Below are 225446 nucleotides of genomic sequence, written 5' to 3'. Positions count from 1 at the left end.
CGGCGCGAAGCCCGGGCTGCCGCAGCGCGACCACATGCCGTGGGCCACACCCATCAATTGCGCGTACGGCACCAGCACCACGGTACGCGCCGCATGCAGCCCGTGCTGCGCGACGGCGCCGGCAATGCGCGCGACGACGCCGTCGGCGGGGTCGCACCACAGGGCCTGGACGGGGTGGCCTTCGTTCATGTTCTATCGAGGGGTTGGAGGGCGTGGAGGCGCAACGCGCAAAGGGCTTTTGCTATCGGCGCCATAGCGTTCCCGCATGGCACCCCACCCCTTGGTTTCTGTCACAATGACCAGCACTTTAGCTGCACCGAAACTCTCTGCGCACAAGGACACATCACATGGCCAGCGACCTGATCAAACACATCTCCGATTCTTCCTTCGAAGCCGACGTGCTCAAGTCCAGCCAGCCCGTGCTGGTCGACTACTGGGCCGAATGGTGCGGCCCCTGCAAGATGATCGCACCCATCCTCGACGAAGTGTCGACCGCCTACGAAGGCAAGCTGCAGATCGCCAAGCTCAACGTCGACGAGAACCGCGACATCCCGGCCAAGTTCGGCATCCGCGGCATTCCCACGCTCATGCTGTTCAAGGACGGCCAGCTGGCCGCCACCAAGGTCGGCGCCATGAGCAAGGCGCAGCTCACGGCCTTCATCGACCAGCAGCTCGCCTGAAGCATTTCACCCGGCCAGCGCGCAATGCGTTGGCCGGACGGTTTTTTGCTGTCATAATCTCCCACAGATCACCGGCCCCTTCGAGGTAACCGGTTCGAGTTCCCCGGTTTGTGAGGCAGCTCTCGCCTCACATCAAACCTCCCCCCGTTTTTCCGATCGATTGCCCCGCAAGGGGTCATTCCATGCACTTAAACGAACTCAAGGCACTCCACGTGTCTGAAGTCCTCAAGCAGGCTGAAGCGCTTGAGATCGAAAACGTCGGCCGCATGCGCAAGCAGGAGCTGATGTTCGCGATCATCAAGAAGCGCGCCAAGGCCGGCGAACAGGTCTTTGCCGACGGCGTGCTCGAAATCCTGCCCGACGGCTTCGGCTTCCTGCGCAGCCCCGACACCAGCTTCACGGCCAGCACGGACGACATCTACATCTCGCCGAGCCAGGTGCGCCGCTTCAACCTGCACACCGGCGACATGATCGAAGGCGAAGTGCGCACGCCCAAGGACGGCGAGCGCTACTTCGCGCTGACCAAGCTCGACAAGGTCAACGACGGTCCGCCCGAGCAGAACAAGCACAAGGTGATGTTCGAGAACCTGACGCCGCTGTTCCCCAAGGAACAGATGAAGCTGGAGCGCGACGGCGTCAAGAGCGACGAGAACATCACGGGCCGGATCATCGACATCATCGCCCCCATCGGCAAGGGCCAGCGCGCCCTGCTGGTGGCGCCGCCCAAGAGCGGCAAGACGGTGATGATGCAGCACATTGCCCACGCCATCAGCGCCAACTACCCCGAAGTGCACATGATGGTGCTGCTGGTGGACGAGCGGCCTGAAGAAGTGACCGAAATGCAGCGCACCGTGAAGGGCGAGGTCATTGCCTCGACCTTCGACGAGCCCGCTGCGCGCCACGTGCACGTGGCCGAAATGGTGATCGAGCGCGCCAAGCGCCTGGTCGAACTCAAGAAGGACGTGGTGATCCTGCTCGACTCGATCACCCGCCTCGCCCGCGCCTACAACAACGTCGTGCCCTCGTCGGGCAAGGTGCTGACCGGCGGTGTCGACTCCAACGCGCTGCAGCGCCCCAAGCGTTTCCTGGGCGCCGCGCGCAACGTCGAAGAAGGCGGTTCGCTGACCATCATCGGCACCGCGCTGATCGACACCGGCAGCCGCATGGACGAAGTGATCTTCGAAGAGTTCAAGGGCACCGGCAACTCCGAAATCCACCTGGACCGCCGCCTGTACGAAAAGCGCGTGTTCCCGTCGATCCAGCTCAACCGCAGCGGCACCCGCCGCGAAGAGTTGCTGCTGGCACCCGAGATCCTGCAGAAGACCCGCATCCTGCGCCAGCTCATGTACAACATGGACGAGATCGAGTCGATGGAGCTCATGCTCAAGAACATGAAGGCGACCAAGACCAATGTCGAGTTCTTCGACATGATGCGTCGCGGCGGGTAACTATTGCTCGCCCCCAGGCTGCGCGCACTTCGTGTCGCTACGCCCTCCCCCTACCGGGGGCGGTGCTGACCGCGACCGGCAAAGCCGGATCGGTGGCACCCCACGAACGAATGCCCGCCTTTGGCGGGCATTTTTCATGTGCGCAACGCTTTGCCCTCAGCGGCACTGCGCGCACCGAGATCCAGCAGTTCCATCAGCGCGACGGCCTGCTCGGGCGGCACCGGGTTCGGGCCGTTGCCCAGGATCGCGTCGCGCACCGCGGCGTAGTACTCGAGGTAGTTGCCGGCCCGCGTGGGCCAGACCCGGCGCTGCGGCTCGCCGCCGTCGCTGGCGGGCACCACGAGTTCGCCGTCCTGCGGATCGGCGCCCCACCCCGCCATCGGCGGCCGCTGGCCGGCGCGCAGCGCGTCTTCCTGCGGATCGACGCCATGCTTGATGTAGCTGCCGCGCGTGCCGTGGACGATGTAGCGCGGCGCGGCATGGGCTGCAAGCGTCGTGGCGTGCAGCACCACACGCAGCGGGGCATGCGGGCCGCTTTCGTAGCGCAGCACGGCGTGGAAATAGTCCTCGACCTGCGCGCCGTCGCGCAGGGCCGCGGTGTCGAGCTGCAGCGTGTCGGGCGTTCCGAACAGCTGGACCGCCTGGTCGACCAGATGGGCGCCCAGGTCGACCCAGAGGCCCGCGCCCGGCACTTTCTGCTCGCGCCAGCGGTCGCGCACCTCGGGGCGAAAGCGGTCGAAATGCGACTCCAGGTACACCAGCCGGCCGAGCTCTCCGCTCGCCAGCAGGTCCTTGAGCGTGAGGTAGTCGGCGTCGAAACGCCGGTTCTGATAGACCGCCAGCACACGATTGTTGCGCCGAGCCAACAGTTCGAGCTCCCTGGCCTCGGCCACGTCGAGCGTGAACGGCTTGTCCACTACCACGTGCTTGCCCGCCTCCAGCGCCGCCTTGGCGACCGGGTGGTGCTGGGCGTTGGGGGTGGCCACCACCACCAGGTCGATGTCCGGCCGGCCCACGAGCGCGGCCGCATCGGGCACCACGGCCACGCCGGGCCAGTCGGCGTGGACCTTGTGCGGGCGGGAGCTCGCCACGGCCGCCAGCTCGAGCCCCGGCACGGCCGAAAGCACCGGCGCGTGGAAGGTCTGGCCGGCAAAGCCATAGCCGACGAGGCCGGCGCGCAACGTTCTGGAGGTCATCTGAGAGGCGCCTTTCGTTCAAAACGGCCAGTATGCGATAATCGCTGGCTCCGCGAAAAGTGCAGCCGGGCGTCTTGCCCTGCGATTTCCTCCCCCGGAACGGCTTGCCCCTCTTGGGCACGCTTGTGGCTCTCGCATCGACCCCAAAGGAAAGACCATGGCAAAAGAAGGCATCCACCCGAACTACCGCGAAATCCTGTTCGTCGACATGTCGAACGGCTTCAAGTTCGTGACCCGTTCGTGCGCGAACACCAAGGAAATGGGCAAGACCGACGACGGCCGCGAGCTGCCGCTGTTCAAGCTCGACACCACGAGCGAATCGCATCCGTTCTACACGGGCACGCAAAAGTCGGTCGACAACATGGGCGGTCGCGTCGAGAAGTTCCGCAACCGCTTCGGCAAGACCACCGGCGCTGCTTCCAAGTAAAGCACGCGCTTTCGCATCGAGGGCAGCCCGGTTTACCGCGCTGCCCTTTTTTTCTTTCCCAAGACCGACGTTCGTTCCCACCCTGTGAATCAGCCCACTCCCGCGATCGTTGCCCAGAGCGCCGTGCGCCGGCTGCCGCGCCTGGCACTGCTGCTGCTGTGCGCCGCCTACCTCCTGCCGGGCCTGGTGGGGCGCGGCCCCTGGAAGAGCGCCGACATCACCTCCTTCGGCTACATGGCCGAACTGGCGCGCAACACCGAAGGCATCGCCCGCTGGTTCGACCCCCTGCTCCTGGGCCTGCGGCCCGAGACGCCGGCGCTCATTCCGTACTGGATCGGTGCCTGGGCCATCAAGATCGCGCCGTCGTGGGTGCACCCCGACCTGGCGGTGCGCATCGCCTTTGCGCTGCTGCTCTGGGGCACCTTCACCGCCACGTGGTACGCCGTCTACTACCTCGCGCGCACCTCGCGGGCCCAGCCGGTGGCCTTCGCCTTCGGCGGCGAGGCGCGGCCCACCGACTACGCCCGCGCCATCGCCGATGGCGGACTGCTGGCGCTGATCGCCTGCCTGGGCCTCGCCCAGCTGGGCCATGAAACCACGCCAGCGCTGGCGCAGCTGTATTTCGCGTCGCATCTGTTCTATGGCGTGGCGGCACTGCCCTACCGCCGCATCGGCCCGGTCATCGCATTGCTGGTCGGGACCATCGGCATGACCTTGAGCGGCGGTCCCACGGTCGGCCTGGCGCTGGCGGTGGGCAGCGCGCTGTTCATCGCCTACGAGCGGCGCACCGCCGACCCCGCTTCCGACGAAAGCCCCGGCTATACCCGGGGCGCGCTCGCCACGATGATCGCGGCCGCGCTGGTGGCCGCGGCGCTGGCACTCGGGCTGGGCCTGCTGCAATGGAAGATCCAGCTGCCGGGCCATCATCCGAGCAGCACCTCGGTGCTGGGCGACGTGCGCAGCCAGGCCAAGCTGCTGGTGTGGTTCACCTGGCCGGTCTGGCCGCTCGCGATCTGGACGCTGTGGCGCTGGCGCCGCCAGCTCACCGCGCGCCATGTGGCGCTGCCGTTCTGGTTCGCGCTGGTGCCGCTGGCCGCCACCTGGACCACCGACTATTCCGACCGTTCGCTGCTGCTGGCGCTGCCCGCGCTCGCCACGCTGGCCGCCTTCGCGCTGCCGACCTTCCGGCGCAGCGCGGCGGCGCTGATCGACTGGTTCAACGTGCTGTTCTTCAGCGGACTGGCCGTGCTCGGATGGATCTACTGGATCGCAATGCAGACCGGCGTGCCGCCCAAGCCGGCGGCCAGCGTGGCGCGGCTGGTGCCGGGCTTCGTGCCGGAGTTCTCGGCCGTCCCGTTCGTGCTGGCGCTGGCCGCCACCATCACCTGGTGCTGGGTGGTGCGCTGGCGCACCGGTCGCCACCGCGCGGCGCTCTGGAAAACGCTGGTGCTGCCGGCCGGCGGCACCGCGCTGTGCTGGATGCTGCTGATGACGCTGTGGCTGCCTTCCATCGACTATGCGCGCAGCTACGCGCCACAGGTGCGGTTGGTGGCCGAGCGCGTCGGGCAGCCGAGCTGCATTGCCGAGCTCGCGCTGAGCCGCGCGCACATCGCGGCCCTGCGGCATCACGGCCAGTTCAACCTGCAGCCGCTGCTGCTCGGCACCGATTGCCCCTGGCTGCTGGTCAGCCCCGAAACCATCGAGCGGCTGCACACCATCATCCGCCTGGAGCACTGGCGTTTCAGCGGCACGCTGCGGCGGCCCAGCAGCGCGACCGACGACCTGCTGCTCTACCAGAAGATTGCGCCCTAGCAAGTGAGCGGCGAACGAGGCCTGATTGCGCGGCACGCCGGCACGGTGCTGGTGGGCCAGCTGGCCGTGATGGCGTTCGGCGTGACCGACACCATCGTGGCCGGCCGCTATTCCGAGAACGCGCTGGCCGCGCTGTCGGTGGGCGCGGCCGTCTTCATCAGCGTGTTCGTCTCGCTGATGGGCGTGCTGCAGGCGCTGCTGCCGGTCTGGGCGGAGCTGCACGGCGCGGACCGGAGAAGCGAAGTCGGCCGCTCGGTGCGGCAGTCGCTCTACCTGAGTGGCATCACCATTGCGATCGGCATGGCGGTGCTGCTGCTGCCGGGCGCGGTGCTGCGCTGGACCCAGGTGCCGCCCGCGATGCGCGGCGAAGTGGAAACCTACCTGGCGGTGCTCGCCTTCGCATTGCCGCCGGCCCTGCTGTTCCGCCTGTTCAGCACGCTGAATCAGAGCCTGGGCAAGCCGCAGGTCGTGACCTGGCTCCAGCTGGGCTCGCTGTGCGTGAAGCTGCCGCTGTCGATCTGGTTCGCCTTCGGCGGCGCGGGCCTGCCGGCCATGGGCCTGGTGGGCTGCGCCTGGGCCACGCTGTGCGTGAACTGGGCCATGCTGGCCTGCGCCGTGTGGCTGCTGCGCAGCAGCACCTTCTACCGCGATTACCGGCTCTGGGAACGCATCGAAGCGCCCGACTGGCGCCAGATCCGCCAGTTCGCGAGCCTGGGCATCCCCGGCGGCCTGGCCGTGCTGGTGGAAGTGACCTCGTTCACCCTGATGGCGCTGTTCATCGCGCGCCTGGGCACCGCCGCGGCCGCCGCGCACCAGATCGCCTCGAACCTGCTGGCGGTGGCCTACATGGTGCCGCTCTCGCTGGCCATTGCCACCAGCGCGCGCGTGAGCTTCTGGCTCGGCGCCGGAAAGGCCGCCAAGGCCCGCCGCGCCTGCCGCATGGGCTTCGAACTCACCGCCCTTTGCGCACTGTTCTTCGCGGGTGCCATGGTGGCGCTGCGCTTCAGGCTGGCCCACGTGTATTCCGACAATCCGGCCGTCATCGCGCTGGCTGCGGCGCTGCTGCTGGTGGTGGCGGCCTATCACTTTGCCGATGCGCTGCAGACGCTGTGCGTTTTCGTGCTGCGCAGCTACCGCGTCACGCTGGTGCCGCTGGTCGTCTATTGCACGCTGCTCTGGGGCTTTGGCCTCGGCGGCAGCTACCTGCTGGCCTATCGCGGCCTGGGGCCGTGGCCCGCCATGCAGTCGCCGCTGGCGTTCTGGCTCATGAGCGCGGGCGCGCTCACGGTCACCGCCTTGCTGTTCGGCGCGCTGCTGCGCTGGACGATGCGCCGCTCACTTCGCTAGCAGCCGCGCTTCCCGCACGCGGGTTGCCGGGAACACCAGCGCAAAACGCGAGCCCTTGCCCACCGTGCTCTGGATCCGCAATTCGGCGCCGTGCCGCTGCGCGATGTGCTTCACGATGGCCAGGCCCAGGCCGGTGCCGCCGGTTTCGCGGGAGCGGCTGCGGTCGATGCGATAGAAGCGCTCGGTCAAGCGCGGAATGTGCTCGGCGGCAATGCCGGGGCCGGTGTCACGCACCGCGTATTCGCCGCGCCCGTCGGGCAGCAGCCGCCAGCTCACGGCCACCTCGCCGCCGCCCGGCGTGTAGCGGATGGCGTTGCTCAGCAGGTTCGACATGGCGCTTTGCAGTTCGGTCGGTGCGCCCGAAATCTCGGATTCGGCCTCGATCGTGAAGGAAAGGCGGTGGCCCTGCGGCACGAGCCGGCCCGACAGCCCCCGCCCCTCGTCTTCGCACTGGGCGAGCAGCGCACGGATGCGGATCCACTGGTTGCCCGACGGCGCCGCACTGCCCTCGAGGCGCGAGAGCGTCAGCAGGTCGTTGACCAGGGTTTCCATGCGGTGCGACTGCTGGCTCATGAGCGAGAGGTAGCGCGCACGCTCGTCCGCATCGAGCGGCAGGTTCTGCAGCGTTTCCACGAAGCCCGCCAGCACGGTGAGCGGCGTCCGGATCTCGTGCGAAACATTGGCGACGAAGTCGCGCCGCATCGCTTCGGCCTGCTCGACCGCCGTGATGTCGCGCGTCAGCAGCATGCGGCGGTTGCCTGCATAGGGATGCACCTGCACCGACAGGCGCACCGGATGGCTGCGCTGGTGCGCCTGCCCCGGGCCGGAGGCATCGATGACCACGTCGCGGCTGTAGTTCCACGAGGCCAGGTAGGCCACGAAGGCGGGGTCGCGGACCAGGTTCGCAAGATGCTGCAGCAGATCCCGCTCGGCATCGATGCCGAACTGGCTGGCCGCCGTCTGGTTGCACCACTCGATGCGGCCCTGCTCGTCGAGCAGGATCACGCCGTTGGGAGAGGCCTGGATGGCGGCCAGGAATTCCTGCAGGCGGTCCTCGGCCTGGCGGGTCTGCTGCTCGCGGTCACGCAGCAGCTTGCGGATGCGCTCCGAGAGCTCGCCCCACACGCCGGCACCGCGGGTCGGCAGGCCCGCCGCGTTGTTGCGCAGCACCTGCAGCAGCCGCTCGGCCCGCCATGCATCGAGCGCGAGCCACAGCACGGCGCCCAGCCAGGCGCCCAGCCATCCGAACCTCCAGCCGAAAATGGCTGCAACGCCCACTCCTATTACGAGGGACGCTATTAGAAAAGTAGCAATACGGAAAGGCATGGCGGGCGATTATCCGCGCCCGCGGCCCGTGAAAGCAGCGTGGCTCAAACCGTGACTTGGGCCGTCAGGCGATAACCCGCACCGCGCACCGTCTCGACCATCGGCGAGGCGGCGCCCAGCGATTCGCGCAGGCGCTTGACGTGCACGTCGACCGTGCGTTCCTCGATGTAGACGTGGTCGCCCCAGACCTTGTCGAGCAATTGCGCCCGGCTGTGCACGCGCTCGGCGTGCTGCATCAAATAGGCCAGCAGCTTGAATTCGGTCGGCCCCACCTTGAGCGCATTGCCCTGCCAGGTGACGCGGTGCGTGGCGGTGTCGAGCGCGAGCTCGCCGATCTCCACGCGTTCGGTCACCACCTCGGGCGCGCGGCGGCGCAGCACGGCGCGGATGCGCGCGAGCATTTCCTGGGTCGAGAACGGCTTGGTGATGTAGTCGTCGGCGCCCGCGTCGAGGCCGGCCACCTTGTCGGGCTCGTCGCCGCGCGCGGTGAGCATCAGGATCGGGACGGCCTTGGTGCGCGGGTCCTTGCGCCACTGGCGCGCGAGCTGCAGGCCGCTCTGGCCGGGCAGCATCCAGTCGAGCAGGATCAGGTCCGGCAGGAAGGCGTCGATCTCGCGTTGCGCTGCCGCGCCATCTTCCGACCAGATCGGCTCGAAGCCGTTGTGGCGCAGGTTGACGGCGATCAGCTCGGCGATCGAGGACTCGTCTTCGACGATCAGGACTCGGGGTTTCTTCATGCTTTCTTTGGGAGACTTGCGCTCGCTGTTATTGCAGCGCCGATTCGATCTCTTGCATCGAAGTGTGCCGCACATCGGCGCCCTTGACGATGTAGATGATGAACTCGGCGATGTTCTTGGCGTGGTCGCCGATGCGTTCGATGGCCTTGGCCAGGAACAGCAGGTCGAGGCTCGCCGAGATCGTGCGCGGGTCTTCCATCATGTAGGTGACCAGCTTGCGCACGAAGCCGTCGAACTCCTTGTCGATCAGGTCGTCGTCCTTCAGGATCGACAGCGCCGCGGCCGTGTCCAGCCGCGCGAAGGCGTCGAGCGCGGTGCGCAGCAGGCCCGAGGCCAGGTCGGCCGCGATGCGCAGCTCGTTCGAGGGCAGCGCGCGGGCCGAGCCGCTCTCGATGATCGACTTGACCATGCGCGCGATCTTGTTGGCCTCGTCGCCCACGCGCTCCAGGTTGGCCGTGGTCTTGGAGATGGCAATCAGCAGGCGCAGGTCGCGCGCCGTGGGCTGGCGCCGCGCGATGATCGACGACAGCTCGCGGTCGATCTCGATCTCCATGGCGTTGACTCGCGTCTCGGTTTCCATCACGCGGTCGGCAGCATCGGGATCGAACTGCAGCAGTGCATACACCGCCTGGTGGATCTGCGCCTCGACCATGCCGCCGAGCTCCATCACGCGCGACGACACGCCGTTGAGTTCGCTGTCGAACTGGCTGGAGAGATGTTTTTCAGTCATGTGTGCCTCCTTGGCATCAGCCGAAACGGCCGGTAATGTAGTCCTCGGTCTCCTTGCGCTGCGGCTTGAAGAACATCTGTTCCGTCGCGCCGAATTCGATCAGGTCGCCCAGGTACATGTAGGCGGTGTAGTCGCTGCACCGTGCAGCCTGCTGCATGTTGTGCGTCACGATGACCACGGTGTACTCGTTTTTCAGCTCGGCGATCAACTCTTCGATCTTTGCGGTCGAAATCGGGTCGAGCGCGGAGCAGGGTTCGTCGAGCAGCAGCACTTCGGGCTTGATGGCAATGCCGCGTGCGATGCACAGGCGCTGCTGCTGGCCGCCCGAGAGGCCCGAGCCGCTTTGCTGCAGCTTGTCGCGCACTTCGGTCCACAGCGCCGCCTTCTTGAGCGCCCATTCCACGCGGTCGTCCATTTCGCTTGCGCTCAGATTCTCGAACAGCTTCACGCCGAAAGCGATGTTGTCGTAGATCGACATCGGGAACGGCGTGGGCTTCTGGAACACCATGCCGACCTTGGCGCGGATCAGCGCCACGTCCTGCTTGGAGGTGAGCAGGTTCTCGCCGTCCAGCGCGATGGTGCCCTCGGCACGCTGCTCGGGGTAGAGCTCGAACATGCGGTTGAAGGTGCGCAGCAGGGTCGACTTGCCGCAGCCCGACGGGCCGATGAAGGCCGTCACCTTGTTCTCCGGGATCTCGAGGTTGATGCCCTTGAGCGCATGGAACTTGCCATAGTAGAAGTTCAGGTCCTTGACCGAGATCTTCGAGCGCGACGGTTGTGCGGCGATGTTTGGCATGGTTGCTACTTCTTCTTGAATCAGAGTTTGTTGCGCGTGAGGACCCGCGCCAGGATGTTGAGGGCAAGCACGGCCACGGTGATCAGGAACACGCCGGCCCAGGCCAGCTGCTGCCAGTTCTCGTACGGGCTCATTGCGAACTTGAAGATCGTCACCGGCAGGCTGGCCATCGGCTGCGTGACATCGGAGGTCCAGAACTGGTTGCTCAGCGCCGTGAACAGCAGCGGCGCGGTTTCGCCCGCGATGCGTGCCACCGCCAGCAGGATGCCGGTCACCACACCTGCGCGCGCCGCTTTCAACGTGATGCTGATGATGACCTTCCACTTCGGCGTGCCGAGTGCATAGGCCGCTTCGCGCAACCCCGGCGGCACCAGCTGCAGCATGTTCTCGGTCGTGCGGATCACCACCGGAATCACGATCAGCGCGAGCGCCAGCGCACCGGCCAGGCCCGAAAAGCTCCTGAACTGGGAGACCACCACCGCATAGACGAACAACCCGATCACGATCGACGGTGCCGACAGCAGAATGTCGTTCACGAAACGCGTGATGCTCGAGAGCATTCCCTTCGGGTTGTACTCGGCCAGATAGATGCCGGCCATGATGCCGATGGGCGTGCCCACGAAGGTGGCCATCGCCACCATCACCAGCGAACCGAAGATCGCATTGGCGATGCCGCCCGATTCGTTCGGCGGCGGCGTCATTTCGGTGAACGTGGCAATCGCCAATCCGCCAACGCCCAGGCGCAGGGTTTCCCACAGAATCCAGACGAGCCAGAACACGCCGAACGCCATGGCGGCGAGCGACAGAGTCAGCGCGATGATGTTCACGCGCTTGCGGCTCGCAAACTTGGCCGCGCGGGTTTCATCGAGCGCCTTGGCGCTCAGCAAACGTTCGGCAGTGGTCATGATTTCGTGCCCTCGCTCTTCTTCATCTTCGCCAGCAGGACCTTCGACAGCGACAGCACCACGAAGGTGATGAAGAACAGCACGAGGCCGAGATACATGAGCGACGCCTGATGCAAGCCCTCGGCCGCTTCCGCGAACTCGTTGGCGAGAACCGAGGTAATGCTGTTGGCCGCCTCGAACATGGAAAGCGAGTTGAGCTGGTTGGTGTTGCCGATCACGAAGGTCACAGCCATCGTCTCGCCCAGCGCGCGGCCAAGGCCGAGCATGATGCCGCCGATCACGCCGGCCTTGGTGTAGGGCAATACCACCTTGGAGACGACCTCCCAGGTGGTGGCGCCCAGGCCGTAGGCCGACTCCTTCAGCAGCGGCGGCGTCACCTCGAACACGTCGCGCATCACCGAGGCGATGAACGGAATGATCATGATCGCGAGGATGATGCCGGCCGACAGGATGCCGATGCCCACCGGCGGGCCAGACACAAGCGCGCCCAGATAAGGCACGCCTTCAAACAGCTTTTGCAGCGGCTGCTGCACATAGGTCGACAGAATCGGGCCAAACACGAGCAGGCCCCACATGCCGTAGACGATGGAAGGCACGGCCGCGAGCAGTTCGATGGCGGTGCCGAGCGGGCGCTTCAGCCACGCAGGCGACATTTCAGTCAGGAACAGCGCGATCCCGAAGCTCACCGGCACCGCGATCACCAGCGCAATGATCGACGTGGCAATCGTGCCGTAGATCATGACGAGGCCGCCATACTCGTTCTGCACCGGGTCCCAGACGCTGCTGGTGAGAAAGCCGAGGCCGAACTTCGAGATGGCAGGCCAGGCGCCGGCCAGCAGCGACAGCAGGATCCCGACCAGAAGGCCCAGGGTCAACAACGCCGCCCCCATGGCAGCCCAGCCAAAGAGGCGATCGGTGCCCGCACCGGTGCGAGGACGCTTCGCCGGCGGCGGATTGATGGACGCACGAGCGCGCTCGACCGAGAGATCGAGCGCGGGATTGTTGGCGGGAAAAGTGGATGACACAGGTCGCTCCGTAGCCGTTGCAACGGGCGCGCTGCCCAGTGGTGTGCTGTTCATGCGCGCCCTGCCGCTTTACTTGAATGCGACGGGCTTGCCCGAAGCGTCCTTGATCTCGCCCCACGCCTTGGCGATGGTGCCCTTGACGGTGTCGGGCATCGGCACGTAGTCGAGATCGTCGGCGGTCTTGTCGCCGTTCTTGTAGGCCCAGTCGAAGAACTTGAGCGCGGCGGTTGCCTGGGCCGGCTTGTCCTGCGACTTGTGCATCATGATGAACGTCGCGCCCGAAATCGGCCATGCGTCCTTGCCGGCCTGGTTTGTAAGGATCTGATAGAAGCTCTTGCTCCAATCGGCATTTGCGGCGGCAGCCTTGAATGCAACGTCTTCGGGCGCAACGAAGTTGCCCGCTGCGTTCTGCATCTGCGCGTACACCATCTTGTTCTGCTTCACATAGGCGTACTCTACGTAGCCGATCGAATTGGGCAGGCGGTTCACGAAAGCTGCAACGCCTTCGTTGCCCTTGCCGCCGGCACCCGTGGGCCAGTTGACAGCAGTGCCCTCACCCGCCTTGGTCTTCCATTCGGGGCTGACCTTGCTCAGGTAGTTCGTGAAGATGAACGTGGTACCAGAGCCGTCGGCGCGGCGCACAGGCGAAATTGCGGCATCAGGCAGATTGAGCGAGCCATTCAGCGCCTTGATGGCCGGGTCGTTCCACTTGGTGATCTTGCCGAGGTAGATGTCGGCCAGCACGGTACCGTTGAGCTTGAGCTCGCCCGGCTTCACGCCCGCAACATTGATCACAGGCACAACGCCGCCGATCACGGTCGGGAATTGCATCAGGCCCTTGGTCTGGAGTTCTTCGTCCTTGAGCGGCATGTCGGAAGCACCGAAATCGACGGTCTTGGAGTCGATCTGCTTCAGGCCGGCGCCCGAACCGACCGACTGGTAATTGATCTTGACGCCGGTGGCCTTGTTGTAGTCACCCGCCCACTTGGCGTAAAGCGGCGCCGGAAAGGTCGCGCCAGCGCCGGTCACGTCTTGTGCAAAAGCGGGCACCTGGGCAAAGACCGCGGCCACGAGGCCGGCGGCTGCAAACTTGAAAGTCGTTTTCATGGAGGCTTCCTTTAGAAGTAAGAAGTAGTCCCTTTCGGGCTTGGAACGGACTCTAGAAAGCTTGTGTGACATCGGTGTGACACGCCGCTGTCGAGGGAAAATGCCGCTGTTTCTCCCATGGCTTGTGTGACGCTGTCACACAACCGTCATTCGCCGCGCCTAGCCTTGCGAGCCTCGCCACCGGCGATTCGGAAGGCCGCGCGCCCGCCACGGCGCTACGATCGAAGCCACCCGCCTTCTTCCACCACAACTACATGCAAAACGGCACCCGCCTCGCCGCCGTCGATCTCGGCTCGAACAGCTTCAGGCTTGAAATCGGACAGGTCGACCACGGCCAGATCCACCGCACCGAATACCTGAAGGAAACGGTGCGCCAGGGCAACGGCCTGGACAGCGCCCGCAATCTCACGGCCGAGGCCATGCAGCGGGGCTGGGATGCGCTTGCCCGTTTTGGCGAGCGGCTGGCCGGTTTCAAGCGCTCGCAGGTGCGCGCCGTCGCCACCCAGACACTGCGCGAGGCACGCAACCGCGAGGAATTCCTGCTGCGCGCGCGCACCATCCTGGGCTTCGGCATCGACGTGATCCCGGGCCGTGAGGAAGCCCGCCTCATCTACCAGGGCGTGTCGCACATGCTGCCGCACACCGACGCCTCCGACCGCGAGCGCCGCCTGGTGGTGGACATCGGCGGCCGCTCCACCGAAATGATCATCGGCCGCGCGCTCGACGCCGAGCTGATGGAGTCCTACCGCGTGGGCAGCGTCGCCTGGTCGATGAAGCATTTTGCGGAAGGCCTGTTCACCCAGAGCGCATTCCGCGCCGCCGAGGTGGCCGCCAAGGCGGTGCTCGACGACGCGCTGTCGAGCTACACCCGCGACCAGTGGGACGTGGCCTACGGCGCCTCCGGCACCATCGGCGCCGTGGGCGACGTGCTGGCCGCGGCGGGCGGCGAGCCGGGGCTGATCACCCGCGACGGCCTCGACTGGCTGGTCGACCGCCTCCTGAAGGCCGGCAGCACCGACAAGCTGCGCATCGACGGCATGCGCGAAGACCGCAAACCGGTCATCGGCGGCGGCGTGAGCGTGCTGCGCGCGGTGTTCGACCTGCTCGACATCGAGGAAATGCGAGTCGCCCAGGGTGCGCTGCGCCACGGCGTGCTCTATGAACTGCTGGAGCGCGACGAGAGCGTGGCCGACATGCGCACCGCCACCGTGGCGCGGCTGGCGAGCCGGTTCGCGGTCGATGCGGCGCAGGCCAGGCGGGTGGGCGAAACCGCGGCGGCGCTGTTCGTGCAGCTCACCCCGGCCGCGCGCGGGGGCAGCCCCGGCAGCCGTCCCGGGCGGGCGCTGCGCAAGCTCGGCTGGGCGGCGCAGCTGCACGAAATCGGCACGCTGGTCTCGCACAGCGACTATCACAAGCACGGCGCCTACATCCTCGACAACACCGACGCCCCCGGCTTTGCCGTCAACGAACTGCACGCGCTCGGCCAGCTGGTACTCGGCCAGCGCGGAAAGCTGCGCAAGCTCGACGCCGCGCTCGAGGACGAGACCTTCGTGATGCAGTTGCTGTCGCTGCGCCTGGCGGTGATCCTGTGCCATGCGCGCCGCGATCCCGATCCGCGGGCGCTGCATCTTGCGGCGCTGGGCGCCAGGGCCTTCACGATCGCCTGCGCGCCCGACTGGGCCGAGGCCTATCCGCAGTCCGCGCACCTGCTGCGCGAGGAAGTGCTGGCCTGGCAGAAGACCAGCAACTGGCGCGTGGAGCTCAGCGGGGCCTGAGCCGCCCCACTTCGCCCCCGTTTCGCGTTACTTCGCGTCGAGGCCGGCGGTGCGGGTGGTTTCCGCAGGAACCGCGCGCGGCTGGTCGCCCCCGAACATGCCGGCGTAGGCGGGCTGCACGACCCGATCCAGCCCCTGCTTCAACCCCTGGTGGGCCACCGCGGTGTCCTTGAGCAGGCCGTCGTAGCTGAAATAGGTGGGCTCGCTCACATCGGCGGTATGGGCCGTCTGGTGCACGACGGATTGCCGCTCGTCCCTGAGCAGCTGCTCCACCGAGATGAAGGGCTTGAAGCTCGAGGTCGCATCGGCTGCGCCGTACGCCGTGGTGATCCGCAGGATCAAGGTGCTGTAGCCGGGCGTGGGCTGGAGCTCCGGCACCTTCATCTCGCTGGCCGCTCCGGTGGCGCGCATGAAGGGCGTCAGCTTCACTTCGCGGCCGCTCTCGCGCAGGCGCGCCGCCAGCTGCTCCGCGAACTGCCTGTTGAGCGCCATGCTCGTGCCGCTGTTCCTCACCGCGGCCGTGAATTCCTTGCTGCGCTGGTCGGTCCGGGCAGCCATGGTCATCCGGCTGTTGGTGTCGATGGTGAGAGCCACCAGCGCGCCGATGGGCCCCAGAAGGAGTCCGGCAAAGCCCGTCAGGCCCGAACCGCCGCCGTCCGTGACGATCAGCTGGTCTTCCTCGTTGTAGATGAGTTCGACCTTCGCGGCCGACCGGGTGGCGTCCTGGCGCGCCTGCAGCGTGGGTTTGGATGCATCGGCCGCACACCCCGCCAGGAGGGCGGTGGCGACGAGCAGGAACGTCAGCTTCTGCAACGACATGCCCGCGTCCAGGCGCAGCAGGTCCATGAAGCTTCTTGGCAGCGGGTTGAGCAGTTTCATGCGTGTTCCCCAGTGATGTGGTCGATGTGGAGTCACTGTAGGAATCGCGCCGCCTGCGCACATGGGCGGTGCGCACTTTCTCCAGGGAGACAAGCGCCCCGCCACTGCTATCCGCGGCCATGACAAAGCGCCTGCCCGCAAGTGCGGGATGCGGCTACCCGAGCCGTTTCACCTGGCGTCGAGGCTGGCCGTGCGGGTGGCTTCCGAACTGCCCAGGCGCGGCGGCCCGTCTTCGCCGAACATGCCGGCATACGCAGGCTGGACGATCCGGGAAAGGCCTTGCCGCAGGCCGTCCTGGGCCCTGGCCGAGTCCTGCAGCAGGCCGTCGTATGCCAGGTAGGCCGGCTCCTCCAGGTCGGAGGTGTGGGTGGTCTGGTGGAGAACGCCCTGCTGCTCGTCCTGCAGCGACTGCTCGATCGCCACGAAAGGCTTGAAGCTCGATGTCATGTCGGGCGCTCCGTAGGTCGTGGTGACCCGCACGAGCAAGGTGCTGTAGCCCGGGGTGGGTTCGAATCCAGGCGCCTGCATCTGGGCGAGTTCGCCGTCCATGCGCGCGGCGGGTGTCAGCTTCACTTCGCGGCCGCCGGTCCGCAGGCGTGCCGCCAACTGCTCCGCAAACTGCCTGTTGAGCGGCATGGCGCCGCTGCTTTTCACGGCGGCCGTGAACTCCTTGCTGCGCCGCTCGATGCGGCTGGCCAGCGTCACCCGCGTGCCGACCTCGACACCAAGGGCCACCAGCGTGCCGACAGGCCCGAAAATCCCGGCCCAGCCCATGATCGCGGAGCCGCCGCCATCCATCACGGACAGCTGGTCCTGCGCGTTGTAGACGAGTTCGATCTTCGTGATCGACCGGGTGGCGTCGTGGCGAACCTGCTGCGCGGGTTCGGGTGTGCTCGTGGCGCAGCCGGCCAGCAGAGCTGCAGAGATCAGCAGCGAAACAAGCGTCTTCATGGGGGGGGGCGGCTGTAAGTTAAAGATGCAATTTGTGTCCAAATGCATCTCACGCAATCATTGTGCCTAGATGGCACTGCCGCGCCCCACCAAATTCGTCAATTAGTTTACATATTCGGGCAAATTTTCAGCCCGCCGATCCCTCCAGCTCAGAGGAGCTCGGGCGACTGCACCGTCACCACGACGGTCTGCACGTCGCCATCGCGCTCGCGCGTGCGGATCCACCAGAGCGAACCCTTGCGCACCGGGCAGCTGTCCTGCTTCAGGCCGAGAAGCAGCGAGATGGCCTGCCCCACCGAAGGCTGGTGCCCGATCATCAGCACCACCGACTTGCCGTTGGGCCAGCCGGCCGCGGCCAGCATGGCCTCGGCGGTGGTGTCGGGGGCGAGCTCAGCGCGCAGCTTGTATTTGCGGCCGAGTGCAAGCGCGGTCTGCTCGCAGCGCCGCGCGGGGCTGCAGATGATGCGCGTGCCATCCGGCAGCTGCCGGTCGAGCCAGCTTGCCATGCGCTTGGCCTGCTTCTCGCCGCGCGCGGTCAGGGAACGCTGCAGGTCGTCGCAGCCCTCGGTCCAGTCCTCGGCTTCGGCGTGGCGCCAGAAGATCAAGTCCATGGTTGTTGTCTTTCGGTCGTCAGTTGCTGGGTGCATCGGGGTGATGGCCTCGCGATGCATACCGGTTCATGAGTGCGGCCTGTGCGCCGTGCGCCTCGACGATACGTGACGCGCCCGCCTCGCCCGAGTGGGTGTCGTGGTCGACGCGCGTGTAGATGCCGTCGCCGCCCAGGTCCCAGGCGTCGCGGCCGTCGTGCAGGTAGGCGACCAGGCATTCGTCGATCAGGCGCTGTCGCAGGCCGGGGTCGGTCACCGGCCAGGCCAGCTCGATGCGCCGCATCATGTTGCGGTTCATCCAGTCGGCGCTCGACAGGTAGAGCGACTCGTCCTCGCCATTGCGGAAGTAGAAGACGCGCGAGTGCTCGAGAAAACGCCCGATCACCGAACGCACGCGGATGTTGTCGGTGAGCCCCGGCACCTGCGCGGGCAGCGTGCAGGCACCTCGCACGATGAGGTCGATCTTCACGCCGTTCTGGCCGGCGCGCATCAGCGCGGCCACCAGTGCGTCGTCGGTCAGCGCATTCATCTTGGCGACGATGCGGGTCGGCTCGCCGGTGGCAGCGGCCAGGCCCAGCGCGTCGATCTGCGCGACGAGGTTCTTGTGCAGGTCGAACGGCGCGAGCCACATGCGGTTGAGCTTGGGCAAGCGGCTCTGGCTTGCCAGGTGCACGAACACGGCTTCCATGTCGGCCGTGAGCAGCGGATCGGCCGTCAGGTGGCTGATGTCGGTGTAGAGCCTGGCGGTGCGCGGGTTGTAGTTGCCGGTGGAAAGATGGCCATAGCGGCGCATCTGCTTGCCCTCGCGGCGCGTCACCAGCAGCATCTTGGCGTGCGTCTTCAGGCCCACCACGCCATACACCACCTGCGCGCCGATCGACTCGAGCATTTCGGCCCAGTTGATGTTGGCCTCTTCGTCGAAGCGGGCCTTGAGCTCCACCACCACCGTCACTTCCTTGCCGCGGCGCACGGCTTCGCGCAGCAGGTCCATCAACTCCGAATCGGTGCCCGTGCGGTAGATGGTCTGCTTGATGGCCAGCACCTGCGGGTCTTGCACGGCCTCGCGCAGGAACGCGAGCACGCCGTCGAAACTCTCGAAGGGCTGGTGGATCAGCACGTCGCCGTGCTGCAGCCGCTCGAAGAACGACTGCGCCGGCGACAGCGTGACCGGGTAGGAGGCCGAGTACGGCGGAAACAGCAGCTGCGGCTCCTCCAGCAGATCGATCAGCTGGGTCAGCCGGGCCAGGTTGACGGGGCCGTGCACACGGTAGAGCGCCTGCGGCGGCAGGTTGAATTGCGCGAGCAGGAAGCTCGCGAGCGACTCGGCGCAGCTGGCCGACACCTCGAGCCGCACGGCCTGCCCGTAGTGCCGGTGCTGCAGCCCCTGGCGCAATGCGGTGCGCAGGTTCTTGACGTCTTCCTCGTCGACCGCCAGGTCGGAATGCCGCGTGACGCGGAACTGCGAGAAGTCGCCCACCTCGCGCCCCGGGAACATGCTCGAAAGATGGGCGCGCACCACGCTCGACAGCGCCACGAACAGCGTCTTGCCGTCCGACACCTTGGCCGGCATGCGGATCACGCGCGGCAGCACGCGCGGCACCTTCACGATCTGGATCGGGTTCTCGCGCCCGAAGGCGTCCTTGCCGCCGAGCCGCACGATGAAGTTGAGCGACTTGTTGGCCACCTGCGGAAACGGATGCGCCGGGTCCAGCCCGACCGGGATCAGCAGCGGGCGCACTTCGCGCTCGAAATATTCGCTGACCCATTTGCGCTGCGCCGGATTGCGTTCGCCGTGCGAAATGATGTGGATGCCGTGCTTTGCGAAGGTCGGCATCAGCTCGTCGTTGTACAGCGCGTACTGGCGCGCCACCATCGCATGGGCGGCCTCCGCCAGCCGCTCGAACGATTCGATCGTGTAGGCGCCCTTCTGGTCGCCGGCGCTGCTGGCAATCAGGTGCGGCGCGGCACGGACTTCGAAGAATTCGTCGAGGTTCGATGAAACGATGCAAAGGTAGCGAAGGCGCTCGACCAGCGGTACTTCGGGCCTGCGGGCCCAGTCGAGCACGCGCTCGTTGAAGGACAGGATGCTGTGGTCGCGGTCGAGCAGCGTGAGGGCCGTTGCCGCGACCGCGGGTGTGCGGTCAGCGGGAGCAGGTTGCATGGGCACTGATTCTGGAGCAAGCGGCACGGGAGCACATGTAGGCTGAAATATGACAGTGTCGCCCTCGTTTGTGACGTTTTCGTGACCGCCGTGTGACGCCTGCGGGCCGCCCTTTGGCAGCCCCGTGCCTGGCGAAGAGGCGGACGGCCCGGCACCGGGCCGGGCGGCCGCCGGCTTCATGCGCCGAGAAAGTGCTTGCGGTAGCGCGGCGGCAGGTCGTCGATGCGCATCAGCATCGGCAGGTCCGCCGTGTTGAAGTCCGGGTCCCACGCCGGGGCGCCCAGCACCTTGGCACCCAGGCGCAGGTAGCCCTTGATGAGCGCGGGCGGCTCGACGTCGAGCGCGCCGTCGAGCCGCTCCACCGGCAGCGGCAGGCGCGGCTGCACCTGGTACTGGATCGGCGCCATGTGGCTGGCCGACAGCTGCCGCCAGATGCTGGCCGCCGCATCGCCGTTGGTCACGCCGTTGTGCGACATCGGAATGCTCGCGCAGCCGATCATGGTGTCGAGCTTGTTGCGGTGCATGAAGCCCGCGAGGGCACCCCACAGCGCGAGAATCACCCCGCCCTGCCGGTGGTCGGGGTGCACGCAGCTGCGGCCCAGCTCGACCATGCGCTCGCGCAGGTCGCGCAGCCGGGTCAGGTCGAACTCGGTGTCGCTGTAGGTGCTGCCCACGCGCCGGGCCTGGGCCGGCGTGAGCACGCGGTAGGTGCCGATCACCTGCTGGGTCTGTTCCTCGCGCACCAGCAGGTGCTCGCAGAAGTCGTCGAACAGGTCGATGTCGTGGCCGGCCAGCGGCGTACTCACGCGGGCGCCCATTTCTCCGACGAACACCTGGTAGCGCAGGCGCTGCGCGGCGCGCACGTCGTCCAGGTGGCGGGCCCAGCTCACGGTGATGCCTTGCCTGGCATCGACGATGACCGGCGGCACCAGCACGGCAGCGGGCACCGATGCGGGCGTGGTTGCAGGGGCGGGCCACAGTGCGGCGCGCAGTCCGAGCTGCGACAGCGGGAACGTCGGGTTGGGCAGTTCTTTCATGGAGACCCTTTCTGCTGACAGAGTCTCTGCACCCGCGGTGAAACGGGTATGTCAGTGCCATTGCATTTGCATGACTGTGTTACCGCGTGTTTTCGGGCTGCCTGGATGTCTAATGCGATGGGTCCGCGACATGGAGTTTTCTCAATGGCTACAGCCGCAAGCAGCAATTTCGACAACCGCCTTCACCAGACCTTTCCCGTCCTGAGCGATACCGAAATCGCGCGCATCGCGCACTTCGGAACCGTGCAGCGCTTCGCCCGCGGGGAGCGGCTGTTCACCGCCGGCGAAACCAGCCCCGGCATGTTCGTCCTGCTCAAGGGCGTGGTGTCGGTCACGCAGCGCGACGGGCTCGGGCACGTGGTGCCGATCGTGCGCCAGGGCCCGGGCGAGTTCCTTGCCGAAGTCGGCCAGCTGAGCGGCCGCCCTGCCCTGGTCGACGGCCATGCCGAGGAAGAAGTGGAAGCGCTGATCGTGCCGCCCGCGCAACTGCGCGCGCTGCTGGTGGCCGAAGCCGACCTTGGCGAGCGCATCACCCGCGCGCTGATCCTGCGGCGCGTGGCGCTGATCGAATCCGGCGCCAGCGGGCCGGTGCTGATCGGCCGGCCGGAGTCGCCCGACATGGCGCGGCTGGAGAACTTCCTGCGCCGCAACGGGCATCCCTACCACCTGGTCGACGCGGCCGAAGACCCCGGCGCCGCAGCGCTGCTGGAACAGTACGGCACCTGCAAGCTGCTGGCTGTGTGCCCCGACGGCTCGGTGCTGGTCAACCCTGCCGAAGACGCGCTGGCCCGCTGCCTGGGCATGGTCGACACCGCGGAGCGCAACGAGCTGTTCGACGTGGCGGTGGTCGGTGCCGGCCCGGCCGGCCTTGCGACCGCGGTGTATGCGGCCTCCGAAGGGCTGCGCGTGATCGTGCTCGACTGCCGCGCCTTCGGCGGGCAGGCCGGCGCGAGTGCGCGCATCGAGAACTACCTGGGCTTTCCCACCGGCATCTCGGGGCAGGCGCTCGCGGGCCGGGCCTTCGTGCAGGCCCAGAAGTTCGGCGTCGAGATGCTGATCCCGGCCAAGGTGATGTCGCTGGACTGCTCGCGCGACAACCCCATGGGCGCCCTGCGCATCGCGCTGGCCGACGGCCGCGCCATCAACGCGCGCACGGTGGTCATTGCAAGCGGCGCACGCTACCGGCGGCCCGACGTGCCGAGGCTGTCCGAGTTCGAGGGCCGCGGCATCTGGTACTGGGCCTCGGCCATCGAGGCCAAGCTCTGCGCGCAGCAGGAAGTTGCGCTGGTCGGCGGCGGCAACTCGGCCGGACAGGCCGCGGTGTTCCTGTCGCGCCATGCGGCCAAGGTCAACGTGCTGGTGCGCGGCCCGTCGCTCGCGGCCAGCATGTCGCGCTACCTGATCGACCGCATCGAGGCCACGCCCAACATCGAACTGCATCCCCATACGCAACTGGTGAAGCTCAACGGCGATTCCGGCGAAGGCCTGACGGGGGCAACCTGGCGCTGCCAGACCACGGGCAAAGAACACGACTGCGACGCGCGCAACATCTTCCTCTTCGTGGGCGCCGAGCCCGAGACCAGCTGGCTCGACGGCTGCGGCGTCTCGGTCGACAAGCACGGCTTCGTGCTGACGGGCGATGCGGTCAGCAGCGGCTTTCCGGCACGCCCTTCCACCGCGCTCGAATCCAGCGTGCAGGGCGTCTTTGCCGTGGGCGACGTGCGCTCGGGTTCGGTCAAGCGCGTGGGCGGCGCCATCGGTGAAGGCGCGGCCGTGGTCGCGCTGATCCACCAGCACCTGTCGTCCAGCTCCGCCGTTGCGTGACCGTGCTGCGTCCGTAATTCCCGGTGCTGAGCGCGTGCGGATGGCCGCGGATATGCTGCCTGCCTCGCATTACGACCAACCCCAACACCGGAGAGCCCGCGACATGCCTGCATCGCCCATCGAGGTCTATTCCTGGCCCACGCCCAACGGCCACAAGATTCACATCATGCTGGAGGAGTGCGGCCTGCCGTACAACGCCCGTCCGATCAACATCGGCAAGGGCGACCAGTTTGCGCCCGAGTTCCTGCAGATCAGCCCCAACAACAAGATCCCCGCCATCACCGACCCCGACGGCCCGGACGGCAAGCCGATCTCGCTCTTCGAATCGGGCGCCATCCTCGTCTACCTGGCCGGCAAGACCGGCAAGCTGCTGCCCAAGACCGACCGCGAACGCTACGACGTCCTGCAGTGGCTCATGTTCCAGATGGGCGGCGTCGGCCCCATGCTCGGCCAGGCGCATCACTTCCGCATGTATGCCCCCGAAAAGATCGGCTACGCCATCGAGCGCTACAGCAACGAAGCCAAGCGCCTCTACGGCGTGATCGACAAGCAGCTGTCGAAGAACAGGTTCATTGCCGGCAAGACCTATTCGATTGCCGACATCGCGATCTTCCCGTGGCTGCGCAGTTGGGAAAACCAGGGCATCACCCTTACCGACTATCCGCACCTGAAGGCCTGGTTCGACGGCATTGCCGCGCGCCCCGCCGTGCAGCGCGGCGTGAAAGTGCTGGCCGATCTGCGCCAGCCGATCACCGGCGACAAGGAGCGCGAGATCCTTTTCGGCAAGACCCAATACGAGAAGCGCTGATCGCCTGGATATTCGGGCTAGAATAGAAGGCTTGTCGGGGTGTAGCGCAGCCTGGTAGCGCATCTGGTTTGGGACCAGAGGGTCGAAGGTTCGAATCCTTTCGCCCCGACCAAGAAAAAGTGAATGCCTGCAATGACTCACGTTGTTGCAGGCATCTTGTTTTTTGGGCCCGCGTCAAAAGCAATGCCGACGGTGAATTCCTCGCGTACAGTCGAATTCAACATCATCACCGACCGGGGTTGGCCTTGTCCTACTACGAACTGAAGATTGGCAACCAGACCGGCTTGGTCCAGGTCACGCAGGACCTCGTCTCCCACACCGCCACCCTGTACTGGATGCCCCGCCGCCTCCCCTTGCGCGCCACGGAAGAGATCAATTCCACGCCGCTGGCCCAGCACCAGACCTACGGGCCCTCGGAAGCGCAGACGCTCGATCTGCTGCGCGCATGGGCCGCAGAGAACTTCGAGCCGGTCGGCGATTTCGTCCAGATCTGAACGCCCTCCGGCGCTCTGGGCTCCAAGGTGGATGTGGGTAGAATCCGGGGCTCCGTTCGGCCCGGAATCTGCCCGTAGCTCAGTTGGATAGAGCACCTGCCTTCTAAGCAGGTTGTCGGGGGTTCGATCCCCTCCGGGCAGGCCATTTAGTGGCTCCACGTTCTCCCACGAAGAACCGCGAACAGCCACTTCCCCTCTTCGCGCACCCGACGCCATGCCGCGTAGGAAATCCACCGTCAGCAAGAGGCGCCAAAACGACATGGCACCGTCGCCTTGCAGGTTCACGCTCTGCTCATGGCAACCAAACAAGAGCAGCACAAGCAAGGCGACATCGGCCGCCGCCTGATGTGGATCCTGCTGGCCGTCATTGCGGTCATCGTCGTGGCGGTGCTTTTCTTCTACGGCATCGCCGATCCATCGAAAGGACCGGGCAACGTTCCTGCAAGCGGCGCCGTGGCGCCGGCCCAGGAGAACGCCAGCCCGGCCAAATCGCGCTAGGAAGAACGCCGTCTTCGAGGGCCGGCTCCCCGCTACCCGCATGCCAAGGCCTATGCCGAACGTGGAATCGATAGGCAGCATCGACCGGAGTATCTTCCGCACCGGAGCGGTGCGCGGGACATGCGCGCCCTTGTCACCCCCATCACCTTCAGGCCGGGAGACGTAACGTGGCGCATGCGCTTTTCAAGCAGATCCTCGTGACGCGGCTGCCAATGCGGTTCGACAGTCCGTCCGAGATAGACCGGCTCAAGGATCTGCGGGATGCCGGATACATCAAGGTGGTGTTCTCGCCGCCGCAAGGCGCGGTGCCGCCCTCTGCGACGGTGCACGAGGTCACGAACCTGGGACGCGCTGCCGCGCGCTACTTCGGATCGGGCGACGGGACGCACCCTGATCTGCCTTCGGTCGCCTTCGCACTTCCTCGCCGGCACGATCCGGCCGGTTGATCGCCTGGCTCGGTTCAGGCCGCGCTCGCCTGCGCCACCGCTTCCAGGAACTCGAATCCCATCGTCCGCGCGTGATAGTGCAATCCGCCATCCTGCACGATCAGGAAGCGTGCGCCCTTCATGCCTGCGTTGTGATGCGAATGCGGCGCGCCCGGCGGCGTGACAAGGGTCGCCCACGGCTCCCATGGGCAATGCACTCCGGCAACCATCGAATGGCATGCGTCGCCCTGCACCACCAGCGTGACGGCCGCGGAATTGTGGCGGTGCGATCGTTGATGCGTCTGCGGCTCCAGGGTGTTGAAGCTCAAGGTCAGCGTGGGCGTCAGGTTGCGCGCCGGCTCCTGCCGGTCGGAGGAAAAGATCAGCGCACGGCCCGATGTCGCGTCGCTCGTAGCCATGGAAAAGATCAGTTCGAACTGCCGTTCGATCTCGTCGGCGGAATAGTGCACTGCATCGATGAGCGCGCCCGACGCCGATGGCGGCAGCGACCCGTCGAAGGCCAGCTGCGGCTCGTTGCCCACGGTCCACAGCAGCGCGCCTGCGGGCCCTGCGCTCAGCCGATAGCCCTGCGCCGCGGGCAGCAGGAAGACGTCGCCCGCGCCGAATGCAAGCCCTTCGGCCATGCCGCCAAGCTCGCCGCTCCCTGAAATCACATACCAGACCGAGCCAGTGGCATGCACGTCGAACGGCAGCGCCTCGCCGGGCGCAACGCGCATGTAGCGCGCGAGCATGAGCGGCGTGGTGGCCGCAAATCCGCAGCCCAGCGCATCGGACTGGTCGCAGTCGAACACGCCGAACGCGTCTGCGCGCGGTGGCGCGAAGCGCCGTGCAGGCACTTCGGGCAGCTTCACGTTGAATGCATTGCCGGAGTTGAAGTAGCGCGCCCGGGCCTGCGCAGCGGTCGCGGGCATTACGGGCTGCTGCGCAGGCAGGTCCGCCATGTCGGTGATCTGCTCGCCCGTCTTCAAGCGCCCTCCCCGCCATCTGCATACGGCAGCAGCACGCGCAGCAGCACGTCGGCACCGGCCGCCACATGCGCCGGCTCGGCCCACTCGTGCTCCGCATGGCTCACGCCGCCGCGGCAGGGAATGAAGATCATCGCGCTCGGGCACAGCGCCGCCATATGGCGCGCATCGTGGCCCGCGGCAGAAAGAATGGGCATGTGCGGCTCCCCAAGCTGTTCCGCCGCGGCTGCAATGGCCGCCTGCAGCGCTGGATCGAAGGCATTCGATGGTGCATCGACCAGCCGGGTGGCCGTGGCCTTGCAGGGCGCGGCATGCATGCCGCACAGCGCGTCCAGCCGTTGGCCCAGAAGATCGAGTACGTCGTTGTCGGGGTGGCGCAGATCGATGCGCAGCGTGACGCGCTCGGGCACCACCGATGGCGCATTCGGCTCGACCTGGAGCCGGCCGATGGTGAACTTCACCGCATCGTCATGGCCGCCGATCTCGCTGTAGCACGCCGCCGCGATGCGCGCGAAGGCGGCGAGCGCGTCGCGCCGGCCGGCCATGGCGAGCGTGCCGGCATGGCCTCTTTCGCCATCGATCACGATGTCGAATGTCTTCTTGCCCTGGATGCCGGTGACGACGCCGATCACCCGCCCTTCCGCCTCGAGCACCGGGCCTTGTTCGATGTGCGCTTCCAGGTAGGCCTTCAATGGAAAACCGAGCGGCCTGCGCCGCAGCGACGGGAATGCGGCATGCAAGGCATCGAGTGCCTGGGCCACCGAGACGCCATCGGCATCGCGCGCCGCGCGCACGGCCTCGAGGGTGCGGACGCCAGCGAAAGCTTCGGAACCCATCATGCCGGGCGCGAAGCGCGAGCCTTCTTCGTTCATCCATGCCACGCAGACGATGTCCCTCGGCGGGCGCACGCCCTGCTCCGCGAGCACGGTCAGCACCTCGAGCGCTGCGAGCACGCCGTACACGCCGTCGAAGCGGCCGCCGCCGGGCTGGCTGTCGAGATGGCTGCCAGCCAGCACCGGCGGCACCTCCCGATCGAGGCCGGGCAGCGCGATGAAGAGATTGCCCGCCGGATCGGTCGCGGGTTCCAGTCCCGCAGCCCTGGCCCAGCCGATCATCAGGTGCCAGGACTCGATCTCTTCCGCGCTGAGCGCCTGCCGATCGACGCCGCCTCCGGCGGTGGCGCCGCAGCGCGCGAGCGCCATGAGCCGCTGCCAGAGGCGGTCGGCATCGACGCGGCACGCGGCCGGCGTCCGCTGCGACATTGCCTGCGCCATCAGTCGGTCTTCATGATCTGGCTGGGCAGCGCGCGCGGATCGCGCGGCTTCCACTGGCCGGCCTCGACCTGCGCGAAGAATTCCGCGAGCAAGGCATTGAACGCGGCCGGCTCTTCCAGGTTGAGCGTGTGGCCGGTCTTCGGCATCACGGCCAGGCCGCAGGCCGGAAGGGTCTTCTTGAGAAAGATGCCGGGCTGCAGGCAATGGTCGTCCTCGTCGCCGACCACCACCAGCGAAGGCGCGCCCATCACGCGCAGTTCGGCCTCCAGGTCGTAGATCGACGGGCGCCGTGCCTGCACGCCGCGCATGGTGTTGGCCGCGCCGACCGCGTCGTGCTGGCCGAGCCAGGCCGCGAATTCCTGCCAGCCGCGCGGGTCCTTGTTCTGGAACTGCACGCGGCTCGCGCCGAGCGAATAGGTGCGTGCGAAACGTTCTGCGCCCTGCAGTTCGAACTGCTTCGCCACCTCCAGCGAGACGCCGCGGAAATATTCTTCGTGTTCTTTCTCGGCGCCGTAGCCCGCGCCGGCAATCACCAGCGAAGCCGCGCGCCCGCTGTGGCGCAGGCCGAAGTGCAGCGTCGCGAAGCCGCCCATCGACAGGCCGACGATGTGCGCGCGCGGCAGTTGCAGCGCATCCATGACGGCGGCGATGTCGTCCGCGGCAATGGCCTGCGAGTAGCGCTCCATGTCCTTCGGCACGTCCGAGGGCGGATAGCCGCGCGCGCCGAAGGTCACGCACTGGTGGCGGCGCGCAAAGTAGCGCATCTGCGGCTCCCAGCTGCGATGGTCGCCGCCGAACTCGTGCACGAACACGATGGGCATGCCGCTGCCGGCGCTTTCGTAGTACAGGCGGACACCGTCCGCGGTGGTGGCGAAGCTCATGGCGTTCCTCAGAAAAGCGCCGCGGTGGCGGGCAGGCTGCGCGCACGCTCCACGGCTTGCGGCAGCACGTCGCACAGGGCCTGAGCCCATGCCTTGGGCACGGTGGTCGAGATCTTCACGAAGCGATGGCCGAAGCGCGGCGTGTGGTACGTGCCCTGCCGCACCATGATGTCGTGCTCGCCCAGCGCGCTGACCAGCGCCTCGGGCGTCACGCCTGCGCCGCTGCACTCGACCACGATGAAGTTGGCCTGTGACGGGAACACCGGCACCTCGAAGCCGGGCAGTTCTGCGAAGGCCTCGACGATCATTCGCTGGTTCTCGCGCTGCTGCGCAATGACCTCGGCCATCCACTCGTCCTTCACGGCAAGGCCTGCGATGGCCGCGCGCTGCGCGAGCACGCTGGCGCCCAGCGGCGCCTGCGAGTGCGGCAGGATGCGCGCGAGCAATCCGGGCGACGCAACGAGCGCGCCCAGCCGCAGCCCGGCCAGGCCCAGCCACTTCGAGAAGCTCACGATGGTCACCGTGCCTTCGGGATAGAAGCGCGAAGCCAGCGTGTGGCTGTCGGCGAAGTCGCGGTAGGTGCAGTCGTGGATCAGCACGGCGCCGACTTCCCGCGCACGCATTGCGAAGGCACGGATCTCGTCTTCGGTGTAGGTGGTGCCGAGCGGGTTGTTCGGGTCCACCAGGTAGATGACCGCGGTGTTCTCGTCGGTCGATGCGGCGAGCGCATCGGCCGAGAGCTTGAAGCCGTACTCGGGCCCGTAGATCGGGATCTCGGTCACCACCGAGCCGGCCTTGGCCGCAAACTGCAGCGGCCATTTCCAGCCGGGGTCGGTGGTGACGAAGCCCTTGCCTTCCTTGCAAAAGGCACGGCAGGCCAGCGCCAGCGCAGACACCGCGCCGTCGGTCACCACCGCCAATTGATCCGCCACGCCCAGGTCGGCCACGATGGCCGCGCGCAGCGCTTCCATGCCCAGCGGCGGCGCGTAGGCGTGAAAGCTCTCGTCGTCGATGGCGTCGTGCAGCGCCTTGCGGACGGCAGGATGCAGCGGAAAGTGGTTGGTGTTCTGGCCCAGCCACATCAGGTCCGGGTTGGTGAACAGGCGGTCGAAGTACCGGTTGCGGGTTTCGGCGTCGCTGGTCACGGAAGGCACGGCCGCCACGGGGTTCAGCGCCGCATTCATGCCGCGATCCTGCGGGCCTGCTCGGCCTCGATGACCTTCTTGCTGGTCTTGATGATCGAGCCGCGCGCCGCAATGCCGCCGTCGATGGTCACCACCGTGCCGGTGATGTAGCCCGCGCGCGGCGAGGCCAGGAACACCATCAGTTCCGCGACTTCCTCGGGCGTGGCCGGGCGGCCGCCGGGGTAGTTGTCGAACAGCTCTTCCCAGCGGCCTTCGTCTCCGTGGGTGTCGAGCGCGCGGCGCTTCATGAGCTTGACCATGCGGTCGGTCGCCACCGGGCCGGGGTTCACGCCCACCACGCGGATGCCGTCGTCCAGGCTCACGCCGCCGAGCGCGCGCGTGAAGGCCATGACGGCGGCATTGCCGGTGGAGCCGGCGATGTAGTTGGCGTCCCAGTTCTCGCCGGAGTTGCCGATGTCGTTGACGATGACGCCGCCGCCCGCGGCCTTCATGCGTGCGTAGTAGATCTGGCTCAATTCCATGTAGCCCAGCACCTTGAGCTGGAAGCCGCGCCGCACGGCCGCGAAGTCGAGCGACTCGATCGGGCCCGAGGGAATGTCGCCCGCATTGTTCACGAGGATGTCGACGTGGCCCGCCGCCTCGGCGAGCAGGTTCATGGCACCGGCCGCCGCCAGGTCCATCGGATGGACCTTCACGTTGATCGGATGGATCTTCTCGATCTCTTCCTTCGCGGCCGCGAGCGCGACGCCGTCGCGCGCCGCCAGGTGCAGGTGGCAGCCTTCGGTGGCGAATGCGTGCGCGGCTGCAAGGCCGATGCCCTTGGAGGCGCCGGTGATGAGAACGGTCTTGCCTTCGAGTTCGAGTTTCATGGATTCGGGTCCTGGGATGCGATCAGAGAAATAGGTTGGAGAGGTGGGTCAGCTTGCGCCGGTGTCCTGCTCGGACAGCGCCGCGATCAGGTCGACGATGTCGTCCTCGAGCAGGCTCACGTGATCGATGGCGGCGTTGAATGCAGCCTTCGGGTCGTTGCGGCGGATCGCGTCGAGGATGGCACCGTGCTCGCCGATGGTGGCCGTCATGCGGCCGGGCTGGAAGGTCACGTAGCGCCGGTAGACGCGCACGCGCTTTCGGAGTGCGCGCGTCTGCTCGGCCAGGTAGTGGGTGTTGGAAGCCTCGTACAGCGCGTCGTGGAAATCCTGGTTCACGTCGTAGAAGCGCGAGTGGTCGCCCGAAGCAAGAATGCTCGTGAGTTCGTCGTGCAGCGCGCTCATGCGCGCCTTCTGCGCCTCGGTGGCGCGGCGCGCCGCGAACTTGGCGCACAGGCCTTCCATCACGGCCATCATCTGGAACATCTCGATCAGCATCGGCAGCGAGATGCGCGCCACGCACACGCCGCCCTGGCGGCTGCGCAGGTCCACCAGGCCGGTGGCGGCCAGTGCCTTGAGCGCCTCGCGCACGGGCGTGCGCGACACCTTGAAGCGATCCGACAGCTCGGCCTCGTCGAGCCGCGTTCCGGGCTTGAGCACGCCGCTCACGATCAGGTCTTCGAGCGTGTCCTTGAGCTCGTCGGACAGCGTGGCGCCGCCCTTCACGCGCTGGCGGTCGCGGCCGCGCAGCGCCGCGGGCTCGGTGGTATCGGATTCGTCGGGTTCCATGCTGCTCATGTCTTCTTTCTTGTGGTTGTCGTCGCCGGCTTCTTCAAAAGGGACGGTCGCCCGCCACGGTGGTGCGGTGCATCACGCGGCGGTAGGCCGTGTCGTCGTAGGGCGTGGCACGGTGCATGGTGCAGCGGTTGTCCCAGATCAGCAGGTCGCCCGCGAGCCACTTGTGGCGATAGCTGAACTCGGGCGAGATGGCGTGGGCATTGAGCTCGGCCAGCAGCGCGGCGCTTTCCTCCGGCGGCAAGCCGTCGATCTGCTTGACCACGTCCTCGCCCACGTAGAGCGACAGGCGGCCCGTCTCGGGATGCGTGCGCACCAGCGGATGCACCACGTCGGGCGTGGCGGCAAGCTGCTCGGGCGTGAGCGGGTTGCGGTCTGCAAAGGCCTTGCCGTAGTAGTTGGCGTAGCTGTGCGTGGCAGTGAGGTGGCGGATGCGCGCCTTCATGCCGTCGTCGAGCGCGTCGTAGGCGGCGTGCATCGAGGCAAAGAAGGTGTCGCCCTCCACGGGCGGCACTTCGAGCGCGTAGAGCAGTGCGCCCATCGAGGGCTCGGCCTTGTACGAGAGGTCGGAATGCCAGTTCCAGCCCTCCTTGTGGTTGCCGATGGGCTTGCCGTTCTCCGACACGTTGGACAGCACGTACACCTCGGGATGCTCCTTCTTCAGGAACTGGGTCAGCACATGGCCCAGCAGCGGGCCGAAGCGGCGCGAGAACGCGACGTGCTGCGCCTCGTTGATGCGCTGGCCGCGGAACAGCAGCAGCGAGCGCTGGTTGAGCGCATCGCGCAGCACGGCAAAATCGCTGTCGCTCACCGGCTCGCGCAGGTCGATGCCCTTCACTTCGGTGCCGATGAATGAGGTGAGATTCTCGAGTTGCATGGGAAGTGTCTCGGGGATTGAAGAAAAGAAGGAACAGGCCTCAGAGCCTGTAGTCGGGCTGGGTGCGCTCCAGCATGCGCAGGAACGCAGGCCATTCGCGCGTGCCGGGCGGCAGGATGTCGCCGGCAAATTCGGTGAACTGGCGTGCGGCCAGCGCGCTCGTTTCGGGCCGCGGAAGCACCAGCGCTTCGCCCGGCGCGAGCCCGCCCTGGGCCAGCAGCTGCACCTTGGCCGCCTTCTCGAAGTAGTACATGAGGATGAAGGCCTCGGGGATCGTGCGGCCCACCGTCAGGATGCCGTGATTGCGCAGCACCAGCGTGTGGTGCGGGCCCAGGTCGCGCACCAGCCGCTCGCGCTCGCCGGTCTCCAGCGCCACGCCTTCGTAGTCGTGGAAGGCCGTGTGGCCCTGGTAACGCATCGCGAACTGGCTCAGCGGTGCCAGGCCGTTGGGCATGGCTGCGATCGCGGTTCCGGCGTCGGAGTGGGTGTGCAGCACGCACAGCGCGTCGGGCCGTCCCGAGTGGATGGCGCTGTGGATCACGAAGCCGGCCTGGTTGACCTCTGCATCGGTGTCGTCCACCTTGTTGCCGTCGAGATCGATCTTCACCAGCGACGAGGCGGTCACTTCCGAGAACAGCAGTCCGTAGGGATTGATGAGGAAGTGGTGCGCCGGCCCCGGCACCCGCGCCGAGATGTGGTTGTAGATGAGGTCGTCCATGCCGAAGTGCGCCACCAGCCGGTAGCACGCCGCGAGCTGCACGCGCAGTGCGGCTTCGGTCGTCGGATACGCCGCGGGGTTTGTCTTGGTCGTCATCACCGCCACCACACCAGTTTCTGATCGATCCAGACGAGCACGCCGTAGAAGACCATGCTCGCCACCGAAGCGACCAGCACCGCCGACCACACGCTCAGCAGGTCGACCTGCTGGGTCGATTCATAGATCATTCGCCCGAGCCCCGCATAGGCGCCGAGCATTTCGCCGACGATGGCCACGATCATGCTGCGCGGCACGCCGATGCGCAGCGCCGTGACCACCGACGGCATCGCCACCGGCAGGCGCAGCCGCCACACGATCCTGAGCGGCCCTGCGCCGAAGCTGCGCATCAGGTTCACGGCGGCCAGGTCGGCCTGCTTGAGTCCGTGCAGCGCGTTGACCAGCATCGTGAAGCCGACGGCCAGCGCCACCAGTGCGATCTTCGATGCGGCGCCAAGGCCGAACCAGATCAGGAACAGCGGCGCATAGGCCACCGTGGGCACCGCGTTCACGGCCACGGCCAGCGGCATCACGACGCGCTCGAGCGGCGGCGCGAGCAGCAGCACCACCGCCACCAGCAGGCCGAGCACGCTGCCCAGCGCATAGCCGCCAAGCGCCTCGCCGAGCGTGGCCAGCAACGCAGCCATGAGACGGCCGGTGTCGGTGAAGGCATGCTGCACGATCGCGCCCAGGCTCGGCAGCACGAAGGGCGGAATCCTGAAGAGCAGGATCGCGCCTTCCCACACCGCGAGCAGCACGATGACGCTCAGCACCACCGGCACCACGGGCGATGCGCTCAGCTTTCGCTTCGCCACCATACGAGCCTCCTTTCCACGAAGGTGAGCAGCCCGTAGAGCAGCGCACCCATCAGCCCGCAGGCAAACATCACGACCCACAGGCGCAGCACCAGGTCGGCGTTCATCGCCTCCATCAGCATCACGCCCAGGCCCACGGTCTCGCCGAACCATTCGCCCACCACCGAGCCGATCAGGCTCAGGCCGATGGCCACGCGCAGGCCCACCATGATCTGCGGCAGCGCCGAAGGCACGGCCAGCTTGAAGAACATGACGAGGCGGCCGGCGCCGAAACTCTTCATCAGCGCGATGCGCTGCGGGTCGCACGACTTGAGCCCGCGCAAGGTGTTCACCGTCACCGGGAAGAAAGTGAGGAAGAACGCGGTCATCACCTTCGCGAGCAGCGAGTTGCCGAACCAGATGACGATCAGCGCGCCGAAGGCCACCACCGGCACGGTCTGCGACACCACGAACAGCGGGAACACCGAGCGCTCCATCCAGCGCGAGTAGGTGAACACGGTGCCGCAGAGGCAGCCGAACACCGCGCCCATCGCAAAGCCCAGCACGGTTTCGAGCAGCGTGCGGCCGAAGCCGCGCATGAGTTGCGGCCAGACCGACCACGCATCCTGCGCAATCGCACTCAGCGCCGGCAGGTAGCGAGGCGACGGCGCGAAGGCATGCACCGCGATCTCCCACACGATGGCGAGCCCGACGAAGGCCAGCACGGGCGAGTGCAGCATGCGTTGCATCGGCGAGCTCACGAGGCGCGCTCCTCCTGGGCGAAGGTCTTGCGGCTTTCCTCCTCGATCTCCGCGAGCAGGCGCTGCTTGAGGCCGATGAACTCCGGCGACAGCACGATCGACGGATCGCGCGGGCGCGGCAGGTCGACCACCGTCTCGCTCTTCACCGTGCCGGGCCGCGCCGTCATCACCAGCACCCTGTCGCCGAGCACGATGGCTTCGTCGATGTCGTGCGTGATGAAGAGCACCGTGCGGCGGTGGCGCGCCCAGATCTCGAGCAGCCAGTGCTGCATGCGGCTGCGCGTGAGCGCGTCGAGCGCACCGAAGGGTTCGTCGAGCAGCAGCAGATCGCGCTCGAACAGGAAGGTGCGCATCAGCGCCACGCGCTGGCGCATGCCGCCCGAGAGCTGGTGCGGATAGTGGTCGGCAAAACCGGTGAGGCCGAACTCCGGCAGCATGGCGCGCGCACGCTCGCGCGCCTCTTTGCGCGGCACGCCCTCCACTTCGAGCGCGAGGATGGCGTTGTCCAGCACGGTGCGCCACGGAAACAGCAGGTCGCGCTGCGGCATGAACGACACCTTGCCCAGCAGCTGGCCGTCGCGCTGCGGCGTGCCGCCGAACAGCAGCGAGCCGTCGTCGTCGGGCGGCAGCAGCCCCGCAATCATGTTGAAGAGCGTCGACTTGCCGCAGCCCGAAGGGCCCACGAGCGTGACGAACTCGCTCTTCGCGATCCGCAGGTCGACGCCGGACACCGCCACCGTCTGCGCCTGGCCGTCGCCGAAGCGCTTCCACACGTTGACGAGCTCGAGCATCGGCGGTGCCGGCGCGCCGGCGGCGCCGGGCGGCATCACTTCGTGAGGCATGAACTTCATGACGCGCGGCGGCTCAGAACTTCTTGTCGGTGGCCGGCACCTGCGTCCAGAAGCTCGGGTCGTAGGCCTTCGACAGGTCGGCCGGTGCCTTCAGCGCCTTGTAGCCCACCAGCTGGGTCTGCATCTTCTCGACCGTCGGCAGGTCGATCGCGAGGATGCCGTCGGTCGTGCCCTTGCCGGCCTTCACCAGCTTCTCGAACTCGTCGAGCATCGCTTCCTGGTGCGCGCGGTTCAGGCTGGGCGATGCGGCCATGACGATGTCGATGGCTTCCTTCTTGTTCTGCAGCGCGTACTTCCAGCCCTTGATGGTCGCGTTCATGAAGGCCTGCACCTGCTGCGGCTTCTCGTTGCGGTATTTCTCGGACACGAGCACCGTGTCCTGCTGCACGACCACGCCATAGTCGTCGGGCTTGATGAGCGTGAGCTTGTCGCCCAGGCCCTGCGCCTTGAGCACGTTGAGTTCGTTGTAGTAGGTGGCGGCGGCAACGTCGAACTGCTTCTCGACGAAGGGCGCCATCGAGCCCGATTGCGGCACGATGGTCAGGTCGCCCTGCTTCATGCCGGCCGAAGCAAGCATCGAATAGAGCGTGTACTGCGTGCCGGTGAACCACGTGGCCACCTTCTTGCCCGCGAAGTCCTTCACCTGGGTGATGCCCGAATCCTTGTAGGCGACATAGGTGAAGGGTGTGGTCTGCACGGTCACGCCGATGCACACCAGCGGCAGGCCTTTCTCGCGCGCCAGCAACACCGTCTCCGTGCCGCCGGCGAGGCCGAAGGTGTCGTTGCCCGAGGCGACGAGGGTCTCGACGTTGAGGTTGGGCCCGCCCGGATTGATCGTCAGGTCGAGGCCGCCCTGGTCGTAGAAGCCCTTGGCCTTGGCCACGTAGAAGCCGGCGAACTGCGCCTGTGCCAGCCATTTGAGGCGCAGCGACACCTTCTCCGCAGCGGAGGCAGGCAGGCTCGCAAGAAGCGCCATCGACGCTGCGGCGAGAGTCAGGAAACGCAAGGACTTGAAAGACATGTGGAAGGCCTCATGGATACAAAAAACTCTTTAAGCAGTATCCATGCCATGCAATTTCAGGCGGTTTTATGGCCCTCGGAGCGGCGAATTGGCCCGGAACATGCACTTCCGCATGGCCCCTGCCCCAATTTGAATCCTCCATGAACCGAATCCATGCGCTCACCGATCTCTCCGCCCGCGAAGCCGCCGGGCAGATGGCGCGAGGCGAGCTCCGCACCGCGGACTATGTGGATGCGCTGTTGCGGCGCAGTGCCGCAGCCGCCTCCCTCGGTGGCCTGCTGCACCAGGACGCGGAGCGCCTTCGCAGCGAAGCCGCGGCCCTCGACACGGCGCCCCGGCCCGCTGCGGGCACGCGCCCTCTGCATGGCGTGCCGCTCGCGTTCAAGGACAACATCGACGTGGTCGGCTTTCCCACCACCGCCGGCAGCCCGTGGATGGCGGACCACCGTCCGCGCCGCGCGGCAGGCGTGACGCAGCGCCTGCTGGCCGCGGGTGCGCTGGTGTTCGGCAAGACGAACCTGCACGAGTGGTCGCAAGGCGTCACCGGCCACAACCACGCTTTCGGCCCGTCGCGCAACCCTTTCGATCCCTCCCGCATTTCAGGCGGCTCGAGCGGCGGCAACGCAACATTGCTCGGCATGCGCGCCGTTCCCGCAGCCATCGGCACGGACACGGGCGGCTCGGTCCGGGTGCCGGCCGCGCTGTGCGGCCTGGTCGGCTTCAGGCCCACCATCGGCCGCTGGCCCGGGGACGGACTGGTGCCCATCTCGCCCACCTTCGACACCGCAGGCGCCATGGCGCGCAACGTGGACGACTGCGTGCTGATCGACCATGCCGTCGCCGATGGCCCGCTGCAGCTGGCGCCGGCGCCGCTCGCCGGCGTGCGCCTGGGCGTGCCGCAGCACTACTTCTGGGACGAGATCGATCCGCCGGTGGCCGCGTTGGCGCAGGACGCGCTCGAGCGGCTGCGCGGTGCCGGCGCGGTGCTGGTGCCCTGCGAGCTGGGCGAAGCCGGCGCGCTGTTCCAGCAGGGCTCGATGTCGATCTCTCTCCATGAGATCCTGCCGGCACTGCAGGCCTACTTCGCGCGCCACGAGCGCCCCTTCGATGCCCGCGCACTCGCCGATGCCGTCGTGAGCCCCGACGTCCGGCCGCTGTTCGAGCGCCTGTTCGGACCGGGCGCGATCGGCACGCCGGCCTATCGCCACGCGCTCGGCGTGCTGCGCCCGCGCATGCAGGAAGCGTATAGCCGCTGCTTCGCGCAGAACGCCATCGCCGCGCTGGTGTTCCCGACCAGCCCCCTTTGCGCAGCGCGCATCGGCGAAGACGTGGAGGTCATGCTGTGCGGCCGGCCGGTATCGGCCTTCTCCGCCTACATCCGCAACACGGGTCCGGCCGGCATGGCGGGACTGCCCGCGCTGAGCCTGCCGATGGGCCTCGCGCCCGGCGGCCTGCCCGCGGGGATGGAACTGACAGGCCCGGCCGGATCGGACAGCGCGCTGCTCGCGCTGGCGCTCGCCATCGAAGCCGTTCTTCCATCCGCGCCGGTCGCGCCCGCCATCGCCTGAAGGCTTACATCGCTTCGCGCGAGCGGCTGTCGCGGCATGCCACAGCCCTCTGCAATCGTTGCACCATGCACACCATGGACACCCGACCGATCTTTCCTTCCTGGTGGCGCGCCGGCGCGCTCGCCTATACGGCCGCGGGCGTGGTGTGCGTGGTTTCGAGCGCGGCCTTTCCGGACAGCGAGATGGCCATGCTGGCGGCGATCGCCGGGGCCTTGCCATGGTCTCTGGCCCTGCTGACGCTCGACCTTGCGCCGGGCGTGGCGCAGACCGCTTTGCTCCTGCTGGCTTGCAGCTGGGCCGTCAACGCGGGGCTCCTCTGGTGGCTGGCGCTGCGGCGCCCGGCGCACCGGCTGCCGGCGCAGGACGACTGACGAAGCATCGCCGTAGGCCGTTCGGTGCGATCATTTCGCCATCCGTTCATCGCGCCGATGCGTGCGCCCCGCACTCCGAAAGTCTTCCCATGCTTCCTGATACGCAAGTCAACAAACCGCTGATCGGAATTGCCGGCGGCCGGCAGTCGCTCGATACGCCGGCGCTGCTGCTCGACCTTGGCGCCATGACGCGCAACATCGAGCGCATGGCCGCCTTTGCCAAGGCGCGCGGTGTCGGCCTGCGGCCGCACGTGAAGACGCACAAGTCGGTGGAAATCGCGCGCCGCCAGGTGGCCGCCGGTGCCATCGGCGTGAGCTGCGTCACGCTGGGCGAGGCCGAGGTCATGGTCAAGGCCGGCATTCCGGACGTGCTGATCACCTCGCCGGCCGTCACGCCGAGCAAGATCGCGCGCGTGGTCAAGCTGGCCAGGCTGGCCGGTCCCGGAGGAATGATGGTGGTGGTGGACGACCCGCGCAATGCCGCGGACCTGGCCGCCGCCACGCTCGGCCTGCCGCATCCGCTGGAGGTGCTGGTCGACTACGGCGCCGGCTACAACCGCACGGGCGCGGCCAGCGAGGCGCAGGTGCTCGAACTCGCGCGCCACATCGCGGCCGACCCGCGCCTGAAGCTGCGCGGATTGCAGGCCTACGCCGGCAACCTGCAGCACATCGTCGACCGCCAGCAGCGCAGCGCCGCCGCGGCCAGCCTGCGCGAGACCGTCGCGCGCATCGTCGCGGACGCCAGGCGCAGCGGTATTCACTTCGAGATCGTCACCGGCGCGGGCACCGGCACGCACGACCTCGATGCACAGCGCGACGCCTTCACCGAATTGCAGGCCGGCTCCTATGTGTTCATGGATGCGGAATATGCACAGGTGCTGCAGGGCAGCCCGGGGCAGCCTTCACCGTTCGAGGTGTCGCTGTTCGTGCAGACGGCGGTGGTGAGCACCAACGCGGCGGAGTGGGTCACCGTGGACGGCGGCACCAAGTGCTTTGCGACCGACTGCGGCGTGCCGCTGGTGGCGCGCGGCGCCGATCCGGCGAGCCGCTACGCCTTCTTCGGCGACGAGCACGGCAAGCTGTTTTGCGCCGGGCAGCGGCCCGCGCTCGGCGACCGGGTGGAGTTCATCACGCCGCATTGCGACCCGACCGTCAACCTGCACGACGCCTACCACGTGGTCGACGGCGACACGCTGGTCGCCATCTGGCCGGTGGACGCGCGCGGCAGGCACTGAAAAAACCCGCATCGGGCCTGCGGCCGGGTCACGCGTTCGTCAGGCACGCGGCAAGGCTGCAAGAAAGGTCGATACGACGATGGCGGCCGCACGGTCCAGTTGAAGGACATCGGCCACCTCGAAGGAGTGCGGCGCACTGCGTGCGCTCCCGCCGGCGGGCTCGCGGATTTCCACAAGCACTTCCGCCGCCAATTCGCGGTCGCTGCGTGGCTGGCCGTCGGGATGCATCACCCACTCGTCCACCTGGTCGAACGGAATGCTGCGGAACACCGCGACGACGGGCAAGTACCTGTAGCGATCCTCGCCCACCAGCACGGGCAAGCTGAGGTTGCAAAAAAAAGTGGTCGACATGCAGAGCGCCGTCGCAATCAAAAGGATTAATTGTTAGGGAATGTGACCAAGACATCCACCTTTCCCGGCCCTTTTTCCTTTGCGAGACGTGATCTACCTCACACAAAGTGAAGCTTTGTGGTGAAGATCGAACACCTACAAGGATACTTAATTCTTACATATCGCCAGCCGGGTGTGTCGATTTGCCTGTTTTCTGCACCAAAAAGGCAAAAAAAGAGGCCGGAAGCCGGCCTTTGGGCGTCCCTGCTTGGGGTGGCTCAAACGGGCGAGCTGAACCGCGGCGGCCGCCGTTCGATGTTGGCCTGCACGGCCTCCGTCTGGTTCGCGCTCCCGATCAAGGCCTGCTGCTCCACCGATTCGGCAATCAGCAGGTCGGCCGCGCTGTGCGACAGCGCCGCATTGAGCAGGCGCTTGCCCGCCCGGATGGCGTCGGGGCTCTTGCCCGCGATGCCGTGCGCCATCTGAAGCGCCTCTGTCAACGGATCGGCCGCCAGCCGCGTGGCAAAGCCGAGCTGCAGCGCTTCCTCGCCCGAGAAGATGCGGCCGGTGAAGGTGAGTTCGCGCACCACGTCGCTGCGGGCGAGCTCGCGCATCAGCACCATGCCGCCCATGTCGGGCACCAGGCCCCACTTGATTTCCATCACCGACAGCTTGGTGTCGGGCGCCACGATGCGGATGTCGGCCCCCAGCGCCACCTGGAGGCCACCGCCGAAAGCCACGCCATGCACGGCAGCAATGACGGGCACCGGCACCTCGCGCCAGGCCATCGCGACGTACTGGGCCGCGTTCGAGATGCCGTGCGTGCGCGCGGACAGGTCGGTGCCGCCCGCCGCCGCGCCCAGCACCGCGCTGGCGGCGCCCTGCCCCATGCGCTCGAAGGAGGCCATGTCCAGCCCCGCGCAAAACGCCTTGCCCTGGCCCGAGATGACCACCGCACGCACCGCGGCGTCGCTGCGCAGGGCTTCGCCCGCTTCGATCAGCGCGTCGAACATCGCGGGATCGAGCGCATTCATCTTGTCCGCGCGTGCAAGCTGCAGTTCCACCACGCCGTCGGGGTGGCGGGTCCATTCGATTCGCTCGGCCATGGCAGTGTCTCCTTCGGTTCTTGCGCCAGTATCGCCCGGCACGGGTGCTCGGCGATGATGGCGCCTGTCGCCTACCCAACACCCCTGGACCCATGCCCCTGGACCGCCGGATCTTTCTGCAATCGGGTGCCGCCGCCGTGGTGGCGCTGCTCCATTCCCGCGGGGCCAGCGCGCCCGCCGGCCCGGGCCGGCCCATGCTCGGCTTCACCGCGGTGCCGGCGTCGCTGCGCGATGCGGTGGTGGTGCCGCCGGAATACGAATGGCAGTTGCTCTATCCCTGGGGCACGCCCACCGGCATCGCCGGACATCCGATGCCGGCCTTCGCGCCCGACGGCAGCAACAACGCCGCCGACCAGGCGCTGCAGGCCGGCATGCATCACGACGGTATGCATTTCTTTCCGCTCGCGTCGCCGGACCGCGGGCTGCTCGTGATGAACCACGAATACACCGACGAGCAATTGCTCCATGCGGGCGGCGGCAAGGAATGGACCGCCGAGAAGGTGCGCAAGTCGCTGCATGCGATGGGCGCCTCTGTCATCGAGATCCGCCGCACGCGCGATGGCTGGCGCCAGGTGCGGCCCTCGCCCTACGCACGGCGCGTGCACGGACAGACGCCCATGCGCATCGCAGGCCCCGCCGCGGGCGCGGCGCCGATGCGCACCGCGGCCAATCCGGCCGGCGACGAAGTGCTCGGCACCTTTGCCAACTGCGCGATGGGCGTCACGCCCTGGGGCACCTACCTGACCTGCGAGGAAAACTTCCATGGCTACTTCGGCGGCCCGAAGGAATCGGCGAAGGACGCCACGCCCGCGCAGCGCCGCTACGGCACGGTGCCGGGCTCGCAATGGGTGGAGTACTGGCGCTTCGAGGAGCGCTTCGACATGAGCCGGCATCCGAACGAGCCCCACCGCTTCGGCTGGGTGGTGGAAATCGATCCCTTCGACCCCGCGGCCCAGCCGGTCAAGCGCACCGCGCTCGGGCGCAAGCGCCAGGAAAGCGCGACCTGTACGCTTGCCAGGGACGGGCGCGTCGTCGTCTACATGGGCGACGACGCGAGGTTCGAATACATCTACAAGTTCGTGAGCCACGGCAAGGTCTCGATGGCGGGCGACGGCTCCCGCGCCTGCGCCAACAGCCGCCTGCTCGACGAAGGCACGCTCTACGCCGCGCGCTTCGATGCCGACGGCCGCGGCCGCTGGCTCGAACTCGTGCATGGCCGCAACGGCCTCGACGCGGACAGCGGCTTCGCCGACCAGGCCGAGGTGCTGATCCACGCCAGGCTGGCCGCCGACGCGGTGGGCGCGACCAAGATGGACCGCCCCGAATGGATCGCGGTGCATCCGCAGACCGGCGAGGTGTACGTCACGCTCACCAACAACAGCCAGCGTGGCGAGCCGGGCAAGCCGGCGCCCGATGCGGCCAATCCGCGTGCCGGCAATCTCTTCGGCGGCATCCTGCGCTGGCGCGAGGACGGCGGAGATGCCGGTAGCGCGGGCTTCGGCTGGGACCACTTCGCGCTGGCCGGTGACCCCGCGCAGGCGGGCAGCGGCGCGCACTATCCATCGGACGATGCCGACCTCTTCGGCAGCCCCGACGGCCTGCACTTCGACGGCGGCGGCCTGCTCTGGATCCAGACCGACATGAGCGGCCAGCTCATCGGCAAGCCGCCCTATGCCGCGCTCGGCAACAACCAGATGCTGTGCGCCGATCCGGCCACGGGGCGCATCAAGCGCTTTCTCACGGCGCCCAGCGGCAGCGAGGTCACGGGCTGCGTGGTGACGCCGGACCGGCGCACGCTGTTCGTCAACATCCAGCACCCGGGCGAATCGCGCGACGACGGCAGCGCCACCCCCAACAGCGCATGGCCCGACGGCGCGGCACCCGGCAGCGCGCGGCCGCGCTCGGCCACGCTGGCGATCCGCCGGCGCGACGGCGCTATCGTCGGCACCTGAAGCCGAAGAAGCACAAAAAAGGAGACCTTGCATGAGCATCCGCATCGTTCGCCTGGGCACGCCGCGCACGGCCGGCGAAGGCCTGCGCATCGGCACCGTGCGCCGCCCGCCGCGCGGCGTTCCGAAGACCGAGTTCGCATCGCAGGACTGGTATGACGTGTGGTATCCGAACCTCGCGCCTTCCGCGGAGACCATGAAGCTGGGCCAGGAGGCGGAGACCCCCGCGCAGTGGAACGCCTTCATGCGCAAGTACAAGTCCGAGATGGCCGAGGCCGACGCGAGCCGCAGCATCGACCTGCTGGCCGCCCTGTCGCACACCGCCGCGTTTTCGGTCGGCTGCTACTGCGAGGACGAGTCGCGCTGCCACCGCTCGCTGCTGCGCGGCCTGCTGGCCGAACGCGGGGCGGACATCTCGAACTGATCCGTTCAGACCGGCGGCAGGGCCACGAAGGCCGGCAGCCTTTCCGCGGCGGCGGCAAAGGCTGCGAGTGACGGGAAGTCGGCCGGTGCGACGAATTCGGGAACCATCATCTGCGTGAAACCCCATGCGACGGCGCTGGTCAGACCGGCCTGCCCGATGGCGGTTTCGCCGGCCGGCGCCGGCAGCTTCGCAATCTCGGCCTCGAGCCCGGCATAGGCGGCGGCCAGCTGGCCCCGCACCCGGTCGACCCACGGCGCATGCTGCTTCTCGGGCGGGCGCAGCTTGCGCTCGTAGACGATCTGCACCGTCTTCTCGCAGGCCGCGAGCGCGAGCCCCAGCACCCGCAGCGCATGCAGCCGCTCTGCAGCGCCGGCCGGCATGAGGCTGCGGCCCGCGATGGTTTCCGCGTGGTCGATGATCAGCGTGGAATCCATCAGCAGCGTGCCGTCGTCGCACACCAGCGTCGGCGCCTTGACCACGGGATTGATCGCCCGGAACTGTTCGAAGGTGCTGAAGACCGAGATCGACCGGTGTTCGAACGCAAGCCCCAGCAGGCGCAGCGAAATGGCCGCGCGGCGCACATAGGGGGAATCGAGCATGCCGATGAGTTGCATCTTGTTTTTTCCTGAGGGATGGGGCGCAACGATAACGCCTGTCAGCGCTGCGCCTTGTCCTTCTGGTTCTGCGCTTCGATGCGTTCGCGCGCGGCTTGCCAGTCGTCGTCGCTCCACTGCCGCAGCTCGTAGAAGTTGCCGCCCGTGGCCAGCGCGTTGCCGCCGTCCATCATGATGCTCTGGCCGGTGAGCCAGTCGCACTGGCCCGGCGCCATGAGAAAGGCCGCAAGGTTCTGCAGCTCGCTCATGCGGCCGGTGCGCGCCATCGGGTTGGTCTTCTTGCTGCGCGCGCCGGGCTCCTCGCCGGGATTGAGGCGCTTGCTCATGCCTTCGGTCGGAATCTCGCCCGGCCCGACGGCATTGAGGCGAATGCCATGGCGCGCCCACTCCACCGCGAGCGACTTGGTCATGACCTCGATGCCCGCCTTGCTCATGGCCGACGGCACCACGTAGGGGCTGCCGTTGTCGACCCAGGTCACGATGATGCTCATCACGCTGCGCATGGCATCGCCCTGCTGCCACTTGCCGGCTTTCGCTTCCGCCACCCAGCGCTTGCCCACGGCCTGCGTGACGTAGAAGCTGCCGTGGAAGACGATGTTCGCAATGGCGTCGAAGGCGCGCGGCGAGAGGCTCTCGGTCGGCGCGACGAAGTTGCCGGCGGCATTGTTGACGAGCCCCGTGAGCCCGCCGCTCTGGAACAGGCTCTCGACCATTTCGTCGACGCTCTGCGCCACGCGGATGTCCACGCCGAAGGTGTCGATGCGGCGCCCCGGAAACTGCTGGCGCCACTCGGCCGCGGTTTCCTCGCAGACCGACTGGCGCCGGCCGCAGATGGCCACGTCGGCGCCCAGGCCCAGGAAGCGCTCGGCCATGGCCCGGCCCAGGCCGGTGCCGCCGCCGGTCACGAGAATGCGCTGGCCGTTCATGAGGGAAGGTTCGAACATGGTGGTCTCCTTGGTCGTTGCGGCAGCGGCAAGGCAGGGAGCGCCGCCATCGCACATGCTACGCGCGCTGCCGGTGCCGCGGCTTGCGAAAACCGGCTCCCGGCCCCGAGTGAGAATGGCAGCCGACCTGTTCCCTGGAATCCGCCCATGCCAACTTCCACAGCCTCCCCCTTTCAGCCGCTTGCGGGCGTGCGCGTGCTGAGCCTTGCGCTCAACCTCCCGGGCCCCGCGGCGCTGCTGCGCTGCCGGGCCATGGGCGCCACCTGCGTGAAGCTCGAGCCGCCCGCCGGCGACCCGATGGCGCACTACAACAAGACCGCGTACGCCGCGCTGCACGAAGGCATCGCCGTCCGCACCGCCGACCTCAAGAGCGAGGCCGGGCGGCAGCAGCTGCACGCCGAACTCGCGCAGACCGACGTGCTGCTGACCTCGTTCCGCCCTTCTGCGCTGGCCAAGCTCGGCCTCGACCGGGCCGCGCTGCAGGAGCGGCATCCGCGGCTGTCGCAAGTGGCGATCGTCGGTGCGCCCGGCGCACGCGCCGAGGAACCGGGCCACGACCTGACCTACCTCGCCGAAAGCGGCCTCGTCACCGGCACCGAGCTGCCGCCCACGCTCTTTGCGGACATGGGCGGCGCGCTGCTCGCGAGCGAAGCCGTGCTGCAGGCCACCCTGCATGCGCGGTCCTCGGCTGACGCGAACGGGCTGTACCTCGAGGTGGCGCTCAATGCCTCGGCCGACTGGCTGGCACTGCCGCGCACCTGGGGCCTCACCCAGCCCGCGGGCGCGGTCGGCGGCGCCCATGCGGGCTACCGCGTCTACCCCTGCGCCGACGGCCGCGTGGCGGTGGCGGCGCTGGAGCCGCATTTCGCGGCCCGGCTGTGCGAGGCCGCGGGCGTGTCGCCGCCCGACATGATGGCGCCGGCCACGCACACCGCGCTGGCCGCCTGGCTCGCAACGCGCACGCGCGCCGAGCTCGACGCCATGGGCCGCGAGCGCGACGTGCCGCTGCTCACGCTGGCCGGCTGACGGAGCGGGCCGCGTGCGTCCTCAGGACGCCGGCAGGCGCAGCTCGCCGAGCTTGCGGTCGAGCTTGATGAGCCAGATGCGCGTCGGCCGCTCCAGGTCGGAGCCGCGCGTGATGCGCGCGCCGGTCGCGCCCGCGGGGCAGCCGCTGAGCACGCCGCTGGCGTCGGCCGTGCAGTCCTCGACGCTGCCGGCCAGGGTCTTGCCGCCGGCATCGAGCAGCACCGTGCCCAGCCCGAAGTCGTTGTCGTTCACCAGTGCCAGCGTCTGGTCATCCACGATCGTCAGGCCCTCGGCCTTCTCGGCCAGCCAGCCCAGTGCGTTGAGGTCGAGCAGCTCGGTCTTGCGCATCGTCACCACGGTCGAGTAGTCGGCGCCATTCGACGGCGCCTGCGTGATGCTGCTGATCTCCAGGTCGTAGTCGAAGGGCTTGATGTCCGTGGCATTGGCCGGCAGTTCCACCAGCATCAGCTTGTTGAACACCTTGCCGTCGCTCTTGCGCGCGCCCTGCTCGATCACGATGAAGCGGCCGTTGCCCAGGCTCACCACGTCGCCGAGCTTGGCGTTGCCGGTGCGGTCCTTGTCGTACTGGCTGCCATCGATCGGGTAGGCGTAGAGCTTCGAGGTCTCGGTGGCCGGGTCGAAGGCCAGCCAGCGCGTGAACTTCGCGATGTGGCGCACGTCGGTGTTGCTGCCGCCCGGCGGCCTGGCCTTGATCGACTTGCCGCTGCCATCGCGCGGATCGATCGGGCTCTGCAGGAAGCCGTGCAGCACGCCGCTCGCGGCATCGACGGTGAGGCCTTCCATGCCGCGGTTGGGCCGGCGCCGCGCCAGCACCAGCGGCAGGTCGGCGGCGCCGCTGCCCGGTGCGTATTTCTTCTCGACCACGCCGGTCGCCATGTTGATGCGCGCGATGAAGGGGCCGTACTCGTCGCTGGTCCACAGCACGTTGCGCGCCTTGTCGAGCACCAGCGTTTCAGGGTCGAGCCCGTTGGCGTCGAAGTTGGCCTTGGCGGCATCGAACACGTAGCGGTCGGTCAGCGGCGTCTCGCCGGTCGAGCCCACGCCCGATTGCGGCGGCAGGCCGCTGAGCTTCTTGCCGGCATCGAGCCTGAGCGGCAGGCTCGATGCGAGCACGGCACCCGTCTTGCCGACGCGCACGATGCCGAAGCTCGGCGCGAACGACGGCGCCGGGAACACCTTGCTGATGCTGGTGGCGCCATTGCCGCCGGGCACGGGCGCGGTGGGGCCGTCGCCGTTCGGGCCGCGGTCGGTGATGGCATAGAACTCGAGCGTGCCGTCGTTCGTCTTGCCCTTGAACGCGAGCCCCGAGCCGTAGGCCGGCAGGAAGCCCTGGGGAAAATCGGCCTTGATGCTGGCGTTGTCGCCTTCATAGGGCACGTGGAAACTGGCGTCGGCCTGCAGCTGGTAGCGCGTCACGCCGATGCCGATGGCACCGAGCTGGTTGGTCTGCGTGGCGGCTTCGGTCACGGGGGTGGCCAGGCGCGAGGCCAGGGTGTCCTCGAAGTGCTCGCGCGCCAGCATGCGGCGGGCCGCGTCGACCGTGCGCGTGGCATACGGCGCAGGCAGCGCGGCGAGCACGGCATTGAGCGCGGTGTCGAAGGCCTCGGCCGAGGCGCTGAAATCGAGCGCGCCCGCAGTCAGGGCGGCCTTGAGCGCAGGCGCCAGCCGGATGCCGTTCGAGGGATCGCGGTCCTCGTCGAAGCTCTGCAGCGCGAGCAGGCGATTGACGACCGCATCGGCCTTCACGTCAGTGCCGCCGGCCAGGTTCAGCGGCGTGATCGCCGTGCCGCAGGCCGCGCTGCCGAGCGCGAGCGCGCCGGCGCTGAAGGCCACGGTCTCGCCGTCCTTGCAGGTGAATTCGCCATTGGCGTTGGTGCTGGCCGCGTTGGTGCCGCCCGCGGTGTAGTCGAGGCCCTCGACGGCTGCGTCGAGGAAGGTGCCGGTCTTCGATTGGGCGGCCGGGGGATTGGTGGTGCCGCCACCGCCCGCTACTGGAGGAAATGCCCACCCTCCTCCACCACCACCGCCGCTGCCGCCGCAGGCGGCCACCAGCGCACCGGCACCCGCGAGCGCCAGCCAGCCCATCCTCGATCCTCTTGTCTTCTTCGCCATCACTTGTCCTTGTTTTGCGCCTGCGCAACAGGCACAGGCCCCGGCGATTAGCGCCGCGGCGTGTGACAAGCCGGTGAAACAGGGAAGACGAGGTGTGCGTGCTCAGCGGCCGGCGCCGTCGCGCTGCCGGTCCTCGCGCTTGATCGCGAGGTAGGTGTCCAGCTCGATCTCGTGCAGCTGCCGCGGATACCGCTCGGCCGCGGCGAACCAGGAGCGCTCCCGCCGCTCGGCCGGCGCGCCGGCGTCCGAAGAGAGATAGGCGTCGAGCGTGAGGAAGTAGCGCATCGCATTGCGCTCCACCAGCCCGCGCGTGCCGCGGATGTAGTCGGGCTGCCCGTCGGCCTCCTTGCCCACCACGGTGAAGCCCACCTTGTTGCGGCCGAAGGTGGCCAGGTACGCCTGGGTGGCCATGCGGACCATCATGTTGTGGTCGTAGCTGTAGCCGAAATGCAGGAAGCTCCTCTGCCCGTCGAGCGCCACCGCTTCGAGCATGACGCGGTAGTTGCTGGTACCGAGCGGCCCGTTGGCCGCGTTCATCTCGACCGAAAGGTACTCCGGCGTCGCGCTGGCCACGCGATAGGCAAAGGGCAGCTGGAACGCCTGCTCCACCGGCTTGTCGTAGCGCCGCACCACGAACAGCGTCAGCATCTCGCCCCCTTGCGGCGCGCTGCCGGTGCGGCAGCGGCGGTTGTTGACGTGCAGCGTGAGCAGCTCGCACCAGCGGGACGGCTCCTTGAGCGCGGCGCTGATCTCCGGCAGCGAGTGGTCCACCACCGCGTAGATGTCACCCTGCAGCCCGTTCGGCGTCTCCATCGAATCGAGCTGGATCGGCCGCCCGAAACCGCTCTGCGCGAGCTTTGCACCCATGCGCTGGTGCGTGGCGCGCAGCGCCTGCGCCGCGGCCGAGGCCGGTGCGGGCGCGGAGTCGGGCGACGCCCCCAGGGCATGCGCGGAAGCCGCGAGCAGGACGGCGCCCGCCAGTGTGCGCACCCATGAAGCCGGCAAGTGGAACGGACTGCTCATGGACCACACCATACACAAGAGACGGCCGGCGCCCCGGCAAGGGAGAATCGCCGCCATGTGTCCTCCGATTTCCCGCACGCCATGAAGCGCCAAGGCCGGCTCGTCCGCTGGGAGGCCGAACGCGGTTTCGGCTTCATTCGCAGTCCCGAAATCCCGGCCGATGTGTTCGTGCACCTGCGCGACTTTGTCGACCGGCAACTGAAGCCGCAGGTCGGTATGGAACTGGGCTTCGACGAGATCCATGTGGGCGGCAAGGGACCGCGCGCAATGGCAGTCCATGCCGTGGGTGCCGCTCAGCCGCGGGCGCGGCGGCCTTCGACGTCGCCGCAGGCACGTCGCACCGCAGCCGACCCGGGCCGGCGCCGCGAGCCGGCGGCCTCCTCTTCTTCTTCCTCGTCGATGCTGCCCATCGCAGTGCTGCTCCTCGGCTATGCGGGGCTGCTCGCCTACGGCCTCTGGACCGTACGCCTGCCGCCCATTGCCCTGGGCGTGCTGCTGCTGGTCAGCCTGTTGACCTTCGCCGTCTACGGCTTCGACAAGAGCGCCGCGCAGGCCGGCCGCTGGCGCACGGCGGAAAGCACGCTGCACCTGCTGTCGCTGGCGGGGGGATGGCCGGGCGCGTGGTGCGCGCAGCGGCTCTTTCGCCACAAGTCGCGCAAGGCGAGCTTCATGGCGGTGTACTGGGCCACCGTGCTGCTGAATATTGCCGCCGTAGCGGCCTGGGTCGGCAAGCTGCTGCCCGCGAGTCTGCTCGCGGGCTGAAGAACTCAGCGCGGCTTGCGGATGCTGCCACGCACCGGGCCGGCCGAGGCCTTGCGCGGCGCCGGCGCCGAACCGTTGTCGCGCGGCGGCAGGCCGGTGTGCTGCGTGAGGATGCGGCCCTTCGAGGGCTTCACGGGCGCCAGCCTGACCGGCGCCGACGCCTTGGCCGGCACCGGCGCAGAGGTCGAGTTCTTGCGCCGTGCGCTGGTGTAGCCGCCATCGGTCAGCGGCTGCCACGTCGGGATCAGGTGGTGCTTGCCGTTGCCGATCAGGTCGGCGCGCCCCATGCTCTTCAAGGCCTCGCGCAGCAGCGGCCAGTTGTTGGCGTCGTGGTAGCGCAGGAAGGCCTTGTGCAGGCGGCGGCGCTTGTCGCCACGCACGATGTCCACCGTCTCGCTCTCGCGCGTGATCTTGCGCAGCGGGTTCTTGTTGGTGTGGTACATCGTGGTGGCCGTGGCCATCGGGCTCGGGTAGAAGGTTTGCACCTGGTCGGCGCGGAAGCCGTTCTTCTTGAGCCAGATCGCGAGGTTCATCATGTCCTCGTCGCTGGTGCCCGGATGCGCGGCAATGAAGTACGGAATCAGGTACTGCTTCTTGCCTGCCTCGGCCGAGAACTTCTCGAACATCTGCTTGAACTTGTCGTAGCTGCCGATGCCGGGCTTCATCATCTTGGTGAGCGGGCCCTGCTCGGTGTGCTCGGGCGCGATCTTCAGGTAGCCGCCGACGTGGTGCTGCACCAGTTCCTTCACGTACTCGGGCGACTGCACGGCCAGGTCGTAGCGCAGGCCTGAGCCGATCAATATCTTCTTGATGCCCTTGAGCGCACGCGCGCGGCGGTAGATCTTGATGAGCGGATCGTGGTTGGTGCCCAGGTTCGGGCAGATGCCCGGGTACACGCAGCTGGGCTTGCGGCAGGCCGACTCGATCTCGGGGCTCTTGCATCCCAGGCGGTACATGTTGGCCGTGGGCCCGCCGAGGTCGGAGATGGTGCCGGTGAAGCCGCTCACGCTGTCGCGGATGGCCTCGACCTCCTTGATGATCGATTCTTCGGAGCGACTCTGGATGATGCGGCCCTCGTGCTCGGTGATCGAGCAGAAGGTGCAGCCGCCGAAGCAGCCGCGCATGATGTTCACGCTGAAGCGGATCATTTCCCACGCGGGGATCTTGGTGGCGCCGTCGTGGCTGCCGTTCTCGTCGGCGTAGCGCGGATGCGGGCTGCGCGCATACGGCAGGTCGAACACGTGGTCCATCTCGGCCGTGGTGAGCGGAATGGGCGGCGGGTTGATCCACACGTCGCGCGCGGTGGCGCCCTCGCCGTGCGCCTGCACCAGCGCGCGGGCGTTGCCGGGGTTGGTCTCGAGGTGCAGCACGCGGTTGGCGTGCGCATAGAGCACCGGGTCGGCGCGCACCTGCTCGTACGACGGCAGGCGGATCACGCTGCGGTCGCGCGGCGGCACCTTGATCCTTGCGCGCGGCTGGAGCGCGGGGTTCGGCACGAAGGTCAGCGGCTTGATGGCCGGGTTCACCGGGTTCGCCGCCGCAGCACCTGCCTCGGCGGCCTGCGCCACGGCCTGGGCCTCGTCTTCCTTGGCGCAGGTGGCGCCATTGGCCTTGGCCTGCTCGGACACCATCAGGTAAGGATTGACGTGGGCTTCGACGCGGCCGGGTTCGTCCACGCTGGTGGAATTGATCTCGAACCAGTCCGCCGGTGTGTCGCGCCGCACGAAGGCGGTGCCGCGCACGTCGGTGATCTCGTGCACCGGTTCGCGGGCCGCCAGCCGGTGCGCGATCTCGACGATGGCGCGCTCGGCGTTGCCGTACAAGAGCAGGTCGCACTTCGAGTCGACCACGATCGAGCGGCGGACCTTGTCCTGCCAGTAGTCGTAGTGGGCGATGCGGCGCAGCGACCCTTCGATGCCGCCGAGGATGATCGGCACGTCGTTCCAGGCTTCCTTGCAGCGCTGCGAATACACGATGGCCGCGCGGTCCGGCCGGGCGCCGCCGACGTCGCCGGGCGTGTAGGCGTCGTCGCTGCGGATCTTCCGGTCCGCCGTGTAGCGGTTGATCATCGAATCCATGTTGCCGGCGGTCACGCCGAAGAACAGGTTCGGCTTGCCCAGCGCCTTGAAGGGCTCGGCACTCTGCCAGTCGGGCTGGGCAATGATGCCCACGCGGAAGCCCTGCGCCTCGAGCATGCGGCCGATCACGGCCATGCCGAAGCTCGGGTGGTCGACGTAGGCGTCGCCCGTCACCACGATGATGTCGCAGCTGTCCCAGCCGAGCGCGTCCATTTCCTTGCGCGTGGTCGGCAGGAATTTGGCCGTGCCGAAACGGGCCGCCCAGTACTTGCGGTAGCTGGTCAGCGGCTTGGCGGCACGCGCAAAAAAGGAGACGTCGACGGGGGCGTTCATCAGTGGGGAAGTTGGCAGCGGCGGCTTGGCGGGCACGGCGCGGCAGTGGGCAACCCGCGATTTTAGGGTTTTCCACCACTTCTGTCGCGCTGGCGGCTGTTGACGCGCCTGCGGCAAGGCCTTTAAATGGTTGCCTCAGTCAACCATCAACATGACAACAGCAACCATTCCAGCCAATTCGCCTCCACCCGATGCCGCCGCGGTCAAGGCGATCCGGCGCTTCAACCGCTTCTACACGAGCCGTATCGGCGTGCTCGACCCCTACCTTGGCAGCGACATGTCGCTCACCGATGTCAGGGTGCTTTACGAGCTGGCTCACCGGGAAACGCCCGTGGCCAGCGAGATCGGCCGTGACCTGCGGCTCGACGCCGGCTACATGAGCCGCATCCTGCGCCGCTTCGAGGCGGCCGGCTGGCTCACGCGCGCGCCCCATCCGCGCGACGCTCGGCAAAGCGTGCTGCACCTCACCGAAGCCGGCCACGCCGCATTTGCGCCACTACAACAGAAATCGCGCGACGAGGCGGCCGCCCTGCTTGCGCCGATGCCTGCGCACGAGCGCCAGCAGGTGATCGATGCCATGGCCCGCATCGAGCGCGTGCTGGATCCGGCTGCGGCCCCTGCGGCGCGCACGCGCACCATCGTGCTGCGCGATCCGCTGCCCGGCGACATGGGCTGGGTGGTGCAGCAGCACGGCGAGCTCTATGCGCGCGAGTACGGCTGGAACAGCGAGTTCGAGGCGCTGGTGGCCGACATCGTGGCCCAGTTCGTGCGCAAGTTCCAGCCCGCGTGGGAGAAGTGCTGGATCGCCGAGCTCGACGGCGAACGGGTGGGCGCGATCTTCGTGGTGCGCAAGTCGGCCACCACGGCCCAGCTGCGCCTGCTGCTGCTCTCGCCGTCGGCGCGCGGCCTGGGCCTGGGCGCGCGCCTGACCGACGAATGCATTGCCTTCGCGCGCGCCAAGGGCTATCGCAAGATGGTGCTCTGGACCAACAGCTGCCTGGCGGCCGCGCGCGCCATCTACGCCAAGCGGGGCTTCAGGCTCGACAAGGCCGAGCCTTATGAAGGCTTCGGCCAGCAGCTCGTGGGCGAGACCTGGTCGCTCAGGCTGCAGTAGACGAAGCGGTGCGCCGCCCCTTGATCCAGAGCTTCCTGAGCAGGGGCGCGAGCCACACCAGCAGCACCACGGCCGCCAGCGACGCGGCAATCGGCCGCGACACGAAGCCGGCCAGGTTGCCGTCCGACTTGATCATCGAGGTGATGAAGTTCTCCTCGAGCATGCCGCCGAGCACCACGCCGAGGATCGCTGGCGCAATGGGGAAGCCGTTCTCCTCGAGCAGGTAGGCCACGATGCCCGCCACGAGCATCACGCCCACGTCGAACAGCGAGTTGTTGATGGCGAACGCGCCGACGATGCAGAACAGCAGGATGAGCGGCATCAGCACGTTGCGCGGCACCCGCAGGATGCGCTTGGACACCTTGATGCACAGGATGCCCAGCGGAACCATGATGATGTTGGCAATGATGAACAGCATGAACACCGCATAGATGTTCTGCGGATCGGTGGTGAACAGCGTCGGCCCCGGATTGAGGTTCTTCATGTAGAGCACGCCGATCACGATGGCCGTGATCGAGTCACCCGGAATGCCGAACACCAGCGCCGGAATCCACGCGCCGGCGAGCGCGCTGTTGTTGGCCGAACCCGATTCGACAATGCCTTCGACATGGCCCGTGCCGAACTTCTCGGGCTCCTTGGAGAACTTCTTGCTCATGGCGTACGACATCCATGCCGCGATGTCGGCACCCGCGCCGGGCAGCGCACCCACTGCCGTGCCCAGCACACTGCCGCGCAGTATCTGCACCGGGTATTTCCTGGCCAGCGCCCACTGGCCCGAGAGCACGCGCCCCACCTTCTCGACCACGATCTCGCCCGGCGGCAGCGTGTCGACCGCGAAGCGGATCACCTCCGAGACGGCGAACATGCCGATCATCATCGGGATCATGCCGATGCCGCCGGTCATCTCAGCGTTGCCGAAGGTGAAGCGCGGAAAGCCCGCGGGATTGCCGAGCCCCACGCAGGCCACCAGCAGGCCGAGCAGCAGCGTGACCATGCCCTTCAGCGGCCGGTCGGAGGTGATGAACACCGCGCAGGTCAGGCCCAGCAGCACGAGCCAGAAGTACTCGAAGGAACTGAAGTTGAGCGCGAAGTCGGCCAGCGCGGGCGCCGCCACGATCAGCACCACCGTGCCGAAAAGGCCGCCCACGGCCGAGAACACCAGCCCCGCGCCCAATGCCGTCTCGGCCATGCCCTTGCGCGTCATCGCGAAGGCTTCGTCGGTATAGGCGGCGGACGCGGGTGTGCCCGGAATGCGCAGCAGGCAGCCCGGGATGTCGCCCGAGAAGATGGCCATGGCGGTGGCCGTCACCATGGCCGCGATGGCCGGAATCGGCTGCATGAAGAAGGTGACCGGCACCAGCAGCGCCACCGCCATGGTGGCGGACAGCCCCGGCACCGCGCCGACGAACAGGCCATAGAGCGAGGCCAGCACCATCACGAGGATGGTGTAAGGCTCGAAGACCATCGAGAAAGCCTGCAAGAGTGCTGCGGACATGAATGGATGTTTCCGGTTACCAGGCGATGGGCGTCAGGACGCCCCAGGGAAGCGGTACGCGCAGCAGCTTGTAGAACGCGGTATGGATCACCAGCGCGGCAATCAGCGCGATCAGCAGCGCGCGGCCCGGCGGCACGCGCATCGCGAGCATCAGCGCCAGCAGCGAGACCGCCGCGGCCGGCAGGAAGCCCAGCCGCTCGGAGGCGAACATGTAGAACAGCACCGCGCCGACCACCAGCGCAGCGGCCAGCACGTGGCGCGGCGAAGCGGCCCAGTCGCCGAGCCGCACCCAGGCCGCGGCGCGGCGCTCGCGCCAGCCCTTGGCCAGCAGCATCGCACCGCAGATGCACAGCCCGATGGCCAGCAGCCCCGGAAACAGCGCCGGCCCCACCTGCTGGCCCGGTATGCCGGGATAGCCCTGCACCACGGCAAGCACCACGATACCGAGCGCCAGCAGGATCGCGCCGAAGATCGCGTCGTTGAATTTCATCGCACCGCACCTCCGCCGGGCGCGGCCGCGCGCCGTGCGGCGCTCACTTGACGATACCCACGGCCTTCATCGTTGCGCCAAGCTCGGCATCGGACTTGGCCATGTAGGCGGCGAAGTCGTCAGGGCCCGCATAGATCACGCCAAAGCCGCGCGAGGCCATGAAGTCGGTGTACTCCTTGCTCGCCACCACTTTCTTGAGCGCGCCCGCGAGCTTGTCGCGTACGTCGGCGGGCAGTCCCTTGGGCGCGACGATGCCGCGCCAGGCCGCCATCGACCAGTCGCTGCCGACGGCCGCCTTGAGCGTGGGCACGTTGGGATACAGCGCCGAGGGCTTGTCGCTCATGATCGCAAGGCTCTTGACCTTGCCCGCATCGATCAGCGAACGCGCCTCGGGCAACGAGACCGGCGCGATGTCGACACCGCCCGCAACCACGTCCTGCAGGCCCGGCGCCGCGCCATTGCTCGGCACCCACGGCACGGCTGCGGGGTCGATCTTCTGGTCGCGCAAGAGGCCGGCGATGGCCAGGTGCCAGATGCCGCCCTGCCCCGTGCCCGAGGCCTTGAGCTTTCCGGGGCTGGCCTTGATGGCCGCCAGCAGTTCGGCCACGGTCTTGTAGGGCGCGTCGGCCCGCACCTGGATGCCGGCCGGGTCGAGATTGGCAAGGCCGATCGGCGTGTACGAGGCGCTGGTCAGCGGCGTCAGCCCCTGCCAGTGCATCATGCCGATCTCGACCGTGGCCATGCCGATGGTGTAGCCGTCAGGCGGTGCGGCGGCAATGGCCGCATGGCCCACCACGCCGTTGCCGCCGGTGCGGTTCACCACCGTCATCGGCTGGCCGAGCTCCTTTTCGAGCAGGCTCGCGATGATGCGCGCCGTGGCATCGGTGCCGCCGCCCGCACCCCAGGGAACGATCAGCGTGACGGGCCGGCTGGGATACGCCTGGGCAGCTGCGGGCGCTGCCGCGGCGAACATGGCAAGCCCCGCTGCGACACCTGCGGCATGGGCCACGAAGGAGCGGCGCGAAAAAAAGCCGGCTGAACGAACACGCATGGTTTTTGTCTCCTGGCGAAAGTCATTGGTATGACGATTGAACGGCAAACAGGTTTTTCTCACAGTTCGCTCGCCAGAGACATTAGGGTGAACCATCGTGCGCCGCGCGCGGCGCGGTGGTTTCGCTACTGCATGAACCAGCCGTGGCTCACCACCAGCGACTGGCCGGTCAGCGCGTTGGTCGGGAAGGCCGCGAACAGCAGCGCCACGCGCGCCACGTCGTCGGTGGTGGTGAACTCGCCATCGACCGTTTCCTTCAGCATCACGTTCTTGATGACCTGTTCCTCGGTGATGCCGAGCGTCTTCGCCTGCTCGGGAATCTGCTTCTCGACCAGCGGCGTGCGCACGAAGCCCGGGCAGATCACGTTGGCGCGCACGCCGTGCTTCGCGCCTTCCTTCGCTACCGTCTTGGACAGGCCGATGAGCCCGTGCTTGGCGGTGACGTAGGGCGCCTTCAGCAGCGAAGCTTCCTTGGAGTGCACCGATCCCATGTAGATCACGCTGCCGCCACGGCCCTGGGCGTACATGTGCTTGAGGCAGGCCTTGGTGGTGAGGAAGGCGCCGTCGAGGTGGATCGCAAGCATCTTCTTCCAGTCGGCAAAGCTGAATTCCTCGACCGGATGAACGATCTGCACGCCCGCGTTGCTGACCAGGATGTCGATGCCACCGAAGGCCTTGGCGGCCTCCTCGACCGAGGCATTGACCTGCTCTTCGCTGGTCACGTCCACCGCCACGCCCATGGCCTGCGCGCCCGTTGCCCGGAGTTCGGCCGCGGTGGCGTCGGCGGCCTGCTTGTTGAGGTCGGCAATGACGACCTTGGCACCCTCGCGCGCGAACAGGATGGCAATCTCCTTGCCGATGCCGCTGGCCGAACCGGTGATGTAGGCGACCTTGTCCTTGAGTTGCATGGTGAATGTCCTTGAGGTTGAAAAGAAAAAGAAAACGGGATGGCAGGAATCAGGCGAGTGCAGCCCGCCTTCAGCGCGACAACCCGGGACGCTTGACGCGCTCCACGCCGGGCTCGCCGAGGTCGAAGGTGGTCACGCCGTTCACGGTGGCGTCGCTGCGCAGCGTCTCGGGGTGCGCCAGCGTGCGCCGCATGTCGCGCGCGCCGGCCTCCCAATGCTCTTCGACGGCGGCACGCGAAAACTCGTAGTCCTTCGATTCGACCTCGTAGGGCTTGTCGCGGTAGATCAGGTGGAAGATGTCGATCGGATGGTGCGTGAACTCGGCCTGCACCGCCAGCACCGAAGGGTCGTTGCGCAGGTGCGCCGGCAGCTTGGAGATCAGGTCGGCGATGGCCTGCTGCAGGTTCAGGTTGGCGGCCAGCGCATCAGTGTTCATGCGGGTGCGGCTCGAATAGGTGATGTCCTTCTGCCGCTCCATCACGCCCGACAGCGTGCGCGGCATCTCGCCGCGTGCATTGAAAAGGTCGACCTGCAGCACCACCAGCGGCTCGGAGCGCGGATGGATGTCGAGCACGTATTGCAGCGGCGTGTTCGAGACGATGCCGCCGTCCCAGTAGTCGTCGCCGTCGATGCTGACGGGCGCAAAGCCCGGCGGCAGCGCGCCGCTGGCCATGATGTGCTCGGGGCCGATGCGCTGGCGCGTGTTGTCGAAGTACACCGAGTTGCCGGTGCGCACGTCGACCGCGCCCACGCTGAAGCGCGCTTCACAGGCGTTGATGCGGTCGAAGTCGATCAGGCGCTCGAGCGTGAGCCTGAGCGGCGTCGTGTCGTAGTAGCTCAGGAGCGGCGCCGCGGCGCCCATCAGCAGCGCGGGCGAATAACGCGGCTCGAAGAAGCCCGGAATGCCCACCAGCATCGCCATGCTGGCGCTCCACTGGTTCTGCGTGGCGCGGTCGCCCAGCCATGAGGGCAGGCGCTGCGCCGGTCCGGAAGACACCAGGTGCCAGAACTCGCGCAGCCGCTCGACCCGCTTGTCGGGCGCGTTGCCCGCGATCAGCGCCGCGTTGATGGCGCCGATCGAGACGCCGGCAATCCAATGCGGCTGCAGGTCGGTCTCGCTGAGCGCGGCATACACGCCGGCCTGGTAGGCGCCGAGGGCACCGCCGCCCTGCAGCACCAGCGCCTTGCGCGCGGCGCGCATGTCTTCGCGGCGGGCCTCGAAGGTGTTGTCGGGGGTTATCCTGCTTGCGGCACGTGGCTTCCTGGGCGTCTTCGTCGTCATATGGCGTCATTTGACACCAGCCCGGCTGCCGCAAGCTGACCACGGCGCCTTACATCTTGGGCAGCATCTGGCCCCGGATCTCGCCGGCCGGATTGGCCGCGGTGTGGATGTTGGCGTACCACTTGCCGGCGATCAGGTCGGCTGCCTGCGCCGGCGTGAGCGTGGCCTGGCCTTCGATCGGGCTGGCGGCATTGGCAAAGGGCAGCACCACGCCGGCATTGGCGCCCGCGGCCGCAGGGCCGTGGAAGTGCGCGGCCGTGGCCGGGCCGCTCAGGCCGCTGTAGACGATCTTGTACTTCAGGACGTTGGTGTCCCGGTTGAGCCAGGCTTCCGCCAGGCCGCTGCCGCGCGTCATGTTGGGCGGCACTTCGCTGGCGGCGTTCATCGCGCCGCTGAAGCTCGCGGTGTTCGACCTGGACATCATTCCGCAGCCGGCCAGCACGGCACTGGCCACGCCGGCGATGAGGGTTGCGCGCAAAAAGCTGCCATATCGGGTCATGAGCTTTATCTCCTGAGTTATGAAAACCGCTAAAGCATAGGCAGGCCTTGCCATTCGCCTTGTCGGCCACCACCGCGACTTTGGCGGCCGGGCGCAGGCTGAAAGAGAATGCGCCAATGAACCCTGCCGAGCTGCCCACCGCCCGCGACATCGTCGACTTCTGGCGCCATGCCGGACCCGAACGATGGTTTGCCAAGAACGAAGCCTTCGACGCCGAATTCGGCGGGCGCTTTCTCGCCGCCCACGAAGCCGCCGCGCGCGGCGATCTCGACCATTGGGCGCACGACGCCGAAGGCGCCCTGGCGTTGCTGGTGCTGCTCGACCAGTTTCCGCGCAACACCTGGCGCGGAAACGCCCGCATGGTGGCCACCGACGCCAAGGCACTGGCCATCGCCCGCCAGGCGGTCGAATCCGGTCTCGACCTGAAGGCCGGCGAAGACCTGCGGCGCTTCTTCTACCTGCCCTTCATGCACTCCGAGTCGCTGGACGACCAGCAGCGCTCGGTCGAACTCAACGCCGCGCTCGATGCCAACACCCAGCGCTTCGCGGTGCTGCACCGCGACATCATTGCGCGCTTCGGCCGCTTTCCGCACCGCAACGGGCTGCTCGGGCGCACCAGCAGCGCCGAGGAGCAGCACTTCCTCGACGAGGGCGGCTTCGCGGGATAGCCAGCTGGCTACCGCTGCGGCAGCGGGTCCGAGCGCGTCGGCGAAGGGTTCGCATCACCGCGGCGCCCCATGTCCTTGAGCGAGCCATAGGTCTTGGCATACACCCAGGTGAACTCGGCCCCGAGCAGGAAGATCTGCGCCGAGTAGTACACCCACACCAGCACCACCACCAGCGAACCCGCCGCGCCGTAGCCCGAGGCCACGCTGCTCTTGCCGATGTACAGGCCGATGAGGTGCTTGCCGATGGTGAACAGCAGCGCCGTGACCGCCGCGCCCACCCACACGTCGCGCCACTGCACCTTGGTGCGCGGCATGATCTTGTAGATCATCGCGAAGATCACCGTCACCATCGCAAAGCTGAAGACGAAGTTCACCGCCTGCGCCAGCGTGGCCCAGCCGCCGAACACCGGCGCCCACCACTTGCTCAGCGCCGCCAGCGCCGCACTGGCCACCAGCGACACCATCAGCAGGAAGCCGATGGCCATGATCATGCTGAACGACAGCAGCCGCACGCGCAGCAGGTTGAAGAGGCCCTTGCTCTTGGTGCGCGCCGGTGCCCGCCAGATGCGGTCGAGCGCATCCTGCAGTTCGCCGAAGACGGTGGTTGCGCCGATCACCAGCAGGCCGATGCCGACCGCCGTGGCCACGACGCCTTCGGCCGGCTTGTTGACCGCCTGCAGCATGCCCTGCACCGCGGCCGCGCCCTGCTCGCCCATGAGGCCGGAAAGCTGCGCGAAGATCTCGCCGCGCGCGGCCTCCTGGCCGAACACGAGGCCGGCCACCGAGATCACGATCAAGAGCAGCGGCGCAATCGAGAACACCGTGTAGTAAGCCAGTGCGGCCCCCATGCTCGGCGCGTAGTCGTTGGACCAGGAGGCGATGGCCTGCTTGCAGAGATCGAAGAGCGCGCGGATTTGCATGGCGGTGGAGTCTCCCTTTGGGTGATGCAGGGGCATGTCAGCCCGATGCCCGGCATGTTGCAGGCCTGGCTACGATAATCGCACCCACATGCATTCGTCTCCTTCAGGCGCGGCGGCGCCGTCCGCCCCTCTGCAACCGAAGTCGCCACGCGACCTTTTTGTTTCATTCACCTGGCTTGCGCTGCAGGGCTTCGGTGGCGTGCTGGCCATCGTCCAGCGCGAGATGGTAGAGAAAAAGCGCTGGCTCACGCCCGAGCAGTTCCTGGAAGACTGGGCCGTGGCCCAGGTGATGCCGGGGCCGAACGTGATCAACCTCGCGCTGATGATCGGCGACCGCTACTTCGGCCTGCGCGGCGCCATCGCCGCGGTGGCCGGCATGCTCGCGATACCGCTCGTGGTCATCCTCGTGCTGGCCGTGCTCTATGCCCACTACGCCGCCAACCCCCAGGTGGCCGCCGCGCTGCGCGGCATGGGCGCCGTGTCGGGCGGGCTGATCGCCGCCACCGGCATCAAGCTCATCCCCCAGTTGCGCAAGCACCCGCTGGGCTTTGCCACCTGCCTGGCCTTCGTCGCGCTGGTGTTCGGCGCCATCGCGCTGTTCAAGATGCCGCTCGGCTGGGTGCTGCTGGCCGTGGGCGGCGTGGCCTGTGCGTGGACCTGGCGCAGGATCGCCGCATGAGCCAGCTGACCATCGCCATGCAATGGCACGACTGGCTCGCGCTCTTCGGCCAGTACCTGCTGCTGTCGCTGCTGTCGATCAGCGGCGCCATCACCACCGTGCCCGACATGCACCGCTACCTCGTTGCGCAGCACGGCTGGCTCACCGAGGCGCAGTTCAGTTCCTCGGTGGCCATCGCCCAGGCCGCGCCGGGGCCGAACGTGCTCTTCGTCGCGCTGATGGGCTGGAACGTCGGGCTCAACGCGGGCGGCGGCATCGGCGCGGGGCCGGGTGCCTGGCTGCTGGGTCTGTTCGGGCTCATGGTCACCATGCTCGGCATCATGCTGCCGAGCACCACCCTCACCTACCTGGCCACGCGCTGGGGCCACCGCAACCGCGACCGCCGCGGCGTGCGCGCCTTCAAGCAGGGCATGGCGCCCGTGGTGGTGGGCCTGCTGATCGCCACCGGCTGGGTGCTGGCGGCGGGTAACCATGCCGGCGACGCGCCTGCATGGCATCTGTGGCTGCTGACCGCGGTGGCCGCGCTTATCGTCTGGCGCACGCGCATTCACCTGCTCTGGCTGCTGGGCGCGGGTGCGCTGCTCGGTGCCGTGGGCTTCGTCTGATCTGACCTTCGTTCTCTTTCAGGAAACAAACTCATGTCGCAACTCCGCTCGCTCGGCCGCTCCGGCCTCCTGGTTTCACCGCTTGCCTTCGGCGGCAACGTGTTCGGCTGGACGGCGAACGAGGCCACCTCGTTCCGCCTGCTCGATGCCTGGTTGGACGCGGGCTTCAACTTCATCGACACCGCCGACGTCTATTCGGCCTGGGTGCCGGGCCACACCGGCGGCGAATCCGAGACCATCATCGGCAAGTGGCTCAAGCAAAGCGGCAAGCGCAACCGCGTGGTGCTGGCCACCAAGGTCGGCAAGCCGATGGGCGAAGGCAAGTCGGGCCTCGCGCCGGCCTACATCCGCGAAGCGGTGGAAGCCTCGCTCAAGCGCCTGCAGACGGACTTCATCGACCTGTACCAGTCGCACGACGACGATGCCGCCACCCCGCTCGAGGATTCGCTGCAGGCCTTCGACGACCTGATCAAGGCCGGCAAGGTGCGCGCGATCGGCGCCTCCAACTACAGCGCCCCGCGGCTGGCCGAGGCGCTCGACGTGTCGGAGCGGCTGGGCATTGCACGCTACGAGAGCCTGCAGCCGCTGTACAACCTCTACGACCGCGCGGTGTTCGAAGACGAGCTGGAGCCGCTGTGCCTGAAGCGCGAAGTGGGCGTGATCAATTTCTATGCACTGGCGGCCGGCTTCCTGACCGGCAAGTACCGCACCGAGGCCGACGCCTCCAAGAGCGCGCGCGGCGCCAACACCACCAAGAAGTACCTGAACCCGCGGGGCCTGCGCATTCTCGAAGCGCTCGACAAGGTGGCCCAGCAATACAACGCCAAGCCGGGCCAGGTGGCCATTGCGTGGCAGATCGCCCGCCCTTCGGTCACGGCACCGATCGCCAGCGCAAGCTCGATCGCCCAGTTGGAAGAGTTGGTGATTGCGACCCAGCTGAAGCTCGATGCCGGCACCATCCAGATGCTGGACCGGGCCAGCGCCGAAGACCCGGCTTGAGTCCCATCGCCTAGCCGTCGACCGGATTCAGCGGCGTCGAGAGAATGCGCTGGTAGAAGGCCACGTCGAGCCAGCGGCCGAACTTGAAGCCGGCCTGCCGCACGGTGCCGGCATGCTCGAAACCCAGGCGCTCGTGCAGCCCGATGCTGCCGGCGTTCGCGGCATCGATGGCGCCGACCATGACGTGCACGTCGCGCGCCACGGCTTCGGCAATGATCGCCTCCATGAGCGTGCGGCCGAGGCCCGCACCGCGGTGGCCCGCCTCGACGTACACCGAATGCTCCACCGTGTACTTGTAGGCCGGAAAGGCGCGGAACGTGCCGTAGCTCGCAAAACCCAGCAGCTTGCCGCTCTCGTCTTCCGCGCCGATCACCGGAAAGCCGTTGGCGCGCTTGGTGGCGAACCAGGCCGCCATGCTCTCGGGCGTGCGCGGCTTGTAGTCGTACAGCGCGGTCGAATTGGCAATGGCCTCGTTGAGGATGGCAAGGATGGCGCCCGCGTGGGCTTCCTCGGTGCAGGGGACCAGGCGCATGTTCGTTCCTTTCAGGCTGTCCAATATAGGAGAATAATAATCTCATATGAGAAACAATTCATCTCCGCCGGCCGAGCCCTCCGGCATCGACTCGCTCATTGCCGGCCGGCTGCTCGCACTGCGCCAGGCCAAGGCGCTGAGCCTGGCCGAACTGGCCGAGCTTTCCGGCGTCAGCAAGGCCATGATCTCGAAGGTGGAGCGCGCGGAGAGCAGCCCGACGGCCGTGCTGCTCGGCCGGCTGGCCGCCGGCCTGGGCGTACCGCTCACGCAGCTGCTGACGGAGGAGAAGGCTTCGCCGCGCCGGCTGCGCACCCGGGCCGATCAGGAGGTCTGGCGCGATCCCGAGGCGGGCTACCTGCGGCGCCAGGTTGCCGAGCGCGGTGCGAGCGGGGGCGTGGAGATGGTCGAGATCGAATTGCCGCGCTCGGCGCAGGTCGCCTATCCGCGCTGGAGCGGCAAGCCCTACCGGCAGTGCCTGTGGATGCTCGAAGGCGCGCTGCGGGTGGACTACGGCGACGAGCGCTTCGAACTCGCGCCCGGCGACTGCCTGGATTTCGGCGTCGACCGCCCGCTGGTCTTCAAGGCGCTCGGGCGCGCGGGCTGCCGCTACCTGCTGGTCGCATCCCCGGCATAGCGGCGCAAAAGTAGTAGGCAAGTTCCCACAGCGACTGGAGACGACCGCCTGTGCCCGCCGGGGGACCGCCCGGGATACTGCAAGGCATCAAAGCTTCCGGGGGAACACGCATGTCCTTTGTGCTCTACATGATCGGTTTTCTGATCTTCCTCGCCGGCCTCGCCTGGGGCGCCTCGGTGGCCGGCGTGCCGACGCTCTACATCGGCATCGGTGCGCTGATCATCCTGGGCATCGGCATCTTCAGCGCGGTGGCCCGCACGCGCAGCAAAGATCCCTCCTGACCTGAACCGCGCCCCGGCCGCAGCGCTGCCTCAGGCGCTGCGCTGCCGCATGGCCTCGTAGAGGCACACGCCGCTGGCCACGGAAACGTTCAGGCTTTCGACCGCACCCGCCATGGGAATGCTCACGAGTTCGTCGCAGGTCTTGCGGGTGAGTTGGCGCATGCCCTCGCCTTCGGCACCGAGCACCAGCGCCAGGGGCCGCTTGAGGTCGCTCTGGTAGAGGGTGCCCGGCGCATCGTCGCTGGTTCCGACGCACCAGATGCTGCGTTCCTTGAGTTCGTTCAGCGTGCGCGCCAGGTTGGTCACCATGAAGTAGGGCACCGTCTCGGCCGCGCCGCTCGCCACCTTGGCCACGGTCGCGTTGATGCCGGCCGCATGGTCCTTGGGCGCGATCACCGCATGAGCCCCGGCACCGTCGGCCACGCGCAGGCAGGCGCCCAGATTGTGCGGATCGGTCACGCCGTCGAGCACCAGCAGGAGCGGCACGGTGCCGGCCTCCTCCAGGCCTTCGAGCAGCTCGTCGAGCGAACGCACCTGCGCAATGGGCTCGACCCGCGCGACCACGCCCTGGTGGCCATGGCTGCCGCTGAGCTTGGCCAGCCGCAGCCCGTCGGCCTCGACCAGCCGCACGCCGGCTTCCTGCGCGCGTGCGATGAACTGTTTCATGCGCGCATCGCGCCGGCTGGTGTCGAACATCACTTCGAGCACCGATTTCGGCGCGGTCTTGATGCGCACGCCCACGGCATGGAAGCCGAAGATCACTTTGGGGGAAGACATCCCCCGATTATCGAGGCCTGCGCACCCCGTCCTTCAGGCAATCGGCAATCCGCTGTGCGCGCGGGTGCGTTCGTCGTGCAGTTGCTGCACGGCGAGCGCATTCGGATGCACCCGTGCGCTGTTGCCGGCGCTTTCCAGGTACTGGCAGGCGGCATGGCCCTCGGCGGCCTTTTCGTAGCGCGCGACCCAGGCATCGCGCAGCGGCAGCTTCTCGGGCGACACGGGCCACACGCCCGGCCTCGGCCGCAGGTGCTCGCCGATGCCGATGCGCCAGGGCTTGGCGCTCAGGCGGGCGCGAAAGCAGTTCTGGTTGCGGCACATGCGTGCGTAGACCTTGTCGACGCCCAGCGCGTGGAAGCAGTCGGCCACCGCCATGTCGGCCGGGCTGAACACGTCGTGCATCGCCAGCACCCGGAAGCCGGCCGGCGTGCGGTAGAGGCGCAGGTGCCAGTCGGGGTGCTGGTGGACAAAGCGCCCGATGCGCTCGGCCGCGCGCTTTTCGGGCGCGGGGTTGTTACTGGCCTCGCCGCGCTTCTTGCGCAGGCCGATCTGGTAGGCGACCACAAAGACCACGATGGCCGCGATCAGCCCGCCCAGCCAGGTCCTGGCGGTCCAGCCGCCGACGATGCCCGCGATCAGCGCGGGCACCAGCGCAAAGCCGAACACGCTGCCGCGCAGGGGTTCGTCGAAGTCGATGTCGACGAACAGCACGTCGGGCGTGTTGAGGCAGCGCGCGCCATAGCTGTTGCGGGTGATGACGGTATCGCCCTGCCGCTCGACGATCTCTTCGCGGATGGGCACGCCCTCGGCCCCGTTGTAGGCCAGCTTGCGCTCGCGGCGGTTGAGCTGTTCGCCCGCGGCGATGCGCTCGAACGCCTCTCGCGTGCGCTGGTCGGCATGCGCCTGCGCGGCGATCGGGCTCTCGTCGGACCAGCCGTAGCGCCGCACCGTGATCTGCTTGCCGGCAACGTGTTCCTGGATGCGGCCTTCGGCCCAGAACCGGGGAACGATCATGCCTGCAGCGAAGCCACCAGCACAGGCGTCGACTCGTTGAGCGCCATGCGCCCGGCCTCGATGGTGATGCGGCGCTCGCACTGGGCCGCAATGCCGCGGTCGTGCGTGACCAGCACGAGCGTGGTGCCGAGCTCGCGGTTCAGGTCGAACATCAGCCGCATGACCTGCTCGCCGGTCGCGAAGTCGAGGCTGCCGGTGGGCTCGTCGGCCAGCAGCAGGGCCGGCTGCACCACGAAGGCCCTGGCCAGCGCCACGCGCTGCTGCTCGCCGCCCGAGAGCACCTTGGGATAGTGGCCGAGCCGCTGGCCGAGGCCGACGCGCCCGAGCATCTCGGTGGCGGCCTTGCGCGCGTCCTTGCGGTCGGCCAGTTCGAGCGGCAGCATCACGTTCTCGAGCGCGCTCAGGTTGCCCAGCAGCTGGAAGCTCTGGAACACGAAGCCCACGCGCTGGGCGCGCAACGCGGCGCGCTCGTCCTCGTCGATGGCGAAAATGTCGTCGCCCGCGAGCTTGACGGTGCCGCGCGTGGGCGTGTCGAGCCCGGCAATGATCGACAGCAAGGTGCTCTTGCCCGAACCCGAGGCCCCGACGATGGCGGCGGTCTCCCGCGCGCCCAGGGTGAAATCGATGTTCTGCAGAATGTCGAGCGTACCGGTCGAGTCGGTCACGGACTTGAACACATGCTCGACTGCGACAATGGCATCAGACGGGGGTTGGGACATGGAAAGGCTTTTCGTTTTGAAACGACGTGACTTTATCTTGAGCGCAGCCGCGCTCGGCAGTGCAGGGACATGGACGGCGGTCCATGCCCAGGCCGCGCAGGCCGCGGCGCCCCGCAAGCCCGTGATCCTGGTGCTTGGCGATTCGCTGAGCGCCGAATACGGCCTGAAACGCGGCGAAGGCTGGGTGCCCCTGCTCGAGAAGCGGCTCGCCGAGCAAAGAATCCCGGCCACGGTGGTCAATGCCAGCATCAGCGGCGACACCAGTTCGGGTGGACGCGCCCGCTTTGCCTCGCTGCTGGCGCAGCACAAGCCCAGCCACGTGGTGGTCGAACTGGGCGCCAACGATGCGCTGCGCGGCCTGCCGCTGCAGAACACCGAGGAAAACCTGCTGCAGATCACCAAGGCGGCGCAGGCGGCCGGCGCCAAGGTGCTGATCGTCGGCATCCAGGTGCCGCCCAACTACGGCGGCGACTACACGCGGCGCTTCGAGGCCGTGTTCGGCAAGGTGGCCAGCACCACCAAGGCGGCGCTGGTGCCCTTCCTGCTCAAGGGCGTGGCCGATGCGCCCGACGCGCTGGCGCTGTTCCAGGCCGATCGCATCCATCCCACCGCCGCCGCGCAGCCGCAACTGCTCGAGAACGTCTGGCCGGAGCTGCGCAAGCTGCTCGCGGCCAAGTAGGCCTGCCGAAACAAAAAAAGCCGCTCCAGGCCCGGAGGCCCGCAGCGGCTTTCTTGTCGAGAGCCTTGATCTGGGATCAGCCGTTCTTGGTCGGCAGATCGGGCACCGTCGGCGGATCGCGCTCGAGCGATGCCACGTCGGTTTCCGGGTCACCCGGGGCCAGGCCTTCGCTGCTCGGGGAGAGCTTGCGATTGGCCTTTTCGCGGAGCTTCTCTTCCTTTTTCTTCTTCTTGGCCAGCTCCTTCTGGCGCTTTTCGTAGCCGTAATTGGGTGTTGCCACTGTTCTCTCCTTGAACGAGGCAGTCAAAGCGACTGCGTGTCATCCAACTGTAAGCGATAACGGTGCACCCGCAGCCGGTGGAGCGGCCAGGCTCTGCGGCCGGAAAACTTCTCTTACATCCGCGCGAGCGCCTGCTGCAGGTCGGCCCGCAGGTCTTCCACGTCTTCCAGCCCGACCGAGAAGCGCACCAGCGTGCCCTTGTGGGGCCAGCGCGCCACGCTGGCATCGCGCATCAGGCCGATGTCGTAGGGCACCACCAGGCTCACCGGGCCGCCCCACGAATAGCCGAGCCGGAACAGGTTCAGGCTGTCGCAGAAGCGGTCGACCTGCTCGGTGCTGTAGCGCTCGTCGAACACGACCGAGAACAGGCCCGCGGCCAGGTCCGTGCCGCCGCACAGCGCGCGCCAGTTGGCATGGCCGGGCGATCCTTCGAGCGCCGGATGGAGCACCTGCGCGATCTCTTCGCGGCCGGCAAGCCAGCGCGCCAGCTCGCGCGCCGAACGGTCGTGCGCGGCATAGCGCAGCCCGATGCTCGGCAGCGACCGCAGCAGCGTTTCCACGTCGCCGACGCCGACGCCGAACCCGGTGCGCATGTGCGTGAGCTTGAGCGCGCGGTGCAGCCGCTCGTCGCGCGTGACCACGCTGCCCATCAGCACGTCGCCGCCGCCGCTCGGGTATTTGGTGAGCGCGTGCACCGAGATGTCCACGCCCTGCCCGCTGCCGTTGAAATCGAAAGGGGCGAATGCCAGGCCCGCGCCCCAGGTGTTGTCCAGCGCCGTCACCACGCCGCGCGCGCGGCATGCCTTGACGAGCGCCGGCAGGTCCGGAAACTCCATCGTCACCGAGCCCGCCGCCTCGAGCCACACCAGCCGCGTACGGTCCGAGAGCTTGGCGGCCAGGTCGGCGGGGTCCATGGCGTCGTACAGGCGGTGCGTGATGCCGAAGTTGGCCAGTTCGCCGGTCGCCAGTGCCTTGTTGGGGCCGTAGGCGTTATCGGGAATCAGCACCTCGTCGCCGCTCTTCAGGAAGGCGAAGGAAACCAGCGAAATGGCGGCCAGGCCGCTCGGCACCAGCAGGCACTCGGTGCCGCCTTCGAGTGTGGCCAGGCGTTCCTCGAGCGTGAAGGTGGTCGGCGTGCCGTGCAGGCCGTAGGTGTAGCCGGCCTTGGTCTTCCAGTCGCGCGCGCGCATCGCGGCCACATCGGCAAAGAACACGGTCGAGGCCTTGTAGATGCCGGGCTGCGGCGCGGCGAAGTTGGCGGGCGGCGTGTAGGGGTGGTGGATCAGGGTCGTGGAAGGCTTGCTCATGGCCCGATGCTAGCGCGGCAATCCGCCGCACAATGCGCCGATGGGCAACAGCCGGTTTTTCCTCGGGGCTGCAACATGCCGCAGCTGACCAGACTCCCCGCCCCCTGCCTGCGTTCCTACGTGCGGCTGATGTGGGCCTCGGCCCCTGCGGGCGCGGGCGCCGGGCAGCCGGGCGCGCGCGAGCATGTGCTGCCCACCGGGGGCATGCACCTGGTGTTCCGGCTCTCGGGGCCGCCGCTGAAGCTGTTCGGCGGCCCGGGCGACGTGCGCGGCCAGACCTGCGGCCATGCGATCGTCGGCGGTGCGCGTGCCGCCCCCTACATGCGCGACGTTTCGGTGGCCACGCGATCGGTCGGCGCGCAGCTTCAGCCCGGAGCCGCCCGCGCACTGCTCGGCGCTCCCGAAGACGCGCTGGCCAGCCAGCACACGCCGCTCGATGCGCTGTGGGGTGCGCTGCAGGCCAATGCCGCGCTCGAGCAGATCCATGCGGCGGGCAGCCTCGAAGCGCAGTTGGCGACCTTCGAAGCCTTGCTCGCCCAGCGCGCCATCGATTCACAAAGCGTCGGCCTGCGCGGCCTGCATCCGGCCATTGCCGCAGCGCTCGGTCCGCTCGCGCGCGAGAACCCGTCGATCGCCGCGCTGGTGGCACGCAGCGGCTACAGCCACCGCCGCTTCATCGCTCTTTTTCGCGGGGGCATCGGCCTCGGCCCGAAGGAATATGCGCGCGTGATGCGTTTCGACCGCGCGCTGGCGCTGGCCGGCGACCCGGCGCAAAGCTGGGCCGACATCGCGCTCACTGCGGGCTACAGCGACCAGGCGCACCTGAGCCGCGAGTTCTCGGCGCTGGCGGGCATGTCGCCAGAGGCCTGGCGGCAGTCCGGGGCCGTGTCGCCTCGGCATGTGCCGGCGGCCGCAGGTCAAATTCCTTCAAGACGCTAGCGGTGCGGCGCCGCAGAATCGGCGCCACGACATGGCTTTCCTCCTTCCGAAAGGCAACCCTCATGGCGATCCACGAACTGTTCCCCTATCTCTGCGTCGACGATGCCGGCGCCGCCATCGACTTCTATTGCAAGGTCTTCGAAGTCAAGGAGATCTTCCGGCTCACCGAGCCGAGCGGCCGCGTCGGCCATGCGGAGCTCGACTTCCACAACGGCGCGATCCTGATGATCTCGGACGAGTTCGCCGAATACAACATCCGCAGCGCCAGGACGCTGGGCGGCACCGCGGTGACGCTGCACCTGCACGTGGACGATGCCGACGCCGTGGTGGCGCGTGCCGTGGCGGCCGGCGCCACGCTCGACATGGCGCCGCAGGACCAGTTCTACGGCGAGCGATCGGGCGTGTTCCGCGATCCCTTCGGCCATCGCTGGAACGTGGGCCACAGCATCGAGAAGCTGACGCCGGAAGAAATGCAGCGGCGCTACAGCGCGATGTTCGATTCCGGCGGTGCATAGGCACGGCCGCCCGGAATATCAGGCCGCGGGCTTCGAGGCTTGCCCGCGCACCCGCGAATACCGATGTTCGCGCTTTCTCGCCGCGCCTACTTCCTTCGAGATGGACGAGACCACGGTGGCCCATTCCTCCGGACCGAGCAGCAGCAGCAGCAGCAGCGCGTCGGCCTCTGCGGCGGCGTACGTGTCGCCGGATTCGGTGCGCTCGAGGAGGATCTTTGCCTGTGCAAGGAGGCCGTTGCAGTGGCCGCTGCAAGCCACGCCCACGCAGATGCGCGCTGCGCCTACAGCGTGGTGGCCCGAATGCCGATGAGGCGCTGCAGCGAGTGCAGCAGCAAGGTCAGACCGACCACTTCTCCAGCAGCTTCTCGGCGCCGAGCGAGTCGTAGCCTTCGAAGGGCTGGTGGATCCACGGATTGGTCGGCAGGTACTCGACCGAGTAGTCGGGCGTGAAGGTCGACAGCGCCTTGGTCCAGATCACCGCGCTGCGCAGCTCGGTGATCGGCTTGTAGTTGTTGCGCAGCATGTCCATCACCGCATGCAGCGTGTGGCCCGAGTCGGCCAGGTCGTCCACCAGCAGCACCCTGCCGGCGATTTCGCCCTTGGGCGTGGTGATGAAGCGCGCGATGTCCAGGTGCCCCTGCACCGTGCCGGCATCGGCCCGGTACGAGCTGGTCGACATGATCGCCAGCGGCTTGTCGAAGATGCGCGAAAGCACGTCGCCGGGCCGCATGCCGCCGCGCGCAAGGCACAGGATGGTGTCGAACTGCCAGCCCGACTGGTGGATCTTGATCGCGAGCTTCTCGATCAGGTTGTTGTATTCGTCGTAGCTGACGTAGAGATGCTTGCCGTCTTCGGTCAACATGGTGGGGGTTCGTTCCTGTTCAGTCCGCGAGGTAGGGGTGGCGCATCATGATCGTGTGGTCGCGATCAGGGCTCGTGGAAACCATGTGGATCGGCACGCCCGTGATCTGCTCGATGCGCTGCAGGTAGAGCCGTGCGTTCACGGGCAGCTTGTCGTACTGCGTGACGCCGACGGTGCTCTCGCTCCAGCCTTCGAGGGTCTCGTAGATGGGCGTGCAGCGCTCGATTTCGTCGGCGCCCATGGGCAGGATGTCGGTGGTCTCGCCGTCGAGTTCGTAGCCGGTGCACAGTTCGAGCTTCTCGAGCCCGTCGAGCACGTCGAGCTTGGTGATGCACAGGCCCGACAGGCCGTTGACCTGCGCCGAGCGCTTGAGCAGCGCGGCATCGAACCAGCCGCAGCGGCGGCTGCGGCCCGTGGTGACGCCCTTTTCGGCGCCCACGGTGCTCATGTGGTAGCCCGGCGTGCCCGGCGTGGCCCAGTCGAGTTCCGTCGGGAACGGACCGCCGCCCACGCGCGTGCAGTAGGCCTTGGTGATGCCCAGGATGTAGTGCAGCATGCCCGGGCCCACGCCCGAACCCGCGGCGGCATTGCCGGCCACGCAGTTGCTCGAGGTGACGTAGGGGTAGGTGCCGTGGTCGACGTCGAGCAGCGTGCCCTGCGCGCCTTCGAACAGCAGGTTGGCGCCGGCCTTGTGCGCGTCGTTCAGCTCGCGCGACACGTCGGCCATCATCGGCTTGAGCAGCGCGGCATGGCGCATGGCCTCGTCGAACACCAGGTCGAAGTCGATGGCGGGCGCGCCGAGCACCTGCGTCAGCACATGGTTGTGCAGGTCGAGCAGCACGCGCAGCTTGGTCGCGAAACGTTCCGGGTGCTTCAGGTCCTGCACGCGCAGCGCGCGGCGCGCGATCTTGTCTTCGTAGGCCGGGCCGATGCCGCGGCCGGTGGTGCCGATCTTCTCGACGCCGCCCTTTTCGCGATACGTTTCCCGCGCGATGTCGAGCGCCGCGTGGAACGGCAGGATCAGCGGGCAGGCCTCGCTGATGCGCAGGCGCGAACGCACTTCGACGCCGGCCTTCTCGAGCCCTTCGATCTCCTCGAACAGCTTGGCAGCCGAAAGCACCACGCCGTTGCCGATGTAGCACTTGACGCCCGGCCGCATGATCCCGCTGGGAATCAGGTGCAGCGCGGTCTTCACGCCGTTGATGACCAGCGTGTGGCCCGCGTTGTGGCCGCCCTGGAAGCGGACCACGCCCTGGGCGCTTTCCGTCAGCCAGTCGACCAGCTTGCCCTTGCCTTCATCGCCCCATTGGGTGCCGACGACGACCACGTTTCTTCCGGTGGTTACGCTCATGCTCGTTCCATTACTTCAAAAAATCAGAGGGCTCGGACTTGCCACTGCCCTGCGTGCTCGACGAGCTCGCGGTCGCAATGGAATTCATCGATTTCGCTGCCGTGGCCCGGCAGTACGCAGACCACGATCTCGCCGGCCTTGCGCAGCCCGGCAATGGCATCTCGCAGGCCGGCTGCGTCGCTCCAGGGCGCACGGATGGCGGCGCGCAGCGGACGCGCCGGCAGCACGCCGACCAGTTCGCGCACGTCCAGGCTGAAGCCGACTGCCGGCCGGTTGCGGCCGAACACGGCGCCGACTTCGTCGTAGCGCCCGCCGCGCACCAGCGCATCGGCCGCGCCCGGCACGTAGATGCCGAAGCGCATGCCGCTGTAGTAAGCGTAGCCGCGCAGGTCGGCCAGGTCGAAACTGATCTGCCGCGCCGGATCAGCGCCGAGGCTTGCGGCCAGCTGCTTCAATCCGGCCAGCGCCGCGCTCACGGCCGGCGTGCCCTTGAGGGCCTTGGCGGCCTCGTCGAGCACCGCCGCATCGCCGTACAGCTGGACCAGCGCGCGCAGGCCGTCGCGCGACGCCGCCGGGAAGTTTCGCGTCAGCGCATGCAGCTCGCTCGCATCCTTGGCAACCAGCGCCGCGTGCACGCGCGCCAGCACGGCGGCATCGACCGGCACGCCGGCAAACAGCGCCCGCACGATGCGCGCGTCGGCCAGGTCGACGATCACGCCGTCCTTCAGGCCCGACGCATGCAGGCAATCGAGCGCCAGCAGCAGCACTTCGGTGTCGGCCTCGAGCCCCGCATGGCCATAGATTTCGGCCCCGAACTGCAGCGGCTCGCGCGTGGCGTGCGGCCGGTCGGGACGGGTGTGCAGCACCGGCCCGCAGTAGCAGAGGCGTGCCACGCCTTCGCGGTTCAGCAGGTGGGCGTCGATGCGTGCCACCTGGGGCGTGGTGTCGGCTCTCAGGCCCATGCTGCGGCCGGAGAGCTGGTCGACCAGCTTGAAGGTTTGGAGGTCGAGCGCCTCGCCGGTGCCGGACAGCAGCGACTCGAGGTGCTCGAGCAGCGGCGGCATCACCAGCTCGTAGCCATAGCCACGGGCGGTATCGAGCAGCTGGCGTCGAAGTTCTTCGATGTGGCGCGCCTCGGAAGGCAGCACATCGGCAATGTGATCCGGGAGGACCCAGGCGGACATGGGGATCGGGGGCGTGGTTAAACCGGGATTCTACCGGGCCGCGCTACCCCAGCAGCCAAAGAAGGGCCAAACCCAGCAAGATGCTGCAGAGTCCGAAGAAGCGCAGCTGGCCGTCGCGCAGCTGCATGAGCTGCCCGAAACCGCGCCGCCACCCGCCCGGCGAGACAAAAGGCAGGATGCCCTCGATCACCAGGACGAGCGCCAGCGCACTCCAGAAGATTTCGGCGCTCACGGGCGGCCCGGCGCCGGATCAGCGGCGTGGAGGAGCGTTGCCTGCCGGCGTGCCGGCGCTCTGCATGGCGCGGAAGAAGTCCGACGACGGGTCGAGCACCATCACGTCGCTCTTCTTGTTGAAGCTCTGCTTGTAGGCGTCCAGGCTGCGGTAGAACTGCGCGAACTGTGGATCGCGGCCGAAGGCCTCGCTGTAGGCGGCGGCGGCCTGCGCATCGCCCTCGCCCTTGATCTTCTGGGCGTCGCGGTAGGCGTTCGCCACAATCACTTCGCGCTGGCGGTCGGCGTCGGCGCGGATCTTTTCGCCTTCGGCATAGCCGGTCGAACGCAATTCGTTGGCCACGCGCTTGCGCTCCGCCTCCATCCGGCGGTAGACCGATTCGGTGATGGCTTCCACATAGTCCACACGCGTGATGCGCACGTCGATGACGTCCACGCCCCAGGGCTTGGAGCCCTTCACCACGGCCAGCACCTCGCGCTGCACGTCGGCCATCAGCGCCTCGCGGCGCACCGAGATCAGGTCGCGCACGGTGCGCTTGTTGATGTTTTCCTGGAAGGCGTTGCGCACCACGCGGTTGAGCTGCATGGCGCCCGCGTTTTCGTCGAGGCCGACGTTGCGGATGTAGGCCTGCGGATCGGTGATGCGCCAGCGCACGTACCAGTCGATCACCACGCGCTGCTTCTCGGCCGTGAGCATGGGCTCGGTGTCGAGGCTGGAGAGCGTGAGCAGCCGCTTGTCGATGTACGACACGTTCTGGAACGGCGGCGGCAGCTTGAAGTTCAGGCCCGGCTCGGTGATGACCTGCTTGATCTGGCCGAGGGCATACACCACGCCGAACTGGCGCTGGTCGACGACGAAGAGCGTCGAGCTCAGCAGCACCAGCAGCACGAGGATCGACGAAGCGATGAATCCGATTCTGTTCATGTTCTTACTGGCCTTTTCAACGCACGTCACGATCACGCGAGCGGCCATCGCGGGCGCGGCTCTCGCTCGATGGCGGCGCCACCGGAATCACCGACGACTGGGCTGGCGCGGTACCCGCCACGCTGGGGCTGGCCGCATCGACCGGCGTTGCGGCCGGGTTGTTGCCGCTCAGCTGCATGAGCTTGTCCAGCGGCAGGTACAGCAGGTTGGAGCCTTGCTTGGTATCGACCAGCACCTTGGTGGTGCTGGCATAGATCTGCTGCATGGCGTCGGTGTACATGCGGTCGCGTGTCACCTGCGGCGCCTTCTGGTATTCGGCCAGCACCGCGCCAAAGCGTCCGGCATCACCCTGGGCCTGCGCGACGATGCGCGCCTTGTAGGCCTCGGACTCTTCCTTGAGGCGCGACGAGGTACCGGTTGCACGCGGAATCACGTCGTTGGCATATGCCTGGGCCTCGTTCTTGGCGCGCTCGCGCTCCTGTCCGGCCTTGAGCACGTCGTCGAAGGCGGCCTGCACCTGCTCGGGCGGCCGCACGCCGCCTTGCTGCAGGTTGATGCCGACGACCTCGACACCGACCTTGTAGCGGTCGAGGATGGTCTGCATCAGCGTACGCACGCGCGGCGCGATCTGGTCGCGCTCCTCCGCAAGGGCCGCGTCCATCTTCATCTTGCCGACCACTTCGCGCACGGCGGTTTCCGCCACCTGCACCACGGTTTCGGTGGGCGACTTGCTTTCGTACAGGTAGGCGCGCGCATCGCTCAGGCGGTATTGCACGGCGAACTTGATCTCGACGATGTTCTCGTCTTCGGTCAGCATGGCCGATTCGCGCAGGCCGGTCGACCGCACGATGGCATCGCGGCCGACGTCGGTCGAGCGGATCTGCGTGACCACCACCACTTCGTGGCGCTGGATGGGATACGGCAGGCGCCAGTTGAAGCCCGCGCCCACGGTCGACTTGTAGCGCCCGAACTGGGTCACCACGGCCTGCTGGCCTTCGTTCACGATGAAGAAGCCGGTACCGAGCCAGATCAGAACGGCAACCGCCGCCACCAGTCCGAGCCCGAAGCCGGCATTCTTCATGTCCGGCCGATAGCCATTGCCGCCACCGCCATTGCCGCCGCCGGTGGGGCGATTGCCGCCGCCCTTGCCGCCGAAGAAGCCCCCCAGCTTGCGATTGAGGTCGCGCCAGAGTTCGTCGAGGTCGGGCGGCCCCTGGTTCGGGCCCTGGCCGCGGGGGCGGTTGCCGTTACCGTTATTGTTGTTGCCCGAAGGCGGTGGCGTCGGCGCGCCCGGCGGGTCTGCGTCGGGAGGCCGGTTGCCGGTCGGGCGGTCGCCGTTGGACGACGGCTCGTCGCCACGGCCCCATCGGCCATCGTTCAGGTTGAACATGCCCAGAAACCCTCTCCACGCTGGCTTTGCATTCATTCGCTTCGTTCTCTTGTCAGTGGCGGGATTGTGCCCAATCAATTGGCGGTGTCGTGCAATTCAGTGTCGGCCTCTGGGGTCATCGTATCGCCCAGGGAGCCCGACCGGCGGGCCAGCTCGGCGCGCAGCAGGGGCAGGCCCTCGCCGCTGCGGGCGCTGAGGAAGATGCGCGGGACCCGCACGCCGTCGATTTCCATGTCGTCCTGCAGATGCAGCGGGTGCTGCGCAGTTTCAAGGGCATCGAGCTTGTTGAACACCAGAAGCTGCGGAACGGCCTCCGCACCGATGTCGCGAAGGACGGACTGCACCTCGGCCATCTGCTCCGGGTAATGCGGATTGGAGGCGTCCACCACGTGCAGCAGCAAGTCGGCATCGACGGCCTCCTGCAGCGTGGCCTTGAAGGCATCCACCAGTCCGTGCGGCAGGTCGCGGATGAAGCCGACAGTGTCGGAAATCGAGACCTGCCTGCGGGCGTCGCCCAGGTAGAGGTTGCGCGTGGTGGTGTCGAGCGTGGCAAAGAGCTGGTCGGCCGCGTACGCGCGAGCCTTGACCAGTGCATTGAACAGCGACGACTTGCCGGCGTTGGTATAGCCCACGAGCGAGATGTTGAAGGTCTCGCGGCGCTCGCGCTGGCGGCGCTGCGTGCCGCGCTGCTTCTGCACCTTGGCCAGGCGCTCGCGCGTGCGCTTGATCGATTCGCTGATCATCCGGCGGTCGAGCTCGATCTGCTTCTCGCCGGGACCGCCGCGCACGCCCGCACCGCCCGTCTGGCGCTCCAGGTGGGACCAGCGGCGCACCAGGCGCGTGCTCAGGTACTGCAGGCGAGCCAGTTCGACCTGCAGCTTGCCCTCGTGGGAGCGGGCGCGCTGGGCGAAGATCTCGAGGATGAGGAAGGTGCGGTCATACACCGCCACGTCGAGCTGGCGCTCGAGGTTGCGCTGCTGCGCCGGGCTCAGCGATTGGTCGAAGATGACCTCGCTGGCCTGGTGCATGGCGGCCAGTTCCTTGATTTCGTCGGCCTTGCCGCTGCCGACGAAAAGTGCCGCGTCGGGCGCCTTGCGCTTGCAGACGAGGCGCGCGACAGGCGCGAGGCCCGCGGTCTGCGCGAGCAGGCCGAGTTCTTCGAGCTCGCTGTCGAAATGGGGCAGCCCGAAATCGACGCCGACGAGAACGGCGGCGCCTTCCTGGCGGGAGTTCAGTTCAGACAAGCGGGATCAATATGGAAAAAGCGCGGCGGGGCTACCGCCGCGCTCCGCGCGATCAGGCTGCGGCGTCGTCGTTCTCGGCAGCCGAGAAGTTGACGGCACGACCCGGCACGATGGTGGAGATGGCGTGCTTGTAGACCATTTGCGTCACCGTGTTGCGAAGCAACACGACATACTGGTCGAAAGACTCGATCTGGCCCTGCAGCTTGATACCGTTCACCAGGTAAATGGAGACCGGCACATGCTCGCGACGCAGGGTGTTCAGAAACGGGTCTTGTAGAAGTTGCCCTTTATTGCTCACGATATTCTCCGTGTTCAAGAGTAGTTGTTGGAGAGATGACCTTAACACAGGGTTTCTGCGCTGCAGCAATCGGGGCCAAAAGCCTTTGAAAAATAACGTCTCTCAAAAGGCGGAACTTCCGACCCGGCCATGGCTCATCGGCCGCCAAGCGCGCTCAATCGTCCTTGTCCGCAAAGGGATTTTGCGAGCTTTTGAACTGGATGCGCAAGGGCGTGCCCACCAGATCGAACTCCTTGCGGAAGCGCCCCTCGAGAAAGCGCTTGTAGGCCTCGGTGACGTGCTCCAGCGAATTGCCATGGATGATGATCACCGGCGGATTCATGCCGCCCTGGTGCGCATAGCGCAGCTTGGGCCGGAACATGCCCGCACGCTTGGGCGACTGGAACTGCACTGCCTCCAGCAGCAGCCGGGTCAGCACGGGCGTCGACATCTTCCGCGTGGCCGACTTGTGGGCCTGCGCAATGGCCTGCCACACCGGGCCCAGGCCCTGGCGCTTGATGGCCGAGATGAAATGCAGCGACGCGAACTTGAGGAACGGCAGCCGGGTCTCGATCTGGCGCTGGATCTGCTCGCGCTGGTAGCTGTCGACCGCGTCCCACTTGTTGATGGCAATCACCACCGCGCGGCCGCTTTCGAGGATGTAGCCGGCAATGTGCGCGTCCTGGTCGGTCACGCCCTGCGTGGCATCGAGCAGCAGCAGCACGACGTTGGCCGACTCGATGGCCTGCAGCGTCTTGACCACCGAGAACTTCTCGATCGCCTCGAACACCTTGCCCTTGCGTCGCAGGCCGGCCGTGTCGATCAGCTCGAAGCGCTGCCCGTTGCGCTCGAACGGCACCGAGATGGCGTCGCGCGTGGTGCCCGGCAGGTCGAACGCCACCAGGCGCTCTTCGCCAAGCCAGGTGTTGATCAGTGTGGACTTGCCGACGTTCGGCCGTCCGGCCACCGCCAGCTTGATGGGCTTGTTGACGTCGTCCTCGTCCGCTTCGTCGTCGGGATCGGGCAGGTTCAGCGGTGCGAGCGCCAGCTCGACCAGGTCGCGCATGCCCTGCCCGTGCGCCGCGGACACGCCATGCACGTCGCCGAAGCCGAGTTCGTAGAAATCGACCAGCTTGGTGCCGTCGTGCATGCCTTCGGCCTTGTTGGCCGCCAGCACGCAGGGCTTGCCGAGCCGGCGCAGTTCGTTGGCAATGTCGTGGTCCTGCGCCGAAAGGCCTTCGCGGGCATCGACCACGAAGATCACGACGTCGGCCTCGGCCACGGCCTGCCGCGTCTGCTTGGCCATTTCCTTGTAGATGCCGCTGCCCGCATCGGGCTCGAAGCCGCCGGTGTCGATCACGATGAACTCGTGCTTGCCCAGGCGGCCGTTGCCATAGTGGCGGTCGCGCGTGAGTCCGGCAAAGTCGGCGACGATGGCGTCGCGCGTCTGCGTCAGGCGGTTGAAGAGGGTCGACTTGCCGACGTTGGGCCGCCCGACCAGGGCCACGACCGGCTTCATGGCCGGCCTTTCAGGGGCGCGGTTTTCATGGTCGGGCCTTGCAAAGAGTTATTCAGGGCGATATCCAAACACACCGCCGTTGGCGGTCACCACGACCACCGTGTTGCCGGCCATCACCGGGGTGACGCCAATGGCGGAGCCATCGGGCGTGACGCGATTGAGCAGCGCACCGTCTTCGCGTGAAACGAAGTGCAGCGTTCCATTGCTCTCGCCGATCACCAGCGAACGGCCCACCGCCAGCGGCCCGGTCAGGACACGGTTCTTGAAGCGGGTCGATTGCCAGGCGCGCTCGCCGTCGGAACGGCGCCAGGCTGTGACACTGCCATCGGCCTCGGTGCCGTAGACGAAGCCCTCGTCGCCGCTGACGCCCTCGGCGCCCACGGCAGGCTTGCTCCAGAGCAGCTGGCCGCGCACCGTGTCGACGCAGCCGACGTTGGCGTAGTAGGCACGGGCGCACACGGTGTCGCCGACGCGGCTCACGCTGCCGGTCAGGTCGACCAGGCGCTCCACGTCGTTGGTGCCGCGCGGCGCCGCAATGGGCGCTTCCCAGCGCGAGGTGCCATTGGCCGGGTTGATGCCGACCAGCCGGCCACCGATGCCCGAGATCAGCGTATCGCCCACGGCGATCAGCACGCCCGACTTCTTGAGCACGAGGTTCTCGGCCGTGCGCTGCTGCAGCCAGAGGCGGCGGCCGCTCTGGCCATCCCAGGCGCTGATGCTGCGGTCGGCGGTCTGCACGAAGACGCGGCGGCCGGCCACCAGCGGCGCGGTGAAGGCCTGGGCCGAGAGCCGCTGCTTCCACAGGACCTTGCCGCCTTCGATGGCCACGAGCTGGTTGTCGGCGGTGACCACTGCGGCCAGCGAGCCGTCGCTGCCGACGCCTGCTGCGAGCTTGGCGCCCGCGTTCGCGCGCCAGGTTTCGCGGCCGGCACGGGCATCGATGGCCACCACGGTACCGTCGCTGCCGGCCACGGTGACGATGTCGCCGCTGACGTCGGTGGCCAGCGGGAAGCCCACGGCCGGGATGCGCACGCTCCAGGCTTGGCGCACGCCGAACAACGCGGGGTTGGCGGGCAGTTCGGCCGGCTTGGGCTTGCTGGTACCCGAACAGGCAGCCAGCATTGCGACCAGAACAATGGCCGAACCTGCACGCAGGACGGACGACTCAGGCATGAAACGCTTGAAATTCATAGTGCGATCAGGAATTTTTGGGGGCTGCCGGCGTGACCGTGATCACAGGTGCCAGACTCTTCGGATCGACGCCGGCGGCGTTGAGCTTGAATTCGACCAGGCGCCGGTAATCGGACGCCGGGCCAAGGCCGGTCCAGGCCTTGCGGTATTCGGCCTGCGCTTCGGCGCGCTTGCCCTGCGCCATGTAGATGTCGCCCTTTCGGTCGGCCACGAGCGGCTCGAACTCCTTGGGCACGTCGCCGGAGAGCTGCTTGAGCGCTTCGTCGTACGACTTGCTGTCGAGCAGTTCAGCCGCCAGCCGAAGCTTGGCAACGGCCTTGTAGCCCGGATCGACAGCGCTTTGCGCAACCCAGCCGAGCGCCGCCTGCGAGGCCTCGAGGTTGCCCTTCTCGTACAGCGCCTTGGCGGCCAGCAGGCCCGCCTGCTGTGCATAGGCGGTGCCGGCGAAGCGTTCCTTCATGTCGCCGAGCACGCGCTGGATGCGTTCCACGTCGCCGGACTGCGTGCTGCGCTCCACCTCGTCGTAGAGGGCAGCGGCCTGCGCCGCCTTGTTGCGCTGGAAATATTGCCAGCCGTTCCAGGCCACGAAGGCCCCCGCCGCAAGCAACACCACCCAGGTGATCAGGGTGCCGTAGGTGTTCCAGAAATGCTTGAGCTGGTCGAGCTGTTCCTGTTCGTCGAGATCGAGATGGGTTGCCATGCGTGTCAATAGGTTGAGGAGCCCCCGGGATCCGGCGTGCCGGATCCGCCCCCCGAGGGGGAGCGGGAAACTTGGGAACGGCCCGGCGTTTCCCTGGAAGCCGGCGATTGTAGGGTGGCGGCCCATGTGGCCACCTCGGCGAGAGGCCGCGCCACCTGTTCGCCAGCGCCTTCGCGCAGCGATTTGACGGTGACTTCGCCGCGCGAGAGCTCGTCTTCGCCAAAGACCAGCGCATAGCGCGCTCCGCTCGCGTCGGCTTTCTTGAACTGCGCCTTCATGCTGCCGCCGCCCGCATGCTGCAGCACGCTCACGCCGGCGGCGCGCAACCGCTCGAGCACGACCATGACCTGCGGCAGCGCGGTGGCCGAGGGCACGACGGCGTAGGCCGCGGGCGCTGCGGCGGGCACCGGCAGGCGGAGTTCCTGGATCAGCAGCAGCAGCCGCTCGATGCCCAGGCCGAAGCCGACGGCCGGCGCAGGCTTGCCGCCCATCTGGCCGATGAGGCCGTCATAGCGCCCTCCTCCGCAGACGGTGCCCTGCGAGCCGAGCTGGTCGGTGACCCATTCGAAGACGGTCAGGTTGTAGTAGTCCATCCCGCGCACCAGGCGCGGATTGACGCGGTAGTCCAGCCCTGCGGCGTCGAGCACAGCGCGCACCGCATCGAAGTGCGCGCGCGACTCCTCGCCGAGGAAGTCCATCAGCTGGGGCGCGGCCTCCACCACTGCCTGCATGGCGGGATTCTTGGTATCGAGGATACGCAGCGGATTGCTGTGCAGGCGCCGCTGCGCATCGGCATCGAGCACGTCGGCATGCGCCTCGAAATGGCGGATCAGCGCTTCGCGGTGCGCCTGGCGCTCGGCCGGCTGGCCCAGGCTGTTGATCTCCAGGCGCACATGCTCGCCTTCGACCAGCCCGAGCTCGCGCCACAGGGCCCGCACCATGAGGATCAGCTCGGCGTCCACGTCCGGGCCGGGAAAGCCCAGCGCCTCGACGTCGAGCTGGTGGAACTGGCGGTAGCGGCCCTTCTGGGGACGCTCGTGGCGGAACATCGGCCCCATCGTCCACAGGCGCAGCGGGCCGTTGTAGAGCGCGTTGTGCTCGACCATGGCGCGCACGATGCCGGCGGTGGCCTCGGGGCGAAGCGTGAGCTTGTCGCCGTTCATCGCGTCGGTGAAGGAGTACATCTCCTTCTCGACGATATCGGTCACCTCGCCCAGTCCGCGCACGAACAGCGCCGTGGGTTCGACCACCGGCGTCAGCATGTACTGGTAGCCGTAGCGGACCAGGAGCCCGCGCACCGTCTGCTCGAACCACGACCAGAGGGCCGAATCGGGCAGGCGGTCGATGCGCGGCACGCTCGCCGGCAATATGTCGTTCATGCCTTTGACGGCATTGATCTTGTCAGCCATGGGAGAAAGTGGTCAGGCGACGTCGGCAGCCTGATGCTGGCCGAAGCGCTTTTGAATGTAGTTTTCGACGAGCTGGTGAAACTCGTTGGCGATATTGTCGCCGCGCAGCGTGAGTGCCTTTTCGCCGTCGATGAAGACCGGGGCGGCGGGCGCCTCGCCGGTGCCGGGCAGGCTGATGCCGATGTCGGCATGCTTGCTCTCTCCGGGGCCGTTGACGATGCAGCCCATCACGGCCACCTTCAGGGTCTCGACGCCCGGGTACTTCTTGCGCCAGACCGGCATCTGCATGCGCAGGTAGTCGTCGATCTGCTTGGCCAGTTCCTGGAAGGTGGTGCTCGTGGTGCGGCCGCAGCCCGGGCAGGCGGTGACGCTCGGCACGAACACGCGCAGGCCCAGCGCCTGCAGGATCTCGTTGGCGATCAGCACTTCCTGCGTGCGCGACTCGCCCGGCTGCGGCGTGAGCGACACGCGGATGGTGTCGCCGATGCCCTCTTGCAGCAGGATGGAAAGCGCCGTGGCCGACGCCACCGTGCCCTTGGTGCCCATACCGGCTTCGGTGAGCCCCAGGTGCAGCGGATAGTCGCAGCGCTTCGCGAGTTCGCGGTAGACCGAGATCAGGTCCTGCACGCCGCTCACCTTGCACGACAGGATGACCTGGTTGCCGGCCATGCCCATCGATTCGGCCAGCTTGGCGGATTCGATGGCCGAGGTGATGAGCGCCTCGTACATCACCTGCTTCGCATCCCAGGGCTCGGCGCGCTGGCTGTTGATGTCCATCAGGCTGGCCAGCAGTTCCTGGTCGAGGCTGCCCCAGTTGACGCCGATGCGCACCGGCTTGTTCCAGCGCATGGCCGCATCGATCATCTGGCCGAACTGACGGTCGCGCTTGTCGCCCTTGCCCACGTTGCCGGGATTGATGCGGTACTTGCTCAGCGCTTCGGCGCAGGCCGGATAGTCGGTGAGCAGGCGGTGGCCGTTGTAGTGGAAGTCGCCGATCAGCGGCACGTCGATGCCCATGCGGTCGAGCTGCTCGCGGATGTACGGCACCTGGGCCGCGGCCTCCGGCGTGTTGACGGTGATGCGCACCATCTCCGAACCGGCAATCGCGAGTTCCTTCACCTGGATGGCCGTGCCGACGGCATCGACGGTGTCGGTGTTGGTCATGGACTGCACCCGCACGGGCGCATCGCCGCCCACCGTCACGGTGCGCGGTCCCCAGACCACCTGGGCCTGGCGCGAACGGCGCGCCTTGGGCGCCGCCGATTCGATGGGTTGGGGAGTGCAGTCGGTCACGATTTCACCTCGAAACGCGCCACGCCGCCGCCGCGCGTGACAGGCTTCAGATCGTAGGGCTTTCCGTGCACCTGCACATCGACCGCCGATGCACGCCCCACCACCACCGACAGCGGCAGCGTTCCCGACAAAGCCACCGTTTCGCCGGCCTGCAGGCTGCGGCGCAGCAGTTGCTTGCCGCCGGCTTCCGTGACCGTGATCCAGCATTCCTCGCGCGCGACGAAGACCAGCTGCTGGCTGCTGGCAGGTGCCGCAGCAACAGCCGCAGGCGCCGCAGCGGTCGCGCTGCCCGCCGGCAGGGCTGCCGCGGAGGGCGCGCCCGGCGCCGCGGGTGCAGCCGATGTTGGGGGAGCCACCGGCGACACCGGCGCGCTCTCGACCACGACGGACGATCCGCCAGGAGCCGGCGCAGCCACCGGCGCTTCGGCCACCGAACCGGTGTCGCCATCGCTGCGCGACGACGTCCAGCGCGACACCGAGGCCCCGACCTGGTCGAACACCGACTGGGGCAGCCAGAACAGCACGGCTGCGCCGACCAGCAGCAGCCCCACCACCGTCAGCAGCGCGCGCGACGGAAGCCCGCTGGAGCGCCCGCCATTCCAGCGCGGCGTTCCGGAAACGATATTGCTCTTGAGGGTGCGGTCGGCCAGTGCCAGCGCCGCGCGCTGGGCGCCCGGCAGCTTTGCGAGCACCGGCCCGGGATCGATGCGCAGCGCGCGGCAGACACTGCTGGCCAAGGCCCGCGCAAAGACCGGGTCGGGCAGCGAAGCGATGTCGTCCGCCTCGAGCGCAATGAGCTTCTGCGGCGGCACCTTGAGCGCCGCGGCCACCATTTCGATGTGCAGGCCGTGCGCCTCGCGCGCTTCGCGGAGCATGTCGCCGGCTGTCTTGTGCGTGATGTCGCCTTCCTCGATCGGCAGTGCCGCGGAAGTGCCGAACTCCGAAACCCGTTCAGTCATTGAAATTCCCGCGCTCGTACGCTATTGCCTCCCGGGACTGCGGAAAGCGCCGTTGCAGTTGCCCTCCCAACTGCGCCACTGCTTCGCGGTTGTTGAGCCGTCGTTCGATCTTGATGCCGAGCCAGAGCGTCTCGGCGCTGGCCGAAGGGCTGTTGTTGACGCGGCGGATGTAGAACTGCGCACGCGACCACTCTTCGCGCTGTGCCAGCAGCGAAGCCAGGTTGAATCCGACCACCGGATTCCCGGCGTCGATCTCATAGGCCTGCATGAGGCTGCGCTCCGCCTCGGCGCGTTGGCCCGCCCTGAGCTGGCAGACGCCCTGGGTCATGAGCGTCTTGGCACGGTCGGTATAGCTCGGCACTGCCAGAGCCTCGGTGAACTGCTGGGCCGCATCGCCATAGCGGTTCTGCTGGCACAGCAGCCAGCCGTAGTTGTGGCGGGTGTTGGGATCGCGCGGATTGATGGCAATGGCGCGGCGGAAGCTGTCTTCCGCCAGGCCCGCATTTTCGAGCCGCATGTAGACCAGGCCGCGCAGGCTGTAGGCGTCCGCATAGTTGGGATCGGCAACCAGTGCCTGCTTGATCTCGTCGAGCGCAACGGTGGTCTGGCCGTGCTCGAAGTAGCCGGCGGCGAGCTCCATGCGCAGGCGCGCGCGGCGCTGCCGGCTGCTTTCGTCGGATTCGGTCACCATCTCGGCACCCTGGCCCGAGCTGGTGTCGGCCAGGCTGGTGGTGGTGGTTCGGGTGTTGACGCAGCCCGCGAGCAGAAACGCCACTGCGACGCCGGCAAAGCCCGCAGCCATCAGTCGCTGCGCGCTCGCGGTCGTCATCGGAAAGGCCATCCTCATTAGGTCAATGCTCCTGGGGGGTGGTCTTGCGAACCGGATGCAGAACAACGGTGCGCTCGGAGACACGGCGCTGGGCCATGCGTTCGGCCGCGCGGGTACGATCCTTGACGTCGCCGGCCAGCTGTCCGCAGGCCGCATCGATGTCGTCGCCGCGCGTCTTGCGCACGGTGGTCACGAGGCCGGCCTCGCTCAGCACCTTGGCAAAAGCCAGCACCCGCGGCTGCGGCGAACGCAGCAGGCCCGAGGCCGGAAACGGATTGAACGGAATCAGGTTGAACTTGCACGACACGCCATGGGTGCGAACGAGCTCAACCAGCTGCCGCGCGTGCTCGGGCTGGTCGTTGACGCCATCGAGCATGCAGTACTCGAAGGTGATGAAGTCGCGCGGCGCATGCACCAGGTAACGCTTGCAGGCCTCGAGCAGCTCGGCGATCGGATACTTGCGGTTGAGCGGCACGAGGTCGTCGCGCAGCGCATCGTTCGGTGCATGCAGCGACACGGCCATGGCCACCGGGCAGTCGGCGCCCAGGCGGTCGATCATCGGCACCACGCCGGAGGTCGACACGGTCACGCGGCGGCGCGACAGGCCGTAGGCGTTGTCGTCGAGCATGGTGCGCAGCGCCGGCACCAGGGCGGTGTAGTTCTGCAGCGGCTCGCCCATGCCCATCATCACCACGTTGGAGATGACGCGCTCGTCGCGTTTCAGGTGCTTGCGCAGGAAGTGTTCGGCAAACCAGAGCTGGGCGACGATTTCGCCCGTGCTCAGGTTGCGGCTGAAGCCCTGGTGCCCCGTGGAGCAGAAGCGGCAACCCACCGCACAGCCGGCCTGGGACGACACGCACAGCGTGCCGCGGTCGTCTTCGGGAATGAATACGGCTTCGACGGCATTGCCGTCGCCGACGTCGAACAGCCACTTGATCGTGCCGTCCTTGGATTCGTGCTGCGTGATGACCGGCAGGGCCTCAACGCGAGCGGTGGTGGCGAGCTTTTCGCGCAGCGACTTGGCCAGATCGGTCATCTGGGCGAAGTCGCTGGCGCCACGCTGGTGGATCCAGCGGAACAGCTGCGTGGCGCGGAATCGCTTCTCGCCGAGCTTTTCGCAGAACGCAGCCAGCCCCTCGAGATCGAATTCGAGCAGGTTGGCCGTGGTCATGAAATCAGCTGGCGTGCGGCTTCAGCGCGCGTAGACGTTGAGGCCGGCGAAGAAGAACGCCACTTCGTTGGCTGCGGTTTCGGGAGCGTCCGAACCGTGCACGGCGTTGGCATCGATGCTGTCGGCGAAGTCGGCGCGGATGGTGCCCGGGGCCGCCTTCTTGGGGTCCGTGGCGCCCATCAGGTCGCGGTTCTTGGCAATGGCGTTCTCGCCTTCGAGCACTTGCACGAACACGGGGCCGGAGATCATGAAATCGACCAGGTCCTTGAAGAACGGACGTTCCTTGTGGACCGAGTAGAACTGCTCGGCTTCGTTGCGCGACAGATGCACGAGCTTGGCGGCAACGATCTTGAGGCCGGCAGCTTCGAAGCGGGAAACGATCTTGCCGATGACGTTCTTGGCGACGGCGTCGGGCTTGATGATGGAAAGGGTACGTTCGATAGCCATTGAAGTGCTTCCTGAGCTTTGATTTTGAAGTGATTTGTCACAACTGCAACGAATATGTTGCATCGTAAGTCGACAAAGCCTCTGATTTTAACCGGCGCAGCCCCCGGGATTGGTGAAAACCCCGCGAAAGGCTGCGCTGGAGAACTGGCTTTCAGCGCCCGCGGCGCCGGTTCCCGCCGGGGCCGCCCTGGCCGCCGAAGCCACCGCCGCCGCCCGGGCCGCCGCCGCGGCGCCCCGGACCCTGCCGCTGCTCCTTGCGCTGGCGCGAGAAGCTGTCGGCGCCGATGTAGCCGAGCGAGGTCTTCATCGGATCGGGCTGGTTCGCGCCGCTCGGCGGGCGCTCCTCGCCCTGGCGGTTGCCGCGGTTGTTGTTGCTGTTGCCGCGGCGTCCTTGCGGCGGCATGCCGGCGTTGCCACCGCCACCGCCGCGGTTGCCACGCCCACCGCGCTCGCCACGCGGCGGCCGGCCGTCGCCGAGCGGATTGGGAATCGGCGCCTCGCGGCCGTCATCGCGCATGTCGCGCGGCTGCTGCTGTCCGCCGCCGGCGTTGCGGTTGCCGCGCCGCTTCTTGTTGCGTCCGTTGCGCCCGCCGCCGGCGCCTTCCTGGCCCGGTCCGCGCTGCTGCTGCGGCGGACGCGGCGCGCCGCCGCCCGAGGCCTGGAACAGCGCGTTGATGTCGCGCTCGTCGAGCTCCATCCAGGCGCCGCGCTTCAAGCCGCGCGGCAGCACCATGGCGCCATAGCGGATGCGGATCAGCCGGCTGACCGCATGGCCCACCGATTCGAACAGGCGCCGCACTTCGCGGTTGCGGCCTTCGGAGATGGTGACGCGGTACCAGTGGTTGGAGCCTTCGCCGCCGCCCTCCTCGATGGTGCCGAACTGGGCCATGCCATCGTCGAGGCGAACGCCTTCGAGCAGCTTCTTCTTTTCCTCGGCATTGAGCGCGCCGAGCACGCGCACGGCGTACTCGCGCTCCAGGCCGAAGCGCGGATGCATCAGCTGGTTGGCCAGGTCGCCGGAGCTGCTGAACAGCAGCAGGCCTTCGGTGTTCAGGTCGAGCCGGCCGACCGATTGCCACTTGCCCTGCTGCAGGCGCGGCAGCTTGCGGAACACTGTCGGGCGGTTCTGCGGATCGTCGTGCGTCACGACCTCGCCCACCGGCTTGTGGTACGCGATGACGCGCGGCGGCGGCGGCGCAATGCGGTAGCGGATCGGCTTGCCGTTGATCTTGACCTGGTCACCGTACTGGATGCGCTGGCCGATGTGGGCCGGCTCGTTGTTCACCGAGATGCGGCCCTGGAGAATGAGCGCTTCCATTTCGAGCCGCGAGCCCAGGCCGGCCTGCGCCAGCACCTTGTGCAGCTTGGGCGAGTCGGCCTCCGGCAGCAGCACGCGCTTGAGCGGCGGGACTTCGGGGCTCTCTTCGTCGGCGTCGAACTGGCCCGAGATGACGTCCGCGAAACGGATCGGCTCGGGCGGCGGCGCGTTGCGCTGCTCGCGCTCGGCGGCGCGGCGTGCGCGGTCGAGATCGTCCTCTTCCTCGTCGGGCTCTTCTTCCTCTTCTTCATCGTCGTAGGAGGAAGCGCGGGCATCCTCTTCAGCGCGGTCTTCCACGCGACGCTCCTGGGGTTCGGCGCGTTCGACTGGCGCGGCCGGCGCGGCGGCAGTGGCGGGTTCGTCGGCGACCGGTGCGGCGGCAGGCGCCGCATCGGCCACCTGGGCCACGGGTTCGGAAGTTTCGGTTGCCGCAGCAGGCACTGCTGCGGGCTCGCCCTCCCCGGCCGCCGGTTCCACGGGCTTCTTGCGGCGTGGGGCGCGCGGCTTCTTCGGCGCCTCGCCTTCGGCCGCGGCTGCCGTGGGCAGGCCCGCTTCGGCGTCCGCAGACGGACCGGACACGGCCGCCTTCGCCTTCTTTTTCTTGGGTTCGGGCTGGGCCGGCACGATTGCCGCGTCGTCGATGTCGGAGGAGCTCATGAGGTTTTTCCGGGGGGAACAGCGTGGGGATCGGTCTCGTCGGGCGACGGGGCTTCGGTTTCGAGCTCGACGGATTGCTCGACTTCCATGGGGGCCGGAAAGTCCGCCGGCTCTTCGGGAGAGGCCGCGTCCTCGGCGAATTGCGCAGCGGCGGCTTCGAGGGCTTCAGGGGCCTCGTCGACCAGGGCGGGCGCGGCGTCTGCTTCGGAGTCCGGCATGCCCGAGGCATCGGCATCGGATTCGTTCGGCACATCCATCGGCAGGCCGGGCTGGTTGCCCGATGCCTGGTCGAGCGCGTCGACCAGTGCCGCCTGCTGGGCCGGCGTTTCGATCAGCGGCAGCTGGTCGAGCGATGCGAGGCCGAGGTCGTCGAGGAACTGCCGCGTGGTGGCGTACAGCGCCGGCCGGCCGACGGTTTCGCGGTGGCCGATCACCTCGACCCAGCCGCGGTCCTCGAGCTGCTTGAGGATGAGGGAGTTGATGGTGACGCCGCGGATGTCTTCCATGTCGCCGCGCGTGACCGGCTGGCGGTAGGCAATGATGGCCAGCGTTTCGAGGGCGGCGCGGGTGTAGCGCGGCGGCTTCTCGGGGTGCAGGCGGTCGAGGTGGTCGCGCATCTCGGGCCGGCTCTGGAAGCGCCAGCCGCTGCCGACACTCACCAGCTCCAGGCCGCGCTGCGCCCAGTCTTCCTGCAGTTCGAGCAACAGCACCTTGATCGTGTCCACGCCCAGTTCGTCGTCGAACAGCACGCGCATGTCGCGCACCGGCAGCGGCTGGCTCGAACAGATCAAGGCGGTTTCGAGAATGCGCTTGGCATCCGCCGTATTCATGGTTTGCGTTATCCGGGAAAAGGCGTCTCGGGGACGCTTGTTCAGAAGGATGGAAAGAAGGCGCTGCCGGCACGCGGCGAGTGCAACGCAAGGCCGGCATCGGGGTGGCCGGCGCGGCCCTCGGGCCGTCAGGCGCGATTGTAATCCAGCCCCAGCGTCTGGAGCGCCTGAACCAGATCGGCCGGCGGAAGCGAGCGCAGTTCCAGCGCGGCTTGTGTGACGGGATGCACGAATGCGAGCCTGAAGGCGTGCAGCGCCTGCCGCCCCAGCCCCGCGGCCGGCGCGCCGCCGTAGAGCGCATCGCCGATCAGCGGATGCCCGATGGATGCCATGTGCACGCGGATCTGGTGCGTGCGGCCCGTTTCGAGCGTGCAGCGCACGGCACAGGCCTGCGCGTTGCTGTCCAGGCGCTCGATGAGCGTGCGTGCCGTCTTGCCGGCATGGCGCTCGAGGTCGACCACGGCCATGCGCAAACGGTTGCGCGGATCGCGGCCGATGGGCGCGTCGACCTGCCGGGCTGCCGCGCCGGCCCAGGGCTTGTGCCCGAGCGCGAGGTACTGCCGCTTGACCTCGCGCGCGGCGATCAGCGCCACCATGGCATCCATCGCGGCCCGGGTGCGCGCCACGACCATGAGCCCGCTGGTGTCGCGGTCGAGCCGGTGGACGATGCCCGCGCGCGGCAGCAGCGCGGCCTTGGGGTCGAGCGCCAACAGGCCGTTCAGCAGCGTGCCGCTCCAATGGCCCGGCGCCGGATGCACCACCAGGCCGGCCGGCTTGTCGATGATGCGCAGGTGCTCGTCCTCGTGCACCGTGACGATGTCCATCGCCTCGGGCCGGAAGGCCTGGCTCTGCGGCGTCGGCCGCAGCTCAATGCGCCCGGTCTGCCCGGCGCGCACCGTGGCGGAAGCCTTCAGCAGGGTGCGCCCCTGCAGTTCCACGGCGCCGGCTTCGATCAGCTGTTGCAGATAGTTGCGAGAAAATTCCGGCACCAGGGCGGCCAGCGCGCGGTCCAGCCGCTGGCCATGCTCGGCCTGGCCCACCGTGAAGGGCCGCAGTTCGCTGGATTCGACCGGGTCGGCGCCCTCGTCCGCCTCGGCGGCGTCGGGGACCATGTCCAGGGGGTCGGTCGATATAATTGAGGGCAACTGTTTCACGAAAGCCGTATGTGATGTTTCGCGCCAAATTATCGGTCCCCTCCTGGATCGCGCTCAGCGCGGCAGCGCTGCTTGCAGCCGGCTGCTCCTCCACCTCCGTCGACAAGACCGCCAACTGGAGCCCCAACCGCATCTACGCCGAAGCCAAGGACGAAGCGGGCTCCGGCGCCTACGACAAGGCCGTGCCGCTGTACGAGAAGCTCGAGGGCCGCGCCGCCGGCACGCCGCTCGCGCAGCAGGCCCAGCTCGAGAAGGCCTACGCCCAGTACAAGTCCGGCGAAAAGGCCAATGCCATCGCCACGATCGACCGCTTCCTGAAGCTGCATCCGGCCAGCCCGGCGATCGACTACGCGCTCTACCTCAAGGGCGTGATCAACTTCAACGACGACCTCGGCATGTTCGCGTTCCTGACGCGCCAGGACCTGTCCGAGCGCGACCAGAAGGCCGCCAAGGAATCGTTCGAGTCGTTCAAGGAACTGGCAACGCGCTTCCCCGAGTCGCGCTACGCGCCCGACGCGCGGCAGCGCATGAACTACATCGTGAACTCGCTCGCACAGTACGAGGTGCACGTGGCGCGCTACTACTACTCGCGCGGCGCCTACCTTGCGGCGATCAACCGCGCGCAGCTTGCGCTGTCCGACTACCGCGAGGTGCCCGCGCTCGAAGAAGCGCTGTACATCATCGTCCGCTCCTACGATGCGCTCGGCATGAAAGACCTGCGCGACGACGCCCAGCGCGTGCTGACCACCAACTATCCGCAAAGCGAGTACCTGGCGCGCGGCTTCAAGGGCAAGGACGATCCGTGGTGGAAGGTCTGGTAATCCGCTGAAACGACAAAAAGCCCTTCGGGGCTTTTTCTTCGTCTGCGCCTTTCAGGCCGAGAGCGAATTCCTGAGCTCGCCGATCGCCGCCTCGAAGTCGGCTTCGCTTTCCAGCCTGCGCATCGGCGGCAGCGCGGCCAGGAGCCGCCGGCCATAGCCCATGGCAACCAGGCGGGTGTCGCAAATGGCGAGCACGCCGCAGTCCGTCTCGCGGCGAATCAGCCGCCCTGCCCCCTGCTTGAGCGCCACGGCCGCCTCGGGCAGCGAGTAGTCGCTGAACGAGCTGCGGCCCTGGGCTTCGAGGCGCTGCGAGCGCGCCTCGACCAGCGGATCGTTGGGCGGAGGGAACGGCAGCTTGTCGATCACCACCAGCTGCAATGCATCGCCGGGCGCATCGAAGCCCTCCCAGAACGATGCGGATGCCACCAGCACGCAGCCGGCGCGCCCGCCCTCCGCGCCTTCGCGGAAACGGTCCATGAGCACGCGCTTGGGCAGCTCGCCCTGCACCAGCACCTCGGGCCGCACATCGGCCTCGAGCCGTTCGAACTGCTGCTTCATCTCGTCGCCGATCGCACGCAAAGCGCGCAGCGTGGTCGTCAGCACCAGGGTCCGGCCGCCGAGTTCGGCTGCGCCCCGCGCGGCCAGCTGCGCCACGCGCGTGCTGTGAGCGGCGTCGTTGGGTTTGGGAAAGGCACGCGGCACATAGAGCCCGGCCTGCGCGGCATAGTCGAAGGGGCTCAGCACCCGCAGCACCTCTGCATCGCCCAGGCCGCACGGCTCGGTGAACCAGCGCAGCGTGGGTTCGTCGCCCAGCGTGGCGGAGGTGAAGACCCAGGCGCGTCCGCTGTCTTCAGGTGCCGCGCGGCTTGTTTCCTCCCCGTCGTCGTCCTCAGGGGCAGCGCCGCTGCCGATCTTGAGCACGCGCGTACGCATGGCCTCGGCAATGTCGAGCGGCGATTCGACCAGCCGCAGCTGCGTGCCCACGTCGACCCAGCGCACCGAATCGGTTTCGCAGGGCAGCGCGAAGCGTGCCGCGCGCTTGGCGAGCTGCTGCGCGCGTTCGTAGAGGCGCACGAAATCGGGCGATATCTCGCTGACGGTGTCGAGCCCTTCGGCGGCCATTTCAAAGGCCTGCTGCAGGGCTTCGAGCGCGTCCTGCCAGACCTGCGCGTCGATGCCTTCCGGCGACGGGCCCACCCAGCGCAGCTTGGTGCCGGGCCACTGCTTGCCGACCGCAAGGCGCAGCTCGCGCGCGGCACGTTCGACGGCCGCCACCAGCTGCTGCCAGTCGACCAGTCCGCGCGCATGCTGCAGGCCGGCACCGAGCAGGTCGCGCGCGAAGTCCAGGGCCTGCCCGCTGCCGAGCTGCGCGCCCAGGAACTGCACGCCGGTTTCGTTGAGCTGGTGGGCCTCGTCGAACACGACCACGCTCACGGTCGGCAGCAATTCCGCCATGCCGGTCTCGCGCACCGCGAGGTCGGCGAAGAACAGGTGATGGTTGATGACCACCACGTCGGCCGCCAGCGCCTCGCGCCGCGCCAGGTTGACGTGGCAGGGCTTGAACTGCGGGCACTGCGCGCCCAGGCAGTTCTCGCGCGTGGAGGTGATGAGCGGAATGAGCGGCGAGCGCTCGTCCAGACCGGGCAGCTCGGCCAGGTCGCCGGTCCGCGTGGCCTTGGACCACTGCTCGATCTTGGCAAGCGTTCGCAGGCTGCCGCGTTCGGGCAGCGATGCATCGTGGCGCGCGAGGTCGAGCCGGTGCAGGCACAGGTAGCTCGCGCGCCCCTTGAGCAGCGCCGTACGCACCGGCAGTTCGAGCGCCTCGACCAGGCGCGGCAGGTCGCGGCCGAACAATTGGTCCTGCAGGGTCTTGGTGGCGGTCGACAGCAGCACGCGCTCGCCGCTCAGCAATGCCGGCACGAGGTAGGAAAAGGTCTTGCCCACGCCGGTGCCGGCTTCGACCACCAGCACGCCGCCGTCCTCGATGGTGCGGGCGACGGCCAGCGCCATTTCGGTCTGCCCCGAGCGCTCGCGGAACTGCTCTGCAGCACGCGACAGGACGCCGCCCTGCGCGAAGGCGTCGCGCACCTTGTCCTCGAGTGTTTCGCTCACGCGGGTTCTTTCGGATCGAGCACGTTCTCGAGCCGTGCGATCTGGTCGCGCAGCGCAAGCCGGCGCTTCTTCAGGCGCCGCAGCAGCAGCTCATCCTGCGGCGAAGCTTCGGCCAGGCGGTCGATGGTGGCGTCGAGGTCGGCGTGTTCGATGCGCAGCTCGATCAATTGGCGGGAAAGGGAGTGAAGATTGGAGTCCAACGTTGGCGCTGAGAACGTATTCCGCCCGCAGCTCGTGTTCACTCGATAATACGTCCTGGTACGAATCCACGAGAAGACAGAAGGCGCGCCATTGGCGCATTTGCGCTCATGACACAAGGCTTTCGGCTTGCCGCCGCCACCGGTCTCCACAAGGGAGACCGCCCCTATCAGCAGGACCAGGTCCTGATGATGAGCCATCCGCGCGTGCCCGGCTGCATGCTGGGCATCATTGCCGACGGCATGGGCGGGCGCAGCGGCGGGCGCAAGGCCTCCGACCAGGTGCTGATGACGGCGCGCCAGCTGTTCACGCGCTACCACCCCGACCGCGACAGCTCCGCGGCCGTGCTGCGGCAGCTGCTGGAGGATGCGCACACAGTCATCAAGCTCACCGCCCTGTCGAGCGAGCAGGAACCGCACAGCACGCTCGCCGCCTTTCTGATGAACCCCAGGGGCGACTGCGCCTGGATCCATGCCGGCGACTCCCGCATCTACCACTTCCAGAACGGCGAGCTCGTCACGCGCACGCGCGACCATTCCTATGTCCAGGTGCTCATCGACCGCGGTGAAATCACCGAGGCCGAGGCCAATGTCCATCCCAAGGGCAACATCCTGCTCGGATGCCTGGGCATGACCACGACGCCGCCACCCATCGAGCCGCACTACATTCCCGCAATGCAGCCGGGCGACCTGCTGATGGCCTGCAGCGACGGGCTCTGGCACTACTTCAGCCCCGAGGAGCTGGCCAGCGTCCTGTACGCGGAGCCGCCGCGCGAAGCGGTGGAAATCCTGGTGGGAGAAGCGCGCCGCCGGGCGCGCGGCACGGGCGACAACATCTCGATCGTGGTGCTGAAGCTCGAAGCGCTTCCGCAAGACTGAGCGCCGCCACTGGCGCGCGCCCGGCGAGGTTGGCTCAGCGGCTGGGCGCCGAAGCCGGCGATGCCGGCGGCGTCGGCAAGGGCGCCCCGCGCGGCTTGGTGCGCTCGGCGTTCTGCCGCTCGCGGCTGGCCCGGTGCTCGGCCGCCTTTTGCTGCTTGCTTTCGAAGCGTTCGACCGCCGCGGGCGCCTCTGCGCGCCGCTGTGCGGCCTTGGCCTGCTCGTCGGCGTGGGCCTTCTGCTTGGCCTCGAGCTGGCGCCGGCGCTCGTCGGCCTCTGCGGCCGTGGCGGCGCGGCTCGCTGCATGGTCGGCCGCGCGCTGCTCCCGGTCCTGCTGGGCTTTTCGAGCCTCTTCCTGCTTCTCGGGCGTGTCCTGCGGGCGCCGCGTGGCGGCCTTCTGGTCGAGCTTCTCGAGTTCGGCCGCACCGCGCCGCTGGCGCTCGATGTCGTTGATGGCCGATTCCTGGCGCTTGATGTGATCGGTCTCGGCACGGCGGCGCTTGCGGCTGTCGCGCAGGCAGTCCTCGACCGCGAACTTCTGGTAGCAGGCGGCACGCTCCTTGTCGAAGCGCGCCTCGATGGCGGCGCGCTCGGCGGCCAGCCGGCTGCGTTCCGCTTCGAAGTCTGCACTGCCCGCGGCCGCATTGGACTGCGCCCAGAGCGGCAGGCTGCCCAGGGCCATCAGCATGGCGAGAACAATTTTTTTCATGTCAGTCGAGTGTCCACGATGCGGCGTTCCAGGGAGAGGAACTCGCTCGATTGCATTTCGGTGAGCCTGGAAACCGTTCGCGGGAATTCGTGCGCGAGCGGTCCCTCGGTGTACAACGCCTCCGGCGGTACCTCGGCCGACATGATGAGCTTGACGCGCCGGTCGTACAAGACGTCGACCAGCCAGGTGAAACGGCGTGCTTCGGAGGCCATGCGCACCGGCATGTGCGGCACGTCGGACAGCAGCACCGTGTGAAACTGGCTGGCGATCTCAAGATAGTCGTTCTGCGAGCGTGGTCCGCCGCACAGCGTCTTGAAGTCGAACCACACCACGCCGCCGGCCTTGCGCCTGGCGCGGATCTCGCGCTGCTCGATGTGCAGCACCGGGTTTTCGTCGGCCGTTTCGGCCAACCTGTCGAACGCCTTGCGCATCTCCTTTTCGGCCGAGGCATCGTTCGGCGTCAGGTACATGCGCAGTTGCTCGAGCGTGCGGCGCCGGTAGTCGGTGCCGTTGTCCACGCTCAGCACCTCGAGCTTCTCGTTGAGCAGCGCGATCGCGGGCAGGATGCGGTCGCGGTGCAGCCCGCCGGGGTAGAGATCGTCGGGCCTGAAATTGGAGGTGGTGACAAAGCCCACGCCGTTCTCGAACAGCGCCACCAGCAGGCGGTGAAGGATCATCGCGTCGGTGATGTCCGCCACGTGGAACTCGTCGAAGCAGATCAGCTTGTAGCGCTTGGAGATGCGCAGCCCGAGCTCGTCGAGCGGGTTGACCGTGCCCTGCAACTCGCGCAGTTCGCGGTGCACCTCGCGCATGAACTCGTGAAAGTGCAGCCGGGTCTTGCGGCGCAGCGGCACCGCGTTGAAGAACAGGTCCATCAGGAAGCTCTTGCCCCGCCCGACGCCACCGTACATGTAGACGCCGCGCGGCAGCTCGGGCCGGTTGATGAACTTCTTCAGCGCGTTGGAGCGCTGGGCCTTGTAGTCGCCCCACTCCCGCGCGCAGCGATCCAGCGCTTCCACGGCGCGCAGTTGCGCGGGATCGCTCTGGAACCCGCGCACAGCGAGTTCCGCCTCATAGGCCTGTTTGACGCTGGTCAATGGATCAGAAGTTCAGCGTGCGCTTGTCCACGGCAAGTGCCGCTTCCTTCGTGGCTTCCGACAGCGACGGGTGCGCATGGCAGATGCGCGCGATGTCTTCTGCGCTGGCCTTGAACTCCATCGCCACCACGGCTTCGGAGATCAGCTCGCTGGCCTGCGGGCCCACGATGTGCACGCCGAGGATCTCGTCGGTGGCCGCGTCGGCCAGGAACTTGACCATGCCGGTCGTGTCGCCCAGCGCGCGTGCGCGGCCGTTCGCGAGGAACGGGAAGGTGCCGGCTTTGTAGGCCCGGCCCGCGGCCTTGAGCTGCTGCTCGGTCTGGCCGACCCACGCGATCTCGGGGTTGGTGTAGATCACCCACGGCACGGTGTTGAAGTTGACGTGGCCGTGCTGGCCCGCAATGCGCTCCGCCACGGCAACGCCCTCTTCCTCGGCCTTGTGCGCGAGCATCGGGCCGCGCACCACGTCGCCGATCGCCCAGACGTTGGGCAGGCTGGTCTTGCAGTCGTCGTCCACGGCAATGGCGCCGCGCTCGTCGAGCTTCAGGCCCACGGCTTCGGCGTTCAGGCCGATGGTGTTGGGCACGCGGCCGATCGAGACGATCAGCTTGTCGACTTCCAGCGTCTGGGCTTCGCCCTTGGCGTTGGTCCAGGCCACGCTCACGCCCTTCTTGGACGACTTGATCTCGCCGACCTTGACGCCGAGTTCGATCTTGAGCTTCTGCTTGTCGAAGGCCTTCTTGGCTTCCTTGGCGATCTGCTCGTCGACCGCGCCGAGGAAGGTCGGCAGCGCTTCGAGCACCGTGACTTCGGCGCCGAGGCGGCGCCACACCGAGCCCATTTCAAGCCCGATGACGCCCGAGCCGATCAGGCCCAGCTTCTTCGGCACCGCGCCGATGCGCAGCGCGCCGTCGTTCGAGAGGATGTTCTCCTCGTCGAATGGCGCACCCGGCAGCGCGCGGGCGTTGGAGCCCGTGGCCACGATGATGTGCTTGCCGTCGATCGACTCTTCGGCGGCGCCCGCCACCTTGATCTCGTAGCCGGCTTCGCCCGCCTTCACGAACGAGCCGCGGCCGTGGAAGAAGGTGATCTTGTTCTTCTTGAACAGGTACAGGATGCCGTCGTTGTTCTGCTTCACGACCTGGTCCTTGCGGGCCAGCATCTTCTCGAGGTCCAGACCCAGGCCTTCGACCTTGATGCCGTGGTCGGCAAAGTGGTGGCCGGCCTGGTCGAAGTGCTCCGACGATTGCAGCAGCGCCTTCGATGGAATGCAGCCGACGTTGGTGCAGGTGCCGCCCGGTGCGGGGCCGCCCTTGCCGTTCTTCCACTCGTCGATGCAGGCCACGTTGAAGCCCAGCTGCGCTGCGCGGATCGCGGCGATGTAGCCGCCAGGGCCGCCGCCGATGACGATGACGTCGAATTGTTTGTTTGCCATCTGATTCTTCCTCCTCAGATGTCGAACAACAGGCGCGACGGGTCTTCGAGCGCTTCCTTCATGGCCACCAGGCCCAGCACGGCTTCGCGGCCGTCGATGATGCGGTGGTCGTAGCTCATGGCAAGGTAGTTCATCGGGCGGATGACGATCTGGCCGTTCTCGACCACGGCGCGGTCCTTGGTGGCGTGCACGCCGAGGATCGCCGACTGGGGCGGGTTGATGATCGGCGTCGAGAGCATCGAGCCGAAGGTGCCGCCGTTCGAGATGGAGAAGGTGCCGCCGGTCATTTCTTCGATGCCGAGCTTGCCGTCCTGTGCCTTCTTGCCGTATTCGGCGATCTTCTTCTCGATGTCGGCAAAGCTCATCTGGTCGGCGTTGCGCAGGATGGGCACCACCAGGCCGCGCGGCGAACCGACGGCAATGCCGATGTCGAAGTAGCCGTGGTACAGGATGTCGTTGCCGTCGACCGAGGCGTTGATCACCGGGTACTTCTTGAGCGCATGCACCGCGGCCTTCACGAAGAAGCTCATGAAGCCGAGCTTCACGCCGTGTTCCTTGGTGAAGCTGTCCTGGAAGCGCTTGCGCAGTTCCATGACGGGCGCCATGTTGACTTCATTGAAGGTCGTCAGGATGGCGTTGGTCGATTGCGACTGGATCAGGCGCTCGGCGATGCGGGCGCGCAGGCGGCTCATCGGCACGCGCTGCTCGGGGCGCTCGCCGAGGTCGGGCGCACCCGCAGGCGCGGCGACTTGCGGCAGCGCCGGCTTGGCAGCCGGTGCGGCCACCACGGCCGCGGGCTTGGCACCCGAGGCCACGGCGCCGAGCACGTCGCCCTTGGTGACGCGGCCGTCCTTGCCGCTGCCGGCCACGTCGCTGGTCTTCAGGTTGTTGTCGGCCAGCAGCTTGGCGGCGGCGGGCATGGCAACGTCGGACTTCGAACCCCCGGTGGCGGCAGCAGCCGCTGCGGGCGCAGCTGCCGGGGCCGGCGCAGCGGCGGGTGCTGCTGCAGGCGCTGCGGCGCTTGCCTTGCCTTCGGTGTCGATCTTCGCGATCAGCTGGTCGGCCACCACGGTGGCGCCATCGGGCTGCACGATTTCGGCCAGCACGCCGGCCGAGGGTGCGGGCACTTCGAGCACGACCTTGTCGGTCTCGATCTCGATCAGGATTTCATCGACGGCGACGGCTTCGCCGGCCTTCTTCTTCCAGGTGAGCATGGTGGCTTCGGCCACGGATTCGGAAAGCTGGGGGACTTTGACTTCTACGATAGACATTTGGAGTGAGCTCCGTTTTGTTCTTCAGGTGTTCGTGTGAAAAAGAGGCTTGAAATTACTTGGTCAGCACGAAGCCCTTGAGCTTGCCAAATGCGCCATCGACCAGCGCCTTCTGCTGTTCCTGGTGCAGGTGCGAGTAGCCGACTGCAGGCGATGCCGAAGCGGCACGGCCGGAGTAGCCGAGCTTCTGGCCTTCCTGCATGTTCTCGTGGATGTAGTGCTGCACGAAGAACCAGGCGCCCTGGTTCTGCGGCTCGTCCTGGCACCAGACCACGTCGGCGAGGTTCGGGTACTTCTTGATCTCGGCAGCGAACGCCTTGTGCGGGAACGGATAGAGCTGCTCGACGCGGATGATCGCCACGTCGTCGTTGCCCTGTTCTTCGCGCTTCTTGGCCAGGTCGTAGTAGACCTTGCCCGAGCAGGCGATCAGGCGCTTGACCTTCTCGGCCTTCAGGCCCTTGCTGTCCGGAATGACCGTCTGGAAGCCGCCCTTGGTGAACTCGGACAGCGGCGAGGTCGCGTCCTTGTTACGCAGCAGCGACTTCGGCGTCATGATGATCAGCGGCTTGCGCAGGTTGCGCACCATCTGGCGGCGCAGCACGTGGAAGATCTGGCTGGCCGTGGTGGGCTGCACCACCTGCATGTTGGTGTCGGCGCTCAGCTGCATGAAGCGCTCCAGGCGTGCCGAGCTGTGCTCGGGGCCCTGGCCTTCATAGCCGTGCGGCAGCATCATCGTGAGGCCGTTGACGCGGCCCCACTTCACTTCGCCCGAGGCGATGAACTGGTCGATCACCACTTGCGCGCCGTTCACGAAGTCGCCGAACTGGGCTTCCCAGATCACGAGCGTGTTCGGGTCGTTCGAGGCGTAGCCGTATTCGAACGCGAGCACCGCTTCTTCCGACAGGATCGAGTCGATGACGACGAACGGTGCCTGGTTCTCGGCTACGTTCTGCAGCGGCGTGTAGGTGCCTTCGTCGAACTTCTCGCGGTTCTGGTCGTGCAGCACGGCGTGGCGGTGCGTGAACGTGCCGCGGCCCGAGTCTTCGCCCGACAGGCGCACCGGATAGCCGCTGGCCACCAGCGAGGCAAAGGCCATGTGTTCGCCCATGCCCCAGTCGACGTTGACGTCGCCGCGGCCCATGGCGGCGCGGTCGTCCAGCACCTTCTTCACGAGCGGGTGCACCGTGAAGCCGGCCGGCACCGTGGTGATCTTCTCGGCCAGGCGCTTCCACTCGCTGGACGGAATGGCGGTGTCGCCGGCGTCGGTCCACTTCTTGTTGAGGTAGGGATTCCAGTCGACGGCGTACTTGCTCTTGAAGTTCGTGAGCACCGGGTCGACCGTGTTGCGGCCTTCGTCGAAGGCAGCGCGCTGGGCCTTGACCATGTCGTCGCCGAGCGTGGCGCCCAGGCCCTGCGTCGCCAGCTTGTCGGCGTACAGCTTGCGCGTGCCGGGGTGCTGGGCGATCTTCTTGTACATGAGCGGCTGCGTGAGCGAGGGGGTGTCCTGCTCGTTGTGGCCCAGCTTGCGGAAGCAGATGATGTCGACCACCACGTCCTTCTGGAACTCCATGCGGAATTCAAGGGCGAGCTGGGTGGCGAGCACCACGGCTTCGGGATCATCGCCGTTCACGTGCAGCACCGGCGCCTCGATCATCTTGACGATGTCCGAGCAGTACAGCGTCGAGCGGCTGTCGCGCGGGTCGCTGGTGGTGAAGCCGATCTGGTTGTTGATGACGATGTGCACCGTGCCGCCCGTGAAGTAGCCACGGGTTTCGGCCAGCGCCAGCGTTTCCATCACGACGCCCTGGCCCGCGAAGGCGGCGTCGCCGTGCACGAGCACGGGCAGCACCTGCTTGCCCTGCGGGTCGGCGCGGCGGTCCATGCGGGCGCGCACCGAGCCTTCGACCACGGGGTTCACGATCTCGAGGTGCGAGGGATTGAACGCCAGGCTCAGGTGCACCGGGCCGCCGGGCGTGGTCACGTCCGAGCTGAAGCCCTGGTGGTACTTGACGTCGCCGCTCGGCAGGTCTTCAGGAGCGGTGTGGTCGAACTCGGCGAACAGGTCGGCCGGCATCTTGCCGAGCGAGTTGACCAGCACGTTGAGGCGGCCGCGGTGGGCCATGCCGATCACGATTTCCTGCACGCCCTTGATGCCGGCCTGGTTGATCAGTTCGTCCATCGAGACGATGAAGCTTTCGCCGCCTTCGAGCGAGAAGCGCTTCTGGCCGACGTACTTGGTGTGCAGGAAGCGCTCGAGGCCTTCGGCCGCGGTCAGGCGGTTGAGCACGTGTTTCTTCTGCTCCGCATTGAGCTGCGGGTTGGTGCGGGCGCTTTCGAGCTTCTGCTGCCACCAGCGCTTGTGGTTCTGGTCGGTGGTGTACATGTACTCGGCGCCGATGGTGCCGCAGTACGTTTCGCGCAAGGCATTGAGCAGGTCGCGCAGCGACATGGTCTCCTTGCCGAAGAAGGTGTTGCTGGTGTTGAACACCGTCTCGAGGTCGGCATCGGCGAAGCCGTAGAACGAGGGCTCGAGTTCCGGAATGGCCGGGCGCTCGGCGCGCTTGAGGGGGTCCAGGTCGGCCCAGCGGGCGCCGACGTTGCGGTAGGCGGCAATCAGCTGCTGGACGGCGGTGCGCTTGCGGCCGAGCTCGGAATCCGCGCCGCTGGCCTGCACGACCTTGGTGGTGCCCTGCTTCGCGCGCTCGGCAAAAGCGTTGATCACCGGCTGGTGCGGGACGTCTCGCGTGTTGGAGCCATCGACCGCGGGCACGTTCTGCAGGGCGTCGAAATACGAACGCCAGTTGTCAGGCACGCTGCCGGGATTGGAGAGGTAGTTTTCGTACATCTCTTCGACATAGGGCGCATTGCCACCGAAGAGGTACGTGTTGCCCTGATACGCGGCATATGCCGTGGGCTTTGAGGAATCGCTCATGATCCGCTGACCTTCGCTTCCCTGAAGGAAGCACTAGCTGGTTAAGAAACCTTCCGCGACACGGCTGAACCGGTTGGCGGATGCGACTGTGGCTGGGGAAGGGCCTGAGTACCTTCGCATTGTGCCACGTCAGACATATGACGGCTCGGCGCGGCTTCGCAAGGCCGGTCTTGCTCACTCAGGCGGAAGAAACCAGCTGCCTGATCTGCTGCAGGGTGGCGGGGTCGTCGAGGGTGGTCAGGTCGCCCGGATCGCGCTGCTCGCACACGGCCTGGATGGCGCGCCGCAGCAGCTTGCCGCTGCGGGTCTTGGGCAGGCCCGAGACGAAGCGCACCCGGGCGGGCCGCGCCAGCGCGCCGAGCTGGTCGGCCACCACCTTCATGATCTCGCCCTCGAGCTTGCGCGCCGCGTCGGCGTCGGCCACGGCGATGCCGTCCTTCGGCACCACGAAAGCCATTGCCACCTGGCCCTTGAGCGCATCGGCCACGCCCACCACCGCGACCTCCGCCACGTTGGCGTGGCCCGAGATGCTCTCCTCGATCTCGCGGGTGCCCAGGCGGTGGCCGGCCACGTTGATCACGTCGTCGGTGCGCCCGAGGATGTAGAAATAGCCCTCCTCGTCGCGGATGCCCCAGTCGAAGGTCGAATAGACCATCTTGCCCGGCACGCTTTTCCAGTAGGTGCTGACGAAGCGCGCGTCGTCCTTCCACACGGTCTGCATGAAGCCGGGCGGGGTCGGGCCTTCGACCACGACCACGCCCTTTTCATTGGGGGCGGTCAATTCCTCGCCGGTCGATTCGTGCAGGATCTTGATGCGGTAGCCGTACATCGGAACGCCGGGGCTGCCGAACTTGCTGGGCTTGGCCTCGACACCGTTGGCAATGGTGATCATCGGCCAGCCAGATTCGGTCTGCCAGTAGTTGTCGATGATGGGCACGCCCAGGCCCTCGCTGATCCAGCGCGCGGTGGGCTCGTCGAGCGGCTCGCCCGCCAGGAACAGCGCGCGCAGGCTCGACAGGTCGTATTTCTTCAGCAGCGCCGGATCCTGCTTCTTGAGCACGCGCACCGCGGTGGGCGCGCTGAACATCACCGTCACCTTGTATTTCTCGACCAGGCGCCACCAGATGCCGCCGTCGGGCTGCCTGTCGATACCCTGCGTGGGCAGGCCCTCGTACATGAGGGTGGCCATGCCGGCGATCAGCGGGCCATAGACGATGTAGCTGTGGCCCACCACCCACCCGATGTCGCTGGTCGAGAAGTAGGTTTCGCCGGCGCGGCCGTCGAAGATGTGCTTCATGCTCGCGGCCAGCGCCACGGCATAGCCGCCGACGTCGCGCTGCACGCCCTTGGGCTTGCCGGTGGTGCCGCTGGTGTAGATGGTGTAGCTGATGTCGGTGGCGGCCAGCCAGGTGCAGGGCACCTCTGCGTCGAAGTGCTTGCGTCGAAGTTCGCCGGCCAGGTGGTCGCGGCCGGCCGCCAGGTCCATCGGGGCCAGGCCGCGGTCGGTCAGCAGCACCGCGGCCGGCTTGTATTTCGACAGCCGGATCGCCTCGTCGAGCAGCGGCTTGTACGCAATGACCTTGCCGCCGCGCGAGCCGGCGTCGGCGCTCACCACCACCTTGGGCTCGGCATCCTCGATGCGCGTGGCCAGCGAACCGCTCGCGAATCCGCCGAACACCACGCAGTGGATCGCGCCGATGCGCGCACAGGCCAGCATCGCGAAGGCGGCCTCGGGGATCATTGGCATGTAGATGAGCACGCGGTCGCCCTTCCCCACGCCCAGCTCCATCAGGCTGGCGGCCGTGCGCTGCACCTCGGCGTGCAGTTCCCTGAAGCTGTAGCTTTTCTCGACGCCGGTTTCGGTGGAAACGAAGATCAGCGCGGGCTGGTCGCCGCGCGCGGCCAGGTGCCGGTCGACCGCGTTGTGGCACAGGTTGGTGGTGCCGCCCACGAACCAGCGCGCGAACGGCGGCTGGCTGGCGTCGAGGATCTGCTCGGCGGGGGCCTGCCAGTCGATCAGCTTCGCCTGCTCGGCCCAGAAGGCCTCGGGCGCATCGACGGACTGGCGATAGAACTCTTCGTAGCGGCTCATCTGGATTTGTCTCCGTTTATTCGTTCGGCCCGGCGGCATCGCCAAAACTGAATTCATAATTATGGAGACCGATCTTGCAGCAAGCTGACGGCCGGAACAATCCGGCCGAGCCCTTGTGGTGCGCCCGCCGGTTGCGGCTATCGGATCAGGGTGAGCAGTTCGGAAAACGCGGGGTGCTCCGCCGTGCGCAGCCATTCGAAGCCGACCATCTCGGTCGTCACGAGTTCGGCCCCGGCACCGGCCAGCCGGTCGAAGGCGGCATCGCGGTTGCGCTCGGTGCGCGAGCTGCAGGCGTCGGTGACGACCCAGACTTCGAACTCGTCTTCCAGCAGGTCGAGCGCGGTCTGCAGCAGGCAAACATGGGCTTCGCAGCCGGCGATCACGATGGAATTGCGCTCTTCGGCGGCCGCAGCGGGCTTCTGAAGATGCTTGGGCAGGCTGCGGGCATTGCCCTGCGGCGCCTTCGCCGGCACGCGCAGCCATTCGCCGAGGCCCTCTTCCACACCGCTGAAATGCATCTTCGACAGGGTGCGCTGGCACAGCGCGCGGATGTCGGGCACGTTCTCACCGAGCTTGGAGGGGTTGTGTTCGGTGCCCCACACCGGCACCTGGAACAGCTGGGCCATCTTGCCGAGCCGCACCGCGTTCTGCGCGACCGCTTCGCCCTCGAAGATCGACGGCATCAGCCGCGCCTGGTAGTCGACCAGGACGAGTTGGGAGAGCGAGGCGTCGAGCAGCATGAACCGTTCTTTCATTCAGATGGATTTGATGGGGCCAGACCGTACCACCGAAAAGGCGTGTATCTCTCTAGACTCCGGGCGGATGCGGATCTTCTTTTCGGCCCGGCGCCATTTGCCGATTCTGGCCCTTGGCGCGGCGCTCGTGGTAACCGGCTGCGGCGGCCTGCGCACCGCCAAGGCGCCGCTGGACCGCACGCTCGAGAAGAGCAGCTGTACGCCGAATGCCGACACGCTGATCGTGCTGCTGCCCGGCGCGTACTCCCACCCGGACGAATTCGAGCGCGAAGGCTTCGTCAAGGCGCTGAACGACAACAGGCTTGCGGTAGACGTGATGCGGGTCGATGCGCACCTGGGCTACTACAACGGCAAGACCATCCTCGACCGCCTGCACCGGGACGTGATGGTGCCGGCCCGCGGCCAGGGCTACAAGGCCATCTGGATCGTCGGCATTTCGATTGGCGGCTTCGGCGGACTGCTCTACGCGCAGACGCATCCCGGTGAACTCGCGGGCATCGTGGCCATTGCGCCCTACCTCGGGGAACGCGCGCTCGGCGCCGACATCGCCAATGCCGGCGGCCTCGCCCGCTGGACCGGGCCGCTGGGCGATCCACCGGGCAGCGACCCGCGAACACCGAACGAGACCCAGCTGTGGCAGTGGCTGCGCGGCTACGTCGGCGCTACCGCCACCTTCGGCGCGCGGCCACCGCTCTACTTGGGCTATGGCATCGACGACCGCTTTGCGTTCAGCCATCGGCTCCTGGCGGCCGCACTGCCCGCAAGCCGCGTCTTCACGACCGAAGGCGGCCACGACTGGCCCGAGTGGACGCGGCTCTGGCGCCGCATGCTGCCGACATTGCCGCTGCCGGGCTGCCCCGGCTGAAGGCGCGGCCCGCCTCAGTTCGGCCGCAGGCGCAGCAGCTTGCCGTCGGATTCGTCGGTCAACACGTAGAGCAGGCCGTCCGGCCCCTGCTTCACATCACGGATGCGGGCCCGGTCCTCGGCGAGCAGCTTGTGCTCGGCCGCCACCTTGCCGTCCTTCAGCTCGATGCGGTCGAGATAGCCGAACTTGAGCGATCCGACGAACAGGTTGCCCTTCCATGCCGCACCGTAGCGGTCGCTGGTGAGGAAAGCCATGCCCGATGTCGCAATCGACGGCACCCAATAATGCAGCGGCTGCTCCATGCCGCTCCTTTCGGTGATGCCCTCGCCGATCTTTCCGCCGCCGTAGTTCTCGCCGTAGGTGATCACCGGCCAGCCGTAGTTGCGGCCGGCTTGCGCAATGTTGATTTCGTCGCCGCCCTGCGGCCCGTGCTCGGTCATCCAGAAGCGGCCATCGGGCGCGAGCGCTGCGCCCTGGCCGTTGCGGTGGCCATAGCTCCAGATCTCGGGCAGCGCGCCCGCCCGGCCGACAAAGGGATTGTCCCGGGGTGCCGAGCCGTCCTTGGCAATGCGCACCACCTTGCCAATGTGGTTGTCGAGCTTCTGCGCATCTTCCTTGCGGCTGAACCGGTCGCCCAACGTGAGAAACAACGTGCCGTCGCGCGCCTCGACGATGCGGCAGCCGAAATGGTTGCGGCTGGCCACCTTGGGCTGCTGGCTGAAGATGATTTTCAGGTTCTCCAGCCGCGTGCCGTCGGCCGATAGCTGCGTGCTGGCCAGTGCCGTGCTGTTGCCCGAACCGCCGCCGGCGGCGGGTTCGGAGAAGCAGAAATACAGCGTGCGGTTCTTGTCGAAGCCCGAATCGGCCAGTACGTCGAGCAAGCCGCCCTGGCCGCCGGCCGCGATGGGCGGCAGGCCGGCGATGGGCGCGCCGATCTTGCCGTCCGCAGCGATCAGCCGCAACCGGCCGGCCCGCTCCGTGACCACGAAACGGCCGCCCGGCAGAAAGGCCACGCCCCACGGGTTCTCGAGGCCGGTCGAAATGGTTTCCGGCCGTATCTGCGCCATGGCGGCGCCCCAGGCGGCCAGACCCGCCACGACGGCAGCCTTTCCTAGGAGGCGCGCAGCTTCCTGAATTCGCAGGTTCATGTCTTTTCCGGTTAGTTGGCGCGATCTTGACGCGAAATGGGGTGCGAATCCAGGCTGTTCGCCTCTTCAATGCGAGTACAAAAGTTCGCTTTCAACCAATCGCTTATGGTTCATAAAGATCGGCCGTTACATTTTTTCTTCGCTCGAATCAAAAAAAATCAAACAAATCAAAGACTTGAAGATACATTCGCCAATTCGGATGAGGTTGACATAACTGCGCGTCATCAATATCCTACGCGCCATGCGTTTTTTCGTCCTACCCGCGTCTCTCCTGTTTGCCGTCGCCGTCCAGGCCGCCCCCCAACAGGACCGAACCGACGACGAACTGGCCCGGTTGCTGGCCGACAAGGGCATCATCGGACAACTCAGGCAGGTCCGCCAAACCGTCGCTGAACGAACCTCCGACCTCGTGGTGACTGCCATCGGCTTCCTCGGCGTCCCCTATCGCCGCGGCGGCAATTCGGCCGAATCCGGCTTCGACTGCAGCGGCTTCGTTCGCGCGATGTACAACCAGACGCTCGGCCACGTGCTGCCGCGCCGCGCCGAAGAACAGGCGGCGGCCACCGAGAAGATCGACCGCAGCCAGCTCAAGCCCGGCGACCTCGTCTTCTTCAACACCATGCGCCGCGCCTTCAGCCATGTCGGCATCTATGTCGGCGAAGGCAAGTTCATCCACTCGCCGCGCACGGGCGCCCAGGTGCGCGTGGAAGACATGAACGGCAGCTACTGGAGCCGCCGCTTCGACGGCGCACGCCGCGTGCTCGGCGGCGCACAGAACGACGAGATCAAGGCTGCGGCAACTGCTGCAACCCACACCGGCAACTGAGCCTTCCCCGAATCCGGCGTCCTGGATCAGGACGAAAAAAAATCCCGCCGCGGCGGGATTTTTTGTGGCCGGTCGAACCTTGTTGGTCAGGCCGTCTTCTTTACTGGCGGCAGATCGGTACAGGTCCCGTGCGCCACCTCGGCCGCCATGCCGATGCTCTCGCCCAGCGTCGGATGCGGATGGATGGTCTTGCCGATGTCGATCTCGTCGGCGCCCATCTCGATGGCCAGCGCAATCTCCCCGATCATGTCGCCGGCATGCGTGCCGACGATGCCGCCACCCAGGATGCGGTGCGTCCCGGCGTCGAACAGCAGCTTGGTGAAGCCTTCGTCGCGGCCGTTGGCGATGGCGCGGCCCGAAGCGGTCCACGGGAAATGGCCCTTCTTGATCTTGATGCCTTCGGCCTTGGCCTGGTCTTCGGTGAGCCCCACCCACGCCACTTCGGGGTCGGTGTAGGCCACGCTCGGGATCACGCGGGCATTGAAGGCGGCGCTCGACAATTCCTTGTCGCCCTTCTGCTCGCCGGCGATCACCTCGGCCGCCACATGCGCCTCGTGCACCGCCTTGTGCGCCAGCATCGGCTGGCCGACGATGTCGCCAATGGCGAAGATGTGCGGCACGTTGGTGCGCATCTGGGTGTCGACCGGAATGAAGCCGCGGTCGCTCACTGCGACGCCGGCCTTCTCGGCGCCGATCTTCTTGCCGTTCGGGCTGCGGCCCACGGCCTGCAGCACCAGGTCATACACCTGCGGCTCCTTGGGGGCCTGCTCACCCTCGAAGGTCACCTTGATGCCCTCCTTCGTGGCCTCGGCGCCCACCGTCTTGGTCTTGAGCATGATGTTGTCGAAGCGCGGCGCATTCATCTTCTGCCAGACCTTCACCAGGTCGCGGTCGGCGCCCTGCATCAGGCCGTCGAGCATCTCGACCACATCCAGGCGCGCGCCCAGCGTCGAATACACCGTGCCCATCTCGAGGCCGATGATGCCGCCGCCCAGGACCAGCATGCGCTTGGGATCGGTGCCCATCTCGAGCGCACCGGTGGAATCGACCACGCGCGGGTCCTTCGGCATGAACGGCAGGCTCACGGACTGCGAGCCGGCCGCGATGATCGCGTTGCGGAACTTGACGGTCTGCTTCTTGCCGGTGGTGTCCCAGCTGGTGCCCGAGGTTTCTTCCACCTCGAGGTGGTACGGGTCGATGAAGTTGCCGACGCCGCGCAGCACCGTCACCTTGCGCATCTTGGCCATGGCCGTGAGGCCGCCGGTGAGCTTGCCCACCACCTTGTTCTTGTGGCCGAGCAGCTTGGCGCGGTCGACCGTGGGCGCGGCAAAACTCACGCCGAGGTCGGCGAAGTGCTTCACCTCGTCCATGACCGAGGCCACGTGCAGCAGCGCCTTCGACGGAATGCAGCCCACGTTGAGGCACACGCCGCCGAGCGTGGCATAGCGCTCGATCAGCACGACCTTCAGGCCCAGGTCGGCCGCGCGGAAAGCCGCCGAGTAGCCGCCGGGGCCGGCGCCGAGCACGATCACGTCGCACTCGACGTCGACCTTGCCGCCGTAGCTGGAGGCCGCAGGCGCCGCTGCCGGGGCTGCGGCCGGAGCAGCAGCCTTGGGCGCGGGAGCCGCTGCGGCGGGTGCAGGCGCGGCCGCTGCCGGCGCAGGCGCTGCGGCACTGTCCACCTCCAGCGTCAGCACCACGGAGCCTTCCTTGACCTTGTCGCCCACCTTGACGGCAAGCGACTTCACCACGCCGGCCGCCGACGACGGAATCTCCATCGAGGCCTTGTCCGATTCGACCGTGATCAGCGACTGCTCGGCCTTGACCGTGTCGCCGACGTTGACCAGCACCTCGATCACCGCGACTTCGTCGAAGTCGCCGATGTCGGGCACCTTGATTTGTTGTTCGCTCATTTGGACACTTTCAGTTTGAGTGTGAGAACGTCGACCGGTGGGGCCGAATTGCGATCGAATTCGCAGGCGGCGGCGATGCCCGCCTCCGCCACGTCGCGCGAGCTGCGCGACTTGATGTCATAGGCCGCGTGCATGGCGCCGAGCGCAAAGCTGCGTCCCGAGCCGATGCTCCAGAACTGCTTGAACTCGAACACCTCGCGGTAGCTGTAGATGCCGTAGATGCCGCTCTGGTTGGCCATCAGCATCGTGAACTGGCTCGACTCGTAGGGCTCGTGCTCGTCTTCCTTGGTCTGCATGAAGAACGCGTCCTTCAGCACCGGATGCAGCAGCGTGAAGGTGCGGAAGATCTCGTGCTTGCTGCCGAACAGCAGCGCCTCGCGCGGCTGCGCAGCCAGCGCATGCTGCAGCACCAGGAAGTGCGCAGCGGCGCCGGCCACGGCAAACAGGCTCTGTCCCGCCGCGTCCTCGACGGTGAAGATCTTCTGGTTGGCCTCGGCGCGGTGCGAAAGCCGCGTGTCGCCGAAGGTCACCAGCGAATCCGCCGCCATCGTGACCTGGCCGCCTTTGCGGACGGCCACTACCGTGGTCATAGCAGGATTCGGCGATAGTCCGCGAGCACCTGCCCAAGGTAGGCGTTGAAGCGCGCGGCCAGGGCACCATCGATCACGCGGTGGTCGTACGACAGCGACAGCGGCAGCGTCAGGCGCGGCACGAACTGCTTGCCATCCCACACCGGCTTCATCTGGCCCTTGGAGAGGCCGAGGATGGCCACTTCGGGGGCGTTGATGATGGGCGTGAAATGCGTGCCGCCGATGCCGCCGAGCGAACTGATCGACATGCAGCCGCCCTGCATGTCGGCCGAGCCGAGCTTGCCGTCGCGCGCCTTCTTGGCGAGCTCGCCCATTTCCTGGCTGATCTGCAGGATGCCCTTCTTGTCGGCATCCTTGAGCACCGGCACCACGAGCCCGTTGGGCGTGTCGGCCGCGAAGCCGATGTGGAAGTACTGCTTGTAGACCAGTTGGTCGCCATCGAGGCTGGCGTTGAAGTCGGGGAATTTCTTCAGCGCCGCAACCACCGCCTTGATCACGAAGGCCAGCATCGTGACCTTGATGCCCGACTTCTCGTTCTCCTTGTTGGTGGAGACGCGGAAGGCCTCGAGCTCGGTGATGTCGGCCTCGTCGTTGTTGGTGACGTGCGGAATCATCACCCAGTTGCGGTGCAGGTTGGCCCCGCTGAGCTTCTTGATGCGCGACAGGTCCTTGCGCTCGACCGCGCCGAACTTCGTGAAGTCGACCTTGGGCCACGGAATGAGGCCGAGCGCGGCGCCATCCGCGCCACCGCCAGCCCGTGCCTTGGCCGCCGAGGCCTTGGTGCTGGCCTGGCCGCTCATCACGGCCTTGGTGAAGCCCTGGACGTCTTCCTGCGTGATGCGGCCCTTGGGACCGGAGCCCTTGACCTCCTCGAGCGGCACGCCGAGTTCGCGTGCGAACTTGCGCACCGAAGGCGAGGCGTGCGGCAGGTTGCCGGTGGGCGCGACCGTCGGCTCGTGCGGCGCGGCTGCGGCAGCCGGGCTTGCAGCCGGTGCCGGCGATGCGGCGGCTGGCGCGGGTGCGCTGGCGGTTGCCGCAGCCGGTGCGGCTGCAGCAGCCTGCGCAGGCGCGGGTGCCGCGGCGCCTGCCGAGCCTTCCACTATCGCGATCAGGTCGCCGATGTTGACCGTGTCGCCCACCTTGACCTTGAGCTCCTTGAGCACGCCGGCCGCCGACGACGGGATTTCCATCGAGGCCTTGTCCGACTCCACCGTGATCAGCGACTGGTCGGCCGCGATGGTGTCGCCGGGCTTCACCAGCAGCTCGATGACCGCGACGTCCTTGAAGTCGCCGATGTCGGGCACCTTGACCTCGACCGGTCCCGAGGCCGCAGGCGCGGCAGCCGGTGCGGGCGCCGCGGCTGCGGGTGCCGGGGCGGCAGCCGCAGGGGCGGGAGCCGCTGCAGGCGCCGGTGCGGCGGCGGCACCTTCGGCCTCCAGCACGAGCACCACCGAGCCCTCCTTCACCTTGCTGCCGACCTCGACCTTCAGTTCCTTGACCACACCGGCAGTCGACGACGGGATCTCCATCGACGCCTTGTCCGATTCCACGGTGATGAGCGACTGCTCGGCCTTGACCGTGTCGCCCACCTTCACGAGCACCTCGATCACCGCGACTTCATCGAAATCGCCGATGTCCGGCACCTTGACTTCCACTGCTGCCATATTGTTCGTCTCCCGCCGTGAGGCGCCGTTCGTTCGTTGGTTGTTGGTTGATGTTCAGGCGTAGAGCGGGTTGACCTTGTCGACATTGATGCCGTACTTCTTGATCGCCTCGACCACCTTGGCCACCGGCACCGTGCCATCTTCGCTCAAAGCCTTGAGCGCGGCCACCACGATGTAGTGGCGGTTGATCTCGAAGTGCTCGCGCAGCTTGTTGCGGAAGTCGCTGCGGCCGAAGCCGTCGGTGCCCAGCACCTTGTAGTTGCGGCCCTTGGGGATGAAGGGGCGGATCTGCTCGGCGTAGGCCTTCATGTAGTCGGTCGATGCCACCACCGGCCCGGCCGTGGGCGCGAGCTGCTCGGCCACGAAGGGCACGCGCGGCGTCTGGTCCGGGTGCAGCAGGTTCCAGCGGTCGGCATCCTGGCCGTCGCGCGTCAGCTCGTTGAAGCTCGGGCAGCTCCACACCGAGGCCGAAACGCCCCAGTCCTTTTCGAGCAGTTCCTGCGCCGCGAAGCTTTCGCGCAGGATCGTGCCGCTGCCCAGCAGTTGCACGGTGGGCGACTTGGCCTTCAGCGCCGGGCCCTGCCTGGACAGGTACATGCCCTTGATGATCTGCTCCTCGGTGCCGGGCTGCAGGCCGGGCATCGGGTAGTTCTCGTTCAGCAGGGTGAGGTAGTAGTAGACGTTGTCCTGCTTCTCGACCATGCGCTTCAGGCCGTGGTGCAGGATCACGCCCACTTCGTGCGCGAAGGTCGGGTCGTAGCTCACGCAGTTCGGGATGGTGTTGGCCAGGATGTGGCTGTGGCCGTCTTCGTGCTGCAGGCCTTCGCCGTTGAGCGTGGTGCGCCCCGAGGTGCCGCCGAGCAGGAAGCCGCGCGCCTGCATGTCGCCGGCCGCCCAGGCCAGGTCGCCGATGCGCTGGAAGCCGAACATCGAGTAGTACACGTAGAACGGCACCATGATGCGGTTGTTCGTGCTGTACGACGTGGCCGCCGCGATCCAGCTCGACATGCCGCCGGCTTCGTTGATGCCTTCCTGCAGGATCTGGCCGGCCTTGTCTTCCTTGTAGTACATGACCTGGTCCTTGTCGACCGGGGTGTACTGCTGGCCAGCGGGGTTGTAGATGCCGATCTGGCGGAACAACCCTTCCATGCCGAAGGTGCGCGCCTCGTCCACCAGGATGGGCACCACGCGCGGACCCAGCGCCTTGTCGCGCAGCAGCTGCGTGAGGAAGCGCACGTAGGCTTGCGTGGTGGAGATCTCGCGGCCCTCGGCCGTGGGCTCCATCACCGACTTGAAGGTGTCCAGCGAAGGCACCGTGAAGCTCTCGTCGGCCTTGGTGCGGCGGTGCGGCAGGTAGCCGCCCAGCACCTTGCGGCGCTCGTGCAGGTACTTCATTTCCGGCGTGTCGTCGGCCGGCTTGTAGAACGGCAGGTCGGCGATCTTGCTGTCCGGGATCGGGATGTTGAAGCGGTCGCGGAAGGCCATGATGTCCTCGTCGCTGAGCTTCTTGGTCTGGTGGACGTTGTTCTTGCCCTCGCCGATCTTGCCCATGCCGAAGCCCTTGACCGTCTTGATCAGGAGCACCGTGGGCTGGCCCTTGTGCTTCACGGCCGCGTCGAAGGCCGCGTAGACCTTCTGCGAATCGTGGCCGCCGCGGCGCAGCTGCCAGATGTCGTCGTCGCTCATCTTGGACACCATCTCGAGCGTGCGCGGGTCACGGCCGAAGAAATGCTTGCGGACGTAGGCGCCGTCGTTGGCCTTGAACGACTGGTAGTCGCCGTCGTTGGTCTCCATCATGATCTTGCGCAGCGCACCTTCCTTGTCGCGTGCGATCAACGGGTCCCAGCCGCTGCCCCAGATCAGCTTGATGACATTCCAGCCCGAACCGCGGAACTCGCCTTCGAGCTCCTGGATGATCTTGCCGTTGCCGCGCACCGGGCCGTCCAGGCGCTGCAGGTTGCAGTTGATGACGAAGATCAGGTTGTCCAGGCCTTCGCGCGCGGCCAGGCCGATGGCACCCAGCGATTCGACCTCATCCATTTCGCCGTCGCCGCAGAACACCCAGACCTTGCGGTTCTCGGTGTTGGCAATGCCGCGGGCGTGCAGGTACTTGAGAAAGCGGGCCTGGTAGATGGCCATCAGCGGGCCGAGGCCCATCGAGACGGTCGGGAACTGCCAGAACTCGGGCATCAGCTTGGGATGCGGGTAGCTGGAGAGGCCCTTGCCGTCGACTTCCTGGCGGAAGTTGAGCAATTGCTCTTCGCTCAGGCGGCCTTCGAGGTAGGCGCGGGCATAGATGCCGGGCGAGACGTGGCCCTGGATGTAGAGGCAGTCGCCGCCGTGGTTTTCGCTCTCGGCGTGCCAGAAGTGGTTGAAACCGGCGCCGAACATGTTCGCCAGCGAGGCGAAGGAGCCGATGTGGCCGCCGAGGTCGCCGCCTTCGGCCGGATGGTGGCGGTTGGCCTTGACCACCATTGCCATGGCGTTCCAGCGCATGTAGGCGCGCAGGCGCTCCTCGATCTCGAGGTTGCCGGGGCAGCGCTCTTCCTGGTCGGGCTCGATGGTGTTGACGTAGGCCGTGTTGGCGGAGAACGGCTTGTCGATGCTGTGCTGCCGCGCATGTTCGAGCAGCTGCTCGAGAAGGAAGTGGGCCCGTTCAGGTCCCTCGCTTTGAATGACGGAGGACAGTGCATCCATCCATTCACGGGTTTCCTGGGCGTCCGCGTCATTCGCGGCCGAGCCGAACAGGTTCTCGGGATTTGCCGACATGCTTGTCTCTCCTTTAGGGCTGTGGCTGTAATTTAGTGCGCTCTTCGATCACCGCGCCGGAGTTTCTCATAGAAATACTTCTATTTCAAATAGTGCATGTGGATTTCTTAATGTGATATTTTGGAAACAATGTCGCCCGCGTCGGAATCAATGGCACTGCGGCCCTTCTCTGCTTGGCGCAGGGGCCATCACCTAAACTCGCAGGATGCCTTTTTCCTCTCCGCTGTCGGTTGCCCGCAGCGCCGTGAATGCGTCTCCGCTCTCGTGGTGGCGCCGCTGGTGGCGCCAGCAAACGCCAGTGCTGCAGGACGCGGTCGCCATGCTGGCGCCGATTGCGGCGGTGCTGCTGTTCCTGGCGGCCATCGTTTCGGCGTTCTGGTATCTGCGCACCGAAGAAGTCGAGCGCGAGCAGGAATCCGTGCGGCGCGACGTCGAATACGCGCAGCAGCGCATGCGCCTGCGCCTGCTCGAGCGCCAGGAACAGCTGATGCGCATCGCGCGCGACGCCTCCAACCGCGAGATCGACCCGATCGAATTCGCGAGCCGTGCCGAATCGCTGGTGAGCCAGTTCCCCGAGCTCCAGACCGTCACCTGGATCGACGACAGGCGCCGCTTCAAGGCCGGCTATTCGGCGCCGAGCGTGCATCCCGCGCAGCAGCACCTGATCGGCGACGTGCTGCGACCGGGCGACGTGGAAAGCAACTACGCGCTGGCCCGCGAACTGCGCCAGCCGGTTTTTTCCCAGCCGGTGGCGGGCGGTGATCCCGCGGCGATGCTGCAGCTGCACATTCCACTTTTCGACCAGGGCCTGTTCGCGGGCGTGGTGCTGGGCGAGTTTTCGGTCGACGGCCTGCTGCGCTACGGCATGCCCTCGGAAGTGCAGGCGCGCTATGCGGTCTCGCTGCTCGACGCCAAGGGCAGCGTGCTCGCAGGCAACACGGCCAACCTGAGGGAAGGCGGTACGCGGCTCCTTCCCTGGCCCGAAAGGACCAATGAGTACGAGGTGCCGGTGTCGCCCGTCGGCAATGCGCTGGTGCTGCGCGCCCAGGCCTACCGCACCTCGCAGGGGGTGGTCGGCAACGGCCTGTTCTGGCTGGTCTGCGCGCTCAGCGTGCTGACCAGCTGGATGCTGATCGGCACCTGGCGCCACACCCGGCGGCGCCAGCAGGCCCAGCAGCGGCTGGTCGCCGAGACCAACTTCCGCCGCGCCATGGAAAACTCCATGCTCACCGGCATGCGCGTGCTCGACCTGCAGGGCCGCATCACCTATGTGAACGCCGCCTTCTGCGCCATGACGGGCTGGAGCGAAGCCGAGCTGGTGGGCCAGTCGCCGCCCTTCCCCTATTGGCTGGAGTCGGACCGCGAAGTAATGAACGAGCGGCTCGAGGAAGAACTGCACGGCCGCGCCCTGCCCGGCGGCTTCCAGGTGCGCGTGAAGCGCAAGAACGGCAGCGTGTTCAACGCCCGGCTCTACGTGTCGCCGCTGATCGACGCGCGCGGCCACCAGACCGGCTGGATGACGTCGATGACCGACATCACCGAGCCCACGCGCATCCGCGAGCAGCTGTCGGCCTCGTACGAGCGCTTCACCACGGTGCTGGAGGCGCTCGACGCCGCCGTGTCGGTCGCGCCCATCGGCAGCGAGGAACTGCTGTTCGCGAACAAGCTGTACCGGCTGTGGTTCGGCTCCGACACCGTGGGCCACCTGGGGATGGTGGCGCAGGCCGGCGTGCCCACCTCCAATGCGCACGACGAGGGCCTGGACGACGTCGACCCCTACGCCGGCCTGCCGATCGACACCCTGACCGCCGCCCAGGCCGCCAACAACGAGATCTTCGTGCCGCACCTGGGCAAGTGGCTCGAAGTGCGCTCGCGCTATCTCACCTGGGTCGACGGCCGGCTGGCCCAGCTGGTGATCGCCACCGACATCACGCCGCGGCGCGACGCCGAAGAGCAGGCCGCCGCGCAGGCCGACCGCGCGCAGGCCGCGAGCCGCCTGATCACGATGGGCGAGATGGCCTCCAGCGTGGCGCATGAACTCAACCAGCCGCTGACGGCCATCACCAACTACTGCAACGGCATGATGTCGCGCATCAAGGGGCAGGCCATCGACACCGAGGCGCTGCTCGCGGCGCTGGAGAAAACCTCCAAGCAGGCGCAGCGCGCGGGACAGATCATCCAGCGCATCCGTTCGTTCGTGAAGCGCAGCGAGCCCAACCGCACCGCCGCCGACGTGTCCACCATGGTCAGCGAAGCGGTCGAGCTCGCGGGCATCGAGCTGCGGCGGCGCAACGTGCGGCTCAACCACTACGTGGCCGCGCGGCTGCCGGTGGTGCAGGTGGACCCGATCCTGATCGAACAGGTGATGGTCAACCTGCTGAAGAACGCGGCCGAATCGATCGACATTGCCGAGCGTCCGCTCGCGCGCCGCAGCGTGGAGTTGCGCGTGCTGCCCAAGGTGATCGAGGGCCACAACGCCATCGAGTTCTCGGTGCAGGACACCGGCAAGGGCCTGGCCCCCGAGGTGATGGACCGCCTGTACGAAGCCTTTTTCTCTACCAAGCCGGAAGGCATGGGCATCGGGCTGAACCTTTGCCGCACTATCGTCGAGTCCCATCGGGGCAGGATGCAGGCGGAGAACATCTACAATGGCCCGGATGTGATCGGATGCCGTTTTTCCTTCTGGATTCCGGTGTTGGACGCTCCCAGTTCCGTAGCAAGCGACGAGGCAAAGGTACCTGCATGAGTTTGATTCCGAAGAAGGGCACTGTCTATGTCGTCGACGACGACGAAGCCGTGCGAGATTCGTTGCAATGGCTGCTCGAGGGCAAGGACTACAGGGTTCGCTGCTTCGATTCGGCCGAGTCCTTTCTCTCCCGATACGACCCGCGCGAAGTCGCCTGTCTGATCGTCGACATCCGCATGGCCGGCATGACCGGCCTCGAGCTGCAGGATCGGCTGATCGAACGGCGCTCCCCGCTGCCCATCGTGGTGATCACCGGCCACGGCGACGTGCCGATGGCGGTCGACAGCATGAAGAAGGGCGCCATGGATTTCATCCAGAAGCCTTTCAACGACGAAGAGCTCGTCACGCTGGTCGAGCGCATGCTCGAGCACGCGCGCGGCGCCTTCACGCAGCACCAGCAGTCGGCCAGCCGCGATGCGCTGCTGTCCAAGCTCACCGGCCGCGAGGCCCAGGTGCTCGAGCGCATCGTTGCCGGCCGCCTCAACAAGCAGATTGCCGACGACCTGGGCATCAGCATCAAGACGGTCGAGGCGCACCGCGCCAACATCATGGAAAAGCTCAACGCCAACACCGTGGCCGATCTGCTCAAGATCGCGCTCGGGCAGGCGGCACCGGCCGTCAAAGCCTAGAAGCTATCCGACCGATAGCAATGAATGACTCTCACGCCTGCGCAAGCGGGCGTTTTTACTTGGAAAATCGAAACCGATGACCGCCCAACTGATCGACGGCAACGCCCTCGCCAAAACCATTCGCGCCGAGGTCGCCGGCCGCACCGCCGCACTGAAGGCCAAGGGCGTGAACCCGGCCCTTTCCATCATCCTCGTGGGCAGCGACCCGGCCAGCCAGGTCTACACGAAGCACAAGGTCAACGACAGCACCGAAACCGGCCTTGCGGCCACGCTCGAGACCTACCCCGCCGACATGAGCGAGGCCGCGCTGCTCGACCGCATCCGCGCCCTCAACGACGACCCCAAGGTGCATGGCATCCTGGTTCAGCTGCCGCTGCCCAGGCACATGGACAGCCAGAAGGTCATCGAGACGATCTCGCCCGCCAAGGACGTGGACGGCTTCCACGTGGCCAGCGCCGGCGCGCTCATGACCGGCGCGCCGGGCTTCTGGCCCTGCACGCCCTACGGCTGCATGAAGATGCTCGAATCCATCGGCTACGACCTGCGCGGCAAGCATGCGGTGGTCATCGGCCGCAGCAACATCGTCGGCAAGCCGATGGCCATGATGCTGCTCGCCAAGAGCGCGACCGTGACCATCTGCCACAGCGCGACGCAAGACCTGGCCGCCTTCACGCGCCAGGCCGACGTGATCGTTGCCGCGGTGGGCAAGCGCAACATCCTGACAGCCGGCATGGTGAAGCCCGGTGCGGTCGTGATCGACGTGGGCATGAACCGCAAGGAAGACGGCAAGCTCGCGGGCGACGTCGACTTCGACGGCGTCAAGGAAGTGGCCGGCTGGATCACCCCCGTGCCCGGCGGCGTCGGCCCCATGACGCGCGCCATGCTGCTCGTCAACACCCTTGAAGCCGCGGAACGCGCCGCCAAGTGACTTTCATGGCCATGAAGAACAATCCCCTCCTCGACTTCACCGATCTCCCACTGTTCGACCGCATCAAGCCCGAACATGTTGCGCCCGCGGTCGACATCCTGCTGGCCGAAGCCGAGGCGGCGCTGCAGGCCGTAACGGCGGCCGACTTTCCCGCCGACTGGAACGCGATCTCCAAGGTGCTCGACGTGGCCTCCGAGCGCTTCAGCCGCGCCTGGGGCGCCGTCGGCCACCTCAACGCCGTGGCCGACACGCCGGAACTGCGCGCCGCCTACAACGAGGCCATGCCGCGCGTGACCGCCTTCTGGACCCGGCTGGGTTCCGACGAGCGCCTCTACGCCAAGTACAAGGCCATCGACGTGGCCACCCTCAACCCCGAGCAGCGCCAGGCGCACAAGAATGCCGTGCGCAACTTCGTGCTGGGCGGCGCTGAACTGCAGGGCGATGCAAAAAAGCGCTTTGCCGACATCCAGGAGCGCCAGGCCGAACTGAGCCAGAAGTTCAGCGAGAACGCGCTCGATGCCACCGACGCCTTCTCGTACTACGCGGCGCTGGGCGAGCTCGAGGGCGTGCCCGAAGACGTGGTGAGCGCGGCCCGTGCAGCAGCCGAAGCCGAAGGCAAGCAGGGCTACAAGCTCACGCTCAAGATGCCCTGCTACCTGCCCGTGATGCAGTTCGCCAGGAGCAGCGCGCTGCGCGAAACGCTCTACCGCGCCTACGTCACCCGCGCCAGCGAGCTCGGCGATCCGGCCTTCGACAACACGGCCTTGATCAACGAGATCCTCGCGCTGCGCGAAGAAGAAGCAAAGCTGCTCGGCTACCGGAATTTCGGCGAGCTCTCGGTCGTGCCCAAGATGGCCGAGTCGCCCGAGCAGGTGACCAAGTTCCTGCGCGATCTCGCGGCCAAGGCCAAGCCGTACGGCGAACGCGACCTGGCCGACCTGCGCGTCTTCGCCTCGGAGCAGTTGGGCATCACCGATCCGCAGGCCTGGGACTGGAGCTACATCGGCGAGAAGCTCAAGGAAGCGCGCTACGCCTTCAGCGAGCAGGAGGTCAAGCAGTACTTCCCGGCGCCCAAGGTGATGGCCGGCCTGTTCAAGATCGTCGAGACGCTGTTCGAGGTTTCGATTCGCCGCGACAGCGCCCCCACCTGGCACCCGAGCGTCGAGGTCTACCGCATCGAGCGGGCCGGGCAGAAGGTGGGCCAGTTCTACCTCGATCCTTCCGCCCGCGCCGCCAAGCGCGGCGGCGCCTGGATGGACGACGTGCGCGCGCGCTGGCTGCGCCCGGACGACGGCGTGCTGCAAACGCCCGTGGCTCAGCTCGTGTGCAACTTCGCGAGCGGCGTCGACGGCAAGCCGCCGCTGCTCACGCACGACGACGTGACCACCCTGTTCCACGAATTCGGCCACGGCCTGCACCACATGCTCACGCAGGTGAACGAGCGCGACGTGTCGGGCATCAGCGGCGTCGAATGGGACGCGGTCGAGCTGCCGAGCCAGTTCATGGAAAACTTCTGCTGGGAATGGGACGTGCTCAGGCACATGACGGCCCACGTCGATACCGGCGAGCCGCTGCCGCGCGCGCTGTTCGACAAGATGACCGCCGCCAAGAACTTCCAGAGCGGCCTGCAGACGCTGCGCCAGATCGAGTTCTCGCTGTTCGACATGCTGCTGCACACCGAATACCAGGCCGCCGCCGCGCAGCCGGGCGGCGTGCTCGCGCTGCTCGGCAAGGTGCGCGCCGAGGTGGCCGTGATGCCTTCGCCCCCTTTCAGCCGCACGCCGAACACCTTCAGCCACATCTTCTCTGGCGGCTACGCGGCCGGCTACTACAGTTACAAGTGGGCCGAGGTGCTGAGCGCCGACGCCTATGCCGCCTTCGAGGAAACCGTGGGCACCGACGGCCAGCCGAACATCGAAACCGGCCGCAGGTACCGCCAGGCCATCCTCGAAGCCGGCGGCAGCCGCAGCGCCATGGATTCGTTCAAGGCCTTCCGCGGCCGCGAGCCCCAGCTTGATGCGCTGCTGCGACACCAGGGCATGGCGCAAACCCAGCCCGCTTGATGCGGGCCTGAAGCTTGCGATACTCGGGCGATGCATCCGACCCACAAGAAATCCTCCTTGCATCGCCTGTCCGGCGCCGCCCTGCTGCTGATCGCCGCGGGAGCAATGGCGCAGCCGATCTACCGCAACGTCGACAAGAACGGCAAGGTCACCTTCTCGGACCGTGCGCCCACCGCAAGCACGGAGCCGGCCGCGGCGCCGCAGGCCGGCATCACGCCTCCCGCCAATGCCGGGCTGCCCTACGAGCTGCGGCAAGTGGCGCAGCGCTACCCCGTGACGCTCTACAGCAGCGAGGAATGCGCGCCCTGCGGCACGGCCCGTTCGCTGCTCGTCACGCGCGGCATTCCCTTCGAGGAGCGCACCGTCAAGAGCAACCAGGATGTCGAGGCGCTGCAGCGCCTGAGCAACCAGGCCTCGCTGCCGCTGCTGACGATCGGCTCGCAGCAGCTCAAGGGCTACTCGGACGCCGCATGGTCGCAATACCTCGATGCCGCGGGCTATCCGAAGAGCAACAGCCTGCCCGCCGGCTACCGCAATCCGCCGGCCCGGCCGCTGGTGGCTCTGCAGCCGGCGCCTGCCGCACGCGAGCCCGAACTACCGGCACCTGCACCGCAGCCGGCCGCGCCCGCCCCGAGCGGTCCGAGCCCGAGCAACCCGGCCGGCATCAAGTTCTGACCCAGCCGGCCGCCAGCCAAGGCTGACAGCCCTTCTTCTTCAGTCGAACTGCATCGTTTGCACGCCGGAAGGCGTGCCCAGCAGGCACACGTCGGCCTTCTGGTGCGCAAACACGCCGACCGTGATTACGCCGGGCCACTGGCTCACCTCGGATTCAAAGGCGAGCGGATCGCTGATCCGCAGCCCCGTCACATCGACGATGTGCTGACCGTTGTCGGTCACGAGCGGCAATCCGTCCTTCTCGCGCACCTGTGCGATGCCGCCCATGGCCTCGAACTGCCGCATCACGCGGCGGGCCGCCATCGGAATCACCTCCACCGGCAGCGGAAAGGCGCCGAGCGTGTCGACCAGCTTGGACGCATCGGCAATGCAGACGAAGCGCCGCGACTGCGCCGCCACGATCTTTTCGCGCGTGAGCGCCGCGCCGCCGCCCTTCACCATGAAACCGTGGTGGTCGATCTCGTCCGCGCCGTCGATGTAAACGCCGAGTTCGTCGACCTCGTTGCTGTCGAACACCGGAATGCCCAGGGCACGCAGGCGCTCGGTCGAGGCCACCGAGCTGGACACCGCGCCCTTGATCTGGTCCTTGATGGTGGCCAGCGCGTCGATGAACTTGTTCACCGTGGAGCCCGTGCCCACGCCGACGATTTCACCCTTGGCCACGTAGGCCAGCGCGGCGCGGCCGACCTGGGCCTTGAGTTCGTCCTGGGAGATGGTGCCCGCGCCGTTCGCGGCGCCGGCGGCGGAAGAAGGGGAAACGGGTGCAGTCATCGCGGAGAATCCTTGGCTCATTGAAGTCGAGAATTATCCGATGCCCCTGCTCCCCTCTTCGCTCTACGGCCTGGCCCGGCCCTTTCTGTTCGGCTTCGACCCGGAGCATGCCCACGAACTCACGCTCGACGGGCTGGCCCGCACGCAGAACACGCCACTGGCCTGCGCCTACGCCGCGCCGCGCGTCGATGATCCGGTCACACTGGCGGGGCTGGAATTTCCCAACCGCGTGGGCCTGGCCGCCGGCCTCGACAAGAACGCCCGCTGCATCGACGCCTTTGCCGCCATGGGCTTCGGCTTTGTCGAAGTCGGCACGGTCACGCCCAAGGCGCAGCCGGGCAATCCCAAGCCGCGCATGTTCCGCCTGCCCCAGCGCGACGCGCTCATCAACCGGCTCGGGTTCAACAACGAGGGGCTCGATGCCTTTCTTGCCAACGTGCAGAAGGCGCGCTTCCGCAGGAGCGGCAGGGGCGGCAGCAGGAAGCCGATGCTGCTCGGGCTCAACATCGGAAAGAACGCCGCCACGCCCATCGAAAAGGCCGTGGACGACTACCTGGCCTGCCTCGACGGCGTGTACCCGCATGCCGACTACGTGACCATCAACATCTCGAGCCCCAACACCGCCAACCTGCGGACGCTGCAGAGCGACGAGGCGCTCGACGCCCTGCTGGGCGCCATCGCCGAGCGCCGCCATGCGCTGGCCGAGCGCAGCCGCCGGCGCGTGCCGCTGTTCGTGAAGATCGCCCCCGACCTGGACGAGAGCCAGGTCGCGGTGATCGCCGCCGCGCTGCAGCGCCACGGCATGGACGGCGTGATCGCCACCAACACCACGCTGGCGCGCGATGCGGTCGCCGGCCTGCCGCATGCCGATGAAGCGGGCGGACTCTCGGGCGCACCCGTGCGCGAGGCGAGCAACCGCGTGGTCGCGCAATTGCGCGCGGCGCTGGGGCCGGGCTTTCCGATCATCGGGGTGGGGGGCATCCTGAGCGCGGCCGATGCCAAGGCCAAGATTGCCGCAGGTGCGGACGTGGTGCAGATCTACACCGGCCTCATCTACCGCGGCCCGGCGCTGGTGCGCGAAGCGGCGCAGGCGTTGCTGCAAAGCCGCAGCGCCGCCTGAGCCTTCGCTCTTTTCTTCTTCAGCGCATGCGCCAGAGCACTGGCGCAATGAACGCGGCCCAGCGGAGCAGCCGCTTGGGACGGATCACCACCACCGCCACCGCGGCGGCGACGCCGGTGGCCACGGGGTGCTCCCGCGCAATGCGCAATGCTGCGGCTGCCGCCGATTCGTCGGCCGGAGGTGCTTCGGAAGAAGCACCCGTTGCACCGGCGGGCCGCGCCGGGCCTGCGCCCTGCATCGTGGCAATGCGTTCGCGCTGACGCTCCATGCGGGCGAGCAGTTCTTCGCGCGTGGCGGGCCGGCGGGGACGCGGCGCTTCTTCGTCCTGGTCGGGATCCTTGCCGAGGCCGAAGCTGTCCTGCACCCAGGCCCAGTCGCGTTCGAATTCACGGCGTGCCGGCATGAAGCTGTTGGAGGCATTGCGAAGGGTCAGGAACAGCCCCAGCGCCGCGCCCAGCCAGAGCAGGACCCACACGCCGGCCACCGACCACGCCGCCGCGATGCGGTGCGGCGTTTCCCAGAAATGCACCACCACCGCCATTGAGAGCAACGCCACCGCCACCGTGGTGAGGCCGAGCACGGCCACCACCAGCACGAGCATCAGCTTGAGGCGCTGCTTCTCGTCCTCCCACGCCATGCGCAGGAGCTGCACGCGGTCTTCGGCCGCCAGCGCGCCTTCGGCGGCAGCAATCCGCAGCCGCCGCAAACGAGCATCGAGCCCGAACAGGGACAGCAATCTCATGCGCCGACTCCGGCTCGGCGAGGGACGGCGCGGCGGCGGCTTGCGTTCAGGTCAGCGGCGGCCAAGCAGCAGGCCCACCAGCACGCCGACGGCCAGCGCAGCGCCGGCGATCTGCCACGGTTCGTCGTGGGCGTAGGCGTTGGCAGAGTTGGCCGCTTCGCGGGCCTTCTTGGCGGCCAGCTTGCTCTTTTCCGCGGCAAGCTCGCGCGCAATGGCGAGCTTGGTGTCGATGCGCTGGCGCAGCGCCTTGATGTGGGGAACCGAATCCAGGTCCTTGCTGGCCAGCACGCCGCGCACGTCGCTTGCGATGTCTTCGGCTGCCGCTTCGATATTGTTGGATGCACTCATTGGAAACTTTCCTCCGTGATGACACCGGCACCGCGCCGGCGGCTTCACGCCAGCAAATGGCGTGGTGTCATGTTACAGGCACAAAAGCCCCTCATGCACAGCAGTTATGCAGACTTCTGCACGCGATGGGCCCTGCATTGCGTCCGCCGTCAGCCCGTCGCGAGCAGGCGCTCGACGTGTCGCCCGATCGCCAGGCTGCTCGTGAGCCCGGGCGACTCGATGCCAAACAGATTGACCAGCCCGCGCACCCCGTGCGATTCGGGTCCGTCGATCATGAAGTCGCGCGCCGGCTCGTCCGGGCCCGAGATCTTGGGCCGCATGCCCGCATAGCCGGGAATCAGCGCCCCGTCGGGCAAGGCAGGCCAGTACTTGCGCACCTCGGCGTAGAAGCCATTGCCGCGCGCCGGGTCCACCACCAGGTCGTCGGCTGCTTTCACCCATTGCACGTCGGGCCCGAACTTGGCTTGCCCGCCCAGGTCGATCGTCAGGTGCACACCCAGTCCGCCGGGTTCGGGCACCGGATAGACGAGGCGGCTGAAAGGTGCGCGGCCCGACAGCGTGAAATAGCTGCCCTTGGCAAAGTAGGCGGTGGGCACGGCCGCCGGCGGCAGGCCTTCGAAGCGGCGGGCCAGTTCGGGCGCGAGCAGGCCGGCTGCATTGACTACGGTGTTGCAGCGCAGCGCCGTCCCGTCTTCAGCTACCAGGACGATAGCGTCCCGGCCGCATTCCGCACGGGCAATGGGCGATTTCAGCGCCAGCATGCCGCCGGCGTTCTCCAGGTCGCCGAGCAGGCTCAGCATCAAGGCATGGCTGTCGACGATGCCGGTGCTCGGCGAATGCAATGCCGCCACGCAATGAAGCTGCGGCTCCATGTCCATGGCCTGCTGCGCGGTCAGCAGCACGAGGTCGCCGACACCGTTGGCGGCCGCCTTGGCACGGATGACCTCGAGCTGGGCCACCTGCTCGGGCGAGGTCGCGACGATCAGCTTGCCGCAGCGCCGGTGGGGCACGCCGCGCTCTGCCGCGTAGCCGTAAAGCGCCTCCTTGCCCTCGACGCAAAGCCTCGCCTTGAGCGAGCCCTGCGGGTAGTAGATGCCCGCATGAATCACCTCGCTGTTGCGCGAACTGGTGCCGGTGCCAATGGCACCTTCGGCTTCCAGCACCACCACCTCCCGGCCCGCGAGCGCCAAGGCGCGCGCCACTGCCAGTCCCACCACACCGCCGCCGATGACGGCGCAATCGAGTTCATCCATCGTGCGAGCTTATCGCGGCTCGCGGGCGGATCTCTTCAGGACGTGGTGGGGGGCGGCTCGGGATCGGTCGGCTCGTCGGGCGGCGTGCTTGGCCCTTCGTCAGGCTCCACGGGCAGATCCGGCGTGATGGGGGGTGGAAGGTCGGGATGGGTGGCCATGGCGGAACTCTCCTTTGCCTTTTTCTAAGCTGCTGCGGCACACCTTCAGCCAGCACAGGGCGGCAATCGGCGTCAGCGCGAGCCGACAGTTTCTTGAATCAGGCCACCCCAACGAGAGCTCGACCAGCGATGTACGACGAAACGGTACGCTTCCGGATCGAAGACAGATGTGATGTACTTTGACGCGTCGTTCCATAGGGAGAGAGAGATATGTCGACCATCGACGCGAACGGGATGCTCGTCGATCCCAAAGTGATCTCCAGGCGTTCATCCGGCATCGAACACGGCGCCCTGCCCAAGGTGCTGGCCATCGTCGTCCATCAAACAGACTCATCGACCGCCGAGTCCAGTCTCAACAGCTACGGAGATGGTGGCAATGGCGCCCATTTCCTCATCGACAAGAATGGCCAGATCTATCAAACGGCCAGCCTCCACGCGCGCTGCTACCACGTCGGCAAATTGATCAAGTCGAAGTGCCTGACCGTCAACAAGAACACGTGCGACACGGCAGCCATGGCCAAGATGCTGGCAATGTCGTGGATTCAGCAGATCAACGCACTGGATGCGCATGAACGCGCCAAGTCGTATCCGGACCGGTACCCGGTCAACAACGAGGCCATCGGCATCGAGCTCGTGGGACTGCACATCGACGAGAAGACCTATGAAGTGGTGACGGCTGCGCAGAACACGGCGCTGCAATGGCTCATCGACGAGTTGTATGCCCAGTTCAACCTGAAGCCCGCCGATGTCTACAGGCACCCGACGGTTTCATACAAAAATCCGGGCGAAGCGAGCTCGGCGATATGGAAATGAAGTCTCGGATCACAGTCACGGCAGCCGGGGCGCTGCTCGTTGCAGCGTGTGCAACCGGCAGCGCAGGATTCACGGACGTCTTTGTCGCCGACTTCCGATCCGACCAACCCGCCACCTGCCGCCCGACGGATGTGCCGCAAAACCACGGCAAGGCGCGCGAGTTTTTCTCGCGGGCCAAACAGGTTGACTACAAGACACTGCACGACAACTATGAGCAGGCGCCCTGCTTTGTCGAAGGTACATTGAAGCAGCGCGGCAAATCATGCGACTGGCAGATTCGCGCGGGCGCCACGGGCGCGGTTCAGTGCGGGGAACAGCGGCTGTACTTTGCCTGCGATACCTGCAACGACCTGTTCGGCACGAAGTAATTAGACGCAAAAAAAGCGACTTGGACAATCCAAGTCGCTTTATTCAGGAAATTGGTGGGCGGTGGAGGCTTCGAACCTCCGACCCCAGCAGTGTGAATGCTGTGCTCTACCCCTGAGCTAACCGCCCTTTCAACTCTTTGGCACCACTGCTGCAGTGCCTTGGAATTAATCGCGTTGCGCGAAGCCTTCGATTATGCCACAGGATTTCAGCTGTTTTGCCGAAACAGCGTGCGCCCGTTGCTGGATTTGTCGAGCTGCGACAACACGGCTTCATGCGCCGCAAGCTCCTGCTCGGCCGCCACGATCACCGGCAGGTCGAACTGGCTCAGGTCGATGGCCACCACCGTGGTGCCCTGCGCCGGCTCGTTCGAGCTCACGTCGATCAGCAATGCATCCTGGCCGCGCGTGAGATTGATGTACACGTCGGCCAGCAGCTGCGCGTCGAGCTTGGCGCCGTGGAAGGTGCGGTTCGAGCGGTCGACGCCGAAGCGGTCGCACAGCGCGTCGAGCGAATTGCGCTTGCCCGGGTAGACCTGCTTGGCCATGGCCAGCGTGTCGGTCACCTCGCCGACGAAGCTGCGCAGCGGCGGCAGGCCGGCCAGCTCGAGCTCCTTGTTGAGGAAGCCGACGTCGAAGGCCGCGTTGTGGATGATCAGCTCGGCGCCGCGCAGGTACTCGACGATGTCGTTGGCCAGCGTGGCGAACTTCGGCTTGTCGCGCAGGAAGTCGGTTGTCAGGCCGTGCACCTTGAGCGCGTCTTCATGGCTCTCGCGCTCGGGGTTGAAGTAGATGTGCAGGTCGTTGCCGGTGAGCTTGCGGGCGAACAGCTCCACGCAGCCCAGTTCGATGATGCGGTCGCCGTTCTCGGCGGACAGGCCGGTGGTTTCAGTGTCGAGGACGATCTGGCGCGACATGCGGTAGCTCTTTCAGTGGTTCTCTTTGGCGTGGTTGATCGAGTACTTGGGAATCTCGATCGTCACATCTTCCTGCGCCAGGATCGCCTGGCAGCTCAGGCGCGATTGTGGCTCCAGGCCCCAGGCGCGGTCGAGCAGGTCTTCTTCGCCCTCCTCGGCCTCGTTCAGCGAATTGAAGCCCTGCCGCACGACCACGTGGCAAGTGGTGCAGGCGCAGCTCATCTCGCAGGCGTGCTCGATGTTGATATGGTTGTCGAGCAGCGCCTCGCAGATCGAAGTGCCGGCCGGTGCCGTGATTTCTGCACCCTGCGGGCAGTATTCGGGATGCGGAAATATCTTGATGGTGGGCATGTGGTTCTCAGAGGGATTCGAGCTTGCGGCCTGACAACGCGCGCGCGATGCCCGCGTTCATGCGCTCGGCGGCAAAGGCTTCGGTGTCGTTGGCCAGCGTCTTGGTGGCGCCTTCGATGGCCGCGGCATCATTGCCCTTCGCGGCTTCGCGCAACTTTGCCATCGACGCATCGATGACTGCGCGCTCTTCTTCGCCCAGCAGATCGCCGTCGGCATCGAGCGCGCTCTGGGTGGCCAGCAGCATGCGCTCGGCATCGACGCGCGCCTCCACCAGCGCGCGCGCCTGCATGTCCTGCTGCGCGGTGGAAAAGCTCTCCTGCAGCATGCGCGCGATCTGGTCGTCCGAGAGTCCGTACGAAGGCTTGACCGTCACGCTCGCCTCCACGCCGCTGCCCTGCTCCTTGGCGCTGACGCTCAGCAAGCCATCGGCATCGACGGTGAAGGTCACGCGGATGCGCGCCGCGCCTGCCGCCATGGGCGGGATGCCGCGCAGCGTGAAGCGCGCCAGGCTGCGGCAGTCGGCGACCAGGTCGCGTTCGCCCTGCACCACGTGCAGTGCGAGTGCCGTCTGGCCGTCCTGGTAGGTGGTGAAGTCCTGCGCCATTGCCGTGGGAATGGTCTGGTTGCGCGGCACGATGCGCTCGACCAGCCCACCCATGGTCTCGATGCCCAGCGACAGCGGGATCACGTCGAGCAGCAGCAGATCGCCCGCGCCGTTGTTGCCGGCCAGTTGGTTGGCCTGGATGGCGGCGCCGAGCGCCACGACCTCATCGGGGTTCAGGTTGACGAGCGGCTCGCGGCCGAAGAATTCGGCGACGGCACTGCGGATCTGCGGCATGCGGGTGGAGCCGCCGACCAGCACGATGCCCTGCAGGTCGTCGGGCTTGAGCTTCGCGTCGCGCAGCGCCTTGCGAACCGCTGCGATCGTGCGGTCGGTGAGCGGCTTGGTGGCGGCGTCGAATTGCGCGCGCGTCAGGTCGAAGCGGGCGGCGCCGCCGGCAAGCTCGGCGCGGAACGCCACGGAATCGGCATCGGTCAGCGCCTCCTTGGCCGCACGGGCAGCCACCAGCACGGCGGCCTTGTCGGCGTCGCCGTCCACTTGCAGGCCGGTTTGCGCGAGCACGAAGTCGGCGAGCGCGTGGTCGTAGTCATCGCCGCCCAGGGCCGAGTCGCCGCCTGTGGCAATGACTTCGAACACGCCCTGCGTGAGCCGCAGGATCGAGATGTCGAAGGTCCCACCGCCCAGGTCGTAGACCGCGTAGACGCCTTCGCTCGCATTGTCCAGGCCGTAGGCAATGGCCGCGGCCGTGGGCTCGCTGATCAGGCGCAGCACGTTGAGGCCGGCGAGCTGCGCGGCATCCTTGGTGGCCTGGCGCTGGCCTTCGTCGAAGTAGGCCGGCACGGTGATGACGGCGCCGTAGAGCTCGTCGTCGAAGGTGTCTTCGGCGCGGTAGCGCAAGGTGGCCAGGATCTCGGCGCTGATCTCCACCGGCGACTTGATGCCCGCGGCCGTCTGCACCTTGACCATGCCGCCTTCATCCACCAGGCGGTAGGACATGGACTCGCGGTTGGCGATGTCGGCCAGCCCTCGGCCCATGAGGCGCTTGACCGAGGTGATGGTGTTCGCGGCATCCTGCGCGCGCGCGGCCAGCGCATCGAAGCCGATCTGGCGCCGCTCGCGGTCGAGATAGCGCACGGCGGAAGGCAGGATCACCCGGCCCTGGTCGTCGGGCAGGCATTCGGCCACGCCATTGCGCACCGCGGCCACCAGCGAATGCGTGGTGCCCAGGTCGATGCCCACGGCAATGCGGCGCTGATGCGGATCGGGCGCCTGGCCGGGTTCGGAAATCTGAAGAAGAGCCATAACGGACTATTGTCCCAACTGATCGAATTTGGCTTCGACGTCCTGTCCGAAGCGCTCAATGAACATGAGGGCTCTCACCTGCTGCGCGGCGGCCGGGTAATCGCCCTTCTCGTCGATCAGCCAGTCGAGCGACGACAGCGCGCGGGCACGCCCGGCCTCGACTTCGGCCTGCAGCTGCTCGACCGCGGCGATGTCGCCGGCGTCGTCGAGTGCCTCGCGCCATTCCATCTGCTGCATCAGGAAATCGGGCGGCATGGCGGTGTTGTTCTCGGCGTTCAGCGGTGCACCGTTGAGTTCGCAGATGTAGCTGGCCCGGCGGATCGGGTCCTTGAGGCGCTGGTAGGCCTCGTTGATGCGCACCGACCACTGCATCGCCACGCGCTGCGCCGCGGCGCCCTGCGCGGCAAAGCGGTCCGGATGGGCCTCGCGCTGCAGTTCCTTCCACCGCACATCGAGCACGGCACGGTCCTGCGCGAAGGTTGCGGGGACGTCGAACAGTTGAAAGTCGGTGTCGTTCAGGTTCATCAGACTGCCTGCCGGGCCGCCCCAAAGGCGGTCTGCGCCCCCTCGGGGGGCAGTGAGGACACAAGGTGCCGAACGTGGGGGCTCATATGGATCAAGAAAAAACCGCCAGCACATGACATGGTGGCGGCTGTGGTCGCTGTCAGCGACGGCGCATCAGATGCGGAAACTCTCTCCGCAACCGCAGCGGTCCCGCTCGTTCGGATTGATGAACTTGAAGCCTTCGTTCAGGCCCTCGCGCACGAAGTCGAGCTGCGTGCCGTCGATGTAGGCCAGGCTCTTGGGGTCGACCAGCACCTTCACGCCGTGGTCTTCGAACACCACGTCTTCAGGCGCGAACTCGTCCACGTACTCGAGCTTGTAGGCCAGGCCCGAGCAGCCGGTGGTCTTCACGCCCAGCCGCACGCCCACACCCTTGCCGCGTTTGCCGAGGTAGCGGGTGACGTGGCGCGCAGCGGCTTCGGTCAGCGTAACGGCCATGTCAGTGGACTGCCGATGGCTCGGCTTCTGCCGCCTTGGCGCCGTGCTTGGCCTTGTAGTCGCTCACGGCGGCCTTGATGGCGTCTTCGGCCAGGATCGAGCAGTGGATCTTGACGGGCGGCAGCGCCAGTTCCTCGGCGATCTGCGCGTTCTTGAGTGCCGCGGCTTCGTCGAGCGTCTTGCCCTTGACCCACTCGGTCACGAGCGAGGACGATGCAATGGCCGAGCCGCAGCCGTAGGTCTTGAAGCGCGCGTCTTCGATCACGCCGGTTTCGGGATTGACCTTGATCTGCAGCTTCATGACGTCGCCGCAGGCCGGCGCGCCGACCATGCCGGTGCCGACCGAGTCGTCGCCCTTTTCGAAGGAGCCGACGTTGCGGGGATTTTCGTAGTGGTCGATGACCTTGGATGAATATGCCATGGTGTACCTCTCAAACTTTGTTCAATGCGTCAGTGGGCCGACCACTGGATCGTGCTGATGTCGACGCCGTCTTGGAACATCTCCCACAGGGGGCTCAGCTCGCGCAGCTTGGCGACGTTGTGCTTGATGGTCGAGATGGCGTAGTCGATTTCTTCCTCGGTCGTGAAACGGCCGATGGTCATGCGCAGGCTGCTGTGGGCCAGCTCGTCGCTGCGGCCGAGCGCGCGCAGCACGTAGCTGGGTTCGAGGCTGGCCGAGGTGCAGGCCGAACCCGACGACACCGCCAGGCCCTTGATGCCCATGATCAGCGACTCGCCTTCGACGTAGTTGAAGCTCATGTTCAGGTTGTGCGGCACACGCTGCTCGAGGTCGCCGTTGATGAACACCTGGTCCACGTCCTTCAGGCCGTCGAGCAGGCGCTTCTGCAGGCGCGCCGCCTGGGCGATGTCTTCCTTCATTTCGAGCCTGGCGATGCGGAAGGCCTCGCCCATGCCCACGATCTGGTGCGTGGGCAGCGTGCCCGAACGCATGCCGCGCTCGTGGCCGCCGCCGTGCATCTGTGCCTCGAGCCGCACGCGGGGCTTGCGGCGCACGTACAGCGCGCCGATGCCCTTGGGGCCGTAGGTCTTGTGCGAAGCCAGGCTCATCAGGTCGATGGGCAGCTTGGCGATGTCGATCTCGACCTTGCCGGTGGCCTGGGCCGCATCGACGTGGAAGATCACGCCCTTTTCGCGGCAGGCATTGCCGAGCGCGACCACGTCCTGGATGACGCCGATCTCGTTGTTGACGTACATCACGCTCGCAAGGATGGTGTCGGGGCGGATCGCCGCCTTGAACTTGTCCAGGTCGAGCAGGCCGTTTTCCTCGACGTCCATGTAGGTGACTTCGAAGCCCTGGCGCTCGAGCTCACGCATGGTGTCGAGCACGGCCTTGTGCTCGGTCTTCACCGTGATGAGGTGCTTGCCCTTGCCCTTGTAGAACTGGGCCGCGCCCTTGAGCGCGAGGTTGTTCGACTCGGTGGCGCCGGAGGTCCAGACGATCTCGCGCGGATCGGCTCCGATCAGCTCGGCCACGTAGCCGCGCGCCTTCTCGACCGCCTCTTCAGCCTCCCAGCCCCAGGCATGGCTGCGCGACGCCGGGTTGCCGAAATGCTCGCGCAACCAGGGGATCATGGCGTCGACCACACGCGGGTCGACCGGCGTGGTGGCGCCGTAATCGAGATAGATCGGGAAATGAGGAGTGACGTCCATGGCTGGCTCGGGCTGGCGTGGGGTTGTTTCTTTGATCTGGGCTTCTCGCGGCAGCGCCCGAAGGCGCTCCACGGCTTCTTCAGGACTTCGCGAAGGCGTTGCCGAGGGCAAACACCGAATTCGGCGCGTTCACGCGAATCGGCTTGACCACCGGCTGCGCGGAAATCGCGCGCTTGACGACTGGCTTGTTCTCGATCTGCACGCCCTTGGCGATCTGGTCGTCGACCAGCTTCTGCAGCGTGACGGAATCGAGGAACTCGACCATGCGCTGGTTCAGCGAGGCCCAGAGCTCGTGCGTCATGCAGCGGCCGGCTTCGCCCAGGCAGTTTTCCTTGCCGCCGCATTGCGTGGCATCGATGGGCTCATCGACGGAAACAATGATGTCTGCGACGGTGATATCCGCAGCCTTGCGGCCGAGGCTGTAGCCGCCGCCGGGGCCGCGGGTCGACTCGACCAGCTCGTGGCGGCGCAGTTTGCCGAACAGCTGTTCGAGATACGACAACGAAATCTGCTGCCGCTGGCTGATCGCAGCCAGCGTGACCGGACCGGTGTTCTGACGCAGCGCCAGATCGATCATTGCTGTGACCGCAAAACGGCCTTTGGTAGTGAGACGCATCGCAAGCTCCTTCAAGTGCTTACCGTTGAAATGACACCGTGGCCCGAGGCCGCGGTGACTTCGTCTCCGCCCTGCCCGACCCCTGGCGCTGGTGAACCAGCCGGTGGGATCGGTTCTTCATCGCGAAGTTCTTTTTTCTTGTTGTTGAGTATTTCGCTCAAGTATAGCAGAAGACCTTGAGGTCTGCTCGGGTAAACCCCTGCGGAAACCGCTTGAAGAAACCGGAACCCCGGCCTAAGACGGCAGGATCGCGATATTGTCCCCGCCGGAGGCGCCGAAAGCCTGCTCCCGCAGCAGCGCCAGCTGGTCGCGCACCCGGGCCGCCTTCTCGAATTCGAGGTTGCGGGCGTGCTCCATCATGAGCTTTTCGAGCCGCTTGATCTCGCGGGCGATGTCCTTTTCGCTCATGTCCTCGACCTTGGCGCGTTCCAGGTCGAGCTTGGCCATTTCCTTGCCCGTCTTTTCGCTGTAGACGCCGTCGATCAGGTCGCGCACCTGCTTGACGATGCTGCGCGGGGTGATGCCATTGGCCTCGTTGTGGGCGATCTGCCGGGCGCGGCGGCGCTCGGTTTCGTCGATGGCCTTCTTCATCGAGTCGGTCATCCGGTCGGCATAGAGGATGGCCTTGCCGTTCAGGTTGCGCGCCGCACGGCCGATGGTCTGGATCAGCGAGCGCTCGGCGCGCAGGAAGCCCTCCTTGTCGGCATCGAGGATGGCCACCAGTGACACCTCGGGAATGTCCAGGCCCTCGCGCAGCAGGTTGATGCCCACCAGCACGTCGAAGCTCCCCAGGCGCAGGTCGCGCAAGATTTCGACCCGCTCGACGGTGTCGACGTCGCTGTGCAGGTAGCGCACCTTCACGCCGTTGTCGCCCAGGTAATCGGTCAGCTGCTCGGCCATGCGCTTGGTCAGCGTGGTGATGAGCACACGTTCGTTCTTGTCGACGCGGATGCGGATCTCGCCCAGCACGTCATCCACCTGGTGGGTTGCGGGGCGCACCTCGACCTCGGGGTCGATCAGGCCGGTCGGCCGCACCAGCTGCTCGACCACATTGCCGGCATGGTCCTTCTCGTACTGCGCGGGCGTGGCGGAGACGAAGATGCACTGGCGCATGCGCGTCTCGAACTCCTCCAGCTTGAGCGGCCGGTTGTCCAGCGCGCTCGGCAGCCGGAAGCCGTATTCGACCAGCGTGGTCTTGCGCGCCCGGTCGCCGTTGTACATGCCACCAAGCTGGCCGACCATCTGGTGGCTCTCGTCGAGGAACATCAGCGCGTCCTTCGGCAGGTAGTCGGTCAGCGTGGCCGGCGGTTCGCCAGGCGCCGCGCCCGAAAGGTGGCGCGTGTAGTTCTCGATGCCCTTGCAGTGGCCGATCTCGGCCAGCATCTCCAGGTCGAAGCGGGTGCGCTGCTCCAGCCGCTGCGCCTCCACCAGCTTGCCCTGCGAGACGAATTCCTTGAGCCGCTCGGCCAGCTCGATCTTGATGGTCTCGACCGCGCTCAGCACCTTGTCGCGCGGCGTCACGTAGTGGCTTGACGGGTACACGGTGAAACGCGGGATCTTCTGCCGGATGCGGCCCGTGAGCGGGTCGAACAGTTGCAGCGTCTCGATCTCGTCGTCGAACAGCTCGATGCGGATGGCCAGCTCGCTGTGCTCGGCCGGAAACACGTCGATGGTGTCGCCGCGCACGCGGAAGGTGCCGCGCGAAAAGTCCTGCTCGTTGCGGGTGTACTGCATGCGGATCAGCCGGCCGATCACGTCGCGCTGGCCGATCTGGTCGCCCACCCGCATGATGAAACGCATCTGCGTGTAGTCCTCGGGCGTGCCGATGCCGTAGATGGCGCTCACCGTGGCCACGATGACCGTGTCGCGCCGCTCCAGCACGCTCTTGGTGGCCGACAGCCGCATCTGCTCGATGTGCTCGTTGATCGACGAGTCCTTCTCGATGAACAGGTCGCGCTGGGGCACGTAGGCCTCGGGCTGGTAGTAGTCGTAATAGCTCACGAAGTACTCGACGGCGTTCTTGGGGAAGAACTCGCGGAATTCGCTGTAGAGCTGCGCCGCCAGCGTCTTGTTGGGCGCGAACACGATGGCCGGGCGGCCCAGCCGCGCGATCACGTTGGCCATGGTGAAAGTCTTGCCCGAGCCCGTGACGCCCAGCAGCGTCTGGAACACCTCGCCGTCGAGCACGCCCTCGACCAGCCCGTCGATGGCCTTCGGCTGGTCTCCGGCCGGCGGATAGGGCTGGAAAAGTTCGAAAGGCGAACCGGGACATTTGATGAATTCGCCCTGCTTGGCCGGACCGATCGGGTCCAGTTTCTTCAGGTCTGCTATGGCTTCGTTGTTCTCTGGCATGGCTGTTCCCGACAGGTGGCGGTGGCGCCGGTAAAATTCAAGGCAACCGGAAAGCGTAGCGCAAGTCCGGTTGCCAGCGAAGCTTTCATCCCAAAGGACTTTCTCCATGTCTATGTTCACCGCGGTCGAAATGGCACCGCGCGACCCGATCCTCGGCCTCAACGAGCAGTTTGCAGCCGACACCAACCCCAACAAGGTCAACCTCGGCGTCGGCGTCTACTACGACGACAACGGCAAGCTGCCGCTGCTGCAGTGCGTGCAGGCGGCCGAACAGAACATGATGAAGGCGCCCACCGCGCGCGGCTACCTGCCGATCGACGGTATCGTGGCGTATGACAACGCGGTCAAGGGCCTGGTCTTCGGCGCCGACAGCGAGCCGGTGCAATCGGGCCGCGTGGCCACCATCCAGGCCATCGGCGGCACCGGCGGCCTCAAGGTCGGCGCCGACTTCCTCAAGAAGCTCAACCCCAAGGCCAAGGTGCTGATCAGCGACCCGAGCTGGGAAAACCACCGCGCCCTGTTCACCAACGCGGGCTTCGAAGTCGAAAGCTATCCCTACTACGACGCCGCCAGGCGCGGCGTCAACTTCGACGGCATGCTGGCCGCGCTCAACGCGGCGCCCGCCGGCACCGTCGTCGTGCTGCACGCCTGCTGCCACAACCCGACCGGCTACGACATCACGTCCGAGCAGTGGGACCAGGTCGTGGCCGCGGTCAAGGCCAAGGGCCTGGTGCCCTTCCTCGACATGGCCTACCAGGGCTTCGGCTACGGCCTGAAGGAAGACGGCGCGGCCGTCGCCAAGTTCGTCGACGCGGGCCTGACCTTCTTCGTCTCGACCTCGTTCTCGAAGAGCTTCAGCCTCTACGGCGAACGCGTGGGCGCCCTCTCGGTGCTGTGCGAGAACAAGGAAGAAGCCGGCCGCGTGCTGTCGCAGCTCAAGATCGCGATCCGCACCAACTACAGCAACCCGCCGATCCACGGCGGCGCCGTGGTGGCCGCGGTGCTCGGCAACCCTGAACTGCGCGCCCTGTGGGAAAAGGAACTCGGCGAAATGCGCGTGCGCATCAAGGCCATGCGCCAGAAGCTGGTCGACGGCCTCAAGGCCGCCGGCGTGAAGGAAGACATGAGCTTCATCACCACGCAGATCGGCATGTTCAGCTACTCGGGCCTCAGCAAGGACCAGATGGTGCGCCTGCGCAACGAGTTCGGCGTGTACGGCACCGACACCGGCCGCATGTGCGTGGCCGCGCTCAACAGCAAAAACATCGACTACGTCTGCGCATCGATCGCCAAGGTCATCTAGGCGTCAGCAAGGTGTGAGGGAATCTGCGTTTTACGATTCCTTCACATTCTTGGCCTGAAAACGGCCCTTTCAGCAGGGCCGGTGTAGGGGTTAGGCCCCCTGCAAGTCAGCGAATGCGCTGATATATTGCATTGCAACATTCCACTCCAAGACCAGCGATGCTCTATCAACTCTATGAAGCCCAGCGTTCCCTCATGGAACCGTTTTCGGACTTCGCGCAAGCGGCTTCCAAGCTCTATGGCCAAGGCGCGGTGTGGGGCCAGCTGCCCATGGCCCAGCGCATGGCGGCCGGCTACGACCTGCTCTATCGCCTCGGCAAGGATTACGAGAAGCCCGAGTTCAACATCAAGTCCGTGAAGGTCGAGGGCGAAGACGTGGTCATCCAGGAGGCTGTCGAGCTCGACAAGCCTTTCTGCGAGCTGCGCCGCTTCAAGCGCTTCACCGACGAGCCGCACATCCTCAAGACGCTCAAGAGCCAGCCCGTGGTGCTGATCGTGGCGCCGCTGTCGGGCCACTACGCCACGCTGCTGCGCGACACCGTGCGCACCATGCTGCAGGACCACAAGGTCTACATCACCGACTGGAAGAACGCGCGCCTCGTGCCCATGTCGGAGGGCGAGTTCCACCTCGACGACTACATCAACTACGTGCAGGAATTCATCCGCCGGCTGCAGGCCGAGTACGGCAACTGCCACGTGGTGAGCGTGTGCCAGCCGACCGTGCCGGTGCTGGCGGCCGTGTCGCTGATGGCGAGCCGCGGCGAGCCGCTGCCCCTGACCATGACGATGATGGGCGGCCCGATCGACGCGCGCAAGTCGCCCACCGCGGTCAACAACCTCGCGATGAACAAGAGCTTCGAGTGGTTCGAGAACAACGTGATCTACCGGGTGCCGCAGGGCTTCCCGGGCGAAGGCCGGCGCGTGTACCCGGGCTTCCTGCAGCACACGGGCTTCGTGGCCATGAACCCCGACCGCCACGCGTCGAGCCATTACGACTACTTCAAGGACCTCATCAAGGGCGACGACGCAAGCGCCGAGGCCCACCGCAAGTTCTATGACGAGTACAACGCCGTGCTCGACATGGACGCCGACTACTACCTGGACACCATCCGCACCGTGTTCCAGGATTTCGAACTCGTGAACGGCACCTGGGACGTCAAGAACCCCAAGGGCCAGATCGAGCGCGTGCGTCCGCAGGACATCCATTCGACCGCGCTGCTGACCGTCGAGGGCGAACTCGACGACATTTCGGGCTCGGGCCAGACCGAGGCCGCGCACAGCCTTTGCACCGGCATTGCCGATTCGCAGCGCGAACACTACGAAGTCAAGGGCGCGGGCCACTACGGCATCTTCAGCGGCCGCCGCTGGCGCGACCTGGTCTACCCCAAGGTGATGAAGTTCATCGCAGCCCACGACCAGCCCCAGCGCCGCGCCGGCGCACGCGAAAGCCTGCCGGCCGAAGACCGCATCAAGCCGGGCCGGAGCACGGCGGCCGTGGCCGCCGGCAAGAATGTCGCAGCGAGGAAAGCGGTGGCGGTTGCCGCCGCCAAGAAGCCCGCGGCACGCAGGAAGTGAACGGGCTGGCCGCACGCATCCACGATGCACTGCCGCAGACGCAGTGCACACGCTGCGGCTACCCCGATTGCGCCGGCTATGCGCAGGCCGTGGCCGACAGCCAGGCGGGCATCAACCAGTGCCCGCCCGGCGGCGCCGAAGGCGTGGCCAGGCTGGCGCGGCTCACGGGCCGCGAGCCGCTCCCGCTCGATCCGCAGTTCGGCACCGAAGGCCCGCGCGCGATGGCGGTCATCGACGAAGCCTGGTGCATCGGCTGCACGCTCTGCCTCGATGCCTGCCCCACCGATGCCATCGTGGGCATCAACAAGCGCATGCACACCGTGATCGAAGCGCACTGCACGGGCTGCGAGCTCTGCATTCCGGTCTGCCCTGTCGATTGCATCTCGCTCGAGGTCGAGACGCCGGGCCGCAGCGGCTGGCAGGCCTGGTCGCAAGTGCAGGCCGAAGCCGCGCTGCGGCGCTACAAGCTGCACGGCGAGCACCGCCGCGCGGACAAGCGCAAGAGCGAGCAAGAAGCCCCCACCGTCGCGCAGCCGCAGGCCGCCGACACGCGCAAGCGGTCCATCGTCGAAGCCGCGCTGGCGCGTGCCCGCGCCGCCTCGCAACAACAACGCCCACCCACCGCCAAGCCATGACCTTCGACACCCTGCTGATCTACGTCGTCGCCTCGCTCGCACTGGCCGTGATCCCCGGCCCGACGATGCTGCTGGCGCTGTCCAACGGCATCGACGGCGGCATGCGCCGCGCGAGCTGGGGCATTGCCGGCGCGTCGCTCGGGAGCATCACGCTGATCGCAGTGGTTGCGCTCGGGCTGGGCTCGCTGCTGGCCGCATCCGAACTGCTCTTCAACGCGATCCGCATGGCAGGTGTGGCCTACCTGGTCTGGCTCGGCGTCAAGCTGTGGCGCAGCGAAGAGGCCGACCTTGGCGCGGCGCTGGCCAAATCCGCCATCGAGGTTCGCCCGCATGGCCGCATCGCGCTCATGCGCAGCCTGCTCGTGGCGCTGTCGAACCCCAAGACCGTGCTGTTCTTCGCAGCCTTCCTGCCGCAGTTCATCGACATCGCCAAGCCGCAGGGCACGCAGTACCTGCTGCTCGGCTCGATCTTCGTGGCGCTCGACACCTGCGTGATGCTGGCCTATGCGGCCGCCGGAACGCAGGCCGTGCGCTGGCTCTCGCGCCGCGGCCTCAAGATGCTGAACCGCAGCTGTGCGGCCGGCATGTGGCTGCTGGCCGCAACGCTGGCCTTCTGGCGCCGCCCGGGCACCTGAACGGCGCGGGGTTCAGTTCTCTTGCGCCTTCTGCGGGCGCTTGAAGAGCAGCAGCAAAACACCGGCCAACACCACGGCCACCGCATACCACTCGAAGCTTGTCACCGTCTCGTTGGCAATCCACACGCCCAGCAGCATCGCGATCACCGGATTGACGAAGGTGTAGCTCGCGGCCAATGCAGCGGGCGCCTTCGCGAGCAGCACCATGTAGGCGTTGAACGCGATCAGCGAGCCGAACACCACGAGGTACAGCCAGGCGGCAGCGGCCACGGGCTGCGGCGGCCACACCAGCTGTTCGCCAGAGAGGGCCGCGAGCACCAGCAGCACCACGCCGCCGCAGATCATTTCGCTCGCGAAGCCCATCGCGCCGGGCGCGAGCGGCAGGCTGCGCTGGCTCAGCACGCTGCCCATCGACCAGCAGATGCAGGCAATGGAAATTGCCGCCAAGCCCGCGGGCGACGACTGGAAGCCACTGCCCTGGGTCAGCATCAGCACGCCCACGAGGCCGAGCGCAATGCCCGCCGCCTCCAGCCGCGTCGGCTTCACGCCCCAGATCAGGTTGAGCAGCGCAATCAGCAGCGGCACCACCGCGATGAAGGCCACCACCAGCCCGGAGCCGATCGACACTTCGGCATGGGCCGTGCCGCCCATGCCGCCACCCAGCATCAACGTGCCGACCACGAGGGCATTGCGCCACTGCAGGCGCGAGGGCCAGGCCGCGCCGCGCCAGCGCATCCAGGCGGCGAGCAGCACGCCCGCGAACAGGAAGCGCGAGCCCATCTGAAGAAACGGCGCAAAGCTGACCAGCGCGTACTTGATCGCAAGATAGGTCGAGCCCCAGACCACCCAGGTGGCGGCCAGGCAGAGCCACAGCAGCGGCGGCAGTGCGGTGCGCGCGGGACCGGACGCGGCTTGGGCGGGGGATGCGAGAGTGGGCATGTCGGTGTTGTCTTGTTGGTATGGAAACGCCGTCCATGGTATGAAAGCAATCTTCTCGCAACCATGCACATTTCATGGTTCTTTGCGTTTCACACCGTCGATTTGAAGGAGTTGCATGGACTTCAGCTTGAACCCCGCGCTGGATGCGCACGACACCCGCATCCTGGCCGAACTGCAGGCCGATGCGCGGCTCACCATGGCCGAGCTCGGCCGCCGCGTGCACCTGAGCCAGCCGGCCGTGACGGAGCGCGTGAAGAAGCTCGAGGCCGCGGGCGTGATCAGCGGCTACCGCGCGACCGTGAACCTCGGCAAGCTCGGCTACGGCATCCGCGCCATCATCCGCGTGGGCCGCGCCGACTATGCGCGCGTGGTGGAACTGGTGCAGCAGACGCCCGAATGCGTCAATGCCTACAACGTGACCGGCGACGACAGCTGGATCCTGGAGATCGCGGTCATCGACGTGAGTCACCTCGATGCAGTGGTCACCAAGTTCTGCATCCTCACCGAAACGGCCACCTCGATCATCCTGAACCCGGCGCGCGAGCACCAGCCGATGCTGCCGCCTCGGCATTCGGACGTGAAGCCGCCGATCAGGAAGGTGCTCAACGCGTAGTGGCCAGCGCGCTGAAGGCCGCCACCACTTCCGGCGGCGCCTGCACCATCTCGATCAGCACGCCCTCGCCCGCGATCGGAAACTCGTCGTTCGCCTTCGGGTGCAGGAAGCAGATGTCGAAACCCGCCGCGCCCTTGCGGATGCCGCCGGGCGCAAAGCGCACGCCCTGCGCGGTGAGCCACTCGACGGCCCTGGGCAGGTCGTCGATCCACAGGCCCACATGGTTGAGCGGCGTCGCATGCACGGCCGGCTTCTTCTCGGGGTCGAGCGGCTGCATCAGGTCGACCTCGACCTTGAACGGCCCGCTGCCCATCGAGCAGATGTCCTCGTCGACGTTCTCGCGCTCGCTCTTGAAGGTGCCCGTGACCTCGAGCCCCAGCATGTCGACCCAGAGCTTCTGCAGGCGCAGCTTGTCGGGGCCGCCGATGGCGATCTGCTGGATGCCCAGCACCTTGAAGGGGCGTGCGACGGCGGTGGTCATGCGGCGCAACCTTCCGGCTCCTCCTGCACCTGCCGCGCATTGAGGCCGAGCTTGCGCAGCAGCACCGTGTCGGCCTCGACGTCGGGGTTGCCGGTGACGAGCAGCTTGTCGCCATAGAAGATCGAGTTGGCGCCAGCCATGAAGCACAGCGCCTGCACCGCATCGCCCATCTGCTGGCGGCCCGCCGAGAGGCGCACGCGTGCGGTCGGCATCGTGATGCGCGCAACCGCGATCATGCGCACGAAGTCGAAGGGATCGACCGGCTCCGAATCGGCCAGCGGCGTGCCCGGCACGCGCACCAGGCTGTTGATCGGCACCGACTCCGGGTACGGATCCAGATTGGCCAGTTGCGCGATCAGTCCCGCGCGGTGCACCGGCTGCTCGCCCATGCCGACGATACCGCCGCAGCACACGCTGATGCCGGCGCTGCGCACATGGGCCAGCGTATCGAGCCGGTCCTGGTAGGTGCGCGTGTCGACCACGTCGGTGTAGTACTCGGGCGCGGTGTCGAGGTTGTGGTTGTAGTAGTCCAGGCCCGCGGCCTTGAGCTGGTGCGCGTGGTGCGGCTCCAGCATGCCGAGCGTGGCGCAGGTCTGCAGGCCCAGCCCCTTCACGGCCTCGACCAGCACGGCCACCTTCTCGACGTCGCGGTCCTTCGGCGCGCGCCATGCGGCGCCCATGCAGAAGCGCGTGGCGCCGGCGTCCTTGGCGGCCTGCGCGGCGCGCACCACCTCGTCCACTTCCATGAGCTTCTGCGCCTTCACGCCGGTGTCGAACTCGGCCGACTGCGGGCAGTAGCCGCAGTTCTCGGGACAGCCGCCCGTCTTGACCGAGAGCAGCGTCGCCAGCTCGATGTCGCCTTCCGGGAAGTGCTGGCGATGCACCGTCTGCGCTTCGAACAGCAGGTCCATCAGCGGCTTGTCGAGCAGCGCCTGTATCGCCTCGATCGTCCACGGGCCTTGCGGCGTGACCGGCTTTGCGGGCCGGTGCAGCGTGACAGGCGCCGAGATGGGCGCTTCAAAAAAAAGATCGGAGGTCGTCATATTAGTGAATCTTTCATAACTGCCCGAAGCGTTGCCTGTTCGGGAAACACCGCGGAACCGGCTTCGCCGGGCCGCAGGTGTTGCCCCCGGAAGGGGGCTGGAGAAGCGACACGAAGTGCGCGAAGCCTGGGGGTGAGCTTTATTCAAACTCCAGAATGATTTGATCGACCGCGAGCGACTCGCCCTTGTTGGCCGAAACCTTGCCGACCACGCCGTCTTGCGTGGCGAACAGCACGTTCTCCATTTTCATGGCCTCGATCACGGCCAGCTTCTCGCCGGCGCGCACCTGCTGCCCCGGCTGCACCGACACCTCGACCAGGAGGCCCGGCATCGGCGACATCAGGAACTTGCTCAGGTCGGGCGGCGCCTTGTAGGGCATCAGCTCGAGCAGGCGCGCGCCCCGGGGCGACAGCACCATCGCCTCGACCTGCGTGCCGTCGTGCGACACGCGCAGCGCCAGCGGGTTCTTGCCGGCCCCGCGCTCCACCTGCGCGGTGAAGGGCCTGTCGTTGACCGTACCCTGCACGCGAATGGCGCCGAGCGCAAAGCCGCTGTCGATCTTGTAGTTCTTGCCGCCCACCGCCACGGCGCTGGCGCCGGTCTTGCCATGGAAGTCGGTGACCGAAACAGGATGGTGCACGTGCTTGCCCTCAGGCCCCAGTTCCACCACCACGAACTGCTCGCCCACCTTCACGCCATGGCCTTCGAGTTGCCCGCTGATGCCCGAGGCCCGCGCGCGGTAGCGGCGGTGCACATAGGCCGCAAGCGCGATCAGGAACGAAGGATCGGCGTGCGGAACGTCTTCCGCATGAAAGCCCTTGCCGTAGTGCTCGGCAATGAAGCCGGTGTTGAAATCGCCCGCCACGAACTTCGGATGCGCGAGCAGCGCGGCCTGGAACGGAATGTTGCTGCTGATGCCGCGGATCACGAAGCCGTTGAGCGCCTCGCGCATGCGAGCAATCGCGTGCTGCCGGTCCTTGCCGTGCACGATGAGCTTGGCGATCATCGAGTCGTAGTACATCGGGATCTCGCCGCCGTCGTACACGCCGGTGTCCACGCGCACGCCGTTCAGGCGCTCGGTGTCGGCCGCGAACATGGTCTCGGCCGGCGGCTGGAACTTCACGAGGCGGCCGGTCGAAGGCAGGAAATTGCGGAACGGGTCCTCGGCGTTGATACGGCACTCGATGGCCCAGCCATTGCGCTTCACCTGTTCCTGCGTGAGCGGCAGTTCCTCGCCGGCCGCCACGCGGATCATCAGCTCGACCAGGTCGAGCCCCGTGATGCATTCGGTCACCGGGTGCTCCACCTGCAGCCGCGTGTTCATCTCCAGAAAGTAGAAGCTCTGGTCCTTGCCGACCACGAACTCCACCGTGCCCGCGCTCTGGTACTTCACGGCCTTGGCCAATTGCACCGCCTGCTCGCCCATCGCACGGCGCGTGGCGTCGCTGATGAAGGGCGAAGGCGCCTCCTCGATCACCTTCTGGTGCCGGCGCTGGATCGAGCATTCGCGCTCGTTCAGGTAGATGACGTTGCCGTGCGAATCGCCCAGCACCTGGATCTCGATGTGGCGTGGCTCCTCGACGAACTTCTCGATGAACACGCGGTCGTCGCCGAAGCTGTTGCGTGCCTCGTTGCGGCAGGAGGTGAAGCCCTCGAAGGCCTCGTTGTCGCTGTAGGCCACGCGCAGGCCCTTGCCGCCGCCGCCGGCCGAGGCCTTGATCATCACGGGGTAGCCGATGTCCTTGGCGATCTCGACCGCGCGCTCGGCCGTCTCGATGGCGTCGTTCCATCCCGGGATGGTGTTGACCTTGGCCTCGTTTGCGAGCTTCTTGGAGGCGATCTTGTCGCCCATGGCCGCGATCGAATAGTGCTTGGGTCCGATGAAGGCAATGCCCTCCTCCTCGACCTTGCGCGCGAAGGCCTCGTTCTCCGAGAGGAAGCCATAGCCCGGGTGCACGGCCTCGGCGCCGGTCTTCTTGCAGGCCTCGATGATGCGGTCGGCCTGCAGGTAGCTCTCGCGGCTCGGCGCGGCGCCAATGTGCACGGCCTCGTCTGCCAGTTCGACGTGGCGGGCTTCCTTGTCGGCGTCGGAATAGACGGCAACGGTGAGGATGCCCATCTTCTTGGCCGTCTGGATGACGCGGCAGGCGATTTCGCCGCGATTGGCGATCAGGATTTTCTTGAACATGTTTTTGTCCTGCACTCTCAGAGCGGAATGTTCCCGTGCTTGCGCCACGGGTTCTCGAGCTTCTTGTCTCGCAGCATCACCAGCGAGCGGCAGATGCGCTTGCGCGTCTCGTGCGGCAGGATCACGTCGTCGATGTAGCCGCGGGCGCCCGCCACATACGGATTGGCGAAGCGCGCCTTGTACTCGGCCTCGCGGGCGGCGAGCTTCTCGGGGTCGTTCTTGTCCTCGCGGAAGATGATTTCCACCGCGCCCTTCGCACCCATCACCGCGATCTCGGCGCGCGGCCAGGCGAGGTTGACGTCGCCGCGCAGGTGCTTGGAGGCCATCACGTCGTAGGCGCCGCCGTACGCCTTGCGCGTGATGACGGTGATCTTGGGCACGGTGCACTCCGCGTACGCGTAGAGCAGCTTGGCGCCGTGCTTGATGATGCCGCCGTACTCCTGGCCGGTGCCGGGCATGAAGCCGGGCACGTCGACGAAGGTGACCACCGGGATGTTGAAGGCATCGCAGAAGCGCACGAAGCGCGCGGCCTTGATGCTGCTCTTGATGTCCAGGCAACCCGCGAGCACCAGCGGCTGGTTGGCCACGATGCCGATGGTCTGGCCTTCCATGCGCGCGAAGCCGATCACGATGTTCTTCGCGTAGTCGGGCTGCAGCTCGAAGAAGTCGCCGTCGTCCACCACCTTGAGGATCAGCTCCTTGATGTCGTAGGGCTTGTTCGGGTTGTCGGGCACCAGCGTGTCGAGCGAATAGTCGGGCCGGTCGGCCGGGTCGCCCTGGCCGTTGTTGCCCAGGCGCACCGGCGGCTTCTCGCGGTTGCTGAGCGGCAGGTAGTTGTACAGGCGGCGCAGCATCATCAGCGCCTCGACGTCGTTCTCGAACGCCATGTCGGCCACGCCGCTGCGCGTGGTGTGGGTGACGGCGCCGCCCAGCTCTTCGGCGGTGACGCTCTCGTGCGTCACGGTCTTCACCACCTCGGGGCCGGTGACGAACATGTAGCTCGAGTCCTTCACCATGAAGATGAAGTCGGTCATGGCGGGCGAATACACCGCGCCGCCCGCGCACGGACCCATGATCATGCTGATCTGCGGCACCACGCCGGAAGCCATCACGTTGCGCTGGAACACGTCGGCATAGCCGCCGAGCGAGGCCACGCCTTCCTGGATACGCGCGCCGCCCGAATCGTTGAGGCCGATGACGGGCGCGCCGACCTTCATGGCCTGGTCCATCACCTTGCAGATCTTCTCGGCATGCGCTTCGCTGAGCGCGCCGCCGAAGACCGTGAAGTCCTGGCTGAAGACGAAGGCGAGACGGCCGTTGATCATGCCGTAGCCGGTGACCACGCCGTCGCCCGGGATCTTCTGCTCGGCCATGCCGAAATCGACCGAGCGGTGCTCGACGAACATGTCCCATTCTTCAAAGGTGCCGTCGTCGAGCAGCAGCTCGATGCGCTCGCGCGCCGTGAGCTTGCCCTTGGCGTGCTGCGCGTCGATGCGCTTCTGCCCGCCGCCCAGGCGCGCCTGGGCGCGGCGCTTTTCGAGTTGTTCGATCAGTTCTTGCATGGTGTGCTTCCGAAGCTGTGGTCCTGAATTTGGTGTGGGGTCATGGCCTGGCGGTGATGGCGGCCGCCGCAAGCAGCTGGCGCGCCGCCGTCGATGCGGGCAGCGCACCCTCCGCCACCTGCCGCGTGAGCTGCGGCAGCAGTTCGCGCACCTGCGCGTGCTGCCTGAAAGCCTGCTTGAGCCCGGCGTCGATGCGTTCCCACATCCACGCGGTGGCCTGCTTCTCGCGGCGCCTGGCGAGCTTGCCATTGGCGCTCTGCAGCTGCCTGAATTGCGTGACGGCATCCCAGAAGGCATCGACGCCGGTGCCGGCCAGTGCGCTGAGCTGCAGCACCCTGGGTAGCCAGAAGCGCACTTCCGCGCCGCTGTGCGCGTCGTGCGCCGCATGCGCATGGTCCGGGTTGCCCTGGTGGCCGAAGAGGCGCAGGGCAGAGGTGATCTGGGCCTGCGCACGCGTCGCGGCGTCCTTGTCGATGTCGGCCTTGTTGATGACGACGAGGTCGGCCAGTTCCATCACGCCCTTCTTGATGGCCTGCAGGTCGTCGCCCGCATTGGGCAGCTGCATCAGCACGAACATGTCGGTCATGCCGGCCACGGCGGTTTCGCTCTGGCCCACGCCCACGGTCTCGACGATCACGATGTCGTAGCCAGCGGCCTCGCACACCAGCATGGCCTCGCGCGTCTTCTCGGCCACGCCGCCGAGTGTGCCGCTCGAGGGGCTGGGGCGGATGTAGGCGCGCTCGTGCACCGAGAGCCGCTCCATGCGCGTCTTGTCGCCCAGGATGGAGCCGCCCGAGACAGTGGACGAGGGATCGATGGTGAGCACCGCCACCCGGTGGCCCTTGCCGATCAGCAGCAGGCCCAGCGTCTCGATGAAGGTCGACTTGCCGACGCCCGGCACGCCAGAGATGCCGAGGCGAAACGAATTGCCCGTGCGCGGCAGCAGCGCGGTGAGCAGCTCGTCGGCCTGCGCGCGGTGGTCGGCGCGAGTCGATTCGAGCAGCGTGATGGCCTTGGCTATCGCGCGGCGCTGTGCCATGCCGTCCGATCCGGCAATCGCGCGCTCCAGTGCAGCCGCCGGCTTGTTCAGCACGCGTCCTCCGGGGACGACACGCGCCAGCGGTAGTGCAGGTCGACGCCCTCTTCGCCCTCGAGCACGAAGCCGTGCCGCAGGTAGAAGCGGTTGGCATCGCTCTGCACGAGCGCCGTGAGCTTGATGTCCAGCCGCTGCTCGCGCGCCTGCGACTTGGCCCACTCGAGCACCCACTCGCCGATGCCCAGGCCCTGGAAGCCGGTGCGCAGGTAGAGATGGTCCAGCCGCAGCGCATCCGCGTCCTCGGGCTTGAGCGTGACGAAGCCGATGCGCAGTTCACCGTCGAGCACGATGTGGTGCATGAAGGGCACGATGAAACCGGCCTGCAGCCGCTCGCGCGAGCGCGCCGGGTCGAAGCGCCCCACGCGCTCCAGGCTGGGGCGCATCGCATCGACGCGCAGGGCCAGCATGGCCTCGAAATCGCTGGATTCAACCGGCTGCAGCGACAGCCGCGACAAGAGATCGCCCACGCTGCTTCTCAGGCCGAAACCGCCGCGCGGATCTGCTCCAGCACGTCCTTGGCGCTGGCCGGAATAGGCGTGCCCGGACCATAGATGCCCTTGACGCCGGCCTCGTAGAGAAAGTCGTAGTCCTGCCGCGGAATCACGCCGCCGACGAACACGATGATGTCGTCTGCGCCCTGCTTCTTGAGCTCGTTGATGATGGCGGGCACAAGCGTCTTGTGGCCGGCCGCGAGCGTGCTCACGCCGACGGCATGCACGTCGTTCTCGATGGCCTGCCGCGCGCATTCCTCGGGCGTCTGGAACAGCGGCCCCATGTCGACGTCGAAGCCCAGGTCGGCGAAGGCCGTGGCCACCACCTTGGCGCCGCGGTCGTGGCCGTCCTGGCCCAGCTTGGAGATCATCACGCGCGGGCGGCGGCCCTGTTCCTCGGCAAAGGCGTTGATCTCGGTCTTGAGGGTTTCCCAGCCTTCGGCCGAGTCGTAGGCAGCTGCGTACACACCGGTCACCTTTTGCGTGTCGGCCCGATGGCGGCCGAATGATTTTTCGAGGGCGTCGGAAATCTCGCCGACAGTGGCGCGCGCGCGCACCGCGTCGATGCTCAGCGCCAGCAGGTTGCCGGTGCCGTTCTCGGCGGCTTCGGTGAGCGCATCGAGCGCGGCCTGCACCTTGGCGCCGTCGCGCGAGGCGCGGATCTTCTGCAGGCGCGCCACCTGCTGTTCGCGAACCATCACGTTGTCGATGGAGAGGCTGTCGATCGCGTCCTCGGTCTTGAGCTTGTACTTGTTGACGCCCACGATCACGTCCTTGCCGGAGTCGATGCGCGCCTGCTTCTCGGCGGCGGCCGCCTCGATCTTGAGCTTGGCCCAGCCGCTGTCCACTGCCTTGGTCATGCCCCCCATCGCCTCGACTTCCTCGATGATGGCCCAGGCCGCGTCGGCCATGTCCTGCGTGAGCTTCTCCATCATGTAGCTGCCGGCCCAGGGGTCGACCACGTTCGTGATGTGCGTTTCTTCCTGGATGATGAGCTGCGTGTTGCGCGCGATGCGGGCGCTGAACTCGGTCGGCAGCGCAATCGCTTCGTCGAGCGCATTGGTGTGCAGGCTCTGCGTGCCGCCGAACACCGCGGCCATGGCCTCGATGGTGGTGCGCACCACGTTGTTGTAGGGGTCCTGCTCGGTGAGCGACCAGCCCGAGGTCTGGCAGTGCGTGCGCAGCATCAGGCTCTTGGGGTTCTTCGGCTCGAACTCCTTCATGATGCGGCACCACAAGAGGCGCGCGGCGCGCATCTTGGCCACTTCGAGATAGAAGTTCATGCCGATGGCCCAGAAGAAGCTCAGGCGCCCGGCAAAGCCGTCGACGTCCAGGCCCTTGGCCAGCGCGGTCTTCACGTATTCCTTGCCGTCGGCCAGCGTGAAGGCCAGCTCCAGCGCCTGGTTGGCGCCGGCTTCCTGCATGTGGTAGCCGCTGATCGAGATCGAGTTGAACTTGGGCATGTTCTGCGCCGTGTACTCGATGATGTCGCCGATGATCCGCATGCTCGGCGCGGGCGGGAAGATGTAGGTGTTGCGGACCATGAACTCCTTGAGGATGTCGTTCTGGATGGTTCCGCTCAATTGGTCCTGGCTCACGCCCTGCTCTTCGGCCGCGACCACGTAGCCTGCCAGCACCGGCAGCACGGCACCGTTCATCGTCATGGACACGCTCACCTTGTCGAGCGGGATCTGGTCGAACAGGATCTTCATGTCCTCGACCGAATCGATCGCCACGCCGGCCTTGCCGACGTCGCCGGTCACGCGCGGATGGTCGCTGTCGTAGCCGCGGTGGGTGGCCAGGTCGAAGGCCACGCTCACGCCCTGCCCGCCGGCGGCCAGCGCCTTGCGGTAGAAGGCGTTCGATTCCTCGGCGGTCGAGAAGCCCGCGTACTGGCGGATGGTCCAGGGGCGCACCGCGTACATGGTGGCCTGCGGGCCGCGCAGGTAGGGCTCGAAGCCGGGCAGCGTGTCGGTGTACTTGAGGCCCTGCAGGTCGGCCGCGGTGTAGAGCGGCTTCACGGTGATGCCGTCCGGCGTGAGCCAGTTGAGCGCGCCCAGGTCGCCGCCCGGCGCCGACTTGGCGGCGGCCTTGGCCCAGTCGTCGAGGTTGGCCGGCTTGAAGGTGGGTTCGGGTTTGCTGCTCATGAGGGGCTTTTCGCAGTGTCTTGCAGGGTAGTCGCAAATTCGCCTGCAAGGGATTTGCAAGCCGGCAGCGAGTCTAACCGATCCATAATTATTAATTCAAACCCGTTTTTGCGGTACAGTCCGCCCCATGTCCGCCCTCACCCTCACCCCGCGCGCCCTCTATGAAGAGGTGGCCGAACTGCTGCGCCAGCGGATCTTCCGCCGCGAGCTCGAGCCGGGCAGCTGGATCGACGAACTCAAGCTGGCCGAGGAATACGGCATCAGCCGCACGCCGCTGCGCGAAGCCCTGAAGGTGCTGGCGGCCGAAGGCCTGGTGACCATGAAGGTGCGGCGCGGCGCCTACGTCACCGAGGTGTCCGAGCAGGACCTGGCGGACGTCTACCACCTGCTCTCGCTGCTGGAAAGCGATGCGGCCGGCGTGGTGGCCGAGCGCGCCAGCGAGGCCCAGCGCGCGGAGCTGAAGGCGCTGCATGCCGAACTCGAAGCGGCAGGCGCCCCGGGCAAGGAAGACCGCGAGCATTTCTTCGCGGTCAACGAACGCTTCCACATGTGCCTTCTGGCGATTGCGAACAACAAGTGGCGCGACCAGATGGTGGCCGACCTGCGCAAGGTGATGAAGCTCAACCGCCACAACTCGCTGCTGAAGGCGGGGCGCATCGCGGAATCGCTCGCGGAGCACCGGTCGGTGATGGCGGCCATCGAGGCGCGGGATGCCGCCGCGGCGATGGCGCGGATGCGCGAGCACTTCACGAACGGCCTGGAAGCCGCGAATTAGGCTCTCCCCCAGTCTTCGCGCACTTCGTGTCGCTTCGCCAACCCCCTTCCGGGGGCAACACCGGAGGACCGGCAGAGCCGGATCCTCGGTGTTTCACGAACAGATCCGGGGCACCATCGCGGGTCAGTCGGTGCCGGTGGTGCCGGTTTCCTGGGAGATTCGCTGGGCTGTTTCCAAGAGCCTGGGGGCCACGCGGCCTAGCATGACGTCCTTGGGCAGCAGGTAGGCGGGGCCGCCGCAGCTCACGCCGTAGCGCTCGCCGCGCGGGCCCTTGAGCGCAAAGCCCAGGGCGTGGATGTGCGGATGCCACTCGCCGAACGAGCTGCAATAGCCCAGGCGCGCGTATTCGTCGAGCCCGGCCATCAGGCGCGGTTCGATCGAGGGCCAGTTCTCGCCGCTTTCCAGGCGGATCTGCTCCAGCACTTCGGCCCGCTCGGCGGCGGGTAGCGCGCCCAGGTAGGCGCGGCCCGCGGCCGAGGTAGCGATGGTCATGCGCGAGCCCACTTCGATGCGCGAACTGATCAGCGCGGAACGGGGGCGCAGCGAATCGATGATGAGCATGTCGAGCTCGTCGCGGACGCCCATGTGGACACTGGCGCCGGCAAATTCGGACAGTTCCGCCAGATGCGGCCGGGCCACCGTCCGCAGGTCGAAATGGCGCAGGTAGCGGCTGCTCATGTCGAGCAGCGCCGGCCCGAGGCTGAAGCGGTCGCTGTCCTGCGACTGCTTCAGGTAGCCCGCGGCCACCAGCGTGGCCGTGAGGCGGGACACGGTGGCCTTGGGGATGCCGGTGGTTTCGGCCAGGTCGCGATTGCTGATGGGTGCGGCTGCCATTCCGATGACCTTGAGCAAGGCCAGCCCCCTGGCAAGCGCGCTGACTTCTTCTTTGCCGCCAATCGCGTCATTCATGTATCCAAACCCTTTTTTTTTGATGTTCGTTCATTCTTCAGCAAAAAACGGTTGACGTGCCGGCGCTCGGGAATCATTATTTCGGAACAATGTTCCATTTATACAGAAATACAAGACATTCTGCAGGCGGCTCAACCGCCCTTTTTCCCTCGCGAGACCGGCGCCTGCTCCTGCTGGCGGGAAGCAGCCTGGCGCTGTCCGGCTTTGCGGCGGCCGCCCCGGCTGCCACCGCGGGCGACGCGAGCGGCTATCCCAACGGCCCCGTCAAGCTCATCGTCCCCTTTGCCCCCGGCGGACCGACCGACACGGTCGCGCGCCTGATCTCGCTCAAGCTGCAGGAGATGTGGGGCCAGCCGGTGCTCGTCGACTACAAGCCGGGGGCCGGCACGGCCATCGGCGTCGACTTCGTCGCCAAGGCGCCGGCCGACGGGCTGACCTTCGGCATGGTGAATTCGTCCTTTGCGGTCAACCCATCGCTGCGCAAGAGCCTTCCGTACGACACGGTGAAAGACCTCGCGGGCATCACGCAGATCGCCAACCTGCAGCTCGCGATCGTCGCGCGACCCAACGCGCCCTTCGGCACGCTGGCCGAGCTCGTCGCCTACGCGAAGAAGAACCCGGGCAAGCTCAGCTACGGCACGCCCGGCGCCGGCAGCACCACGCACCTGGGTGCCGAGCTGCTCAAGCGCGAAGCGGGCTTCGACATGCTGCATGCGCCCTTCAAGGGCAGCGCGCCGGCGCACACCGAACTGCTGGGCGGGCGCCTCGACCTCGTGTTCGACCCCTTTCTTTCGGTGCTGCCCTACGTCAAGGCGGGCCGCATGAAGATGATCGCCACGCTCGGCGAGAAGCGGATTCCGGGCTACGACTATCCGACCGTGGCCGAGACCCTGCCGGGATTCCACGTGAGCGCCCTGCTCGGCTTCGTCGCGCCGCGCGCCACGCCGGCGGCAGTGGTCGCGAAGATCCAGGCCGACACCGCAAAAGTGCTGCACGACCCCGAGATGCGCCGCCGCGTCGAGGAACAGGGCATGGAAGTGGTGGCGTCCGCGCCCGCGCAGTTCGACGCGTTCGTCCAGAGCGAGATGAAGCGCTGGTCGCGCGTGATCGCCGAAGCCGGCATCCAGGCCGAATAGGCATCGCCATTTCCCATCCTCCATCGGCAAGACTCATGTCCTCCCTCGAACTCACCCCCTTGCACCCGCTCTTCGCCGCCGAGGCGCGCGGCATCGACATCACGCAGCCGCTCTCGCCCTCCGAGGTCAAGCAGATCAACGCGGCCATGAACCGATATGCCGTGCTGGTGTGGCGCGGACAGCCGCTCACGGGCCAGCAGCAGATCGATTTCGCCAAGGCGTTCGGACCGCTCGACCTGGGCCTGAAGAAGGTCTTCAAACGCCCCGAGCGGCTGGAGGACGAACGGCTCATCGACATCTCCAACGTCGATGCGGAAGGCAAGGTGGCGCGCCGCGATTCGCCCAAGAACCTGTCGAACTTTGCCAACCAGCTCTGGCACAGCGACAGCTCCTTCCAGAACCCGCGCGCCGCCTATTCGATGCTGCATGCGCTGGTGCTGCCGAGCTGGGGCGGCAACACCGAGTTCGCGGATCTTCGCGCCGCCTACGACGCGCTGCCCGAGCGCACCCGCTCGGAAATCGAAAGCCTGTGCGCCGAGCACTATGCACTGCACACCCGCATCCTGCTGGGCGACGAGGCCTATACCGACGACCAGAAGAAAGCCATTCCACCCGCCGTGTGGCCGCTGGTGCAGACGCACCCGGGCTCGGGCCGCAAGCTGCTGTTCGTGGGCGTGCATGCACGCGAGATCATCGGCTGGCCGGTGGCCGAGGGGCGCATGTTCCTATCCGATCTGCTCGAGCATGCAACCCGCCGCGAATTCGTCTACACGCACGAATGGCAGGTGGGCGACCTCGTGATGTGGGACAACCGCAGCACCCTGCACCGCGGCCGGCGCTACGACATCGGCGAGCGCCGCGAGCTGCGCCGCACCACCATCGAGGACGTGCCCGAGGCCACGCTGATGGCAGCTTGAAGCCGCCCGGCTTCAGGCCTCCTGCGCCGCGGGCTCGTGCGCCAGCGCCATTACCTCGTGCGGCGGACGCGCCTTGAGCCGATGGTCGCTCCAGACCTGGCGCCAGCGGCGCGCGCCGGGCAGGCCGTTGCGCAGGCCCAGCATGTGCCGCGCGATCGACGACCACTGCGTGCCGTGTTCGGCGGCCTCGCGGACCATGTAGTCGCACATCAGCGATTCGACGTCCTCGCGCGTCAGCGGCTGCGGCGCGGCGCCGTAGAACTCCGCATCCCACTCGGCCAGCCACCAGGGGTTGTGGTAGGCCTCGCGGCCGACCATCACGCCGTCGAGCAGCCGCAGGTGCTCATGCACCTGTGCGTTGGCCGAGATGCCTCCATTGATCGAGAAATCCAGCTCCGGAAATTCGTGCTTCAGGCGGTGCACGAGCTCGTAGCGCAGCGGCGGAATCTCGCGGTTCTGCTTCGGGCTCAGGCCCTGCAGCCACGCGTTGCGCGCATGCACGATGAAGCCCCGGCAGCCGGCCTCGCTCACCGCGCCGACAAAGTCGCGCACGAACTCGTAGCTCTCGATCTTGTCGATGCCGATGCGGTGCTTGACCGTGACCGGCAGGCGGGTGGCGTCGACCATGGCCTTCACGCAATCGGCCACCAGCGCCGGCTCGGCCATCAGGCAGGCACCAAAGGCGCCGCGCTGCACGCGCTCGCTGGGGCAGCCGCAGTTGAGGTTGATCGCGTCATAGCCCCACTCTTCGCCGAGCCTGGCGCAATGCGCGAGGTCGGCCGGCTCGCTGCCGCCCAGCTGCAGGGCCACGGGATGCTCTTCCACGTTGAAGCGCAGGTGCCGCGGGACGTCGCCATGCACCAGCGCGCCGGTGGTCACCATCTCGGTATAGAGCAGCGCATGGCGCGACATCAGGCGATGGAAGTAACGGCAATGGCGGTCCGTCCAATCCATCATCGGAGCGACTGACACGATTTTCTCTTTTAAATTCAACGAGTTAGCGATATCATTCATACACTTAGAACCCCGCGTGTGCACGCTCGTGTGCACTCCAAAACGCCCGAATACGCCCCATTTCGCCCTGTCAGTGCACACATAGCGCACACGAAATGCCCACCTTCAAGCAGCTTCCGTCCGGCAACTGGCGCGCGCAAGTCCGCCGCAAGGGTGTCTATGCGAGCGAAACCTTTCGACGGCACAGGGACGCCCAGGAGTGGGCTCTCGCGACCGAGCGCCGCATCGATCTGGGCGAGCCCGCCAGCCGCTCAAAGACCAAGGACCCGACCACACTTGGCGACCTGATCGATCTGCACGTCACCGACATGAAGGAGGTGCTGCGGGCGCCCCGGCGTTCCAAGGCCTTCACCCTCGATGCGCTCAAGACGAAGCTGGGCAAGCTGAAGCTGAAGGACCTCACGCGCGAGCGGCTCATCCAGTTCGGCAAGGACCGCGCCAAGGAAGGCGCCGGCCCCGTCACCATCAGCATGGACATCGGCTACATCAAGCTGGTAGTTTCTCACGCGGCGGCCGTTCACGGGGTTCGTGTTCAAGTAGAGCCCATCGATCTGGCCCGTATCGCGCTCAAGCGCCTGGGCCTAGTCGGCAAGGGGCGAGAACGGGACCGGCGGCCTACCCTCGACGAACTGCAAGCGCTTGCCGACTACTTCGCCGGCAATTCGCGGCAGATCATCCCGCTGGGGCGAATCATGCGATTCGCAATCGCCACCGCGATGCGCCAGGACGAGATCTGCCGCATCCGATGGGAGGACATCGATGCCAAGGCTCGTACCGTGATCGTGCGTGACCGGAAAGATCCACGGGACAAGAACGGCAATGACCAGAAGGTGCCATTGCTCGATGTCACCGGATTCGATGCCTGGGCCATTCTCGAGGAGCAGAAACCGTTCTCCGGGAACAGCAGCCTGGTCTTTCCGTACAACGGCCGCTCTGTCGGGACCGCGTTCCGTCGGGCATGCAAGGAATTGAGGATCAAGAACCTCAAGTTCCATGATCTGCGGCACGAAGCTGCCAGTCGTCTCTTCGAGGCGGGTTTCACCATCGAACAGGCTGCGCTGGTGACTGGGCACAAGGATTGGAAGATGCTCAAGCGATACACCCATCTGAGGCCAGAGCACCTGCGCGACGTCAGACCAAAGCACATTCCACCGTCGCTTGATCTACACACTGGCCCGACGCCCGCAGACATCGCTTTGGGTGCATGGAGTGGTTCGGAGCGCCGCGCCTCACAACCCAATTCGGCCCGCCCTTCGCAAATTACAAGGCCACGTCATGAACATGAAGCCCTCAGACCGAGCGCTTCAATCTAGTTTGACTTCGGATCGTGCCACTTCAACAGACGCCCTTCTACCGATCACACCTGGCCGACTTGCACCAAGTCCTGCTTGCCCATGAAATCACACGGAGCTATCTGACCGGCACGCGTGTCAGGTTTGATGGCGTTGAGCTGGGGCCAACAAACAGTTTGACTTCGCTTTTGGAACCTTGTCGACCCTGGAGTTCGTCCACCTGTTCTCCGTTTTCGACGGTATGACATAGGTGCGCGCCATGGGTGTCGACGTTCAGCACAATTTTTGAAAGCTGCGTCAAGCAGAGAGTTCATGTGCCGCGAGGCAGCAGAATGATCTTCCCGAGCGTGCCTCCACTGTCGAGCAGTTCGTGCGCGTAGCGTGCTTCCGCAAGAGGAAAAAGTGTCGCCTTCGGCGCATGCACGCGGCCCTCGGCCATGAGGGCGATGGCCGACTCCATGAGGCCGCGGCGCTGTACGGCGTCCGCGTCCACCGCGTGGATCGAGAACGTGCGCACCGCCAGGCTCTTGCCGAGGAGCGCCCGAAGCTCGCCGAATACATCGCTCGACGGTGGGCCGCTGACGATGTTGTACGAAACCACCATGCCGAACGGTGCCAGTGCACGCAGGCAGGCGACGAAGAGATCGCCGCCGAGGTGGTCGAAGGCCAGGTCCACGCCGCGCCCGCCGGTGAGCTGCATCACCTTGTCGGTCAGGCCTCGCGCGTCGCTCTCGATGACCTCGTGCGCGCCGTTGGCCAGCGCAAAATCCCGCTTCTGCGGGGTGGAGGCGGTGCCGATCACGCGCAGGCCGCGGTCGCGCGCCACCTGCACCAGCGCCGTGGCCACGCCGCCGGCCGCGCCGGGAATCAGGATCGATTGCGCGGGCAGGTTGCCGTTGCTCGACAGCATGGCCAGCGCAAGCTGAAAGTTGCCGAGGCTCACGGCATCCTCGAAGCGGATCGCATCGGGAAGAACGAAGGGCGCGGCCTCGGGCACGCAGATGGCTTCGGCGTAGCAGCCGCCGCGCTGCTTCAGTTCCCGCGCGCTCACAAGCACGCGCTGCCCGACGTGCAGCGCCGAAACGCCGGGGCCGACGGCATCGACGACGCCGGCCATCTCGTTGCCGGGAATCGCCGGCATCGGCGGCATCCACTTGTAGGTGCCGTTGCGAATCAGCACGTCGGGCCCGCCGGCGCCGATGGCCATGGCCTTGACCCGCACTTCGCCCGCCTGCGGCTGCGGCAGCGGCAGTTCCACCAGTTGCAGAACGTCTGGGCCGCCTGGTGCCTGGAGCTGGATCGCCTTCATGGGGGTGTGCATCAGCGCTGCCCGTCGTGCACGGACACCTGTTCCTTGGTGAGCCCGCCCAGGCGTGCATGCACCCGCCCTCCCGTGCCCATCACCAGCGCAAAGAGAATCTCGTTCGGCCGCGGCGCATCCTGGATGCCGATCTCCATCGAGTTGTAGTGGCTGCGCACGTATGCGGCGTGGATGTAGTGCAGCGGCACCATGAGCCTGTACCCGGTGGCAGCCACCGCCTTGGCCGACGGCACGATCGCCTTCGGCTCGCCGAGCACGTCGCGCATGGCCCAGCCTCCGGCTTCGTGCCAGACGGCGCCGTGCTCCAGCTCGCCGTTCACGCCCACGATCGCGGCCTTGCTGTAGACCTCGACCTTGTCCCGGCCGAGCACTTCGACCAGCTCGGTGGCCAGCAGCGTGCCGAGCGAGCGCAGTTCAGCCATGAAGGGCATCAGGTCCGGTTCGTACCCTCCTGCATAAGGGTTGCGGATGACCGCGCAGGCGGCCGCCAACCTGAGCGGCGTTGCGGCCGCCGGGCCGCCCTCGTGATAAATGGTTTCTATGGAAAGGCTGCGCTTGCGAATGTCGATCAGGGACATGGAATGGTCCTCATTGCTTGGGTATGTGTGCGTCGTTCACCACGGCGGTCCACCGCTTCAGCTCGGCGGCCACCATGGCGGTCATTTCTTCGGGTGTGCTGCCGCGTGCCTCGCCGCCCATCTCTTCAAGCCGCGCACGCACGCCCGGCGCTTGCAGAGCCTTGAGCGTCTCGGCATGCAGCCGGTCGACGATGGGGCGCGGCGTGCCCGCGGGCGTCATGAAACCGGCCCACGAGCGCACGTCGTAGCCCGGCACGCCCTGCTCGGCCACGGTCGGCAGCTCGGGCATCTGGCTCCAGCGCTGCGCGCCGGTGGTGGCCAGCGCCCTGAGCTTGCCGGCCTTGATGTTGGACAGCACTGCCGTGGGCGGCGCAATGATCATCGGCACCTCGCCGCCGAGCAGCGCCGCAACCGAAGCCGCATCTCCGCGGTAGGGAATGTGCAGCATCTCGACATTGGCGCTCTTCACCAGCAGCTCGCCGGCGAGGTGGTGCGTGGAGCCGATGCCCGCCGACCCATACGAAACGCCGCGTGCATCGGCGCGTGCCGCGGCGAGCATTTCGCCCAGCCCGCGGTAGGGCGAGTCGGCCCGCACCACCAGCAGGAACGGAAAGTAGGTGATCGTCGACACCATCTGGAAGTCCGACACCGTCTGGTAGTTGAGCTTGTTGTAGAGCGCGCCTGCCACCGCGTGGCCGCCCGTGGCCAGCAGCAGCGTGTATCCGTCGGGCTTGGCGCGCGCCACCGTGCCCGCGGCAATGGTGCCCCCTGCCCCGGTCTGTGCCTCGACCACGAAGGGCTGCCCCAGCCCCTTGGCCATTTCCGTGCTGACCACGCGCGTGATGGTGTCGGCGTTGCCGCCGGCCGCAAAGCCCTGGTAGATCTTGATCGGCTTGTCCGGGAAGCCCTGGGCCAGGGCGTGTAAAGGTGCCGCGCAGGCCAGGGCCAGGCCTGCGGCGACGAGCAATCGTCTGTGCCACATGGTTTGTCTCCAATGTTGTGGAATGAAGGCCGCGGCTTGTGCCGCCGCGGTCCGGGTCCCGAGGCTTCAGTCCTGCTGGACGATAGGATTGCGCAGCACGCCGATGCCTTCGATCTCGACCTCGCACACGTCGCCCGGCTTCATGAAGCGAGGTGGCTTCTTGCTCCAGCCCACGCCGGCCGGCGTGCCGGTGGCGATGACGTCGCCGGGTGCGAGCGTGAAGATGGTCGACGAGTAGCTGATGAGCTTCGGAATGCTGAAGATCATGTGGCCAGTGTGGCTGCTCTGCACCACTTCGCCGTTGAGCCGGGTCTCGAGCTTGAGTTCGCGACCCGGCGCGATCTCGTCGGCCGTCACCATCCACGGACCGAAGCCGCCGGTCGATTCGAAGTTCTTGCCCGAGGCGATCTGCTTGGCATGGAACTGCCACTCGCGCACGCTGCCGTCGTTGTAGCAGGAGTAGCCCGCCACGTGGTCGAAGGCATCCGTCTCGGCAATGTTGCGCCCACCCTTGCCTATGATGACGGCGAGTTCGCCCTCCCAGTCGAGCGATTCCGACACGTGCGGCCGCACGATCGGCTGGTTGTGCGCGCATTGCGAGCGCCACACGCGCAGGAAGATCGGCGGCTGCTCCGACAGCTCGCGATGCATGCCGGCGGCCAGCACCTCCTGGTGGTGGTCCATGTAGTTGCGGACCGCGCACACGATCTTCTCGGACCGCGGAATCGGCGGAAGAAAGGTGATGTCCGCGAGCTTGGCCACCACAGGCAGCCCTTCGACGTGCTGCGCCGCCTGCAGGTACTCGCCCGAGGCGATGTAGTCGACAAGTCCCGCGTGCTGCGGACGCGCCTTGCCGAGATCGACCACGCCGTCGCCGACAACGGCGCCCCAGGTTTCGCGGCCTTGATGGACAAATGACAAAAGCTTCATGGGAACTCCGGTTGAGATGTTGGGGATGGAATGGAGAGCAGCCGCGTCAGGCGGCAGGCGCAGCCGCTGGCGCACGCGACTCGAACTGCGCCTGCCACTGCGCGAGCGGCATGAAGGTCGGGTCCCTGCGGCACGCCTCCTCGGTCTCGCGCATGAGCGTCTCGTCGTCCTTCGACAGGTCGAGCGGGTCGCCGTGCGGCTGCGCGATGTAGAACGGCGTGTCGACATAGATCTCCACCGTGTTCCCTTCGGGATCGAGCATGTAGACCGAGAGCGCATTGCCGTGGTTAAGGCCGCGGATGTTGGTGGCGCCACGGGCCTCGGCCCGCGCGGAAATGTCGCGCAGGTATTGAATGCTCGGCACCACGAAGGAGATCTGCATCACGGTGCTGAACTTTGCCTCCGCCGGCCGGCCGGAGGCCAGCACCAGTTGGTGATGCTGATCGGGGCTGGCGCTGGTGAACACCAGCTGGTTCTTGAAGGTGCGGCCTTCGCCGCGATCGGTGATCGTGAGATCGAAGGCCTCGGTATAGAACGCCACCATCCGGTCCAGGTCGGTGACGAAGATGCCGAAATGCGAAGGCGTGGGTCGGGCGACCTTGAGCATGCTGTCTCCAGAGTGATGGGGCTTCGCGCCCCTATGTTTGTGCGGCCTCGGCGGCTCGGAGTGCGGCCAGCACGTTGCGCTGCGTGCTCAGGACGTGCTCCTCGAGCAAAGCGCAGGCCGTGTCGGTGTCGCGGCGCAAGACGGCGTCCATGATCTTGCGGTGCTCGTTCGATTTGCGGCGCGCGGTCTTCCTGTGGCGCGCGGAAAACCGCCGGTAGCGCTCGGCCTGGTCGAACAGGCTTGCACCCCACGTGCGCTGGCGCAGCGACGGGCAGGCGGCAAGCAGCGAAAGGTGAAAGGCGCGATGCAGCTGCGACCATTCGTTGTCGAGAATGACCGGCCCGTCGCTCAGGCGGGACTCGACCTTCTCGAGCCGGTGGAAAGCGGCCAGGATCGCAGCCTCCCAGGCGTCGTCACCATGGGCAATGGATTCGCGCAGCGCCGGCACGTCGAGCATCACGCGCATGCGGGTGATGTCCGCAAGATCGTCCTCGGAGATAGGTGCCACGCGAAAACCGCGGCGCTCATCGGCGCGAACGAGCCCCTCCTGGGCCAACCGGCTGAGCGCCTCGCGCAGCGGGCTGCTCGAATAGCCGTAGGCCGCCTGGAGCTCGTCGAGCTTGAGCTTGGTGCCGGCTTCGAAGTTGCCGGACAGGACATCCTGCCGCAAGCGGTTGAAGGCCTGCTCGACCAACGGTGGCTCAAAGGTGGGGGGCATTTCTTGTTTGTGCATGGAAGCAATTTTATGCATAAACTCTCGACTCCTGAACATCGGCTTCCACATGACACACAGCACTTCGACCCACGTCATCCGCCTGCTCGGCATCTCCGGAAGCATCCGGCGCGAATCCCACTGCACCGCGGTGCTTCGCAGCCTGCAGCCCTTGCTGCCGGAGGCGGCATCCATCGAGCTCTTTCCACTGGACGACGTTCCGCTCTACAACGCCGATCGCGACGGCGACACGCCGCCCGAGGCCGTGGCCCGGCTGAAAACGGCGATCGCGCAGGCCGACGGCCTGGTGCTGTGCTCTCCGGAATACAACTACGGCATGCCCGGTGTACTGAAGAACGCCATCGACTGGGCATCGCGCCCGGGCTTTGCCTCGCCGCTCAAGGGAAAGCCGGTCCTGATTGCGACGGCTTCGCCGGGCACCGCGGGCGGCGTGCGCGCGCAGGCGCAGATCCGCGACGCTTTGGCCGCCACGCTGGCGCGGCCCGTGGTGCGGCAGCACGTCGCCATCGCGAACATCGCCACGCGCATCCGCGACGGCCGGCTGGTCGACGAATCCACGCTCGACTTCCTGCGCGTGGCGCTCGCCGATCTGCTCCAGGAAATCGCATTGCTGGACAGCGCCGCATCCCGCCCGGTTGGCCGGGTTTGACGAGGTCGAGGAAGACATCTGCGCCATGGCGTCGATTGCGGCTCAGCCCGTGCGCCGAGTGCCCACGAGCACGAACAGCATCGTCGCGGGCTTGTCGCCGAGGTTGCGCCATGCATGACGGTTGCCGTGCTGCACGGCCACGTCGTGCCGGCGCAGCAGCACCTGCACACCGTCGTCGAGTTCGAGCGTGATCTCGCCTTCGAGCACGATGTCGTAGTCGATGCTGTCGGTGGTGTGCATGCCGGGGTGATCGGGCTCGAAGGTCTCGGCCAGGCCGGGAACCAGGCGGCCGGCCTCGGCGCCGAAGGCGGCCGCATCGAAGTCGGCGCGCATCATCACGGCATCGGGCGGAAAGCTGACCATCATCACGCGGGTGCCACCCGCGGTCGGCGCGAAGCCTGCCTCGCCGGTACGATCGCGCTGGCCCGGCGCCGCGGCACCCACGGTGTCGGCAGCCTCCGTCGTCCATAGCAGCGCTGCGGCATGGCCGGGCAAAGTCGTGAACTCGACGCTGCGCGGCGCAGCGCCATCCGAGAGCACCCGGGCCTTGCCGTCGGCGCCTGTGCCCGCCACCACGCGTCTGATCTTCATGGCGTGCCTCAGGGGTTGATGACGAAGTTGCTGAAGCCGCCGTTGCGGCTCGCGATGCCCGAGATCGCCTCGTTGATGCGGTCCAGCGGATAGCACACATGCTCGAAGACCGAGAGGTCGAGCGTGCCAGCTTCCGCCATGTCGGCCATGTCCTGCCCCTCGCCGGCGGTGAACCAGGCCGAGCCTTCGATGCTCTGCTGCTCGTCCATCATGGTGTGCAGGTCCATGCCCACCATGCCCGCGATGGCGCCGATGTTGAAGGCGCGGCCGCCGCGCTTCAATGCGCGCACGCCCTGCTGGAAAGTCTCGTGCGGCGCGCCGGGGCCCAGCGCGTCGATGAAGGTGTCCACGCCCAGCCCGTCGGTGCGCGCCTTGACCCATGCGTCGATCGCCTCGCCGTCGGCATTGGAAAACACCTCGATGCGATCGGGGGCCAGCGCCTTGACGCGCTCCAGCAGTTCCCGGTTGCGCCCCGTGCCGAGGATGCGCGTGGCGCCCATCGCCAGCCCGAAAAGCGCGCCCCCGATGCCCAGCGTGCCGCTGATGCCGTTGATCAGCACGCTGCGGCCGGGGCCGACCTGCGCCTTGCGCATCGCGGAGTACATGGTGCCCAGGTAGCCGAAGCGCGCCGCCTGGTTGAAGCTCACGTTGTCCGGCAGTTTCACCAGCGCGTATTGGGGCGCGATCATGTATTCGCACAGGCCGCCGGAGGGATAGTTCTTGTAGAGCTTGAGCGAGTTCTGCGAGAAGCCGAAGTAGCCGCTGAACGCGTAGTGCGTGCAGTTGATGAGGTCGCCGTTGCGGCAGGCGCGGCAGCCGCCGCAGTAGAGGCTCGGGTTCACATAGACGCGGTCGCCCGGCTTCCACGTGTGCACATGGGAGCCGACCGCCGTCACCTCGCCGGCCGGGTCGAGCCCGAACACCGCGGGCAGCGGCGGCAGCGGCAACTCCGGAAACCAGGTGGTCCAGTTGGCCAGGATGTTGCCCAGGTTGGGCACGATGCCGCAGGCACGCACCCTCACCTGCACGTCGTTGGCGGCGGGCTGGGGAATCGGCAGTTGCTCGACTTCCATCGGGGCGCCGACCTTGTGCAGTCGGGCGGCTTTCATCGTCGTCATGGTGTCTCCTTGCTGATGGTGATGGTGTCCATATGCACAAAGTGCGTTTTGTGCATTCTTTTCGACCAACCGGCCCGCCGCCATCGGTGATAACCCTTTGCGCATGAAATATGGTTTTATGCACAATCTTTAGATCCATGCATTCAAGGCACGCCATGCTCCAACAGAATCCGGAACCCGTCGATGTGGCGGTCATCGGCTTCGGCCCCGTCGGCGCGACGCTCGCCGCTCTGCTCGGCCAACGCGGTCTGCGCGTTGCGGTGTTCGACAAGTCGGAACAGATCTATCCGCTGCCGCGCGCCTTCGCGCTCGACCACGAGGCGCTGCGCGTGTTCCAGGAGATCGGCATTGCCGGCACGCTGGCGCCGCACATGACGCCCTACCGCCCGACCATCTACCAGGGCAGTGACGGCGAGCCCATCCAGCACTTCGACATGGGCCCTTCGCCCTACCCGCTGGCCTGGGCGCCGTCCTACACCTTCAACCAGCCGGCGCTGGAAACCTCGCTGCGCGAGGCCGTCGGCAAGCTCCCCGGCGTATCGATCCATCTCGGGCATGAGGTGCTGCAGCTGAGCCAGCCGCCGGACCATGCGCTGCTCGGCGTCCGCCGGCCCGACGGCACCGAGGCGCAGCTGCGCGCGCGCTATGTGGTCGGCTGCGACGGCGGCACCAGCCCCACGCGCAAGCAGTTGGGGTTGAAGCTCAAGAGCCTCGAGTTCGACGAGCCCTGGATCGTGGTCGACATGCACGTGAACGAAGACAAGCTCGACCGGCTGCCCGCCACCAACGTCCAGTACTGCCACCCGTCGCGTCCCTGCACCTACGTCGTCGGCCCGGGCACCCACCGGCGCTGGGAGTTCCTGCTGCTGGCCGACGAGGCCGAGCAGCGCGAGATGCCGCCCGAGTCCATCTGGAAGCTGCTCGCCCCCTGGCTCACTCCCGCGGATGCACGCATCTGGCGCGCGGCCACCTACCGCTTCCATGCGGTGGTTCTCGAACAATGGCGCAAGGGCCGCGTGCTGCTGGCGGGCGACAGCGCGCACCAGATGCCGCCCTTCCTGGCCCAGGGCATGTGCCAGGGCCTGCGCGATGCCGTCAACCTGGCCTGGAAGCTTCAGTGGGTGCTCGATGAGCGTGCGCCCGAGAGCCTGCTGGACAGCTACGGCGACGAGCGCAGTCCGCAGGTCGAGGACGTGACGGCGACCGTCAAGCGCCTCGGCCAGATCATCTGCGAGCGCGACCCGGTGCGCGCCGCCGAGCGCGACCGCCTCCTGCGCGAACAGCAAGGCGGCCAGGTGCGGATGCAACTGCGGCAGAGCCTGCTGCCCGGCGTGCACCACGGATTGATCGATTGCGACGAATTGCCCGCGGGCACGCCTTTCCCCCAAGCCATGGGATCGATCGAGCCCGGCGCCGTGCCGCAGATGATGGACGACCTGCTGCCGCACGGCTTCCTTCTGGTGCTGCGCCATGCGCCCGACGCGGCCGCGCTGCGTGCGTTGCGCGAACCCGCAGCAGCGCTCGGGGCGCAACTTCTGTGCATCGATGCCGCGGCCGCGGTGCCCGGCATCGCAATGCTGGCAGAGGCCGACGGCATTCTTGCCGCGTGGTTCGAGCGCCACCAGTGTGAGGGCGCGCTCGTGCGGCCGGACCATCTGGTCTACGGCGTCGCGCGCATCCTCGGGGAAGTGGAGGCTTTGATGCAGCGGGCCTGCAAGACTCTCGGCGCCACGCCGAACCGCACCAGACTCGCTCTCCAGGAACCCGCATGACCGACACGTTCACCGCCCCGTCGCCTTCCGCCACCGAGGCGCTGCTGCTCGATCTCGAGGCGCAGCGATGCGACGCCATGAAGCGCGCCGATTTCGCGCGGCTGCGCGAAATCCTCCATCCGGCGCTCACGCACGTGCATGCCAAGGGCCAGATCGACGACTACGAAAGCTACTTCCGCTCGGGCGGCACGCATGTCGACTACCGGCAGATCGACCGTTCAGAGCTAAAAGTGCGGGTGCTGGGCGGCACCGCGCTCATGACCGGCCGGCAACTGCTCGTGGCCGTGCGCAAGGACGGCAGCGGCACCGTGCGCATCGATTCGCGCGTAATGCAGGTCTGGACCCAAGATGAAGGCCGCTGGCGACAGCTGGCGTTTCAGACCACGCCGCTGGAAATGAGCGTGACATGAAACCGCGGCACTATCGGTTGGTAACCCCCAAAGATCGCGGCCACGGTCATACCAACGTTCGGCCGCCGGGCGTTTTGAATAGCGTAGGTCGTGAACCGTGTTGGCCCGGCGAACGGTCATTCTGCGCCCCACGGAGGTAGCTGTTCCACCAGGGGTTCACCAAGGGCTCGTACAGGCACTTTGCCGCTCTTGGCAGTTCGCGGTTCGCCCGCTCCCAACCACATCTCGAAGACGGCGGCTTCGGAAAGTCTCACTCGGGCGTCAACACCCCGCACTGGGGCCAAGCTCAAGACGGGATTACCGCACGCTTACCGAGCAGATGCCCATTCGCGAGATAGCCAGGCCTACAGGCCTGTCTCGCAACACCGTAAAGAAGTACCTGCGAGCCGGCGACGAAGCGCCGCGCTACGCCATGCGGGCGAGCTCAAGCAAGCTCGATCCCTATGCCGACAAGATCGCGACCTGCTCGCGATCGATGGTTCGTTGAGCATGACTCGGAGGACGGCCTGACGACCCTACAAGTTATCGGCAGCTCCCTGCGGCACCTTCCATGTCAAGCAGATGCATTGCAGGAACGCGGTGTGGACTACGTCTTCGGTGTTCCTCTTGCAGTGGCCGAGAGGTTCGTGGGCTTTCGGTACCATGGAGCGTTTGACGATGCTGATGGCGAGATGTTCACTGTTCTCGCTCCACGGTAGTGCCGCCTTCGGCCCACGGCCGACACTTGGCTCAATTGTGCGCAGCTAAAGCTGCCCCTGGCACAGGTACTTGGTGTGCAGATAGTCATCAAGGCCGTGCACCGAGCCCTCGCGGCCGTAGCCTGAAGCCTTGACGCCGCCGAAGGGAGCGGCCTCGGCCGCCAATGCGCCTTCGTTGATACCGACGATCCCTGTCTCCAGTGCCTCGGCCACGCGCCAGATGCGGCGCACGTCGGTCGAATAGAAATAAGCGGCCAAGCCGAAGGGCGTGTCGTTGGCGGCCGCGATCACCTCGGCCTCGGTCATGAAACGTGTGATCGGGACCACCGGCCCGAAGGTCTCCTCACAGCTGCAAGCCATGGTGGCATCGGCCTTCACCATCACAGTGGGCGCGAAATAGTTCGGGCCCAGGTCGACAAGACGCTTCCCCCCCGTGAGCACCATTGCGCCCCTGGTGACCGCGTCCTGCATGTGGCGCTCGATCTTCTCCACGGACCGTGAATTGATCATCGGACCAATCTGCGAGCCAGGATCGGTGGCGGGGCCGACCTTGAGCGCACCCACGCGCGCTGTCAACTTGTCGACGAACGCGTCGTGCACCTTGTCCTGGACGAACACCCGGTTCGGCGAAACGCACGTCTGTCCGCCGTTGCGGAACTTGGCGGCCATCAGGCCTTCGACAGCAGCATCGATGTCAGCGTCCTCGAACACGATGAAGGGTGCGTTGCCACCAAGCTCGAGCGACAACTTCTTCAGCGTGTTGGCGGAACGACGCGCCAAATGCTGGCCCACTGGCGTCGAGCCGGTGAAGCTGATCTTGCGCACCCGCGCATCATCGAGCCACACGTCAACCACCTCGGGCGTGCGTTCGCGCGAGGCGGTGACGATGTTGATCACGCCCGCCGGCACCCCGGCTTCCTGGGCCAGCTTGATCAGGGCGAGGGAGGTCAGCGGCGTGTCCTCCGCCGGCTTGCACACCACGGTGCAACCGGCGGCGAGGGCCGGCGCAATTTTGCGGGCGATCATCGCGGCCGGGAAATTCCATGGCGTGATGGTGGCGACCACGCCGACCGGCTCCTTCAGTGCGAACATGCGCCGGCCGGGCACCGGTGCGGGAATGATGTCGCCGTTGGCACGGGTGGCTTCCTCGGCAAACCACTCGATGTAGCTGGCGGCATAGGCCGCTTCGCCCCTGCCCTCGGCCAGCGGTTTGCCCTGCTCGCGCGAGATCAGCCGCCCGAGGTCCTCCTGGTGCACCATCACCAGGTCATTCCAGCGCTTGATGATCTGGGCGCGCTGCTTGGCGGGCACGGCACGCCAGGCCGGGAAGGCGGCATGGGCGGCATCGACGGCCGCGCGCGCATCGGCGGCGCTGCCGTCGGGCACGCTTGCGAAGACGTCGTTGGTGGCGGGGTCGATGACGTCGAGGCGGCGTCCGTCGATCGCTTCGCGCCATTCGGCGCCGATCAACTGGCGTCCGGGCATCAGGTCCTTGCGTTCGAGAGTCAGTGTCATGGTGTTTGTCATTCAGAGGTTGTCAATTTGCGGCCACTTGTTCGCCATTTGCCACACCGAGCTCCGCGCCCGGCATCGACATGGAAGACAGGTTCTTCAGCATGTCGCGGACAGTCGCCGAAAGGTCGTACCTCGGAGCCCAGTCCCAGTCGCGCCGCGCGCAGCTGTCATCGATGGAATCGGGCCACCCGCTGGCGATCTCCTGTCGGAAATCCGGCTCATACGCAATCTCGAAGTCGGGCAAGTGCTTGCGTATCTCCTGCGCGATCTCGCGGGGCGTGAAGCTCACGCCGGCGAGGTTGTAGCTGCCGCGTTCGGTGATGGCCGAACTGGGCGCTTCCATCAACTCCAGGGTCCCGCGTACCGCATCGTCCATGTAGAGCATGGGCAGGGGTTCATCTTCGGCCAGGAAGCAGGTGTAGCGCTCTCCTCTCAGGGCCGCGTGGAAGATGTCGATCGCATAGTCGGTCGTGCCGCCGCCGGGACTCACCTTGTAGGAAATCAGTCCCGGATAGCGCAGGCCGCGAACATCCACGCCATGGTTCTCGTAGTACCAGCGGCACCAGCCCTCGCCTGCCAGCTTCGAAATGCCGTAGATGGTGCTGGGCTCCATGACCGTTCGTTGAGGCGTGGCCTCGGCGGGTGTCGTCGGGCCGAAGGCAGCAATGGAACTGGGCCAGAAAACCTTGTCCAGCTTGCGATGCCGTGCAACCTCCAGGACGTTCAACAGGCTGCCCATGTTGAGTCTCCAAGCCCACTCAGGTGCAGTCTCTCCCGTCGCCGACAAAGCCGCCGCGAGATGGTAGATCTGGGTAATGTGATGCTTCTCGACCACCTGCGTAAGCTGGCCCACGTCCGTGGCATCCAGCATCTCATAGCGAACATTGGCGTTTCGACCCACATCCAGGCGGTCGCTACCCACGACGTTGTCGGCGCCGTAGCGGTTCGCCAGAGCAGCGGAGAGCTCGGTGCCCAACTGGCCGTTGGCGCCGATGACGAGAATCCGAGGCGATCCGGTCATGCGATCACCCCCAGCTCTTTCCCGGCTTGCGCGAAGGCGTTCAATGCAGCGTCAAGCTGGGCGCGGGTATGCTGCCCACTGATCTGAACGCGGATGCGAGCCTGGCCCTTGGGCACCACGGGATAGAAGAATCCGGTCACGTAGACCCCCAGCTCCAGCAGCCGACGAGCCAGCATCTGAGAGAGCTCCGCGTCATGGAGCATCACCGGGATGATCGGGTGTTCGCCTGGCTTCAGTTTGAAACCGCATGCCGCGAGCCCGGCGCGGAAGTAGCGCGTGTTGTCCTCCAGGCTGTCGCGCAGGTTCGTGTCGGCCTCCAGCAGGTCGAGCACCTTCAAGGTCGCGCCGACGATCACCGGTGCCAGGCTGTTCGAGAACAGATAGGGCCGCGAGCGCTGGCGCAGCAACTGGACGACGTCCGCCCTGGCGCTCGTGAACCCGCCGGATGCACCGCCGAGCGCCTTGCCCAGGGTGCCGGTGATGATGTCCACCTTGCCGAAGACACCGCGGTATTCATGGGTGCCGCGCCCTCGCTTGCCGAGAAAACCGGTAGCGTGTGAATCGTCAACGCCCAGCAATGCTCCGAACTCGTCGCAGACATCACGGATTTCGTCCAGGCGGGCAATGGTCCCGTCCATCGAAAAGACCCCGTCGGTAAACACCAGCTTGTACCGGGCTCCCGCTTCATCCGCCGCTTTCAGTTGCTCGCGCAGATCCACCAGGTCGTTGTGTCGGTAGCGGTACCGCTTGGCCTTGCACAACCGGATCCCATCGATGATGGACGCGTGATTGAGTTCGTCGCTGATCACGGCATCGCCCGCGCCCAGCAGCGTCTCGAACAGCCCGCCGTTGGCATCGAATGCCGACCCATACAGGATGGTGTCTTCCGTGCCAAGAAATTGCGAGAGGCGCGCTTCGAGCGTTTTGTGGACATCCTGCGTTCCGCAGATGAAGCGGACGGAACTCAGACCGAACCCGCGCGCGGCCAGCGCGTCATGGGCGGCCTCGATGACGCTGGGGTGGGATGACAGGCCCAGATAGTTGTTCGCGCAGAGATTGATCACTTCCCGTCCATCCGCGGTGGCGATCTGGCTTCCTTGCGGCGATTGGATCGTGCGTTCGAGCTTGAACAGGCCGGTGGCCTGTATTTCCTCGAGTTCGCTTCTCAGCGAGGCGTAAAAATCTGCGGTGGTTCTCATAGTTGATCCTCATGGCCCAAGTCGGCCCAAAGTCCTTTCTAGAAAATGCTTGCGCCGGTGGCATCGCTCACGCGATGGCGCAGAACGCGTTCGAAGTGGCTGGGGTCATGAGCCTTCAGAGAGGCGGCTTCGCGGGGCATGTAGCAGTCCCAGAGCCGCGATACCCAGAAGCGCAAGGCCGCGGCACGCTCAAGAGCCGGCAATAGACGACGTTCCTCAGGCGCGAGCGGGCGCACCGACTCGTAAGCTGTTAGAAATGCTGCCCGCCGGACGGCGTCGGCGCATCCGCTGTCCAGACCCACGCACCAGTCGTTGAGGCAGACCCCGATGTCGAACAGGAAGGTGTCGCAGCCCGCGAAGTAGAAATCGAGGAAGCCGCTCAAGCAGCCGCCCTCGAACATCACGTTGTCGCGAAACAGGTCGGCATGAACCGGCCCGCGCGGGAGGGCCGCGTAATCGGGCGATGCGGCGATGCGTGTCTGGAAGGCCAGTTCGTCCAGCAGCAGCGTGCGCTGGTCGTTGCCTACATAGGGCAGCAGAACCGGCACGGTTTCCTTCCACCACGGCAGGCCGCGCAGGTTGGGCTGATGGCGGGCATAGTCCCTGCCAGCCAAGTGCATTCGCGCCAGCATTTCGCCCACAGCGCCGCATTGCTGCGCATCGGGCGCCAGTTCATTCTTTCCGCGCAACCTTCCCACCACTGCGGCCGGCTTGTCCTTGAGGCGATGCAGGATGGGACCTTCGGCGTCTGGCGCCGGCCTCGGCACCGGAATGCCGCGATCCGCCAAATGCTGCATCAAGTGCAGGTAGAACGGCAATTGCTCCCATGCCAGGCGCTCGAACAGCGTCAGCACGTACTCGCCGTGGTCCGTGTCAACGAAGTAGTTGGTGTTCTCGATGCCGCCACTGCAGGCGGCCATGGCCTGCAGGTTGCCAAGGCCCAGCCGCCGCAGGAAGGCGGCAGCCTCGTCGTAGAGAACTTCGGTGAAGACAGCCATGCTGCGATCAGGACAAGTGTGCGGCGACGAATGCCTTGACGTGAACCGCATCCGCCGGGAGCACCGTCACGCGCTTGGGCAGGTCTTCGATGCCGCGGAACCGCGCGGGCCGGTCCGGCTCGTGACCCAACGCTTCGACGATGGTCGCCGCGAACTTGATCGGCAGCGCCGTCTCCAGCACGATCATCGGCACACCAGCGCGCACGAAGTGGCGCGCCACCGTCAGGCCGTCGGCCGTGTGGGTGTCTATGGTCACGCCAAAGCGCTCGTGCGTGTCGCGGATCGTCGTCAGACGGTCGGCGTGAATGCTCTTGCCGCTGAGAAATCCATAGTGCGTGCCGGCCAGCGCGAATGCCGGGTCGGCATCAAGGTCAAAGCGGCCGTTCTTCGCGAGTTCCTCGCCAAACAGACGCTTGACCGTGTTCGCGTCGCGACCCAACAGATCGAACACAAAACGCTCGAAGTTGCTGGCCTTGGAAATGTCCATCGACGGACTGGAGGTCTCGTAGGTGTCGGCGCTGCCGCGGACCCGATAAACGCCGGTACGGAAGAACTCGTCCAGCACGTCGTTCTCGTTCGTGGCGAGCACGAGCTTGTCGATGGGCAGGCCCATCATGCGCGCCACGTGGCCGGCGCAGATGTTGCCGAAGTTGCCCGAGGGCACAGCGAAGCTCACCTGTTCGGTGTTGAACTTCGTGGCCTGGAAGTAGCCGGCAAAGTAGTACACCGCCTGGGCCAGGAGGCGCGCCCAATTGATCGAGTTGACCGTGCCGATGCGGTACTTGCGCTTGAAGCCCAGGTCGTTGGACACCGCCTTGACGATGTCCTGGCAGTCGTCGAACACGCCGGTAATGGCAATGTTGTGGATGTTCTCGTCCTGCAGGCTGAACATCTGCGCCTGCTGGAAGGGGCTCATGCGGCCGTCCGGCGAGGTCATGAAGACCCGCACGCCCTTCTTGCCGCGCATGGCGTACTCGGCCGCGCTGCCGGTGTCGCCGCTGGTGGCGCCAAGAATGTTGAGCTCCGCACCGCGGCGGGCCAGTTCGTATTCGAATAGGTTGCCCAGCAGCTGCATCGCCATGTCCTTGAAGGCCAGCGTGGGGCCGTTGGACAGGGCTTGGAGGTACACGCCCTCCTCCAGCATCTTGAGCGGCACGATCTCCTTCGTGCCGAAGACCTCCTCGGTGTAGGTCTTGCGGCAGAGCGCGCGCAAGTCGTCGGCCGGGATGTCGTCGATATAGAGCGAGAGGACTTCGAAGGCGAGTTCCGCATAAGGCAGACCACGCCACCGGGATAGCTGCTCGGGTGTGACCTGTGGGTATCGCTCCGGCAGATACAGGCCGCCATCGGGCGCCAGGCCCTCCAGCAGGATCTCGCAAAAGCGCTTGCGGTCGGGATGGCCGCGGGTGGAAAAGTACAGCATCTTGGATTTCATTTCTTGACGCGGGACCGACTCAACGCAAGGCCATGTGCGCGACGGCTGCGAACCAGCGCACGCCGCAGGCGAGCACGTCATCGTTGAAGTCGTATGAGGGGTGGTGCAGCGAGGCCGTGTGGTCTGCGCCGCGCTGGCCGAGCCAGAGGTAAGCCCCTGGGCGCTGCTGGAGCATGAATGCAAAGTCTTCCGACGTGAATGCAGGCGCGGCGGCCAGTTGCACATCCAGGCCGGCACTGCGCGCCGCCTCGAGTGCGAGCTGCGCGTGCTCGGGGCTGTTGACCGTCGCCGGGTAGTAGCGCGTGTACTCGACCTCGATCGTGGTACCGCTCCCGCGCGCGACACCCGCTGCGACATCGCGAATCGCCTGCTCGATCGTGTCCTGCACGGCGGGGTCGAAACTGCGCACGGTGCCGGTCAGCTCCACGGCCGCTGGCAGAACGTTGTGCGACTGACCTCCGCTGATCCGCGTCACTGACAAGACGGCATTCTGCGTAGGAGGAATGCGCCGCGACACGATCGTGTGCATCTGCGCGACGAGTTCACTGGCGGCGAGCACCACGTCGGGTGTACGGTCGGGTTGTGCTGCATGGCCGCCTTGCCCGCGCACGACGATGTCGAAGCGATCTGCCGCGGCCATGATGGGCCCCGGTCTTGTGGCAGCCGTGCCTGCAGGGAGGTCGGGCCAGTTGTGCAGGGCGAACACGGATTCACACGGAAAGCGCTCGAACAGGCCTTCTCGCACCATCTCGCGTGCACCTCCCCTTCCTTCTTCGGCGGGCTGGAAGATGAAGGCAATGCTTCCATCGAAGCTTCCGGCTCGCGCAAGGTGCCGGGCTGCTCCCAGCAGCATGGCCGTGTGGCCGTCGTGACCGCAGCCGTGGTGAACGCCAAGGTGGCGGCTGACATGGGAATGCTGGGCGTCCTCTCGCATGGGAAGCGCATCCATGTCCGCGCGCAGGCCCACCATGCGCGTCGAATGACCCCGGCGCAGAACGCCCACCACGCCGGTCCCGCCGATTCCCTCGTGCACTTCCAAGCCGCATTCGCGCAGCGCAGCCGCAACCACGCTGGAAGTGCGCCGCTCTTCGAACGCCAGTTCGGGGTGCGCGTGCAGGTCGCGCCGCAACACGGCCAAGGCCGGCAGCAAGTCTTCGATGTCGTTGTTCATGATTTCAATACCCCCGCGTGCGATCGACCAGCCCGATCAATGGCTCGCCCGCCTCGTGGCGGCGGATGTTGTCGAGCACCAGTTCCACAGCCGTCTCCGGCTGCGTCATGCTGGCGATGTGCGGCGTGAGCAGGATCTTCGGGTGCGCCCAGAAAGGGTGGCCCGCGGGCAGCGGCTCTGGATCAGTGACATCGACGACCGCGCCGGACAGCCAGCCCGCCTCCAGCGCATCGACCAATGCCTGGTGGTCAAGGTGCGCTCCGCGCCCGACATGCACCAACGATGCGCCTCGCGGCAGATGCTGAAACAGCGTGGAATCGAGAATGCCGCGCGTTTCCTGGGTAAGGGGCAGCAGGCACACGAGGATGTCGGTACTGGTCAGCATCGCAGGCAGTTCCGCCTGGCCCGCGTAGCACGCCACACCTTCAATCTCGCGGCGCGTCCGGCTCCAGCCGGCGAGCGGGAAGCCGAGCGTGCGCAACTGGTTCAACACCGCGCATCCGAGCACTCCCAGGCCGAGAACGCTTACGCGCCGCTTCGATGCGGGATGGACGCGGTGCGCCGCCCAGTTGGCTTGGCGCTGCTGCCAGATGTAGGTCGGCAGGTCTCGGTGAAGCGCGAGCACGGCCATCGTGGCGTACTCCACCATGCCCGCGACGACACCGGGCTCGGCCATGCGCACCACCGGCAATTCCGGCGGCAACGCGGCGAGGTCGAACTGGTCGATCCCCGCACCCGTCGAGAAAAACAGTTCCAGGTTGGGGAACCGCTGCGCAATGTCCTGCGGCGGCACCCACGCGGCAAGATAGCGCACGTCGTCCACACTTCCGGTTTCCGGCCAGATATGAAACGGAATGTCGGGCGCCTTGGCGGCGAACAGGCGTGTCCACTCCGCCCCGCGCACGGGGTCAGCCTTGTACAGGAAAGACATGCTGCCTACTGGTAGACGACCCAGATCTTGCGGGTGGTCTCGATGCAGCGCCACACGCCGGTGAAGTCGGGCTTCATCACGAACGCATCGCCTGCCTGCACCCGCACCGGCGGCTTTCCGTCCTCGGTCACTTCCGAGATGCCCGAGAGGATGTAGCAGAACTCCATGGTGCCGCCCTTGATGGACCGGAAGGTGCCCGGCGTCGTCTCCCAGACGCCGGCGCGCACTTTTCCATCGGCGGACTGATCGACGTCCCAATTCTTGAATTTCGCGTTGCCCTCGATGACCCGCTCTGGCAGCGGACCGCCTTCGCGCGCGGAACCAAGATCGTCGTATTTGAAAAAGGTGAGATTGCTCATGAGAGAAGGTTCTTGCTTGGATGGAAAAAATTGAATGGCGTCAGGCCGCAGACGAGAAGCGTCAAATGGCACCGACCGTGACCTTCGAGCCATCGCCAAGGCGCGAGAAGCGGAAAGGCGTGGGATCGACCGCCGGCCGCTCGCCGACGACCAGGCTCGCGGCAAGGTGCCCCGCGCCAGGACCGGTGCCGAAACCATGGCCGCTGAACCCGGCGGCAAGGACGAAGCCCTTGATCCGATCGACGGGTGAAATGACAGGCACGGCATCGGGCGTGCTGTCGATGTACGCCCCCCAGGCGTCTGACACCGTCACGTCCTTCATCGCGGGATAGAGCTGCTTCACGCAGCCGAGCAGATGACGAATCGCGCCTTGGTCCGGTGCCGGATCGAGAACGCGGATCTGCTCGAACGGCGACGCCTTGTCGAAGTCCCAGCTGCCGAGTGCGCCAGGCCCGCGAAAGAACGAACGCCCGATGCCGAACTCCACCGCCTTGAGCCGCTTCATGAACATCGGCATGAACTCGCGTGCGTACCGCAGCGCCTGGGGAGTGAACTCGAGCGTCCCCCTGCCGCTGATCGCCACGATGTAACCGCCATCGGGGCGGCGCGTCAGCGTGCATTCCGGCGTCGACAGGGCCGGCGGCAAGCCTTCGATGGGACCGGTCCGCAGGACGGATGCGCGCACGCTCGCCTGCGGGAAGGAAATGCCGTGCCGGCGGCAGAACGTGGACGCCCAGGCGCCTCCGGAACAGACGACAGCGCCCGTTTTGATCAAGCCTCGTTCGGTGATCACGCCGCTGACCGCGCCGTTGGCGATGTCGAGGCCGCGGGCTGCGCAGTCCTGATGGATGGTGGCGCCCAGAGCCCGCGCCCCTTCCGCGATCACGGGGGCGGCGAGTGCAGGGTCCGCCGTGCCGTCGTCCATCGAGTGCACGCCGCCCAGCCATTGGCGGCTGGCGCTGCCTTTCATGACGCCCGCTGCCTCCGCCGCGCTGAGCATGCGCGTGCGAACGCCGAAAGGCCGCCCGTGCCTTCTTCCCCAATCGTCCCAGGTGGCGATCTGCTTGGCGTCGTCGCTTGCGTAGTACAGGCCGCAGCGACGGAAACCGAGGTCGCGTCCGATGTCGCGCGTCATCTCGTCCCAGAGGCGAAGCGCCAATGCCGACAGAGGCAGCTCGCGCACGTCGCGGTTCTGCTGGCGGCACCAGCCCCAGTTGCGGCTGGACTGCTCGCCCCCGATGTAGCCCTTTTCGAGAACGGCGACCGAGAGGCCGCGCTTGGCCAGGAAATAGGCCGTGGAAACGCCGACGATGCCGCCGCCGATCACCACGGCGTCGGCTTGCTCGGGCAGCTTGTCGTCGCTGCGGATGCGAAGAATGGATGGAGACATGGGTTGGGGTTAGATGTCGTCGCGGATGCACGCGGTCGCGTGGTTCCGCTCGATGAATCTGAGTTCGGGCACGCCGCTCGCGCATGCCGGCTGGGCGTGTGCACAGCGCGTGCGGAAGGCGCATCCCGATGGGGGAGCCAGCGGGCTCGGAATGTCGCCCTTGAGCAGCTCGCGCGGGCGCCGATGCTGCGGGTCGAGGTTCGGCACGGCAGCCATCAGCGCACGCGTGTAGGGATGGCGCGGATTGTTCAACAACGATTCGGCGTCGGCGATCTCCACCAGCCGGCCGAGATACATCACCGCGATGCGGTCCGAGATATGGCCCACCACCGCGAGGTCGTGACTGATGAACAGCATCGTGAGCCCGAGCCGCTGCTTCAGCTCGAGAAGCAAGTTGATCACCTGCGCCTGCACGGACACATCGAGGGAAGACACCGGCTCGTCGGCCACCAGCAGCTTCGGCTCGGTCATGAGCGCACGGGCGATGCCGATCCGCTGCCGCTGCCCGCCCGAGAACTCGTGCGGATAGCGCGAACGGTGCGCCGGGTTCAGCCCGACGGTCTTGAGCACGGCATCGATGCGGTCCCGTCGCTCCTGCATCGTCAGCTTGGGCATGTGGATCTGCAGCGGTGCGGCCAGCAGCTCCTCGACCGTGTGCTTCGGGTTCAGCGACGAGTACGGGTCCTGGAACACCATCTGCATCGAGCGCCGCAGCGGTCGCATCTGGCGGCGCGTGAGACCCACCAGGGGCTTTCCGTCGAAGTGCACCTGCCCCGCGGTCGGTGGGTCCAGGTTCAGGATGGCGCGGCCGATCGTGCTTTTGCCCGAGCCGCTTTCGCCCACGAGGCTGAGCACCTCGCCGCGGCGGATGTCGAAACTCACACCATCGACAGCCTTGACGTGCTGCGCCGGCTTTCCGAACCAGGTGGTGCCCAGGGGGTACCACTTGCGCATGCCTTCCACCTGCATCAGGGCGGTTGCAGGCGGCTGATGCAACTGCTCTTGCTGATCTTGCTGATTCTGTTGTGCTTGCTGCATCACGCGGCTCCTTCGATTTCAGACCAACGGACGCATCGCACCAGATGGTCCGGCCTTGCGTTCTCCAGATTCGGCACCGCGGCATCGCAGCGGCCCGGCACGAAGTGGCCGCAACGCGGCCCGAAGGTGCAGCCGGGCGGGTGTGCGGCCGGATCGGGCACGTTGCCCGGAATGGCGAAGAGCGGGGTCTTGCGGGCACGGTTGGAATGCAGCCGTGGAACCGAATGGATCAGCCCTCGGCTGTACGGATGCCGCGGCTGCGTGAACAAGGACATGACGTCGGACTGCTCGACGATGCGGCCCGCGTACATCACCATCACGCGGTCGGCGATCTCGGCCACCGTGCCGAGGTTGTGCGTGATGAAGATCATCGACATCCGGTTCTGCGACTGCAGCTTCTGGAGCAGTTCGAGAATCTGCGCCTGAATGGTCACGTCGAGTGCGGTGGTGGGCTCGTCGGCGATCAGCAGCGACGGCTCGCAGGCGATCGCGATGGCGATCATCACGCGCTGACGCATGCCGCCGGACAACTCGTGCGGGTAGTTCCCGAGGCGGCGTTTCGGGTCCGAGATGCCGACCTGGTTCAGGAGTTCGGCAGCGCGGTCCATGGCCGCATGTGCGCTCATCCCGAGGTGGATCCGCAAGCTCTCGCAGATCTGTGCGCCGACGGTGTGCACCGGGTTCAGCGACGTCATCGGCTCCTGGAAGATCACCGATGCAACGCCGCCGCGCACCCGACGCATCTCGCGCTCGGGCGATCCGACCAGCTCGTGCGTGCGGCCGTCGCGCGCCACAAGCCGCGCGGAACCGGTGATCGTGCAGTAAGGCGCGGGCGGTGTGAGGCCGAGCAGGCCGAGGCAGGTCACGCTCTTGCCGGAGCTGGTCTCCCCCACCAGGGCCAGTGTCTCGCCGCGGCGCACCGAGAAGCTCACGTCGCGCACCGCGTGGAGCTTGCCGGCCGCCGTACGAAAAGCGACGTTCAGATCGCGCACGTCCAGGATGTTTTCCGCTTCGGCAGCGGCTTGGGCAGGTTGGACGGGGATCGGTTGAAAGCGATTCATATCAAGCATTTCATCGATCCAGTTTCGCGTCCAAGGCATCGCGCAGCCCGTCGCCGATGAAGTTGAAGCTCGTGACGGTCAGCGTGATGGCCAGTCCCGGCACGATCGCAAGCCAGGGCGCGTTGGTGAGGTAGCTCTGCGCGTTCTCCAGCATGTTTCCCCAGCTCGGCGTCGGCGGCTGGATGCCGAAGCCAAGGAAGCTGATGTACGACTCGGCCAGGATGGCGTGGGCAATGTTCAGCGTCGCGGCCACGACGATGGGCGCAACAGCATTGGGCAAGAGCTCGCGGAACATGATGCGGCTGTCGCTGGCGCCAAGCGATTCGGCGGCGAGCGCGAAATCGCGTTCGCGCAGCGACCGGATCTGGCCTTCCACCACGCGGGCCACCTCCATCCAGCTCGCCAGGGCGATCAGCACCACGATGGAAGTGACCGACGGCTCGATCAGGGCCGCAACCGCCAGCAGCAGGAAGATGGTCGGAAAGCAGAGCATGGCATCCACGAAGCGCATGAGCACAGCACCGACCGCGCCGCGGTAGAAGCCCGCCACGAGCCCGACCAGCACCCCCACCACCACCGACAGTGCGGTGGCCGCGAAGCCGACAGCCAGAGAGATGCGGCCGGCATACATCAGGCGCGCCAGCACGTCGCGGCCCAACGGGTCGGTTCCGAGCAGGTGCGCGCCGGCGAACGGTTCCGTCAGCCGCGCGCGGATGTCCGTGTCGGTGGCATTGAAAGGCATCAGCAAGGGGCCGACGAAGCTCAAGAGTGTCATGAACAGCACGACGCCCACGCCCAGGAGCGCCGCCCTGTGGCGCAGGAAGCGCCTGAGGGCCGGATAGCGCTCGGCCAGCGTGCGCCGCGGCGGAGCCAGCGTTACGGTCTGGACGGTGCTCATTTGGAAGCTCCTTTGATGCGCGGGTCCGCCACGGAGTAGAGAAGGTCCGCGACCAGGCTGCCCAATAGAACCATGCAGGCCGTGAACATCAGCATGCCCATCACCACGGGGTAGTCGCGGTTGCTCACGCTGTCGAGAAAGAGCCGGCCCATGCCCGGCCAGGTGAACACGGTCTCCGTCACCAACGCGCCGCTCAGCAGCGTGGACACGTGCAGGCCCGTGATCGTGATCATCGGCAGCAGCGCGTTGCGCAGCGCGTGGCGCAACAGGATCTGCATGGCCGGCACGCCTTTGGACTTGGCTGTGCGGATGTAGTCCTGATTCACCACGTCGAGCATCGAGGAGCGCATGTAGCGGCTCCATACGGCGGTGGAGACCAGCGCCAGCACGATGCACGGTGCCACCAGATGCTGCAGGCGGTCGATGAAGGAACCGTCCCCGATCGTTTCGCGGTTGCCCGCCGGCAGCCAACCCAGGTTCACGGAGAACACGTAGATGACGGCCAGGCCGAACCAGAACGTCGGGATAGACAGCGCAACCATTGCGCCGATCGTGGCCAGATGGTCGAAGAACGAATAACGCTTCACCGCACCCAGGATGCCGATCATGCCGCCGATGAACATCGCCAGCAGCGTCGAACTCACCATGAGTTCAAGCGTGGGCCCGACATGAATGCCGATCTTCTTGAGCACCGGCAACTGATCCCGGTACGAGGTGCCCCAGTCGCCGGTCGCGATGTTTCCGGCCCATTCGAGATACTGGACCGGCACAGGCCGGTTCAGCCCGTATTGCGCCATCAGCCGATCGACGTCCTCCTGTCCCAGATCGCCCGTCGCGACAAATTGCGCCAGCGGTCCGCCAGGCGCGAGATGCAGGATGGCGAATGCAATGACCGAGACCAGCGCGAGCAACAGCAGCGACTGCAGCAGCCGACGTAGAAGGTAGCGTGCCATGGCGCGTCACGCCGTCCAGGACCAGCTGGCGGCGTTCCAGCTGTTCGCGAGCGCGTTCACGTTGTTCGCGTAGCCTTCGAGGCCCCCCTTCGTGCCCTCGATCTGCACCTCGTAGAACAGCGGCAGGAACGGCAGGTCGTCGTTGATCAACTCCTGCACCTTGGCGTAGATCTCCTTGCGCTTGGCCAGGTTGTATTCCTGCCGGCCCCGGGCGAGCAGCGTATCCACCCCGGCGTTCTTGTACTGGCTCACGTTGGACCCGGAGCCTGTGAGTTTCGGGATTGCGCCGGAGCCGAAGCGATGCGTGATGTCCGGGTCCGAGGCGATCGTGTAGGTCGGCGCGGTCATGAGGCTGTCGAACTCGGAGTTCCTCCAGAAATCGGCCCACAGCACCGCCGCCACCATGTTCTTGATCAGCATCTCGACGCCGATCTTCTTGAAGTCGTCGGCGATGAGTTGTTGTGTCTGCGCGCGCAGCTGGTTGCCCGTCACCGTCGAGTTCGTGAAGGAGAGCCGCACGCCGTTCTTGACGCGAATGCCGTCCGGACCTCGCACCCAGCCGGCCTGATCCAGCATCGCCGAGGCCTTCTTCGGGTCGAATTCGGGCTTGGGCAGATTCGGGTTGGAGGCCCAGTGCGTCGGAACGAGGTAGTTGTTCGCTGGCTTTGGCACGCCGTAATAGACGAGGTCGCAGATCGCCTGGCGATCCATCGCGATGTTCAATGCCTTGCGCACGGCCTTGTCCCCAAGCGCCGGGTGGGCGAGGTTGAGCGTGAGGTTCTCCACGGCACCGCGTTGCGCTGGGTAGACGCGGCGGCCGCGCAGTGCATTCGCTTCCTTGTAGAAGTTGGCCGGGATGCCCTGCAGGCCAACGTAGTCGATCTCCCCGGTCTTGAACTGCGTGTACATCGCGTTCAGGTCCGGCACGTACTTGAAGATGAGCCGATTCAGCGACGGCGCCTTGCCGAAGTAGTTCGGATTGGCTTCGAGCATCACGTGGTCGCCGGTCTTGCGGCTGACGAATTTGAACGGCCCGGTGCCGACCGGCGCGGCAGCAAACGACGGAGAGTTCGGGTCCGGGTTCTGCGAAAGAATGTGCGCGGGGACGATGAAGGTCCAGCTCAGCACGGAGGTCAGCGGCGCGTAGGGCTCCTTCAGCTTCCATGTGACCACGTGGTCGCCTTCGACGCCCACCGACGCGATGAGCTCGAAGGCGGTGCGGTTGCGGGCACGGAAGGCCGGGTTCTTCATCAGGTTAATCGAATACCTGATGTCCTCCGCCGTCATCGGCTTGCCGTCGTGCCACTTCACGTCGCGCCGCAACTCGACGCGCCAGGTCAGGCCGTCGGCCGATATGCCGCCGTTCTCGAGGGTGGGAACCGCGTTCGCCAGAACGGGAACGAACTTCCCCTGTGCATCGATCATCCACAGCGGACTGAAAAGGTTCCACCAGACGCCTTGGTCCACCTCGCTGGCGGTCATCAGCGGATGCAGGACGGTCACTTCCTGCGAGAAGCCGAGGATGGCTTGACCCGTCGGCTTCGTGCCCGGTGCTGCGGCATGAGCACTCGCCGCCAGGCCCAGGGAGCCGAAGGCAAATGAGGCTGCGCCTGCAAATACGGCATCGCGCCGTGTCAGCTTGCCCAGGGGGGAATCGCCAATGTCGTTCGTGCGCTTCATGTCGTCACCTTTCAGTTTGCTGCTGTGGTCAGTCATGCTTGTCTCCTTTTGGTTTAGAAATCAGCGACCTGGCCCCATGCGGAGCCGCCGAATCGGCCGGGCCGAAACGGTGTGGGGTCCACGATCGGTTCCGCGCCGGTGGCCAGATCCGCGATCAGGTGGCCGGCACCGGGACCGATGCCAAAACCGTGCCCGGAAAAGCCCGCGGCCAGTATGAATCCCGGCATGCCCGGCACTTCTCCAATGCCGGGAACACCGTCGGGCGTGCTGTCGACGAAGCCGGCCCAGGCGTGCGTGACTTTGGCGTCGCGAAGCTGGGGCAGCAGCTCGACGGCGCGGCGTTGCGTCTCCTTGATCGCGGACATGTCGGGTTTCGGATCGAGGATGCGCACCCGCTCCATCGGCGTTGGTGCATCGAGCCGCCACCGCTTGAGCGTTTCGTGGCCGCCCCGGATACCTTGCAAGCCTCCCGGCAGAAGGCTGCGCCAGCGCTTGGCGAACATGGGCACGAATTGCGGGGCGAACCGCAGGAACTGACCTGTCACGTCCACACGCGCGCGGCCGCTGATGGCCAGTGCGTAGCGTCCGTCGCTGCGGCGCGTGGCGGACACGCCCGACATCACCAGGGCATCCGGCAAGCGATGTTCCACAGGGGACACGCTCAGGATGGACTGGCGGATCGAGGCCTGTGGAAACCGGATGCCCAACTGGCGACAGAACGAAGACGCCCACGCGCCGCCAGCCATCACGACCGTTCGGGTCTTGATGACGCCGGCTTCGGTCACGACACCGCTGACACGTCCGCCTTCGGTCTCGATTCCGCGGGCGGCGCAGTTTTGGTGGACGCTGCCCCCGAGCTTGATGAGCGCAGCAGCCACCGCCGGCGCAGCTTTGGCAGGATCTGCGGTGCCGTCGCCAGGCGAATAAACACCGCCCTTCCAAGCGCGACCGGTTGCCCGCCCGCGCTCGGCAGCTTCTCGACCGCTCAGCATGTGGCTCGTGACGCCTGAGGTTTTTGCGAAGTCACGCCAGTTGGCCCAACCGGACAACTCAGCGTCGTCGTTGCTGAGAAAGAGCAGCCCGCAGCGACGGAAGCCTGTGTCTTCGCCGCTCTCGGCGGCAAATTGCTCCCACAGGTCCAGGCTCTTGCTCGCCATGGGCAATTCGCGAGCATCGCGGTTCTGCCGCCGGCACCAACCCCAGTTGCGGCTCGACTGCTCGGCGCCGATCCTGCCTTTTTCGACCAGGGCCACCGACACGCCGCGCAGGGCCAGGTAGTAGGCGGCGAAGACACCGACGATGCCGCCCCCGATCACGACGACGTCGGCTGTGGCCGGCGGCGTGGGGGACGTTTGGATTTGGATCAGCGGAGGGGACATGATGAATCTGTTCGCCCGTTCAAGCCTGGGCGGCCTGGACCACGAAGAACTTCGCCACGCGATCGCTGCTCTCCCATCCGACCGCCGCACCCTGGGGCACGAAAAGCGCATCGCCCGTGCCCATCGACAGCACGCTGCCATCGGGTGCCGCGAACCGCACGCTGCCGGCCACGAGGTGCATGAACTCGTTCTGGCGATGCGGACGAACGATCCGGTGGTAAGGGGTCGAATCCCAGGTGCCTGCGCTGTACCCGGCGGCGTCCTCGGTGAAGACGTTGTCGCTGCGGCACTCCGGCGCCGGCCCCAGCAGCGCCTCTGCCGGCAGCGAACGGGACGGCTTGAAATCGGCGTCCGCGCGAAGCGGGACAAGGCCGCGTTGTGTCGGCTTGTCACAGGCGGCCGCACAAAAAGAAAACTGCACGCGCGATCCGGCCACGATGCGAAGCGAGGTACCGCATCCGATGACCGCACCTGTTTGCGGACCGAGCACCAGCGGAGCGGAGCCGTCCGCCGTCAGCGTCAGTTCGCCTTCCGACACCACGAGGGTCTCGATGTGCGGATAGCTCGCGACGTCGAGCTCGCCGATGAAGCTGATGCGGCCCGCGCTCATCGCGTCGGGTCCTTCCCACGCGATCTCGCGCTGCAGCGCAAAGGGGTCGTTCTTGCCGAATGCCGCCTTGCGAAAAGAGGTCGAAACGGGCGCGCCGTCGGCGCGGTGCAGCACTAGGGCCAAAGTCATGATTGCTCCTGCGCGTCGCGCATTGATTTCACTGTCGTAGTTGAGGTCTCGGCATCTCCGAAGCCAAGAATGGCCTTCGTTTCGAGGTACTCCTCGATGCCTTCGATGCCGTATTCGCGGCCGTTGCCTGAACGCTTGTAGCCACCAAAGGGGGCATGGGGACTCCATGCCGGATAGTTGATGTGCACCTGCCCCGAGCGGATGCGCGCCGCGACCGCGCGCGCGGCGCCGAGGTCGTTTCCTTGCACGTGCGCGCCCAGCCCGTAGACCGTGTCGTTGGCGATCCCCACGGCTTCGTCGACCGTGTCATAGGGGATGACGGCCAGCACCGGTCCGAAGATCTCCTCCTGCGCGATCTGCATCTGCGACTGCACCGAAGAGAAAATGGTCGGGCGGCAGTAGAAGCCAAGGCCCAGAGCCTCCGGCCGACCGAGGCCGCCGCAGATGAGCCGCGCGCCTTCGGCGATGCCGATGCCGATCATTTCCTGCACACGATTGAACTGTGCGCGGTTTGCGACCGGGCCATGCGTTGTCTGCTGCGATCGGGGATCGCCCACGACGAACCCGGATGCCGCTTCGAGCGCGATCCGTTCGACCTCTTCGAGGCGCTCGCGCGGCACGATCATGCGGGTCGGCGCGCTGCACGATTGGCCGACGTTGCGGAAGGCGGCCGCCACGCCTGGCGGGACGGCACGCGTCAGATCTGCGTCCGGGAGGATCAGGTTCGGCGATTTCCCGCCGAGTTCCTGGGCCACGCGCTTGACTGTCGGGGCTGCCGCCTGCGCGACCAGAACGCCGGCGCGGGTCGAACCGGTGATCGAGATCATGTCCACGTCGGGATGCGCGGCCAAGGCAGCGCCGACCTCCGCCCCATTGCCGTTCACGAGGTTGAACACGCCCGGCGGGATGCCGGCGTCGTGCATCACCTCGGCAAAGAGCAAGGCGCTCAGCGGTGACAGCTCACTGGGCTTCAGAACGAGCGTGCATCCCGCGGCCAAGGCGGGACCGACCTTGGCGGTGATCTGGTAGAGCGGCCAATTCCACGGCGTGATCAGCCCACACACGCCAATGGCCTCGCGCATGATGGCCACGCCCTCCCGATGGATGAGGAATGGATAGCTGGCCAGATTGTCGCGGGCCACGCGGATGTGCTCCGCCGCGACCGGCACCTGTGTGCTGCGCGCAAAGCCGATGGCAGCGCCCATCTCCAGCGAGATCGCCTGCGCGAACTCCTCTGCGCGCTCGAGGATCAAGGTGTGGACGCGGTCCAGAAGCGCAGCCCTGGTCTGAACGGAACTCACCGACCAGGCGACGAAGGCGCGCCGCGCCGCGGACACGGCCGTCGCGACGTCGTGCGCAGTTCCGAGCGCGATCTGCGCGATGGGCTCTTCAGTCGAGGGGTCGATGACGGTGGCTCGCGCGCCCCCCAGGGGCACGACCCACTCGCCGTCGATGAATACGCGGTCCAAGCGGCCAGCGTTCCTGAGGCGTTCGATGATGGATGAATGGCCCATGTTCTTAACGTCCATCAAAGCCGGATCGCGAACTCGGCTTGCCATCGTGGGCCAACGCCTGGTGGTGCGGGAACTGCGCGCCAACGGTGCGGCCTGTCACGTTCAGCTTGCTCATGCGCGACTGCGTTCCGTCGCTGCTGCCCTGCAGCGGCGCGACATCCATCAGGGCTGCCGGAGTGGTCAATTGCTTGAAGGAGATCATGGAAAACCAAGTTGGGAAAAGCCTGGGAATGACTCGATGCCCGCAGTGTCGGAACGGCGGTTCATGCGGTCAAATACAAGTTTTACCGACATCTATGCGATGTTGATATGAATCCCTCGGTAGTCTCGGCGCCGTGATGCTCGATGAAGCGTGCTTCGGTGCGGTCGCGTAGCTCACAGCCCATTGCAAGCGGTGCACTGCATCGCTTCAGCGCGATCGATTTTTCCGCACGCGGTGGAGCACGTCCGCACTGGAGGACGCACGCAAATCGCCAAGGTGCGGCCGAGCCGGACCGGGCGTCCAGTTATGCGGCCAGAGCCGCGCGTGATCTGCCGTCAGAAAAACTGCGACGTTCAGTCATATCAATCCTGAATGAATGACACAAGACTATTTATTGGACCGCATGTATCAGCATGTCGATACTGCCGACGAAGGCGCGTCGCGGCAGTGGATAGAGTAGACGGCGCACAGGTGCCACGGCTCGACCTGCGCCCATCTGCGTCCCGCGCGCCTTGTGAGATGTGGGGCTATGCGAAACAACAAGCGGCATCGCCATCCCAGGCGGTTGCCAGAAAGGATGACAGTGATGGCACAGAGCATTTACATCGAGACCTTTGCCTTGCGACGCGAAGGAGAAGCGGCATGAAGCTCGCCTCGAACGACATCGCATCGGATCCCGCGGCAGCCGATGCCGTGCGCCTGCGGCAGTTCGAGCCCGGCGATGTGCCGGCTGCGCACGCGCTGTCCAGCGCCTTGAACTGGCCGCACAGGATCGAGGATTGGCAGTTCGCGCAATCGCTCGGGCACGGTGTGGTCGCCGAACGCGACGGGAAAGTGGTTGGCACCGCACTCTCATGGCAATTCGGGACGAACTACGCCACCCTCGGCTTGGTGATCGTCGCGCCCGAGTTGCAGGGCCAGCGCATCGGCAACCGCGTGATGGAGGCGGTGCTCGATCGCTTGGCCGGTCGGAATGTGTTGCTGCATGCGACAGCGGCAGGCGTTGGCCTGTATGAGCGCTTGGGATTCGTCACCACCGGGGAGATCGAGCAGCACCAAGGTGTGCTTGCGACCTTGCCGACGGTCGCAGGCCGCAGCGGCGACCACTTGCGGCCGCTGGCAGCCGCGGACATCGAAGCTCTGATCGCGATGGATGCTCTCGGTGCGGGTATGCATCGCGGCGAGTTGCTTCGCCGGTTGTTCTCCCAGGAGAGAACCGTCGTTCTCGAGCGAGGCGGCCACGCCGCCGGCTTCGCCGTGCTGCGCCGCTATGGCCACGGCCACGCCGTGGGGCCGGTGTCAGCGCCCGATTTCGATGCCGCACGCCTGCTGATTGCGGACTGCTGCCGTCACGCCGAGGGGTTTCTGCGCGTCGACGTGGACGCAACGAGCGGCTTGCCGCCGTGGCTGGAAAGCCTGGGGCTGCCGCGCACCAACGGTGTATCCATCATGGTCCGCGGCAAGGTGCCCGAGCGCGGGCCTGCCCACGGAAGTTGGGCGTTGGTTACCCAGGCGATCGGCTGATCTTCTTGCGTCCCGCAGGCTGTGAGTCGCGCACCACGATGCGCATGGCCTCCAGGAAGTCTGCGACGAGCGCTTGCGCCGGCTGTTGACGCGCACGCACGAGGTGACAGCTGAAGTGGATCTCCGGCTCGAACACGAGCGAATGCACGCCGGAGAGCCCAAGCTCGCTGATCACCAGTGGCTCCACGATGCTCACGCCCAGGCCTCGCGCCACCATCGCGCAGACCGTGGTGGCCAGCGAAGTCTCGATCTCCAGCCTCCGCACCTCGGGATCGAAGACGCGATCGATGGCTGCGCGCACCACGTCCGGAGGCGCCAGCGATATGAAGGACTCGCCCGCCAGGTCCGAAGGAACAACCTTGCGCTTGCGCGCCAGCCGGTGTCCCCGGGGCACGATGCATACGGCACGGCTCGAATGCACGAGTTCGCTGTCAACCTCTTGCGGCAGCGCGACATAGGAGACCAATCCGAGTTCGCAGTAACCCGACGAAACCCACTTGCAGGTGGTCGCGGAATCGGTCGTGTGGACCACGACCGGCACGCGAGGGCGCAGGCCGCGAAAGACCTGAAGGATGCGCGGAACCAGGCCGACGCCAATGGCAGGCGAGACGGCGATTCGCAAGCCTTCGACCCCCAGCGTGCGGATGCGGTCCGCCGTTTCGCGAATGGACTGCAGCCCGACGTAGGTGCGGTCCACCTCCTTCAGCAAGGCATACGCTTCCGGCGTGGGGACCACGCGCTGCCCGACGCGCTCGAACAACTGGAGCTGCGTCTCGCGCTGCAAGAGCGCGATGGCTCGGCTCACGTTCGGTTGCGACGTGTGCAACTGCGCCGCGGCAAGCGTCATCGAGCCCGTGTGCATCACGGCACGGAAGCATTCGATCTGGCGGAAGTTCATATCAGCGATGTATCAAAAGTACCAACACTGATATTTGATCGCATGAATCGGCATTTCGATACTGCGGGAATCCTGGGCTTCCGCATGCAGCATCGAGTGCGCGCGAAGACGGGACCCAGGACCGGCTGGCACGCCGAATAGCCGGGGGTAGGCGCTACTCGGTAGATGGCTCGGCTGCAGTTGCCAGCAACACCTCACATTCCTCCCCCACCGCCACCGCACAGTGTTCGACGCCGCGCGGTACGACGATGAACTCCCCCTGCTCGATCGTCTCTTCACGGTCACGAAACTTCATGAGCAAGCGTCCCCGGTGAACAAAGAACAACTCATCGCCGTGCGCTCGAAATGACCAGTTGGAGGCGTCCTTGAACACGGCGACCTTGATCTGCGTGTTGTTGAGCAACTCCCCGACTCCGCCGGCAAATGCAGCAGCCAGGCTCTTCTTGCGAATCGGCGAAAGATGCTTGTTCAGGGCCGCGACGTCGCGAATGATCGCGGTGAGTTGGCTCGGCACGTCATTCCCATCCGCCGGGTACTTGCCATCCAAAGCCGCCGTCCCAATCGTAAAACCGGCCGCACCGGCACCCTGGACGACTGCAATTCGTTCAGGAGTGGCAATGGATCCTGCAATGAAGACGGGCTTGGAGACTGCGGCGCAGACGGCCTTCATCAACTTCGGCACGTTCTGCGCCGAACGGTAGGCCAACAGGTCCAGCCCGTGCACGCCGGCGCGCCCTGCGATCGCCTTGGCACTTTCGACGATTTCCTCGATGGTGCCTTCAAGCACGCTCGGGTGACCGGTAATCCGGCCAGGAAACGGAAAGTATTGAATACCGGTGCTATTGATGATCGGCAGCACATCGTCGACCCGTGTGCCTCCAAGAAGAACGTCAACACCGATCTCGGCTGCAGCCTTTGCGGAGACGATTTCACTTTCGCGGTCCAGCGACACGACTTCCAGATAGGAGGTCGCACCGCCCGCCTTTATGGCCGCATTGAGGCCCTTGAGTTGCTCGAGCGGCAAGCCGATGTCCTTGAACCCGATGTGCCGCACGCCGAGGCCGAGCGCGGTTTGAAGCTGCTGCGACGCATCCGGAACCGTGCGGTCGTTGCGTGTGAGCATGAAGATGAAACGTAGACCCATGATGGCGGTTCCTTTCGAAGTTAGATCGTGTTGGTTTGCGCAGCGACGAGACGCTTCGCGTAGGCAAGCGCCGTCTCCAGGCTTGCGTGGTCTGCAACGCCGTGCCCCGCGATGTCGAATGCCGTGCCGTGGTCCGGGCTGGTGCGGACGAACGGCAGCCCCAGCGTGATGTTCACGCCCTTCTCCAGCCCGAGATACTTCACGGGGATCAGCCCTTGGTCGTGGTACTGGGCTACGACAACATCGAATCGCCCTTGGCGCGCTTGCATGAAGACCGTGTCACCCGGATAAGGGCCGGTGGCATCGATGCCCTCGGCGCGCGCCGCCTCGATGACAGGCCGGATGATCCTGATCTCCTCGTCGCCGAAGAGGCCGCCTTCACCCGCGTGCGGGTTGAGACCCGCCACGGCAACGCGTGGCGCCCGGAAGCCGAGGGCCTTGCCCCCGTCGTGGGCAAGCCGGATGGCGGACATCTGCGCGTCGAAATCGGCTTGTTCGATCGCCTTGCGCAGCGACGTGTGAATCGTGACGAGCACCGTGCGGATGTCGTCGTTCGCAAGCATCATCGCCACGCGCTTGGCGCCGCCGTGGTCGGCCAGAATTTCCGTGTGGCCGGGATAGCGGATGCCTGCGCTGGCCATCGCCTCCTTGTTGATCGGCGCCGTGACGATGCCGCTCACTGCGCCCGCCTTCGCTGCCGCGATCGCTGCAACGATGGCGTCGAAGGCCGCCTGCCCGGAGACCGCGCTGATTCGTCCGATGGGTGGAGGCTCGGCGATTCGGGTCGTGTCGATGACTTCCATTGTTTGAGGCCGGAACCGGGCCTCAGCCGGTGCCTGGATCGGTCGCACCTCGATGCTCAACCCGAGCCGGCGCACGATGTCCTGCATGACGACAAGGCTGCCGAACACGACGACGCGCTCGCCGCCTTTCGCCAGCACCTTGGCCACGATCTCCGGCCCGATGCCGGATGCGTCGCCCATGGTCAGGGCCAGTGGGAGGGAGGTGTTCGTCACAGTGAATCCGTTCGCAAGGTTTGAGTGGTTCCGCGCATGCGTGCGACAGCGCGCTCCAGAGCGTCGTCGCTGCCGAAGCCGCCGGCCTTCATGGCGAGCAGGAGCGAGCGTCCATCGCCGAGCCTGGCGCGACCCAAGGGAAATCCGGGATCGAGCTCTTGAAGAATCTCGAACTCGCGGACGTTGAGAAGGTCGAGGACCGCTTCCATCGTGTCGCCGCCGGTAGCGATCAGTGCGCCGAAACGTGGGTCTTGCAGCGCTCGTGCCGCGCTTTCTGTAATACGGCGCAGCACTGCGGTCGGGTCGCGCTCGCGCGCCACCGGTCCGCGCAGCAGCATGACGCCGCCGAACGCCTGGAGTTGATCCGCTTGTCGGTGGCTGCGCAGATTCGCGCTTCCGACGACAACCAGGACATCGTTGCTGATGCCATCGATCACCGGCGGTTGGGCTTCGGTCCGTATGAAACGCCGCGACAAGGCGATGGCCATCCCGGGAGAGCCCACCCACAGGATCGACTCCGGCTCCTCGATGGAAGCGATCTGCGAATCGAGCTCTTCCTGCGTCACCGCATCGAGGAACAAGACACTCTCGATACAGCTCGGGACCAGGTCGGCCAGCGTCGAGTGCCGCGCGGGATGCACGGGGTCCTTGCCATACGCGCTCTCAGAAACCGGGACGCCGTCAACGAGTTGAATTCCCCCCACCGTCGTACGCCCGGCCTCGGGGAATGCTGGCGCAAACACCAGAGATTTGCGGCCACTCGCTGCAAAGCAGGCTTCGAGCTCCGCCGCGATGTGGCCACGCAGCGTGGAATCCACCGTCTTGTAGAGCACGGCATGGCGGGCGAGCCGGCCCGTCAATCCTGCGACACGCTCGAAAGCTTGCGACGAAGTCGCAGACCGCGAGCCGCTGTCGACTGCAACCACCGTTGAAGCTTGGCGCGGGAGCTGGCCCCTTCCGATCGATGCGCTCGCACCGCGGGCAACGAAAGGCGCCGCCCCATCCGCCGCGCTGGTCAGGTCATCGGCGAGGATTGCAATACGGGGTTGAAGATCGGTGCGCATGCATCAATTATCAAAACCCCCCTCTCGCCTTGAAAAGCGATAGTTTCTGAATGAATCGGTGATAAATTGTCACCAATGAATCGATCCGACATCCCCTCGCTGGACGACTTGCGCGCGTTCGAGGCGACGGCGCGCCTGGGCTCGGTCCGGCTTGCCGCAGACTCGCTTGCGCTCACGCACGGCGCCGTCAGCCGGCGCATCACCAAACTCGCCAATGACATCGGGGTGAAGTTGTTCGAGAAGAACGGGCGAGGCCTTCGGCTCACATCGGCCGGCGAGACACTCAATCTCACGCTCAGCAGGTTCTTCGGTGAATTGGCTGCCACAGTGCAAAGCCTGCGTGCCACCAATGCGGGGAAGAGCTCTCTCGTGCTCTCCTGCGAGCCTTCGGTTGCCATGCGCTGGCTCATTCCCCGGCTGGGGGCGTTTCAAGCGATGCATCCGAACATCGCCCTCCACCTCTCGGTGGGCGGAGGGCTTGTGGATTTTCGCAAGAACCAGGTCGACCTCGCCATTCGGCGGCTGGACTTCGCAGTGCCCGAGACGTGGAACGTCCAGCCCCTTTTCCCTGAAAGAGTCGGGCCTGTCATGAGGCCGGAGTTGGTGCCGAGGTTCGAACACGGCGACTATCTCGCGCTCGGGTCGAAGACTCGGCCTGATGCGTGGGCGCAGTGGCTCAAGGCCCATCCCTCGGCACGTCGACCCACGGAGATCCGCTACTACGACAGCCACTCACTCATTGTGGAAGCCGCATCTGCGGGCCTGGGCGTGGCCCTCAGTCCGCTCGTGCTGGCGGTTGACGATGTGGAACGAGGAAGCCTCGCGGCACCGGCTGGCTTCGACGCTGACGGCAGTCATTACGGGCTGATATGGCTGGGATCGAATGAACTGCAAGGCGTGGAGTTCGAACTCGCAGAGTGGTTGCAAGCGCAGTTCGGTCGCCTGACTCCACACCACGAGCTCTGACAGTGGCCGCACCTACGAGCAGGTGTAGCTCGCCGCCGAACCGGGGTCGCCACTGGTGTAGGTGATCTTCTTCGGGTATACGCAGATGGGACGGGTTTTCGCTGCGGCACCGCCGAGGGTCTGCAGGGTCAGCGCATCCGGAGCGGTGCCTTTTTCCACCCACGCCGTCAGCGCGTCGTAGAACTGGGTCGGTGTGAAGTACGGAACTTCCGCTGCCGGGTTGGACGTTCCGTTCGGATTGCCATGGCCGGCACCCGGCACCAGATAGAGCCGATAGAAGCCCTGGACATCGCTCAGCCCGCCGATCTTGGTGGCCACCCTGTTGTAGTAGTTGACCGTCCCCTGCGCCATGATGAGTTCGTCGGCCAGACCATGCCAGGTCAGCATCTTGCCGCCGCGATTCTTAAACGCGGAGAGGTCCGGGTTGTCCGTGTTGATGTTCCCGAACTGCGGCTGCAGCGTCACGCCGCGGTCGTACGCATTGCTCAACTGCGCGTAGCTCAGCTGCTTCCAGAGCGATTGACCGTTGCCGGTCGCATTCACGAACGAAGGGTCGCCGATGGTCGAGTTCTGCAACTCGAGCGCCACCTGGTCGGACGCGATGGGGAATGCACCGTTCGGGCTGGTCAGGCCATTCAAACCGAAGCCAGCGAACATGGCGCCGTACAGCGAAGTTCCGCGGCTTTGTCCGAACCAGCGCTGGTTTGCGGAGCCAGGCAGCGTGGAGGACGATGCGGCGGACCAGCCGTTGTCGGTCGTCGGCGACGGTGCCGAGCCATCGGCGGTCATGCCGTACCAGACCTTGTTGATGGCCGCGGCTTGCACCTTCGTGACGCACGCGCTCGTTGCGTTCGTTCCGCCGTCGGATGTGCAGAGAACCGTGAGATCTGTCGTCGGGTCGTACGTACAGGACGCAGGGTCGAGCACATACCCCAGGTGCTGGCCGGCCACCACATCGCACGCGCCAACAGCAGCGTTGGAAACCAGATCCTGCTGGGCCCGCGTCGGTGCAACGCCACCCAGGTCGCGCTGGAAGACGATCTGCGGATACAGCTCCGCGGTGATGAACCTCGTCCAATTGATGGCGGGATAGTTGGCGATGATGCCGTCGAAGTCGGTGGGGTTGTTCTGCGCCAGGTTCAGGCCCTGCCGTCCGCCCGTCGAGCCTCCGTCCCAGTAAGCGTACCTGGCCGGCGTTCCGTAGTAGGCCGCTGCCAGCGCTTTCGTCTTGACGGCCTGTTCATGAATGCCTCGGCTGGCGAAGTCGGTCCACAACGTCTTGTTGATGGTGCCATCCGGGTTCATTGCGAACGAGCCGCCCGCGAGCGAGGCATGGCCGGTATCCGTGGTCGATGAGACGGCGCCTTCCTTGCCGGCCACGTCGGCCGCGTCGCTGCTTGCAATCGCTGCCGCGCTGCCGGCGACACCCCCTTGCCAACCACCGCCGCCCAACGCATGAATGCGCGAATTCCAGGCGGCTTTCGACGGCAGCCAGATCTCGATGCCGATGCCGGGCGACGTCGAAGGCGCACCCTCGGGTCCGGAGTTTCCAGGCCCGACATTGAGTTTGACCATGCAGACGTCATTGGCAGCCACCGGCGTTGTCGCCGTCGCCGCACCACCCAGGACAAGAGCGTCTCCCTTCTTGAATGACTTGACCGCAACAACGCTTGTACTGGCGTCGGGCTTGAAACTCGCCTTGAGCGTGTCGTCACACGTCAGCGGCGCAGGGCCTGAAGGGGGCGGCACCGTGGCGACGGGGGGATTGCCGAATCCGATGAAAGGCAGGGTGTTGTTGTTGCTGCCGCCGCCGCCGCACCCACTGGCGAGAACGGCTGCGACGATCGCGGAAACTGCCAAAGGCTGGTGGGTTTTCATATGTCTCCTTCGAGTTGGGGATGGCTGCAAGAAATTGCATCTTCTTTCCTATCCCGAAGTGCAACATGAACTATTAAGCATCCTCCATGAGTTCCGTTTGCACGGGTTATCCCGCCGCTAGGGAATACGCCGTGCAGTGGCTGGGTGCAAATTGGCCCACCAAAGCAGCCCAGATCGGGCCTTTTTCGCCCCGCCGCCCGGAAATATAGTGCATGTCATTTCAGCTTTGCCTCGCTCTGTCGGGGGCGAAGGACAGGCCTGCCCTCTCGACGGGTCAGGGCCCCGTGCCAGCGCAGCAATCTCCGTGGCGCCGTTGCAAACGGCTGAGTCATCCAACCCCGCAAGCCGCCGCCGTCTCGCTGGCGCACCGTCTCATCGTTGGAGCCCTGGAGCTGCCAGTCCTTCGGATCACGCTCGACGAGATTGGCGTCGGGCGTGCTGGTGACCGAAAGCGCTGGACGCGCTCCGCGTGGCCGAAGTCGTACTTGCAGCCAACCGGTCGTGCCGGAGTAGAACTATTGCGTCGCCGAGTTCTGGTCGACGGCGCTTTCAGCGTTGCCGGAGTTGCTCGCGCTGTCGTTGGCAGTGCCGCCGGTGGCAGCCTTGACCATCGGACGGCCCGGTGCGGCGCTGTCTTCAGGAGAACGGCCGCTCGTTCCGGCGGAGTTGCTCGCCGCGACGGTGTAGTAGTAGGTGGTGCCATTGGTCACGGAGGTGTCCGTGTAGCTGCTGCCCGTGACGCCCGATGCGATGGTCTCGTAGGGCCCGCCGCTGAACTCGGAGCGGCCGACCGTGTAGCCGGTGGCCCCGAAGGACGCCTGCCAGCGCAGCGGGACGGCCCCATCGCCCGGCGAAGCCAGCAGCATGGCGGGTGCCGCCGGGATGACGCGCGGCGCCCCACCGTCGCCGCCGGTGATCTGGACATTGCTGAAGACGCTGTTGTTCAACTTGCTTGTGACCGACGAGACCACCAATCCGACATAGATCGTGTCGGGAACGGGGGCGACGATGCGGCCGACATCGGTGGCGGCCCAATTGGTGCCATCGAGAGAAACGTAGCCTGTGACGATGTTCCCGATGCGCTCGAGCTTCACCCAGTGAGTGGGCCCGGCGCTCACACCCTTGTTCGCGTAGTTCGAGCCGCCATACACCGCCAGTTTCGTCATGTTCTGCACGACTTCATTCTTGTAGTTCATCGCCATCCAGGCGCGCGGAGCGCCTGGTTCCAGGCTTGTGCGCATCATCACGCCCGCCACTGCGGACGGGTGGGTGTTCTCGAGCGACTCGACTTTCGCGATGATGGCGCTGTTGCCAGTGAGGGCCTTGTAGACGAAGTGGGAACTGTCGAGTGCGCCCCAGATACCCCAGCCTGACCCAGCCACGTTCCATTTGCCGGCGGCGTATGTGGCCGTGCCGGCCAGGCTGGCGCCCCCGATGTCGGCACTGCTGAATCCCGAGGTGATCGAGGCTGTCGAAGGAATGGGCAGCGCCTGCGGCGGCGTTGCCTTGGAGGTGTCGGACTCCCTGAGGAACATGAAGCTCGTGCCGTCCACCGATGTCCCGAGGAGCCTCTGCGCGATGAAGGGTGCCTGGAGTCCCTTGCGCAGGACGTAGGCGCCATAGAGCTGGGTCAGCGCCGTGCTCCCGCGATTGGCGCCGCCCCAGCCGCGATTGGTGACGTCGGTGAGGTAGTAGCGATCGGTGGTGCCGAAAGGAAGGGCTGTCGTTGGGACGAGCTCGTTCACTCTCGCGAAATATTCACCCGCGGCCAGCAAGCGGTTGTCGAAATCGGAATAGATGTCGATGCCTTGGCTCCAGAGCGCTTCGGCGAGCACGGTCAGTGATCTGAGTTGCCCATAGGCGTGCCCCTGGTCGCGGAGGTAGTCGCCGAGCATGCCGATGTCGTTGGAATTCCGCAGCCCGATGTGGGCCAGCGTGCGGGCCTGATAGACGACCCTGTCCAATGTCTCGATGTCGTCGTTGTAGATCGCCATCAGCCCAAGAGCGAGGAGGGACAGTGCGCCCTTGTTGGCGGCGCCGAACATGCTTTCGCCATAGGGGTTCGCCGCCGGCATCAGCACGTCCTTGAAGTACTTCTTGACGATCTCCGTGTCGGCCTCCTTCCAGCCCGGCCAGGTGGTGCGCAGGATTTCCGCGCCGCCGACGAAGTCGAGCGCGTAGTCGCCCAGGTCGAGCATCGACTCGCGACCCGAGAACTCGGTCTGGGTGGTGGCCCACCCCAGTAGCAGCCACTTTGCGATCTCCGCGTATCGCTCGTCACGGGTGAAGTACCACATCCGCGAGAGATTCGAGATCGCGACCATATCGGAGCGCCAAGCATTGAGATTCTCGTCGGGGGCGCGGCTCACCTTCGCGAACGGGCCACCACGCCCTCGGTAGCTGAGCCTGGAGTTGGGACTGTTCGCCAATTGGTTGTAGCCGGACTTCCACGGCTCCCTTCCCTGGTCGATGTTTGCCTTGAGCGTCGCGAGATCCGAGAGGCTGACCCCAACGCCCGGGTGCTTGATGACACGGGCCACGGGGGTGCCGTCTCCCGGGGCGGCGGGGGTTTCGGGGGTGACACCCGTGGTGGCGGGAGTCTCCGGCGCGCCTCCCGCGACGGCGGGGACCTCCGGGGTGCCCCCGGCGACAGCAGGGGCCGGAGCGATCGCCTGGAAGCTCCCCGAATCTCCGCCCCCGCAACCCGGGAGTACGACCGCGCTCAACACGAGCAACGCAGCAGCAAAAATGGTTCTGTCAAACATAAGAGAGCCTTGAATTAATGCGCGGAAAAGTCGCGGGGTAAGGAACGGGCCAACAGCTTTCCTGGAGGCGTCGATTTCATTGATGAGCCACGAGCCGCCTTGAAGGCTTTTCGGCTCGCGAGGCGGGCGAATCCTGGCGTTCATCCAAGAAGACGTCGCAGCCGGATCACGTGCGATTGCGGCGTGCGATCGCTACTTCAGGGCCGCACCGCCTCGCGCCAGGTACTGGCCCGAGAGGCGGGCGAACTGGCCGCCGTCGGTGGCGAGCGAGGTCTGAAGGCTGCCGCCTCGGCTGAAGACGATGGCGAAGGTGTGGATGTCGCCGTACTCCTGGGCGTTGCGCAGCATGTAGTCGACGTGGTTGTCGCGGTAGTGCAGGTCGGTGCCGCCGGGCGTATCGGAAGGCACGCCCATCGGCGTCTGCCACCACAGGATCGGGAGTCCGTTGCCCAGGGCTGCGCGGTAATCCGAAATCTGCTTCTGCGAGTCGTGGAAATTCGGGCTGGTCTTGTTGCTTGCGTCCCAATAGAACGTTCCGGTTCGGTCCTTGCATTCTTCGGGCCGCGGTGTGACTTCCCAGCAGCCCGCGTCGCGGTCGCTGGTCTGGGCGACGATGAAGTCCGCCTTGTCTGCCCCGACCGCGCGCATCTGCGCACCGATCTCGCCAGCGGTGCCGCTCCAGAAGGAGGGCGGGAACCCCACCAGCGCCTTGGGCGCGATCTGCCTGCCCATCTGCACGAGGCATTGGCCGAAACCCGCGGCGGTGTCCGGCAACCCGGCGCATTCAGGCTGGTTGCTCACGCGGGCTGGAACTTGCGTCGCATCGTGATCGGACCTCTTGGCCGCAAGGAATCCCCAGAAGTCCGGCTCCAGGTTGATCAGGACGGGCCCGCGCAGGTCCGCAATGAGCTGGTACATCAGCCGCGTCTGGCCCCAGTATTTGCTCATGAAGGCCGCGTCGTTGATGCGGCTCAGATCGCCCTGCATCTGGTAGAGCGTGAACATGGAAATCGCGCCGTAGGCCTGGTTGGTTTGCGCGGTGTATGTGATGAACGCGCCATCGGGACTGTTCCAGCTGGGCCAGGTTTTTTCACCGGTGCCCACGAGGTAGGTGTCGATGATGTCCGGGTGGATGTTCTGGCTTTTCATCTGATCCATCTCGCCCAAGCCGAGCCCAAACAGCACCCGCGCGGGCTTGCCCAGCTTGATCACCAGTGCGGTGGTCGCTGCGACGGACGAAGTGCCTCCATCTGTGCCGCCGCTCGTCCCACCTGTGCCACCGCCGCCTTGGCCGGTGCCATTGCTGCCTTGACTGCCATTGCCCAGACCGAACAGGCCGGCCAGGCCACTGCCCTGGTTGCCGCCACCTCCACCGCCGCAGCCAGACAGGAGCACCGAAAGCATCAGTGCACAAACGCATCCTCGGGGAAACATCACCATGAGTATTTTTTTAAGATTGAAAAAGACCAGCCGCCACGCGCGTTGCGCACTTCTCATGCAGGGATTGCTGTCGTCGCGCATGACCAACGGCGTGCCGCAGGCCAGGCCCCGATCCACTCGCCAGCCGCGCCATGAGGCGCACGATTCATGCCTCGGTTCCCCGCTGGGAAGAACACGCTGATCGAGCCCGGAAAGTGACGCGGAGCGTCGCTTCGGACTCACTGTGTGACAGTTATGGCCAGCTTTTAAGTGGAGTCCGACAAAAAAGGACATACCGGCGCATCAGGCCGAACCTGAACCAACACTTGCGCCTGACAAGGCGCTCCATTCACGATGCAGCGATCGACGGATCAGAGCAGCCGAGACCTCATCCCTTGTTTTTTTTGACTGCATCGAAAATCGAGATTCACTCACTCATTTTTCAGCGTAATGGCGTTGTTTTCTCACGCCGTGCGCACGGCCTCTGACCACTATGCACCGAAGGCCCGCACCCGATCCTGATGACTGAGCTTCTCCACAGCCATGTCGGCGAACGCCGTTACCGCCAACGGGCGATGCTGGCGACTGGGATAGACAACGCTCAGCCCGCGACCGGCCCGCGTGTACTGCGGCAGTACTCGCACCAGTCTGCCCGCCGCGATGTCTGATGCAGTCAGGATTGACGGCAGCGCCGCGATGCCAAGGCCGGCGCACGCGGCCTTGCGCAGGACCTCTTGTGCGTTGCTGTTGAAACGCCCGGTCACGCGCACCACCTTCTGCATGCCATTCATGTCCTGCAAGTGCCACGTGGCGCTGCCACCGGCACTGGACTGCACCACGCACTCATGCTCGCGCAGTTCCTCCAGTTCGGTGGGCATGCCATGCGCCGCCAGGTAGGAAGGGCTGGCGATCAGTTCGCCGTGGCTCGCGAGGATTCGCCGGATCACGTTAGTGGAGTCTTGCAAGGATCCGCCGCGAAATGCGACATCGATGCGATCGGCGATCAGATCGACGAAGAGATCGCTGAGCACGAAGTCCAGGCGCACAAGTGGATGCTTGGCCAGAAACTCCTCGACCCATTCCATCTGGAAAAAACCGAAGAAACTGGTTGGTGCAGCCACGCGCACCATGCCGCTGGGCTCCGCGTTGTCCGCCGCATGCAGATGATCGGCGTCGATGAGCTCCTCGACTGCCGGGCCGCATCGCTCATGGAAGGATTCGCCCGCGCTCGTCAGCGTGAGCTTGCGGGTCGAGCGCTGTATCAACCGCGTGCCCAACCGCGCTTCAAGTTGCTGGATGCGCCGGCTCAACGTGGCGGAAGGTACGCTCAACCGTCGTGCGGCCTCGGCAAAGCTGCCGCAGTGGGCCACTTGTACGAACATAGCTACTTCATTCAGATCGAGCACGAAAATTCTTTCTGTTGTTGTCCCTGTCCGCGCCGAAGTAGAAGTTAGCCACCGCCCGTGCCAGACACCCCGTCAGTCCAGATCGTTGCCGCCGTCCTGTTCGGGCTGGGACTCCTCCACGCCGCCGGTTGCGTTCGCATCTTCCACGTATGCACGATGGATGCCTTCCACGCGTGCAAACGTGATGGGCCAGGCGGCTGCCGGCCAGAGAGCAGGTGAACGGCCTCGCGTTGGCGACGACCAGTACGTCGGCCGCAGCGTCTTGGGCAAGACCGATCGCCGCCCACGGGAGCCAGATAGGCTTCACGAACACGTGTAGCTCACGGCTGTGTTCGGGTCACCGCTGGTGTAGGTCGCCTTCTGCGGGTAAACGCAGATGGGCCGGCTCTTCGTGACGGCACCCGTGCTGCTCTGAAGCGTGACCTTATCGGGTGCCACGCCGTTCTCGACCCAGTTCGTCAGCAGGCCATACATCTGCGTCGGCGTGAAGTTCGGGGGCGCTGCGGCCGGGTTTGAAGTGCCATTCGGCGTGCCGTGTCCCAGGCCTGGCACGAGGTATAGCCGGTAGAAGTTTTGGACGCCCGCGAGCCCGCCCATCTGGGCCGCGACGCGGTTGTAGTAGTTGACCGTGCCCTGCGGCATGATCAGTTCGTCAGCCAGGCCATGCCACGCGAGCATCTTTCCGCCGCGATTCTTGAATGCCGAGAGGTCCGGGTTGTCGGTGTTGATGTTGCCGAACTCGGGCTGCAGCGCCACACCGCGATCGAAAGCGTTCGCCAGCTGCGCATATGACAGCGACTTCCACAGCGATTGTCCGTTGCCCGTCGCGTTCTTGAAATTGGGCTCGGCGATCGTCGGGTTCTGCAGCTCGAGCGCGACCAGATCGGAGGCGGTCGAGAACGGACCATTCGGGCTGGCGAGGCCATTGAAGTACCCGGGGAAGTTAAACATCGCAGCATACAAAGAAGTGCCGCGCGTGAGGCCGAACCATCGGTGGGTGCCATTGCCAGGCAGCGTCGAAGTGGCGGCTTGTGCCCAGCCGTTGTCCGTTGCGGGCGATGGCACGCTGCCGTCATTCGTCATGCCATACCAGATCTTGTTGATCGCTGTCGCCTGAGTGCTTGAGACGCAGGCTGCGGTGGCGTTGCTGCCGCCATCGGCCGTGCACAGCACGGCTGCATCAGTGGTCGGGTCGTAAGTACACACGGATGGATCGAGAACGTAGCCCAGGTGCTTGCCGCCCACCACGTCGCATGCAGCGATCGCGGCGTTGGAGACGAGGTCCTGTTGCGCAATCGTGAGCGGCGTGCCGCCGAGGTCGCGCTGAAAGACGATTTGTGGGTACAGCTCCGCGGTGATGAAGCGCGTGAAGTTGACCGCTGGATAGTTCGCGATGATTCCGTCGTAGTCCGCAGGATTGTTCTGCGCGAGGTCCAAGCCCTGAAGCCCGCCTTTGGAACCGCCTTCCCAGTACATGTACTTCGGCGCCGAGCCGTAGTATGCAGTGGCCAGCGCCTTCGTTTTGACGGTCTGTTCATGGATCGCGCGCGAGGCATAGTCGATCCACAGCGTCTTGTTGATCGTGCCGTCGGGTTTCATCGCGAACGAGCCGTCGAAGGTGCTGTGGCCAGTGTCGGTCAGCGACGACACCGCGCCCTCGCTCGTCGCGATGCCCGCGGCATCCCAGAGACCCGAGCTCGCAATCTCGGTGGCCGAACCGGCCGCACCGCCCATCCAACCACCGCCACCGACGGCGTGCACGCGATTGTTCCAGTTGGCCTTCGCCGGCAGCCAGATCTCGATTCCGATGCCGGGCGATGTGGACGGCGCATCGGCGGGGCCAGGGTTGCCTGGCCCGACATTGAGCTTGACCATGCAAACGTCGTTGGCGGCCACAGGCGTCTGCGGAGTTGCCGCGCCGGCCAGCAGCAGCGCATCGCCCTTCTTGAACGACTTCACGGCCACCACCGTGGTGTTGGCATCGGGAGAGAAGCCGGTCTTCAGGGAGTCGTCGCACGTCAACAGCGATTGGGCGGTCGGGGCTGCGTCGGGTGGGGGGATCGCGGCCGGGCCGGGCTGGGGGATCGCGGCGAAGCCGGAGCTTCCGCCGCCGCTGCCGCCGCAAGCGGCAAGCGCAGCGACTGCCGCGATGAGGAAGGAACGAAACAACAGGGCCAACACAGTCTCCTTGGAACAGTGACGTCGACCCGGCGCTATGAGGCGCTGCGGAGTGGACAGTGGAGAAAACGAAACTCGCGACATCTTGTTTCCTTTCAAAGAATGAACGATGTCCTGACATAGCTAGCAGGGATCGACTTACTCCTTCGCCCGTTCGTGACTTGGCTGCGCGACCTTGTGGCGCCCTACGCCTTGTGAGCAAGGCAATATTTTTTGCGCTGCGTCGAACTGACGGGTTTGGGCAAGACGCACAAACCTTGGGCGAAAGCGCACGCGCCTTATTCGTTGCGCCAAACCGCCTCGCCAATCGTTGACCTCTAAATGATTGATGTCTAACGTGATGGATGTCGCTCGCTGAGGTGCCGCATTGAAACCCTGAGCGCAAGGCGCCAGGGCAGCACGTCGTTTTTTTCAACGAGGAACTAGACAATGCAGAGAAAACTTATCGCCAGTATTGGCCTGGCACTGGTCGCGGGCGGGGCATCTGCCCAGTCCGCAGTGACCATTTACGGCATCATGGATGCGGCCGTAGAACATGTGACCAACGTGGGCGCCGGGGGTGAAGGATTAACTCGCATGCCCAGTTTGACAGGCAGCGTTCCTTCAAGGCTGGGCTTTCGCGGAACCGAGGATCTCGGTGGAGGTTTAGGCGCTCTGTTTGCTCTAGAAATGGGCATCGCACCCGATAGCGGGAGCATGAACCAGGGGGGGCGCTCCTTTGGTCGGCAGTCATTCGTCGGCCTCTCCGGGCCTTGGGGTTCGGTGACCCTGGGCCGGCAGTACACCATGCTGTTCTGGTCCATCCTGGACGCGGACATTCTTGGGCCCAACATTTACGGCTCTTCTTCCCTCGACAGCTACATTCCCAACGCCCGCGCCGATAATTCCATCGCGTATCGCGGCACCTTCAGCGGCTTTACGGTGGGTGCGACCTATAGCTTGGGGCGAGATACCGTCAACGCCGGCCCCAGCCCTTCGGGTAGCAATTGCGCCGGTGAAAGTGCCACCGACAAGCAGGCCTGTCGAGAGTGGTCCGCCCTTATAAAGTATGACGCCCCCATGTGGGGTGCCGCGTTGGCGGTAGACGAAATGCGTGGCGGCGCCGGCGCCTTTGCGGGCCTGGTCAGAAGTGCCCTGAAGGACACTCGCCTGTCGGCCAATGGCTACGCCAAGTTGGGAGCGTTCAAATTGGGCGCTGGCCTGATCCGCCGAGACAACGAAGCCAGCGTCGCCGCGCCGCGCAGCGACTTGGCCTACTTGGGAGTCGCGTACATCGTAACCCCGCAGCTGGTAGTCGATGGTGAATTCTTCCGGTTGAAATTCAAGGGCAACTCCAACAAGTCGACGATGGTCGCCGTGCGCGCCACCTACAACTTTTCGAAGCGGACAGCGGTGTACGCGACTGCGGGCCGGATCAACAACGACGGAGCTTTGTCGCTGTCCGTCAGTAGCGGCCAGGCCGCCAGCAATCCAGTCGCGGGCGGCAGCCAAACCGCAATTGCGATGGGCGTCCGCCACAGCTTCTAGGAAAGGTCTGAACTCGTGAACCCGATGTCAGCTATGCATGTTCTGCCCCAACCAAATGCCCAAGCGGCAAAGTAGCAAGTAATGGCCAGGAGCGTGAAGTGTCAGCGATACTCGATTCCCTTCTCGACGACGAACGCCGCGCCGAGTGCTGCGTTAACGATAGAGCCATGGCCATGGGTTGGCCCATCATCGCCCGCCAAGTCACCATCCAACCCGTGCAGCGCAACAGCAGACTGCATCGCACCATCGACCGTGTGATCCAGACCAAGCCAGACGCGCCGGGCATGAGAGCCGCGCTGCTCACTTAGCTGTGCTGAATCGAGCAACTCTGAAGTTGTTGTACCGGTACGGCCCACAATCGGCTGGAGACTGTCCGGGAGGCAACCTGGATGCACTACCGCGCAGTCTTGCTCGACCTGTGCCTGCCCATCATGGAAGGGTTTGAGGCGGCTGCCGTGCTAAGGCAACGCGCGCGTTTAGAGCCGCCAATGAGGTCAAGTGCACTGGTCGCGCCGTACACCGGAGCCGCCAGGATTGTGAAGTTGACCCAATATGGATTTCCACTACGAATCAGCTTCGACGAAGCGTATGGCCGCATCGTCGATCACCTTGACCATCGGACTCACTCGAATCGGATTCGCGCACACGACAATGCCGGCGCACGATCTGCCCTGGGAATCACGAAAAGCTGGTCGTGCAGCGAGGGCAAAACCTGATCGACAGCGCTGCGATTCAGCAAGATGATTCGGGAGCAGCGGCCAAGGCCCGGCAGCTTGCGGTACTTAAGCCGAACGCCGCGTCTTCGGTAAGTACGCGCCGCGGCGCACACGGGAGTAACTTTTGCAGAACTCTCCACGGCAAAAGAGAGACGGCAGCTACGCCAGATGACCACTATGGCAGCGGCTGGCTGGGATCTTGCATGTGTTTGGACAACTCTAAAGCGCGGAAAAAATGGAAGTCGTCTCGATGTCAACGCAAGCCATGGCGCCGCAACAGCGCGGCGACTGGTGGCGTAGCTCCGTGAGCAAGATGATCCATAAGGTGGACATCGGCAAGCTTTCGGCGCGGGATTTCTCGGCGTGTATTTCGGCGCGCCGCGACGGGGAGATCAGTTGCGCGGATTTCCTTAGCGGACCGCATGAAGTTTCGTGTCCGGGCGATTCCTTCTCGGACGCCGGCCGTTCAGGCTACCTGGTCAGCTGGCAGTTGGACGGAGATGCGTACCTCTCTCACGGGGATTCTCGCAACGTGCTGTCGCCGGGGAGCCTGGCAATTGTGGACGGCAGAAAATCGATGCGCGTGCGCTTTCCAGGCCCCGTACACCGCATCGTCGCGAGCTTGCCGGCGCGCACCATCGAGGAGCGGCTGCCTACGCTTTTGCGCTCGCACTCGCTGCTGCTACGGCCAGCCGAGCCTGTTGCCAGTATGTTGATCTCGTATCTTAAGGAGCTTTCCAGCCAACAGTCGGCAGTCACCTCGGACGAGATGACACTGATGGCCGATAACGTCTGCAACCTGCTGAAGATAGCCGCAACCCGGGCAGGCATCGCGACGGCCGAGTCCAGAGAAATCCGCCAGCAGGCGATCGCGCACTACATCCGGCAGCAAGCGACCGATCCCGAATTGTCGCTACAACGTGTCGCCGAGCATCTTCACATCTCGCCCCGGCTCGTGCAAAAGATTTTGCACGAGATGGACACGAATTTTTCGACAGTGTTGATGGCAACGCGACTGCAAATGGCGGCCGAGAAGCTCCTGCAGCTGTCCGACACCACGGTGGCCGAAATCGCCTATCGCAGCGGCTTCAATGACATCCCCCACTTCAATCATCTCTTCAAGCGGCGATTCGGCCTGACTCCAAGCCAATACCGGGCCACATCTGGCGAGGTCTCTTAGCAGCCCGTAGACCGCTCGCTCAGAAGCGCGAGCAGCAAGCCACCTGGACCCTGAAGCGCGTCCAAGACGCTGAAATGGTCCTGCCCCGCTACGGCAATAAATCGACTTCGGTTACCGGCGCTGGCCCAGCGCTGAGCCATGGCTCGGCTTTGATCCTGAAACGCGGGGGTTTCATCACCCCCCACCAAAAAATAGCCCTCCGGAAGCTCGTTCGATCTCACCCGGTACAGAGGCGAGCAATCGTGCGCGTCCAAATGGTCCAGCACCAGCTTTTGATTAAGTGAGGTGTTCACCAAGGGAACAAGGTCAAACAGACCGCTGATGCAGATGACGGCCGACACCTGCGATTGCCATGCCGAAGACGTGTTCGCGGCAAGCTCGATCGCAAGATGAGCGCCGGCTGAGTGCCCGCACAAGAACAGCGGCAGGCTCTTGTGGCGGTCAGCTAGCGTCGCGATGAGCACGGGAACCGCAGCACGCACCGCCTCGGTGATCTGCGGAATCCGGACGTCCGGAGACAGCGGATAGTTGACCATGGCCACATTGAAACCGGCATCGGCCAAGGGCGGAGCAAGAAAACGGAATTGCGCCTTGTCGCGCGAGTGCCAGTAACCGGCGTGAAAGTAGAAGGCCGTGCCGCGCGCCACACCGACGGCAGGGCAGAGATCAAGAGTTTGCCGCTCATGCGGTCCGTACCGGAGATCCAATTGCCAGCAATTCGATGTCAAGGCTTGGACGTTGAGTGCGTCGAACCGGGAAAACAGGGAAGCAAAACTGCCGCGGAACTGTCCGGATACATACTGGTACTCGGTGTCGCCAGCGTGGTTCGGCCCCTCAGTTTGCAGACTCATCGGGTGCTCCGGGGGCTTAGGGTGTGAGTCTGCCGCCATTGAGGTGTAACACCTGGCCGGTCATGTAGCCGGATGCCGGTCCGGCCAGAAAAAGAATGGGCCCGACCACGTCGGCGGGCGTCGCTACCCGTCCCAAAGGAACGGTTGCGACGTACTTCTCCGCCATAGCGTCGAACCAGCTTCGGTCCGCCTCGCCCTCGGCTTTTCCCGTGCCGCCGGCGAGAAAGTCGGTTTCCACTGCGCCCGGGGCGACGACATTGGCTCTCACGCGCGGCGCACATTCCATCGCAAGCGCCTTTGTGAGACTCACCAGACCGCCTTTGGACGATGCGTACGCCCCCATTCCCGGCATCACCTGATAGGCGAGGGAGGAGGCTACGGTGACGATTGCCGCTTGCTCACTCTTGCGCAGCATGGGCAGCAGTGCGTTGGCAAGCAAGTAGGCCGAGGTCATGTTCACAGCCATTAGATGGTTCCACTGATTCAGGGAAACCTCAGCGAGCGGGCGACGCGGCAAGATGGGATAGCCGCAAAGAAAAATGAACGAATCGACGCGGTCCCATTGTCTTGCGACATCGGCGACTGACGCTTCGATGGTGGCCGGGTCCGCAGCATCAAACCCGACATAGCGCGCCCCCTCGACTTTCGTGTCATCGCGAATGCTCTGCGGCAAATCCAGCACGATGACGTCAATGCCACTCGCCGCAGCTTGGGCGACCAACTCGCGCCCAATACCGCCGCAACCGCCGGCAACCACCATGCGCGAGGAACGAGCGGGTTCTAGACCATTTGCGTGGAGTGCCATTATTCCGCTCCTGGCAGATCGATGCCGTATTTGCCTGGGCTGATGACGCCGTTGGGGTCCAGCGCCTGCTTGATGGCTTGGCATGCCCACCGCAGGGAAGGCATCATCTGCTCCATGTGCAGATCTGCGTAGTCGGCCGGCGCACGGCCAACGCCGATGCCCCTTTTGGAGAATTCAAGTGTGAGTTCGCGATAGCAGGCATCCGCTCTTGTGTTCTCGCCCCGGTCATCCTTGTTCCAGACCAGGACGTGAAGACCGCGGGCGAAGCGTGCCGACGCCACGTGCATGACGATGTAGTCCATGCCATGCTTCTCATAAATCGAACGGCCCAATCGGTCGAGTTCCATCGCCTGGCTGCCCACCATGGGCGTGCCCGGAAGGAACCACGAGTTGCCGCTACCCGGACGCCACTGCAGCATGCCCAACTCGCCTGCGCTCGGCTCACCCGACATTGAATCGATCGCGATGCGAAGCGCTGGAATGTTCAATGCTTCATCATGCCCGATGTAGCGAGCCTTTCCGCTGCGCTCGAAGTGCCCGCGCACACGCGCGACCAGCGGCTCGATCGCCGCAGTTGACGCACCGTAGAACATGCCCGAGACCTGCCACGCGCCGAGCCCGTGCTTGCCTTGAAGTGCCTTGCGTGCGACGCCTGAGATGCTTTGTCTGCTGCCCTCCAGGTACTCCGGGTTGCGCTCGTCCGGCGCCATCGCATACAAGTCGTTGGCAATGCGAAAGAGCGACGGCACGAAGTTGGAGAGCTTCATCGGCCGGCACAACTCGATTATTTCCGCCAGATCTTCATCATCGGGGAACACGAAATGAAAGGACCGCGAGGCCGGCGGTCGCGGCATGAGCCACACGCCCACTCGCGTCACGATGCCGAAGTTCGATTGCGCGAACAGACCGTCCAAGGCCGGACCGAAGGAAAACTTCGACACGTGCCAGTTCACCAGCGATTCCGTGTCCAGGCTGCCGTCGCCGGTGCGGATCACCTCGCCGTTGCCGAGCACGACCTCCATGCCGCAGGTCATCCCGAAGTGATCGAAGTACGGCCCATAGCCGGCGCCTCGATCCATTGCGTTACCGACAATTCCGCCATGCGGCGGTCCCGAAGTGGCGGAGACCATCAGTTTGTCACCGCGGCGTCGGAGCTCGTCGCGCAGCATCTGGAAACTGACGCCAGGCTCTAGCTCCGCATAGCAGGTCTCTTCGTTGATCTCGCGGATGCGGTTCATACGGTAGCCGAGATCGACCACCACCTGTCCCGCACGTGCCGGGGCACGCGAACCCAGGCCGATGTTGTTACCCGTGCTGATCGGATAGAGCGCGACGCCGAACTCGTTGGCGGCTTTGACAATGGCAACCACCTGGGCCGTTGACTCAGGGAATAGAACAGCGGAAGGCGCTCTTGCCTGCCCGGGCAGGGTGTGCTCTCCGTAACGCACCAGTGTCTCGGGCCGCTGGTCGACCCATTGGTCACCCAAGTCGCTGCGGACCTGGGCCAGGAAGTTCTGTATGTTTTTCATGATTGGATTCCTGCTGGAGTGAGGGCCTACCAAACGCCCATGTCCTTCGACGTCTCGCCCGGATAGAAGTGGACGGGTTGTTCAGATGACGAGGCGACCGGCTCGTCCGCCACCTTGTCAATTGCAATTTCCTCGAGGCTCGCGTTTCGCAACGCCAGAGGCGCTGGCCCGCCATAGGCCCAGTCGAGCAACTCCACCGTGTGTACGATCGGCGTGGGACTGTGTAATCCGATCTGCGTGATGCAGCCGATGTTGCCTGCCGCCACGATCTGAGGATGAGTGCTGGCCAAGTTTTCTGCCTTGCGCTGGCCAAGCTGCCTGGCGAGGTCGGGCTGGAGCATGTTGTAGGTTCCGGCGGAGCCACAACAGAAATGGGCCTCCGGCACATCGGAAACAAAATAGCCGGCCTTGAGTAACAGTGCCCTTGGAGGTTGCGTTACCTTCTGCACATTTCGCAGAGAGCACGCATCGTGATAGGTAACCTTATGGCGTCGGGGTGTCGTCGGGGCAGAGACTCCGATACGCATGAGCCACTCGCACACGTCGACTGCAATGGCGGCTACTCGCTGCGCGCCCTGCTCGAAGTCGGGATCGCCCTTCAACAAATGGCCGTAGTCCTTCACTGTGGTTCCACAGCCCGATGCATTGACGAGAATGGCGTCGAGCCCGCCTCGATCGAGTTCACTGAGCCAAGCGGCAACATTCGCCCTGGCGAAACTGCGAGCGGCTTCCTGCTTTCCCATGTGCAGGTTGAGCGAGCCGCAACAACCAGCAGCTTCTGGCATGACGACCTCGCAGCCGAAGCGAGTCAGCATGCGAATGGTGGCCGCATTGATGTGCGGGGCAATCTCAGGCTGGACGCAGCCTTCAAGCAGTGCGACCCGCCATCGGCGAACGCCTACTGCCGGGTAGTTGCGTTGTCCGACGGTGTCTGCCGGATCGGATGAGCCTGCGGGCGGCAGTAGCTCCAGCAGCGGCCGCACTGCCGGGGGCATCCAGCGGCCAAAACGCGCTGCGATCCGACCCAGGCTGAGCGCGGGCTTGAACAGGTTCCTGCGCGGGAGCACGAAGCCCAAGGCACCGCGTAACAACCTCTCAGCCAAAGGGCGCCGGTACGTCTTTTCGATGTGGGCGCGTCCCACGTCGATTAGATGCATGTAATCCACCTTGACGGCACAGGTTCCCATGCAGGACATGCAGGACATGCAACGGTCCAGGTGCTTCACAGTCTTCGGCGACGGCGCCCCGCCAGATTCAAGCATTTCCTTGATCAGGTCGATACGGCCACGCGGACCGTCGTTCTCGTCGTGCAGCAGAACGTAGGTCGGGCAGCCGGATGTGCAAAAGCCAAAGTGCTGGCAGCTCTGCAGGATGTCGGCGGCCTCCGCGATTTGCGGTTCGGCCAACTGAGTTTGTGTGAAATGAGTCTTCATGTCTGCCGCGTACGCGACGAATTCCGTCCGTCGCATCTGTGGTTCTCCCAAGCTCGGCGTGCTGCTTGCCTGTGCTGTGGCGTCGGCAATGCCTTGGTGAGACTTTACGAACTGCGCGGCCGACCGCGTATGAGTGCCGTGCACGATTGTTGGAGAAATGCGCACGGCCGCCCTGCCCGCGCGCACCACGCGCGATATGCGATACAGGAAAAAATCGTCCAAGGCCCAGGGGCTACGCAGAGCTGTCGTGCCGAGATAGGCACGCACACGATTGGAAGTTTGTGACCAGCCCGAGGTATTGAGTTAAGTCGGCGATTTGGGATTACGACACCAACCCGCAGCAGAGGGCGCGTTGGACGCAGGAATTCAATCCGGCCTGGCTTCTGTCCATTGCGCCTGATCGGTGATGCCTTCTCCAAAACTGATGCTCGTCCGGCGCGGATTCTTGTTGACCATGAGCCGTACGACATCGCCACGAGCGTAGTGACCCGAAGGGTCGTAAGCCGCCTTGGCCACGGCAATGCTGGCCAGATCAATGTCTGCATAGAGCAGGCCTTCCTGGTCCTGCGGCAGGTGTGCCACCAAAGGTTGTCCGTCCGGTCCGAAGATCATGGAGTAGCCGCCGCCGGGCTTGCAGCCGTCGGCATTGAGCAGCGCCGATCGCTCAGGCGTGTCGCACAGCGCGTCGAACATGTCCTGCCCGGTGACCGCACTCGCGTGAAGCACGTAGCAGCCCCCTTCCAGCGCATAGATCTGGCTGGCGGCCAGGTTGACCTCGTGTCCGAGCGCATAGGCTTTGCCACGGTACAGGGTGAACGAAGGCCAGGACGCCACGTGCACCTGTTCGTGCATCGAGTACATCGCGTACTTCGAAAGCGGCTGTATGTGTTCCGCGCAGCACAGCGCGCCAAGACGACCGACGCTGCTGTCGACGACCTGGAAGTCGGACCCGTCACCCTCGCCGAACAATGTGCGCTCGACGTGCGTGGGCTTCAGCTTGCGGCGCTTGAACACCACCTCGCCCTTGTCGCTGACGAGCGCCTGGCTGATGTACAGCGACCCGCCGTCGATCTCGGAAAAGCCGATCACGACATTGATGTCCGACATCTTCGCGGCAGCGGCGATTGCCGCCAGCTCCGGTCCGTCGGCTCGCAGGGAGTTTGCGTGGTATCTGGAGACGAACTGCATCCCCCATGCCGGAGCACCAAGCCACAGCCACCAGGGGTAGCCCGGAATGAACACCTCCGGAAACGCCACGAGCTTCGCGCCGTTCGCCCCCGCTTCAGCGATCAGGCCAATGGCTTTTTCCGTGGATGCCTTTGCATCGAGGAACACCGGGGCAGCTTGAACGACGGCCACCTTGAAAGCTGTTTCGGACATCTGGATTTCCTTGACTGCGAATGAATTGAGAGAGGGACCGAATTTCAGCGGCGGGGCATGTCGCGTCGCACGCCGAATGGATCGATGGCCCATCGCCGAGTCACAAGGCTCCAGGCACCGCCAGGTGCGAACACCATGGTGGCGATGGCAAGCGAACCGAGACCGATGAAATACCAGGAGCCGTAGGTGGCGAAGGATTCGCGCAGAAGAAAGTAAAGAATCGTTCCCAGAATGGGGCCTTCCAGTGTTCCGATACCGCCCAGGACTGCAATGAAGATGGCCGCAGCGGACCAGTTCAACGAGAAGGTCGCATCCGGCGTCACCTGCAGCGTGTTCATGTAGGCCACGGCTCCCGCGAGCCCGGTGATGGATCCCGCGATGACCCAGAGCGCAAGCTTGGCTCGCTGGATCGAAACGCCGGATGCGGCCGCCGCAGCCTCCGAATCCCTCACGCTCATCAGCGCCAAGCCCAGCTTGCCCCTGAGCATCAGGCGGGCGATAAAGAGTGCGCCAACGCCGGTGATCAGCGCGGACCAATAGACACCCGCGTTGCGAGTCCAACGATCGAAGCTTCCAAGTGCTTCGAGCGGCATGCCGCCCCCGGCGCCCAGCCATTCGCTGTTGAGCGTCAGGATACGCAGCATCTCCGCAAGAACCCAGGTGCCCACCGCAAAGTGTGCGCCGCTGAGCCGAAACATCGGCAGTGCGCTCAGCAATGCGAAAAGCGCAGTCGCTGCCGCTGCCAGCGGTAACATCATCCAGGGGTTGACTCCCAGCCCGTTGGATAGGGCGAAAAGAGCGTAGGCCCCCACGCCGACGAACATCTGGTGCCCAACGACAACCAATCCGCCGTAGCCAGCGAGCAGATTCCAGGCCAGGGCCATCGCGAAGACGGTGAAAATTTCCACAAGGAGACGTTGCGTTGCGAAGCTCGTGAACCACGGCGCCAAAGCCAAGGCACCCACCACAATGAGCAAGGCGGCGCCAACTACCGCCCTCCCCGCTTTGCGGGGCCGCGCCCCGTCCATCAATGCGACCGAGTTCATCGGGAGCCCTTTCCAAAAAGCCCTTGTGGACGTACCAGCAGCACGATCAAGAAGACCAGGTGCCCGAAGAAGGGACCAAAGCCCGACGACACCTTGGCACCAAGGAGCTGTGCCACGCCAATGATCAAACCACCAATGAACGTGCCCCAGACATTGCCAAGACCGCCGAGCACAACGGCCTCGAACGAGTACAGCAGGCGCTCGGGCCCTGCCGTGGGGGAAAACGGCGTCCTGATGCCGTACATCACCGACGCCAGCGCGATCACGGCGAGCACAAAGCCGGTGACCAGCGCAAAGAAATTGCGGTCATTGACGCCGACCAGACGCGCGGTGCCGGGGTCGTCCGCCACGGCACGCGCCTGCCGCCCCAGATGGGAGTGACCGATCAGCCAACTGGTACCCGCAAAGATGGCCACGCTGATCAATGTCGAGGCGAGCGGCAACAGCCCTATGGACACGCCGCCCAGTTCGAATCCCCGCAAGGCAAACTCGCCGGCCTGAAGACTGCGCGTATCGGCGGTGTAGACCTCCTGCAGGACGTTCTGCACGACGATCGAGAGACCGAAGGTCAGCAGCAGCGGCGAAAGCGCTCCCCTGCCGACGACGCGATTGAGCAAGACTCTTTGCAGCACATAGCCAATGACGAACATCATGGGAACCACGGCGAGCAACGAGAGGAATGGGCCGACGCCCACAACTTGCATCGCGGTGCTGCACAAATAGGCGCCCAGGACGATCAGATCGCCGTGCGCGATGTTGATCATCTTCATGACGCCGAGGCTCAGGCTGAGGCCCAGTCCGAAAAGGGCATAGAGCGCACCGAGCATCAGCCCGCCTGCGATGGTCTCGAGAAAAGCTTGCATGTCAGATTCCAAAGTAGGCTTGGGCAACTTGCGCATGGTCCGCATGCTCGGACGAGCCTTCCAGCACCGCGCGCCCCTTCTGGATGCAATAGAAGCGATCGGATTCGGAAAGCGCACGCTTGACGTTCTGCTCCACCAGCACGACGGCCAAGCCATCGCTGCGGGCCCGCCCGAGGAGTTCGTAAACCTCGTTGACGGCAACCGGGGAGAGCCCGAGCGAGATCTCGTCGCACAGCAGATAGCTGGGGTTGCAGACCAGCGCGCGCGAGAGCGCCACGAGTTGCTGCTGGCCACCCGACAAGGCTGTCGCCGGGCGGTGCTGAAAGGCTTCCATCACCGGAAACTCCTTCATCAGGCGCTCGATGGTCCATGGCCCCTTGCGTCCGTTGCGCATGGCCAGTTGAAGGTTTTCGCGAACCGTCAGGCTGGGAAACAACCGTCGGCCTTCCGGCACCAGTGCGATGCCGCGATCGAGTTGCTTGCGCTCCGGGTCGCCGCCCACGGGCCGGCCATCGAGCTGAACCCCGTCGGGGCGTGCGCGAACCGAACCGATGATCGAACGAAGCAGCGTCGATTTGCCCGCACCGTTCGATCCAATCAAGGCCACGGTTTCCCCTGGCTTGACCTCGAACGTGAGACCGAACAATGCCTGGAACAGGCCGTAGTACGCATCGAGTCGTTCAGTGCGCAGCATGGTCGACCTCCTCGCCGATGTCGGAGCCGAGGTATGTGTCCCGCACAGTCTGGTCGTCCATGACCGATCTGGGATCGCCATCACAGATGACAGCACCGCTTGCAAGCACCACCAGACGATCCGCCGCCGAAACCAAGGCATGCACCAGATGCTCGATCCAGAGAACGGTGACGCCGCTTTGATGAATCGTGACGATCAGCTGCAGCAGCTGCTGCATCTCGCCGTCGGTCAGCCCTCCGGCCACCTCGTCGAGCAGCAACAGGCGTGGCTGCGTGGCGATCGCACGCGCAAGCTCGAGTCGTTTTCGCTGAAGCAGCGTGAGCGTGCCGGCCAGCTTGTTCGCGACGGGAGCGAGGCCGCAGCGTTCGATCGCGTCTATCGCCAATGCCTGTGCGGCGCTCCCCCTCCCGCTGCTGCCGAAGGTCGCGGCGACCAACGCGTTTTCATAGGCAGTCATGCCTTCGAACGGCTGCGGAATCTGGAAGGTGCGCCCGATGCCAGCACGGCATCGCTGCGCTGCATCCAGCGTGGTGACGTCCGTGCCGTCGAGAAGGACGCTGCCGCTGTCGCAGCGCGTGCTTCCGGAAATGAGCCCGAACATGGTGCTCTTGCCTGCGCCGTTGGGACCGATCACTCCGATGAATTCGCCGTCCGCTACGGAAAGCGAGAGTTTCGGGATGACGACCATGTCGCCGTAGCGCTTGGTTGCATCGCGCAGTTCGAGCAGCATGGCAGTTCCTCAGGCGAGCTTCAGGAGTTCGAACTTGCGCTGCACGGGAATCTCCGGCGCCGTCTTGTTGTTCGTGATGAAGAGCTCCGGCTTGCCTGCGGCGTTCACTCGCCATTGCCCCCCGACGACGCGTATCTTGGAGACGTTCTTGATGCCGCTCGATGCGAAGTCGAGCTTGCCGATGATGGTGTCGTGTTTCATCACGCGCACAGCGTTGGCTACCTTGACCGGGTCCTTGGGGTCGCCACTGGCCTTGAGCGCCTGGATTCCAGCTTCGAACAGCGCGTGAACCACTCCCATGGGCTGCGTCCACTCGCGCTTTGTGGCGGTGGTATACGCATCAGCAAACTGCTTGGCGGTCTGGCCGGTGAGGCTCGACTTGAACGGGTAGGCAGGCGTCCACCAGATCTCGGTCGACATGCCGTCGGCACGCGGGCCGAGTGCAGCGACCCCGCCGGGGAAGAGCAAGGCCTTGGCCACAGTCGCGACCTTCGGCTTGAAGTTCATCTGCGCGGACTGCTTGACGAACGAAGCCCACTCGGGCGGATTGAACAGGCCGGTGACGATTTCGACGTTGTCTTTCTTGAAGGCCTGGATGTAGGAGGAAAAGTCGTCGGCACCGGCGGGGAACCGGCCGATGTCCACGACCTTGTACCCAGCCTTGGCAAAGGCCCCGGGCATGCCAAGCTTCATGTCGCCCATGGCATTGCCCGGCACGTCGTTGCTGAAGACCGATCCGACGACCTTGTTCGATGGCACGTCGGACCAGATGTCCAGGTACACGTCGGCGATGTCTTCAAGGCCCCAGAAGAAGTGGAAGACGCTCTTGAAGCCCTTGGCCGGATCGCCCTTGAGGGGAAACAGCCAGGCTTGCCACGGACCTACCGTCGAGATGCAGGGAACGCCGTTGAGTTCGCATTGCTGCGATGCATTGGGACCGATCGACACCTGCGCCAGCATGAGGTCGATGTTCTCCTTGTTGATGAGCTCGGCCGCCAGGTTGGACTGCCGGTCCGGGCTGCTCTGGTCGTCGCGCGCCAGGATCTCGACCTTATATTTCTTGCCGCCCACGGTCAGCCCGTCTGCAAGCGACTTGCGCACCTGATCGAGGATGAAGTCGTCGGCTTCGGCGAACGGCGAGAAAGGACCCGTCTTCGGGCTGATGTAGCCGATCTTGATCGTGTCCTTGTCGGCTGCCCAAGCCGAACTGGCCTGGCCAAGGGCCGCCACGGCGCCGAGCGCTGCCGCGCCGCGAAGCAGCTGGCGGCGGTTGCCAAGGAGGCCGGTGTAGCTGGCGTTCTGCAGGTGAGTCGATGTCTTCAAGGTGCGCTCCGTTGCGGTTACAGCCCTCCGCGAAGGCCTGCCCAACTTTCCTTTTTTCCGGCACGCGCGACTTTGTTGGCCCGGCCGGAAAAGTTGACTGGAACGGCCCTTCGCAGGGGCTGCAGATGCGCTCCGCCGAGGAGTGACCTAGGGTTTTCTTGGCATCAACCTTGCATGATTTCAATCAGACTCCGGACATCCGGATCAATGCACCAGGCCTGCGTTGCCCGGGCACCGAGCAAGTGCAACGTCAGCCCCAGGCGGGCCGCCATGTCGACCTCAACTGCCACCTCGATCCTCGCTTCCACTGCCGACTTCGATCAACACGACAAATTCGGCTATTGGCAGGACGTCGTGTGCCGTGCATTGGTCGATCTCGAGTGCAGGCCCATGGACGGCATGGCCTTCGAGGCGTCCGTCAGGGGATCGCGTCTTGACGGGTTGAGCGTTGCCCAGATCGAAGCTTCCGCGCACCGCGTGGCCCGTCAGCCTTCGGCCATATCGCGTTCCGGCGAAGAGTCGCTGATTTTCAACTTCGTGCTCTCGGGCACAGCCTTGGCGGAGCAAGACGGAAGGAGCGTTGTGTTGACGGCGGGCGATGGCGCCGTCTGCGACGCACAGCGTCCTTATTCGCTCAGATTTGACGACGCGTTCAAGCTCATCACGATCAAACTTGCGCGATCGGCCATCGCACACCGGGCCGCGAGCATTCATCGCATCACAGCGAGGAGCCTGGCGGAGTCGAGCCAGATGTGTCCGATCCTCTTTGGCTACCTGGTCAGTTTCAACAAGCAGGCCTCGCTTCTCGAGCCGGCCGCATCGGAAAAAGTGGTCAGGAACTTCACCGAACTGCTGTCTGCCGCCTTGGACGAGGTCATCCTGGCCTCACCACTGCCGCTCTCGGAATACCGCGCAACCGCATTGATGCGCGTGAGGGACTTCGTGGAGCGCCATCTCGACGCGTGCGAACTTGGCACGTCGATGGTGAGCACTGCATTGAATTTGTCGCCGCGCTATATCAACAAGTTGTTCGAAGCCGAGAACACCTCCTTGACGCGGTACATCTGGCGCCGGCGTCTGGAACGTGCAGCGTCCGACCTGCAAGATCCGACGCGCGCCGGTCTCGGTATCTCCGCGATCGCGATGGCGCACGGGTTCAACGATCTGAGCCACTTCAGCCGGGCATTCCGGCAACGGTTCGACCTCTCGCCCCGCGCGTACCGCGCAAGCGGTGCCGCCTCGACCGCCTGAGGCGTCACCGTCCGCCCGGCAAGCCAGACAGATCGCGCACTGTGCTCGCGCCGAGCAGGGTCATGCTGCGGACAAGTTCGTCGGCCAGGATTTTCAGCACCGCTGCCGCGCCCTGTTGCCCGCCCACCGCCAAGCCGTAAAGCGTGGGCCGGCCCACGAACACAGCCGCTGCCCCCAGGGCCAAAGCCTTTGCGACGTCGCCACCACGACGAATTCCGCCGTCCATGAACACGGGGATGCGTCCGTCGACTGCACTCACGACACGGGGCAGCGCCGAGATCGCTGAAGGGGATGCATCGTTCTGGCGACCACCATGGTTCGACACAATGAGGCCGTCGATGCCGTGGTCCACCGCGATGCGTGCGTCGTCCGCATGGAGCACGCCCTTGAGAAGGAGCGGCCCCTTCCACAATCCACGAAGCCACGCCAGGGATTCCCAGACGAGCGACCGGTCCATGGCGCGGGCCAGCAACGCCGCCTGCATGCTGGTCGAACCCGCGCCGCTTCCGGACGGCGTCAGATTGGCGAAGTCCGGTGCGCCGCGCGGGGCCATCCGAAGCGACCACCTGGGGTGACTCACCAGGTCCCAGGCCAGGCGCGGTGTTGGCCGGAACGGCATGCGGAATCCGTTGCGCAGGTCGAGTTCGCGGTTGCCGCTGACGGGAACGTCCACGGTCAGCACCAACGCCTGGTAATCATCCTTTCGGGCACGCTCGACGATCTGGCTCGCCATCTCGCGGTGCATGACATACAGCTGCATCCACTGGATGCCGCCCGGAGCGGCTGCGCGTACATCCTCCAGTCGCATGTTGGAGGCCGTCGACAGTGAAAAAGGAATTCCCGCACCGGCGGCCGCGCCCGCCAGCAGGCGGTCGCCCTCCGGCCGAACCAGGCCGTTGAGCCCGGTAGGCGCAATGCCGAAAGGCAATGCCCATTTCCGGCCGAAGACCTCGACGGACGTATCGACCTGCGTGGTGTCGCGCAGCACGCGCGGCGTGAGCTCGATCGACGAAAGATCGCCTGCGTTTCGCCGCATGCATTGGCCATCGTCGGCAGATCCTTCGATGTAGTCATAGACGAATCGCGGCAGCACCGAGCGGGCTCTGCGCCGATAGTCTTCGATGTTCAACAACATGAGATTTGCCCAAGGTCAGTGAGGGTGTCTTGTATCGACCGCACATGGGCGGTCGTGTGCGGATCAGTCGAAAAGTTCGTCGAAGGGCAGCCCGACGTAGTTCTCCGCCAAGGCCGTCGATGCGGCGCGCGAACCGGTGACGTAGTCGAGTTCCGCGATCTGCACCTTGTGCTGGAAGTCATCGGCACCCGGGAAGCGATGCAGCATCGAGGTCATCCACCAGGAGAAGCGCTGCGCCTTCCAGATGCGTCGCAGCGCGGTGTCGCTGTAGCGTTCGAGAAGGTCTTCCCGGTCTGACTTGTAGAACTCCGCGATAGCACGAGCAAGAACCCGCACGTCGGCCACCGCCAGGTTCAACCCTTTTGCACCGGTTGGGGGGACCACATGCGCAGCATCCCCCGCCAGGAAAAGACGACCGTACTGCATCGGCTCGGTCACAAAGCTGCGCATCCCGACAACGGTCTTGCTAAAGATCTCGCCTTCGATGGGAGCCCAGCCGTCGCGGGTGGCTAGGCGAGCGCGGAGCTCGCTCCAGATGCGGTCGTCCGACCAGTTCTCGATCTTGTCCGTCGGCTCGCATTGAAGGTACATGCGCTGCACTTCGGGCGAACGGGTGCTGACGAGCGCAAAGCCGCGGTCGCTCAGCGCGTAGATCAGCTCGTCGGATGAGGGCGGCGCCTTGCAGAGGATGCCGAGCCAGCCGAACGGATAGAGTCGCTCGAAGCCCTTCAACACGCCTCGTGGAATCGAGGGCCGGCTGACGCCTTGCGTGCCGTCGCAGCCGGCGATGAAATCGGCCTCTATGGTTTGCAGTTCGCCACCGGGCTGCCGAAAGCGAACGCTCGGCGACGTGGATTCCAGCCCATGCAGGCTCACATCCGAGACTTCGAACCGGATGTCGCCGCCCGAAGCCAGGCGCGCTTCCACCAGATCCTTGATGACCTCGTGCTGTGCGTAGACCATCACGGCCTTGCCGCCGGTCAGCTCCGGAAAATCGATGCGGCGGTCGATGCCGTCGAAACGCAGGATCGTTCCTTCATGCCGAAAGCCCTCGCGTTCCATGCGGTCGCCCACACCGATCTCTTTCATGAGATCGACGGTGCCCTGTTCCAGCACACCCGCGCGGATCGTGGCCTCGATCGCCTCGCGGCTGCGCGTCTCCAGGACGATCGACTCGATGCCCTGGAGGTGGAGGATGTGGGAGAGCATCAGCCCTGCAGGGCCTGCTCCAATGATTGCGACTTGCGTTTTCATGACCCGGCCCTTCAGTCGAGGCGGATCTGGTTCTTACGGATCACCGCGCCCCAACGGTCGCGTTCCGCGCGCACATAAGAAGTCATCTGCTCCGGCGTACCCGGCAATGCTTCGAGCGACAACGTTTCCAGCCGCGCCTTCACCGGCGTGGAGGCGAGCGCGGCCTGCAGCGTTTTGCTGAGGGCGGCGATGGTCTCGGGCGGGGTTCCCTTGGGAACGACCAGGCCCTGCCAGGCAGACGCATCGAAACCGGTCAGCCCCTGCTCGGAAAGCGTCGGAACGTCGGGGAAGTTCTTCAGGCGTTCCTTGCTGGCCACGCCAAGCGCCTTGAGCTTGCCCGACATCACGTACTGCTGAACCGTGGCGCTGTCCATGAGCGCGAAGGGAACCTGGCCGCCCACGAGGTCGATGACCGCCGGTGCGCCGCCGCGATACGCCACATGCTGCAGCGCGAGACCGGTGCGTTCCTTGAACAGCTCCGCAGCCAGGTGCTGGGGACTGCCGGCACCCGCCGATGCGAAGTTCGCACCGTTCGGGTTGGCTTTGGCCCACGCGATGAACTCTTTCAGGTTGTTGGCCGGGTTGCTCGGATGAACGACAAGCAAGAGCGGAAATCGCGCAAGCATGCCGACCGGCGCGAAGTCTCTCTCGGCATCGTAGGGCAGCTTGGCAAACAGCGCCGGATTGGCCGCGAGCGTGGCGAAGTCGGCGGTGAACATGATGTTCCCGTAGTCTCTGGATTTCGCAACGTAGTCAGCGGCGATGTTGGTTGCGGCGCCAGGCTTGTTGCTCACGATGATCGTGCGCTTCAACGACTTGCCCATTTCCTCGGCAATCGTTCGTGCCACGGTGTCGGAGCCGCCGCCAGCGGCATAGCCGACAACCCATTCGATCGGCTTTTGATCTTGTGCAAGTGCGACGAAAGGCGCGGCGCCCAGGCCGATCAGGGTGCAGGCGAGAAGCCGGTGGCTCATCGAGCAAAATTTCATTTCTTGTCTCCAGTTTTAAAAATCGGGATGCAACGGCTCGTTCACCTCGGCGCATCGCCGAAGTGACATGGCGTCCGACAAGGACGCTTGTGCGCTTGTGCGTTTCCTAGAACGGGTATTGGCGCGGCGTGGTCTGCACGGTCAGCCAACGCAGTTCGGTGAAGGCGTCCACGCCGGCCTTTCCGCCGAAACGGCCGATACCGCTGCCCTTGACGCCACCGAACGGCATCTGTGCTTCGTCGTGGACCGTGGGGCCATTCACATGGCAGATGCCCGACTCGATGCGCCCTGCCACCTGAATGGCTCGCGCCACATCCCGGCCGAACACCGCGGCCGCAAGGCCGTACTCGTTGTCGTTGGCGCAAGCAATGGCCGCTTCGACACCTCTGACGCGAACGATGCCTTTCACGGGGCCAAAAGCTTCCTCCCGGAAGATGCGCATTTCCGACGTGACGTGATCGAGCAGCGTCGCGGGCATCAGCGTGTCTTTCGCCTTGCCGCCGGTGACGAGCGTGGCGCCCTTGGAAAGCGCGTCGTCGATCAGCGCGTTACAGCGGTTGACCGTGCCCATGTCCACCACCGAACCAAGCACGACGGGCCCCAGCCGCGGGTCGCCCAGCGGAAGACTCGCGGCCCGCGCGCTGAGCTTGGCGACGAATTCATCGGCGATGCTTTCGTCGACGACGACGCGTTCTGTCGACATGCAAATCTGTCCGGAATTGGCGAATGCACCGAACACCGCTGCGTTGACGGCGGCATCGACGTCGGCATCGTCCAGGATGACCAGGGGGGCCTTGCCGCCGAGTTCGAGCACAACGGGCTTGAGGTACTTGGCACAGGTGGCGGCAATGAGCTTGCCGACATGGGTCGAGCCCGTGAAGTTGACGCGTCGAACTGCAGGGTGCGCCACCATCGCTTCGACGACCGAAGCGGCGTCGGCAGGCGCGTTGGTCACGAAGTTCACCACGCCCTTGGGGAAGCCGGCCTCTTGCAGCGCCGCGACGATCAACCCATGCGTGGCTGGACAGATTTCGCTGCCCTTGAGAACGACGGTATTGCCGCAGGCCAGGGGCGTCGCGATGGCACGCACGGCCAGGATCACGGGCGCGTTCCAGGGAGCGATGCCAAGAACGACGCCTGCCGGCTGCCGCACGGCCATCGCCAGATTGCCCGGTACATCCGAGGGGATGACCTCGCCGCTGATCTGGGTCGTGAGCGACGCGGCCTCCAGCAGCATGCCTGCCGCCAGGTGGACGTTGAAGCCTGCCCAGATTGCCGATGCGCCCGTCTCGGCTGCGACGACTGCGGCGAAGGCCTCTGCCTTGGCTTCCAGCGCATGCGAAGCCTTCATGAGCAGCGCGCGGCGTTCGCCGGGCCCGGTGGTCGACCAGGTCTTGAAGGCCTCGGCCGCGGCATCCACGGCGGCAACGGCGTCTTCCGTCGTGGCCGCGGGTGCGGTCGTTGCCACGCTGCCGTCCAGGGGGTTGCGCCGCTCAAAGGTTGCGCCGTTGCGAGCGTTCGTGGGCTCGCCATTGATCAACATCGAAATCTTCATCGGCTTGTCTCCGTATGGTGGTTTGAAAGAATGCGTCGTCCGTTGGAACGGGAGTGATTGGCTGGGGTCAGGCGACTCGGACCTCCACGACGCATGGCGTGTCACTGGACAAGCCCTGGTCGAGTGCCTTGCGCAGATCGGCCGGATCGGTCACGCGCAATGCCGCGCATCCCATCCCTTTGGCCAGCGACTGGAAATCGAGGTCGGGGAGTTCCGTGCCCTGCACGACATCGGTGGGCGAAAAGCCAAATACCGGTGCGAAGTCCTGGAGTGCGGCGTAGCGACGGTTGTTCAGGATCACGAAGGTGATCGGCAGCTTGTTCTGCGCCGCGCTCCAAAGCGCCTGGATGGAGTACATGCTGGATCCGTCACCGATCAGGCAGATGACCCGGCTTTGCGGTTTGCCCAAGGCGATGCCCACGGACGCGGGCATGCCGTAGCCGAGTCCGCCGCTGTCCATGGTGTAGAAGGTTTCGCTGCGCGTGAAGGGCAGATAGGCCTGCATCACGGGCCTTGCGCTCGGCGCCTCTTCGACCACGATGTCTTCCGGCCTTTTTGCTTCGGCGAGCGTCTGGAGCACGTAAGCCACCGACATCAACGGCGTCGGCTCTGCGCGCGGCGCGGCCTTTCTCGCGGGGGGAAGCGGGCGCGTCTTCTTCGGCGGCAGGGCCAGCAGATCGAGCACGCCCAACCGGATGCTGCCGACTGCCGAGATGCCGACGGGCGCCCAGGCCGCCGTATCGGGATCCTCGGTCAACTGGCAGAGGGCTGCGCCGACAGGCACATGAGGTCCGGCGCCTTCGACGTGATAGGCGAATGCCGGCGCGCCAATGGCCAGAATGAGATCGTGGCCCTCGAGCAATTCGACAATGCGCTCGCGCAATGCCGGAAGGAAACCGGCGAACAAGCGATGGTCTTCCGGAAAGCTGCAGCGTCCCGACATCGGAGCGACCCACACACGCGCGTTGTGAGCCTCCGCAAGTGCGACGACTTCGTTCCACGCGCCGTCCCGGTCGGCCGCAGCGCCCACCACGAATGCCGGGCGCTCGCTTGCCTCCAACGCAGCCGAGATCTGGGCAATGAGTTCGGGCTCCGCACGCGTTCTAGTGCTCACGACCCGGGTCGGAACCAAGTCGGCGTACTGGTCCCAGTCGTCGACAGGCACCGAAACCAGGACCGGGCCGCAAGGCGGCATCATGGCAAGGTAATAGGCCCGTGCAATCGCAAGCGGCACGTCTTGCGCACGGGCAGGTTCGATGCTCCATTTGACGTAGGGCTTCGGCAGTTCGGTCGCCTGGGCCGAAGACAGGAACGGGTCGAAGGGAAGGATCGAACGCGCCTGCTGCCCGGCCGTGATTACCATGGGCGTGCGGTTCTTGTAGGCGGTGAAGATGTTGCCCATGGCGTTGCCCACGCCGGCCGCCGAGTGAAGGTTCACGAACGCAGCGTTTCGAGTCGCCTGCGCGTAGCCGTCTGCCATGCCGACCACGCAGGCTTCCTGCAGACCGAGGATGTAGCGGAAGTCGCTCGGGAAGTCGCGGAACATGGGAAGCTCGGTCGACCCTGGATTCGCGAACACGGAGGTCATCCCGAAGCGGCGCATCAAGTCGAACACGGCCTCGCG

214 protein-coding genes, 3 tRNA genes and 1 pseudogene (2 of these 218 cut by a window edge) are annotated in these 225446 nt (G+C 66.2%); 61 read left to right on the top strand and 157 right to left on the bottom strand.

Annotated features, from left to right (window positions below; all coding sequences use genetic code 11):
* On the bottom strand, positions 1-189 hold the 5' portion of the coding sequence (locus RZE77_RS12785) for a PD-(D/E)XK nuclease family protein (RefSeq protein ID WP_319442151.1). 2412 nt of this gene lie to the left of the window's left edge; 189 of the gene's 2601 nt are visible here — the first part of the coding sequence; its start codon is at positions 187-189; its stop codon lies off the left edge, out of view.
* Positions 190-347: 158 nt separating this feature from the next.
* Here RZE77_RS12785 and trxA point away from each other — a divergent pair, with 158 nt between their 5' ends.
* Together trxA and rho are read left to right on the top strand one after the other, a co-directional pair.
* On the top strand, positions 348-680 hold the full coding sequence (gene trxA / locus RZE77_RS12780) for a thioredoxin TrxA (protein WP_012747433.1): 333 nt from the start codon (positions 348-350) through the stop codon (positions 678-680).
* Between the two features lie 182 nt (positions 681-862).
* Positions 863-2128: a transcription termination factor Rho gene (gene rho, locus RZE77_RS12775; RefSeq protein WP_021007063.1), complete on the top strand. Its 1266-nt coding sequence runs from the start codon at positions 863-865 to the stop codon at positions 2126-2128.
* A 134-nt stretch (positions 2129-2262) separates the two neighbouring features.
* Here the strand turns inward: rho and RZE77_RS12770 are convergent, their stop codons facing one another.
* Complete coding sequence (locus RZE77_RS12770; RefSeq protein WP_319442150.1) at positions 2263-3324, bottom strand: oxidoreductase; 1062 nt, start codon at positions 3322-3324, stop codon at positions 2263-2265.
* 157 nt (positions 3325-3481) lie between these two features.
* On the opposite strand from RZE77_RS12770, the gene RZE77_RS12765 reads away from it, so the two are divergent.
* The 3 genes from RZE77_RS12765 (at position 3482) to RZE77_RS12755 (ending at position 6910) form a co-directional block, all read left to right on the top strand.
* The gene (locus RZE77_RS12765; protein ID WP_007836661.1) at positions 3482-3751 is read left to right on the top strand and encodes a type B 50S ribosomal protein L31; all 270 of its coding nucleotides are present in this window, start codon (positions 3482-3484) and stop codon (positions 3749-3751) included.
* 84 nt (positions 3752-3835) lie between these two features.
* Positions 3836-5563, top strand: a complete 1728-nt coding sequence (locus tag RZE77_RS12760) for a hypothetical protein (RefSeq protein WP_319442149.1) — start codon at positions 3836-3838, stop codon at positions 5561-5563.
* A gap of 3 nt (positions 5564-5566) precedes the next feature.
* Positions 5567-6910, top strand: coding sequence for an MATE family efflux transporter (locus RZE77_RS12755; RefSeq protein WP_319442148.1), 1344 nt, complete (start codon positions 5567-5569; stop codon positions 6908-6910).
* On the opposite strand, the gene phoR is transcribed toward RZE77_RS12755, so the two are convergent.
* Genes phoR through pstS form a run of 7 tightly spaced genes read right to left on the bottom strand, consistent with a single transcriptional unit; the run spans position 6899 to position 13536 of the window.
* Positions 6899-8236: a phosphate regulon sensor histidine kinase PhoR gene (phoR, locus tag RZE77_RS12750; protein WP_319442147.1), complete on the bottom strand. Its 1338-nt coding sequence runs from the start codon at positions 8234-8236 to the stop codon at positions 6899-6901. The genes RZE77_RS12755 and phoR overlap by 12 nt on opposite strands.
* A gap of 44 nt (positions 8237-8280) precedes the next feature.
* On the bottom strand, positions 8281-8973 hold the full coding sequence (gene phoB / locus RZE77_RS12745) for a phosphate regulon transcriptional regulator PhoB (protein ID WP_021007058.1): 693 nt from the start codon (positions 8971-8973) through the stop codon (positions 8281-8283).
* 28 nt (positions 8974-9001) lie between these two features.
* Positions 9002-9703, bottom strand: a complete 702-nt coding sequence (gene phoU, locus RZE77_RS12740; protein ID WP_012747426.1) for a phosphate signaling complex protein PhoU — start codon at positions 9701-9703, stop codon at positions 9002-9004.
* A 16-nt stretch (positions 9704-9719) separates the two neighbouring features.
* Positions 9720-10499, bottom strand: coding sequence for a phosphate ABC transporter ATP-binding protein PstB (pstB, locus tag RZE77_RS12735; RefSeq protein WP_012747425.1), 780 nt, complete (start codon positions 10497-10499; stop codon positions 9720-9722).
* A gap of 20 nt (positions 10500-10519) precedes the next feature.
* Complete coding sequence (gene pstA, locus RZE77_RS12730; protein ID WP_319442146.1) at positions 10520-11404, bottom strand: phosphate ABC transporter permease PstA; 885 nt, start codon at positions 11402-11404, stop codon at positions 10520-10522.
* Positions 11401-12483, bottom strand: coding sequence for a phosphate ABC transporter permease subunit PstC (gene pstC, locus RZE77_RS12725; protein ID WP_319442145.1), 1083 nt, complete (start codon positions 12481-12483; stop codon positions 11401-11403). The genes pstA and pstC overlap by 4 nt, the downstream gene beginning before the upstream one ends.
* Positions 12484-12498: 15 nt before the next feature.
* The gene (gene pstS, locus RZE77_RS12720; RefSeq protein WP_319442144.1) at positions 12499-13536 is read right to left on the bottom strand and encodes a phosphate ABC transporter substrate-binding protein PstS; all 1038 of its coding nucleotides are present in this window, start codon (positions 13534-13536) and stop codon (positions 12499-12501) included.
* A 254-nt stretch (positions 13537-13790) separates the two neighbouring features.
* Between pstS and RZE77_RS12715 the strand changes: the two genes are divergently transcribed.
* Positions 13791-15311 carry a Ppx/GppA phosphatase family protein gene (locus RZE77_RS12715; RefSeq protein WP_319442143.1) on the top strand — a complete coding sequence of 507 codons (1521 nt, stop codon included), beginning with the start codon at positions 13791-13793 and terminating at the stop codon, positions 15309-15311.
* Between the two features lie 27 nt (positions 15312-15338).
* Here RZE77_RS12715 and RZE77_RS12710 read toward each other — a convergent pair whose 3' ends face one another.
* The 5 genes from RZE77_RS12710 to RZE77_RS12690 form a co-directional block, all read right to left on the bottom strand.
* Complete coding sequence (locus RZE77_RS12710) at positions 15339-16190, bottom strand: hypothetical protein (protein ID WP_319442142.1); 852 nt, start codon at positions 16188-16190, stop codon at positions 15339-15341.
* A 168-nt stretch (positions 16191-16358) separates the two neighbouring features.
* On the bottom strand, positions 16359-17141 hold the full coding sequence (locus RZE77_RS12705) for a hypothetical protein (RefSeq protein ID WP_319442141.1): 783 nt from the start codon (positions 17139-17141) through the stop codon (positions 16359-16361).
* 149 nt (positions 17142-17290) lie between these two features.
* Entirely contained in the window at positions 17291-17752 is a 462-nt protein-coding gene (locus tag RZE77_RS12700; RefSeq protein ID WP_319432176.1) for a SixA phosphatase family protein, read from the bottom strand.
* A gap of 19 nt (positions 17753-17771) precedes the next feature.
* Positions 17772-20090 (bottom strand): polyphosphate kinase 1, encoded by a 2319-nt coding sequence (gene ppk1 / locus RZE77_RS12695; protein WP_405547506.1) that lies wholly within the window; start codon positions 20088-20090, stop codon positions 17772-17774.
* Entirely contained in the window at positions 20087-20947 is an 861-nt protein-coding gene (locus RZE77_RS12690; RefSeq protein ID WP_319442139.1) for a GNAT family N-acetyltransferase, read from the bottom strand. The genes ppk1 and RZE77_RS12690 overlap by 4 nt, the downstream gene beginning before the upstream one ends.
* A 144-nt stretch (positions 20948-21091) precedes the next feature.
* Here RZE77_RS12690 and RZE77_RS12685 point away from each other — a divergent pair, with 144 nt between their 5' ends.
* The 7 genes from RZE77_RS12685 to RZE77_RS12655 all read left to right on the top strand — a co-directional run bounded on the left by RZE77_RS12685 (position 21092) and on the right by RZE77_RS12655 (position 25017).
* A complete protein-coding gene (locus RZE77_RS12685; protein ID WP_319442138.1) occupies positions 21092-22771 on the top strand; it encodes an FAD-dependent oxidoreductase in 1680 nt (559 codons plus the stop codon).
* Between the two features lie 103 nt (positions 22772-22874).
* The gene (locus tag RZE77_RS12680) at positions 22875-23579 is read left to right on the top strand and encodes a glutathione binding-like protein (protein WP_319442137.1); all 705 of its coding nucleotides are present in this window, start codon (positions 22875-22877) and stop codon (positions 23577-23579) included.
* Positions 23580-23614: 35 nt separating this feature from the next.
* Positions 23615-23691 (top strand) — tRNA-Pro (locus tag RZE77_RS12675).
* 133 nt (positions 23692-23824) lie between these two features.
* Complete coding sequence (locus RZE77_RS12670) at positions 23825-24073, top strand: hypothetical protein (RefSeq protein ID WP_319442136.1); 249 nt, start codon at positions 23825-23827, stop codon at positions 24071-24073.
* Between the two features lie 68 nt (positions 24074-24141).
* Positions 24142-24218: transfer RNA gene (locus RZE77_RS12665), tRNA-Arg, on the top strand.
* Between the two features lie 149 nt (positions 24219-24367).
* The gene (locus RZE77_RS12660) at positions 24368-24571 is read left to right on the top strand and encodes a hypothetical protein (RefSeq protein WP_319442135.1); all 204 of its coding nucleotides are present in this window, start codon (positions 24368-24370) and stop codon (positions 24569-24571) included.
* A 167-nt stretch (positions 24572-24738) separates the two neighbouring features.
* Positions 24739-25017 (top strand): hypothetical protein, encoded by a 279-nt coding sequence (locus tag RZE77_RS12655; protein WP_319442134.1) that lies wholly within the window; start codon positions 24739-24741, stop codon positions 25015-25017.
* A 14-nt stretch (positions 25018-25031) separates the two neighbouring features.
* Here RZE77_RS12655 and RZE77_RS12650 read toward each other — a convergent pair whose 3' ends face one another.
* The 12 genes from RZE77_RS12650 to RZE77_RS12595 are packed head-to-tail and all read right to left on the bottom strand — an operon-like array spanning position 25032 to position 36001.
* Positions 25032-25985, bottom strand: a complete 954-nt coding sequence (locus tag RZE77_RS12650) for a cupin domain-containing protein (RefSeq protein ID WP_319442133.1) — start codon at positions 25983-25985, stop codon at positions 25032-25034.
* Positions 25982-27256 (bottom strand): hydantoinase/carbamoylase family amidase, encoded by a 1275-nt coding sequence (locus RZE77_RS12645; RefSeq protein ID WP_319442132.1) that lies wholly within the window; start codon positions 27254-27256, stop codon positions 25982-25984. Before RZE77_RS12645 ends, RZE77_RS12650 begins: the two co-directional genes overlap by 4 nt.
* On the bottom strand, positions 27256-28137 hold the full coding sequence (locus RZE77_RS12640; protein ID WP_319442131.1) for an alpha/beta fold hydrolase: 882 nt from the start codon (positions 28135-28137) through the stop codon (positions 27256-27258). Before RZE77_RS12640 ends, RZE77_RS12645 begins: the two co-directional genes overlap by 1 nt.
* A gap of 8 nt (positions 28138-28145) precedes the next feature.
* On the bottom strand, positions 28146-29321 hold the full coding sequence (locus RZE77_RS12635) for a pyridoxal phosphate-dependent aminotransferase (RefSeq protein ID WP_319442130.1): 1176 nt from the start codon (positions 29319-29321) through the stop codon (positions 28146-28148).
* Positions 29318-30151, bottom strand: coding sequence for an SDR family oxidoreductase (locus tag RZE77_RS12630; RefSeq protein ID WP_319442129.1), 834 nt, complete (start codon positions 30149-30151; stop codon positions 29318-29320). Before RZE77_RS12630 ends, RZE77_RS12635 begins: the two co-directional genes overlap by 4 nt.
* A 48-nt stretch (positions 30152-30199) precedes the next feature.
* A complete protein-coding gene (locus RZE77_RS12625; protein ID WP_319442128.1) occupies positions 30200-30946 on the bottom strand; it encodes a GntR family transcriptional regulator in 747 nt (248 codons plus the stop codon).
* A 34-nt stretch (positions 30947-30980) separates the two neighbouring features.
* Entirely contained in the window at positions 30981-31820 is an 840-nt protein-coding gene (locus RZE77_RS12620) for a TauD/TfdA dioxygenase family protein (RefSeq protein WP_124957718.1), read from the bottom strand.
* 40 nt (positions 31821-31860) lie between these two features.
* On the bottom strand, positions 31861-32634 hold the full coding sequence (locus RZE77_RS12615) for a class II aldolase/adducin family protein (protein WP_319442127.1): 774 nt from the start codon (positions 32632-32634) through the stop codon (positions 31861-31863).
* Positions 32634-33392, bottom strand: coding sequence for an ABC transporter permease (locus RZE77_RS12610; RefSeq protein WP_319442126.1), 759 nt, complete (start codon positions 33390-33392; stop codon positions 32634-32636). Before RZE77_RS12610 ends, RZE77_RS12615 begins: the two co-directional genes overlap by 1 nt.
* Complete coding sequence (locus RZE77_RS12605) at positions 33371-34129, bottom strand: ABC transporter permease (RefSeq protein WP_319442125.1); 759 nt, start codon at positions 34127-34129, stop codon at positions 33371-33373. Before RZE77_RS12605 ends, RZE77_RS12610 begins: the two co-directional genes overlap by 22 nt.
* Complete coding sequence (locus tag RZE77_RS12600; protein WP_319442124.1) at positions 34126-34980, bottom strand: ABC transporter ATP-binding protein; 855 nt, start codon at positions 34978-34980, stop codon at positions 34126-34128. Before RZE77_RS12600 ends, RZE77_RS12605 begins: the two co-directional genes overlap by 4 nt.
* 13 nt (positions 34981-34993) lie before the next feature.
* Positions 34994-36001 carry an ABC transporter substrate-binding protein gene (locus RZE77_RS12595; RefSeq protein ID WP_319442123.1) on the bottom strand — a complete coding sequence of 336 codons (1008 nt, stop codon included), beginning with the start codon at positions 35999-36001 and terminating at the stop codon, positions 34994-34996.
* A gap of 140 nt (positions 36002-36141) precedes the next feature.
* Here RZE77_RS12595 and RZE77_RS12590 point away from each other — a divergent pair, with 140 nt between their 5' ends.
* The 3 genes from RZE77_RS12590 (at position 36142) to RZE77_RS12580 (ending at position 39175) form a co-directional block, all read left to right on the top strand.
* Positions 36142-37569 (top strand): amidase family protein, encoded by a 1428-nt coding sequence (locus RZE77_RS12590; protein WP_319442122.1) that lies wholly within the window; start codon positions 36142-36144, stop codon positions 37567-37569.
* 74 nt (positions 37570-37643) lie between these two features.
* Complete coding sequence (locus tag RZE77_RS12585) at positions 37644-37940, top strand: hypothetical protein (RefSeq protein ID WP_319442121.1); 297 nt, start codon at positions 37644-37646, stop codon at positions 37938-37940.
* A gap of 89 nt (positions 37941-38029) precedes the next feature.
* Positions 38030-39175 carry a DSD1 family PLP-dependent enzyme gene (locus RZE77_RS12580; RefSeq protein WP_319442120.1) on the top strand — a complete coding sequence of 382 codons (1146 nt, stop codon included), beginning with the start codon at positions 38030-38032 and terminating at the stop codon, positions 39173-39175.
* Positions 39176-39214: 39 nt separating this feature from the next.
* Here RZE77_RS12580 and RZE77_RS12575 read toward each other — a convergent pair whose 3' ends face one another.
* Together RZE77_RS12575 and RZE77_RS12570 are read right to left on the bottom strand one after the other, a co-directional pair.
* A complete protein-coding gene (locus tag RZE77_RS12575; protein ID WP_319442119.1) occupies positions 39215-39526 on the bottom strand; it encodes a hypothetical protein in 312 nt (103 codons plus the stop codon).
* Positions 39527-39783: 257 nt separating this feature from the next.
* The gene (locus RZE77_RS12570) at positions 39784-40611 is read right to left on the bottom strand and encodes a crotonase/enoyl-CoA hydratase family protein (RefSeq protein ID WP_319442118.1); all 828 of its coding nucleotides are present in this window, start codon (positions 40609-40611) and stop codon (positions 39784-39786) included.
* Between the two features lie 92 nt (positions 40612-40703).
* Here RZE77_RS12570 and RZE77_RS12565 point away from each other — a divergent pair, with 92 nt between their 5' ends.
* Entirely contained in the window at positions 40704-42563 is a 1860-nt protein-coding gene (locus RZE77_RS12565; RefSeq protein ID WP_319442117.1) for a PhoX family protein, read from the top strand.
* 31 nt (positions 42564-42594) lie between these two features.
* The gene (locus RZE77_RS12560; RefSeq protein WP_319442116.1) at positions 42595-42984 is read left to right on the top strand and encodes a DUF488 domain-containing protein; all 390 of its coding nucleotides are present in this window, start codon (positions 42595-42597) and stop codon (positions 42982-42984) included.
* Positions 42985-42989: 5 nt separating this feature from the next.
* Here RZE77_RS12560 and RZE77_RS12555 read toward each other — a convergent pair whose 3' ends face one another.
* Both RZE77_RS12555 and RZE77_RS12550 read right to left on the bottom strand, forming a co-directional pair.
* A complete protein-coding gene (locus tag RZE77_RS12555; protein ID WP_319442115.1) occupies positions 42990-43598 on the bottom strand; it encodes a glutathione S-transferase in 609 nt (202 codons plus the stop codon).
* 41 nt (positions 43599-43639) lie between these two features.
* Positions 43640-44542 carry an SDR family oxidoreductase gene (locus tag RZE77_RS12550; RefSeq protein WP_319442114.1) on the bottom strand — a complete coding sequence of 301 codons (903 nt, stop codon included), beginning with the start codon at positions 44540-44542 and terminating at the stop codon, positions 43640-43642.
* 147 nt (positions 44543-44689) lie between these two features.
* Between RZE77_RS12550 and RZE77_RS12545 the strand changes: the two genes are divergently transcribed.
* Complete coding sequence (locus RZE77_RS12545; RefSeq protein ID WP_319442113.1) at positions 44690-45568, top strand: CoA transferase; 879 nt, start codon at positions 44690-44692, stop codon at positions 45566-45568.
* Positions 45569-45589: 21 nt separating this feature from the next.
* Here the strand turns inward: RZE77_RS12545 and RZE77_RS12540 are convergent, their stop codons facing one another.
* Together RZE77_RS12540 and RZE77_RS12535 are read right to left on the bottom strand one after the other, a co-directional pair.
* Positions 45590-47701, bottom strand: coding sequence for an esterase-like activity of phytase family protein (locus RZE77_RS12540; RefSeq protein ID WP_319442112.1), 2112 nt, complete (start codon positions 47699-47701; stop codon positions 45590-45592).
* A 102-nt stretch (positions 47702-47803) separates the two neighbouring features.
* Positions 47804-48724 (bottom strand): hypothetical protein, encoded by a 921-nt coding sequence (locus RZE77_RS12535; protein ID WP_319442111.1) that lies wholly within the window; start codon positions 48722-48724, stop codon positions 47804-47806.
* 81 nt (positions 48725-48805) lie between these two features.
* Between RZE77_RS12535 and RZE77_RS12530 the strand changes: the two genes are divergently transcribed.
* Positions 48806-49486: a cold shock and DUF1294 domain-containing protein gene (locus tag RZE77_RS12530; RefSeq protein WP_319442110.1), complete on the top strand. Its 681-nt coding sequence runs from the start codon at positions 48806-48808 to the stop codon at positions 49484-49486.
* A 5-nt stretch (positions 49487-49491) separates the two neighbouring features.
* On the opposite strand, the gene RZE77_RS12525 is transcribed toward RZE77_RS12530, so the two are convergent.
* On the bottom strand, positions 49492-51897 hold the full coding sequence (locus RZE77_RS12525; RefSeq protein ID WP_319442109.1) for a YgiQ family radical SAM protein: 2406 nt from the start codon (positions 51895-51897) through the stop codon (positions 49492-49494).
* Between the two features lie 151 nt (positions 51898-52048).
* On the opposite strand from RZE77_RS12525, the gene RZE77_RS12520 reads away from it, so the two are divergent.
* Positions 52049-53011 (top strand): bifunctional helix-turn-helix transcriptional regulator/GNAT family N-acetyltransferase, encoded by a 963-nt coding sequence (locus RZE77_RS12520; RefSeq protein WP_319442108.1) that lies wholly within the window; start codon positions 52049-52051, stop codon positions 53009-53011.
* Here the strand turns inward: RZE77_RS12520 and RZE77_RS12515 are convergent.
* The 6 genes from RZE77_RS12515 to RZE77_RS12490 form a co-directional block, all read right to left on the bottom strand.
* A complete protein-coding gene (locus tag RZE77_RS12515; RefSeq protein WP_319442107.1) occupies positions 52998-54506 on the bottom strand; it encodes a tripartite tricarboxylate transporter permease in 1509 nt (502 codons plus the stop codon). The genes RZE77_RS12520 and RZE77_RS12515 overlap by 14 nt on opposite strands.
* 16 nt (positions 54507-54522) lie before the next feature.
* Positions 54523-54996 (bottom strand): tripartite tricarboxylate transporter TctB family protein, encoded by a 474-nt coding sequence (locus RZE77_RS12510; protein WP_319442106.1) that lies wholly within the window; start codon positions 54994-54996, stop codon positions 54523-54525.
* 43 nt (positions 54997-55039) lie between these two features.
* The gene (locus RZE77_RS12505; RefSeq protein WP_319442105.1) at positions 55040-56047 is read right to left on the bottom strand and encodes a tripartite tricarboxylate transporter substrate binding protein; all 1008 of its coding nucleotides are present in this window, start codon (positions 56045-56047) and stop codon (positions 55040-55042) included.
* A 125-nt stretch (positions 56048-56172) separates the two neighbouring features.
* Positions 56173-56955, bottom strand: a complete 783-nt coding sequence (locus RZE77_RS12500) for a 3-hydroxybutyrate dehydrogenase (RefSeq protein ID WP_319442104.1) — start codon at positions 56953-56955, stop codon at positions 56173-56175.
* Positions 56956-57025: 70 nt separating this feature from the next.
* Positions 57026-58237: a patatin-like phospholipase family protein gene (locus tag RZE77_RS12495; protein ID WP_319442103.1), complete on the bottom strand. Its 1212-nt coding sequence runs from the start codon at positions 58235-58237 to the stop codon at positions 57026-57028.
* Positions 58238-58286: 49 nt separating this feature from the next.
* Complete coding sequence (locus RZE77_RS12490; RefSeq protein ID WP_319442102.1) at positions 58287-58736, bottom strand: CHRD domain-containing protein; 450 nt, start codon at positions 58734-58736, stop codon at positions 58287-58289.
* A gap of 116 nt (positions 58737-58852) precedes the next feature.
* Here RZE77_RS12490 and RZE77_RS12485 point away from each other — a divergent pair, with 116 nt between their 5' ends.
* Entirely contained in the window at positions 58853-59404 is a 552-nt protein-coding gene (locus RZE77_RS12485; RefSeq protein ID WP_319442101.1) for a DUF924 family protein, read from the top strand.
* An 8-nt stretch (positions 59405-59412) separates the two neighbouring features.
* On the opposite strand, the gene RZE77_RS12480 is transcribed toward RZE77_RS12485, so the two are convergent.
* Positions 59413-60324, bottom strand: a complete 912-nt coding sequence (locus RZE77_RS12480) for a YihY/virulence factor BrkB family protein (RefSeq protein WP_319442100.1) — start codon at positions 60322-60324, stop codon at positions 59413-59415.
* Positions 60325-60412: 88 nt separating this feature from the next.
* Between RZE77_RS12480 and RZE77_RS12475 the strand changes: the two genes are divergently transcribed.
* From RZE77_RS12475 to RZE77_RS12465, 3 genes are read left to right on the top strand one after another with little or no spacing between them, the layout of a single operon-like run.
* Complete coding sequence (locus RZE77_RS12475; RefSeq protein WP_319442099.1) at positions 60413-61003, top strand: chromate transporter; 591 nt, start codon at positions 60413-60415, stop codon at positions 61001-61003.
* Positions 61000-61608: a chromate transporter gene (locus tag RZE77_RS12470; protein ID WP_185738275.1), complete on the top strand. Its 609-nt coding sequence runs from the start codon at positions 61000-61002 to the stop codon at positions 61606-61608. Before RZE77_RS12475 ends, RZE77_RS12470 begins: the two co-directional genes overlap by 4 nt.
* 33 nt (positions 61609-61641) lie before the next feature.
* Positions 61642-62607: an aldo/keto reductase gene (locus RZE77_RS12465; protein ID WP_319442098.1), complete on the top strand. Its 966-nt coding sequence runs from the start codon at positions 61642-61644 to the stop codon at positions 62605-62607.
* Between the two features lie 10 nt (positions 62608-62617).
* Here RZE77_RS12465 and RZE77_RS12460 read toward each other — a convergent pair whose 3' ends face one another.
* On the bottom strand, positions 62618-63139 hold the full coding sequence (locus RZE77_RS12460) for a GNAT family N-acetyltransferase (protein WP_319442097.1): 522 nt from the start codon (positions 63137-63139) through the stop codon (positions 62618-62620).
* 46 nt (positions 63140-63185) lie between these two features.
* On the opposite strand from RZE77_RS12460, the gene RZE77_RS12455 reads away from it, so the two are divergent.
* Positions 63186-63773: a helix-turn-helix domain-containing protein gene (locus tag RZE77_RS12455; RefSeq protein ID WP_319442096.1), complete on the top strand. Its 588-nt coding sequence runs from the start codon at positions 63186-63188 to the stop codon at positions 63771-63773.
* Positions 63774-63883: 110 nt separating this feature from the next.
* Positions 63884-64054 (top strand): hypothetical protein, encoded by a 171-nt coding sequence (locus RZE77_RS12450; RefSeq protein WP_012747328.1) that lies wholly within the window; start codon positions 63884-63886, stop codon positions 64052-64054.
* Between the two features lie 30 nt (positions 64055-64084).
* On the opposite strand, the gene rlmB is transcribed toward RZE77_RS12450, so the two are convergent.
* From rlmB to RZE77_RS12435, 3 genes are read right to left on the bottom strand one after another with little or no spacing between them, the layout of a single operon-like run.
* Positions 64085-64831: a 23S rRNA (guanosine(2251)-2'-O)-methyltransferase RlmB gene (gene rlmB / locus RZE77_RS12445; RefSeq protein WP_012747327.1), complete on the bottom strand. Its 747-nt coding sequence runs from the start codon at positions 64829-64831 to the stop codon at positions 64085-64087.
* Between the two features lie 33 nt (positions 64832-64864).
* Positions 64865-65845, bottom strand: coding sequence for a hypothetical protein (locus RZE77_RS12440; protein ID WP_319442095.1), 981 nt, complete (start codon positions 65843-65845; stop codon positions 64865-64867).
* Positions 65842-66564 carry an ABC transporter ATP-binding protein gene (locus RZE77_RS12435; RefSeq protein ID WP_124957685.1) on the bottom strand — a complete coding sequence of 241 codons (723 nt, stop codon included), beginning with the start codon at positions 66562-66564 and terminating at the stop codon, positions 65842-65844. The genes RZE77_RS12440 and RZE77_RS12435 overlap by 4 nt, the downstream gene beginning before the upstream one ends.
* Here RZE77_RS12435 and RZE77_RS12430 point away from each other — a divergent pair.
* Entirely contained in the window at positions 66563-67243 is a 681-nt protein-coding gene (locus RZE77_RS12430; protein WP_319442094.1) for an arylesterase, read from the top strand. The genes RZE77_RS12435 and RZE77_RS12430 overlap by 2 nt on opposite strands.
* A 76-nt stretch (positions 67244-67319) precedes the next feature.
* Here RZE77_RS12430 and RZE77_RS12425 read toward each other — a convergent pair whose 3' ends face one another.
* Positions 67320-67523 carry a hypothetical protein gene (locus tag RZE77_RS12425; protein ID WP_047785064.1) on the bottom strand — a complete coding sequence of 68 codons (204 nt, stop codon included), beginning with the start codon at positions 67521-67523 and terminating at the stop codon, positions 67320-67322.
* A gap of 113 nt (positions 67524-67636) precedes the next feature.
* Positions 67637-68830 (bottom strand): cystathionine beta-lyase, encoded by a 1194-nt coding sequence (locus RZE77_RS12420; protein WP_319442093.1) that lies wholly within the window; start codon positions 68828-68830, stop codon positions 67637-67639.
* A gap of 75 nt (positions 68831-68905) precedes the next feature.
* Here RZE77_RS12420 and RZE77_RS12415 point away from each other — a divergent pair, with 75 nt between their 5' ends.
* Both RZE77_RS12415 and RZE77_RS12410 read left to right on the top strand, forming a co-directional pair.
* Positions 68906-69769: a helix-turn-helix domain-containing protein gene (locus RZE77_RS12415; protein ID WP_319442092.1), complete on the top strand. Its 864-nt coding sequence runs from the start codon at positions 68906-68908 to the stop codon at positions 69767-69769.
* A gap of 62 nt (positions 69770-69831) precedes the next feature.
* Positions 69832-70284, top strand: a complete 453-nt coding sequence (locus RZE77_RS12410; protein ID WP_319442091.1) for a VOC family protein — start codon at positions 69832-69834, stop codon at positions 70282-70284.
* A gap of 18 nt (positions 70285-70302) precedes the next feature.
* Here RZE77_RS12410 and RZE77_RS12405 read toward each other — a convergent pair whose 3' ends face one another.
* The 21 genes from RZE77_RS12405 to RZE77_RS12305 form a co-directional block, all read right to left on the bottom strand.
* Positions 70303-70548: a hypothetical protein gene (locus RZE77_RS12405; RefSeq protein WP_319442090.1), complete on the bottom strand. Its 246-nt coding sequence runs from the start codon at positions 70546-70548 to the stop codon at positions 70303-70305.
* A 73-nt stretch (positions 70549-70621) separates the two neighbouring features.
* Entirely contained in the window at positions 70622-71146 is a 525-nt protein-coding gene (locus tag RZE77_RS12400) for a phosphoribosyltransferase (protein ID WP_012747318.1), read from the bottom strand.
* 19 nt (positions 71147-71165) lie between these two features.
* Positions 71166-72497 (bottom strand): adenylosuccinate synthase, encoded by a 1332-nt coding sequence (locus RZE77_RS12395; RefSeq protein ID WP_012747317.1) that lies wholly within the window; start codon positions 72495-72497, stop codon positions 71166-71168.
* A 23-nt stretch (positions 72498-72520) separates the two neighbouring features.
* Entirely contained in the window at positions 72521-73681 is a 1161-nt protein-coding gene (locus RZE77_RS12390) for an ATP phosphoribosyltransferase regulatory subunit (protein WP_319442089.1), read from the bottom strand.
* Positions 73682-73724: 43 nt separating this feature from the next.
* Positions 73725-73913, bottom strand: a complete 189-nt coding sequence (locus RZE77_RS12385) for a DUF2065 domain-containing protein (protein ID WP_012747315.1) — start codon at positions 73911-73913, stop codon at positions 73725-73727.
* An 18-nt stretch (positions 73914-73931) separates the two neighbouring features.
* The gene (gene hflC, locus RZE77_RS12380) at positions 73932-74837 is read right to left on the bottom strand and encodes a protease modulator HflC (RefSeq protein ID WP_319442088.1); all 906 of its coding nucleotides are present in this window, start codon (positions 74835-74837) and stop codon (positions 73932-73934) included.
* 16 nt (positions 74838-74853) lie between these two features.
* Positions 74854-76227, bottom strand: a complete 1374-nt coding sequence (gene hflK, locus RZE77_RS12375; protein ID WP_319442349.1) for an FtsH protease activity modulator HflK — start codon at positions 76225-76227, stop codon at positions 74854-74856.
* A 74-nt stretch (positions 76228-76301) separates the two neighbouring features.
* Positions 76302-77471, bottom strand: a complete 1170-nt coding sequence (gene hflX, locus RZE77_RS12370; RefSeq protein WP_319442087.1) for a GTPase HflX — start codon at positions 77469-77471, stop codon at positions 76302-76304.
* A 52-nt stretch (positions 77472-77523) separates the two neighbouring features.
* Positions 77524-77769, bottom strand: a complete 246-nt coding sequence (gene hfq, locus RZE77_RS12365) for an RNA chaperone Hfq (protein ID WP_012747311.1) — start codon at positions 77767-77769, stop codon at positions 77524-77526.
* 154 nt (positions 77770-77923) lie between these two features.
* On the bottom strand, positions 77924-79267 hold the full coding sequence (gene der / locus RZE77_RS12360; protein WP_018902785.1) for a ribosome biogenesis GTPase Der: 1344 nt from the start codon (positions 79265-79267) through the stop codon (positions 77924-77926).
* A gap of 48 nt (positions 79268-79315) precedes the next feature.
* Positions 79316-80458: an outer membrane protein assembly factor BamB gene (gene bamB / locus RZE77_RS12355; RefSeq protein WP_319442086.1), complete on the bottom strand. Its 1143-nt coding sequence runs from the start codon at positions 80456-80458 to the stop codon at positions 79316-79318.
* Between the two features lie 7 nt (positions 80459-80465).
* Positions 80466-81158 carry a YfgM family protein gene (locus tag RZE77_RS12350; protein WP_319432055.1) on the bottom strand — a complete coding sequence of 231 codons (693 nt, stop codon included), beginning with the start codon at positions 81156-81158 and terminating at the stop codon, positions 80466-80468.
* Between the two features lie 5 nt (positions 81159-81163).
* Positions 81164-82567, bottom strand: a complete 1404-nt coding sequence (hisS, locus tag RZE77_RS12345) for a histidine--tRNA ligase (protein ID WP_319442085.1) — start codon at positions 82565-82567, stop codon at positions 81164-81166.
* Between the two features lie 12 nt (positions 82568-82579).
* A complete protein-coding gene (gene ispG, locus RZE77_RS12340) occupies positions 82580-83860 on the bottom strand; it encodes a flavodoxin-dependent (E)-4-hydroxy-3-methylbut-2-enyl-diphosphate synthase (RefSeq protein ID WP_319442084.1) in 1281 nt (426 codons plus the stop codon).
* Positions 83857-84819 carry a helix-turn-helix domain-containing protein gene (locus RZE77_RS12335; RefSeq protein ID WP_319442083.1) on the bottom strand — a complete coding sequence of 321 codons (963 nt, stop codon included), beginning with the start codon at positions 84817-84819 and terminating at the stop codon, positions 83857-83859. The genes ispG and RZE77_RS12335 overlap by 4 nt, the downstream gene beginning before the upstream one ends.
* Positions 84812-85666, bottom strand: coding sequence for a type IV pilus biogenesis/stability protein PilW (gene pilW, locus RZE77_RS12330; RefSeq protein ID WP_319442082.1), 855 nt, complete (start codon positions 85664-85666; stop codon positions 84812-84814). The genes RZE77_RS12335 and pilW overlap by 8 nt, the downstream gene beginning before the upstream one ends.
* A gap of 4 nt (positions 85667-85670) precedes the next feature.
* On the bottom strand, positions 85671-86819 hold the full coding sequence (gene rlmN, locus RZE77_RS12325) for a dual-specificity RNA methyltransferase RlmN (RefSeq protein WP_319442081.1): 1149 nt from the start codon (positions 86817-86819) through the stop codon (positions 85671-85673).
* A gap of 21 nt (positions 86820-86840) precedes the next feature.
* On the bottom strand, positions 86841-87266 hold the full coding sequence (gene ndk, locus RZE77_RS12320; protein ID WP_012747302.1) for a nucleoside-diphosphate kinase: 426 nt from the start codon (positions 87264-87266) through the stop codon (positions 86841-86843).
* A 151-nt stretch (positions 87267-87417) separates the two neighbouring features.
* The gene (locus tag RZE77_RS12315; RefSeq protein WP_319442080.1) at positions 87418-89241 is read right to left on the bottom strand and encodes a pseudouridine synthase; all 1824 of its coding nucleotides are present in this window, start codon (positions 89239-89241) and stop codon (positions 87418-87420) included.
* On the bottom strand, positions 89238-90071 hold the full coding sequence (gene scpB / locus RZE77_RS12310; protein ID WP_319442079.1) for an SMC-Scp complex subunit ScpB: 834 nt from the start codon (positions 90069-90071) through the stop codon (positions 89238-89240). Before scpB ends, RZE77_RS12315 begins: the two co-directional genes overlap by 4 nt.
* A 128-nt stretch (positions 90072-90199) precedes the next feature.
* Positions 90200-91183: an RluA family pseudouridine synthase gene (locus RZE77_RS12305; protein WP_319442078.1), complete on the bottom strand. Its 984-nt coding sequence runs from the start codon at positions 91181-91183 to the stop codon at positions 90200-90202.
* A gap of 56 nt (positions 91184-91239) precedes the next feature.
* On the opposite strand from RZE77_RS12305, the gene RZE77_RS12300 reads away from it, so the two are divergent.
* Positions 91240-92046: an outer membrane protein assembly factor BamD gene (locus RZE77_RS12300; RefSeq protein ID WP_319432038.1), complete on the top strand. Its 807-nt coding sequence runs from the start codon at positions 91240-91242 to the stop codon at positions 92044-92046.
* 51 nt (positions 92047-92097) lie between these two features.
* On the opposite strand, the gene RZE77_RS12295 is transcribed toward RZE77_RS12300, so the two are convergent.
* A complete protein-coding gene (locus tag RZE77_RS12295) occupies positions 92098-94158 on the bottom strand; it encodes a DNA repair helicase YoaA (RefSeq protein WP_319442077.1) in 2061 nt (686 codons plus the stop codon).
* Positions 94155-94358 carry a YdcH family protein gene (locus RZE77_RS12290; protein ID WP_041946091.1) on the bottom strand — a complete coding sequence of 68 codons (204 nt, stop codon included), beginning with the start codon at positions 94356-94358 and terminating at the stop codon, positions 94155-94157. The genes RZE77_RS12295 and RZE77_RS12290 overlap by 4 nt, the downstream gene beginning before the upstream one ends.
* 108 nt (positions 94359-94466) lie before the next feature.
* Here RZE77_RS12290 and RZE77_RS12285 point away from each other — a divergent pair, with 108 nt between their 5' ends.
* Positions 94467-95234 carry a PP2C family protein-serine/threonine phosphatase gene (locus RZE77_RS12285; RefSeq protein WP_319432035.1) on the top strand — a complete coding sequence of 256 codons (768 nt, stop codon included), beginning with the start codon at positions 94467-94469 and terminating at the stop codon, positions 95232-95234.
* Positions 95235-95268: 34 nt separating this feature from the next.
* On the opposite strand, the gene RZE77_RS12280 is transcribed toward RZE77_RS12285, so the two are convergent.
* The 7 genes from RZE77_RS12280 to RZE77_RS12250 all read right to left on the bottom strand — a co-directional run bounded on the left by RZE77_RS12280 (position 95269) and on the right by RZE77_RS12250 (position 105507).
* Positions 95269-95940: a hypothetical protein gene (locus tag RZE77_RS12280; protein WP_319442076.1), complete on the bottom strand. Its 672-nt coding sequence runs from the start codon at positions 95938-95940 to the stop codon at positions 95269-95271.
* Complete coding sequence (gene zapE, locus RZE77_RS12275; protein WP_319442075.1) at positions 95937-97037, bottom strand: cell division protein ZapE; 1101 nt, start codon at positions 97035-97037, stop codon at positions 95937-95939. Before zapE ends, RZE77_RS12280 begins: the two co-directional genes overlap by 4 nt.
* Before the next feature lie 4 nt (positions 97038-97041).
* A complete protein-coding gene (gene lpdA, locus RZE77_RS12270; RefSeq protein ID WP_319442074.1) occupies positions 97042-98472 on the bottom strand; it encodes a dihydrolipoyl dehydrogenase in 1431 nt (476 codons plus the stop codon).
* A 14-nt stretch (positions 98473-98486) separates the two neighbouring features.
* Positions 98487-99743, bottom strand: coding sequence for a 2-oxoglutarate dehydrogenase complex dihydrolipoyllysine-residue succinyltransferase (gene odhB, locus RZE77_RS12265; RefSeq protein WP_319432028.1), 1257 nt, complete (start codon positions 99741-99743; stop codon positions 98487-98489).
* 55 nt (positions 99744-99798) lie between these two features.
* On the bottom strand, positions 99799-102675 hold the full coding sequence (locus tag RZE77_RS12260; RefSeq protein WP_319442073.1) for a 2-oxoglutarate dehydrogenase E1 component: 2877 nt from the start codon (positions 102673-102675) through the stop codon (positions 99799-99801).
* 178 nt (positions 102676-102853) lie between these two features.
* Positions 102854-104806, bottom strand: a complete 1953-nt coding sequence (locus tag RZE77_RS12255; RefSeq protein ID WP_319442348.1) for a propionate--CoA ligase — start codon at positions 104804-104806, stop codon at positions 102854-102856.
* A 98-nt stretch (positions 104807-104904) separates the two neighbouring features.
* A complete protein-coding gene (locus RZE77_RS12250) occupies positions 104905-105507 on the bottom strand; it encodes an isochorismatase family protein (protein ID WP_319442347.1) in 603 nt (200 codons plus the stop codon).
* 82 nt (positions 105508-105589) lie between these two features.
* Between RZE77_RS12250 and RZE77_RS12245 the strand changes: the two genes are divergently transcribed.
* On the top strand, positions 105590-106387 hold the full coding sequence (locus RZE77_RS12245) for an alpha/beta hydrolase (RefSeq protein ID WP_319442072.1): 798 nt from the start codon (positions 105590-105592) through the stop codon (positions 106385-106387).
* A 14-nt stretch (positions 106388-106401) separates the two neighbouring features.
* Here the strand turns inward: RZE77_RS12245 and RZE77_RS12240 are convergent, their stop codons facing one another.
* Positions 106402-107535, bottom strand: a complete 1134-nt coding sequence (locus tag RZE77_RS12240; RefSeq protein WP_405547482.1) for a PQQ-dependent sugar dehydrogenase — start codon at positions 107533-107535, stop codon at positions 106402-106404.
* Between the two features lie 241 nt (positions 107536-107776).
* Here RZE77_RS12240 and RZE77_RS12235 point away from each other — a divergent pair, with 241 nt between their 5' ends.
* The gene (locus RZE77_RS12235; RefSeq protein ID WP_124957652.1) at positions 107777-108361 is read left to right on the top strand and encodes a C40 family peptidase; all 585 of its coding nucleotides are present in this window, start codon (positions 107777-107779) and stop codon (positions 108359-108361) included.
* Positions 108362-108447: 86 nt separating this feature from the next.
* On the opposite strand, the gene lpdA (RZE77_RS12230) is transcribed toward RZE77_RS12235, so the two are convergent.
* Genes lpdA (RZE77_RS12230) through aceE form a run of 4 tightly spaced genes read right to left on the bottom strand, consistent with a single transcriptional unit; the run spans position 108448 to position 115297 of the window.
* Positions 108448-110274, bottom strand: coding sequence for a dihydrolipoyl dehydrogenase (gene lpdA, locus RZE77_RS12230; protein ID WP_319442071.1), 1827 nt, complete (start codon positions 110272-110274; stop codon positions 108448-108450).
* Positions 110271-110864: an Ntn hydrolase family protein gene (locus tag RZE77_RS12225; protein ID WP_319432017.1), complete on the bottom strand. Its 594-nt coding sequence runs from the start codon at positions 110862-110864 to the stop codon at positions 110271-110273. Before RZE77_RS12225 ends, lpdA (RZE77_RS12230) begins: the two co-directional genes overlap by 4 nt.
* Positions 110861-112528 (bottom strand): dihydrolipoyllysine-residue acetyltransferase, encoded by a 1668-nt coding sequence (aceF, locus tag RZE77_RS12220; RefSeq protein WP_319442070.1) that lies wholly within the window; start codon positions 112526-112528, stop codon positions 110861-110863. The genes RZE77_RS12225 and aceF overlap by 4 nt, the downstream gene beginning before the upstream one ends.
* A gap of 54 nt (positions 112529-112582) precedes the next feature.
* On the bottom strand, positions 112583-115297 hold the full coding sequence (gene aceE / locus RZE77_RS12215) for a pyruvate dehydrogenase (acetyl-transferring), homodimeric type (protein WP_319442069.1): 2715 nt from the start codon (positions 115295-115297) through the stop codon (positions 112583-112585).
* A gap of 205 nt (positions 115298-115502) precedes the next feature.
* On the opposite strand from aceE, the gene RZE77_RS12210 reads away from it, so the two are divergent.
* The 5 genes from RZE77_RS12210 (at position 115503) to RZE77_RS12190 (ending at position 122338) form a co-directional block, all read left to right on the top strand.
* Positions 115503-118043 carry a PAS domain-containing sensor histidine kinase gene (locus RZE77_RS12210; RefSeq protein WP_319442068.1) on the top strand — a complete coding sequence of 847 codons (2541 nt, stop codon included), beginning with the start codon at positions 115503-115505 and terminating at the stop codon, positions 118041-118043.
* Complete coding sequence (locus RZE77_RS12205; RefSeq protein ID WP_319442067.1) at positions 118040-118672, top strand: response regulator transcription factor; 633 nt, start codon at positions 118040-118042, stop codon at positions 118670-118672. The genes RZE77_RS12210 and RZE77_RS12205 overlap by 4 nt, the downstream gene beginning before the upstream one ends.
* Before the next feature lie 76 nt (positions 118673-118748).
* A complete protein-coding gene (gene folD / locus RZE77_RS12200; protein WP_319431994.1) occupies positions 118749-119600 on the top strand; it encodes a bifunctional methylenetetrahydrofolate dehydrogenase/methenyltetrahydrofolate cyclohydrolase FolD in 852 nt (283 codons plus the stop codon).
* 5 nt (positions 119601-119605) lie between these two features.
* The gene (locus RZE77_RS12195; protein ID WP_319442066.1) at positions 119606-121663 is read left to right on the top strand and encodes a M3 family metallopeptidase; all 2058 of its coding nucleotides are present in this window, start codon (positions 119606-119608) and stop codon (positions 121661-121663) included.
* Positions 121664-121693: 30 nt separating this feature from the next.
* A complete protein-coding gene (locus tag RZE77_RS12190; RefSeq protein WP_319442065.1) occupies positions 121694-122338 on the top strand; it encodes a glutaredoxin family protein in 645 nt (214 codons plus the stop codon).
* A 39-nt stretch (positions 122339-122377) separates the two neighbouring features.
* On the opposite strand, the gene rpiA is transcribed toward RZE77_RS12190, so the two are convergent.
* Entirely contained in the window at positions 122378-123109 is a 732-nt protein-coding gene (gene rpiA / locus RZE77_RS12185) for a ribose-5-phosphate isomerase RpiA (RefSeq protein WP_319442064.1), read from the bottom strand.
* A gap of 40 nt (positions 123110-123149) precedes the next feature.
* Between rpiA and RZE77_RS12180 the strand changes: the two genes are divergently transcribed.
* Positions 123150-124229 (top strand): quinone-dependent dihydroorotate dehydrogenase, encoded by a 1080-nt coding sequence (locus RZE77_RS12180; protein ID WP_319442063.1) that lies wholly within the window; start codon positions 123150-123152, stop codon positions 124227-124229.
* 19 nt (positions 124230-124248) lie between these two features.
* Here the strand turns inward: RZE77_RS12180 and RZE77_RS12175 are convergent, their stop codons facing one another.
* The 4 genes from RZE77_RS12175 to RZE77_RS12160 form a co-directional block, all read right to left on the bottom strand.
* Positions 124249-124971, bottom strand: a complete 723-nt coding sequence (locus tag RZE77_RS12175) for a phage holin family protein (protein WP_319442062.1) — start codon at positions 124969-124971, stop codon at positions 124249-124251.
* A gap of 51 nt (positions 124972-125022) precedes the next feature.
* Positions 125023-125319, bottom strand: coding sequence for a glycine zipper domain-containing protein (locus RZE77_RS12170; protein ID WP_012747272.1), 297 nt, complete (start codon positions 125317-125319; stop codon positions 125023-125025).
* 149 nt (positions 125320-125468) lie between these two features.
* On the bottom strand, positions 125469-126572 hold the full coding sequence (locus RZE77_RS12165; RefSeq protein WP_319442061.1) for an NAD(P)/FAD-dependent oxidoreductase: 1104 nt from the start codon (positions 126570-126572) through the stop codon (positions 125469-125471).
* A gap of 35 nt (positions 126573-126607) precedes the next feature.
* The gene (locus RZE77_RS12160; protein WP_012747270.1) at positions 126608-126730 is read right to left on the bottom strand and encodes a hypothetical protein; all 123 of its coding nucleotides are present in this window, start codon (positions 126728-126730) and stop codon (positions 126608-126610) included.
* A 210-nt stretch (positions 126731-126940) separates the two neighbouring features.
* On the opposite strand from RZE77_RS12160, the gene RZE77_RS12155 reads away from it, so the two are divergent.
* Both RZE77_RS12155 and RZE77_RS12150 read left to right on the top strand, forming a co-directional pair.
* Positions 126941-127543, top strand: a complete 603-nt coding sequence (locus tag RZE77_RS12155; RefSeq protein WP_319442060.1) for a peptidoglycan recognition protein family protein — start codon at positions 126941-126943, stop codon at positions 127541-127543.
* A complete protein-coding gene (locus RZE77_RS12150; protein ID WP_319442059.1) occupies positions 127534-127911 on the top strand; it encodes a hypothetical protein in 378 nt (125 codons plus the stop codon). The genes RZE77_RS12155 and RZE77_RS12150 overlap by 10 nt, the downstream gene beginning before the upstream one ends.
* Before the next feature lie 52 nt (positions 127912-127963).
* Here the strand turns inward: RZE77_RS12150 and RZE77_RS12145 are convergent.
* The 10 genes from RZE77_RS12145 to uvrB form a co-directional block, all read right to left on the bottom strand.
* Positions 127964-128038: transfer RNA gene (locus RZE77_RS12145), tRNA-Val, on the bottom strand.
* A gap of 79 nt (positions 128039-128117) precedes the next feature.
* Positions 128118-128825 carry a DNA polymerase III subunit epsilon gene (dnaQ, locus tag RZE77_RS12140; protein WP_319442058.1) on the bottom strand — a complete coding sequence of 236 codons (708 nt, stop codon included), beginning with the start codon at positions 128823-128825 and terminating at the stop codon, positions 128118-128120.
* A 12-nt stretch (positions 128826-128837) separates the two neighbouring features.
* Positions 128838-129176, bottom strand: a complete 339-nt coding sequence (fdx, locus tag RZE77_RS12135; RefSeq protein WP_124957638.1) for an ISC system 2Fe-2S type ferredoxin — start codon at positions 129174-129176, stop codon at positions 128838-128840.
* Positions 129177-129183: 7 nt separating this feature from the next.
* Complete coding sequence (hscA, locus tag RZE77_RS12130) at positions 129184-131040, bottom strand: Fe-S protein assembly chaperone HscA (protein WP_319442057.1); 1857 nt, start codon at positions 131038-131040, stop codon at positions 129184-129186.
* Positions 131041-131046: 6 nt separating this feature from the next.
* Positions 131047-131565, bottom strand: a complete 519-nt coding sequence (gene hscB, locus RZE77_RS12125) for a Fe-S protein assembly co-chaperone HscB (protein ID WP_319442056.1) — start codon at positions 131563-131565, stop codon at positions 131047-131049.
* 153 nt (positions 131566-131718) lie between these two features.
* A complete protein-coding gene (gene iscA / locus RZE77_RS12120) occupies positions 131719-132042 on the bottom strand; it encodes an iron-sulfur cluster assembly protein IscA (RefSeq protein WP_012747263.1) in 324 nt (107 codons plus the stop codon).
* A 1-nt stretch (position 132043) separates the two neighbouring features.
* Positions 132044-132463 (bottom strand): Fe-S cluster assembly scaffold IscU, encoded by a 420-nt coding sequence (gene iscU, locus RZE77_RS12115; RefSeq protein WP_021006925.1) that lies wholly within the window; start codon positions 132461-132463, stop codon positions 132044-132046.
* Between the two features lie 29 nt (positions 132464-132492).
* Positions 132493-133713, bottom strand: a complete 1221-nt coding sequence (locus tag RZE77_RS12110) for an IscS subfamily cysteine desulfurase (RefSeq protein ID WP_319442055.1) — start codon at positions 133711-133713, stop codon at positions 132493-132495.
* A gap of 79 nt (positions 133714-133792) precedes the next feature.
* Positions 133793-134329 (bottom strand): Fe-S cluster assembly transcriptional regulator IscR, encoded by a 537-nt coding sequence (iscR, locus tag RZE77_RS12105; protein WP_007828186.1) that lies wholly within the window; start codon positions 134327-134329, stop codon positions 133793-133795.
* A gap of 234 nt (positions 134330-134563) precedes the next feature.
* Complete coding sequence (gene uvrB, locus RZE77_RS12100) at positions 134564-136681, bottom strand: excinuclease ABC subunit UvrB (RefSeq protein ID WP_319442054.1); 2118 nt, start codon at positions 136679-136681, stop codon at positions 134564-134566.
* A gap of 106 nt (positions 136682-136787) precedes the next feature.
* On the opposite strand from uvrB, the gene RZE77_RS12095 reads away from it, so the two are divergent.
* The 4 genes from RZE77_RS12095 (at position 136788) to RZE77_RS12080 (ending at position 140828) form a co-directional block, all read left to right on the top strand.
* A complete protein-coding gene (locus RZE77_RS12095) occupies positions 136788-137984 on the top strand; it encodes an amino acid aminotransferase (RefSeq protein ID WP_319442053.1) in 1197 nt (398 codons plus the stop codon).
* A gap of 158 nt (positions 137985-138142) precedes the next feature.
* Positions 138143-139558: a polyhydroxyalkanoate depolymerase gene (locus tag RZE77_RS12090; protein ID WP_319442052.1), complete on the top strand. Its 1416-nt coding sequence runs from the start codon at positions 138143-138145 to the stop codon at positions 139556-139558.
* Positions 139555-140193, top strand: a complete 639-nt coding sequence (locus RZE77_RS12085) for an RnfABCDGE type electron transport complex subunit B (RefSeq protein ID WP_319442051.1) — start codon at positions 139555-139557, stop codon at positions 140191-140193. The genes RZE77_RS12090 and RZE77_RS12085 overlap by 4 nt, the downstream gene beginning before the upstream one ends.
* The gene (locus RZE77_RS12080; RefSeq protein WP_319442050.1) at positions 140190-140828 is read left to right on the top strand and encodes a LysE family translocator; all 639 of its coding nucleotides are present in this window, start codon (positions 140190-140192) and stop codon (positions 140826-140828) included. Before RZE77_RS12085 ends, RZE77_RS12080 begins: the two co-directional genes overlap by 4 nt.
* Before the next feature lie 12 nt (positions 140829-140840).
* Here RZE77_RS12080 and yedA read toward each other — a convergent pair whose 3' ends face one another.
* Positions 140841-141767 carry a drug/metabolite exporter YedA gene (yedA, locus tag RZE77_RS12075; protein WP_319442049.1) on the bottom strand — a complete coding sequence of 309 codons (927 nt, stop codon included), beginning with the start codon at positions 141765-141767 and terminating at the stop codon, positions 140841-140843.
* A gap of 115 nt (positions 141768-141882) precedes the next feature.
* Here yedA and RZE77_RS12070 point away from each other — a divergent pair, with 115 nt between their 5' ends.
* Positions 141883-142380: an Lrp/AsnC family transcriptional regulator gene (locus RZE77_RS12070; RefSeq protein WP_319442048.1), complete on the top strand. Its 498-nt coding sequence runs from the start codon at positions 141883-141885 to the stop codon at positions 142378-142380.
* On the opposite strand, the gene RZE77_RS12065 is transcribed toward RZE77_RS12070, so the two are convergent.
* From RZE77_RS12065 to scpA, 7 genes are all read right to left on the bottom strand, one after another.
* On the bottom strand, positions 142370-142861 hold the full coding sequence (locus RZE77_RS12065; protein WP_319442047.1) for a VOC family protein: 492 nt from the start codon (positions 142859-142861) through the stop codon (positions 142370-142372). The two genes, RZE77_RS12070 and RZE77_RS12065, sit on opposite strands and share 11 nt — an antisense overlap.
* Positions 142858-143904, bottom strand: coding sequence for a biotin synthase BioB (gene bioB, locus RZE77_RS12060; protein WP_319442046.1), 1047 nt, complete (start codon positions 143902-143904; stop codon positions 142858-142860). The genes RZE77_RS12065 and bioB overlap by 4 nt, the downstream gene beginning before the upstream one ends.
* 139 nt (positions 143905-144043) lie before the next feature.
* Positions 144044-146092 (bottom strand): acetyl-CoA carboxylase biotin carboxylase subunit, encoded by a 2049-nt coding sequence (accC, locus tag RZE77_RS12055; protein WP_319442045.1) that lies wholly within the window; start codon positions 146090-146092, stop codon positions 144044-144046.
* A gap of 17 nt (positions 146093-146109) precedes the next feature.
* Positions 146110-147654, bottom strand: a complete 1545-nt coding sequence (locus RZE77_RS12050) for an acyl-CoA carboxylase subunit beta (protein ID WP_319431939.1) — start codon at positions 147652-147654, stop codon at positions 146110-146112.
* A gap of 40 nt (positions 147655-147694) precedes the next feature.
* Entirely contained in the window at positions 147695-148693 is a 999-nt protein-coding gene (meaB, locus tag RZE77_RS12045) for a methylmalonyl Co-A mutase-associated GTPase MeaB (protein WP_319442345.1), read from the bottom strand.
* Between the two features lie 47 nt (positions 148694-148740).
* A complete protein-coding gene (locus RZE77_RS12040) occupies positions 148741-149217 on the bottom strand; it encodes a GNAT family N-acetyltransferase (RefSeq protein ID WP_319442044.1) in 477 nt (158 codons plus the stop codon).
* Between the two features lie 8 nt (positions 149218-149225).
* Positions 149226-151388: a methylmalonyl-CoA mutase gene (gene scpA / locus RZE77_RS12035; RefSeq protein ID WP_319442043.1), complete on the bottom strand. Its 2163-nt coding sequence runs from the start codon at positions 151386-151388 to the stop codon at positions 149226-149228.
* Positions 151389-151515: 127 nt separating this feature from the next.
* Between scpA and RZE77_RS12030 the strand changes: the two genes are divergently transcribed.
* A complete protein-coding gene (locus RZE77_RS12030; protein ID WP_012747247.1) occupies positions 151516-152163 on the top strand; it encodes a GntR family transcriptional regulator in 648 nt (215 codons plus the stop codon).
* Between the two features lie 123 nt (positions 152164-152286).
* Here the strand turns inward: RZE77_RS12030 and RZE77_RS12025 are convergent, their stop codons facing one another.
* The gene (locus RZE77_RS12025; protein WP_319442042.1) at positions 152287-153072 is read right to left on the bottom strand and encodes an IclR family transcriptional regulator; all 786 of its coding nucleotides are present in this window, start codon (positions 153070-153072) and stop codon (positions 152287-152289) included.
* Positions 153073-153161: 89 nt separating this feature from the next.
* Here RZE77_RS12025 and RZE77_RS12020 point away from each other — a divergent pair, with 89 nt between their 5' ends.
* Together RZE77_RS12020 and RZE77_RS12015 are read left to right on the top strand one after the other, a co-directional pair.
* A complete protein-coding gene (locus RZE77_RS12020; protein ID WP_319442041.1) occupies positions 153162-154208 on the top strand; it encodes a tripartite tricarboxylate transporter substrate binding protein in 1047 nt (348 codons plus the stop codon).
* A gap of 35 nt (positions 154209-154243) precedes the next feature.
* The gene (locus RZE77_RS12015; protein ID WP_319442040.1) at positions 154244-155125 is read left to right on the top strand and encodes a TauD/TfdA dioxygenase family protein; all 882 of its coding nucleotides are present in this window, start codon (positions 154244-154246) and stop codon (positions 155123-155125) included.
* 12 nt (positions 155126-155137) lie between these two features.
* Here the strand turns inward: RZE77_RS12015 and dusA are convergent, their stop codons facing one another.
* Positions 155138-156139, bottom strand: a complete 1002-nt coding sequence (gene dusA, locus RZE77_RS12010; RefSeq protein WP_319442039.1) for a tRNA dihydrouridine(20/20a) synthase DusA — start codon at positions 156137-156139, stop codon at positions 155138-155140.
* 95 nt (positions 156140-156234) lie between these two features.
* Between dusA and RZE77_RS12005 the strand changes: the two genes are divergently transcribed.
* Complete coding sequence (locus tag RZE77_RS12005) at positions 156235-157452, top strand: site-specific integrase (protein ID WP_278880314.1); 1218 nt, start codon at positions 156235-156237, stop codon at positions 157450-157452.
* 289 nt (positions 157453-157741) lie between these two features.
* Here the strand turns inward: RZE77_RS12005 and RZE77_RS12000 are convergent, their stop codons facing one another.
* From RZE77_RS12000 to RZE77_RS11975, 6 genes are all read right to left on the bottom strand, one after another.
* Positions 157742-158752 (bottom strand): zinc-dependent alcohol dehydrogenase family protein, encoded by a 1011-nt coding sequence (locus RZE77_RS12000; RefSeq protein ID WP_319442038.1) that lies wholly within the window; start codon positions 158750-158752, stop codon positions 157742-157744.
* Positions 158752-159330 (bottom strand): amino acid synthesis family protein, encoded by a 579-nt coding sequence (locus RZE77_RS11995; protein ID WP_319442037.1) that lies wholly within the window; start codon positions 159328-159330, stop codon positions 158752-158754. The genes RZE77_RS12000 and RZE77_RS11995 overlap by 1 nt, the downstream gene beginning before the upstream one ends.
* 10 nt (positions 159331-159340) lie before the next feature.
* Positions 159341-160312: a tripartite tricarboxylate transporter substrate binding protein gene (locus RZE77_RS11990; protein ID WP_319442036.1), complete on the bottom strand. Its 972-nt coding sequence runs from the start codon at positions 160310-160312 to the stop codon at positions 159341-159343.
* Positions 160313-160378: 66 nt separating this feature from the next.
* The gene (locus RZE77_RS11985; protein ID WP_319442035.1) at positions 160379-161242 is read right to left on the bottom strand and encodes a fumarylacetoacetate hydrolase family protein; all 864 of its coding nucleotides are present in this window, start codon (positions 161240-161242) and stop codon (positions 160379-160381) included.
* A gap of 46 nt (positions 161243-161288) precedes the next feature.
* Positions 161289-161849 (bottom strand): VOC family protein, encoded by a 561-nt coding sequence (locus RZE77_RS11980; RefSeq protein WP_319442034.1) that lies wholly within the window; start codon positions 161847-161849, stop codon positions 161289-161291.
* 31 nt (positions 161850-161880) lie between these two features.
* Positions 161881-162600, bottom strand: coding sequence for a GntR family transcriptional regulator (locus RZE77_RS11975; protein ID WP_319442344.1), 720 nt, complete (start codon positions 162598-162600; stop codon positions 161881-161883).
* 31 nt (positions 162601-162631) lie between these two features.
* Here RZE77_RS11975 and RZE77_RS11970 point away from each other — a divergent pair, with 31 nt between their 5' ends.
* Complete coding sequence (locus RZE77_RS11970) at positions 162632-163231, top strand: NADPH-dependent FMN reductase (RefSeq protein ID WP_319442033.1); 600 nt, start codon at positions 162632-162634, stop codon at positions 163229-163231.
* Positions 163232-163273: 42 nt separating this feature from the next.
* On the opposite strand, the gene RZE77_RS11965 is transcribed toward RZE77_RS11970, so the two are convergent.
* Entirely contained in the window at positions 163274-163822 is a 549-nt protein-coding gene (locus RZE77_RS11965) for a cupin domain-containing protein (RefSeq protein ID WP_319442032.1), read from the bottom strand.
* A gap of 8 nt (positions 163823-163830) precedes the next feature.
* Entirely contained in the window at positions 163831-164940 is a 1110-nt protein-coding gene (locus tag RZE77_RS11960) for an alcohol dehydrogenase catalytic domain-containing protein (RefSeq protein ID WP_319442031.1), read from the bottom strand.
* Positions 164941-165095: 155 nt separating this feature from the next.
* Between RZE77_RS11960 and RZE77_RS11955 the strand changes: the two genes are divergently transcribed.
* From RZE77_RS11955 to RZE77_RS33355, 3 genes and pseudogenes are all read left to right on the top strand, one after another.
* Complete coding sequence (locus RZE77_RS11955; protein WP_319442030.1) at positions 165096-166712, top strand: bifunctional 3-(3-hydroxy-phenyl)propionate/3-hydroxycinnamic acid hydroxylase; 1617 nt, start codon at positions 165096-165098, stop codon at positions 166710-166712.
* Complete coding sequence (locus tag RZE77_RS11950) at positions 166709-167122, top strand: nuclear transport factor 2 family protein (protein WP_319442029.1); 414 nt, start codon at positions 166709-166711, stop codon at positions 167120-167122. The genes RZE77_RS11955 and RZE77_RS11950 overlap by 4 nt, the downstream gene beginning before the upstream one ends.
* Positions 167123-167441: 319 nt before the next feature.
* Positions 167442-167582, top strand: a pseudogene (locus RZE77_RS33355) (helix-turn-helix domain-containing protein); the annotation flags it as partial.
* A 283-nt stretch (positions 167583-167865) separates the two neighbouring features.
* On the opposite strand, the gene RZE77_RS11945 reads toward RZE77_RS33355, so the two are convergent.
* The 18 genes from RZE77_RS11945 to RZE77_RS11860 all read right to left on the bottom strand — a co-directional run bounded on the left by RZE77_RS11945 (position 167866) and on the right by RZE77_RS11860 (position 187303).
* Complete coding sequence (locus RZE77_RS11945) at positions 167866-169335, bottom strand: NAD-dependent succinate-semialdehyde dehydrogenase (protein WP_319442028.1); 1470 nt, start codon at positions 169333-169335, stop codon at positions 167866-167868.
* A 22-nt stretch (positions 169336-169357) separates the two neighbouring features.
* Complete coding sequence (locus tag RZE77_RS11940; protein ID WP_319442027.1) at positions 169358-170356, bottom strand: NAD-dependent epimerase/dehydratase family protein; 999 nt, start codon at positions 170354-170356, stop codon at positions 169358-169360.
* Positions 170353-171555, bottom strand: coding sequence for a glycine C-acetyltransferase (gene kbl / locus RZE77_RS11935; protein WP_319442026.1), 1203 nt, complete (start codon positions 171553-171555; stop codon positions 170353-170355). The genes RZE77_RS11940 and kbl overlap by 4 nt, the downstream gene beginning before the upstream one ends.
* 38 nt (positions 171556-171593) lie before the next feature.
* Positions 171594-172553 carry a homoserine kinase gene (locus RZE77_RS11930; RefSeq protein WP_319442025.1) on the bottom strand — a complete coding sequence of 320 codons (960 nt, stop codon included), beginning with the start codon at positions 172551-172553 and terminating at the stop codon, positions 171594-171596.
* Positions 172554-172560: 7 nt separating this feature from the next.
* A complete protein-coding gene (gene thrC / locus RZE77_RS11925; protein ID WP_319442343.1) occupies positions 172561-173976 on the bottom strand; it encodes a threonine synthase in 1416 nt (471 codons plus the stop codon).
* A 31-nt stretch (positions 173977-174007) separates the two neighbouring features.
* Entirely contained in the window at positions 174008-175159 is a 1152-nt protein-coding gene (locus tag RZE77_RS11920; RefSeq protein ID WP_319442024.1) for an amidohydrolase, read from the bottom strand.
* Between the two features lie 4 nt (positions 175160-175163).
* The gene (locus RZE77_RS11915) at positions 175164-176090 is read right to left on the bottom strand and encodes a 2-hydroxyacid dehydrogenase (protein ID WP_319442023.1); all 927 of its coding nucleotides are present in this window, start codon (positions 176088-176090) and stop codon (positions 175164-175166) included.
* Between the two features lie 5 nt (positions 176091-176095).
* The gene (locus tag RZE77_RS11910; RefSeq protein WP_319442022.1) at positions 176096-176449 is read right to left on the bottom strand and encodes a cupin domain-containing protein; all 354 of its coding nucleotides are present in this window, start codon (positions 176447-176449) and stop codon (positions 176096-176098) included.
* A 61-nt stretch (positions 176450-176510) separates the two neighbouring features.
* Positions 176511-177839 (bottom strand): NAD(P)/FAD-dependent oxidoreductase, encoded by a 1329-nt coding sequence (locus RZE77_RS11905; RefSeq protein ID WP_319442021.1) that lies wholly within the window; start codon positions 177837-177839, stop codon positions 176511-176513.
* Between the two features lie 9 nt (positions 177840-177848).
* The gene (locus tag RZE77_RS11900) at positions 177849-178877 is read right to left on the bottom strand and encodes an ABC transporter ATP-binding protein (protein WP_319442020.1); all 1029 of its coding nucleotides are present in this window, start codon (positions 178875-178877) and stop codon (positions 177849-177851) included.
* Positions 178877-179938: an ABC transporter ATP-binding protein gene (locus tag RZE77_RS11895; protein ID WP_319442019.1), complete on the bottom strand. Its 1062-nt coding sequence runs from the start codon at positions 179936-179938 to the stop codon at positions 178877-178879. The genes RZE77_RS11900 and RZE77_RS11895 overlap by 1 nt, the downstream gene beginning before the upstream one ends.
* Positions 179939-179948: 10 nt before the next feature.
* The gene (locus RZE77_RS11890; RefSeq protein WP_319442018.1) at positions 179949-180836 is read right to left on the bottom strand and encodes an ABC transporter permease; all 888 of its coding nucleotides are present in this window, start codon (positions 180834-180836) and stop codon (positions 179949-179951) included.
* Positions 180833-181789, bottom strand: coding sequence for an ABC transporter permease (locus RZE77_RS11885; protein ID WP_307644465.1), 957 nt, complete (start codon positions 181787-181789; stop codon positions 180833-180835). Before RZE77_RS11885 ends, RZE77_RS11890 begins: the two co-directional genes overlap by 4 nt.
* 6 nt (positions 181790-181795) lie before the next feature.
* Positions 181796-183505, bottom strand: a complete 1710-nt coding sequence (locus tag RZE77_RS11880) for a peptide ABC transporter substrate-binding protein (RefSeq protein WP_319442017.1) — start codon at positions 183503-183505, stop codon at positions 181796-181798.
* A 17-nt stretch (positions 183506-183522) separates the two neighbouring features.
* Positions 183523-184848 (bottom strand): NAD(P)/FAD-dependent oxidoreductase, encoded by a 1326-nt coding sequence (locus tag RZE77_RS11875; RefSeq protein ID WP_306882120.1) that lies wholly within the window; start codon positions 184846-184848, stop codon positions 183523-183525.
* Between the two features lie 19 nt (positions 184849-184867).
* A complete protein-coding gene (locus RZE77_RS11870; RefSeq protein WP_319442016.1) occupies positions 184868-185587 on the bottom strand; it encodes a cupin domain-containing protein in 720 nt (239 codons plus the stop codon).
* Positions 185584-187116, bottom strand: a complete 1533-nt coding sequence (locus tag RZE77_RS11865) for an aldehyde dehydrogenase family protein (RefSeq protein WP_319442015.1) — start codon at positions 187114-187116, stop codon at positions 185584-185586. The genes RZE77_RS11870 and RZE77_RS11865 overlap by 4 nt, the downstream gene beginning before the upstream one ends.
* Positions 187106-187303 carry a hypothetical protein gene (locus tag RZE77_RS11860; RefSeq protein WP_319442014.1) on the bottom strand — a complete coding sequence of 66 codons (198 nt, stop codon included), beginning with the start codon at positions 187301-187303 and terminating at the stop codon, positions 187106-187108. Before RZE77_RS11860 ends, RZE77_RS11865 begins: the two co-directional genes overlap by 11 nt.
* 642 nt (positions 187304-187945) lie before the next feature.
* Between RZE77_RS11860 and RZE77_RS11855 the strand changes: the two genes are divergently transcribed.
* Positions 187946-188827, top strand: a complete 882-nt coding sequence (locus tag RZE77_RS11855) for a GNAT family N-acetyltransferase (protein ID WP_319442013.1) — start codon at positions 187946-187948, stop codon at positions 188825-188827.
* On the opposite strand, the gene RZE77_RS11850 is transcribed toward RZE77_RS11855, so the two are convergent.
* The 4 genes from RZE77_RS11850 to RZE77_RS11835 form a co-directional block, all read right to left on the bottom strand.
* Positions 188808-189725: a LysR substrate-binding domain-containing protein gene (locus RZE77_RS11850; protein WP_307644458.1), complete on the bottom strand. Its 918-nt coding sequence runs from the start codon at positions 189723-189725 to the stop codon at positions 188808-188810. The two genes, RZE77_RS11855 and RZE77_RS11850, sit on opposite strands and share 20 nt — an antisense overlap.
* A 154-nt stretch (positions 189726-189879) precedes the next feature.
* The gene (locus RZE77_RS11845; RefSeq protein WP_319442012.1) at positions 189880-190869 is read right to left on the bottom strand and encodes a cupin domain-containing protein; all 990 of its coding nucleotides are present in this window, start codon (positions 190867-190869) and stop codon (positions 189880-189882) included.
* A gap of 20 nt (positions 190870-190889) precedes the next feature.
* Positions 190890-191852, bottom strand: a complete 963-nt coding sequence (pdxA, locus tag RZE77_RS11840; protein ID WP_319442011.1) for a 4-hydroxythreonine-4-phosphate dehydrogenase PdxA — start codon at positions 191850-191852, stop codon at positions 190890-190892.
* A 29-nt stretch (positions 191853-191881) separates the two neighbouring features.
* Positions 191882-192949: a four-carbon acid sugar kinase family protein gene (locus tag RZE77_RS11835; RefSeq protein WP_319442010.1), complete on the bottom strand. Its 1068-nt coding sequence runs from the start codon at positions 192947-192949 to the stop codon at positions 191882-191884.
* Between the two features lie 75 nt (positions 192950-193024).
* Here RZE77_RS11835 and RZE77_RS11830 point away from each other — a divergent pair, with 75 nt between their 5' ends.
* On the top strand, positions 193025-193915 hold the full coding sequence (locus RZE77_RS11830; protein ID WP_319442009.1) for a LysR family transcriptional regulator: 891 nt from the start codon (positions 193025-193027) through the stop codon (positions 193913-193915).
* 12 nt (positions 193916-193927) lie between these two features.
* Here RZE77_RS11830 and RZE77_RS11825 read toward each other — a convergent pair whose 3' ends face one another.
* The 5 genes from RZE77_RS11825 to RZE77_RS11805 form a co-directional block, all read right to left on the bottom strand.
* On the bottom strand, positions 193928-195793 hold the full coding sequence (locus RZE77_RS11825) for a tannase/feruloyl esterase family alpha/beta hydrolase (protein WP_319442008.1): 1866 nt from the start codon (positions 195791-195793) through the stop codon (positions 193928-193930).
* 515 nt (positions 195794-196308) lie between these two features.
* Positions 196309-198333 (bottom strand): alginate lyase family protein, encoded by a 2025-nt coding sequence (locus RZE77_RS11820; protein ID WP_319442007.1) that lies wholly within the window; start codon positions 198331-198333, stop codon positions 196309-196311.
* Positions 198334-198750: 417 nt separating this feature from the next.
* The gene (locus tag RZE77_RS11815) at positions 198751-200079 is read right to left on the bottom strand and encodes a hypothetical protein (RefSeq protein ID WP_319442006.1); all 1329 of its coding nucleotides are present in this window, start codon (positions 200077-200079) and stop codon (positions 198751-198753) included.
* A 389-nt stretch (positions 200080-200468) separates the two neighbouring features.
* Positions 200469-201383, bottom strand: coding sequence for a LysR family transcriptional regulator (locus RZE77_RS11810; RefSeq protein WP_319442005.1), 915 nt, complete (start codon positions 201381-201383; stop codon positions 200469-200471).
* Positions 201384-201686: 303 nt separating this feature from the next.
* Positions 201687-203564 (bottom strand): tannase/feruloyl esterase family alpha/beta hydrolase, encoded by a 1878-nt coding sequence (locus RZE77_RS11805; protein WP_405547460.1) that lies wholly within the window; start codon positions 203562-203564, stop codon positions 201687-201689.
* A gap of 426 nt (positions 203565-203990) precedes the next feature.
* Here RZE77_RS11805 and RZE77_RS11800 point away from each other — a divergent pair, with 426 nt between their 5' ends.
* Positions 203991-205088 (top strand): porin, encoded by a 1098-nt coding sequence (locus tag RZE77_RS11800; RefSeq protein WP_319442003.1) that lies wholly within the window; start codon positions 203991-203993, stop codon positions 205086-205088.
* Positions 205089-205189: 101 nt separating this feature from the next.
* Here the strand turns inward: RZE77_RS11800 and RZE77_RS11795 are convergent, their stop codons facing one another.
* Entirely contained in the window at positions 205190-205414 is a 225-nt protein-coding gene (locus RZE77_RS11795) for a hypothetical protein (protein WP_319442002.1), read from the bottom strand.
* A gap of 63 nt (positions 205415-205477) precedes the next feature.
* On the opposite strand from RZE77_RS11795, the gene RZE77_RS11790 reads away from it, so the two are divergent.
* Both RZE77_RS11790 and RZE77_RS11785 read left to right on the top strand, forming a co-directional pair.
* Positions 205478-205804: a response regulator gene (locus tag RZE77_RS11790; protein ID WP_319442001.1), complete on the top strand. Its 327-nt coding sequence runs from the start codon at positions 205478-205480 to the stop codon at positions 205802-205804.
* A gap of 235 nt (positions 205805-206039) precedes the next feature.
* Positions 206040-206984: an AraC family transcriptional regulator gene (locus RZE77_RS11785; RefSeq protein ID WP_319442000.1), complete on the top strand. Its 945-nt coding sequence runs from the start codon at positions 206040-206042 to the stop codon at positions 206982-206984.
* Here the strand turns inward: RZE77_RS11785 and RZE77_RS11780 are convergent.
* The 10 genes from RZE77_RS11780 to RZE77_RS11735 form a co-directional block, all read right to left on the bottom strand.
* A complete protein-coding gene (locus RZE77_RS11780; RefSeq protein ID WP_319441999.1) occupies positions 206981-207835 on the bottom strand; it encodes an alpha/beta hydrolase in 855 nt (284 codons plus the stop codon). The genes RZE77_RS11785 and RZE77_RS11780 overlap by 4 nt on opposite strands.
* A 16-nt stretch (positions 207836-207851) precedes the next feature.
* On the bottom strand, positions 207852-208640 hold the full coding sequence (locus RZE77_RS11775; RefSeq protein WP_177192900.1) for an SDR family NAD(P)-dependent oxidoreductase: 789 nt from the start codon (positions 208638-208640) through the stop codon (positions 207852-207854).
* Positions 208640-210169, bottom strand: coding sequence for an FAD-binding oxidoreductase (locus tag RZE77_RS11770; RefSeq protein ID WP_319441998.1), 1530 nt, complete (start codon positions 210167-210169; stop codon positions 208640-208642). The genes RZE77_RS11775 and RZE77_RS11770 overlap by 1 nt, the downstream gene beginning before the upstream one ends.
* 26 nt (positions 210170-210195) lie before the next feature.
* Complete coding sequence (glcF, locus tag RZE77_RS11765) at positions 210196-211824, bottom strand: glycolate oxidase subunit GlcF (RefSeq protein WP_319441997.1); 1629 nt, start codon at positions 211822-211824, stop codon at positions 210196-210198.
* Positions 211825-211968: 144 nt separating this feature from the next.
* Positions 211969-212982, bottom strand: coding sequence for a nitrilase (locus tag RZE77_RS11760; RefSeq protein ID WP_319441996.1), 1014 nt, complete (start codon positions 212980-212982; stop codon positions 211969-211971).
* Positions 212983-213026: 44 nt separating this feature from the next.
* Positions 213027-214028, bottom strand: a complete 1002-nt coding sequence (locus RZE77_RS11755; RefSeq protein WP_319441995.1) for a branched-chain amino acid ABC transporter permease — start codon at positions 214026-214028, stop codon at positions 213027-213029.
* The gene (locus RZE77_RS11750; RefSeq protein ID WP_319441994.1) at positions 214025-214891 is read right to left on the bottom strand and encodes a branched-chain amino acid ABC transporter permease; all 867 of its coding nucleotides are present in this window, start codon (positions 214889-214891) and stop codon (positions 214025-214027) included. The genes RZE77_RS11755 and RZE77_RS11750 overlap by 4 nt, the downstream gene beginning before the upstream one ends.
* Position 214892: 1 nt before the next feature.
* On the bottom strand, positions 214893-215585 hold the full coding sequence (locus RZE77_RS11745; RefSeq protein ID WP_319441993.1) for an ABC transporter ATP-binding protein: 693 nt from the start codon (positions 215583-215585) through the stop codon (positions 214893-214895).
* Entirely contained in the window at positions 215572-216315 is a 744-nt protein-coding gene (locus RZE77_RS11740) for an ABC transporter ATP-binding protein (protein ID WP_319441992.1), read from the bottom strand. The genes RZE77_RS11745 and RZE77_RS11740 overlap by 14 nt, the downstream gene beginning before the upstream one ends.
* A gap of 9 nt (positions 216316-216324) precedes the next feature.
* Positions 216325-217638: an ABC transporter substrate-binding protein gene (locus RZE77_RS11735; RefSeq protein WP_319441991.1), complete on the bottom strand. Its 1314-nt coding sequence runs from the start codon at positions 217636-217638 to the stop codon at positions 216325-216327.
* A gap of 270 nt (positions 217639-217908) precedes the next feature.
* On the opposite strand from RZE77_RS11735, the gene RZE77_RS11730 reads away from it, so the two are divergent.
* A complete protein-coding gene (locus RZE77_RS11730; RefSeq protein WP_319441990.1) occupies positions 217909-218889 on the top strand; it encodes an AraC-like ligand-binding domain-containing protein in 981 nt (326 codons plus the stop codon).
* A gap of 4 nt (positions 218890-218893) precedes the next feature.
* Here RZE77_RS11730 and RZE77_RS11725 read toward each other — a convergent pair whose 3' ends face one another.
* The 5 genes from RZE77_RS11725 to mdlC all read right to left on the bottom strand — a co-directional run.
* Complete coding sequence (locus RZE77_RS11725) at positions 218894-220024, bottom strand: alpha-hydroxy acid oxidase (protein WP_319441989.1); 1131 nt, start codon at positions 220022-220024, stop codon at positions 218894-218896.
* A gap of 63 nt (positions 220025-220087) precedes the next feature.
* Complete coding sequence (gene pobA / locus RZE77_RS11720; protein ID WP_319441988.1) at positions 220088-221278, bottom strand: 4-hydroxybenzoate 3-monooxygenase; 1191 nt, start codon at positions 221276-221278, stop codon at positions 220088-220090.
* A gap of 11 nt (positions 221279-221289) precedes the next feature.
* A complete protein-coding gene (locus tag RZE77_RS11715; RefSeq protein WP_319441987.1) occupies positions 221290-222267 on the bottom strand; it encodes a Bug family tripartite tricarboxylate transporter substrate binding protein in 978 nt (325 codons plus the stop codon).
* 106 nt (positions 222268-222373) lie between these two features.
* Positions 222374-223822: an aldehyde dehydrogenase gene (locus RZE77_RS11710; RefSeq protein ID WP_319441986.1), complete on the bottom strand. Its 1449-nt coding sequence runs from the start codon at positions 223820-223822 to the stop codon at positions 222374-222376.
* 67 nt (positions 223823-223889) lie between these two features.
* Positions 223890-225446 carry the 3' portion of a benzoylformate decarboxylase gene (mdlC, locus tag RZE77_RS11705; RefSeq protein WP_319441985.1) on the bottom strand. Its footprint extends 69 nt past the window's final position, so the window shows 1557 of its 1626 coding nt (coding positions 70-1626); the start codon falls outside the window, past its right edge; it ends in the stop codon at positions 223890-223892.

This window comes from Variovorax sp. SPNA7, from assembly GCF_033807855.1.
In the GTDB taxonomy this organism is placed as follows: Bacteria; Pseudomonadota; Gammaproteobacteria; order Burkholderiales; family Burkholderiaceae_C; genus Variovorax; species Variovorax beijingensis.
The sequence above is the reverse complement of the archived record's forward strand: the minus strand, read 5'-3'. Positions and strand labels throughout refer to the sequence as shown.

Bases quoted from the DNA above. Each gene is read 5' to 3' on its own strand.
- trxA (WP_012747433.1), top strand. From the start codon at position 348: ATGGCCAGCGACCTGATCAAACACATCTCCGATTCTTCCTTCGAAGCC.
- rho (WP_021007063.1), top strand. From the start codon at position 863: ATGCACTTAAACGAACTCAAGGCACTCCACGTGTCTGAAGTCCTCAAG.
- RZE77_RS12770 (WP_319442150.1), bottom strand. From the start codon at position 3,324: ATGACCTCCAGAACGTTGCGCGCCGGCCTCGTCGGCTATGGCTTTGCC.
- RZE77_RS12765 (WP_007836661.1), top strand. From the start codon at position 3,482: ATGGCAAAAGAAGGCATCCACCCGAACTACCGCGAAATCCTGTTCGTC.
- phoR (WP_319442147.1), bottom strand. From the start codon at position 8,236: ATGCCTTTCCGTATTGCTACTTTTCTAATAGCGTCCCTCGTAATAGGA.
- phoB (WP_021007058.1), bottom strand. From the start codon at position 8,973: ATGAAGAAACCCCGAGTCCTGATCGTCGAAGACGAGTCCTCGATCGCC.
- phoU (WP_012747426.1), bottom strand. From the start codon at position 9,703: ATGACTGAAAAACATCTCTCCAGCCAGTTCGACAGCGAACTCAACGGC.
- pstB (WP_012747425.1), bottom strand. From the start codon at position 10,499: ATGCCAAACATCGCCGCACAACCGTCGCGCTCGAAGATCTCGGTCAAG.
- pstA (WP_319442146.1), bottom strand. From the start codon at position 11,404: ATGACCACTGCCGAACGTTTGCTGAGCGCCAAGGCGCTCGATGAAACC.
- pstC (WP_319442145.1), bottom strand. From the start codon at position 12,483: ATGAACAGCACACCACTGGGCAGCGCGCCCGTTGCAACGGCTACGGAG.
- pstS (WP_319442144.1), bottom strand. From the start codon at position 13,536: ATGAAAACGACTTTCAAGTTTGCAGCCGCCGGCCTCGTGGCCGCGGTC.
- RZE77_RS12715 (WP_319442143.1), top strand. From the start codon at position 13,791: ATGCAAAACGGCACCCGCCTCGCCGCCGTCGATCTCGGCTCGAACAGC.
- RZE77_RS12710 (WP_319442142.1), bottom strand. From the start codon at position 16,190: ATGAAACTGCTCAACCCGCTGCCAAGAAGCTTCATGGACCTGCTGCGC.
- RZE77_RS12705 (WP_319442141.1), bottom strand. From the start codon at position 17,141: ATGAAGACGCTTGTTTCGCTGCTGATCTCTGCAGCTCTGCTGGCCGGC.
- RZE77_RS12700 (WP_319432176.1), bottom strand. From the start codon at position 17,752: ATGGACTTGATCTTCTGGCGCCACGCCGAAGCCGAGGACTGGACCGAG.
- ppk1 (WP_405547506.1), bottom strand. From the start codon at position 20,090: ATGAAGCCGGCGGCCGCCCGGCCCGGTGCCGGGCCGTCCGCCTCTTCG.
- RZE77_RS12690 (WP_319442139.1), bottom strand. From the start codon at position 20,947: ATGAAAGAACTGCCCAACCCGACGTTCCCGCTGTCGCAGCTCGGACTG.
- RZE77_RS12685 (WP_319442138.1), top strand. From the start codon at position 21,092: ATGGCTACAGCCGCAAGCAGCAATTTCGACAACCGCCTTCACCAGACC.
- RZE77_RS12680 (WP_319442137.1), top strand. From the start codon at position 22,875: ATGCCTGCATCGCCCATCGAGGTCTATTCCTGGCCCACGCCCAACGGC.
- RZE77_RS12660 (WP_319442135.1), top strand. From the start codon at position 24,368: ATGGCAACCAAACAAGAGCAGCACAAGCAAGGCGACATCGGCCGCCGC.
- RZE77_RS12645 (WP_319442132.1), bottom strand. From the start codon at position 27,256: ATGGCGCAGGCAATGTCGCAGCGGACGCCGGCCGCGTGCCGCGTCGAT.
- RZE77_RS12640 (WP_319442131.1), bottom strand. From the start codon at position 28,137: ATGAGCTTCGCCACCACCGCGGACGGTGTCCGCCTGTACTACGAAAGC.
- RZE77_RS12635 (WP_319442130.1), bottom strand. From the start codon at position 29,321: ATGAATGCGGCGCTGAACCCCGTGGCGGCCGTGCCTTCCGTGACCAGC.
- RZE77_RS12630 (WP_319442129.1), bottom strand. From the start codon at position 30,151: ATGAAACTCGAACTCGAAGGCAAGACCGTTCTCATCACCGGCGCCTCC.
- RZE77_RS12625 (WP_319442128.1), bottom strand. From the start codon at position 30,946: ATGAGCAGCATGGAACCCGACGAATCCGATACCACCGAGCCCGCGGCG.
- RZE77_RS12620 (WP_124957718.1), bottom strand. From the start codon at position 31,820: ATGCAACTCGAGAATCTCACCTCATTCATCGGCACCGAAGTGAAGGGC.
- RZE77_RS12615 (WP_319442127.1), bottom strand. From the start codon at position 32,634: ATGACGACCAAGACAAACCCCGCGGCGTATCCGACGACCGAAGCCGCA.
- RZE77_RS12610 (WP_319442126.1), bottom strand. From the start codon at position 33,392: ATGGTGGCGAAGCGAAAGCTGAGCGCATCGCCCGTGGTGCCGGTGGTG.
- RZE77_RS12600 (WP_319442124.1), bottom strand. From the start codon at position 34,980: ATGAAGTTCATGCCTCACGAAGTGATGCCGCCCGGCGCCGCCGGCGCG.
- RZE77_RS12595 (WP_319442123.1), bottom strand. From the start codon at position 36,001: ATGTCTTTCAAGTCCTTGCGTTTCCTGACTCTCGCCGCAGCGTCGATG.
- RZE77_RS12590 (WP_319442122.1), top strand. From the start codon at position 36,142: ATGAACCGAATCCATGCGCTCACCGATCTCTCCGCCCGCGAAGCCGCC.
- RZE77_RS12585 (WP_319442121.1), top strand. From the start codon at position 37,644: ATGGACACCCGACCGATCTTTCCTTCCTGGTGGCGCGCCGGCGCGCTC.
- RZE77_RS12580 (WP_319442120.1), top strand. From the start codon at position 38,030: ATGCTTCCTGATACGCAAGTCAACAAACCGCTGATCGGAATTGCCGGC.
- RZE77_RS12575 (WP_319442119.1), bottom strand. From the start codon at position 39,526: ATGTCGACCACTTTTTTTTGCAACCTCAGCTTGCCCGTGCTGGTGGGC.
- RZE77_RS12570 (WP_319442118.1), bottom strand. From the start codon at position 40,611: ATGGCCGAGCGAATCGAATGGACCCGCCACCCCGACGGCGTGGTGGAA.
- RZE77_RS12565 (WP_319442117.1), top strand. From the start codon at position 40,704: ATGCCCCTGGACCGCCGGATCTTTCTGCAATCGGGTGCCGCCGCCGTG.
- RZE77_RS12560 (WP_319442116.1), top strand. From the start codon at position 42,595: ATGAGCATCCGCATCGTTCGCCTGGGCACGCCGCGCACGGCCGGCGAA.
- RZE77_RS12555 (WP_319442115.1), bottom strand. From the start codon at position 43,598: ATGCAACTCATCGGCATGCTCGATTCCCCCTATGTGCGCCGCGCGGCC.
- RZE77_RS12550 (WP_319442114.1), bottom strand. From the start codon at position 44,542: ATGTTCGAACCTTCCCTCATGAACGGCCAGCGCATTCTCGTGACCGGC.
- RZE77_RS12545 (WP_319442113.1), top strand. From the start codon at position 44,690: ATGCCAACTTCCACAGCCTCCCCCTTTCAGCCGCTTGCGGGCGTGCGC.
- RZE77_RS12540 (WP_319442112.1), bottom strand. From the start codon at position 47,701: ATGGCGAAGAAGACAAGAGGATCGAGGATGGGCTGGCTGGCGCTCGCG.
- RZE77_RS12535 (WP_319442111.1), bottom strand. From the start codon at position 48,724: ATGAGCAGTCCGTTCCACTTGCCGGCTTCATGGGTGCGCACACTGGCG.
- RZE77_RS12530 (WP_319442110.1), top strand. From the start codon at position 48,806: ATGAAGCGCCAAGGCCGGCTCGTCCGCTGGGAGGCCGAACGCGGTTTC.
- RZE77_RS12525 (WP_319442109.1), bottom strand. From the start codon at position 51,897: ATGAACGCCCCCGTCGACGTCTCCTTTTTTGCGCGTGCCGCCAAGCCG.
- RZE77_RS12520 (WP_319442108.1), top strand. From the start codon at position 52,049: ATGACAACAGCAACCATTCCAGCCAATTCGCCTCCACCCGATGCCGCC.
- RZE77_RS12515 (WP_319442107.1), bottom strand. From the start codon at position 54,506: ATGTCCGCAGCACTCTTGCAGGCTTTCTCGATGGTCTTCGAGCCTTAC.
- RZE77_RS12510 (WP_319442106.1), bottom strand. From the start codon at position 54,996: ATGAAATTCAACGACGCGATCTTCGGCGCGATCCTGCTGGCGCTCGGT.
- RZE77_RS12505 (WP_319442105.1), bottom strand. From the start codon at position 56,047: ATGCGTGTTCGTTCAGCCGGCTTTTTTTCGCGCCGCTCCTTCGTGGCC.
- RZE77_RS12500 (WP_319442104.1), bottom strand. From the start codon at position 56,955: ATGCAACTCAAGGACAAGGTCGCCTACATCACCGGTTCGGCCAGCGGC.
- RZE77_RS12495 (WP_319442103.1), bottom strand. From the start codon at position 58,237: ATGACGACGAAGACGCCCAGGAAGCCACGTGCCGCAAGCAGGATAACC.
- RZE77_RS12490 (WP_319442102.1), bottom strand. From the start codon at position 58,736: ATGACCCGATATGGCAGCTTTTTGCGCGCAACCCTCATCGCCGGCGTG.
- RZE77_RS12485 (WP_319442101.1), top strand. From the start codon at position 58,853: ATGAACCCTGCCGAGCTGCCCACCGCCCGCGACATCGTCGACTTCTGG.
- RZE77_RS12480 (WP_319442100.1), bottom strand. From the start codon at position 60,324: ATGCAAATCCGCGCGCTCTTCGATCTCTGCAAGCAGGCCATCGCCTCC.
- RZE77_RS12475 (WP_319442099.1), top strand. From the start codon at position 60,413: ATGCATTCGTCTCCTTCAGGCGCGGCGGCGCCGTCCGCCCCTCTGCAA.
- RZE77_RS12470 (WP_185738275.1), top strand. From the start codon at position 61,000: ATGAGCCAGCTGACCATCGCCATGCAATGGCACGACTGGCTCGCGCTC.
- RZE77_RS12465 (WP_319442098.1), top strand. From the start codon at position 61,642: ATGTCGCAACTCCGCTCGCTCGGCCGCTCCGGCCTCCTGGTTTCACCG.
- RZE77_RS12460 (WP_319442097.1), bottom strand. From the start codon at position 63,139: ATGCGCCTGGTCCCCTGCACCGAGGAAGCCCACGCGGGCGCCATCCTT.
- RZE77_RS12455 (WP_319442096.1), top strand. From the start codon at position 63,186: ATGAGAAACAATTCATCTCCGCCGGCCGAGCCCTCCGGCATCGACTCG.
- RZE77_RS12450 (WP_012747328.1), top strand. From the start codon at position 63,884: ATGTCCTTTGTGCTCTACATGATCGGTTTTCTGATCTTCCTCGCCGGC.
- rlmB (WP_012747327.1), bottom strand. From the start codon at position 64,831: ATGTCTTCCCCCAAAGTGATCTTCGGCTTCCATGCCGTGGGCGTGCGC.
- RZE77_RS12440 (WP_319442095.1), bottom strand. From the start codon at position 65,845: ATGATCGTTCCCCGGTTCTGGGCCGAAGGCCGCATCCAGGAACACGTT.
- RZE77_RS12430 (WP_319442094.1), top strand. From the start codon at position 66,563: ATGGAAAGGCTTTTCGTTTTGAAACGACGTGACTTTATCTTGAGCGCA.
- RZE77_RS12435 (WP_124957685.1), bottom strand. From the start codon at position 66,564: ATGTCCCAACCCCCGTCTGATGCCATTGTCGCAGTCGAGCATGTGTTC.
- RZE77_RS12420 (WP_319442093.1), bottom strand. From the start codon at position 68,830: ATGAGCAAGCCTTCCACGACCCTGATCCACCACCCCTACACGCCGCCC.
- RZE77_RS12415 (WP_319442092.1), top strand. From the start codon at position 68,906: ATGCCGCAGCTGACCAGACTCCCCGCCCCCTGCCTGCGTTCCTACGTG.
- RZE77_RS12410 (WP_319442091.1), top strand. From the start codon at position 69,832: ATGGCGATCCACGAACTGTTCCCCTATCTCTGCGTCGACGATGCCGGC.
- RZE77_RS12400 (WP_012747318.1), bottom strand. From the start codon at position 71,146: ATGTTGACCGAAGACGGCAAGCATCTCTACGTCAGCTACGACGAATAC.
- RZE77_RS12395 (WP_012747317.1), bottom strand. From the start codon at position 72,497: ATGAGCGTAACCACCGGAAGAAACGTGGTCGTCGTCGGCACCCAATGG.
- RZE77_RS12390 (WP_319442089.1), bottom strand. From the start codon at position 73,681: ATGTCCGCCTGGGTCCTCCCGGATCACATTGCCGATGTGCTGCCTTCC.
- hflC (WP_319442088.1), bottom strand. From the start codon at position 74,837: ATGAACAGAATCGGATTCATCGCTTCGTCGATCCTCGTGCTGCTGGTG.
- hflK (WP_319442349.1), bottom strand. From the start codon at position 76,227: ATGTTCAACCTGAACGATGGCCGATGGGGCCGTGGCGACGAGCCGTCG.
- der (WP_018902785.1), bottom strand. From the start codon at position 79,267: ATGAAGCCGGTCGTGGCCCTGGTCGGGCGGCCCAACGTCGGCAAGTCG.
- bamB (WP_319442086.1), bottom strand. From the start codon at position 80,458: ATGAATTTCAAGCGTTTCATGCCTGAGTCGTCCGTCCTGCGTGCAGGT.
- RZE77_RS12350 (WP_319432055.1), bottom strand. From the start codon at position 81,158: ATGGCAACCCATCTCGATCTCGACGAACAGGAACAGCTCGACCAGCTC.
- hisS (WP_319442085.1), bottom strand. From the start codon at position 82,567: ATGGCTGACAAGATCAATGCCGTCAAAGGCATGAACGACATATTGCCG.
- RZE77_RS12335 (WP_319442083.1), bottom strand. From the start codon at position 84,819: ATGACTGAACGGGTTTCGGAGTTCGGCACTTCCGCGGCACTGCCGATC.
- pilW (WP_319442082.1), bottom strand. From the start codon at position 85,666: ATGAGGATGGCCTTTCCGATGACGACCGCGAGCGCGCAGCGACTGATG.
- rlmN (WP_319442081.1), bottom strand. From the start codon at position 86,819: ATGACCACGGCCAACCTGCTCGAATTCGATCTCGAGGGGCTGGCTGCG.
- ndk (WP_012747302.1), bottom strand. From the start codon at position 87,266: ATGGCTATCGAACGTACCCTTTCCATCATCAAGCCCGACGCCGTCGCC.
- RZE77_RS12315 (WP_319442080.1), bottom strand. From the start codon at position 89,241: ATGAGCTCCTCCGACATCGACGACGCGGCAATCGTGCCGGCCCAGCCC.
- scpB (WP_319442079.1), bottom strand. From the start codon at position 90,071: ATGAATACGGCGGATGCCAAGCGCATTCTCGAAACCGCCTTGATCTGT.
- RZE77_RS12305 (WP_319442078.1), bottom strand. From the start codon at position 91,183: ATGGTCCCCGACGCCGCCGAGGCGGACGAGGGCGCCGACCCGGTCGAA.
- RZE77_RS12300 (WP_319432038.1), top strand. From the start codon at position 91,240: ATGTTTCGCGCCAAATTATCGGTCCCCTCCTGGATCGCGCTCAGCGCG.
- RZE77_RS12285 (WP_319432035.1), top strand. From the start codon at position 94,467: ATGACACAAGGCTTTCGGCTTGCCGCCGCCACCGGTCTCCACAAGGGA.
- RZE77_RS12280 (WP_319442076.1), bottom strand. From the start codon at position 95,940: ATGAAAAAAATTGTTCTCGCCATGCTGATGGCCCTGGGCAGCCTGCCG.
- lpdA (WP_319442074.1), bottom strand. From the start codon at position 98,472: ATGGCAAACAAACAATTCGACGTCATCGTCATCGGCGGCGGCCCTGGC.
- odhB (WP_319432028.1), bottom strand. From the start codon at position 99,743: ATGTCTATCGTAGAAGTCAAAGTCCCCCAGCTTTCCGAATCCGTGGCC.
- RZE77_RS12260 (WP_319442073.1), bottom strand. From the start codon at position 102,675: ATGAGCGATTCCTCAAAGCCCACGGCATATGCCGCGTATCAGGGCAAC.
- RZE77_RS12255 (WP_319442348.1), bottom strand. From the start codon at position 104,806: ATGCCGCCGGGCCGAACGAATAAACGGAGACAAATCCAGATGAGCCGC.
- RZE77_RS12250 (WP_319442347.1), bottom strand. From the start codon at position 105,507: ATGCTGCTCGACGCCTCGCTCTCCCAACTCGTCCTGGTCGACTACCAG.
- RZE77_RS12245 (WP_319442072.1), top strand. From the start codon at position 105,590: ATGCGGATCTTCTTTTCGGCCCGGCGCCATTTGCCGATTCTGGCCCTT.
- RZE77_RS12240 (WP_405547482.1), bottom strand. From the start codon at position 107,535: ATGAACCTGCGAATTCAGGAAGCTGCGCGCCTCCTAGGAAAGGCTGCC.
- RZE77_RS12235 (WP_124957652.1), top strand. From the start codon at position 107,777: ATGCGTTTTTTCGTCCTACCCGCGTCTCTCCTGTTTGCCGTCGCCGTC.
- lpdA (WP_319442071.1), bottom strand. From the start codon at position 110,274: ATGAGCGAACAACAAATCAAGGTGCCCGACATCGGCGACTTCGACGAA.
- RZE77_RS12225 (WP_319432017.1), bottom strand. From the start codon at position 110,864: ATGACCACGGTAGTGGCCGTCCGCAAAGGCGGCCAGGTCACGATGGCG.
- aceF (WP_319442070.1), bottom strand. From the start codon at position 112,528: ATGGCAGCAGTGGAAGTCAAGGTGCCGGACATCGGCGATTTCGATGAA.
- aceE (WP_319442069.1), bottom strand. From the start codon at position 115,297: ATGTCGGCAAATCCCGAGAACCTGTTCGGCTCGGCCGCGAATGACGCG.
- RZE77_RS12210 (WP_319442068.1), top strand. From the start codon at position 115,503: ATGCCTTTTTCCTCTCCGCTGTCGGTTGCCCGCAGCGCCGTGAATGCG.
- RZE77_RS12205 (WP_319442067.1), top strand. From the start codon at position 118,040: ATGAGTTTGATTCCGAAGAAGGGCACTGTCTATGTCGTCGACGACGAC.
- folD (WP_319431994.1), top strand. From the start codon at position 118,749: ATGACCGCCCAACTGATCGACGGCAACGCCCTCGCCAAAACCATTCGC.
- RZE77_RS12195 (WP_319442066.1), top strand. From the start codon at position 119,606: ATGGCCATGAAGAACAATCCCCTCCTCGACTTCACCGATCTCCCACTG.
- RZE77_RS12190 (WP_319442065.1), top strand. From the start codon at position 121,694: ATGCATCCGACCCACAAGAAATCCTCCTTGCATCGCCTGTCCGGCGCC.
- rpiA (WP_319442064.1), bottom strand. From the start codon at position 123,109: ATGACTGCACCCGTTTCCCCTTCTTCCGCCGCCGGCGCCGCGAACGGC.
- RZE77_RS12180 (WP_319442063.1), top strand. From the start codon at position 123,150: ATGCCCCTGCTCCCCTCTTCGCTCTACGGCCTGGCCCGGCCCTTTCTG.
- RZE77_RS12175 (WP_319442062.1), bottom strand. From the start codon at position 124,971: ATGAGATTGCTGTCCCTGTTCGGGCTCGATGCTCGTTTGCGGCGGCTG.
- RZE77_RS12170 (WP_012747272.1), bottom strand. From the start codon at position 125,319: ATGAGTGCATCCAACAATATCGAAGCGGCAGCCGAAGACATCGCAAGC.
- RZE77_RS12165 (WP_319442061.1), bottom strand. From the start codon at position 126,572: ATGGATGAACTCGATTGCGCCGTCATCGGCGGCGGTGTGGTGGGACTG.
- RZE77_RS12160 (WP_012747270.1), bottom strand. From the start codon at position 126,730: ATGGCCACCCATCCCGACCTTCCACCCCCCATCACGCCGGATCTGCCC.
- RZE77_RS12155 (WP_319442060.1), top strand. From the start codon at position 126,941: ATGTCGACCATCGACGCGAACGGGATGCTCGTCGATCCCAAAGTGATC.
- RZE77_RS12150 (WP_319442059.1), top strand. From the start codon at position 127,534: ATGGAAATGAAGTCTCGGATCACAGTCACGGCAGCCGGGGCGCTGCTC.
- dnaQ (WP_319442058.1), bottom strand. From the start codon at position 128,825: ATGTCGCGCCAGATCGTCCTCGACACTGAAACCACCGGCCTGTCCGCC.
- fdx (WP_124957638.1), bottom strand. From the start codon at position 129,176: ATGCCCACCATCAAGATATTTCCGCATCCCGAATACTGCCCGCAGGGT.
- hscA (WP_319442057.1), bottom strand. From the start codon at position 131,040: ATGGCTCTTCTTCAGATTTCCGAACCCGGCCAGGCGCCCGATCCGCAT.
- hscB (WP_319442056.1), bottom strand. From the start codon at position 131,565: ATGAACCTGAACGACACCGACTTTCAACTGTTCGACGTCCCCGCAACC.
- iscA (WP_012747263.1), bottom strand. From the start codon at position 132,042: ATGGCCGTTACGCTGACCGAAGCCGCTGCGCGCCACGTCACCCGCTAC.
- iscU (WP_021006925.1), bottom strand. From the start codon at position 132,463: ATGGCATATTCATCCAAGGTCATCGACCACTACGAAAATCCCCGCAAC.
- RZE77_RS12110 (WP_319442055.1), bottom strand. From the start codon at position 133,713: ATGGACGTCACTCCTCATTTCCCGATCTATCTCGATTACGGCGCCACC.
- iscR (WP_007828186.1), bottom strand. From the start codon at position 134,329: ATGCGTCTCACTACCAAAGGCCGTTTTGCGGTCACAGCAATGATCGAT.
- uvrB (WP_319442054.1), bottom strand. From the start codon at position 136,681: ATGCCAGAGAACAACGAAGCCATAGCAGACCTGAAGAAACTGGACCCG.
- RZE77_RS12095 (WP_319442053.1), top strand. From the start codon at position 136,788: ATGTCTATGTTCACCGCGGTCGAAATGGCACCGCGCGACCCGATCCTC.
- RZE77_RS12090 (WP_319442052.1), top strand. From the start codon at position 138,143: ATGCTCTATCAACTCTATGAAGCCCAGCGTTCCCTCATGGAACCGTTT.
- RZE77_RS12080 (WP_319442050.1), top strand. From the start codon at position 140,190: ATGACCTTCGACACCCTGCTGATCTACGTCGTCGCCTCGCTCGCACTG.
- yedA (WP_319442049.1), bottom strand. From the start codon at position 141,767: ATGCCCACTCTCGCATCCCCCGCCCAAGCCGCGTCCGGTCCCGCGCGC.
- RZE77_RS12070 (WP_319442048.1), top strand. From the start codon at position 141,883: ATGGACTTCAGCTTGAACCCCGCGCTGGATGCGCACGACACCCGCATC.
- RZE77_RS12065 (WP_319442047.1), bottom strand. From the start codon at position 142,861: ATGACCACCGCCGTCGCACGCCCCTTCAAGGTGCTGGGCATCCAGCAG.
- bioB (WP_319442046.1), bottom strand. From the start codon at position 143,904: ATGACGACCTCCGATCTTTTTTTTGAAGCGCCCATCTCGGCGCCTGTC.
- accC (WP_319442045.1), bottom strand. From the start codon at position 146,092: ATGTTCAAGAAAATCCTGATCGCCAATCGCGGCGAAATCGCCTGCCGC.
- RZE77_RS12050 (WP_319431939.1), bottom strand. From the start codon at position 147,654: ATGCAAGAACTGATCGAACAACTCGAAAAGCGCCGCGCCCAGGCGCGC.
- meaB (WP_319442345.1), bottom strand. From the start codon at position 148,693: ATGGCACAGCGCCGCGCGATAGCCAAGGCCATCACGCTGCTCGAATCG.
- scpA (WP_319442043.1), bottom strand. From the start codon at position 151,388: ATGAGCAGCAAACCCGAACCCACCTTCAAGCCGGCCAACCTCGACGAC.
- RZE77_RS12030 (WP_012747247.1), top strand. From the start codon at position 151,516: ATGTCCGCCCTCACCCTCACCCCGCGCGCCCTCTATGAAGAGGTGGCC.
- RZE77_RS12025 (WP_319442042.1), bottom strand. From the start codon at position 153,072: ATGAATGACGCGATTGGCGGCAAAGAAGAAGTCAGCGCGCTTGCCAGG.
- RZE77_RS12020 (WP_319442041.1), top strand. From the start codon at position 153,162: ATGTTCCATTTATACAGAAATACAAGACATTCTGCAGGCGGCTCAACC.
- RZE77_RS12015 (WP_319442040.1), top strand. From the start codon at position 154,244: ATGTCCTCCCTCGAACTCACCCCCTTGCACCCGCTCTTCGCCGCCGAG.
- dusA (WP_319442039.1), bottom strand. From the start codon at position 156,139: ATGAATGATATCGCTAACTCGTTGAATTTAAAAGAGAAAATCGTGTCA.
- RZE77_RS12005 (WP_278880314.1), top strand. From the start codon at position 156,235: ATGCCCACCTTCAAGCAGCTTCCGTCCGGCAACTGGCGCGCGCAAGTC.
- RZE77_RS12000 (WP_319442038.1), bottom strand. From the start codon at position 158,752: ATGCACACCCCCATGAAGGCGATCCAGCTCCAGGCACCAGGCGGCCCA.
- RZE77_RS11995 (WP_319442037.1), bottom strand. From the start codon at position 159,330: ATGTCCCTGATCGACATTCGCAAGCGCAGCCTTTCCATAGAAACCATT.
- RZE77_RS11990 (WP_319442036.1), bottom strand. From the start codon at position 160,312: ATGTGGCACAGACGATTGCTCGTCGCCGCAGGCCTGGCCCTGGCCTGC.
- RZE77_RS11985 (WP_319442035.1), bottom strand. From the start codon at position 161,242: ATGAAGCTTTTGTCATTTGTCCATCAAGGCCGCGAAACCTGGGGCGCC.
- RZE77_RS11980 (WP_319442034.1), bottom strand. From the start codon at position 161,849: ATGCTCAAGGTCGCCCGACCCACGCCTTCGCATTTCGGCATCTTCGTC.
- RZE77_RS11975 (WP_319442344.1), bottom strand. From the start codon at position 162,600: ATGCATAAAATTGCTTCCATGCACAAACAAGAAATGCCCCCCACCTTT.
- RZE77_RS11970 (WP_319442033.1), top strand. From the start codon at position 162,632: ATGACACACAGCACTTCGACCCACGTCATCCGCCTGCTCGGCATCTCC.
- RZE77_RS11965 (WP_319442032.1), bottom strand. From the start codon at position 163,822: ATGAAGATCAGACGCGTGGTGGCGGGCACAGGCGCCGACGGCAAGGCC.
- RZE77_RS11960 (WP_319442031.1), bottom strand. From the start codon at position 164,940: ATGACGACGATGAAAGCCGCCCGACTGCACAAGGTCGGCGCCCCGATG.
- RZE77_RS11955 (WP_319442030.1), top strand. From the start codon at position 165,096: ATGCTCCAACAGAATCCGGAACCCGTCGATGTGGCGGTCATCGGCTTC.
- RZE77_RS11950 (WP_319442029.1), top strand. From the start codon at position 166,709: ATGACCGACACGTTCACCGCCCCGTCGCCTTCCGCCACCGAGGCGCTG.
- RZE77_RS11945 (WP_319442028.1), bottom strand. From the start codon at position 169,335: ATGACACTGACTCTCGAACGCAAGGACCTGATGCCCGGACGCCAGTTG.
- RZE77_RS11940 (WP_319442027.1), bottom strand. From the start codon at position 170,356: ATGACCGGATCGCCTCGGATTCTCGTCATCGGCGCCAACGGCCAGTTG.
- kbl (WP_319442026.1), bottom strand. From the start codon at position 171,555: ATGAGAACCACCGCAGATTTTTACGCCTCGCTGAGAAGCGAACTCGAG.
- RZE77_RS11930 (WP_319442025.1), bottom strand. From the start codon at position 172,553: ATGGCTGTCTTCACCGAAGTTCTCTACGACGAGGCTGCCGCCTTCCTG.
- thrC (WP_319442343.1), bottom strand. From the start codon at position 173,976: ATGCTGTACTTTTCCACCCGCGGCCATCCCGACCGCAAGCGCTTTTGC.
- RZE77_RS11920 (WP_319442024.1), bottom strand. From the start codon at position 175,159: ATGAACAACGACATCGAAGACTTGCTGCCGGCCTTGGCCGTGTTGCGG.
- RZE77_RS11915 (WP_319442023.1), bottom strand. From the start codon at position 176,090: ATGTCTTTCCTGTACAAGGCTGACCCCGTGCGCGGGGCGGAGTGGACA.
- RZE77_RS11910 (WP_319442022.1), bottom strand. From the start codon at position 176,449: ATGAGCAATCTCACCTTTTTCAAATACGACGATCTTGGTTCCGCGCGC.
- RZE77_RS11905 (WP_319442021.1), bottom strand. From the start codon at position 177,839: ATGTCTCCATCCATTCTTCGCATCCGCAGCGACGACAAGCTGCCCGAG.
- RZE77_RS11900 (WP_319442020.1), bottom strand. From the start codon at position 178,877: ATGCAGCAAGCACAACAGAATCAGCAAGATCAGCAAGAGCAGTTGCAT.
- RZE77_RS11895 (WP_319442019.1), bottom strand. From the start codon at position 179,938: ATGAATCGCTTTCAACCGATCCCCGTCCAACCTGCCCAAGCCGCTGCC.
- RZE77_RS11890 (WP_319442018.1), bottom strand. From the start codon at position 180,836: ATGAGCACCGTCCAGACCGTAACGCTGGCTCCGCCGCGGCGCACGCTG.
- RZE77_RS11885 (WP_307644465.1), bottom strand. From the start codon at position 181,789: ATGGCACGCTACCTTCTACGTCGGCTGCTGCAGTCGCTGCTGTTGCTC.
- RZE77_RS11880 (WP_319442017.1), bottom strand. From the start codon at position 183,505: ATGACTGACCACAGCAGCAAACTGAAAGGTGACGACATGAAGCGCACG.
- RZE77_RS11875 (WP_306882120.1), bottom strand. From the start codon at position 184,848: ATGTCCCCTCCGCTGATCCAAATCCAAACGTCCCCCACGCCGCCGGCC.
- RZE77_RS11870 (WP_319442016.1), bottom strand. From the start codon at position 185,587: ATGACTTTGGCCCTAGTGCTGCACCGCGCCGACGGCGCGCCCGTTTCG.
- RZE77_RS11865 (WP_319442015.1), bottom strand. From the start codon at position 187,116: ATGGACGTTAAGAACATGGGCCATTCATCCATCATCGAACGCCTCAGG.
- RZE77_RS11860 (WP_319442014.1), bottom strand. From the start codon at position 187,303: ATGATCTCCTTCAAGCAATTGACCACTCCGGCAGCCCTGATGGATGTC.
- RZE77_RS11855 (WP_319442013.1), top strand. From the start codon at position 187,946: ATGAAGCTCGCCTCGAACGACATCGCATCGGATCCCGCGGCAGCCGAT.
- RZE77_RS11850 (WP_307644458.1), bottom strand. From the start codon at position 189,725: ATGAACTTCCGCCAGATCGAATGCTTCCGTGCCGTGATGCACACGGGC.
- RZE77_RS11845 (WP_319442012.1), bottom strand. From the start codon at position 190,869: ATGGGTCTACGTTTCATCTTCATGCTCACACGCAACGACCGCACGGTT.
- pdxA (WP_319442011.1), bottom strand. From the start codon at position 191,852: ATGGGCGACGCATCCGGCATCGGGCCGGAGATCGTGGCCAAGGTGCTG.
- RZE77_RS11835 (WP_319442010.1), bottom strand. From the start codon at position 192,949: ATGCGCACCGATCTTCAACCCCGTATTGCAATCCTCGCCGATGACCTG.
- RZE77_RS11830 (WP_319442009.1), top strand. From the start codon at position 193,025: ATGAATCGATCCGACATCCCCTCGCTGGACGACTTGCGCGCGTTCGAG.
- RZE77_RS11825 (WP_319442008.1), bottom strand. From the start codon at position 195,793: ATGAAAACCCACCAGCCTTTGGCAGTTTCCGCGATCGTCGCAGCCGTT.
- RZE77_RS11815 (WP_319442006.1), bottom strand. From the start codon at position 200,079: ATGCGCGACGACAGCAATCCCTGCATGAGAAGTGCGCAACGCGCGTGG.
- RZE77_RS11800 (WP_319442003.1), top strand. From the start codon at position 203,991: ATGCAGAGAAAACTTATCGCCAGTATTGGCCTGGCACTGGTCGCGGGC.
- RZE77_RS11790 (WP_319442001.1), top strand. From the start codon at position 205,478: ATGCACTACCGCGCAGTCTTGCTCGACCTGTGCCTGCCCATCATGGAA.
- RZE77_RS11785 (WP_319442000.1), top strand. From the start codon at position 206,040: ATGGAAGTCGTCTCGATGTCAACGCAAGCCATGGCGCCGCAACAGCGC.
- RZE77_RS11780 (WP_319441999.1), bottom strand. From the start codon at position 207,835: ATGAGTCTGCAAACTGAGGGGCCGAACCACGCTGGCGACACCGAGTAC.
- RZE77_RS11775 (WP_177192900.1), bottom strand. From the start codon at position 208,640: ATGGCACTCCACGCAAATGGTCTAGAACCCGCTCGTTCCTCGCGCATG.
- RZE77_RS11770 (WP_319441998.1), bottom strand. From the start codon at position 210,169: ATGAAAAACATACAGAACTTCCTGGCCCAGGTCCGCAGCGACTTGGGT.
- RZE77_RS11760 (WP_319441996.1), bottom strand. From the start codon at position 212,982: ATGTCCGAAACAGCTTTCAAGGTGGCCGTCGTTCAAGCTGCCCCGGTG.
- RZE77_RS11755 (WP_319441995.1), bottom strand. From the start codon at position 214,028: ATGAACTCGGTCGCATTGATGGACGGGGCGCGGCCCCGCAAAGCGGGG.
- RZE77_RS11750 (WP_319441994.1), bottom strand. From the start codon at position 214,891: ATGCAAGCTTTTCTCGAGACCATCGCAGGCGGGCTGATGCTCGGTGCG.
- RZE77_RS11745 (WP_319441993.1), bottom strand. From the start codon at position 215,585: ATGCTGCGCACTGAACGACTCGATGCGTACTACGGCCTGTTCCAGGCA.
- RZE77_RS11740 (WP_319441992.1), bottom strand. From the start codon at position 216,315: ATGCTGCTCGAACTGCGCGATGCAACCAAGCGCTACGGCGACATGGTC.
- RZE77_RS11730 (WP_319441990.1), top strand. From the start codon at position 217,909: ATGTCGACCTCAACTGCCACCTCGATCCTCGCTTCCACTGCCGACTTC.
- RZE77_RS11725 (WP_319441989.1), bottom strand. From the start codon at position 220,024: ATGTTGTTGAACATCGAAGACTATCGGCGCAGAGCCCGCTCGGTGCTG.
- pobA (WP_319441988.1), bottom strand. From the start codon at position 221,278: ATGAAAACGCAAGTCGCAATCATTGGAGCAGGCCCTGCAGGGCTGATG.
- RZE77_RS11715 (WP_319441987.1), bottom strand. From the start codon at position 222,267: ATGAAATTTTGCTCGATGAGCCACCGGCTTCTCGCCTGCACCCTGATC.
- RZE77_RS11710 (WP_319441986.1), bottom strand. From the start codon at position 223,822: ATGAAGATTTCGATGTTGATCAATGGCGAGCCCACGAACGCTCGCAAC.